The 222779-nt window shown below is 62.5% G+C and carries 228 protein-coding genes, 4 tRNA genes, 1 pseudogene and 1 riboswitch (2 of these 234 only partly in view); of the genes and pseudogenes, 123 read left to right on the forward strand and 110 right to left on the reverse strand.

The window, feature by feature from the left end:
* Window positions 1-767 carry the 5' portion of a PleD family two-component system response regulator gene (locus J2858_RS00595; protein WP_210102823.1) on the reverse strand. The gene continues 601 nt to the left of window position 1, outside the view, so 767 of the gene's 1368 nt are visible here — the first part of the coding sequence; its start codon is at window positions 765-767; its stop codon lies beyond the left edge, outside the window.
* Between the two features lie 16 nt (window positions 768-783).
* The gene (locus J2858_RS00600; RefSeq protein ID WP_210102824.1) at window positions 784-1155 is read right to left on the reverse strand and encodes a response regulator; all 372 of its coding nucleotides are present in this window, start codon (window positions 1153-1155) and stop codon (window positions 784-786) included.
* A 127-nt stretch (window positions 1156-1282) separates the two neighbouring features.
* On the opposite strand from J2858_RS00600, the gene J2858_RS00605 reads away from it, so the two are divergent.
* Together J2858_RS00605 and J2858_RS00610 are read left to right on the forward strand one after the other, a co-directional pair.
* The gene (locus tag J2858_RS00605; RefSeq protein ID WP_210102825.1) at window positions 1283-1591 is read left to right on the forward strand and encodes a DUF3572 domain-containing protein; all 309 of its coding nucleotides are present in this window, start codon (window positions 1283-1285) and stop codon (window positions 1589-1591) included.
* On the forward strand, window positions 1588-2232 hold the full coding sequence (locus J2858_RS00610) for a hypothetical protein (protein WP_210102826.1): 645 nt from the start codon (window positions 1588-1590) through the stop codon (window positions 2230-2232). Before J2858_RS00605 ends, J2858_RS00610 begins: the two co-directional genes overlap by 4 nt.
* Before the next feature lie 65 nt (window positions 2233-2297).
* Here the strand turns inward: J2858_RS00610 and J2858_RS00615 are convergent, their stop codons facing one another.
* From J2858_RS00615 to J2858_RS00630, 4 genes are all read right to left on the reverse strand, one after another.
* The gene (locus J2858_RS00615; protein ID WP_210102827.1) at window positions 2298-3668 is read right to left on the reverse strand and encodes an FtsX-like permease family protein; all 1371 of its coding nucleotides are present in this window, start codon (window positions 3666-3668) and stop codon (window positions 2298-2300) included.
* Window positions 3665-4351, reverse strand: coding sequence for an ABC transporter ATP-binding protein (locus J2858_RS00620; RefSeq protein WP_210102828.1), 687 nt, complete (start codon window positions 4349-4351; stop codon window positions 3665-3667). Before J2858_RS00620 ends, J2858_RS00615 begins: the two co-directional genes overlap by 4 nt.
* A 3-nt stretch (window positions 4352-4354) precedes the next feature.
* Window positions 4355-4819 (reverse strand): hypothetical protein, encoded by a 465-nt coding sequence (locus J2858_RS00625; protein ID WP_210102829.1) that lies wholly within the window; start codon window positions 4817-4819, stop codon window positions 4355-4357.
* Between the two features lie 74 nt (window positions 4820-4893).
* The gene (locus J2858_RS00630) at window positions 4894-6648 is read right to left on the reverse strand and encodes an alkaline phosphatase (protein ID WP_210102830.1); all 1755 of its coding nucleotides are present in this window, start codon (window positions 6646-6648) and stop codon (window positions 4894-4896) included.
* A 262-nt stretch (window positions 6649-6910) separates the two neighbouring features.
* On the opposite strand from J2858_RS00630, the gene J2858_RS00635 reads away from it, so the two are divergent.
* Together J2858_RS00635 and J2858_RS00640 are read left to right on the forward strand one after the other, a co-directional pair.
* A complete protein-coding gene (locus tag J2858_RS00635) occupies window positions 6911-8203 on the forward strand; it encodes a DNA polymerase IV (RefSeq protein WP_210102831.1) in 1293 nt (430 codons plus the stop codon).
* A 129-nt stretch (window positions 8204-8332) separates the two neighbouring features.
* A complete protein-coding gene (locus J2858_RS00640; RefSeq protein ID WP_210102832.1) occupies window positions 8333-9625 on the forward strand; it encodes a L,D-transpeptidase family protein in 1293 nt (430 codons plus the stop codon).
* A gap of 34 nt (window positions 9626-9659) precedes the next feature.
* On the opposite strand, the gene dnaE is transcribed toward J2858_RS00640, so the two are convergent.
* Window positions 9660-13166, reverse strand: coding sequence for a DNA polymerase III subunit alpha (gene dnaE / locus J2858_RS00645; RefSeq protein ID WP_432443223.1), 3507 nt, complete (start codon window positions 13164-13166; stop codon window positions 9660-9662).
* 183 nt (window positions 13167-13349) lie between these two features.
* Here dnaE and J2858_RS00650 point away from each other — a divergent pair, with 183 nt between their 5' ends.
* The gene (locus J2858_RS00650) at window positions 13350-13553 is read left to right on the forward strand and encodes a hypothetical protein (RefSeq protein WP_210102833.1); all 204 of its coding nucleotides are present in this window, start codon (window positions 13350-13352) and stop codon (window positions 13551-13553) included.
* Window positions 13554-14129: 576 nt separating this feature from the next.
* The gene (locus J2858_RS00655; RefSeq protein WP_210102834.1) at window positions 14130-14738 is read left to right on the forward strand and encodes a DUF2026 family protein; all 609 of its coding nucleotides are present in this window, start codon (window positions 14130-14132) and stop codon (window positions 14736-14738) included.
* 271 nt (window positions 14739-15009) lie between these two features.
* Here J2858_RS00655 and J2858_RS00660 read toward each other — a convergent pair whose 3' ends face one another.
* The 26 genes and pseudogenes from J2858_RS00660 to J2858_RS00785 all read right to left on the reverse strand — a co-directional run bounded on the left by J2858_RS00660 (window position 15010) and on the right by J2858_RS00785 (window position 39660).
* Window positions 15010-15693 (reverse strand): ABC transporter ATP-binding protein, encoded by a 684-nt coding sequence (locus tag J2858_RS00660; protein ID WP_210102835.1) that lies wholly within the window; start codon window positions 15691-15693, stop codon window positions 15010-15012.
* A gap of 16 nt (window positions 15694-15709) precedes the next feature.
* Window positions 15710-17020, reverse strand: a complete 1311-nt coding sequence (locus tag J2858_RS00665) for a lipoprotein-releasing ABC transporter permease subunit (protein WP_210102836.1) — start codon at window positions 17018-17020, stop codon at window positions 15710-15712.
* A gap of 47 nt (window positions 17021-17067) precedes the next feature.
* A complete protein-coding gene (gene proS, locus J2858_RS00670; RefSeq protein ID WP_210102837.1) occupies window positions 17068-18393 on the reverse strand; it encodes a proline--tRNA ligase in 1326 nt (441 codons plus the stop codon).
* A 470-nt stretch (window positions 18394-18863) separates the two neighbouring features.
* Window positions 18864-19139, reverse strand: coding sequence for a DUF1467 family protein (locus J2858_RS00675; RefSeq protein ID WP_210102838.1), 276 nt, complete (start codon window positions 19137-19139; stop codon window positions 18864-18866).
* A 144-nt stretch (window positions 19140-19283) separates the two neighbouring features.
* Window positions 19284-19688 (reverse strand): methylmalonyl-CoA epimerase, encoded by a 405-nt coding sequence (gene mce, locus J2858_RS00680; RefSeq protein ID WP_210102839.1) that lies wholly within the window; start codon window positions 19686-19688, stop codon window positions 19284-19286.
* Window positions 19689-20027: 339 nt separating this feature from the next.
* Complete coding sequence (locus J2858_RS00685; RefSeq protein WP_210102840.1) at window positions 20028-21695, reverse strand: ribonuclease J; 1668 nt, start codon at window positions 21693-21695, stop codon at window positions 20028-20030.
* A 19-nt stretch (window positions 21696-21714) separates the two neighbouring features.
* Window positions 21715-22476, reverse strand: a complete 762-nt coding sequence (locus J2858_RS00690) for a biotin--[acetyl-CoA-carboxylase] ligase (RefSeq protein WP_210102841.1) — start codon at window positions 22474-22476, stop codon at window positions 21715-21717.
* Complete coding sequence (gene nuoN / locus J2858_RS00695; RefSeq protein ID WP_210102842.1) at window positions 22476-23918, reverse strand: NADH-quinone oxidoreductase subunit NuoN; 1443 nt, start codon at window positions 23916-23918, stop codon at window positions 22476-22478. The genes J2858_RS00690 and nuoN overlap by 1 nt, the downstream gene beginning before the upstream one ends.
* An 18-nt stretch (window positions 23919-23936) precedes the next feature.
* Entirely contained in the window at window positions 23937-25448 is a 1512-nt protein-coding gene (locus tag J2858_RS00700; RefSeq protein ID WP_210102843.1) for an NADH-quinone oxidoreductase subunit M, read from the reverse strand.
* Window positions 25448-27451, reverse strand: a complete 2004-nt coding sequence (gene nuoL, locus J2858_RS00705) for an NADH-quinone oxidoreductase subunit L (protein WP_210102844.1) — start codon at window positions 27449-27451, stop codon at window positions 25448-25450. The genes J2858_RS00700 and nuoL overlap by 1 nt, the downstream gene beginning before the upstream one ends.
* 7 nt (window positions 27452-27458) lie before the next feature.
* Window positions 27459-27767 carry an NADH-quinone oxidoreductase subunit NuoK gene (nuoK, locus tag J2858_RS00710; protein WP_210102845.1) on the reverse strand — a complete coding sequence of 103 codons (309 nt, stop codon included), beginning with the start codon at window positions 27765-27767 and terminating at the stop codon, window positions 27459-27461.
* A gap of 22 nt (window positions 27768-27789) precedes the next feature.
* Complete coding sequence (locus J2858_RS00715) at window positions 27790-28404, reverse strand: NADH-quinone oxidoreductase subunit J (RefSeq protein WP_210102846.1); 615 nt, start codon at window positions 28402-28404, stop codon at window positions 27790-27792.
* A 144-nt stretch (window positions 28405-28548) separates the two neighbouring features.
* Window positions 28549-29040 carry an NADH-quinone oxidoreductase subunit NuoI gene (nuoI, locus tag J2858_RS00720; protein WP_210102847.1) on the reverse strand — a complete coding sequence of 164 codons (492 nt, stop codon included), beginning with the start codon at window positions 29038-29040 and terminating at the stop codon, window positions 28549-28551.
* Window positions 29041-29077: 37 nt separating this feature from the next.
* A complete protein-coding gene (nuoH, locus tag J2858_RS00725; RefSeq protein ID WP_210102848.1) occupies window positions 29078-30121 on the reverse strand; it encodes an NADH-quinone oxidoreductase subunit NuoH in 1044 nt (347 codons plus the stop codon).
* Between the two features lie 10 nt (window positions 30122-30131).
* Window positions 30132-32213, reverse strand: coding sequence for an NADH-quinone oxidoreductase subunit NuoG (gene nuoG / locus J2858_RS00730; protein WP_210102849.1), 2082 nt, complete (start codon window positions 32211-32213; stop codon window positions 30132-30134).
* Between the two features lie 62 nt (window positions 32214-32275).
* Complete coding sequence (locus tag J2858_RS00735; RefSeq protein ID WP_210102850.1) at window positions 32276-32998, reverse strand: 5' DNA nuclease; 723 nt, start codon at window positions 32996-32998, stop codon at window positions 32276-32278.
* Between the two features lie 4 nt (window positions 32999-33002).
* Entirely contained in the window at window positions 33003-34307 is a 1305-nt protein-coding gene (gene nuoF, locus J2858_RS00740; protein ID WP_210102851.1) for an NADH-quinone oxidoreductase subunit NuoF, read from the reverse strand.
* Window positions 34308-34407: 100 nt separating this feature from the next.
* Window positions 34408-35310: pseudogene (nuoE, locus tag J2858_RS00745) on the reverse strand (NADH-quinone oxidoreductase subunit NuoE); the annotation flags it as partial.
* Between the two features lie 16 nt (window positions 35311-35326).
* Window positions 35327-35575 carry a hypothetical protein gene (locus J2858_RS00750; protein ID WP_210102853.1) on the reverse strand — a complete coding sequence of 83 codons (249 nt, stop codon included), beginning with the start codon at window positions 35573-35575 and terminating at the stop codon, window positions 35327-35329.
* Window positions 35575-36765, reverse strand: coding sequence for an NADH-quinone oxidoreductase subunit D (locus J2858_RS00755; RefSeq protein ID WP_210102854.1), 1191 nt, complete (start codon window positions 36763-36765; stop codon window positions 35575-35577). Before J2858_RS00755 ends, J2858_RS00750 begins: the two co-directional genes overlap by 1 nt.
* Before the next feature lie 60 nt (window positions 36766-36825).
* Window positions 36826-37185, reverse strand: a complete 360-nt coding sequence (locus tag J2858_RS00760) for a four helix bundle protein (RefSeq protein ID WP_348635451.1) — start codon at window positions 37183-37185, stop codon at window positions 36826-36828.
* 74 nt (window positions 37186-37259) lie between these two features.
* Complete coding sequence (locus tag J2858_RS00765; protein ID WP_210102855.1) at window positions 37260-37862, reverse strand: NADH-quinone oxidoreductase subunit C; 603 nt, start codon at window positions 37860-37862, stop codon at window positions 37260-37262.
* A gap of 17 nt (window positions 37863-37879) precedes the next feature.
* Entirely contained in the window at window positions 37880-38461 is a 582-nt protein-coding gene (locus J2858_RS00770; protein ID WP_210102856.1) for a NuoB/complex I 20 kDa subunit family protein, read from the reverse strand.
* On the reverse strand, window positions 38452-38817 hold the full coding sequence (locus J2858_RS00775) for an NADH-quinone oxidoreductase subunit A (protein WP_210102857.1): 366 nt from the start codon (window positions 38815-38817) through the stop codon (window positions 38452-38454). The genes J2858_RS00770 and J2858_RS00775 overlap by 10 nt, the downstream gene beginning before the upstream one ends.
* 626 nt (window positions 38818-39443) lie before the next feature.
* Window positions 39444-39520, reverse strand: a tRNA-Asp gene (locus J2858_RS00780).
* A 63-nt stretch (window positions 39521-39583) separates the two neighbouring features.
* Window positions 39584-39660, reverse strand: a tRNA-Asp gene (locus J2858_RS00785).
* A gap of 336 nt (window positions 39661-39996) precedes the next feature.
* On the opposite strand from J2858_RS00785, the gene J2858_RS00790 reads away from it, so the two are divergent.
* Window positions 39997-40072: transfer RNA gene (locus J2858_RS00790), tRNA-Val, on the forward strand.
* A gap of 136 nt (window positions 40073-40208) precedes the next feature.
* Here the strand turns inward: J2858_RS00790 and J2858_RS00795 are convergent.
* From J2858_RS00795 to clpP, 8 genes are all read right to left on the reverse strand, one after another.
* Window positions 40209-40637, reverse strand: a complete 429-nt coding sequence (locus J2858_RS00795) for a type II toxin-antitoxin system HicB family antitoxin (protein WP_210102858.1) — start codon at window positions 40635-40637, stop codon at window positions 40209-40211.
* Between the two features lie 64 nt (window positions 40638-40701).
* The gene (locus J2858_RS00800) at window positions 40702-40899 is read right to left on the reverse strand and encodes a hypothetical protein (RefSeq protein ID WP_210102859.1); all 198 of its coding nucleotides are present in this window, start codon (window positions 40897-40899) and stop codon (window positions 40702-40704) included.
* Between the two features lie 282 nt (window positions 40900-41181).
* Complete coding sequence (locus J2858_RS00805; RefSeq protein ID WP_210102860.1) at window positions 41182-42213, reverse strand: NAD-dependent epimerase/dehydratase family protein; 1032 nt, start codon at window positions 42211-42213, stop codon at window positions 41182-41184.
* A 123-nt stretch (window positions 42214-42336) separates the two neighbouring features.
* Entirely contained in the window at window positions 42337-43239 is a 903-nt protein-coding gene (locus J2858_RS00810) for a DMT family transporter (RefSeq protein ID WP_210102861.1), read from the reverse strand.
* Between the two features lie 185 nt (window positions 43240-43424).
* A riboswitch (FMN riboswitch) is annotated at window positions 43425-43584 on the reverse strand.
* 269 nt (window positions 43585-43853) lie between these two features.
* Window positions 43854-44129 carry a DNA-binding protein HupB gene (gene hupB, locus J2858_RS00815; RefSeq protein WP_245365502.1) on the reverse strand — a complete coding sequence of 92 codons (276 nt, stop codon included), beginning with the start codon at window positions 44127-44129 and terminating at the stop codon, window positions 43854-43856.
* Window positions 44130-44320: 191 nt separating this feature from the next.
* Window positions 44321-46741: an endopeptidase La gene (gene lon / locus J2858_RS00820; protein WP_210102862.1), complete on the reverse strand. Its 2421-nt coding sequence runs from the start codon at window positions 46739-46741 to the stop codon at window positions 44321-44323.
* 372 nt (window positions 46742-47113) lie between these two features.
* On the reverse strand, window positions 47114-48391 hold the full coding sequence (gene clpX / locus J2858_RS00825) for an ATP-dependent Clp protease ATP-binding subunit ClpX (protein WP_210102863.1): 1278 nt from the start codon (window positions 48389-48391) through the stop codon (window positions 47114-47116).
* A 282-nt stretch (window positions 48392-48673) separates the two neighbouring features.
* Entirely contained in the window at window positions 48674-49306 is a 633-nt protein-coding gene (gene clpP / locus J2858_RS00830) for an ATP-dependent Clp endopeptidase proteolytic subunit ClpP (protein WP_210102864.1), read from the reverse strand.
* Window positions 49307-49549: 243 nt separating this feature from the next.
* On the opposite strand from clpP, the gene J2858_RS00835 reads away from it, so the two are divergent.
* The 4 genes from J2858_RS00835 to J2858_RS00850 all read left to right on the forward strand — a co-directional run bounded on the left by J2858_RS00835 (window position 49550) and on the right by J2858_RS00850 (window position 52847).
* The gene (locus tag J2858_RS00835) at window positions 49550-50779 is read left to right on the forward strand and encodes a GGDEF domain-containing protein (RefSeq protein ID WP_210102865.1); all 1230 of its coding nucleotides are present in this window, start codon (window positions 49550-49552) and stop codon (window positions 50777-50779) included.
* Window positions 50780-50853: 74 nt separating this feature from the next.
* The gene (locus tag J2858_RS00840) at window positions 50854-52128 is read left to right on the forward strand and encodes a cytochrome P450 (protein ID WP_210102866.1); all 1275 of its coding nucleotides are present in this window, start codon (window positions 50854-50856) and stop codon (window positions 52126-52128) included.
* A 69-nt stretch (window positions 52129-52197) separates the two neighbouring features.
* Window positions 52198-52446: a type II toxin-antitoxin system Phd/YefM family antitoxin gene (locus J2858_RS00845; RefSeq protein WP_210102867.1), complete on the forward strand. Its 249-nt coding sequence runs from the start codon at window positions 52198-52200 to the stop codon at window positions 52444-52446.
* Entirely contained in the window at window positions 52446-52847 is a 402-nt protein-coding gene (locus J2858_RS00850; protein WP_210102868.1) for a type II toxin-antitoxin system VapC family toxin, read from the forward strand. Before J2858_RS00845 ends, J2858_RS00850 begins: the two co-directional genes overlap by 1 nt.
* A gap of 12 nt (window positions 52848-52859) precedes the next feature.
* Here the strand turns inward: J2858_RS00850 and J2858_RS00855 are convergent, their stop codons facing one another.
* The 3 genes from J2858_RS00855 to J2858_RS00865 all read right to left on the reverse strand — a co-directional run bounded on the left by J2858_RS00855 (window position 52860) and on the right by J2858_RS00865 (window position 55793).
* Window positions 52860-53204 (reverse strand): cupin domain-containing protein, encoded by a 345-nt coding sequence (locus J2858_RS00855; RefSeq protein WP_210102869.1) that lies wholly within the window; start codon window positions 53202-53204, stop codon window positions 52860-52862.
* 221 nt (window positions 53205-53425) lie between these two features.
* On the reverse strand, window positions 53426-54373 hold the full coding sequence (locus tag J2858_RS00860) for a YiiG family protein (RefSeq protein WP_245365503.1): 948 nt from the start codon (window positions 54371-54373) through the stop codon (window positions 53426-53428).
* Window positions 54374-54506: 133 nt separating this feature from the next.
* Complete coding sequence (locus J2858_RS00865) at window positions 54507-55793, reverse strand: O-acetylhomoserine aminocarboxypropyltransferase (RefSeq protein ID WP_210102870.1); 1287 nt, start codon at window positions 55791-55793, stop codon at window positions 54507-54509.
* Window positions 55794-56057: 264 nt separating this feature from the next.
* Here J2858_RS00865 and J2858_RS00870 point away from each other — a divergent pair, with 264 nt between their 5' ends.
* Window positions 56058-56483 (forward strand): DUF6455 family protein, encoded by a 426-nt coding sequence (locus J2858_RS00870; protein ID WP_210102871.1) that lies wholly within the window; start codon window positions 56058-56060, stop codon window positions 56481-56483.
* Window positions 56484-56519: 36 nt separating this feature from the next.
* Here J2858_RS00870 and J2858_RS00875 read toward each other — a convergent pair whose 3' ends face one another.
* Window positions 56520-56954, reverse strand: a complete 435-nt coding sequence (locus J2858_RS00875) for a CoA-binding protein (RefSeq protein ID WP_210102872.1) — start codon at window positions 56952-56954, stop codon at window positions 56520-56522.
* A gap of 111 nt (window positions 56955-57065) precedes the next feature.
* Here J2858_RS00875 and J2858_RS00880 point away from each other — a divergent pair, with 111 nt between their 5' ends.
* The 3 genes from J2858_RS00880 (at window position 57066) to rpsI (ending at window position 58629) form a co-directional block, all read left to right on the forward strand.
* Window positions 57066-57419, forward strand: a complete 354-nt coding sequence (locus tag J2858_RS00880) for a hypothetical protein (RefSeq protein ID WP_210102873.1) — start codon at window positions 57066-57068, stop codon at window positions 57417-57419.
* A 275-nt stretch (window positions 57420-57694) separates the two neighbouring features.
* Window positions 57695-58159 carry a 50S ribosomal protein L13 gene (gene rplM / locus J2858_RS00885; RefSeq protein ID WP_210102874.1) on the forward strand — a complete coding sequence of 155 codons (465 nt, stop codon included), beginning with the start codon at window positions 57695-57697 and terminating at the stop codon, window positions 58157-58159.
* Between the two features lie 2 nt (window positions 58160-58161).
* A complete protein-coding gene (gene rpsI / locus J2858_RS00890) occupies window positions 58162-58629 on the forward strand; it encodes a 30S ribosomal protein S9 (protein ID WP_210102875.1) in 468 nt (155 codons plus the stop codon).
* A gap of 101 nt (window positions 58630-58730) precedes the next feature.
* Here the strand turns inward: rpsI and J2858_RS00895 are convergent, their stop codons facing one another.
* A complete protein-coding gene (locus J2858_RS00895) occupies window positions 58731-59411 on the reverse strand; it encodes a carbonic anhydrase (protein WP_245365504.1) in 681 nt (226 codons plus the stop codon).
* A gap of 448 nt (window positions 59412-59859) precedes the next feature.
* Here J2858_RS00895 and speB point away from each other — a divergent pair, with 448 nt between their 5' ends.
* The 5 genes from speB to J2858_RS00920 all read left to right on the forward strand — a co-directional run bounded on the left by speB (window position 59860) and on the right by J2858_RS00920 (window position 64037).
* A complete protein-coding gene (speB, locus tag J2858_RS00900) occupies window positions 59860-60813 on the forward strand; it encodes an agmatinase (RefSeq protein WP_210102877.1) in 954 nt (317 codons plus the stop codon).
* A 71-nt stretch (window positions 60814-60884) separates the two neighbouring features.
* On the forward strand, window positions 60885-61817 hold the full coding sequence (gene argC, locus J2858_RS00905) for an N-acetyl-gamma-glutamyl-phosphate reductase (RefSeq protein WP_210102878.1): 933 nt from the start codon (window positions 60885-60887) through the stop codon (window positions 61815-61817).
* Window positions 61818-61870: 53 nt separating this feature from the next.
* Complete coding sequence (locus J2858_RS00910; protein ID WP_210102879.1) at window positions 61871-62269, forward strand: VOC family protein; 399 nt, start codon at window positions 61871-61873, stop codon at window positions 62267-62269.
* 2 nt (window positions 62270-62271) lie between these two features.
* Complete coding sequence (locus J2858_RS00915; protein WP_245365505.1) at window positions 62272-63132, forward strand: aminoglycoside phosphotransferase family protein; 861 nt, start codon at window positions 62272-62274, stop codon at window positions 63130-63132.
* 77 nt (window positions 63133-63209) lie between these two features.
* Window positions 63210-64037 carry a DODA-type extradiol aromatic ring-opening family dioxygenase gene (locus J2858_RS00920; RefSeq protein WP_210102880.1) on the forward strand — a complete coding sequence of 276 codons (828 nt, stop codon included), beginning with the start codon at window positions 63210-63212 and terminating at the stop codon, window positions 64035-64037.
* A gap of 8 nt (window positions 64038-64045) precedes the next feature.
* On the opposite strand, the gene J2858_RS00925 is transcribed toward J2858_RS00920, so the two are convergent.
* Window positions 64046-65140, reverse strand: coding sequence for a COX15/CtaA family protein (locus J2858_RS00925; protein WP_210102881.1), 1095 nt, complete (start codon window positions 65138-65140; stop codon window positions 64046-64048).
* 141 nt (window positions 65141-65281) lie between these two features.
* Between J2858_RS00925 and J2858_RS00930 the strand changes: the two genes are divergently transcribed.
* Both J2858_RS00930 and J2858_RS00935 read left to right on the forward strand, forming a co-directional pair.
* Window positions 65282-65491: a DUF2842 domain-containing protein gene (locus J2858_RS00930; RefSeq protein ID WP_210102882.1), complete on the forward strand. Its 210-nt coding sequence runs from the start codon at window positions 65282-65284 to the stop codon at window positions 65489-65491.
* Window positions 65492-65674: 183 nt separating this feature from the next.
* Window positions 65675-66907 carry a GNAT family N-acetyltransferase gene (locus J2858_RS00935; protein ID WP_210102883.1) on the forward strand — a complete coding sequence of 411 codons (1233 nt, stop codon included), beginning with the start codon at window positions 65675-65677 and terminating at the stop codon, window positions 66905-66907.
* Window positions 66908-66925: 18 nt separating this feature from the next.
* On the opposite strand, the gene J2858_RS00940 is transcribed toward J2858_RS00935, so the two are convergent.
* Window positions 66926-69058, reverse strand: a complete 2133-nt coding sequence (locus J2858_RS00940) for a GumC family protein (protein ID WP_210102884.1) — start codon at window positions 69056-69058, stop codon at window positions 66926-66928.
* A gap of 198 nt (window positions 69059-69256) precedes the next feature.
* On the opposite strand from J2858_RS00940, the gene J2858_RS00945 reads away from it, so the two are divergent.
* The 9 genes from J2858_RS00945 to J2858_RS00985 all read left to right on the forward strand — a co-directional run bounded on the left by J2858_RS00945 (window position 69257) and on the right by J2858_RS00985 (window position 76417).
* Window positions 69257-69835: a polysaccharide biosynthesis/export family protein gene (locus tag J2858_RS00945; protein ID WP_210104071.1), complete on the forward strand. Its 579-nt coding sequence runs from the start codon at window positions 69257-69259 to the stop codon at window positions 69833-69835.
* A 3-nt stretch (window positions 69836-69838) separates the two neighbouring features.
* Window positions 69839-70996, forward strand: coding sequence for a glycosyltransferase family 4 protein (locus J2858_RS00950; protein WP_210102885.1), 1158 nt, complete (start codon window positions 69839-69841; stop codon window positions 70994-70996).
* A gap of 110 nt (window positions 70997-71106) precedes the next feature.
* Entirely contained in the window at window positions 71107-72651 is a 1545-nt protein-coding gene (locus J2858_RS00955) for an undecaprenyl-phosphate glucose phosphotransferase (RefSeq protein ID WP_210102886.1), read from the forward strand.
* 5 nt (window positions 72652-72656) lie between these two features.
* Window positions 72657-73898, forward strand: coding sequence for an O-antigen ligase family protein (locus J2858_RS00960; protein WP_210104072.1), 1242 nt, complete (start codon window positions 72657-72659; stop codon window positions 73896-73898).
* Window positions 73899-73929: 31 nt separating this feature from the next.
* Entirely contained in the window at window positions 73930-74217 is a 288-nt protein-coding gene (locus tag J2858_RS00965; protein ID WP_210102887.1) for a helix-turn-helix domain-containing protein, read from the forward strand.
* A 265-nt stretch (window positions 74218-74482) separates the two neighbouring features.
* Complete coding sequence (locus tag J2858_RS00970) at window positions 74483-74632, forward strand: hypothetical protein (RefSeq protein WP_210102888.1); 150 nt, start codon at window positions 74483-74485, stop codon at window positions 74630-74632.
* Window positions 74633-74737: 105 nt separating this feature from the next.
* Window positions 74738-74926 carry a hypothetical protein gene (locus J2858_RS00975; RefSeq protein ID WP_210102889.1) on the forward strand — a complete coding sequence of 63 codons (189 nt, stop codon included), beginning with the start codon at window positions 74738-74740 and terminating at the stop codon, window positions 74924-74926.
* 84 nt (window positions 74927-75010) lie between these two features.
* Window positions 75011-75087 (forward strand) — tRNA-Pro (locus tag J2858_RS00980).
* A gap of 181 nt (window positions 75088-75268) precedes the next feature.
* Window positions 75269-76417: a hypothetical protein gene (locus J2858_RS00985; RefSeq protein WP_210102890.1), complete on the forward strand. Its 1149-nt coding sequence runs from the start codon at window positions 75269-75271 to the stop codon at window positions 76415-76417.
* 39 nt (window positions 76418-76456) lie between these two features.
* Here J2858_RS00985 and J2858_RS00990 read toward each other — a convergent pair whose 3' ends face one another.
* From J2858_RS00990 to J2858_RS01015, 6 genes are all read right to left on the reverse strand, one after another.
* Window positions 76457-76993 carry a MerR family transcriptional regulator gene (locus J2858_RS00990; protein WP_210102891.1) on the reverse strand — a complete coding sequence of 179 codons (537 nt, stop codon included), beginning with the start codon at window positions 76991-76993 and terminating at the stop codon, window positions 76457-76459.
* Between the two features lie 176 nt (window positions 76994-77169).
* A complete protein-coding gene (locus tag J2858_RS00995; RefSeq protein WP_210102892.1) occupies window positions 77170-77508 on the reverse strand; it encodes an integration host factor subunit alpha in 339 nt (112 codons plus the stop codon).
* Between the two features lie 86 nt (window positions 77509-77594).
* Window positions 77595-78566: a beta-ketoacyl-ACP synthase III gene (locus J2858_RS01000; RefSeq protein WP_210102893.1), complete on the reverse strand. Its 972-nt coding sequence runs from the start codon at window positions 78564-78566 to the stop codon at window positions 77595-77597.
* Window positions 78567-78585: 19 nt separating this feature from the next.
* Complete coding sequence (gene plsX, locus J2858_RS01005; RefSeq protein ID WP_210102894.1) at window positions 78586-79635, reverse strand: phosphate acyltransferase PlsX; 1050 nt, start codon at window positions 79633-79635, stop codon at window positions 78586-78588.
* 95 nt (window positions 79636-79730) lie between these two features.
* Window positions 79731-80297 (reverse strand): YceD family protein, encoded by a 567-nt coding sequence (locus J2858_RS01010; RefSeq protein WP_377296048.1) that lies wholly within the window; start codon window positions 80295-80297, stop codon window positions 79731-79733.
* Window positions 80298-80299: 2 nt separating this feature from the next.
* The gene (locus J2858_RS01015) at window positions 80300-80845 is read right to left on the reverse strand and encodes a ubiquinol-cytochrome C chaperone family protein (protein WP_210102896.1); all 546 of its coding nucleotides are present in this window, start codon (window positions 80843-80845) and stop codon (window positions 80300-80302) included.
* Between the two features lie 274 nt (window positions 80846-81119).
* Here J2858_RS01015 and J2858_RS01020 point away from each other — a divergent pair, with 274 nt between their 5' ends.
* Complete coding sequence (locus tag J2858_RS01020) at window positions 81120-81611, forward strand: outer membrane protein assembly factor BamE (RefSeq protein ID WP_210102897.1); 492 nt, start codon at window positions 81120-81122, stop codon at window positions 81609-81611.
* A gap of 113 nt (window positions 81612-81724) precedes the next feature.
* Here J2858_RS01020 and J2858_RS01025 read toward each other — a convergent pair whose 3' ends face one another.
* From J2858_RS01025 to ribH, 4 genes are all read right to left on the reverse strand, one after another.
* Window positions 81725-83863, reverse strand: a complete 2139-nt coding sequence (locus J2858_RS01025; RefSeq protein ID WP_210102898.1) for a sodium-translocating pyrophosphatase — start codon at window positions 83861-83863, stop codon at window positions 81725-81727.
* 192 nt (window positions 83864-84055) lie between these two features.
* Complete coding sequence (locus J2858_RS01030; RefSeq protein WP_210102899.1) at window positions 84056-85279, reverse strand: MFS transporter; 1224 nt, start codon at window positions 85277-85279, stop codon at window positions 84056-84058.
* 12 nt (window positions 85280-85291) lie between these two features.
* Window positions 85292-85771 (reverse strand): transcription antitermination factor NusB, encoded by a 480-nt coding sequence (gene nusB / locus J2858_RS01035; RefSeq protein ID WP_210102900.1) that lies wholly within the window; start codon window positions 85769-85771, stop codon window positions 85292-85294.
* A 3-nt stretch (window positions 85772-85774) separates the two neighbouring features.
* Entirely contained in the window at window positions 85775-86230 is a 456-nt protein-coding gene (ribH, locus tag J2858_RS01040) for a 6,7-dimethyl-8-ribityllumazine synthase (RefSeq protein WP_210102901.1), read from the reverse strand.
* A gap of 168 nt (window positions 86231-86398) precedes the next feature.
* Between ribH and J2858_RS01045 the strand changes: the two genes are divergently transcribed.
* Window positions 86399-86935 carry a GNAT family N-acetyltransferase gene (locus tag J2858_RS01045; protein ID WP_210102902.1) on the forward strand — a complete coding sequence of 179 codons (537 nt, stop codon included), beginning with the start codon at window positions 86399-86401 and terminating at the stop codon, window positions 86933-86935.
* A 25-nt stretch (window positions 86936-86960) separates the two neighbouring features.
* Here J2858_RS01045 and J2858_RS01050 read toward each other — a convergent pair whose 3' ends face one another.
* The 7 genes from J2858_RS01050 to J2858_RS01080 all read right to left on the reverse strand — a co-directional run bounded on the left by J2858_RS01050 (window position 86961) and on the right by J2858_RS01080 (window position 93949).
* Complete coding sequence (locus tag J2858_RS01050) at window positions 86961-87575, reverse strand: riboflavin synthase (protein ID WP_210102903.1); 615 nt, start codon at window positions 87573-87575, stop codon at window positions 86961-86963.
* The gene (gene ribD, locus J2858_RS01055; protein WP_245365573.1) at window positions 87557-88939 is read right to left on the reverse strand and encodes a bifunctional diaminohydroxyphosphoribosylaminopyrimidine deaminase/5-amino-6-(5-phosphoribosylamino)uracil reductase RibD; all 1383 of its coding nucleotides are present in this window, start codon (window positions 88937-88939) and stop codon (window positions 87557-87559) included. Before ribD ends, J2858_RS01050 begins: the two co-directional genes overlap by 19 nt.
* A 78-nt stretch (window positions 88940-89017) precedes the next feature.
* Window positions 89018-89497, reverse strand: coding sequence for a transcriptional regulator NrdR (nrdR, locus tag J2858_RS01060; RefSeq protein WP_210102905.1), 480 nt, complete (start codon window positions 89495-89497; stop codon window positions 89018-89020).
* Between the two features lie 15 nt (window positions 89498-89512).
* Window positions 89513-90802: a serine hydroxymethyltransferase gene (glyA, locus tag J2858_RS01065; RefSeq protein ID WP_210102906.1), complete on the reverse strand. Its 1290-nt coding sequence runs from the start codon at window positions 90800-90802 to the stop codon at window positions 89513-89515.
* Between the two features lie 251 nt (window positions 90803-91053).
* Window positions 91054-92385, reverse strand: a complete 1332-nt coding sequence (locus J2858_RS01070) for a L,D-transpeptidase family protein (RefSeq protein ID WP_210104073.1) — start codon at window positions 92383-92385, stop codon at window positions 91054-91056.
* Window positions 92386-92763: 378 nt separating this feature from the next.
* Window positions 92764-93276: a transcriptional regulator LdtR gene (gene ldtR / locus J2858_RS01075; RefSeq protein ID WP_210104074.1), complete on the reverse strand. Its 513-nt coding sequence runs from the start codon at window positions 93274-93276 to the stop codon at window positions 92764-92766.
* Between the two features lie 232 nt (window positions 93277-93508).
* Window positions 93509-93949: a DUF6163 family protein gene (locus tag J2858_RS01080; RefSeq protein WP_210102907.1), complete on the reverse strand. Its 441-nt coding sequence runs from the start codon at window positions 93947-93949 to the stop codon at window positions 93509-93511.
* Window positions 93950-94095: 146 nt separating this feature from the next.
* Between J2858_RS01080 and hemB the strand changes: the two genes are divergently transcribed.
* The 5 genes from hemB to J2858_RS01105 all read left to right on the forward strand — a co-directional run bounded on the left by hemB (window position 94096) and on the right by J2858_RS01105 (window position 97327).
* Window positions 94096-95109: a porphobilinogen synthase gene (hemB, locus tag J2858_RS01085; RefSeq protein WP_210102908.1), complete on the forward strand. Its 1014-nt coding sequence runs from the start codon at window positions 94096-94098 to the stop codon at window positions 95107-95109.
* Between the two features lie 122 nt (window positions 95110-95231).
* The gene (locus J2858_RS01090) at window positions 95232-95690 is read left to right on the forward strand and encodes an RDD family protein (protein ID WP_210102909.1); all 459 of its coding nucleotides are present in this window, start codon (window positions 95232-95234) and stop codon (window positions 95688-95690) included.
* Between the two features lie 191 nt (window positions 95691-95881).
* Window positions 95882-96664: an arginyltransferase gene (locus J2858_RS01095; protein WP_210102910.1), complete on the forward strand. Its 783-nt coding sequence runs from the start codon at window positions 95882-95884 to the stop codon at window positions 96662-96664.
* Window positions 96665-96716: 52 nt separating this feature from the next.
* On the forward strand, window positions 96717-96938 hold the full coding sequence (locus J2858_RS01100) for an AbrB/MazE/SpoVT family DNA-binding domain-containing protein (protein ID WP_210102911.1): 222 nt from the start codon (window positions 96717-96719) through the stop codon (window positions 96936-96938).
* The gene (locus J2858_RS01105; protein WP_210102912.1) at window positions 96935-97327 is read left to right on the forward strand and encodes a type II toxin-antitoxin system death-on-curing family toxin; all 393 of its coding nucleotides are present in this window, start codon (window positions 96935-96937) and stop codon (window positions 97325-97327) included. Before J2858_RS01100 ends, J2858_RS01105 begins: the two co-directional genes overlap by 4 nt.
* Window positions 97328-97348: 21 nt before the next feature.
* Here J2858_RS01105 and parC read toward each other — a convergent pair whose 3' ends face one another.
* Complete coding sequence (parC, locus tag J2858_RS01110) at window positions 97349-99610, reverse strand: DNA topoisomerase IV subunit A (RefSeq protein WP_210102913.1); 2262 nt, start codon at window positions 99608-99610, stop codon at window positions 97349-97351.
* A 189-nt stretch (window positions 99611-99799) separates the two neighbouring features.
* On the opposite strand from parC, the gene J2858_RS01115 reads away from it, so the two are divergent.
* On the forward strand, window positions 99800-100987 hold the full coding sequence (locus J2858_RS01115) for a hypothetical protein (RefSeq protein WP_210102914.1): 1188 nt from the start codon (window positions 99800-99802) through the stop codon (window positions 100985-100987).
* An 89-nt stretch (window positions 100988-101076) separates the two neighbouring features.
* On the opposite strand, the gene J2858_RS01120 is transcribed toward J2858_RS01115, so the two are convergent.
* The 5 genes from J2858_RS01120 to J2858_RS01140 all read right to left on the reverse strand — a co-directional run bounded on the left by J2858_RS01120 (window position 101077) and on the right by J2858_RS01140 (window position 107121).
* Complete coding sequence (locus J2858_RS01120; protein WP_210102915.1) at window positions 101077-103164, reverse strand: putative bifunctional diguanylate cyclase/phosphodiesterase; 2088 nt, start codon at window positions 103162-103164, stop codon at window positions 101077-101079.
* On the reverse strand, window positions 103161-103811 hold the full coding sequence (locus J2858_RS01125) for a glutathione S-transferase family protein (protein WP_210102916.1): 651 nt from the start codon (window positions 103809-103811) through the stop codon (window positions 103161-103163). The genes J2858_RS01120 and J2858_RS01125 overlap by 4 nt, the downstream gene beginning before the upstream one ends.
* 336 nt (window positions 103812-104147) lie before the next feature.
* Window positions 104148-104477: a DUF1236 domain-containing protein gene (locus J2858_RS01130; protein ID WP_210102917.1), complete on the reverse strand. Its 330-nt coding sequence runs from the start codon at window positions 104475-104477 to the stop codon at window positions 104148-104150.
* Between the two features lie 88 nt (window positions 104478-104565).
* Entirely contained in the window at window positions 104566-106356 is a 1791-nt protein-coding gene (gene aspS, locus J2858_RS01135; protein WP_210102918.1) for an aspartate--tRNA ligase, read from the reverse strand.
* A 141-nt stretch (window positions 106357-106497) separates the two neighbouring features.
* Entirely contained in the window at window positions 106498-107121 is a 624-nt protein-coding gene (locus J2858_RS01140) for a TetR/AcrR family transcriptional regulator (protein ID WP_210102919.1), read from the reverse strand.
* Window positions 107122-107222: 101 nt separating this feature from the next.
* On the opposite strand from J2858_RS01140, the gene J2858_RS01145 reads away from it, so the two are divergent.
* From J2858_RS01145 to J2858_RS01180, 8 genes are all read left to right on the forward strand, one after another.
* On the forward strand, window positions 107223-107654 hold the full coding sequence (locus J2858_RS01145; protein ID WP_210102920.1) for an abscisic acid-deficient protein Aba4 family protein: 432 nt from the start codon (window positions 107223-107225) through the stop codon (window positions 107652-107654).
* Between the two features lie 4 nt (window positions 107655-107658).
* Window positions 107659-108489 (forward strand): hypothetical protein, encoded by an 831-nt coding sequence (locus tag J2858_RS01150; RefSeq protein ID WP_210102921.1) that lies wholly within the window; start codon window positions 107659-107661, stop codon window positions 108487-108489.
* 142 nt (window positions 108490-108631) lie between these two features.
* Entirely contained in the window at window positions 108632-109888 is a 1257-nt protein-coding gene (locus tag J2858_RS01155; protein WP_210102922.1) for an MFS transporter, read from the forward strand.
* Between the two features lie 92 nt (window positions 109889-109980).
* Window positions 109981-111390: a multicopper oxidase family protein gene (locus J2858_RS01160; protein WP_210102923.1), complete on the forward strand. Its 1410-nt coding sequence runs from the start codon at window positions 109981-109983 to the stop codon at window positions 111388-111390.
* A 33-nt stretch (window positions 111391-111423) separates the two neighbouring features.
* Window positions 111424-112335 (forward strand): MBL fold metallo-hydrolase, encoded by a 912-nt coding sequence (locus tag J2858_RS01165; RefSeq protein WP_210102924.1) that lies wholly within the window; start codon window positions 111424-111426, stop codon window positions 112333-112335.
* Between the two features lie 111 nt (window positions 112336-112446).
* Entirely contained in the window at window positions 112447-113598 is a 1152-nt protein-coding gene (gene rnd / locus J2858_RS01170) for a ribonuclease D (RefSeq protein WP_210102925.1), read from the forward strand.
* 169 nt (window positions 113599-113767) lie between these two features.
* Window positions 113768-115126, forward strand: a complete 1359-nt coding sequence (locus J2858_RS01175; protein ID WP_210102926.1) for an esterase-like activity of phytase family protein — start codon at window positions 113768-113770, stop codon at window positions 115124-115126.
* 138 nt (window positions 115127-115264) lie between these two features.
* Complete coding sequence (locus J2858_RS01180; RefSeq protein WP_210102927.1) at window positions 115265-116341, forward strand: adenylate/guanylate cyclase domain-containing protein; 1077 nt, start codon at window positions 115265-115267, stop codon at window positions 116339-116341.
* Window positions 116342-116352: 11 nt separating this feature from the next.
* Here J2858_RS01180 and ppx read toward each other — a convergent pair whose 3' ends face one another.
* From ppx to J2858_RS01200, 4 genes are all read right to left on the reverse strand, one after another.
* Window positions 116353-117873, reverse strand: a complete 1521-nt coding sequence (ppx, locus tag J2858_RS01185; protein WP_210102928.1) for an exopolyphosphatase — start codon at window positions 117871-117873, stop codon at window positions 116353-116355.
* Between the two features lie 6 nt (window positions 117874-117879).
* Window positions 117880-120063 carry an RNA degradosome polyphosphate kinase gene (locus J2858_RS01190; RefSeq protein ID WP_210102929.1) on the reverse strand — a complete coding sequence of 728 codons (2184 nt, stop codon included), beginning with the start codon at window positions 120061-120063 and terminating at the stop codon, window positions 117880-117882.
* Between the two features lie 85 nt (window positions 120064-120148).
* On the reverse strand, window positions 120149-120859 hold the full coding sequence (gene hdaA, locus J2858_RS01195) for a DnaA regulatory inactivator HdaA (RefSeq protein WP_210102930.1): 711 nt from the start codon (window positions 120857-120859) through the stop codon (window positions 120149-120151).
* Window positions 120856-122016, reverse strand: a complete 1161-nt coding sequence (locus J2858_RS01200) for an AI-2E family transporter (RefSeq protein ID WP_210102931.1) — start codon at window positions 122014-122016, stop codon at window positions 120856-120858. Before J2858_RS01200 ends, hdaA begins: the two co-directional genes overlap by 4 nt.
* Window positions 122017-122328: 312 nt before the next feature.
* Here J2858_RS01200 and purM point away from each other — a divergent pair, with 312 nt between their 5' ends.
* On the forward strand, window positions 122329-123402 hold the full coding sequence (gene purM, locus J2858_RS01205; RefSeq protein WP_210102932.1) for a phosphoribosylformylglycinamidine cyclo-ligase: 1074 nt from the start codon (window positions 122329-122331) through the stop codon (window positions 123400-123402).
* On the forward strand, window positions 123399-124055 hold the full coding sequence (gene purN / locus J2858_RS01210; protein WP_210102933.1) for a phosphoribosylglycinamide formyltransferase: 657 nt from the start codon (window positions 123399-123401) through the stop codon (window positions 124053-124055). Before purM ends, purN begins: the two co-directional genes overlap by 4 nt.
* A gap of 7 nt (window positions 124056-124062) precedes the next feature.
* Here the strand turns inward: purN and J2858_RS01215 are convergent, their stop codons facing one another.
* The 7 genes from J2858_RS01215 to J2858_RS01245 all read right to left on the reverse strand — a co-directional run bounded on the left by J2858_RS01215 (window position 124063) and on the right by J2858_RS01245 (window position 130162).
* A complete protein-coding gene (locus tag J2858_RS01215) occupies window positions 124063-124845 on the reverse strand; it encodes a sulfite exporter TauE/SafE family protein (RefSeq protein ID WP_210102934.1) in 783 nt (260 codons plus the stop codon).
* Window positions 124845-125276: a YeeE/YedE family protein gene (locus J2858_RS01220; protein WP_210102935.1), complete on the reverse strand. Its 432-nt coding sequence runs from the start codon at window positions 125274-125276 to the stop codon at window positions 124845-124847. Before J2858_RS01220 ends, J2858_RS01215 begins: the two co-directional genes overlap by 1 nt.
* Window positions 125273-125680: a YeeE/YedE family protein gene (locus J2858_RS01225; protein WP_210102936.1), complete on the reverse strand. Its 408-nt coding sequence runs from the start codon at window positions 125678-125680 to the stop codon at window positions 125273-125275. Before J2858_RS01225 ends, J2858_RS01220 begins: the two co-directional genes overlap by 4 nt.
* A complete protein-coding gene (gene bigR / locus J2858_RS01230; RefSeq protein WP_432443225.1) occupies window positions 125677-126018 on the reverse strand; it encodes a sulfite-sensing transcriptional repressor BigR in 342 nt (113 codons plus the stop codon). The genes J2858_RS01225 and bigR overlap by 4 nt, the downstream gene beginning before the upstream one ends.
* On the reverse strand, window positions 126018-127310 hold the full coding sequence (gene blh, locus J2858_RS01235; RefSeq protein ID WP_210102938.1) for a bifunctional sulfur transferase/dioxygenase Blh: 1293 nt from the start codon (window positions 127308-127310) through the stop codon (window positions 126018-126020). Before blh ends, bigR begins: the two co-directional genes overlap by 1 nt.
* Before the next feature lie 138 nt (window positions 127311-127448).
* Window positions 127449-128042, reverse strand: coding sequence for an NUDIX domain-containing protein (locus tag J2858_RS01240; protein ID WP_210102939.1), 594 nt, complete (start codon window positions 128040-128042; stop codon window positions 127449-127451).
* Window positions 128039-130162: a molybdopterin-containing oxidoreductase family protein gene (locus J2858_RS01245; RefSeq protein ID WP_210102940.1), complete on the reverse strand. Its 2124-nt coding sequence runs from the start codon at window positions 130160-130162 to the stop codon at window positions 128039-128041. The genes J2858_RS01240 and J2858_RS01245 overlap by 4 nt, the downstream gene beginning before the upstream one ends.
* Window positions 130163-130248: 86 nt before the next feature.
* On the opposite strand from J2858_RS01245, the gene J2858_RS01250 reads away from it, so the two are divergent.
* From J2858_RS01250 to J2858_RS01265, 4 genes are all read left to right on the forward strand, one after another.
* Window positions 130249-131115: a 23S rRNA (adenine(2030)-N(6))-methyltransferase RlmJ gene (locus J2858_RS01250; RefSeq protein WP_210102941.1), complete on the forward strand. Its 867-nt coding sequence runs from the start codon at window positions 130249-130251 to the stop codon at window positions 131113-131115.
* 88 nt (window positions 131116-131203) lie between these two features.
* Window positions 131204-131854: a ribonuclease T2 family protein gene (locus J2858_RS01255; RefSeq protein ID WP_210102942.1), complete on the forward strand. Its 651-nt coding sequence runs from the start codon at window positions 131204-131206 to the stop codon at window positions 131852-131854.
* Between the two features lie 26 nt (window positions 131855-131880).
* Window positions 131881-132477, forward strand: a complete 597-nt coding sequence (locus tag J2858_RS01260) for a glutathione S-transferase (RefSeq protein ID WP_210102943.1) — start codon at window positions 131881-131883, stop codon at window positions 132475-132477.
* 409 nt (window positions 132478-132886) lie between these two features.
* Complete coding sequence (locus J2858_RS01265; RefSeq protein WP_210102944.1) at window positions 132887-133477, forward strand: glutathione S-transferase N-terminal domain-containing protein; 591 nt, start codon at window positions 132887-132889, stop codon at window positions 133475-133477.
* Window positions 133478-133562: 85 nt separating this feature from the next.
* Here the strand turns inward: J2858_RS01265 and J2858_RS01270 are convergent, their stop codons facing one another.
* Window positions 133563-134201 (reverse strand): outer membrane protein, encoded by a 639-nt coding sequence (locus J2858_RS01270; protein ID WP_210102945.1) that lies wholly within the window; start codon window positions 134199-134201, stop codon window positions 133563-133565.
* A gap of 367 nt (window positions 134202-134568) precedes the next feature.
* On the opposite strand from J2858_RS01270, the gene J2858_RS01275 reads away from it, so the two are divergent.
* The 5 genes from J2858_RS01275 (at window position 134569) to J2858_RS01295 (ending at window position 138833) form a co-directional block, all read left to right on the forward strand.
* A complete protein-coding gene (locus J2858_RS01275; protein ID WP_210102946.1) occupies window positions 134569-135330 on the forward strand; it encodes an SDR family oxidoreductase in 762 nt (253 codons plus the stop codon).
* On the forward strand, window positions 135327-137378 hold the full coding sequence (uvrC, locus tag J2858_RS01280) for an excinuclease ABC subunit UvrC (RefSeq protein ID WP_210102947.1): 2052 nt from the start codon (window positions 135327-135329) through the stop codon (window positions 137376-137378). The genes J2858_RS01275 and uvrC overlap by 4 nt, the downstream gene beginning before the upstream one ends.
* A 90-nt stretch (window positions 137379-137468) precedes the next feature.
* Window positions 137469-138056, forward strand: coding sequence for a CDP-diacylglycerol--glycerol-3-phosphate 3-phosphatidyltransferase (gene pgsA / locus J2858_RS01285; RefSeq protein ID WP_210102948.1), 588 nt, complete (start codon window positions 137469-137471; stop codon window positions 138054-138056).
* Window positions 138053-138310 carry a molybdopterin converting factor subunit 1 gene (gene moaD, locus J2858_RS01290; protein WP_210102949.1) on the forward strand — a complete coding sequence of 86 codons (258 nt, stop codon included), beginning with the start codon at window positions 138053-138055 and terminating at the stop codon, window positions 138308-138310. The genes pgsA and moaD overlap by 4 nt, the downstream gene beginning before the upstream one ends.
* 58 nt (window positions 138311-138368) lie before the next feature.
* Window positions 138369-138833: a molybdenum cofactor biosynthesis protein MoaE gene (locus J2858_RS01295; RefSeq protein WP_210102950.1), complete on the forward strand. Its 465-nt coding sequence runs from the start codon at window positions 138369-138371 to the stop codon at window positions 138831-138833.
* 21 nt (window positions 138834-138854) lie between these two features.
* Here the strand turns inward: J2858_RS01295 and J2858_RS01300 are convergent, their stop codons facing one another.
* Window positions 138855-139751, reverse strand: coding sequence for a branched-chain amino acid ABC transporter permease (locus J2858_RS01300; protein ID WP_210102951.1), 897 nt, complete (start codon window positions 139749-139751; stop codon window positions 138855-138857).
* A 70-nt stretch (window positions 139752-139821) separates the two neighbouring features.
* On the opposite strand from J2858_RS01300, the gene J2858_RS01305 reads away from it, so the two are divergent.
* The 3 genes from J2858_RS01305 to J2858_RS01315 all read left to right on the forward strand — a co-directional run bounded on the left by J2858_RS01305 (window position 139822) and on the right by J2858_RS01315 (window position 141813).
* Complete coding sequence (locus J2858_RS01305; RefSeq protein ID WP_210102952.1) at window positions 139822-140370, forward strand: CGNR zinc finger domain-containing protein; 549 nt, start codon at window positions 139822-139824, stop codon at window positions 140368-140370.
* Window positions 140367-140864: a hypothetical protein gene (locus J2858_RS01310; protein WP_245365507.1), complete on the forward strand. Its 498-nt coding sequence runs from the start codon at window positions 140367-140369 to the stop codon at window positions 140862-140864. Before J2858_RS01305 ends, J2858_RS01310 begins: the two co-directional genes overlap by 4 nt.
* 64 nt (window positions 140865-140928) lie before the next feature.
* Window positions 140929-141813 (forward strand): dihydrodipicolinate synthase family protein, encoded by an 885-nt coding sequence (locus J2858_RS01315; RefSeq protein ID WP_210102953.1) that lies wholly within the window; start codon window positions 140929-140931, stop codon window positions 141811-141813.
* A 65-nt stretch (window positions 141814-141878) separates the two neighbouring features.
* On the opposite strand, the gene J2858_RS01320 is transcribed toward J2858_RS01315, so the two are convergent.
* Window positions 141879-142892: a zinc-binding alcohol dehydrogenase family protein gene (locus J2858_RS01320; RefSeq protein ID WP_210102954.1), complete on the reverse strand. Its 1014-nt coding sequence runs from the start codon at window positions 142890-142892 to the stop codon at window positions 141879-141881.
* A 104-nt stretch (window positions 142893-142996) separates the two neighbouring features.
* Here J2858_RS01320 and J2858_RS01325 point away from each other — a divergent pair, with 104 nt between their 5' ends.
* Window positions 142997-143380, forward strand: a complete 384-nt coding sequence (locus J2858_RS01325) for a winged helix-turn-helix transcriptional regulator (RefSeq protein WP_210102955.1) — start codon at window positions 142997-142999, stop codon at window positions 143378-143380.
* 86 nt (window positions 143381-143466) lie between these two features.
* On the opposite strand, the gene ndk is transcribed toward J2858_RS01325, so the two are convergent.
* Complete coding sequence (ndk, locus tag J2858_RS01330) at window positions 143467-143889, reverse strand: nucleoside-diphosphate kinase (protein ID WP_210102956.1); 423 nt, start codon at window positions 143887-143889, stop codon at window positions 143467-143469.
* Between the two features lie 115 nt (window positions 143890-144004).
* Window positions 144005-144688: a glutathione S-transferase family protein gene (locus J2858_RS01335; protein ID WP_210102957.1), complete on the reverse strand. Its 684-nt coding sequence runs from the start codon at window positions 144686-144688 to the stop codon at window positions 144005-144007.
* A 141-nt stretch (window positions 144689-144829) separates the two neighbouring features.
* On the opposite strand from J2858_RS01335, the gene J2858_RS01340 reads away from it, so the two are divergent.
* From J2858_RS01340 to J2858_RS01360, 5 genes are all read left to right on the forward strand, one after another.
* A complete protein-coding gene (locus tag J2858_RS01340) occupies window positions 144830-145339 on the forward strand; it encodes a DinB family protein (protein ID WP_210102958.1) in 510 nt (169 codons plus the stop codon).
* Window positions 145340-145387: 48 nt separating this feature from the next.
* On the forward strand, window positions 145388-147271 hold the full coding sequence (locus J2858_RS01345) for an ABC-F family ATP-binding cassette domain-containing protein (RefSeq protein WP_210102959.1): 1884 nt from the start codon (window positions 145388-145390) through the stop codon (window positions 147269-147271).
* Between the two features lie 64 nt (window positions 147272-147335).
* The gene (locus J2858_RS01350; protein WP_210102960.1) at window positions 147336-147581 is read left to right on the forward strand and encodes a type II toxin-antitoxin system VapB family antitoxin; all 246 of its coding nucleotides are present in this window, start codon (window positions 147336-147338) and stop codon (window positions 147579-147581) included.
* Window positions 147581-147973, forward strand: a complete 393-nt coding sequence (locus tag J2858_RS01355; protein ID WP_210102961.1) for a type II toxin-antitoxin system VapC family toxin — start codon at window positions 147581-147583, stop codon at window positions 147971-147973. The genes J2858_RS01350 and J2858_RS01355 overlap by 1 nt, the downstream gene beginning before the upstream one ends.
* A gap of 36 nt (window positions 147974-148009) precedes the next feature.
* Window positions 148010-150070: a prolyl oligopeptidase family serine peptidase gene (locus J2858_RS01360; protein WP_210102962.1), complete on the forward strand. Its 2061-nt coding sequence runs from the start codon at window positions 148010-148012 to the stop codon at window positions 150068-150070.
* A 157-nt stretch (window positions 150071-150227) separates the two neighbouring features.
* Here J2858_RS01360 and J2858_RS01365 read toward each other — a convergent pair whose 3' ends face one another.
* The 4 genes from J2858_RS01365 to J2858_RS01380 form a co-directional block, all read right to left on the reverse strand.
* On the reverse strand, window positions 150228-150632 hold the full coding sequence (locus J2858_RS01365; protein ID WP_210102963.1) for a host attachment family protein: 405 nt from the start codon (window positions 150630-150632) through the stop codon (window positions 150228-150230).
* Window positions 150633-150929: 297 nt separating this feature from the next.
* A complete protein-coding gene (locus J2858_RS01370; protein WP_210102964.1) occupies window positions 150930-151535 on the reverse strand; it encodes a nitroreductase family protein in 606 nt (201 codons plus the stop codon).
* A 106-nt stretch (window positions 151536-151641) separates the two neighbouring features.
* On the reverse strand, window positions 151642-152091 hold the full coding sequence (locus J2858_RS01375; RefSeq protein ID WP_210102965.1) for a DNA polymerase III subunit chi: 450 nt from the start codon (window positions 152089-152091) through the stop codon (window positions 151642-151644).
* 7 nt (window positions 152092-152098) lie between these two features.
* Complete coding sequence (locus tag J2858_RS01380; RefSeq protein ID WP_210102966.1) at window positions 152099-153589, reverse strand: leucyl aminopeptidase; 1491 nt, start codon at window positions 153587-153589, stop codon at window positions 152099-152101.
* Between the two features lie 170 nt (window positions 153590-153759).
* On the opposite strand from J2858_RS01380, the gene J2858_RS01385 reads away from it, so the two are divergent.
* The 7 genes from J2858_RS01385 to rsmA all read left to right on the forward strand — a co-directional run bounded on the left by J2858_RS01385 (window position 153760) and on the right by rsmA (window position 162256).
* Window positions 153760-154536: a phosphatase PAP2 family protein gene (locus tag J2858_RS01385; protein WP_245365508.1), complete on the forward strand. Its 777-nt coding sequence runs from the start codon at window positions 153760-153762 to the stop codon at window positions 154534-154536.
* A gap of 97 nt (window positions 154537-154633) precedes the next feature.
* On the forward strand, window positions 154634-155815 hold the full coding sequence (lptF, locus tag J2858_RS01390) for an LPS export ABC transporter permease LptF (protein ID WP_210102967.1): 1182 nt from the start codon (window positions 154634-154636) through the stop codon (window positions 155813-155815).
* On the forward strand, window positions 155812-156900 hold the full coding sequence (lptG, locus tag J2858_RS01395) for an LPS export ABC transporter permease LptG (RefSeq protein WP_210102968.1): 1089 nt from the start codon (window positions 155812-155814) through the stop codon (window positions 156898-156900). Before lptF ends, lptG begins: the two co-directional genes overlap by 4 nt.
* Window positions 156900-159230: an LPS-assembly protein LptD gene (locus J2858_RS01400; protein ID WP_210102969.1), complete on the forward strand. Its 2331-nt coding sequence runs from the start codon at window positions 156900-156902 to the stop codon at window positions 159228-159230. Before lptG ends, J2858_RS01400 begins: the two co-directional genes overlap by 1 nt.
* Window positions 159231-159408: 178 nt before the next feature.
* The gene (locus J2858_RS01405) at window positions 159409-160356 is read left to right on the forward strand and encodes a peptidylprolyl isomerase (RefSeq protein WP_210102970.1); all 948 of its coding nucleotides are present in this window, start codon (window positions 159409-159411) and stop codon (window positions 160354-160356) included.
* Entirely contained in the window at window positions 160353-161426 is a 1074-nt protein-coding gene (gene pdxA / locus J2858_RS01410) for a 4-hydroxythreonine-4-phosphate dehydrogenase PdxA (RefSeq protein WP_210102971.1), read from the forward strand. The genes J2858_RS01405 and pdxA overlap by 4 nt, the downstream gene beginning before the upstream one ends.
* 2 nt (window positions 161427-161428) lie before the next feature.
* Entirely contained in the window at window positions 161429-162256 is an 828-nt protein-coding gene (gene rsmA, locus J2858_RS01415) for a 16S rRNA (adenine(1518)-N(6)/adenine(1519)-N(6))-dimethyltransferase RsmA (RefSeq protein ID WP_210102972.1), read from the forward strand.
* An 87-nt stretch (window positions 162257-162343) separates the two neighbouring features.
* On the opposite strand, the gene gmk is transcribed toward rsmA, so the two are convergent.
* The 8 genes from gmk to J2858_RS01455 form a co-directional block, all read right to left on the reverse strand.
* Complete coding sequence (gene gmk, locus J2858_RS01420; RefSeq protein WP_210102973.1) at window positions 162344-163015, reverse strand: guanylate kinase; 672 nt, start codon at window positions 163013-163015, stop codon at window positions 162344-162346.
* Between the two features lie 3 nt (window positions 163016-163018).
* Window positions 163019-163906 (reverse strand): YicC/YloC family endoribonuclease, encoded by an 888-nt coding sequence (locus J2858_RS01425; protein ID WP_210102974.1) that lies wholly within the window; start codon window positions 163904-163906, stop codon window positions 163019-163021.
* A 47-nt stretch (window positions 163907-163953) separates the two neighbouring features.
* On the reverse strand, window positions 163954-165144 hold the full coding sequence (gene mltG, locus J2858_RS01430) for an endolytic transglycosylase MltG (protein ID WP_210104077.1): 1191 nt from the start codon (window positions 165142-165144) through the stop codon (window positions 163954-163956).
* A 141-nt stretch (window positions 165145-165285) separates the two neighbouring features.
* On the reverse strand, window positions 165286-166548 hold the full coding sequence (gene fabF / locus J2858_RS01435; RefSeq protein WP_210102975.1) for a beta-ketoacyl-ACP synthase II: 1263 nt from the start codon (window positions 166546-166548) through the stop codon (window positions 165286-165288).
* A 118-nt stretch (window positions 166549-166666) separates the two neighbouring features.
* Complete coding sequence (locus tag J2858_RS01440) at window positions 166667-166903, reverse strand: acyl carrier protein (RefSeq protein ID WP_003502080.1); 237 nt, start codon at window positions 166901-166903, stop codon at window positions 166667-166669.
* A 289-nt stretch (window positions 166904-167192) separates the two neighbouring features.
* On the reverse strand, window positions 167193-167930 hold the full coding sequence (gene fabG / locus J2858_RS01445) for a 3-oxoacyl-[acyl-carrier-protein] reductase (RefSeq protein WP_210102976.1): 738 nt from the start codon (window positions 167928-167930) through the stop codon (window positions 167193-167195).
* A gap of 17 nt (window positions 167931-167947) precedes the next feature.
* A complete protein-coding gene (gene fabD / locus J2858_RS01450) occupies window positions 167948-168892 on the reverse strand; it encodes an ACP S-malonyltransferase (RefSeq protein ID WP_210102977.1) in 945 nt (314 codons plus the stop codon).
* A gap of 78 nt (window positions 168893-168970) precedes the next feature.
* The gene (locus J2858_RS01455; RefSeq protein WP_210102978.1) at window positions 168971-170257 is read right to left on the reverse strand and encodes an Nramp family divalent metal transporter; all 1287 of its coding nucleotides are present in this window, start codon (window positions 170255-170257) and stop codon (window positions 168971-168973) included.
* 213 nt (window positions 170258-170470) lie between these two features.
* Here J2858_RS01455 and J2858_RS01460 point away from each other — a divergent pair, with 213 nt between their 5' ends.
* A complete protein-coding gene (locus tag J2858_RS01460) occupies window positions 170471-171514 on the forward strand; it encodes an aldo/keto reductase (RefSeq protein WP_210102979.1) in 1044 nt (347 codons plus the stop codon).
* A gap of 4 nt (window positions 171515-171518) precedes the next feature.
* Here the strand turns inward: J2858_RS01460 and J2858_RS01465 are convergent, their stop codons facing one another.
* Both J2858_RS01465 and J2858_RS01470 read right to left on the reverse strand, forming a co-directional pair.
* Complete coding sequence (locus tag J2858_RS01465) at window positions 171519-171878, reverse strand: hypothetical protein (protein WP_210102980.1); 360 nt, start codon at window positions 171876-171878, stop codon at window positions 171519-171521.
* Window positions 171879-171977: 99 nt separating this feature from the next.
* Window positions 171978-172493, reverse strand: a complete 516-nt coding sequence (locus tag J2858_RS01470) for a hypothetical protein (RefSeq protein ID WP_210102981.1) — start codon at window positions 172491-172493, stop codon at window positions 171978-171980.
* A gap of 77 nt (window positions 172494-172570) precedes the next feature.
* On the opposite strand from J2858_RS01470, the gene J2858_RS01475 reads away from it, so the two are divergent.
* The 6 genes from J2858_RS01475 (at window position 172571) to J2858_RS01500 (ending at window position 178243) form a co-directional block, all read left to right on the forward strand.
* The gene (locus J2858_RS01475; protein WP_210102982.1) at window positions 172571-173419 is read left to right on the forward strand and encodes a LytTR family DNA-binding domain-containing protein; all 849 of its coding nucleotides are present in this window, start codon (window positions 172571-172573) and stop codon (window positions 173417-173419) included.
* Between the two features lie 311 nt (window positions 173420-173730).
* Window positions 173731-174204 carry a 30S ribosomal protein S6 gene (rpsF, locus tag J2858_RS01480; RefSeq protein WP_210102983.1) on the forward strand — a complete coding sequence of 158 codons (474 nt, stop codon included), beginning with the start codon at window positions 173731-173733 and terminating at the stop codon, window positions 174202-174204.
* A gap of 22 nt (window positions 174205-174226) precedes the next feature.
* Complete coding sequence (gene rpsR, locus J2858_RS01485; RefSeq protein ID WP_210102984.1) at window positions 174227-174475, forward strand: 30S ribosomal protein S18; 249 nt, start codon at window positions 174227-174229, stop codon at window positions 174473-174475.
* A gap of 146 nt (window positions 174476-174621) precedes the next feature.
* Entirely contained in the window at window positions 174622-175587 is a 966-nt protein-coding gene (locus tag J2858_RS01490; RefSeq protein ID WP_210102985.1) for a DUF2232 domain-containing protein, read from the forward strand.
* 72 nt (window positions 175588-175659) lie between these two features.
* Window positions 175660-176235: a 50S ribosomal protein L9 gene (gene rplI, locus J2858_RS01495; protein WP_210102986.1), complete on the forward strand. Its 576-nt coding sequence runs from the start codon at window positions 175660-175662 to the stop codon at window positions 176233-176235.
* A gap of 511 nt (window positions 176236-176746) precedes the next feature.
* Window positions 176747-178243, forward strand: a complete 1497-nt coding sequence (locus J2858_RS01500; protein ID WP_210102987.1) for a replicative DNA helicase — start codon at window positions 176747-176749, stop codon at window positions 178241-178243.
* 88 nt (window positions 178244-178331) lie between these two features.
* Here J2858_RS01500 and J2858_RS01505 read toward each other — a convergent pair whose 3' ends face one another.
* The gene (locus tag J2858_RS01505) at window positions 178332-178724 is read right to left on the reverse strand and encodes a hypothetical protein (RefSeq protein ID WP_210102988.1); all 393 of its coding nucleotides are present in this window, start codon (window positions 178722-178724) and stop codon (window positions 178332-178334) included.
* A 537-nt stretch (window positions 178725-179261) separates the two neighbouring features.
* On the opposite strand from J2858_RS01505, the gene alr reads away from it, so the two are divergent.
* The 16 genes from alr to J2858_RS01585 all read left to right on the forward strand — a co-directional run bounded on the left by alr (window position 179262) and on the right by J2858_RS01585 (window position 194252).
* Window positions 179262-180419, forward strand: coding sequence for an alanine racemase (alr, locus tag J2858_RS01510; protein ID WP_210104078.1), 1158 nt, complete (start codon window positions 179262-179264; stop codon window positions 180417-180419).
* Window positions 180420-180483: 64 nt separating this feature from the next.
* The gene (locus tag J2858_RS01515) at window positions 180484-180741 is read left to right on the forward strand and encodes a type II toxin-antitoxin system ParD family antitoxin (protein ID WP_210102989.1); all 258 of its coding nucleotides are present in this window, start codon (window positions 180484-180486) and stop codon (window positions 180739-180741) included.
* 47 nt (window positions 180742-180788) lie between these two features.
* On the forward strand, window positions 180789-181040 hold the full coding sequence (locus J2858_RS01520; RefSeq protein WP_348635452.1) for a type II toxin-antitoxin system RelE/ParE family toxin: 252 nt from the start codon (window positions 180789-180791) through the stop codon (window positions 181038-181040).
* 6 nt (window positions 181041-181046) lie between these two features.
* On the forward strand, window positions 181047-182450 hold the full coding sequence (gene radA / locus J2858_RS01525; RefSeq protein ID WP_210102990.1) for a DNA repair protein RadA: 1404 nt from the start codon (window positions 181047-181049) through the stop codon (window positions 182448-182450).
* A 129-nt stretch (window positions 182451-182579) separates the two neighbouring features.
* A complete protein-coding gene (locus J2858_RS01530; protein WP_210102991.1) occupies window positions 182580-183170 on the forward strand; it encodes a CvpA family protein in 591 nt (196 codons plus the stop codon).
* Between the two features lie 178 nt (window positions 183171-183348).
* Window positions 183349-184839 carry an amidophosphoribosyltransferase gene (gene purF / locus J2858_RS01535; RefSeq protein ID WP_210102992.1) on the forward strand — a complete coding sequence of 497 codons (1491 nt, stop codon included), beginning with the start codon at window positions 183349-183351 and terminating at the stop codon, window positions 184837-184839.
* Between the two features lie 54 nt (window positions 184840-184893).
* On the forward strand, window positions 184894-185634 hold the full coding sequence (locus J2858_RS01540; protein ID WP_210102993.1) for an SDR family NAD(P)-dependent oxidoreductase: 741 nt from the start codon (window positions 184894-184896) through the stop codon (window positions 185632-185634).
* Window positions 185635-185682: 48 nt separating this feature from the next.
* The gene (locus J2858_RS01545) at window positions 185683-186570 is read left to right on the forward strand and encodes a DMT family transporter (protein WP_210102994.1); all 888 of its coding nucleotides are present in this window, start codon (window positions 185683-185685) and stop codon (window positions 186568-186570) included.
* A gap of 241 nt (window positions 186571-186811) precedes the next feature.
* Entirely contained in the window at window positions 186812-188350 is a 1539-nt protein-coding gene (cysS, locus tag J2858_RS01550) for a cysteine--tRNA ligase (protein WP_432443267.1), read from the forward strand.
* 297 nt (window positions 188351-188647) lie between these two features.
* Window positions 188648-189130 carry a GFA family protein gene (locus J2858_RS01555; RefSeq protein ID WP_210102996.1) on the forward strand — a complete coding sequence of 161 codons (483 nt, stop codon included), beginning with the start codon at window positions 188648-188650 and terminating at the stop codon, window positions 189128-189130.
* Entirely contained in the window at window positions 189127-189597 is a 471-nt protein-coding gene (locus tag J2858_RS01560) for a GFA family protein (RefSeq protein ID WP_210102997.1), read from the forward strand. Before J2858_RS01555 ends, J2858_RS01560 begins: the two co-directional genes overlap by 4 nt.
* The gene (locus J2858_RS01565; RefSeq protein WP_210102998.1) at window positions 189594-190073 is read left to right on the forward strand and encodes a GFA family protein; all 480 of its coding nucleotides are present in this window, start codon (window positions 189594-189596) and stop codon (window positions 190071-190073) included. Before J2858_RS01560 ends, J2858_RS01565 begins: the two co-directional genes overlap by 4 nt.
* A 14-nt stretch (window positions 190074-190087) precedes the next feature.
* Window positions 190088-191044, forward strand: coding sequence for a prolyl aminopeptidase (gene pip / locus J2858_RS01570; RefSeq protein WP_210102999.1), 957 nt, complete (start codon window positions 190088-190090; stop codon window positions 191042-191044).
* A gap of 213 nt (window positions 191045-191257) precedes the next feature.
* Window positions 191258-192874 (forward strand): citramalate synthase, encoded by a 1617-nt coding sequence (cimA, locus tag J2858_RS01575; RefSeq protein WP_210103000.1) that lies wholly within the window; start codon window positions 191258-191260, stop codon window positions 192872-192874.
* Between the two features lie 122 nt (window positions 192875-192996).
* Window positions 192997-193908 (forward strand): EamA family transporter RarD, encoded by a 912-nt coding sequence (gene rarD, locus J2858_RS01580; protein ID WP_210103001.1) that lies wholly within the window; start codon window positions 192997-192999, stop codon window positions 193906-193908.
* Between the two features lie 14 nt (window positions 193909-193922).
* Window positions 193923-194252: a DHCW motif cupin fold protein gene (locus J2858_RS01585; protein WP_210103002.1), complete on the forward strand. Its 330-nt coding sequence runs from the start codon at window positions 193923-193925 to the stop codon at window positions 194250-194252.
* Between the two features lies 1 nt (window position 194253).
* On the opposite strand, the gene J2858_RS01590 is transcribed toward J2858_RS01585, so the two are convergent.
* Window positions 194254-194874, reverse strand: a complete 621-nt coding sequence (locus tag J2858_RS01590) for a TIGR00730 family Rossman fold protein (protein ID WP_210103003.1) — start codon at window positions 194872-194874, stop codon at window positions 194254-194256.
* Window positions 194875-195025: 151 nt separating this feature from the next.
* Between J2858_RS01590 and J2858_RS01595 the strand changes: the two genes are divergently transcribed.
* Window positions 195026-196801 carry a LysM peptidoglycan-binding domain-containing protein gene (locus J2858_RS01595; RefSeq protein ID WP_210104080.1) on the forward strand — a complete coding sequence of 592 codons (1776 nt, stop codon included), beginning with the start codon at window positions 195026-195028 and terminating at the stop codon, window positions 196799-196801.
* Window positions 196802-196910: 109 nt separating this feature from the next.
* The gene (locus tag J2858_RS01600; protein WP_210103004.1) at window positions 196911-198797 is read left to right on the forward strand and encodes an ABCB family ABC transporter ATP-binding protein/permease; all 1887 of its coding nucleotides are present in this window, start codon (window positions 196911-196913) and stop codon (window positions 198795-198797) included.
* Between the two features lie 50 nt (window positions 198798-198847).
* Here the strand turns inward: J2858_RS01600 and J2858_RS24275 are convergent, their stop codons facing one another.
* Window positions 198848-199126, reverse strand: a complete 279-nt coding sequence (locus J2858_RS24275) for a helix-turn-helix domain-containing protein (protein ID WP_348635431.1) — start codon at window positions 199124-199126, stop codon at window positions 198848-198850.
* 266 nt (window positions 199127-199392) lie between these two features.
* On the opposite strand from J2858_RS24275, the gene J2858_RS01610 reads away from it, so the two are divergent.
* The 5 genes from J2858_RS01610 to J2858_RS24215 all read left to right on the forward strand — a co-directional run bounded on the left by J2858_RS01610 (window position 199393) and on the right by J2858_RS24215 (window position 201957).
* The gene (locus J2858_RS01610) at window positions 199393-199617 is read left to right on the forward strand and encodes an antitoxin MazE family protein (protein WP_210103005.1); all 225 of its coding nucleotides are present in this window, start codon (window positions 199393-199395) and stop codon (window positions 199615-199617) included.
* Window positions 199614-199937 carry a type II toxin-antitoxin system PemK/MazF family toxin gene (locus tag J2858_RS01615; protein WP_210103006.1) on the forward strand — a complete coding sequence of 108 codons (324 nt, stop codon included), beginning with the start codon at window positions 199614-199616 and terminating at the stop codon, window positions 199935-199937. Before J2858_RS01610 ends, J2858_RS01615 begins: the two co-directional genes overlap by 4 nt.
* Window positions 199938-200034: 97 nt before the next feature.
* On the forward strand, window positions 200035-200733 hold the full coding sequence (locus J2858_RS01620) for a phosphatidylserine decarboxylase (protein ID WP_210104082.1): 699 nt from the start codon (window positions 200035-200037) through the stop codon (window positions 200731-200733).
* Between the two features lie 18 nt (window positions 200734-200751).
* On the forward strand, window positions 200752-201606 hold the full coding sequence (gene pssA, locus J2858_RS01625; protein ID WP_210103007.1) for a CDP-diacylglycerol--serine O-phosphatidyltransferase: 855 nt from the start codon (window positions 200752-200754) through the stop codon (window positions 201604-201606).
* A gap of 219 nt (window positions 201607-201825) precedes the next feature.
* A complete protein-coding gene (locus J2858_RS24215; RefSeq protein WP_281067709.1) occupies window positions 201826-201957 on the forward strand; it encodes a hypothetical protein in 132 nt (43 codons plus the stop codon).
* A gap of 24 nt (window positions 201958-201981) precedes the next feature.
* Here the strand turns inward: J2858_RS24215 and J2858_RS01630 are convergent, their stop codons facing one another.
* Window positions 201982-202743 (reverse strand): SOS response-associated peptidase, encoded by a 762-nt coding sequence (locus tag J2858_RS01630; protein ID WP_210103008.1) that lies wholly within the window; start codon window positions 202741-202743, stop codon window positions 201982-201984.
* 57 nt (window positions 202744-202800) lie between these two features.
* The gene (locus J2858_RS01635) at window positions 202801-203127 is read right to left on the reverse strand and encodes a YnfA family protein (RefSeq protein WP_210103009.1); all 327 of its coding nucleotides are present in this window, start codon (window positions 203125-203127) and stop codon (window positions 202801-202803) included.
* 64 nt (window positions 203128-203191) lie between these two features.
* On the opposite strand from J2858_RS01635, the gene J2858_RS01640 reads away from it, so the two are divergent.
* From J2858_RS01640 to J2858_RS01675, 8 genes are all read left to right on the forward strand, one after another.
* On the forward strand, window positions 203192-203650 hold the full coding sequence (locus J2858_RS01640; RefSeq protein ID WP_245365511.1) for an NUDIX hydrolase: 459 nt from the start codon (window positions 203192-203194) through the stop codon (window positions 203648-203650).
* A 7-nt stretch (window positions 203651-203657) separates the two neighbouring features.
* Entirely contained in the window at window positions 203658-204149 is a 492-nt protein-coding gene (locus J2858_RS01645) for a TIGR02301 family protein (protein ID WP_245365512.1), read from the forward strand.
* 106 nt (window positions 204150-204255) lie between these two features.
* On the forward strand, window positions 204256-204513 hold the full coding sequence (locus J2858_RS01650; RefSeq protein ID WP_137132827.1) for a hypothetical protein: 258 nt from the start codon (window positions 204256-204258) through the stop codon (window positions 204511-204513).
* Window positions 204514-204605: 92 nt separating this feature from the next.
* Window positions 204606-205337 (forward strand): hypothetical protein, encoded by a 732-nt coding sequence (locus J2858_RS01655; protein ID WP_245365513.1) that lies wholly within the window; start codon window positions 204606-204608, stop codon window positions 205335-205337.
* Window positions 205338-205446: 109 nt separating this feature from the next.
* Window positions 205447-206301 carry a YgfZ/GcvT domain-containing protein gene (locus tag J2858_RS01660; protein ID WP_210103010.1) on the forward strand — a complete coding sequence of 285 codons (855 nt, stop codon included), beginning with the start codon at window positions 205447-205449 and terminating at the stop codon, window positions 206299-206301.
* A gap of 38 nt (window positions 206302-206339) precedes the next feature.
* Entirely contained in the window at window positions 206340-206921 is a 582-nt protein-coding gene (locus J2858_RS01665) for a YfbR-like 5'-deoxynucleotidase (RefSeq protein WP_210104086.1), read from the forward strand.
* Window positions 206918-207430, forward strand: coding sequence for a tyrosine phosphatase family protein (locus J2858_RS01670; protein WP_210103011.1), 513 nt, complete (start codon window positions 206918-206920; stop codon window positions 207428-207430). Before J2858_RS01665 ends, J2858_RS01670 begins: the two co-directional genes overlap by 4 nt.
* 97 nt (window positions 207431-207527) lie before the next feature.
* A complete protein-coding gene (locus tag J2858_RS01675; protein ID WP_210103012.1) occupies window positions 207528-208373 on the forward strand; it encodes a mechanosensitive ion channel family protein in 846 nt (281 codons plus the stop codon).
* Window positions 208374-208409: 36 nt separating this feature from the next.
* On the opposite strand, the gene J2858_RS01680 is transcribed toward J2858_RS01675, so the two are convergent.
* The 3 genes from J2858_RS01680 to J2858_RS01690 form a co-directional block, all read right to left on the reverse strand.
* Window positions 208410-209228: an ABC transporter permease gene (locus J2858_RS01680; RefSeq protein WP_210103013.1), complete on the reverse strand. Its 819-nt coding sequence runs from the start codon at window positions 209226-209228 to the stop codon at window positions 208410-208412.
* Window positions 209225-210013, reverse strand: coding sequence for an ABC transporter ATP-binding protein (locus tag J2858_RS01685; RefSeq protein WP_210103014.1), 789 nt, complete (start codon window positions 210011-210013; stop codon window positions 209225-209227). Before J2858_RS01685 ends, J2858_RS01680 begins: the two co-directional genes overlap by 4 nt.
* A 197-nt stretch (window positions 210014-210210) precedes the next feature.
* Window positions 210211-211242 (reverse strand): ABC transporter substrate-binding protein, encoded by a 1032-nt coding sequence (locus tag J2858_RS01690; protein WP_210103015.1) that lies wholly within the window; start codon window positions 211240-211242, stop codon window positions 210211-210213.
* Between the two features lie 254 nt (window positions 211243-211496).
* Here J2858_RS01690 and J2858_RS01695 point away from each other — a divergent pair, with 254 nt between their 5' ends.
* From J2858_RS01695 to J2858_RS01705, 3 genes are read left to right on the forward strand one after another with little or no spacing between them, the layout of a single operon-like run.
* Window positions 211497-214232, forward strand: a complete 2736-nt coding sequence (locus tag J2858_RS01695; RefSeq protein WP_210103016.1) for a DUF2339 domain-containing protein — start codon at window positions 211497-211499, stop codon at window positions 214230-214232.
* On the forward strand, window positions 214225-214887 hold the full coding sequence (locus J2858_RS01700; protein WP_210103017.1) for an HD domain-containing protein: 663 nt from the start codon (window positions 214225-214227) through the stop codon (window positions 214885-214887). The genes J2858_RS01695 and J2858_RS01700 overlap by 8 nt, the downstream gene beginning before the upstream one ends.
* A 10-nt stretch (window positions 214888-214897) precedes the next feature.
* A complete protein-coding gene (locus J2858_RS01705; protein WP_210103018.1) occupies window positions 214898-215743 on the forward strand; it encodes an MOSC domain-containing protein in 846 nt (281 codons plus the stop codon).
* A gap of 81 nt (window positions 215744-215824) precedes the next feature.
* Here J2858_RS01705 and J2858_RS01710 read toward each other — a convergent pair whose 3' ends face one another.
* Window positions 215825-216403 (reverse strand): NYN domain-containing protein, encoded by a 579-nt coding sequence (locus J2858_RS01710; RefSeq protein ID WP_210103019.1) that lies wholly within the window; start codon window positions 216401-216403, stop codon window positions 215825-215827.
* A 286-nt stretch (window positions 216404-216689) separates the two neighbouring features.
* Here J2858_RS01710 and rpoZ point away from each other — a divergent pair, with 286 nt between their 5' ends.
* The 8 genes from rpoZ to era all read left to right on the forward strand — a co-directional run.
* Complete coding sequence (gene rpoZ / locus J2858_RS01715; protein ID WP_210103020.1) at window positions 216690-217103, forward strand: DNA-directed RNA polymerase subunit omega; 414 nt, start codon at window positions 216690-216692, stop codon at window positions 217101-217103.
* Window positions 217104-217237: 134 nt separating this feature from the next.
* On the forward strand, window positions 217238-219475 hold the full coding sequence (locus tag J2858_RS01720) for a RelA/SpoT family protein (protein WP_210103021.1): 2238 nt from the start codon (window positions 217238-217240) through the stop codon (window positions 219473-219475).
* A 134-nt stretch (window positions 219476-219609) separates the two neighbouring features.
* Window positions 219610-219762 (forward strand): DUF3563 family protein, encoded by a 153-nt coding sequence (locus tag J2858_RS01725; RefSeq protein WP_210103022.1) that lies wholly within the window; start codon window positions 219610-219612, stop codon window positions 219760-219762.
* 61 nt (window positions 219763-219823) lie between these two features.
* A complete protein-coding gene (locus J2858_RS01730) occupies window positions 219824-220405 on the forward strand; it encodes a DUF2062 domain-containing protein (protein WP_281067717.1) in 582 nt (193 codons plus the stop codon).
* A gap of 32 nt (window positions 220406-220437) precedes the next feature.
* Window positions 220438-220845: a holo-ACP synthase gene (acpS, locus tag J2858_RS01735; protein WP_210103024.1), complete on the forward strand. Its 408-nt coding sequence runs from the start codon at window positions 220438-220440 to the stop codon at window positions 220843-220845.
* An 84-nt stretch (window positions 220846-220929) separates the two neighbouring features.
* Window positions 220930-221676, forward strand: coding sequence for a signal peptidase I (lepB, locus tag J2858_RS01740; protein ID WP_210103025.1), 747 nt, complete (start codon window positions 220930-220932; stop codon window positions 221674-221676).
* A complete protein-coding gene (rnc, locus tag J2858_RS01745) occupies window positions 221676-222392 on the forward strand; it encodes a ribonuclease III (protein WP_432443227.1) in 717 nt (238 codons plus the stop codon). Before lepB ends, rnc begins: the two co-directional genes overlap by 1 nt.
* An 8-nt stretch (window positions 222393-222400) precedes the next feature.
* Window positions 222401-222779: the beginning of a GTPase Era gene (gene era, locus J2858_RS01750; protein ID WP_210103026.1), read on the forward strand. The gene runs 584 nt beyond the window's last position; 379 of the gene's 963 nt are visible here — the first part of the coding sequence; its start codon is at window positions 222401-222403; the stop codon falls past the right edge of the window.

Below are 222779 nucleotides of genomic sequence, written 5' to 3' on the forward strand. Positions count from 1 at the left end.
GGCCGCACGATGTAGTCGTTGACGCCGAGATCGAGCGCCCGGACGATCACGTCCTCGTCGCCGAGTTCCGTCACCAGCAGCAGCGGCAGGAAGCGCGTGCGTTCCAGAAGGCGCAGTTGCGCGCAGAGCCGCAGCGGGTCGTAATCGTCGCCGGTGCCGTTGATGATCACCATGTCGATGGGATTTTCCGCCGCCTCGAACAGCGCCGCCTGCGGGTCGGACATGGCCGTCACCTCCGCCACCGGCTTCAGCGCCTTAACGATGCGTTCCTGGCTGCTGGCGCGGCTATCGACCAGCAGCACCTGCCCCGGCCCTTCCATCGCGTCCAGCCGCAGCGGTTCTTCCATACCGATGGTGCGGGCGGTTTCGGCCCGAAGGCGCAGCTCGTCGCCCAGCATCTTCAGCCGAACGAGGCTTTTCACCCGCGACACCAGTTGCAGATCGTTGACGGGCTTGGTCAGAAAATCGTCGGCACCGGCCTTCAGCCCCCGCACGCGATCGGCCGGCTGGTCCAGAGCCGTCACCATGACGACCGGGATATGGGCGGTGCGCTGGTCGGCTTTCAGCCGCTCGCAGACCTCGAAACCGTTCATACCGGGCATCATCACGTCAAGGAGGATGATGTCGACATGGGTCGCAAGCGCAATCTCGAGCGCCTTGAAGCCGTCCTGCGCGGTCAACACATCGAAATATTCGGCAAGCAACCTGGCTTCCAGCAGCTTCACGTTCGCCGGTATATCGTCGACCACCAGGATCCGTGCCGTCATCTGTCAAAAGTCCTGTTCAGGCGTCGCCCAGGTAAGTCTTGATGGTTTCAATAAACTTCGGCACGGAAATCGGCTTGGACACATAGGCTTCGCATCCGCCCTGGCGGATCCGTTCCTCGTCTCCCTTCATGGCAAAGGCCGTGACGGCGATGACCGGGATGACGTGCAGCTCATCGTCTTCCTTCAGCCATTTCGTCACTTCGAGCCCCGACACTTCCGGCAGCTGGATATCCATGAGGATCAGGTCCGGCCGATGTTTGCGCGCCAGATCCAGCGCTTCCATGCCATTGCGCGTCTGGATCGTCGTATAGCCCGAGGCTTCGATCAGATCGCGGAAGAGCTTCATGTTCAGCTCGTTGTCTTCGACAATCATGACCCTTTTGGGCATAACATCATCCCCATCCAGCCTTGCAAGCCTCACCTTGAGATATAAGCTCGCATCATGGCCGATTCCATTCATTCGGTAGCGGTGACCTTAAGGCCATTTGGTTGAAGAAAAGGTAATTTATATAGCTATGCGCCTCGACACGGGAAAAACATTGGCTCTGCCCAAGCCGGAGGAAACGGCAGCTGCCGTTCTTCAATGGCTGGCAGAAGAGCCCGACATGTTCAGCCGCTTTCTGGCGCTGTCCGGCCTGCAGGTGGACCAGTTGCGCCATGCGGTCGGCGATCCGGGCTTTCTCGCCGGCATGATCGATTTCGTCATGGCGCATGAGCCGACCCTGCTTGCCTTCTGCGAAGCCCGCCAGTGGAAACCGGAGGCGGTGGTGGCCGCCTGGCATCACTATTCGGGGCCGGGCCTTGGTTCGGGAGAGTATGAATGAGCGAAATCGTCGATCTCGATCACGTGCGCCTTGCCGACCGCCCGCTTGCGGTATGCGACGTCGATGACGTGGTGCTGGAATTCCTGACGCCGTTCGAAAGCTACCTTACGAGCCTTGGCCACCGGCTGGTGCCGCGCTCCTACCGGCTGCACGGCAACATCGTCTCCGCGCTTGATGAGGCGCCGCTTGCGGATCCGCTGGTGAGCAAGCTGATTCTCGATTTCTTCGAGGCGCAGGAAGACTGGCAGGTGCCCTTCGGCGATGCGGTGTCCTCCTTGAAGCGCATAGGGGAAAATGCCGACGTGGTGTTTCTGACCGCCATGCCGCCGCGTTATACCGAGATGCGCCGCCGCCTGCTCGACCGGCTGGACCTGACCTTTCCGCTTCTTGCAACCGAAAGCCCCAAGGGCCCGGTGATCGAGCGGCTGCACGCCGGCCGCGCCCTGCCGGTCGCCTTCATCGACGACATGGCGCACAACCATGTTTCGGTGGCAGATGCCGTGCCGGACTGCCTGCTCGTCCACCTGATGCCGGCAAGCGAGATGCACCGCCACGCGCCGAAGCCCGGCCCGCATGTGGTGCAGGCAAGCGATTGGGCCGATGCCGAAGGCCATATCCTGCGCCATTTCGGCCACCGCTGAACCGGCGCCTCGCTCTCCTCGTCGCGGATCAAGACGGGGGAGGCAAGCGGGCTGCTTCAGATGCCTCAAGACCGCAGGGCCGCTGCCGGGCTGAGGCGCAGCGCACCGAGAGCCGGCACCAGCGACACCACGGCTGCAGCCACCACGAAGCCGATGGCAAGGCGCCAGTCCTCCTGCGCAAATTCCACCGGCAGGTGCACCGCGGTTGCGGCGGTGAGTCTGGCGGAAATCAGCTGCGCTGTCACAAGGCCGATCAACCCGCCAAGCCCGATGCCGGCAAGGAACAGCACGAACAGTTCTCCCCAGACGAGGATAACCACCGCACGCATGGGGGCGCCCAGCGCCCGCAGCGCACCGATCTGGCGCTTGCGCGCGCCGATATGCATGGTGGCCACCAGCAGAATGGCGGCAATGACGATGCCCTGCGTGCCGACGGCAATGGCCAGCAGCAGGCTTCGCGCATCGCCAAGTGTGGCATAGAGCCTCGTCAGCACCTCGGCCGGAAACACCGCAAGCGTCGTTTCGGAGCGGTATTCCTGCCGCAGCCGGTAGGCATCGGCGATAGTTTTCGGCTTGACGAGAACGGCAGGCACGCCCGGTGTCTGCGCATCGAAATGCTCATCCAGCGGCGCATCGGCATCGACATGGCCGTGAACATGGCCATGCTCATCCGCTTCGTCATCGTCCTGCGGGCCGTGCGCCTCCGGATGGGCCGGCAGCCCATGCTCGCCGGCAGGCTCGCTACCCGCCGGATGCTCGTCCCCTTGCCCATGCGCATGCCCCGGTTCCTCATCGCCGTGCGTTTCTCCCTCATGGGCGTGCGCCTCGGCGCCGGCCATACCGTGAAGGCCCCAGACGGCGCGGATCGGCACGAGGATGGCCCGGTCCCAGGCGGTTCTGGTCGGCGCCATGCGCCCCACCACGCGATAGATGATCTGCGTATGCGTCTCGCCGCCCGTCTCGACGCTGCCATGCATCGGCTTTACCTCGGCACCGGTCTTCAGCGGCACGTCGGCACCGACCACGGCGTCTGCGAGACGCGAAAACGGCAGGCCATCGGCAAGTTGCGGCGAGAGCGCCGAAATCAGGGCGGTGGTGGTTCCGACGATGGGGAAACCGAAACTGGAATCGCCGAAGCCGACGGGGGCTGCAAGCGCGACACGCGGATCTGCGGCAAGCTTCGCCAGCACCTTGCCGGACATCAGCGGTAGAGGCGCCGGCTGCAGGAACACCGCCGACAGCGCAAGCTGCGTCTCGCTGCCCGGCGCCCCGACCAGCAGATCGAATTTTTCCGCCGCGCGGGCGCTTCCAAGCCGCACCGCCCTCTCCTGCAGCGTCACCGCAACGGAGAGAGCGACGGAGAGCGCAATGAGAATGACGACCGACAGCGCACCACCGCCAAACCGCCTGAGATCGGCGAGGATGAACCGGATCATGGCGCCTGCACTCCTTCTTTGTCTTCCACGATGGCGCCGGCGACAAGCCGGATATGGCGGTCGAGCCGCGCGGCCAATGCCGGATCATGCGTGACGACGATCAGCGTTGCTCGCTCCTCGCGCGACAGCCGCACCAGAAGTTCGCTCACCTGCTCGCCCGCCTGGCTGTCGAGGCTTGCCGTCGGCTCGTCGGCGACGATGACGCCCGGCTTCAACAGCAGGGCGCGTGCCACGGCAACGCGCTGCATTTCGCCGCGCGACAGGGTTTCGATCCTCTGCTGCGGACGTGCAATGCCGGTCACGTCCAGCAGAAAGCGGGCGCGCTGCGCTTCCGTACTCGTCAGCCGGCGCGCCAGTCGCACCGGCAGCACGACATTTTCGAAGGCGGAAAGGCCGGGAAACAGATGAAAATCCTGCATGACCAGCCCGATATGGCGGGCCCGGAAGGCATCACGTCCGCCCGCAGACAGGCGGGTCAGGTCCGTACCGTTCCAGGAGACGGATCCGTGGCGGATGCGCTCAAGCCCGGTAATGGCGTTGACGAACGTGCTTTTTCCCGAGCCGGACGCCCCGGTGATGCACAGGCGCGTGCCGGCTGGAACCTGCAGCCGGTCTATCGCAAGGACGGGCGCTGCAAGCCCCGGATAGCGCATCTCCAGACCATTGATCTCAAGGGAAAGCATCGCCTAGACCGTCTTGAACGAGGCATTGCGCAGGCGGATCTGGCTGACGAAGCCAGTTTCGGGATCCGACCAGGAGCCGAGGTCCAGGACGCCCTCGACCAGGATCGGCGCGTTGAACTGCACGAAGGTCTGCTTGCGCGCCAGATAGACGACCAGAATATTGTCCGGCCAGTCCGCATCGGAAGAGCAGAAGGGGCAGAGCGACATCGGAATTTCGCTCAGCACGAAAAAGGCGGCCTCTGCCTTCAGCGGCGGGGCCATGAAGCCGGTGATGGACACGTCCTGTCCCTTGAGGCGATTGACCTTGTCGGAAAAGGACAGCCCGAGCACGCCGAAGCTCTTGTAGAGTTCACCGAACCCCAGCCGTTCCTCGGCCCGCGCGCTCAACGGCGATGCAAGACAGGGCAATGCAGCCATTGCCCCGAGCACCTGCCGGCGCTTCAGCCCGCCTCTCACTGTATGATCCATGACCGCACCTCTTTCAAAAGCGACAGGGACAGGCGGCAGATGCCGCCTGTCCCGTGCCGGAAGGCCTTTAGATTTTACTTCTTCGCGGCGCCGAGGGCAAAGGCATCGGCCAGTACGCGGTAGACATCGCTCTGCTCCATGTAGCCACGGAAGCCTTCGGCGCCCGGGCCGGCGGCCTGCAGCACGACATCGTCGACGGCATGAACGCCGCTGTCGCCATCCTTGGGGATATTGCCCTGTACGAAGACGGCGCCGGGAACATCCTTGTAGGCTTCGTTGGCGATGTATTCGCCCTTTTCATTCTTGATGGCCGGAACGAACGGACCGTCGAGCTTCGGACGGAAGGTTTCGTAATGGTCCGGGCCATTGTTGGCGGCGATGAACAGGCGACGCGAAACGTCGATCTTGTCCGGATAGCCGTCGCCGTTCTTGTCTTCATAGTTGGGGAAGCCGGCGGCGTCATAGGTGCCGACCTTTTCGCGCATTTCGGTGCCCGGCTTTTCGTCATCGACGGTGCCGATGATCGAGACGCCATGCGTATGGTCACCGGTGACGACGATCAGCGTATCGGGGTTCTTTTCGGCAAATGCGCGAGCAACGCCGATCGCCTTGTCGAACTCGATCGTATCGACAACCGCGCGGTCCCAGTCCAGCGGATGGCTCATCTTGTCGATCGATGCGCCTTCCACCATCAGGAAGAAGCCGTCCGGGTTCTTCGACAGCTTGTCGAGGGCAGCCTTCGTCATGTCGACGAGGCCGGGCTGGTCGGGGAACTTGTCGACGGTGCCCTTCTTCAGGAACTCACGGTCGAGCGTCACATCCATGTTGCCGGTATGGAACAGGCCGAGCAGCTTGTCCTGGTTGGAACCGGACGCGGCAGCCAGTTCGGTCTTGTTGATCGCCAAGCCGTAGCCGGCCTCCTTGAACAAGGCGATGTAATCCTTGTCGTCCTTGCGCTTGGAGCCGGGCACGTCCTTGGCGAGGAAGTAGGCAGAGCCGCCGCCGAGCAGGACATCGGGCTTCACGCCATACAGCATGCCGACGATCTCGGCCTTGTCATTGCGCGAGCGGGTATGGGAGACGAGGGCTGCCGGCGTCGCATCCTCGACTTCGGCCGTCGACACGATGCCGATCGACTTCTTCGTGGTGCGGCGCAGCGCTTCTGCAATGGTTTCGACCTTCGGGTCGTCCAGCGAAGCCGGCGTGCGGTCGGCATACACGCCAAGCGCGTTGACGCGCGACTTGTGGCCGGTCATGTAGGCCGACATCGTATTGGCGCTGTCGGTTGCAATGGCATGCGTCGAGGACGTGCCGATGAAGGCGACCGGGGGAACGTCATCCATGGCCAGACGACCGTTGGCCTTGCCCTCGGTCATGCCCTTCGACATGATGCGGGCAGCGGTGCGATGGGCAACCGACAGACCGTCGCCGAGCAGGAAGATGATGTTCTTGGCCTTCGGCGCGGCTGCCGTGCCATACACATCCCAGCTGACCGTCTTCTTCTCGTCGCCGGCCGAAACGTCAACCTTGTAGGTACCGGCCTTGGCGATGGTCAGGTCGCGCAGGATGAGAGCGGAGCCCAGAACCTTGTCTTCCTTGCCCTTCTCCTCGGCAACGAAATTCGCTGCCTTGCCGAAGACGGTTTCGTAGGCTTCGCCGTTGACGGTGACCTTGACGTCTTCCGGCTTCACGACCTTGGAAAACTCGACCTTGAAATCAAACGGCGAACCGACCAGCACGGTGGCGCGGTCAAGCGGATAGACCGTTGCGGCGCTGGCTGCACCGGCAAGCATGGTCGCAGATGTCAGAGCTAGAAACAGTTGGCGCATTGTGGTGTCCCTCTCACAAACGTGTGTCCGCTCCTTCCTAGAAAGTCGGGATGACAGTTATGTAACGGATGCGGCCTAAACGCGTAAAAAGTGCAGGCGGGGATGCAAATGGCCATCTGCTGATACTCATCGCGCTTGCCGGAAGCCGCCAGCGAGGGGGCTGAGCGGCCATCCACAGGCAGGCTGACGGCTCCGGCTGCGGTCGCTTGTGCAGCCACCTTTTCGGCGGTATGGTGCAGATGTTCAATATTTGTTCCTTGCGATGACGACTGCTGCGTCCCATGATCCAGGCTTCTGCCGCGACTGCCTGACCGGCCAGCCGGTCGGCAACCGGCGTTGCCGCGCCTGCGGCAGCCCGCGTCTCGTCTATCATCCGGAACTCTACGACCTGACGCTTGCCCATATCGACTGCGATGCCTTCTATGCCTCCGTCGAAAAGCGCGACAATCCGGAGCTTGCGGACAAGCCGGTGATCATCGGCGGCGGCAAGCGCGGCGTCGTCTCCACCGCCTGCTATATCGCCCGCATCAGCGGCGTGCGTTCGGCCATGCCGATGTTCAAGGCGCTGGAGGCCTGTCCCGATGCAGTGGTAATTCCGCCCAATATGGAAAAATACGTCAAGGTGGGCCGCGAGGTGCGCCGGCTGTTCGAGGAGCTGACGCCACTGGTGCAGCCGATTTCCATCGACGAGGCCTTTCTCGATCTTTCCGGCACCGAGCGCCTGCATCACGATCCGCCGGCAAAGATTCTTGCCCGGCTGGCAAGGCGGGTGGAGAAGGAGATCGGCATCACGCTCTCGGTCGGGCTCTCCTATTGCAAGTTCCTCGCCAAGGTCGCGTCCGACTTGCAGAAGCCCCGCGGCTTTTCGGTGATCGGCCAGGAAGAGGCCGTGGCCTTTCTCGCCCCGCGCCCGGTCACCACCATCTGGGGTGTGGGCCGCGCGCTTGCCGCAACGCTCGAGGCCGACGGCATCCGCACCATCGGCCAGTTGCAGGTGATGCAGGAGGCCGACCTGATGCGCCGCTATGGAGCGATGGGCCAGCGGCTGTCGCGGCTGTCGCGCGGCATTGACGAGCGCACGGTGCATGCCAATGAGGCCGCAAAAAGCGTCTCTGCCGAAACCACCTTCTTCGAGGATATTTCGCGCTTCGAGGATCTGGTGCCGATCCTGCGCCGGCTGTCGGAAAAGGTTTCGGGCCGGCTGAAGCATCAGGAAATCGCCGGCCACACCGTGGTGCTGAAGCTGAAGACGGCCGACTTCAAGAGCCGCACCCGCAACCGGCGGCTGGAAGACCCGACTCAGCTCGCCGACCGGATCTTTCGCACCGGCCTCAGCCTGCTGGAGAAGGAAACCGATGGCGCCAAGTTCCGCCTGATCGGCATCGGCGTCAGCGACCTCACAGACCCGGCGCGCGCCGATCCGCCGGATCTCGTTGACGAGCAGGCCGGCCGACGGGCGGCGGCGGAAGCGGCCATGGACAAGCTGCGCCATAAATTTGGCAAGACCGCCGTCGAGACGGGTTATACCTTTGGGGTGATACGGCCAAAACGGTGACGGCGTGTTCCATCACCGGAACGTGATACCTGCCCCACAATCCGGCGCGGCGCTCGGAGGGCGTCCTAAAACTTCGTTAAACTTGTCTGCATAGGCTGGCTGCCTGTTTACTGCGTTATGAGGTTTGCCATGTTGAGATCTGCCACGCTGGCGCTTGTGCTGGTGTCGGGGACAGCCCTTCCGACCACGGCGGCCGAGGAAGCCCGCACCCTGCAGATTATCGTGTCGACCGACAGCCAGCAGCTGACGGTCTATGACGGCGACCGGATCGTGGCGCGTTCGAATGTTTCTACCGGCAAGCCGGGCCATGACACGCCGACGGGCATCTTTTCCGTGCTCGAGAAGCGCAAGTACCACGAATCCAATATCTATTCGGCAGCGCCGATGCCGTGGATGCAGCGGCTGACCTGGTCGGGCATTGCGCTGCACGAATCAAGCAGCGTGCCGCGCTATCCCGCTTCGCATGGCTGCGTGCGGATGCCGGCGGAATTTGCAAGGCAGCTGTACCGCATGACAACCCGCGGCGTACATGTGATCATCAGCGACAGCGCCGTTGCGCCGCAGCCGGTGCGCCATGCCGCGCTGTTTTCGCCGCTCGCGGAAGCACCGCCCGACGAACTGCTGTCGGACGTGTCCCTGCGTTCGTCCGCCGCCCATGGCGGTGCGGGCGAGGTTCAGGTGGCGATGAACATGCCGCCCGCGCCGGTCCCCGTCGTATCAGGGGCTCCGGAGAAGACCGTGACGCCACCGCAGGCCGGCAAGGCCCCGCAGGCTGCCGCCGCGAGCGAACCGGCCCCTTTGCGCATTCTGATTACCCGGCGCGACGTGAAGGATACGGTGCGCGACGTGCAGGACATGCTGAGCGAACTTGGTTTTGATGCCGGTGCCGCCGATGGCATCATGGGGAGTGCGACGCGCAGTGCGCTTGCCGGTTTCAAGCGCTGGAAGGCGCTGCCGCTCAAGGGGTCGCAGCTGACCCCCGATCTTCTCGCCGCCCTCTATGCCTCGGCCGGCCGCACCCCGCCGCCCGCCGGGCAGATCCTGGTGCGCCAGGGTTTTCAGGACATTCTCTCCGAACCGGTGGCCTTCAAGGATCCCGAGCGGGCGCTCGGTACGCATTTTCTGAGCGTCATCGGCATCGACCGCGACAAGGGCGATGCGGAGTGGCGCGGTCTTTCGCTGCAAAACGATCTCTCCGACGCCGACCGCAAGCGGCTTGCCATCATGCAAGCGGCGCCTGAGGGACCGGGTGCCTTGAGCGCCGTGCTCGACCGGATCAGCATTCCCGAAGATGTGCGGATGAAAATCAGCACCACGATGTCGACCGGCACGTCGCTGACGATCACCGATACCGGCACCGGCATCGAGACGACAGCCGGCACGGATTTCATCACCCTCACCCATCGCGGCCCGCGGGCCTGACAGGGACAGGCCCGCCCGGACCAAGGGACCGCGATCAGACCAGTTCGACATCCAGCACGCCGGGGGCGGCGCGCAGGGCGGCGGCAATTTCCGGCGAGATGCGGTATTTTTCGGTGAGTTCCACCTCGATCTCGCGTCGCCCGTCTTCCTTGATGACGACGAAGGAGACAAGCCCGTCGCCACGGGCATTGAGGTGGCGGGCGACTGTTTTGAGTGGGCCGGAATCGCGCACATAGACCCGAAGCGCCTTCTGCATCTGCACCGACTTTTCCTCGAGCGACTGCGCCGTCTGGATGCGAAGGCCGATGCCTTCCGGCCGCTCGTCGGCCTGCACGGTGATCACCAGCGATTTGCCGGGTTCCAGAAGGTCGCGGTACTGGGCAAGCGCCTCGGAAAACAGCACCGCCTCGAACTGGCCGGTGGCATCGGAGAAGGTGACGATGCCCATCTTGTTGCCGGTGCGGGTCTTGCGCTCCTGCTTGCCGGTGACGGTGCCGGCAAGGCGCCCGGCATTGGCACCGGCTTTGACGGCGGCGGAAAACTCGGCAAAGTTCTGTACCCGCATCTTGGCGAGCACGTCATTGTAGCTGTCGAGCGGATGCGCCGAGAGGTAAAAGCCGAGCACCTGATATTCGCGCATCAGCTTTTCAGACGGCAGCCACGGATTGAAGGCGGGCAGGCTCAACCGCTCCGGCGAAGCGCTGCCACCGCCCGAGCCGAACATGTCGGACTGGCCGCTGGTCTTGTTTTCAGCCGCCCGCTGCGCATAGCCCATGACGCGCTCCATGCCGCCGATCAGTTCGGCGCGGTCGCGGCCAAAGCAGTCGAAGGCGCCGGCATAGATGAGGCTTTCCAGCACGCGGCGGTTCACCTGCTTCGGATCGATGCGCAGGCAGAAATCCTCGATGCTCTCGAAGGGTTTGTCGCCGCGCACGGCCACGATGTGCTCGACCGCCGATTCGCCGACCCCCTTGATGGCGTTCAGCGAATAGAAGATGCAATTGTCGCCCGTCTCGAACATGCGAAACGAGGTCTGGATGGAGGGCGGCACGACCTTGATACCGAGACGCGCCGCATCCTGACGGAAATCGTTGAGCTTTTCCGTGTTGGCCATATCGTAGGTCATCGATGCGGCCAGAAACTCGACCGGATAATGCGCCTTCATGTAGGCCGTCTGGTAGGAGACGATGGCGTAGGCGGCCGCGTGCGATTTGTTGAAGCCGTAATTGGCGAATTTTGCCAGAAGCTCGAAAATGTTCTTCGCCTGCGGCTTCGACACGCCGTTCTTGACGGCGCCATCGATGAAGCGCTCGCTCTGCTGGTCCATCTCCGCCTTGATCTTCTTGCCCATGGCGCGGCGCAGAAGATCGGCTTCGCCAAGCGAATAGCCGGACAGGACCTGGGCGATCTGCATCACCTGTTCCTGGTAGACGATGACGCCCTGCGTTTCCTTCAGGAGATAATCGATCGTCGGATGAACCGATTCGATCTCTTCCTCGCCGTGCTTGCGGGCGTTGTAGGTCGGAATGTTTTCCATCGGGCCGGGCCGATAGAGCGCGACCAGCGCAATGATGTCCTCGATGCAGTCCGGCTTCATGCCGAGCAGCGCCTTGCGCATGCCGACACTTTCCACCTGGAACACGCCGATGGTTTCACCGCGCGACAGCATCTCGTAGGTCTTTTGGTCGTCGAGCGGGATGGTGGCGAGATCGACGTGGATGTTGCGCTTGGCAACGAAATCCACCGCCGTCTTCAACACCGTCAGCGTCTTAAGGCCGAGAAAGTCGAATTTGACGAGGCCGGCCTGCTCGACCCATTTCATGTTGAACTGCGTGACCGGCATGTCCGAGCGCGGATCGCGGTACATCGGCACCAGTTTCGACAGCGGACGGTCACCGATCACGATACCGGCGGCGTGGGTGGAAGCGTGGCGGTAAAGCCCCTCGATCTTCTGGGCGATATCGAGAAGACGGGCAACGACCGGCTCGCGGTCTGCCTCCTCCTGCAGCTTCGGCTCCTCCTCGATCGCCTTCGACAGCGGCGTCGGATTGGCCGGGTTGTTGGGCACGAGCTTGCAGATCTTGTCGACCTGGCCATAGGGCATTTCGAGCACGCGACCGACGTCGCGCAGCGCCGCGCGGGCCTGCAGCGATCCAAACGTGATGATCTGCGCCACCTGCTCGCGTCCATACTTCTGCTGCACGTAACGGATCACCTCTTCGCGGCGATCCTGGCAGAAGTCGATGTCGAAGTCGGGCATCGACACGCGTTCCGGATTGAGGAAGCGTTCGAAGAGCAGCGAGAAGCGCAGCGGATCGACATCGGTGATGGTGAGCGCGTAGGCAACGAGCGAGCCGGCACCCGAGCCGCGGCCCGGCCCGACGGGAATATCGTGCTGCTTTGCCCACTTGATGAAGTCGGACACGATCAGGAAGTAACCGGGAAACTTCATCCGCTCGATGACCGACAGCTCGAAATCGAGCCGCTCACGATATTGCTCCTCCGTATAGCCCGGCGCCATGCCAAGCGCCTTCAACCGGTTTTCGAGACCTTCGATGGACTGGCGGCGCAGCTCCGACGATTCGGCACGTTCTGCCTCTTCGGCATCATCGGTGGCGCCGGTAAAGCGCGGCAGGATCGGCTTTCGCGTCTTCAGCACAAAGGAACAGCGACGGGCGATCTCGATCGTGTTGTCGAGCGCTTCCGGCAGGTCAGCAAACAGCTTTGCCATTTCGGCGCGGCTTTTGAGATAATGGTCCGGCGTCAGGCGAAAGCGGCTGTCATCGGAGACGATGGCATTGTGCGCCACCGCCATCAGCGCATCATGGGCATCATAATCGGACTTGGCCGGAAAGAAGGCCTCGTTGGTGGCAACGATCGGCACGTCATGGGCATAGGCAAGATCGAGCAGCCTGCGCTCGTGGCGGCGGTCGTAATTGCCGTGGCGCTGCAACTCGACATAGAGCCTGTCGCCGAAGACGGCGCGCAGGCGCAGCAGCCGCTGTTCGGCCTGCGCCCGGTGGCCATCCTTCAGCAGCGGATCGATCGGGCCGGAGGCGGAACCGGTGAGCGCAATGATACCCTCCGCACCGCCCTCCTCCAGCCAGGACAGGCGGATATGCACCGCTTGGTTGCCGCCCTCGCCGCCGAGATAAGCGCGGCTGACGAGATCGACCAGACGCTCGTAACCGATGGCATTGGAGGCCAGAAGCACGAGCGACGGCAGCTTGACGAGGCCATGGTTCGGCCCACCGCGCTTTTCGTCGCCCTGGTCCTCCATGTCGATGGAGACCTGGCAGCCTATGATCGGCTGGATGCCATCTCCAACCGCCTTTTCGGAAAATTCGAGCGCAACGAAGAGATTGTTGGTGTCGGTAATGGCAATCGCCGGCTGGCTGTCAGAGGTTGCCTTGCCGAGGATCTTTTTGAGCGGCAGCGCGCCCTCGAGAAGCGAGAAGGCCGAATGCACCCGCAGATGCACGAACTGCGGCGTTGTCTCCGCCTGCCCGCCCGTTTCCGTCATTGCGCCCAAGTCCGCCATGTTCTGCCGTCTCGCATTTCTGAATCGGCGCGATTGTCGGGCGGTGGCGTCCAAGAGTCCAGCAAAGCTTCAGACCATCAACGGAAAACGACCTCTGGTTACATCGCCATGACGAGAATGCCGAGGCTTGCGACAAAGGTCATGATGGAGGCGAAGGCTGCGACATCGCGGAGGAAATCAGTCATGATAGTGTCTCCCTTTCCGTTATGTTTTCTATTTGTTCTTATTTTGTTTTCGTTGTCAACAGCATTTTGTAAACAAGCAAAGCGCGATATTTCAAAGATGTATCAGCTTTTACGGGTGCCGCCTGATGCCAGCCTTCGCGGCGACCGGCAGGCGGACAACGGGTTTTATCCGGGCGGCGTGAACGCCCCCGGTTTCGGATGACAGATGGACCGGACGCTGAAAGCTGCCGGATGGGGGGTAGAATTTTTTGACACCTTTCAGCGCCCTGTTCGGCGGTTTTTGCGCGCGCGTGGGGTCCCTCTGCCTGACGGAAGTTTTTTAGGTTTTTGCCATCGCCGCACTCCCCTAAGTCGGGAGCGAACAGCGGGCGATGAAACCCAAAAATATCCCGCCCCATGTGTGGCGTACAGACACGCCCGGCGCGCTTGCTGGGAGATGAAACGGCAAAGCCTGTCCGGGGCCTGCCATTTCCCCCGTATCGCCGGAGGGAGACCAATTTCCGCGAGCCCGGAGCATGAGGTTTTGCGTCACCCCCTCATTCTCCGCGCCGGCCCCGCATCGCCAAAACGCCTTCTGGTGTATCCTCTGCGAGACGAGGACATTGTAGGTGAGGGTTTGAGGGGCGAGGACGAGAAAAACGTAACCCTTTGATCTCATTGACGCAGGGCGTCGGGATATCCCCGTTGTGCCCGGCGGCAGGCAGAGACGGCCGTTTACAACAAGGCCCGCCTCGCCTACTGCAAGGGCCGATAAAACCGCAACAGGCGAGCCCCGAAAATGTTGATCAAGCAGAGCGACTACCAGCGGATCTACCGCGTCATCAACAGCCTGCTGATCAACGAAAATGCCGATCCGGCAAGTGCTGCCATGTATTTTTCGACCTTCGGGGCCTTTATCCTGAAGCAGCATTTTGGCGTGAGCGCCACGCCGAAGGGCGGGCTTGCGGCCTATAATCTCGGCGGCACGGTGGTGCTGTTTGCCGATCACCGCGAGGACGGCTTCGTGACCGGCGCGGGCGAGAATTTCCACTGCTGGGTGGAAGCCGACGGCTGGGTGCTCGATTTCATGGCTCCGGCCTTCCCGCAGCGGGTGGCCGGTCTGTCCGTACCGTCAAAAATGTTCCAGAAGCCGCTTGCCGCCATGGCAGCCTCGATCAACGAACTGCACCAGTCCGGCGATTTCTTCTACCAGTCGGAGCCTGAGGCGACGGCCGCCCGTTTTGCCGGCTGGCGCAACCAGGCGATGATCGGCGACCTCGCCACGATCGCCGCGCAATGGTTCCGCAAGGCGCCGAAACAGATGCAAACGGCGCTTGCCGTCAGCGACCGGGGCGGCGTGAAGCGCAGCATTCCGCTGGTGGGGAACGGGCTTTCCGGCAGTTGGTGAGGTTGGGCGGCTGGGGCAATAAAGACCCTCTCTGGCCTGCCGGCCATCTCCCCCACAAGGGGGGAGAACCGCAGAACGGGAACCGTGTTGTGCTCAAAGTGGCTGTCCATTCGCGATGGCTAGCGATAGGGCAACATCAACTAGCCGGTGCTGGGCTGCGTAATCAACCTCCTGCGGTCTCCCCCCTTGTGGGGGAGATGGCGGCAGCCAGAGGGGGTCTTGTCCGCAAAAATCCAGAGACGGCCTTACTTCAAAGCCCCAACGCCCCGTCTCAGAACTCGACGATCTTGCCGCCATCGATGGTGACACGGCGGTCCATGCGGGCGGCGAGGTCGTGGTTGTGGGTGGCGATGAGGGCGGCAAGGCCGGATTGGCGCACCAGCGCCTCCAGCGCATCAAAGACGTAGGATGCGGTTTCCGGATCGAGATTGCCGGTCGGTTCGTCGGCCAGAAGCACCAGCGGCGCATTGGCAACGGCGCGGGCAATCGCCACGCGCTGCTGCTCGCCGCCCGACAGTTCCGACGGACGGTGCGAAGCGCGGTGGCCGATGCGCATGTAATCGAGGAGCTGGGCAGCCCGCTCCTGCGCTTCCTTTTTCGAAAGCCCGCCGATCAGCTGCGGCATCATGATGTTTTCAAGCGCTGAAAACTCCGGCAGTAGATGGTGGAACTGGTAGACGAAGCCGATATCGCCGCGGCGGATCGCCGTGCGGCGCTCATCCGGCAGATTGCCGCAGCTTTCGCCATTGATGAAGATTTCGCCTGCATCGGGATGTTCGAGCAGGCCGGCCAGATGCAGAAGCGTCGACTTGCCGGTGCCTGATGGGGCGACCAGCGCGACGATCTCGCCGGCGCGCAGCTCGAAATCCGCCCCCTTCAGGATCGACAGCACGGTATCGCCCTGACCATAATGACGGTCGACGCCGGAGAGCTTCAGAACTGTTTTGCGTGCCATGGATTTAAACGGGATCCTATTCGTAACGCAGCGCCTGCACCGGATCGAGCCGGGAGGCCCGCCATGCGGGGAAGATGGTCGCAATGAACGACAGGACAAGGGCCATGATGACGACGGTGACGGTTTCGCCAAGGCTCATTTCGGCCGGCAGCTGGCTTAAGAAATAAAGCTCCGGGTCAAACAGCACCGTCCCGGAGATCCAGGAGAAGAACTGCCGGATCGATTCGATGTTGAGGCAGACGAGCACGCCGAGCACCACGCCGGCAATCGTGCCGACAATGCCGATGGCCGCCCCGGTCATGAAGAAGATGCGCATGATGGCACCGGCAGAGGCGCCCATGGTGCGCAGGATGGCGATATCGCTGCCCTTGTCCTTCACCAACATGATGAGGCCGGAAATGATGTTGAGGGCCGCCACCAAGACGATCAGGGTGAGGATCATGAACATCACGTTGCGCTCCACCTGAAGGGCAGAGAAGAAGGTCTGGTTGCGCTGGCGCCAGTCGGTGATGAAGATCTGCCGTCCGGCCGCCTCCTCGACCTTGGGACGCAGCTCATCGACCGATTCCGGATGCTCGAGGAACAGCTCGATCGACTGCACGAGGCCATCGGCATTGAAATAGGCCTGCGCTTCGGCAAGTGGCATATAGACGATAGAGGCATCATATTCCGACATGCCGATCTCGAAGATCCCGGAGATGACATAGGACTTGACGCGCGGGCTGACGCCCATCGGCGTCACATCGCCTTCGGGAGAGACGAGCGTGATGCGGTCGCCGGCGGCAAGGCCGAGCGAGGCGGCAAGCCGCGACCCGACGAGCACGCCGTCGCCCGTGGCAAAGCCGGTGAGATCGCCCGAGCGGATATTGCCCGAGACTTCCTTCAGCTTTTCGAGATCTTCCGATCGGATGCCGCGCACCAGCGCGCCGGAACCGGCGCCCTGCTTGCCGGATGCCAGCGCCTGCCCCTCCACCAGCGGCAGCGCCATGGTGACGCCCGGAATGGCGGAGAAGCGCTTGGCGAGATCGGCATAATCATTGAGCGGCTGATCGATCGGCTGAATGATCATATGGCCATTGATGCCGAGGATGCGGGAGATGAGTTCCGTGCGAAAGCCGTTCATCACCGCCATGACGATGATGAGGGTGGCGACCCCCAGCATGATGCCGACGAAGGAAAAGCCGGCAATGACGGAAATGAACGCCTCCTTGCGGCGCGAGCGCAGGTAGCGCCAGGCCACCATGCGCTCAAAAGCCGAAAAGGGCCCGGCGGAGGGAATGACATCCGCCTGCTTTACCGTTTCGGTCACCTTTGCGGCCTTGGCCATTGTCACTCCTGTCGCTCCCGCCTCAAGGCGGTGTTGTCGTCCTGGCCTCAGGCCGCCGTCAGGCGGTTGAGGGCTGCTTCGACGGTCATCGTCTCGCGCGCGCCGGTCTTGCGGTCCTTGACCTCCACCTCGCCGGTGGCGGCCGAACGGGGCCCGACGATCAGCTGCACCGGCAGACCGATGAGGTCTGCGGTTGCGAACTTCGTGCCGGCGCGATCATCCGTATCGTCGTAAAGCACGTCGAGCCCGGCTTTTGTGAGGCCGGCATAAAGTTCGGCGCAGACGCGGTCGCAGGCTTCGTCGCCGGGCTTCATGGTGATCAGCATGGCATCGAACGGGGCAACCGATTGCGGCCAGATGATTCCGTTCTCGTCATGCGAGGCTTCGATGATGGCGGGAACAAGGCGGGTCGGGCCAATGCCGTAGGATCCCATGTGGACAAGATGTTCCTTGCCGTCCGGACCCTGCACCTTGGCGCCCATCGGCTCGGAATATTTCGTGCCGAAATAGAAGATGTGGCCCACTTCGATGCCGCGCGCCGACAGGCGATCGCCTTCGGGGATGGCGGCAAATGCATCGGCATCGTGCATCTCGGAGGTGGCGGCATAGACCGAGGTCCATTTGTCGAAGATCGCCTGCAGGCCGGCGACATCGTCGAAATCGGTGTTTTCCGACGGGATCTCGAACTCGGTGAAACTTCTGTGGGAAAACACTTCCGATTCGCCCGTATCGGCCAGAATGATGAATTCATGGCTGTGATTGCCGCCGATCGGGCCGGTGTCGGCGCGCATGGGGATGGCGCGCACGCCAAGGCGGGCGAAGGTGCGCAGATAGGCCACGAACATTTTGTTATAGGAATGCAGCGCGCCTTCCTTGGTGAGATCGAAGGAATAGGCATCCTTCATCAGGAATTCGCGCGAGCGCATGGTGCCGAAGCGCGGACGGATCTCGTCGCGGAACTTCAGCTGGATATGGTAGAGGTTGAGCGGCAGGTTCTTGTAGGACTTGACCGACGAGCGGAAAATGTCGGTGATCATTTCCTCGTTGGTGGGACCGTAGAGCATGGGGCGCTCCTGGCGGTCCTTGATGCGCAGCATTTCCTTGCCGTAATCGTCGTAACGGCCGCTTTCCTGCCACAGCTCCGCCGATTGCAGCGTCGGCATCGACAGCTCGATGGCGCCGGCGCGGTTCTGCTCTTCGCGAACGATCTTGTTGACCTTGTCGAGCACCCGCTTGCCGAGCGGAAGCCACGAATAGATGCCCTGGCTCTGCTGGCGGATCATGCCCGCCCGCAGCATCAGGCGGTGCGAGACGATTTCCGCTTCCTTGGGATTTTCCTTCAGGATCGGCATGAAATAGCGGGATAGACGCATCACGGGTTCCGGGTTCTGGGGCCGTTCCTAAAGGCTTCAGGAATCGGCGCATGACTGGATGATAATGGGCTGGCTTCATAGCGGTTTCGCGGCTGCAAGGGAACCCGCATCGTGGGACCCCACAACCGCCAATCAAATCAGCTCAGCTGTCGGCCGCCCCGATTGCGCCACGAATGTGACAAGGGGACATTTATTTTCGTCAACAGAATAATTTTAGCAAAGTGTAGCAAAACTGCCAAAAATCCTAGTGACAAAGCCCAAACGTTAAGCTAACTTCGGCTCATAAAAGAGGCAGGGAGTTCAAATTTCTGCCATTCGCGGTCAAGTCTTGGGAGGATCAGATCTTAGGCGCGCATGCACGCTGCCCCGGCAACGGTTAAGGATCACGCGACATTTAAACAAGGCTGCAAAGCCTTGTTTTTTTTTGATTATCACAAACCCGACCGAGTGATAGATCAGGCTTTCCGCTCTCAGGTGCGGCCGAAATCGGGAACGATGCGCGGCAGCGAATTCATCGAAAATCCGAAATAGGTCGAAGCCAGATACCAGGCGCCATAAATGAGCGCCGAGGCAATCGTGGTCATCAGCACCACGCGCCCGCCGCGAAAGCGCGCCGGCGCACTTTCCACCGTTCCAAGCACCACGTCCTGCTCATCGCCCTGCGTGCGAAGGCCAATCGGCAGTATGGCGAACAGCGTGATCCACCAGATGACGAAATAGACTGCGAAGGCCGATAGGAACTGCATTTTTCTGAAATCTCCTGCCCGGGCGATCTGTAGCATGAGGCACACAGACGGCGAAAGAGCGGATGGGTGGACGTGGTGTCACAGCTGCGTCAGTCTCCGCCGGATGCGGCCACACCTTGGGGTGAGGCCTTCCCTTGCGTGAGGTCACACCTCTTCGAGTTCCACCAGCGTGCCCAGGAAATCCTTGGGATGCAGGAAGAGCACCGGCTTGCCATGGGCGCCGATCTTCGGGTTTCCATCGCCGAGCACGCGGGCGCCGGCGGCCACCAGCTGGTCGCGGGCGGCCAGAATGTCGGCCACCTCGTAGCAGATATGGTGCATGCCGCCGGCTGGGTTCTTGGCGATGAAACCGGCGATCGAGGATTGGTCGCCGAGCGGTTCCAGGAGCTCCACCTTGGTATTGTCGAGCTCGACAAAGACGACGGTCACGCCATGCTCCGGCAGCGCCTGTGCCTGCGAGACGCGAGCGCCCAGCGTATCGCGATAGACGGTGGTGGCAGCCGCCAGATCCGGGACGGCGATGGCAATGTGATTGACGCGGCCGAGCATGGTGTTTTTCCTACAATCCTTTGGTCGAGGCGTTGGAGTACGACCAGTCCAAGGCTGGCCCCCTGGCCTTGCAAGGTCAAGTCAACAGCATAGGGGCGAAGACCCCTCCCAAACCCTCCCCACAAGGGGGAGGGCTTAACCCGGCTGCACCCTCTGATGCAGGGCCAGACGCCTGCCACGTCTGATCTCCCCCCTTGTGGGGGGTCCGAAGGACGGGGCGAGACCCGTGGCTCGACCCCGGTTGGCCCGGCAGGGCAGAGAGGGCCTTTTTTCCGTGCGGTACCTCACACACGGGGAGATCAGATCGGGCAGTCCTTCAGCTCAGCCACGGGCAAAGTATCAAACCTTGCTGACAAACACCGTGACCACCGGCTTCTTGCCCCAGGCGACGTTGGCCGTGGAGCGGATGGCGCGGCGCACGGCCTCCTTCAACGTGGCGAGATCCTTGCGGCGGCTGCGCGGAATGCTTTCGACGGCACCCAGCACGGCATCATAGAGCGTGTCGGCCATGTCCTCGCCCTCGTCATCGAATTCCGGCAGGCCGAAGGGTTCGACATCGGGGTCGGCGAGGAAATCATACTTGGCGTCGAGCAGGATATTGACCGAGACATGGCCAACATAGGCCAGTTTCTTGCGGTCGGATATGCCCATTTCGTCGATATCGCCGATGAGCTTGCCATCCTTGAAGACGCGGCCGTGCGGCACGTCATCGATGACCTGCACCGGGCCCGGGGCAAGGCGCAGCAGGTTGCCGTTGCGCACCTTTGGCACGGTCTTGATGCCGGCCGACAGCGCAAGCTCGGTCTGCGCCGTCAGATGCGCTGCCTCACCATGGACGGGCACGAGAACTTCCGGGCGCACCCAGTCATACATCTGCAAAAGCTCGTTGCGGCGCGGGTGGCCCGAGACGTGGACGAGGCCCTGCTGGTCCGTGACGATCTTCACGCCCTGCTCGATGAGGCCGTTCATGATTTCAAGGATCGGCTTCTCGTTGCCGGGGATAGCGCGCGAGGAAAACACCACCGTATCGCCCGCCGTCAGCGCCACATGGCGCATCTCGTCGCGGGAAATCTTGGCAAGTGCCGCACGCGCCTCGCCCTGGCTGCCGGTCAGGATGATGACCACCTTGTCGCGCGGGATATAGCCGTATTCGTCTTCAGCGATGAAGGGTTTGAGGCCCTCCATGATGCCGATATCGCGGGCGACGCCGACGACACGCTTCAGAGAAGAGCCAAGCAGCAGCACTTCGCGGCCGGCAGCTTCCGCCGCCTGGGCAATCGAGCGGATGCGCCCGACATTCGACGAGAAAGTGGTGATCGCCACGCGCCCTTCGGCGTTCTCGATGATCTGGCGCAGGCCCTCCGACACTTCCTGCTCCGACGGCGAGACACCTTCGCGCATGGCATTGGTGCTGTCGCACATCATCGCCAGCACGCCCTCGTCCCCCACGGCACGGAAGCGCGCCTCGTCGGTGAGCGGGCCGAGCGACGGATCAGCGTCGATCTTCCAGTCGCCGGTGTGGACGACATTGCCGAGCGGCGTGCGGATGACCAGCGACATCGGTTCGGGGATCGAGTGATTGACGCCGATGGCCTCCACCTCGAAGGGACCGACATTGATGCGGTCTCCGGCATTAAACAGCGTGATCGGGATCTCGGCGCGCGAGCCTTCGTAATCGCGCTTGGCTTCCAGCATGCCGGCGGTGAAGCGCGAGGCATAGACCGGCACGTTGAGGCCCGGCCACAGATCGTTCAGCGCGCCATAATGGTCTTCATGGGCGTGGGTGATGATGATGCCCTTCAGGCGGTCGCGCTGCTTTTCGAGAAAGCGGATATCGGGCAGCACGAGATCGACGCCGGGCAGATCGAGCCCCGCAAAGGTGACACCGCAGTCGACCATGATCCACTGGCGCTGGGAGGCTGGCCCATAGCCATAGAGCGCGAGATTCATGCCGATCTCGCCCACTCCGCCCAGCGGCAGAAAAACCAGTTCGTCCTGTTTGGCCATTCACATACTCATTTCGAATTCAAAGGAAAAAGACATCGCCGGCCGCAATCGGCATCGTGGTGTTTCCAGTATCGAGTAGCAGAAGTCCCCGATCATCGATACCGGCAAAACGCCCCTCAATGGAACGATCCGGCAAATTGACGCGAATCGGTTCCCCGATACCACAGGCGACACCGCGCCAGCGGGCCGTGACCTGATCCACCGCCCGCCCCTCGTCCCAGAGGTTTAGAACCTCGGTCATCTCGCGGTAGAGATGGGAGAACAGTTCCTCGGGCAGAAGATGGGCGCCCTGCTCCTCGAGAGAGGTGACGCCATAGGGCGCATCGGCCGGCCGGTGGCGCATGTTGATGCCGATGCCGGCGACCAGCGCCCGACGGCCATCCGAGAGCCCCTCGCCTTCGAGGAGAATGCCGCAGGTCTTCTTGCGGCCGATCAGTACGTCGTTCGGCCACTTGATCTGCAGCGCCTCGGCCCCTTCCGGCAGCACCGAGCGCAGCGCGCCGTGAACGGCGAGTGCGACGGCAAGCGGCAGGGACGCCAGCTGTTCGGGCGGGGCGGGATCGATCAGGAGAAGCGAGGCGTATAGATTGCCGGTCTCGGAGGACCAGGAGCGGCCGCGGCGGCCGCGGCCTGCCGTCTGGCGCGTTGCGGTGACCCAGAGATTGCCCGGGTCACCCTGCCTGGCGCGCTCCAGGCATTCGGTATTGGTCGACGTAACCTCGCCCAGCGGCTCGTGGCGGAAGGTATCGAGGGAGTAACGGCTCCCTCGCCTTGTCGTCATCAAAAGAAGGCCCTTGCCGCAGCCGTGGCTGCTGTGCCGACCGGTCCACCGAAGAGGACATAGCCGGTCACGAAGAGGCCCGACAGGCCGAAGACCAGCCGCAGTTCGCCGGCCGTGCGGCCGAACTCGCCGGTGGCGGCATCGAACCACATCACCTTGATGACGCGGATATAGTAGTAGGCGCCAACAACCGAGGCCAGAACGCCGATGATGGCCAGCATGTAGAGCTTGGCTTCAATGGCGGGCAGGATGACGAACCACTTGGCCCAGAAGCCGGCGAAGGGCGGAATACCAGCGAGCGAGAACATCAGCGCCGTCATGACGAGCGCCATGAAGGGATTGGTGGACGACAGGCCCGCCAGATCGTCGATGTTTTCGACAGCACCACCATCCTTGCGGCGCATCGACATGATGCAGGCAAAGGTGCCGAGCGTCATGACCATGTAGATGAGCATGTAGAGGGCGACGCCGGAAATGCCGGTTTCGGTGCCCGACGCCAGACCAACCAGCGCATAGCCCATGTGGCCGATGGAGGAATAGGCCATCAGGCGCTTGATGTTCTTCTGGCCGATGGCGGCAAAGGAGCCGAGCAGCATGGAGGCGATCGAGATGAACACGATGACCTGCTGCCAGTCATGGAAGATCGGCATGAAGGCTTCGGTGACGACGCGCACCAGCACCGCCATGGCGGCAACCTTGGGGCCCGAGGCGAAGAAGGCCGTCACAGGCGTCGGCGCACCTTCGTAAACATCCGGCGTCCACATGTGGAAGGGCACGGCCGAGATCTTGAAGGCAAGGCCTGCCAGCATGAAGACGAGGCCGAATACAACGCCGAGCGAACGGGTTTCAGCGGTCAGCACGGCAGCAATGTTATCGAGGCCGGTATTGCCGGTGAAGCCGTAGATCAGCGACATGCCGTAGAGCAGCATGCCCGAGGACAGCGCGCCGAGGACGAAATATTTAAGGCCCGCTTCCGAGGAGCGCAGGCTGTCGCGGTTGATGGCGGCGACGACATAGAGCGCCAGCGACATCAGCTCGAGGCCGAGATAGACGGCGATCAGGTCGTTTGCCGAGATGAGCAGCATCATGCCCAGGGTGGCCAAAACGAGCAGGACCGGGAATTCGAAGCGGTCAAGCTGTTCCGAGCGCGCATTGCCGACCGTCATCACCATGGCGGTGATGGAGCCGATGAGCGAGATCACCTTCATGAAGCGGCTGAAGGAATCAAGGATGAAGACGCCGCCCCAGGCTTCGCCTTCCACAGGCACGAGAACGAGCCAGAGGCCCGCGGCAATCAGAATTGCCACGGCAAGGCCGGTGACCGTCGGCGCCGACCGGTCACCCGAGAAGACGCCGATCATCAGAAGCGCCAGCGCGCCGACCGCAAGGATCAGTTCGGGCGTCGAGATCTGCAGGCTCGCAAGCAGGATTTCAGCAGTCATGTCCAGTCGTGTCCCGTCTCAGTGCACCAGGAGTGCAAGTTTCCCGGCTGCCTGCAGGGCAGCGGAGTAGTTATTGATCAGCATGTCGACCGAGGCGGCCGTCGCATCGAAGACCGGTGCGGGATAGACGCCGAAGAAGATGGTGAGCACGACCAGCGGATAGAGAATGACCTTCTCGCGGGTGGACAGATCCAGGAGCCCCTTCAGGCTTTCCTTTTCGAGCGCACCGAAGATCACGCGGCGATAGAGCCAGAGCGCATAGGAGGCCGACAGGATGACGCCGGTGGCGGCAAACAGGGCGACCCAGGTGTTGACCCGGAAGATGCCGATGATCGTCAGGAATTCGCCGACGAAACCGGACGTGCCCGGCAGGCCGACATTGGCCATGGTGAAGATCATGAAGGCGACGGCATATTTCGGCATGTTGTTGACGAGGCCGCCATAGGCCGCGATGTCGCGGGTGTGGAGCCGGTCATAGATCACGCCGACGCAGAGGAAGAGCGCGCCCGACACGATGCCGTGCGACAGCATCTGGAAGATGGCGCCCTGCAGGCCCTGCTGGTTTGCCGCAAAGATGCCCATGGTCACGTAACCCATGTGGGCGACCGAGGAATAGGCGATCAGCTTCTTGATGTCTTCCTGCATCATCGCGACCAGCGAGGTGTAGATGATGGCAAGCACCGACAGCGCAAAGACGAAGGGCGCGAAGTGTTCGGATGCCAGCGGGAACATGGCGAGCGAGAAACGGATGAACCCGTAACCGCCAAGCTTCAGCATGACACCGGCCAGAATGACCGAGCCTGCTGTCGGCGCCTGCACGTGGGCATCCGGAAGCCAGGTATGCACCGGCCACATCGGCATCTTCACCGCAAAGGAGGCGAAGAAGGCAAGCCATAGCCAGGTTTGCAGACCTGCCGGGAAGCCGAACTTCAACAGTTCCGTCACGTCCGTCGTGCCGGCCTGCCAGTACATGGCCATGATGGCGACCATCATCAGCACGGAGCCGAGCAGCGTATAGAGGAAGAACTTGTAGGAGGCGTAGACGCGATCCTTGCCGCCCCAGACGCCGATGATGATGAACATCGGCACGAGCGTCGCTTCGAAGAAGACGTAGAAGAGAACGATGTCGAGCGACACGAAGACGCCGACCATGACCACTTCCAGAAGCAGGAAGGCGATCATGTATTCCTTCAGGCGCTTTTCGACCGACTCCCAGCTTGCAAGCACGCAGAACGGCATGAGGAAGGTGGTGAGGATGACGAACAGCATGGAAATGCCATCGACGCCGAGATGATAGGAAATGCCGGTTCCGAGCCAGGAATGCTTTTCCACCATCTGGAAACCGGAGTTGGAATTGTCAAACCCGATCCAGATGAACAGCGAGACGAGGAAGGTGAAGACCGTCGTCAGAAGCGAGACGTTCAGAATATTGCGGCGGCCGAACGGGCCGTCCTCCCGGGTGAGCAGGAGAAGCACCACACCGACGAGCGGCAGGAAGGTGACCGTGGAAAGAATAGGCCAGTCGGTCATCAGATTGAACTCCCGAGCATCATCCAGGTGACGAGGGCGGCGATACCGATCAGCATCGCGAACGCATAGTGATAAAGGTAACCGGTCTGCAGGCGAACCACACCGCGGGTGATATCCGCAACGCGCGCCGCGATGCCGTTCGGACCATAGGCGTCGATGACGCCGACATCGGCCTTCTTCCAGAGGAACCGGCCAAGGGCCTTGGCGGAGCGTACGAAGAGGAAGTCATACAGCTCGTCGAAGTACCACTTGTTCAACAGGAACTGGTAGAGGACACGGTGGTTTTCGGCCAGACGCTTCGGGGTGGAAGGCGACTTGATGTACATGTACCAGGCGGTGACGAAACCGGTCAGCATGGCAATGAACGGGCTCCACTTCACCCAGACGGGCACGTGGTGGAACTCTTCGAGGATCTCGTTGTGTTCCGAGGTGAAGAGCGCGCCCTTCCAGAACTCGGAATATTCCTCGCCGAAGAAATGGCCTTCGAAGACGACGCCGGCGAGAACCGCACCGATGGTCAGCACGGCGAGCGGGAAGAGCATGATCATCGGGCTTTCGTGCACGTGATGCATGACATCCGACGAGGCGCGCGGCTTGCCGAAGAAGGTGAGGAAGGCGAGACGCCAGGAATAGAAGCTGGTGAAGAGAGCAGCGACCACCAGGAGCGTGAAGGCAAAGCCCGACAGCGCCGAATGGGAGGCGTAAGCCGATTCGATGATGACGTCCTTGGAGAAGAAGCCGGCAAAGCCGAACATCGTACCCGGGATGCCGACGCCGGTCAGCGCCAGCGTGCCGATGGTCATGGCTGCAAACGTATAGGGGATGTGCCTCCAGAGGCCGCCCATGTAGCGCATGTCCTGCTCGCCATCGACCGCGTGGATGACGGAGCCGGCGCCCAGGAACAGCAAGGCCTTGAAGAAGGCGTGCGTGAAGAGGTGGAAGACGGCAGCCCCATAAGCCCCGACGCCGAGCGCCACGAACATGTAGCCGAGCTGCGAACAGGTGGAATAGGCGATGACGCGCTTGATGTCGTTCTGCACGAGGCCGACGGTTGCCGCAAAGAAGGCGGTGATCGCACCGATGAGGGTGACGAACAGCAGCGCGTTCGGCGACAGTTCGAAGATCGGCGACATGCGGGCGACGAGGAAGACGCCGGCGGTCACCATGGTTGCGGCATGGATGAGCGCCGAAACCGGCGTCGGGCCTTCCATGGCATCCGGAAGCCAGGTGTGCAGCAGGAACTGCGCCGACTTACCCATGGCCCCCATGAACAGCAGCAGGCAGACGCCGGTGATCGCATGGGCTTTGTCGAGATGCATGCCGAAGAGCGTGATGACGGCCTGCCCAGCGTCAGCGGCACCTTCCGCCGGCAGATAGGTCGCGGCCGAGGCAAAGATCGTGTCGAAGTTGATCGAGCCGAACAGCACGAAGACGCCGGAAATGCCGAGCACGAAACCGAAGTCGCCGACGCGGTTGACGATGAAGGCCTTCATGGCAGCCGCAGAGGCCGAGGGCTTCTTGAACCAGAAACCGATGAGCAGGTAGGACGCAAGGCCCACGCCTTCCCAGCCGAAGAACATCTGTGCCAGATTGTCCGACGTGATCAGCATCAGCATGGCGAAGGTGAACAGCGACAGATAGGCGAAGAAGCGCGGCCGATGCGGATCGTGGTGCATGTAGCCGATCGAATAGAGATGGACGAGCGTCGAGACGGTGTTGACCACGACGAACATGATCGATGTCAACGTATCGATGCGGAAGGACCAGTCGAATTCGAGGCCGCCGGACTGGATCCAGCGCAGGACCGAGACCTTGATGACCTCGTGGCCTTCGCCGCCATGGGCGAGCGCCACGTTGAAGAAGACCACCCAGGAAAGGATGGCCGCAACGATCATCAGACCGCTGGTGACATATTCCGATGCCTTGGCGCCGATCTGGCGGCCGAACAGGCCGGCGATCAGGAAGCCGATCAGGGGAAGAAAGACGATAGCCTTGTAGATCATGACCTGATCAGCCCTTCATCATATTGATGTCTTCAACCGCGATGGAGCCACGGTTGCGGTAGAAGACCACGAGAATTGCAAGACCGATCGCCGCTTCCGCTGCGGCAACGGTCAGAATGAACAGCGCAAAGACCTGGCCGGTGATATCGTTGAGGAAGGACGAGAACGCGATCATGTTGAGGTTGACCGACAACAGGATCAGTTCCACCGACATCAGGATGATGATGACGTTCTTCCGGTTGAGGAAGATGCCGAAGACGCCGAGCGTGAAGAGAATGGCGCTGACCGTCAGGTAATGAGAAAGTCCGATTTCCATATTCGCTGTTCCTTGATCGCGCTCAGATGCCCTGGCCCGGCTTGACCTTGACCACCTCGACAGCCGTTGCCGGCGTGCGGGCGACCTGCTTGGAGATATCCTGGCGCTTGACGTTTTCCCGGTGACGCAGCGTCAGCACGATCGCGCCGATCATGGCGACGAGCAGAACGAGGCCGGAGACTTGGAAGAAATAGACGTAGTGCGTGTAGAGCACGTCGCCGAGGGCTGCCGTATTGGTGCGCACCGCAGGCGACGGGATCGGCATGGTGATCGACTTGGCCGCTTCCGGCGACAGCACGCTGCCGCCGATGACCAGCACCAGCTCGGCGGCGAGGATGAGCCCGATCAGCGCGCCGACCGGCGCATATTGCAGGAAGCCGGAGCGCAGCTCTGCAAAGTCGATGTCGAGCATCATCACGACGAAGAGGAAGAGAACCGCGACCGCGCCGATATAGACGACGAGCAGGATCATGGCGAGGAATTCAGCCCCGGTGAGCAGGAAAAGCCCGGCGGAATTGAAGAAGACCAGGATCAGGAAGAGCACGGAATGCACCGGGTTCCTGGCCGAGATGACCATGAACGCCGACGCCACCGCGACGAAGGCGAACAGATAAAAGAAAACAGCCTGCAAACCCATTGTGGTGCCTTTTCGTCTTCCCCGGAAGGGCTCTTATCCCCGCCGTCAAAACCCGGCGGTCGCATACCAGCCAGGCCTCATGCTTGTGGTCGATCCGGCACTTTTCAAGCACCGGCAGTGTCAATCAGAACCGCGATCGGGCGATCAGCGGTAGGGTGCATCGATCGACAGGTTGCGCGCAATTTCGCGCTCCCAGCGGTCGCCATTGTTGAGCAGGCGTTCCTTGTCGAAATACAGCTCTTCGCGGGTTTCCGTCGCGAATTCGAAGTTCGGGCCTTCGACGATGGCATCCACCGGGCAGGCTTCCTGGCAAAAGCCGCAATAGATGCACTTTACCATGTCGATATCGTAACGCACCGTGCGGCGGGTGCCGTCGTTGCGGCGCGGGCCGGCTTCGATGGTGATCGCCTGGGCAGGACAGATCGCCTCGCACAGCTTGCAGGCAATGCAGCGCTCCTCGCCATTGGGATAGCGGCGAAGGGCATGCTCGCCGCGGAAGCGCGGGGAGACGGGTCCCTTTTCGAAGGGATAGTTGATCGTGGCCTTCTGCTTGAAGAAGTAGCGCATCGACAGGAAAAACGCCCCGACGAACTCCTTCAGAAACAGCGAACTGACGGATTGTGCCAGACTTGCCATGTTAGTCTCCAATTCAGCCGGGAGGCAGCGCCAGAAATCAGGCGCCGGCCGTCAGCTTCAGAACGAATGCAGTAATGATGACCATGACCAGCGACAGCGGCAGAAACACCTTCCAGCCGAGACGCATCAACTGGTCATAGCGATAGCGCGGAACGAAGGCCTTCACCATGGCGAACATGAAGAAGATGAAGGTGGCCTTGATCAGGAACCAGATGATCCCCGGAACCCAGTTGAGGAACCAGACATCCACCGGCGGCAGCCAGCCCCCGAGGAACAGGATGGTCGTCAGCGAGCACATGAGGAGGATGGCGGCATATTCGCCGAGCATCAGCATCATATAGGGAGCCGAGGCATATTCCACCATGTAACCGGCGACCAGTTCCGATTCCGCTTCCGGAAGGTCGAAGGGCGGACGGTTGGTTTCGGCAAGACCCGATATGAAGAAGATGATGAACATCGGGAAGAGCACGAGCCAGTGCCAGTCGAGGAAGGACGGCGGCAGACCGATCATGGTGCCGATGCCGGTCTTCTGGGCGATGACGATGTCGCTGAGGTTCAGCGAACCGACGCAGAGCAGCACCGTGACGATGACGAAGCCGATCGACACTTCATAGGACACCATCTGGGCGGCAGACCGCAGCGCGCCGAGGAACGGGTATTTCGAGTTCGACGCCCAGCCGGCCATGATGATGCCATAGACTTCGAGCGAGGAGATCGCAAAGACGTAGAGGATGCCGACATTGATGTTGGCGATCACCCAGTTCTCGTTGAGCGGAATGACCGCCCATGTTGCGAGCGCCAGCGTCACCGACACGAGCGGCGCCAGCAGGAACACGCCCTTGTTGGCGCCCGACGGAATGATCGGCTCCTTGAAGACGAACTTCAGAAGGTCGGCGAAGGACTGGAACAGGCCGAAGGGACCGACCACGTTCGGGCCGCGGCGCAGCTGGACGGCTGCCCAGATCTTGCGGTCGGCCAGAAGGATATAGGCGATGAAGACCAGAAGGCAGACGAGCAGCAACAGGGACTGACCGATCATCACGATCGCCGGCCAGAGATAGGTCGAGAAGAAAGAGTCCATGATTGTGCCTTTACTCTGCCGCAGCCTGGAAATTGTTGCGGGCCAGTGCCGAACACTCCGCCATCACCGCCGAAGCGCGTGCGATCGGGTTCGTGAGATAGAAGTCTTTGATGACAGACGCAAACCCGGACTTGCCCAGGCTCACCGGTTTTTTGGCAAGCGTTGCAATATCGTCCGCAGCACCGGCCGCGATCTCGTCGAGTTCGGCGAAATGCGGATATGCGGCATAGAGCTTGGCGCGCAGCTGCGACAGCGAATCAAACGGCAGCTTCTTGCCGAGCACGTCCGACAGGGCACGCAGGATAGCCCAGTCTTCGCGCGCCTCGCCCGGGGCGAAACCGGCGCGGTTGCCCATCTGGACGCGGCCTTCGAGGTTGACCCAGGTGCCGGACTTTTCCGTATAGGTCGCGCCCGGCAGGATGACGTCGGCATGGTGGGCACCGGCATCGCCGTGGCTACCGATATAGACGGTGAACTTGGCGTGCTTGGAGGTGAATTCCATCTCGTCGGCGCCGAGCAGGAAGAGAACATCCATGGAGCGCAGCATGGTGGCGGCATTGGAACCGTTCGGACCCGGCACGAAGCCGAGATCGAGACCACCGACGCGCGAGGCTGCGGTGTGCAGGACGCCAAAGCCGTTCCACTCTGCCGAGACAGCGCCAACCGAGGCAGCAAGGCTTGCGGCTGCGGCCAGAACGCCTTCCGCATCGTCGCGCACCAGCGCACCGGAGCCGACGATGATCATCGGCTTCTTGGCCGCACGCAGCTTCTCAAGGAAGCCATGCGAACCATTGACGAGATCCGACAGCGTATCCGTGCCGGCGCCGAGATACTCGTAACCGTAGCGCATGTCGCCCCCCTCCCCGATCACGCCGATCGGGAAGTTGCCGCGACGCCAGCGCTTGCGGATGCGGGCGTTCATCACGGCCGCCTCGTAGCGCGGGTTGGCGCCGATGAGGAGAAGCGCGTCGGCCTGTTCGATGCCTTCGATGGTCGGGTTGAAGATGTAGCTGGAGCGGCCGAGCGACGGATCGAGCTTGGCGCCGTCCTGGCGGCAATCGAGGTTCTGCGAGCCGAGCGCGGTCAGCAGTTCCTTCAGCGCATACATTTCCTCAACGGAGGCGAGATCACCGGCAATCGCACCGATGCTGTTACCGTTCGTGGCCGATACGGCCGTCTTGATGGCGGCGAAGGCTTCGCCCCAGGTTGCCGGCTGCAGGCGGCCGTCGCGGCGCACGTAAGGCCGGTCGAGGCGCTGCGTCTTCAGGCCGTCCCAGATGAAGCGGGTCTTGTCGGAAATCCATTCCTCGTTCACCGCCTCGTTGACGCGCGGCATGATGCGCATGACTTCGCGGCCACGCGTATCGACGCGGATCGCCGAACCGACCGCATCCATGACGTCGATCGATTCGGTCTTGCCGAGTTCCCACGGACGGGCTGTAAACGCGAACGGACGCGAGGTGAGCGCGCCGACCGGGCAAAGGTCGATGACGTTACCCTGCAGTTCCGAGGTCATGGCATGTTCGAGATAGGTGGTGATTTCGGCATCCTCGCCGCGGCCGATGAGGCCGAGCTCGGAAATGCCGCCGACTTCCGTCGTGAAGCGGACGCAGCGCGTGCAGTGAATGCAGCGGTTCATCACCGTCTTGACGAGCGGGCCGATATACTTGTCTTCGACCGCACGCTTGTTTTCCGTGTAGCGCGAGGCATCCATGCCAAACGCCATCGCCTGGTCCTGCAGGTCGCATTCGCCGCCCTGGTCGCAGATCGGGCAATCGAGCGGATGGTTGATGAGCAGGAATTCCATCACGCCTTCGCGGGCCTTCTTGACCATCGGCGTGTTGGTGTAGACTTCCGGCAGTTCGCCGTTCGGGCCGCCGCGGATATCGCGCACGCCCATGGCGCAGGAGGCTGCCGGCTTCGGCGGGCCACCCTTTACCTCGACCAGACACATGCGGCAGTTTCCGGCCACCGAAAGGCGTTCATGGAAACAGAAGCGCGGCACTTCGGCTCCGGCTTCCTCGCACGCCTGCAACAGCGTGAAGTGATCCGGAACCTCGATCTCTTTACCGTCAACCTTGAGCTTTGCCATCGTCACTTACGTCCTGTTTCCAGTCCCCTGCCCTCATTGAGAAAAGGCAGCGACACATTCCGTCACCGCAGCAGTTTTTTTGCCTGCGCGATCCAACCATCTTTCGCAATGCGGCCATCGAGCTCAAGCTCGCGGTCGAAATGCGCTACATCCTCGTCCGTCCAGGCGGCGATCTGCGCAAAGCGCGTCACGCCCATGCCGTTCAGCATGTCTGCCAGTTTCGGACCGATGCCGGCGATCGTCTTCAGATCGTCGGCGGCCTTTTGTCTCTTTGGCTGTGCCTTTGCGCCAGCCTTTGTTCCTGCCGGCTTTTCCGGCTTTTCTGCCTTGGCCGGGGGAGTCGCAACGACCTTCGCCTTTGCCTTGGCGGCCCGAACCGGCTTCGGCTGTGGCACAGCCTTTGCCGTTTCGACAGCACTTTCAGCCTTGGCGGCAGGCTTTGCAGCCTTGCGCACCGGAGCGGGCTTTGCCGTGACCGGCGTTGCCTGCGTCTCGGGCGCGGCGGCCTCCACCTTCGCTTCCGGCTGTGGCGCCGTCTCCGGGGCCTTCGCCTTTGCCTCCGGCGCGGGCCGGGTGGCTGCCTCCATGGAGGCCTGCATCATGCCGAAGAAGGCATTGGCAAACTGAGCGCCGATCGCCATGCCGGCGGCCGTTGCAGCAGCCATCGCCGCCATCGGATTGTGGAGAGACTTGGCAGAGGCCTCGTCGGCAAAAGGCAAGGTGAAGCCGAGCGGCGATTTGTCCGCTGCCTGGTCCTTGTCCTTCTTGTCCGGGCCGTCCGCCATGATCTTACTCCGCAGCCTCCAGAACGGCACCCTCGCGGGTGGCGTTTGCCGTGTACTGATCGATGCGTGCCTCGATTTCCGGACGGAAATTGCGGATGAGGCCCTGGATCGGCCAGGCCGCCGCATCGCCGAGCGCGCAGATGGTGTGGCCTTCGATCTGCTTGGTCACCTGCAGCAGCATGTCGATTTCGCGCTTCTGGGCATTGCCCTTCACCATGCGCTCGACGACGCGCATCATCCAGCCGGTGCCTTCGCGGCAGGGCGTGCACTGGCCGCAGCTCTCATGCTTGAAGAAGGCCGCGATGCGCCAGATCGCCTTGATGATGTCCGTCGACTTGTCCATGACGATCATGCCGCCGGTGCCGAAGGAGGATTTCACCTCGCGCATGCCGTCGAAGTCCATGATGGCATCCTTCATGTCCTCGCCCTTGACGACCGGACAGGAGGCGCCACCGGGGATGACGGCGAGAAGATTGTCCCAGCCGCCGCGGATGCCGCCGCAGTGATGCTCGATGATCTCACGGAAGGTGAGGCCCATCTGCTCTTCGAAGGTGCAGGGCTTGTTGACGTGGCCGGAGACCATGAACAGCTTGGTGCCGACATTGTTCGGACGGCCGAAGGAGGAGAACCAGGAGGCGCCGCGACGCAGGATGGTCGGTGCTACGGCAATCGATTCGACGTTGTTGACCGTGGTCGGGCAGCCATAGAGGCCCATATTCGCCGGGAACGGCGGCTTCAGGCGCGGCTGGCCCTTCTTGCCTTCGAGGCTTTCGAGAAGGGCCGTTTCTTCGCCGCAGATATAGGCGCCGGCGCCGTGATGGACGTAGACGTCGAAATCCCAGCCGCACTTGTTGTTGGTGCCGAGAATGCCTGCGTCATAGCACTCGTCGATCGCCGCCTGCAGGGCTTCGCGTTCGCGCATGTATTCGCCGCGCACGTAGATGTAGGCCGTATGCGCGCCCATGGCGAAACCGGCAATCACGCAGCCTTCGATCAGCGTATGCGGATCGTGGCGCATGATTTCGCGGTCCTTGCAGGTGCCGGGCTCCGATTCGTCGGCATTGACGACGAGATAATGCGGACGACCATCCGATTCCTTCGGCATGAACGACCACTTGAGACCGGTCGGGAAGCCGGCGCCGCCGCGACCGCGCAGGCCCGACGCCTTCATCTCGTTGATGATCCAGTCCCGGCCTTTTTCGATGATCTCGTTCGTGCCGTCCCAGTGGCCACGGCTCATGGCGCCTTTCAGCGACTTGTCCTTGAGCCCGTAGATGTTGGTAAAGATGCGATCCTGATCTTTCAACATGACCTATTCCACCAGTCCGCGGCCACTTTCGGCCGGCTTTTCAATTCTGTGATGCGCCCGGAGGCCGGGCGCGGTGCAAGGTTTCTTGAAAACCTTACGCTCCGTCTGTCTTCGGCTTGTCGGTGCCGGCAACCTTGCTGCCTTCGGCAGGCGCGCCTTCGCCGGTGCTGCCGACCGCCTTCGGGTCCGGCTCGCTCTTCTTCGTGGCGGACGCCGCTTCTGCCGCCGTGTCGTTGGCCTTGGAAGCCTCAGGCGCCGTCACCGGCGTCTTCACCGACGGATTGGTCTCAGTCGCGGTATCCTTGGGACGGGCTGCTTCGGCCGGCGGAACGGACGTGCCTTCGGCAGCAGGTGCTGCCGGCTGCGGATCGAGATTGGTGCGAACCGGCTTGATCTCGTCGTTCAGCGTGACAGGGCCGCCTTCCGGCGCCGATGTCAGGCGGTCGATCTGCGGGCCGGTCTTCACCTCGGCGCCCTTGCCTGCCTCGAACGCATCGATGATCTCTTCCAGACGCTCGGGCGTCAGGTCCTCATAGGCATCCTTGAAGATGATGACCATCGGCGCGTTGACGCAGGCGCCCTGACATTCCACCTCTTCCCAGGACAGCGTGCCGGCCTCGTTGCGATGAAGCGGCTCGTGATGGATCTTGCGCTTGCACACATCCATCAGCGCTTCGGAACCACGCAGCATGCAGGGCGTTGTACCGCAAACCTGGATATGCGCCTTGGTGCCGATCGGCTTCAGCTGGAACTGGGTGTAGAAGGTCGCCACTTCGAGCACGCGGATATAGGGCATGTCGAGCTTCTGTGCGACGAACTCGATCGTCGCACGGGTGACCCAACCCTCCTGTTCCTGCGCGCGCATGAGCAGCGGGATGACCGCCGATTGCTGGCGGCCCTCGGGATATTTCCGGATCGTCGCCTCAGCCCACGCGGCATTTTCCGCAGTGAAGGCAAAGGCTGCCGGCTGGAACTGATCTTCGGCTAGTCGACGAACGGACATTCTTTCTCACGCCTTATCAATTGACAGAACCGCACCGCGATTTCGTGAGCGTCACGAATTCGCAGGCATAGGCAGATGTACCCTTTTGCAGGAAAACGATGAACTTCGTTCCATTGGGCACGGCTGCCTTGATTTCATACTCTCTGGAAACGAGTTCCGCCATGGTCGTCGTCGATCTGCCTGTCTCGGTCGACGGCTGCACCGTCTGCGCCACGGCAGACGAGGCAAGAGCGACAAGACAGAGCGCAATCGACAGGCGTCGCATCAGCGGTCCACCTCTCCAAACACGATATCGATCGAGCCAAGGATGGCCGAGACGTCGGCCAGCTGGTGGCCGCGGCAGAGGAAATCCATCGCCTGGAGATGCGCATAACCCGGGGCGCGGATCTTGCAGCGATACGGCTTGTTGGTGCCGTCGGCCACGAGGTAGACGCCGAACTCGCCCTTCGGCGCCTCGACGGCCGCATAGACTTCGCCTTCCGGCACGTGGAAACCTTCGGTGTAGAGCTTGAAGTGGTGGATGAGCGCTTCCATCGAGCGCTTCATCTCGCCGCGCTTCGGCGGAACCACCTTGCCATCCACCGACGAGACCGGACCGGTCTTGGCATCCGACAGCAGGCGGTTGACGCACTGCTTCATGATCTTCACCGATTCGCGCATTTCGATCATGCGGATGAGGTAACGGTCATAGCAGTCGCCGTTCTTGCCGATCGGGATGTCGAAATCGAGATCCGCATAGCATTCGTAGGGCTGCGACTTGCGCAGGTCCCAGGCAGCGCCGGAACCGCGCACCATCACGCCCGAAAAGCCCCAGGCCCAGCAGTCTTCCAGCTTCACCACGCCGATATCGACGTTGCGCTGCTTGAAGATACGGTTGCCGGTGATCAGGCTGTCGATATCGTCGAGCGCCTTCGGGAAGGCATCGCACCACTTGCCGATATCCTCGACCAGTTCCACCGGCAGATCCTGATGGACGCCGCCGGGACGGAAATAGGCGGCGTGCATGCGCGAGCCGGAGGCGCGCTCATAAAACACCATCAGCTTTTCGCGCTCTTCAAAACCCCAGAGCGGCGGCGTCAGCGCACCGACGTCCATGGCCTGCGTGGTGACGTTCAGAAGATGCGACAGGATACGGCCGATTTCCGAATAGAGTACGCGGATGAGCTGGCCGCGGATCGGAACCGTGATGCCGAGCAGCTTTTCCACCGCCAGACAGTAGGCATGCTCCTGGTTCATCGGCGCCACGTAATCGAGGCGGTCGAAATAGGGAAGCGCCTGCAGATAGGTCTTGCTCTCGATCAGCTTCTCCGTGCCGCGATGCAGCAGCCCGATATGCGGATCCACACGCTCGACGATCTCGCCGTCCAGCTCCAGCACAAGACGCAGAACGCCGTGCGCGGCCGGATGCTGCGGGCCGAAGTTGATGTTGAAATTGCGAACGTCGTGTTCAGTCATGGGCGCGCTCCGCGCTGGTGATTAGCGAATAGCGAATAGCGAATAGTCGATCTATGCCGCTCATGTCTTCTCCTGCAGGCTTCTGATCAACGCACGCATCATCCGGCCAATTTCGTCGCATTGTTGCATCAAGCTCTGAAACTGTTCCTGCGCAAGGATATCCACCCTTTGCGCGATGATCATATGCGTTTCCAGCTCTTTCAGCGATCCTTGAGAAACCCTCAGAAACTGCACGAAACTTCCGGTGTTGTCCCGACCATGCCCTTCGGCAATGTTGGCGGCCACCGAGGTGGAGGCGCGCCTTATCTGGGATGTCAGTCCGTAAACTTCGCTCTTCGGGAAAGTCTCGGTGCAGCGGTAACACTCAACGGCCAGTTCAATAGCCTGCTGCCACACCTTGAGGTCCTTGTAGGAGCTGATCGTCTGCCTCTTCCTTTCGTTGTGGCGACAACTATTCGCTATTCGCTACTCGCTATTCGCCTCTAAACTTCAGTTTAGACCTTTGCCTTCTCATCCCCCGGCAGCACGTAATCCGTGCCTTCCCAGGGGCTGAGGAAGTCGAAGCTGCGGAATTCCTGGCGCAGTTCCACCGGCTCGTAGACCACGCGCTTGGCGCTGTCGTCGTAGCGAACTTCGACGAAACCGGTCGTCGGAAAATCCTTGCGCAGTGGGTGCCCCTCGAAACCGTAGTCGGTGAGGATGCGGCGCAGGTCCGGGTGGCCGGTAAACAGGATGCCGTAAAGATCCCAGGCTTCGCGTTCGAACCAGTCGGCACCCGGAAAGAGACCGGTGAGCGACGGCACGGGCACATCTTCGGCGGTTTCCACCTTGACGCGCACGCGCATGTTCTGGCGCGGCGACAGGAAGTGGTAGACCACGTCGAAACGCTTTTCGCGCTTCGGCCAGTCGACGCCGCAGATGTCGATGAAATTGATGAACCCGCACTGCACATCGTCACGCAGAAAGGTGACGAGCGCGATCAGCTTGTCGGCATCGGTCTTCAGCGTCAGTTCGCCATAGGCAACCGACGAGGACAACACGAGACCCGGCCGCGCTTCGGCAAGGTAGGCGGCAAATTCGTTCAGGGCTTCACTCATGATGCCTCCTCAAGCCCTTAGCGTTCGATCGTGCCGGTGCGGCGGATCTTTTTCTGCAGCAAAAGCACGCCGTAAAGCAGCGCTTCTGCCGTGGGGGGACAGCCGGGCACATAGATATCCACAGGCACGACGCGGTCGCAGCCACGCACCACCGAATAGGAATAGTGGTAATAGCCGCCACCATTGGCGCAGGAGCCCATGGAGATGACGTAACGCGGCTCGGGCATCTGGTCATAGACCTTGCGCAGCGCTGGCGCCATCTTGTTGGTGAGCGTGCCGGCGACGATCATCACGTCCGACTGGCGCGGCGAGGCGCGAGGCGCAAAACCGAAGCGCTCGACGTCATAACGCGGCATCGACACCTGCATCATCTCGACCGCACAGCAGGCAAGACCGAAGGTCATCCACATCAGCGAGCCGGTGCGCGCCCAGTTGATCAGTTCGTCGGTCGAGGTGACCAGAAAGCCCTTGTCGGCAAGCTCATTGTTGATCTCGCCGAAAAACGCGTCGTCGCTGCCGATGGGCTTGCCGGTGTTGGGATCGATGATCCCCTTCGGGCTAGGCGCGATCATGGTCGTGTTGTTATCCACTACTCCCATTCCAGCGCTCCTTTCTTCCATTCATAAATGAAGCCGATGGTGAGGACGCCGAGGAACACCATCATGGACCAGAAGCCGAACCAGCCGATTTCACCGAAGGACACGGCCCAGGGGAACAGGAAGGCGACTTCCAGATCGAAGATGATGAACAGGATCGACACCAGGTAGAAGCGAATGTCGAACTTCATGCGCGCATCGTCGAACGCGTTGAAGCCGCACTCATAGGCCGACAGCTTTTCCGAATCGGGCGCCTTGTAGGCAACGGCAAACGGCGCAATCAGAAGCGCCAGGCCGATCACCAGGGCAATACCGATGAAAATCGCGATCGGGACATAGGAACTGAGGAGTTCTGTCATGGTATTCGATCCCTGCTTGCCAAGCAGTGCCCGGGCGGCACTTAAGCGAATGCGCGGCAAGCGAACGTGCATTGCAACAAGCCGTGACTAGCGCAGCCACGAGCCGCGCGCAAGACTTTTGACGGCCACACCTCGAACCAAAACGGGACAAAATGTTGCGGCCGGAATTTGTTGATTCAGACTCATGCGCCCTGCCGCGGCAAAGGGCGCCGACGCAAGGCCGGCAGGAGGAAAGTTGATGTTGTTCATCAAGTTGAAACGCCCGCCGCCGGATGGCGACAAAGGCTAGGATGCGGCAGGCCGACCAGTTCGGAAAAGCCCTGCCCTCGCCGCAAAATGCAGATAGGAAAATGCGAGAGGCTCTTCAAGTCCGGTTGCGCCGCATTATTCGCATATTCTGATAAACACTTAGCTGCGGCGTTCGCAGCACCTCTGCCGCGCCCGCGAACGAGCAGCCACATTCGGTTTACGACCGGTGAAGGCACCTTCTACGCAGACAGAGACTGCGGCACAATCACGACAATATGAATGGGAAGGCCCCGGCATCCGCAAAGGACCTGCGGCATAACGACACACCAGCGATGCTGGCGTCCACGTTGATGACAGTTACGCAGAGAAGTAAAAAATGGCGCGAGTGACGGGGCTCGAACCCGCGACCTCCGGCGTGACAGGCCGGCACTCTAACCGACTGAGCTACACCCGCGCATTTTGCAGACACCGTTCAGCGTCTGTTCGGCCAAAAGGCCTGTTTCTTTTTATCCAGGAATGGCGCGAGTGACGGGGCTCGAACCCGCGACCTCCGGCGTGACAGGCCGGCACTCTAACCAACTGAGCTACACCCGCTTATTCCTGAGTGAGGAAGAAACTTCCCCGGCGACCGGCGTAACCAGTCGATGAGCGGCTCTCTAAGGGGTTCGCCAAAGGGTGTCAAGCAGGTTTCAAGACAAAACGGTGACGCAATGCGCTTTCTCTAGCCCGGCGCCTGACCCGCCCCGCCTGCCCTGTGGACGGATGATTATCCGCTTCTGCTTAAATCCCCGGCGTTGCAGGACTTTTGACGTTTTGCGAGCGGCACACGGCGAAAAAAATCAAAAAATCTTCACAAACACACTTGCGTCTTTTCCGCGATCCGCATAGATCACGGCCACCGACGCAGCGGACACGCACCGCAAGACGTCAGGGCGATTAGCTCAGTTGGTAGAGCGCCTCGTTTACACCGAGGATGTCGGCGGTTCGAGTCCGTCATCGCCCACCATTTTTCCTTTCGAGTTGTTTGTGGACTTTGTGGCTTGGGCGCTGCGCACGTGGGCGCTTATGTGTGCCGTTTCTGCCGTGTGCACCCGGAAAACACGCTCCTGCGACAGGAGAAGCCTTGAACGCCCGCGTAGAACCTATTCTGCGGCCTCCAGTCCGATCACCAATCGTTTTCCCATGGCGGAAAGCGCCTGTGTGAGCGACTGCAGTTTCGTTCCGTGATTCGGATCAAGGATGCGCCGGACTTCCTTTTCATCCTTGCCAAGCTGACGCGCCAACTGCGTGCGCGTCATCCCACTTTCCCGAAACGTCTCGATCACGGCGATCTTTGCCGCGACATCGGGATCCGGCGTGATGAAGGTGCCCGTCGCGCTTGCCGGCGGCAAGGGCCTTCCCAGTTCGATATAGGTGAGGAGCGCCACACCCAGCGCGTCTGCCGCCATTTCGCGTGCATCGCGCAGGGTCTCGCCTTGGGTAATCGCTTCCGGCACATCCTCGAAGGTCACCAGAAAACCGCCTTCGGGCGCGAGTGGTTCGAAACATGCCGCATAGGCATAGATCTTCATGGCAGTCTCCTGTCTCCTGTCTCCAGCCTTGCCGATCCGCTTCCGGAGCGGCTGAAGGTCATGGTTATTTCAGCCCGAGCCCCTTGCGGATCTTTGCTGCCGTCTTCGGGTCGATGTCACGGCTGGGTAGCGTTGTGAACCGGTCACCGACAAAGACCGTGGCATGGCCACCCTTGCCCTTGGACTTATTGACCCGGAAGGACAGGTGCAGGGCCTTCGCCTCCTCCCGCAGTTCGGCAATAAAGCGATCGCGTTTGTCCATGCCTTCCCCCAAAGCATGGCACATGATATCGGACATTTTTGACCGAGTCAAAGCTGTCGGTTTGGTTTGCGCCCGCAGAAGCCTTCCCCACGCCCCACTGGACACTCCACCCCGCCTCTGGCACAAGCGCGCCAGAACGCGACTGCCGTTATCTTTAGAACGGGGTCGGGCGGCAGATTGACGTCACGCTGCTGCCACGAGGATACGTGGCCGTTCTCTCATCCCGATTTTCCTGATTCGATTCGATATGACTCGCGCGGCCGCTACCGGCAGCCGACTCGTTTACAGCTGAAGCGCTGCCCGGTGTTCCACATACCACTCGACAAAGGCCCGCACGCCCTCCTCCAGGCCGATCTCGGGCTTCTGACCGGTCAGTGCCACCAGAAGGTCCGGACTTGCGTAGGTGCGCGGCACGTCGCCCTGCTGCATGGGCAGCATTTTCTTCACGGCTGGTTTTCCCATCACCTTTTCGATCGTATCGACAAAATCCATGAGGCCGATTGGCTGGCCGCCGCCGATATTGACGACGCGGAACGGCGCCTGGTGCGACAGCGTGTCCTCGATGCCTGACATCGTGACGCGATTTTCTTCTGACGGCACCACATGCGACAGCCCGATGATGCCGGAGACGAGATCGTCGATATAGGTGAAATCGCGACTCATCAGGCCTTCGCCGTAAATCTCGATTTCGCTGTCTTCCAGCATCGCCTTGACGAACTTGAACAGCGCCATGTCCGGCCGGCCCCAGGGACCGTAGACGGTGAAGAATCGGAAGGCGGTCGTCGGCACCCGGTAGAGATGCGAATAGCTGTGCGCCATCAGCTCCATCGCCTTCTTGCTCGCCGCATAGAAGGTCAGCGGCTCGTCCGCCTTGTCGCCCTCGCTGAACGGGATCTTTTCGTTGGCGCCGTAGACCGAGGAGGTGGAGGCGAGCATCAGGTGGCGCACGCCGGCGTTCTTGGCCAGTTCCAGCACGTTCCACGAGCCGACGAGGTTCGAATCAAGATAGGCCTTCGGATTTTCCAAGCTGTAGCGCACGCCCGCCTGGGCGGCGAGATGGATGATCACCTCCGGCGCCCCGACATCCGCAGAGGCCTCCAGCGTGCTCTCCAGCAGGCGCTGGTCCTCCAGCATCCCGATCACCGGCCGAAAGGCGGGAAACTGCGACAGCGCCGCGTGGCGGGCTTCCTTCAGGCGCAGGTTATAATAGGGCGTCATGCCGTCAAAACCGGTGACGCTGTGCCCCTCCTCCAGAAGACGGCGGGCAAGATGAAAGCCGATGAAGCCCGCGGTTCCAGTGATGAGGTAATGCATGGGTCACTCCAGTCTTTGCGCGCGAATAGAAAGCATTGGCCACCGATGCGCAACCAGCCGGCCTGCGATTAGAACGACAGTCCCCGCTTACGGGCGCCTCCGGAGAGGCTCCAGAGGTCGTTCCTAGGCCATGCCCGGCTCGCCGCGCGCCTCCTTCAGCATCAGCGTCAGCGAGGCCGACAGAATGAGAATCGCGCCGATCCACAGCGAGCCGCTCGGCGCATAGCCGAAAACGACAAAACCTGCGAGCACGTTGAGCGGCAGCTTCAGATCGTCAAAAGGCTGCACATAGGCCGCATCCGCCGCATTATAGGCAAGGGTAAGCAGATACTGGCCAAAAGCCGTCAGCAAGCCCGCCAGAAGCAGCAGCCAGAAGACCGGGCCGGTGGGCACGACAAAACCTTCCGCCAGCGCCAGGCCCGCATTGATCGGCGTCAGCAGCACCAGCAGCCAGACGGTGACGGTTTCGGCACTTTCATGGCGCGTCAGGTTCTTCATGATGAGCGACGAGCCGCCCCACAAAAGCGCCGACAGGATGGGCAGGAAAGCGGCCGGCGAAAACTGATCCGACCACGGCTGCAGGATGATCATGGCGCCACAGAAGCCGGCAAGGGTGGCCAGCCAGCGATAGAGCCCCACCTGTTCGCCAAGAAACAACCGCGCGCCGACGATGACGAAGAAGGGCGAGGTCATCACGAGCGCGATCGCCTGCCAGATCGGCACCGTCGCAAGCCCCATGATCCAGGCCTGCACGCCAAGCGCTGCCAGCACCACCCGCACCACATGGCGGCCGGGATAGCGCGTGCGCATGGCCGACAGGCCGAGACGCCGCAGCAGCGGCAGCGACAGCACAAGCGCAAAGCCGTATTGCCAGAAGGCGATGGAGGCGGGTGCCACGGCAAGCTGCATGGAGAGCCATTGCGTGACGACATTCAGCGCGGCAAAGGCCACGCCAGCGGCCACCATGAAGGCTGCGCCGGCAAAGGCCCGCGAGCGAAGGAGCGATGCGAATTTCAGCGGGTTCATGCCATTCCTCTTCCAGTCTGTCGAAAAACGTCAACAGAAACGGCGAGGAGGATAGGGTCTGCGACTGCCGCCTCCACCGTCGTGGACGTTGGCGTGCGCAAAAAGACCCGAAAGTCCGTTGTTGCCGGCAAAGCCGGAATGACAGACCGAACAGGCAATGCCGGGATACCGGCAGGCCTTTCCTTCCCCGCTCTCTTTCATCCGGACTCTGACCGTCGGCTCCGGCATTCGACCGGATCTGCTGACCCCGCACGGCATCCTGAGACACCGTTCGAGCGCTCGCGGGCTTGAAGCCTCACGCTTCCTACCGCCGGTGGGGAGTTTCACCCCGCCCCGAGAACGTGCCGGACAACCGGCTCCTGCATGATTAAGGATCGTGGCGGTGAAACACAAGGCGGGCGCGCCCGCGCGCGGCGCCACCCGCGCAAAATTCGACCGGGCGGCATCCGGCCAAGGGTATAAAAAACTTCGGCCCAGCGAACGGTCGAACCGATCCTGGGCCGAGCTTTTGTCATGGTCTGGCAGGGTCACAGACGGGCGACATCGAAGTCGAGCCCATTCCCTGCCGAAGAGGCGGCCGGGGCTTTACGCCGCCGGCGGCCGCAGTCGACAGCTTAGCTGTTGACGGCGTCCTTCAGGCCCTTGCCGGCCGAGAACTTGGGAACGTTGCGGGCCGGGATATCGACCTCGGCGCCGGTCGAGGGGTTGCGGCCCTTCGAAGCTTCACGGCGGGAGACGGAGAAGCTGCCGAAGCCGGCGAGGCGGATGTCGCCACCGTTCTTCAGTTCGCCCTGGACCGTCTCGAACACGGCGTCAACAGCAGAAGCCGCGTCAGCCTTGGAAAGACCAGCCTTTTCAGCAACAGCGGTCACCAACTCGTTCTTGTTCATGTTTCCACCCCTTTCAATGGTTTCACACAATGGATCTGACGGGGCGACAACGGAACGCCGACCCCTTCGCAAACCCAAAAGCTCCGCGATTGCCTGAAAAACAAGGGCCTTTAGCGAATTTGCACAAAAAAGGCCGGCGTTTTGCCGGCCTTTTTGTCGTTTGGCTGTGATTTCCACAGGCGTCGCCCCGTTCAGTGGGCGACGGTTGCCCCGGTGTCGTCCACCCCGTCCACCGTTGCGATGACCGGCGTTTCCACCGTGCCGTCCCATTCTATGGCCTGCGGCTCGCGAACCAGCGCGTGGCGGATGACTTCGCCCATGCGCGAGACCGGGATGATCTCCATGTTGTTCTTCACGTTATCCGGAATCTCCGCCAGGTCCTTGGCGTTCTCTTCCGGGATCAGAACCGTCTTGATGTTGCCGCGAAGGGCAGCCAGCAGCTTTTCCTTCAGACCACCGATGGGCAGCACCCGGCCGCGCAGCGTGATCTCGCCCGTCATCGCGACATCCTTGCGGACCGGAATGCCGGTCATGATCGAGACGATCGCGGTTGCCATGGCAACGCCGGCCGACGGACCATCCTTCGGGGTTGCCCCTTCCGGCACGTGCACGTGGATATCCGACTTGTCGAAGCGCGGCGGCTCGATGCCGAAATCGACGGCGCGCGAGCGGACGTAAGAAGCCGCTGCCGAAATCGATTCCTTCATCACGTCCTTCAGGTTGCCGGTCACCGTCATGCGGCCCTTGCCGGGCATCAGAACGCCTTCGATGGTCAAGAGCTCGCCACCGACTTCCGTCCAGGCCAGACCCGTGACAACACCGACCTGATCCTCGCCCTCGGCCTCGCCATGGCGGAACCGGGGAACGCCGAGATAGTCGTGGATGTTTTCGGCCGTCACCTCGATCGACGTCGACTTGCCCTTGATGATCTCGGTGACCGCCTTGCGGGCGAGCTTCATCAGTTCACGCTCGAAGCTGCGCACGCCGGCTTCGCGGGTGTACTGCTGGATGATCACCATCAGCGCCTCGTCCGTGACCGAAAATTCTTCCGGCTTCAGGGCGTGTTCCTTGATTGCCTTCGGCAGCAGGTGACGCTTGGCGATTTCGCGCTTTTCGTCTTCCGTGTAGCCGGCAATCCGGATGATTTCCATGCGGTCCATGAGCGGCGCCGGAATGTTGAGCGTGTTGGCCGTGGTGATGAACATCACGTCCGACAGGTCGTATTCCACTTCCAGGTAATGGTCCATGAAGGTGGAGTTCTGCGCCGGATCGAGCACTTCGAGCAGGGCCGAGGACGGATCGCCGCGGAAATCCTGGCCCATCTTGTCGATTTCATCGAGCAGGAAGAGCGGGTTGGACTTCTTGGCCTTCTTCATCGACTGGATGACCTTGCCGGGCATCGAGCCGATATAGGTGCGGCGGTGACCGCGGATTTCCGCTTCATCCCGCACGCCGCCCAATGCCACGCGGACATATTCGCGGCCGGTCGCCTTGGCGATCGACTGGGCAAGCGAGGTCTTGCCGACGCCCGGAGGGCCGACGAGGCACAGGATCGGACCCTTGATCTTGGTCGCACGGGCCTGAACGGCGAGATACTCGACGATGCGCTCCTTGACCTTGTCGAGCCCGAAATGATCGACTTCGAGGATCCTTTCGGCGCTGTTCAGGTCCGTTTTGATCTTCGACTTCTTCGACCACGGGATCGACAGCAGCCAGTCCAGGTAGTTGCGCACGACGGTGGCTTCTGCCGACATCGGGCTCATCTGCTTGAGCTTCTTCAGCTCCGCATCGGCCTTTTCCTTGGCTTCCTTGGACAGCTTCGTCTTGGCGATGCGGTCTTCCAGTTCGGCCATCTCGTCGCGGCCATCCTCGCCGTCGCCAAGCTCCTTCTGGATCGCCTTCATCTGCTCGTTGAGGTAATATTCGCGCTGGGTCTTTTCCATCTGGCGCTTGACGCGCGAGCGGATGCGCTTTTCCACCTGCAGGACGGAAATCTCGCCTTCCATGAAACCGAGCGCCTTTTCAAGACGCTGCTTGACGCTCACCGTTTCCAGCATTTCCTGCTTTTCGGTGATCTTGATGGAGAGGTGCGAGGCCACCGTATCGGCAAGCTTCGAATAGTCCTCGATCTGGCTGGCGGCGCCGACGACTTCCGGCGAGATCTTCTTGTTGAGCTTCACGTAGTTCTCGAATTCCGAGACGACGGAGCGCGACAGAGCTTCCACCTCGACGGCTTCATCCTCGGGTTCGGCCAGAACCTTGGCATGGGCTTCGTAAAACTCCTCGCGCTCGGTATAGGTGCTGATTTTCGCACGCGCGCGGCCCTCGACCAGAACCTTGACGGTGCCGTCGGGCAGTTTCAGAAGCTGGAGCACATTGGCAACCGTGCCTACCGTGTGGATGGCGGACGGTGCCGGATCGTCGTCGCCGGCGTTGATCTGGGTGACAAGCATGATCTGCTTGTCGGAACCCATGACTTCCTCCAGAGCGCGAATGGATTTTTCACGCCCGACGAACAGGGGTACGATCATGTGGGGGAAGACCACAATGTCGCGCAAAGGCAGGACCGGATAGGTATCACCGCCAGGTGCCGCAGACGCTGTATTCGTCATGTCATTTCCTTTCACTCGTCCCGCTTTGCGGGCTCTGGTCCAGAACAGATCCGGACTCATCTTGTCCCTCCAAACGTGGAGGTTTCGAATGGAGTTTTCAAGCCTTGAACGTCTGCACAATTGCGACGCACACCAGACAGCCATGATTAGAACAGGATGCTTACGCGTAACTGTAGGCTGCCGTGCCGCATCAGGCGGCCGTCGGTCCTCAAGGACCATGCCGGGATCGCAGCGCTACAGGAAGACAACAGGCACATAGCCTGGGGAGCCAAACCCGAGGAGGCTCGATTACCACCCGATCTTTCACCGCAACCGGCAGAGCAAGGCGGAGTGGAGAAGGAGGCAGGCGCCCCCTTCCCCGATCATCGTTCATCAGGCCGAAACGTTCGCCTTCTCATCCTGGCGGTCGGCATAGATGTAGAGCGGACGCGCGGTGCCGCGCACCACGTCATCGGAGATCACCACTTCGCGCACGCCTTCGAGCGTCGGCAGTTCGAACATGGTGTCGAGCAGGATCTTTTCCATGATCGAGCGCAGGCCGCGCGCGCCGGTCTTGCGGGTGATCGCCTTGCGGGCAATCTCGCGCAACGCGTCCTCGTGGAAGTTCAGCTCCACGTCTTCCATCTCGAACAGGCGCTGGTACTGCTTGACGAGCGCGTTCTTCGGCTCCGACAGGATCTGGATCAGCGCATCCTCATCGAGATCCTCGAGCGTTGCCAGAACCGGCAGACGGCCGATGAATTCCGGGATGAGGCCGAACTTGACCAGATCTTCCGGCTCCAGCTCGCGCAGCACTTCGCCGACGCGACGATCATCCTCGGCCTTCACGGTGGCGCCGAAACCGATCGAGGTCTTTTCGCCACGCGCCGAGATGATCTTGTCAAGGCCTGCAAAGGCGCCGCCGCAGATGAACAGGATGTTGGTCGTATCCACCTGCAGGAATTCCTGCTGCGGGTGCTTGCGGCCGCCCTGCGGGGGAACGGAAGCAACCGTGCCTTCCATGATCTTCAGAAGCGCCTGCTGCACGCCTTCACCCGACACGTCGCGGGTAATCGACGGATTGTCGGACTTGCGGCTGATCTTGTCGACTTCGTCGATGTAGACGATGCCGCGCTGCGCCCGCTCGACATTGTAGTCGGCCGCCTGCAGAAGCTTCAGGATGATGTTTTCCACGTCCTCGCCGACATAGCCGGCTTCGGTGAGCGTGGTGGCATCGGCCATGGTGAACGGCACGTCGATGATGCGCGCCAGCGTCTGGGCAAGATAGGTCTTGCCGCAGCCGGTCGGTCCGACGAGCATGATGTTCGACTTTGCCAGTTCAACATCGCCGTTCTTGGAGGCGTGCGCCAGGCGCTTGTAATGGTTGTGGACGGCAACCGACAGGATCTTCTTGGCCTGTCTCTGGCCGATCACATATTCATCGAGAACCTTGATGATGTCCTGCGGCGTGGGAACGCCGTCACGGGACTTCACCATGGAGGTCTTGTTCTCTTCGCGAATGATGTCCATGCACAATTCGACGCATTCATCGCAGATGAACACGGTCGGTCCGGCAATCAGCTTGCGGACTTCGTGCTGGCTCTTGCCGCAGAACGAACAATACAACGTATTCTTGGAGTCGCCGCCGTTGCTGCCGCTGACTTTGCTCATATCACTTCCCTTCCAGCACACCGCTCACCCGTCATCGGGGCGCGGACACTTCTTTCGCCGGCTGGCAGGTTTCCACCGGAAATCCTGCCTGCTCCGCTCTTGAGGGTACTCTGCCGGTTGGGAACCATCGTCCCAGGCCCGGCGGCAACGAACCCCTTCCAGACCGATGCTATGTCATAAGAGTTCAACACAGCCTTAATATCAACTATTAGCGCTTTCCTCGCGAGATAAAACCCCTGTTTTCGGTCACAACGGGGTGAGACTGCGCGCGGCCCCGCCGCCTCAGGCGGCCGGAGCGCCTTCCAGTTCGAGCCGCGAGGTGAGGATCTTGTCGACCACGCCCCAGGCAAGCGCTTCGTCGCTGTCCATGAAGTGGTCACGATCGAGGGTCTTTTCAATCTCCTCGTAGGTGCGGCCGGTATGCTTCACGTACACGTCGTTCAGACGCTTCTTCATCTTCAATATGTCACGGGCATGGCGTTCGATATCAGACGCCTGCCCCTGGAAACCGCCCGAGGGCTGGTGAACCATGATGCGCGAGTTCGGCATGGCAAAGCGCATGCCCTTTTCGCCGGCCGCCAGAAGCAGCGAGCCCATGGAGGCAGCCTGGCCGATGCACAGCGTCGACACGGCCGGACGGATGAACTGCATCGTGTCGTAGATCGACATGCCGGCCGTCACGACGCCGCCCGGCGAATTGATGTAGAGCGCGATTTCCTTCTTCGGGTTTTCCGATTCGAGAAAAAGCAGCTGCGCGCAGATCAGCGAAGCCATGTGATCTTCCACCGGCCCCGTCACGAAAATGATCCGCTCCTTCAGGAGGCGCGAATAGATGTCATAGGAGCGCTCGCCGCGATTGGTCTGCTCCACGACCATCGGCACCAGAGCCATGGCGGTATCAACGGGATTTCTCATGTTGTTCCTTTGTTTCATCGGGCGCCCGACGGCGTTGCCGCGCCAGGAATCGTCTACACTTGGTCAACTCCCTACATAGAGTGTGGAAGGCCCGTACTTCAAGACGCGCGAGTGGATATCCTTAATCGCCGAGCGACGCAGCTAACAATTCGAAAACGACGACCGCGGCCTTTTTTGATACAAGGGGTTCTTAAGTGACGGCCGATTATGTTACGCAGAGTTATATTCGGGCGGGATATTTACTTGGACATCAAAACGGCAATGCTCCTCTGGGCAGTGGAATCGCTGACGCTTGCAGTCTTGCTGCTGGCGATGTGGTTCCGCGACCGCAGCATGAAGGTCGTTCTTGCCTGGAGTTTCGGGTTTGCGGCACACGGAACCGGTATAGCGCTGGTTGGCGCGCGCGGATTTGTTCCGGATACTCTGTCGATCATCCTGGGAAACCAGATGATGCTGTTCGGCATTATCTGCTGGTGCGCCGGGATGCAGCTCTATGACGGAAAAAAACTGCACGCCATGCTTCTTTTGCCGCTGATCATCTGGCTGGCGGCCATGCAAGTGCATCTGATCAACGCGCAGTTCTGGACACGGGTGCTGGTTTTCCAACTCTGTGGTTCCATCTGCTACGGCATGCTCGGATATCTGATGCTGCGCGCTTCAGCACCACCGCGCGGGCCGCGACGCATTTTTGCCGGCGTCTGCGCCCTGCAGGCTGGCACGATGCTGGTGACGGCACTGCGCAGCCCGATCGTCAGGCCCCAGAATTTTACCGAACTGCCGAACGTCACGCTCTACACGGTCATCGGCATTTTCTGTCTTGTTTCAGGAATCCTGCTCGGCGCCCAGTTGCTGATGGCGCGTGGCGAGGAGAGACTGCGCCAGCTCGTCATCACCGATCCGCTGACCGGTGTCCTCAACCGGCGCGGCTTTCTGGAAAAGTTCGACGACATGCGCCAGCGCCCGCCCGCCGGCAAGCTGATGCTGGCGCTGGCGATCTTTGACCTCGACCATTTCAAGGACATTAACGACCGTTTTGGCCATGTGTGCGGCGATGCCGTGCTGCTTGCCTTCTGCCACCTGGCACAGGAACAGATCGGCAACCGTGGCATCTTCGGGCGATTGGGCGGCGAGGAGTTTGCCGGGCTCCTGCATGTGGCAAGCACCGAGGAGGCGGTGGAACTCACCGAATCAATCCGTCTGGCGCTGCAGCGCCTGCCGATCCCGACCGGCAGCAACCTGCCCGCCATCTCGGCAACGGTGAGCGCCGGGCTGACGGCCGCTCCCCTGATGACGGCCGGGATCGATCAGCTTCTCGCCGTCGCGGACCGGGCGCTTTATGCGGCCAAAAGTGCGGGCCGCAACTCCACCGTCCTGGATGACGGGATGACGATCGCCGTGGTCAGCGGGCAGGAACTACGTCCTGCCGACTCGCAAACCGTGACGCCCTTTCCGGCCCAGACGCTCACGGCCTGACCCGGAGCGTTCGGCCGTGCGTTTCGGCAAAAACCCAATTCCGGTCCGGTGCATTTTGCAGTAGACCGGCTGCCATGACCCAGATTGCAGACCTCTCCTCACCGCCCGCCCTCATCGACGTTCTGGCCATTGATCGACAGACGCGCCGCGTCCGCCTCGACGGGCGCAACCCCGCCTTCTTTTCGCAGCCGAACGCCGTCTACGCGGCCCTTCATGCCGAATGCCCGACCTTCTACTGGGAAGAGCAACGGCAATGGTTCTTCACCGGCTATGACCATGTCAACGCGCTGCTGCGCGACCGCCGGTTCGGACGACAGATCCTGCATATCGCAAGCCGCGAGGAGCTCAGCCTGCCGGAGCCGGCCGATCACACCCGGCATTTCGATCTTGCCGAGCGGCATTCGCTCCTGGAAATCGAGCCGCCGGAGCACACGCGGCTGCGCACGCTCGTCAACCGCGCTTTCGTGTCGCGCCATGTGGAGAAGATGAGCGGCGAGATCGAGGACCTGGCCAACCGGCTGATCGACGGCTTCGAGAAGGATGGCGAGACGGAACTTCTGTCGCGCTTTGCTGACATCATTCCCGTCACCATGATCGCCCGCATGATCGGCATCCCCGAGGAGATGGGGCCGCAGTTGCTGAAGTGGAGCCATGACTATGTCGGCATGTACATGTTCAAACGCTCGCGCGCCGACGAGGAGGCCGCCGACCGCTCGGCCAAGGAATTTGCCGATTACGTGAAGACGGTGATCGCAGAGCGGCGGGAGAACCCGCGCGACGACCTCCTGAGCCACATGATCCATACCGAGCACAAGGGCCAGTACCTCACCGACGACGAACTGGTTTCCACCACGATCGTGCTGCTGAATGCCGGCCACGAGGCGACCGTTCACCAGATCGGCAATTCGGTGCGGGTGATCCTCGACAGCGGGCTTGATCCGGCCGCGATGTTTGCCGATGCCAAGGCGACCGAGCGCACCGTGGAGGAGACGCTGCGCATCTGCGCGCCCGTGCACATCTTCCAGCGCTGGGCTCTGGAGGATGTCGAGGTGGATGGCGTGAGCCTCAAGCGCGGCGACAAGGTGAGCCTCATTCTCGCCGCCGCCAATCTCGATCCGCAGAAATTTGCCGATCCGCTGACCTTCAAGCCGGACCGCAACGAAGGCGCCAACCTCTCCTTCGGCGCCGGCATCCATTTCTGCATCGGCGCGCCGCTTGCAAGGCTCGAACTCAACATCGTACTGCCGCTCCTCTTCCGCCGGCTTCCGGGGCTTCGCATCGCCCGCCCACCGGTCGTCAAGGACGTCTACCATTTCCACGGGCTGGAGCGGCTTGATCTGGCGTGGTGAGAGGCCGGCACATTTTGCCAGTTTTCCGCTTTGCGTGTAATCTGCCGCCACTCAGAGCGGAGAAGAGACATGCGCCATGTTTCGATTGCAGAGGCCCGGAAGCACTTCGATGAACTGATCGCGCTTGCGCGCGAGGGCGAGACCATTGTGCTGACCGAAGACGGGAAGACGGTGGTGGAACTCAAGGCGGCACCGGCGCCGCGCCAGCCGGTGGATGTCGAGGCGCTGCAGCGGGATCTGGCGGAGCTGCGCAGTTCGATGCAGGGCGTCACGCTCGAGGAACTGATGAGCTATCGCCATGAAGGGCATGATCGTTGATGCCGCTGGTCATCGACGCATCCATTACCGCCTCCTGGCTTCTTCCCGACGAGCAGAGCGCGGGAGGACAGGCCTGGTTCGTGCAGACCCTGCGCCGGAGCGCGGCCGTGCCGGCCATATGGCAATATGAGGTGCGCAATATTTTGAGGATCTGCGAAAAGCGGGGACGGCTCGGTCCCGTCGGTATCGGCAAGGCACTGGAAACGCTTTCAACCCTTCCGATTGTCACGGCAGCCATGCAGGGATGGGATCATATCATGTGGCTGAGCGCGCACCACAACCTGACCATCTACGACGCATCCTATCTCGAACTGGCGCTTCGGCTGGACGGCCAGCTTGCCACCTTCGACAGGGCGCTCGCCGCCGCCGCGCAGCAAAATGGTGTGCTGGCGACGGTGTAGGCGCGTCCCTTCTTACAGACGGATGACATAGTCCTTGCGGGTGGTTTCCACCACCTCCCAGGTGCCGCGAAAACCCGGGCGCAGGATCATGCGGTCGCCGGCCTTCAGGTGGTGTTGCGTACCATCCTCTGCCGTGACGATCGAATGGCCTTCGAGGATGTGGAAATATTCCCACTCGTCATAGGCGATGCGCCAGGTGCCGGGCGTTGCCTCCCAGACGCCGGCATAGAGCCCGCCATCGGCTTCTTCAATGTTCCAGGTGCGGAAGACGGGGTTGCCGGAGATCAGCCGGTCGGGTGCAGGAGCTCCCTCTTCCGGCGTGATGGCCGCGAGATCGAAAGAAAGGCTGAGCGTCATGGTCTCCTCGTGCATGGTTGAGGACCGGCGGCGGAACCTCGGCCGTCCGGCGCGTTGTCATCCGGCAGGATGCCGCGTCCATCCATGGCAAAATCCACGTGGCAAGAAAAGCCGGCACAGAGGTTGAGCCCCCTGCCGGTGATGGTTGACACAGCCGCTCCACCGGCCGGACGCGCGGAAGGTGCCCGCGAGCCCAGCCGTGGACGTGCAGCGACGGGAGTTCAGTCCTTGGCGAAGGTCGTTGCGGTCTGCGATGTCGAAACCATGGTGTTGTAGTCCGAGATCAGCCATTCGAGATCGGCGCCGGCGCCCTTGCGCGCATCGCCCTTGGCCTTCCGCAGCTTCTCGTCGAAATCGCGCAGCTTGGACAGAAGCGAGGCGGGCCGGGATTCAAACACGTGGAACGAATCCGGGTGCTCGAGCGCGTAATCGTCGAAATCCTTCACCGCTGCCGCATAGGCGTCGAGGCTTTTCTCGAACTCCGGCATGGCAACGACCGGCTTTTCGTTGGTCGGCATCAGGTCCATGATGGCTTCCGCGTGGAACATGACATTGCGCACGTGCCAGCGCGACTTGCGGCCTTCCGCCTTTTCAAGCGCCTCCAGGCCGGCAAGGTCGAGCTTGACCTTTTCCGACCGAAGCGCGGCGTCGGCCTTGGCGCGCCGCTCCATGTAGAGGGGAGCAAGGGCGGCGATCTCCTTGTGGAAGGCCCTGCCCGCTTCCATCTTGTCCGACTTGTAGTCCTGCCGTTCGTAATACTTGTTGGCGCGTTCGATGACCGGTGCCAGTTGCTGGTAGGTCTCGACATAGGCGACCATGGCCGCATCCAGATCCGGCATTTTCGGTTCGACCCCCGCGGCAGCGGTGACGGCGGTTGCCTGCGCGCGCACGTCGTAGAGCGAATAGAGCCCGTAAATGATCCGCTCCTTGCCGGTCGGCCCCTTCTTCATGTCCACCCAGCTGTCGTAGCGCTGCAGCGACTCGGAAGCGCGCAGGGTCCGGTTGAGGAACTCGACATAGGTGTTCATCTTGGCCGTTGCCGCTTCCATGTCGGAGGGGTCCTGCGCGGTCTGGGCAAAGGCGGCGCTGCCGTCAAAGACCATGGGCAGCGGGGCCAGAGCCGAGAGGGAAAGGAACATGGCGGCGATTGCGGTTGTGCGCTGTAGCATTCAATCATCCCTGAACGTGACGTTTGGGGAGGATTTGTAAGGCGGATCAAGGATTTCAAGCTTGCAGACGAAAATTGCCCGCCGCAGTCGCATGACCACGGCGGGCGGGCAGACAAAGCCTCGGCAAGATGCCTCAGGCGATCCTCGCCAGCGACTGGTCGAGATCGGCGATGATATCGGCGATATCCTCGATGCCGACCGACAGGCGCACGACATCCGGGCCGGCGCCTGCAGCCACCTGCTGCTCGGCCGTCAGCTGGCGGTGCGTGGTGGAGGCCGGGTGGATCACCAGCGAGCGCGTATCGCCGATATTGGCAAGGTGCGAAAAGAGCTTCAGCCCCTCGACAAAGCTCTTGCCGGCCTCATAGCCGCCCTTCAGGCCGAAGGTGAAGACGGCACCGGCCCCTTTCGGCGAATAGCGGGTCTGCAATTCGTGGTTCGGGTCGTCTTCCAAGCCGGCGTAATTCACCCAGGACACCTTGTCATGGCCCTTCAGCCACTGAGCAACCGCGGCCGCATTGTCGCAGTGGCGCTGCATGCGAAGCGGCAGCGTTTCGATGCCGGTCAGAATCATGAAGGCGTTGAACGGCGAGATCGCCGGCCCAAGATCGCGAAGGCCGAGCACGCGGGCGGCAATGGCAAAGGCGAAATTGCCGAAGGTCTGGTGGAGGACGAGGCCGGCATATTCGGGGCGCGGTTCCGACAGCATCGGATAACGGCCCGACGCCGACCAGTCGAAGGTGCCGCCATCGACGAGGATGCCGCCCATGGAATTGCCGTGACCGCCCAGAAACTTAGTCAGCGAGTGGATGACGATATCGGCGCCGTGTTCGAGCGGGCGCACCAGATAGGGGCTAGCCATCGTATTGTCGACGATGAGCGGCAGGCCATGCGCCTGCGCGACCTCGGCAATGGCTGCGATATCGACAAAGGTGCCGCCGGGATTGGCAAGGCTTTCGATGAAGAAGGCCTGCGTGTTCTCATCGACCAGCGCGGCAAAGCTTGCCGGATCCGCGGGATCTGCCCAGCGCACCTCCCAGCCGAAATTTTTGAAGGCATGGCCGAACTGGTTGATCGAGCCGCCATAGAGGCGCTTTGCCGCGACAAAATTGCTGCCCGGCTTCATGATCGTGTGAAAGACCAGCATCTGGGCCGCATGGCCGGAGGCGACGGCAAGCGCCGCCGTGCCGCCTTCCAGCGCGGCCACCTTCTCTTCGAGCACCGCCTGCGTCGGGTTCATGATGCGGGTATAGATATTGCCGAATTCCTTGAGGCCGAAGAGGGCCGCCGCATGGTCGGCATCGTTGAACACGAAGGAGGTCGTCTGGTAGATCGGCGTGGCGCGGGCACCGGTTGCCGGGTCGGGCTTGGCGCCCGCATGGATGGCGAGCGTGGAAAAGCCCGGATGATTCGTCGTCATGTCTGTCCTCCCGAAATGTCGTGTCGCCTGCCCTTCGTTGGCTGCAAGCCCGGCAGGTCGCGCTGGACTATAGCCCGCCCCCTTGCCCGGCGACAGCGTTCTCAACGGCCAAGTGGCGGGATGCAGAAGAAGGATTTTGCGGCAAGGTGCGGCCGGCCGGAAAAATCGCTTCAACCGCGACCACAGCAACCCGTTGCTTGATGCGGATCAATGCAATCGCCGGCGCCTCTTTCATCCTGCAGAAAAGATGAAGGGAGAACGGCCATGACAGCATCAATCGAGGGCTCAACAGGCTTTGCCGCGCGGCTTGCGCATCTTTACGGCCAATTTCGCAACTGCTTTACCGTCGAGGACGGTTTCGAGCGTCTCGACCGCGATCTTCAACGGCAGACGGCGCTCGATATCGGCGTGGCGCCCGATCGGCTTGCCGCCATCGCCGCCAAGGGTCCCGGCAGCGCCGAGGAGATGGATCGGCTGATGCATGCGCTTCATATCGATCCGGTGGAAGTGCGCCTGCTGCAGCCGGCCGCCTACCGCGAGATGCAGGCCAACTGCGCGCTGTGCGCTTCCAAGGCGACCTGCCGGCACGACCTGTCCGAGGGCACCGCCGCTGCGGAATTTTCTACCTATTGCAACAATGCCGACCACATGAACGGGCTTCGCGCCGAGCCGGACCTTCTGGAAGACTGACCGGCGCGCCGTTGCGACCGCCCCGATGCGCTGCCTTCAGAAGAAATGGCGAAGGCGCGGATATTCCATGGCCGGGCAGCGGTTCATCACGACCTTGATGCCGGCCGCTTCGGCTCTTGCCGCCGCGGCATCGTCGCGCACGCCAAGCTGCATCCAGACAACCTTCGGCAGCGTTTCCAGCGCCAGCAGTTCGTCCATCAGGGCGCCGACATGGGCTGACGCCCGGAAGACATCGACCATGTCTACCGGTTCGGCAATATCCGCAAGCCGCGCCACCACCGTCTGGCCAAGGATGACCTTGCCCGCCTGCCCCGGATTGACGGGGATGACATGATAGCCTTTCGCCAGCAGGAAGGCCGAGACGCCGTGGCTCGGGCGCGAGGGATTGAGGGAAGCACCGACGACGGCAACCGTTTTCACGGTCTTCAGAATGTCGGCCAGATAGGCATCGTCATACTGATCATGGTTCATGGTTATTCCTCCCGGCACATGAGGTTTGATCGCCACCCTTTTGGCACCACCCTTGGCCGTCAACAGAGTGTGCGCTAGTTACGTTCCCGGAGCCTTAAAAGGGAATAGACAATGCGAAAGATTCTCGCGACTGCAGTGCTTGCCGTGCTCGGCACCGCTTTCCTCGCCGGCGCCGAGGCGCAGGCCATCTCGCGCTACAATTCCACCGCCATGTCCTGCGCTGCCGTGCAGGATGCGATCGCCCGCGAAGGTGCGGCCATCCTGCGCTATCCCGGCCGCAACGGCATCACGCTTTACGACCGCTACGTCGCCTCCGGCCGGCTTTGCGCCTCCGGCGAATTTGCCAAGGCTTCCAGCGTTCCGACGACGGATTTGCGCAATTGCCCCGTGCGCCACTGCGAACGCCGGCCGGACCCGGAAGATTGCCGCAACTTCCTTGAACCCGGCTGTTTCGGCCTCGATTGAGCCGCGTTCCGCCGCGAAAACACGGATTTTGCCAGCCGAATTTGTGGTAACATAAAACCACATACCTAGGCCATTGATTTCATTGACCTATATTTCCACCAGCAAAAAGCCGGCTGCTTGACGCTTGCCGGCACCATCCGTATAAGCCGCGCCAGGCAGCGCCTCCCGAACCGGAGGTGCGCCATTGGCGTGAAAACGCCTTTTCAAGACAAGCAACAAGAAACGCCTGGGGTCGGGGCTTGCTCCACCCGGGATTATCGAGAAGAGAGCAACATATGTCTACCTTCGTTCAGAAGCCCGCTGAGGTGGAGAAGAAGTGGGTGCTGATCGACGCCGAAGGTCTCGTCGTCGGACGCCTCGCCACCATCATTGCAAACCGCCTGCGCGGCAAGCACAAGGCTACCTACACCCCCCACGTTGACGACGGCGACAACGTCATCGTCATCAATGCCGACAAGGTCGTCTTCACCGGCAAGAAGTACACCGACAAGACGTACTACTGGCACACCGGTTATCCGGGCGGCATCAAGGAGCGCACCGCGCGCGCCATCATCGAAGGACGTTTCCCGGAACGCGTCGTTGAAAAGGCTGTCGAGCGCATGATCCCGCGCGGCCCGCTTGGCCGTCGCCAGATGAAGAACCTGCGCGTTTACGCCGGCTCCAACCATCCCCATGAAGCACAGCAGCCGGTCTCGCTCGACGTGGCCAAGCTGAACAGCAAGAACGTAAGGAGCGCCTGATCATGGCCGATCTCTCCTCCCTGAAGGATCTCGCTTCGGCGACCGAATCCCAGGCTCCGGTTCACGTCCGCAAGGTCGACGCCCAGGGCCGCTCCTACGCCACCGGCAAGCGCAAGAACGCCGTTGCCCGCGTATGGGTCAAGCCGGGCACCGGCAAGATCATTGTCAACGGCAAGGAATTCGCGGACTACTTCGCCCGCCCGGTTCTGCAGATGATCCTGCAGCAGCCGATCGTGGCTGCAGCCCGCACCGGCCAGTTCGACATCATCGCAACGGTTGCCGGCGGCGGTCTTTCCGGCCAGGCCGGTGCCGTTCGTCACGGCCTGTCCAAGGCCCTCACCTACTTCGAGCCGGGCCTGCGCGGCGTTCTGAAGAAGGGCGGCTTCCTGACCCGCGACAGCCGCGTGGTCGAGCGCAAGAAGTACGGCAAGGCCAAGGCCCGTCGTTCGTTCCAGTTCTCCAAGCGTTAATCGCTCGGGTCTGTCACAGACATGGAAAAGGCGGGGCTTCGGCTCCGCCTTTTTTGTTTCATCGCTTCCGAGCCTGCGCCGGGCGGGACGAAAGACGCGTGCTAGCCCAAAAACTCAACCGTTCCGGTGTCGAGGTCGTAGCGGCCGTAGACCACCTTCACCTTGCCCTCGTGCACGAACTCGGAGACGATCGGGCTTTCGGTGGCGATTTTCTGTGCGGTGCGGCGCGCGCTTTCCTTGACGACGTTATCGACAAAATCGCCCGGCTTGCCGAGAAGATCGCGGGCGGCCGGCACCATGGCCTCCACCATTGGCCCGATGGAGCCCGGCAGTTTCGTGCCCTTTTCCGCCACTTCGCAGGCAGCCGAAATGGCGCCGCAGCGCTCGTGGCCGAGAACCAGGATCAGCGGCGAGCCGAGATGTTCGACACCGTATTCGATGGAGCCCATCACCGCCGTATCGGCGATATTGCCGGCATTGCGGCAGACGAAGAGTTCGCCGAGATTGACGCCACCAAACAGAAGTTCCGGCGACAGCCGGCTGTCGGCACAGGTGAGAACCGTTGCCCACGGCTTCTGCCCCTTGGCGACCGTCGCGCGCGTGGAGCCGATATCGGCGGCGCAGAGCTGCGGGGCCGAGACGAATTTCGCATTGCCGGCCTTCAGGCGCGCCAGCGCCTCATCGGGCGACAGGCCCTTGGCAGCCTCGGCCGCTGCCGCCGGGCGGCCCAGACCACCGAACAGCGCAAGCCCCATGCCCGCCGCTCCCGCAACCGTCATCATCCGACGACGGCTCATCGTCACACAATCAAGACACATGGATGTTTCCCCCGGAAAAGTCAGCGGCCCCCAACATCATGCCGCCGATGACAGAGTGTATCCGGCCCGCCGCCCATGTAAATCTGTTTTTCCAGTGCATAGTTTCCGATATATTATTAACTACATTACGACAAACTATCGCATTACAATGTAATTATTTGTCATCTTTTCTATTTAATTTCATAAAATCGGATTATATTTTTGAAATTACTTACCGACAAAGTCTCACCTTTTGCGGTCGAAGCCGGCCCCGCAAGGAATGGCGGAGAACAGGCGCAACCCTCTGCAGCCGTCGCCCACCCTCACCTCTTCCAGCAAGCGCCTGAGACGGCTAAAAACGGCGCTGGCGCGTCGGCAAACTTGCCGCCCCACGCAGCCTGCAGCACTCTGACGCCCTTTCAAGGATATCGTTATGGCCAGCAAAAGCATCGACCACGCCTTTTCCGCCACCGGCAACCGGGGCGCCGCGACAGACCCGACCTATGCCGGGGCGCTGTCCTTCATGCGGCGGCGCTTTACCAAGGATCTTTCGGGGGTCGATGCGGTGGTGCTGGGCATTCCCTTCGATGCAGCGACCTCCAACCGGCCGGGCGCGCGCTTCGGGCCGCAGGCGATCCGGCGAGCCTCGGCGATTTTTGACAACGACCCGCAATACCCGTTTGCGCGCGACCTGTTTGAGGACATGGCCGTCATCGATTACGGCGATGTGCTGCTCGATTACGGCAATCACCAGACGACGCCGGGCCGCATCCGGGACGAGGCGGAGCACATTCTTGCCGCGGACGCCTATCTCTTAGGCCTCGGCGGCGACCATTTCGTCACCTGGCCACTGCTGCAGGCGCATGCGGCGCGGCATGGACCGCTGGCGCTCGTGCATTTCGATGCCCATCAGGACACCTGGGAGGATGACGGGCAGCGGATCGACCATGGCTCCTTCGTGGCGCGCGCCGTGCGCGACGGGGTGATCGACGCGACACGCTCGATCCAGATCGGCATCCGCACGCAGGCGCCGGAGGATTTCGGCATCCGCATCTTCAAGGGCGATGCGGTGGAGGACATCCGCGCTGGCGAGATTGCCGACGCGATCCTTGCCCATGTCGGCGATGGCCCCTGCTACCTGACCTTCGACATCGACTGCCTCGACCCGGCCTTTGCACCCGGCACAGGCACGCCGGTTTCCGGCGGGCCGTCGTCGGCGAAAATGCTGTCGGTTCTGCGCAAGCTTGGGCGTCTCGACATCCGGGGCTCGGACGTGGTGGAGGTGGCCCCTGCCTATGACCATGCCGATATCACCGCCATTGCCGCGGCAACGGTCGCCATGTATATGCTGGGGCTGAGAGCCGAGCGTCTTGCGGCACGCCGTTAACAAACTGAATCAAGACGCGGGTAAACTGAATCCGGACCCTTTTGTAACACGCTGATTTTACAGGTAGAGACATGAGCGCGAAAATTTTCATCGATGGCGAACACGGAACCACGGGGCTGCAGATCCGCACCCGCATGGCCGGCCGCCGCGATGTGACGCTGCTCTCGATTCCCGAATCCGAGCGGCGCAATGCAGCGCTGCGCGAGGACCTCCTCAACAGCGCCGACATCGCGATCCTCTGCCTGCCGGACGACGCCTCGAAGGAGGCCGTCGCCATGCTTTCCGGCAATAACAACGTGCGCATCATCGACACCTCGACGGCCTATCGCGTCGCCGAAGACTGGGCCTATGGTTTCGCCGAGATGGATGCCGCGCAGGCCGGCAAGATCCGTTCGGCGCGCACGGTCGCCAATCCCGGCTGCTACCCGACCGGTGCCATCGGCCTCATCCGTCCGCTGCGGGCCGCAGGCCTGTTGCCGGACGGCTATCCCGTCACGGTCAACGCCGTGTCCGGCTATACGGGCGGCGGCAAGCAGTTGATCGCGCAGATGGAAGACCAGACGCGCGCAGACGCCATCACCGCCAATAATTTTCTCTACGGGCTGACGCTGAAGCACAAGCACGTGCCGGAAATGAGGACGCATGGCCTGCTGGACCGCGCGCCCCTCTTCTCGCCCTCCGTCGGCCGCTTCGCCCAGGGCATGATCGTGGAGGTGCCGCTCTTCATCGACCAGCTTGCCGAAGGCACGACGCTGAAGACAATTCATGCGGCGCTCGTGGCGCATTATGCCGGCCAGTCGATCGTGACGGTCGTGCCGCTTGAGGACAGCACCACGCTCGCGCGCATCGATGCCGAGGAACTGGTGGGGGAGGACACGATGAAGCTTTACGTGTTCGGCACCGAAGGGGGCGCGCATGTGAACCTCGTTGCCGTTCTCGACAATCTCGGCAAGGGAGCCTCGGGTGCTGCCGTGCAGAACATGGACCTGATGCTGTCAGCCTGATGCCGTTTGCCTGATTCTGGCGGCACGAGGCTTCATCGGGAGGGAGGCCCCACATGATCGATCATCTCGGACTTTCGGTCGCAGACTTTGCCCGCGCGCGCGCATTCTATGATGCGGTGATGCCGACACTCGGCGCCGCCTGCGTGATGGCCGTGACGGCGGAGGAGACCGGCGGCACCTATGAGGGAGCCGGCTATGGCCGAGGCGGCAAGCCGTCCTTCTGGGTCGGCAGCGGCGGCCGCACCAAAGGAAGCCTGCATGTGGCCTTCGTGGCCGACAGCCGGGACGCCGTCGATGCCTTTTATGCGGCAGCCATGGCGGCGGGTGCCACGGATAACGGCGCGCCGAGTGTGCGGGAGCATTATCATCCGAACTACTATGCCGCCTTCGTGCTCGACCCGGACGGCCACAACATCGAGGCCGTCTGCCATCTGCCACCGGCCGGCGCCTGACCATGGGCGATGGCCCGCAGCCCGTTGATGCGCTGCTGCGCGCCGATCTCATGGCTGCCTGGCGGCTGCAGGCGCCGAGCCTGCTTGCCGATACGCATTCGAGCCGGCTCTATCGCGTGACACGCACCGATGGCCGCGGCGCGATCCTCAAACTGCTGAAACCCGAAGGGCTTGGCGAACGGGCAGGCTTTGCCTATCTCGGCTGGCGCGACGGCCTGGGCGCCGTGCGTCTGCTGGAGCAGACGGATGATGCCTGCCTGCTGGAGGATGCCGGCCACCAGAGCCTTGCCGATATTCACAGAGCGCGAGGCGACGACGCCGCAACGCCGATCCTCTGCCAGCTTCTGCCGCTGCTGCATGCCCCTTCCGACCGGGCGCCGCCGTCCGATCTGATCCCGCTGGAGCGGCATTTCCGCAGCCTGTTCCAACTAGCGGAAAAGGACGGCCCGTACCAGGAGATGGCGGTCTGGGCAGCCTGGCACGCCCGCGACCTCATCAACCCCCAGACGCGGCAGATCCCGCTGCATGGCGACCTGCACCATGATAATGTGATGCGAGACGCAGACGGCATCTGGCGCGTCATCGACCCGCAGGGGCTTTATGGCGATCCGGCATATGAGGTGGCCAATGTTTTCGGCAATCCCGGCGGCGCGCATCTGTTCGACCCGGGCCGCGTGATGCGGCTCGCCGAAGCATTCGCGCCGGTGCTGGGCTGCGAGCCCCTACCGGTGCTGCGCTACGCTGGCGCCCATGCCATGCTGTCGACCGCCTGGTCGCTCAACGAACCGGACAACGCGAATGCGGCGGAAAATATCCGTGAGCGGGTCGCCGTTGCAGGCTATATTCGTTCACTGATCGCGTAACAATCTGTTTGAAGTTTGTGTTGTAGTGTGAACAGCAGATCGTCGTTATGATCGTGGCAGGATTGGAGAGCACTTTCATGCCACAGACGCGGTTTCCCGTTTATTTCATCCCCCATGGCGGCGGCCCCTGGCCCTTCATGGAGTTTCCGAAGGACAGCGCGGGCAAGGGCCCGTGGGACGAACTGGGCGCCTTCCTGCGCGGGCTTGACGGGGAGATCGGCCGGCGTCCGAAGGCGGTGCTGGTCGTTTCCGGCCACTGGGAGAAGGAACCGGTGCCGACGCTCAGCACTGCGCCGAAGCCGCCGATGCTGTTCGACTACTATAATTTCCCGCCGCATACCTACGAACTCTCCTACCCAGCGATGAACTCGCTGGAGCTTGCCGCCCGCGCGCGTCAATTGCTGTCGGACGCGGGTATTGCCTCGGCGGAAGATCCGGCGCGCGGCTTCGACCACGGCGTCTTCATTCCCTTCATGCTGATCTATCCCGATGCGGATGTGCCGATCACCATGATTTCGCTGAAGAACACGCTCGACGTGGAAAGCCATGTGGCAATCGGCGAGGCGCTGGCGCCGCTGCGCGACGAGGACGTGCTGATCATCGCCTCGGGCATGACCTATCACAACATGCCGAAATTCCGCAAAGCCGATGCCGAGCATGTGGCCGAAGCGGTGCGCTTTGACGACTGGCTGGCCGATGTGATTGCCGATCCCGACCCGAAGGCCCGCGCCGACCGTCTGGCGACCTGGCAGGACAATCCTGATGCGCTGGCCTGCCATGTGCCTGACCATGACCATCTGGTGCCGCTGTTCGTGGCAGCGGGTGCCGCCGGCGGCGATCAGGGTGCCCGCATCTTCACGACGGATTTCCTCGGCAAACCCTATTCAGCCTATCGCTTCGGCTAATCCCAAGGTCAGAGACGGCGCGGCACCGCCTCGTCGCGGGGGAATTCACCGTAAAAGCCACGCCAGTGGCTGATGGCATAGGCGAGCACGATGAGGCCGCCTGCCTGATGCAGCAGCCCGGCCTCGATCGGTACATGCGTCAGAAGCGTGATGATGCCGATCGTCGCCTGGGCACAGACAAGACCGAACAGCACCATGGCGCCCTTGGCATGCGTGCTGCCCAGCGCCTTGTTCACCGAAACGATCATGTGAATGAAAGTGAGCGTCAGCAGCAGATAGGCGCCGCAGCGGTGGACGAACTGCACCGTCTTCGGGTTTTCGAACAGGTTGATCCAGGCCGGCGTGTGGGTGAACAGATCGCCGGGCACCAGCGCGCCATCCATCAGCGGCCAAGTATTGTAGGAAAAGCCGGCATCGAGCCCTGCCACCAGCGCACCGAGATAGATCTGGAACAGCACGAGGAAGGCAAGGCCGGCAGCGGCCAGATGCGACTTCGGCGTCGGCGGCACATCGACTTTCTGCGGTGTGAGCCCGCGCATGATGAAGGTGGAGGCTGCAAAGATCAGGCAGGCGATGGTCAGATGCGTGGCCAGTCGGTACTGCGAGACATCGACGCGCTGCGTGAGGCCCGACGAGACCATCCACCAGCCGACAAAACCCTGAAAGCCGCCAAGCGCCAGAAGCCCGACCAGCGGCCAGCGCAGCCGCTTCTCGACGCGGCCCGTCAGCCAGAAGTAGGCGAGCGGCAGGGCAAAGACGAGGCCGATGGCGCGCGCCAGCAGCCGGTGCGCCCATTCCCACCAGAAGATCGTCTTGAACTCGTCCAGCGACATGCCGCGATTGATCTGCTGGTATTGCGGGATCTGGCGGTAAAGCTCGAGTTCCTCTTCCCATTCCTTCACAGAGAGCGGCGGAATGACGCCGTGGATCGGCTTCCATTCGGTGATCGACAGGCCCGAATCGGTAAGCCGCGTAGCACCGCCGACCAGCACGAGACAGAAAAGCGTGAACAGCACGACCTGCAGCCAGCGCCGAAGCGCGGTGCGATTTTCCGCCACGCGACGGTCCGTGCCGCCAAGGCCGATGACATCCGAGGTCGCCATGTGATCTCCTGCCTGTTGCAAGCCTGACATTTATCAACAATGTCCGCCAAGCGTTGATTTGCCTGAGGCGCCGGTGCAAAACAAGCCCTTGCGGTTTGCGGCATGCCGTCGCGCCCCTTAAAGACCAGAGCGAGGATCACGATGCCCCTGCGGCTCAAAAAGTTCATCGGCACCATCCTCATCATCATCCTGGTGCTGACCTATGCGCTGCTTGCCACCACCATCGCCTCGCTGACGCTCGCCGCCTCGCCCTGGTGGGTGCATTTCCTCTATTTCCTGCTCACCGGACTGTTGTGGATCCTGCCGGCCATGCTGATCATCAAATGGATGGCCGGCCCGCGCCCGCGCTAGAGTATTTCAGGACGGAAAACCGTTTCACACTGCTCCTGGAAATGCTCCTGAGGCGCATTTACCCTTCCTTCACCACGGGCGGCGGCTGCAGGGCTCAATACGCACCTGATAAACATCTTGTTTCCCCAGACCTTCTAGGCTGCGCCGGTTGAGACGGATCCGGCAGCAGACGAAGGAATGGAAATGATGGCGCAAGACCTTGTCCTGGAAGCGGACGCGGGCCGGGACAGCGCCGCAGCAAAGGCCATTCCCGTCGAGCAGGCCCGCATGGGAGACATGGTTCTGTCGCTGGCCGGGCGGATGGAGGATCTGGAGCCCGCCTGGCGCCGGATGCAGGCGCTGCCGCGCAATTCGCTGCATCAGGGATACGACTGGTGCAAGGCGTGGTTCGACAGTGCGGGCTCGGAGCTTGCGCTGGTCGAGGGACGGATCGGCGGCCGCACGGTGATGATCCTGCCGCTGGACATCCACAGGCGTGCCGGCCTCAGCATCGCCTATCCCCCGGCGCATGGCTACAACAATTTCAACAGCGGTCTGTTTGCGCAGGATTTTCAGCTGACGGCGCAGGAGCAGGCGCAGTTTTCCAGAAAACTAGGCCGATGCCTTTCCGGCTGCGCCGACCTGGTGGTGATCGATGCGGTGCCGCTTGTCTGGCGCGGGCTTCGCCACCCTTTCGCCGATCTCGCCACCGTTCCCCACCCGAACAATTCGTTCCAGCTGCCGATCCTCGACACGTTCGAACGGACGCTCAGCCAGCTGAACGCCAAGCGGCGGCGCAAGAAATTCCGCATCCAGACGCGCCGGATGGAAGAGGCCGGCGGCTTTGACCATTACATCCCGCGCACGCGCGACGAGAGCCATGCGCTGCTCGAAGTCTTCTTTGCCCAGAAGCGCCGGCGCTTCGAGGCGCATGGCCTGCCGGACGCCTTTGGCCGGCCGGCGGTGCGCGCATTCTATCACGCGCTTCTCGACGCGCCGGCGAACGGCTCTGACCAGCCGCTCTTCCTGCATGCGCTGAGGCTTTCGGGCGATGCGGAAAAGCCGGTCGTTGCGGTCTCCGGCATGTCGCGCAAGGGCGACCACCTGATCTGCCAGTTCGGCTCGATCGATGCGGTGCGGGTGCCAGACGCGAGCCCCGGCGAACTGTTATATTGGCTGATGATCGAGCAGGCGGGGGCCCAGGGCATCAGCCTGTTTGATTTCGGCGTCGGCGACCAAGGCTACAAGCGCAGTTGGTGCCCGGTGGAAACGGAACTGTCCGACATTCTCATCCCACTAACGGCAAGGGGCCGGCTGGCGGCCCGTCTTCATGCCGGCGTCGTGCGCCTGAAAGGCCGCGTCAAGCGGAGCCCGATGCTCTACCGGCTGCTGCAGCGGCTGAGGGCCGGCAAAGGCCGTGCCGATTCCGAGGCGTGACCGGCGGCCGCAAGGCCGTCAGGCGGCATCGCGACCCCGGCGCCTTGGATCATCCGACGGATCGGCCATCATCACCAGCGCGTCCGGATAGCCGGCCGTGGCATAGCGCGCGGACACGGCCGCGATTTCGTCGGCGGATGCATTCGCCACCGACAGAATGACTTCGGCGGTGCTTGCCCGTGTGAGGCGCTCGAGCATGGTCATGTCGGTCGCGCCGCAATCGACGAGGACGATTTCATAGGCGCCCGCAAGCGCATCGATGATCATGCCGAGGCGGTCGGCGGCGCGCATCGCCTCGACCGGATCGGCATTTCCGGCCGGGATGATGTGGACGCCGGACAGGCGGTCCGGATGAATGGTGTCGCCAAAGGCTGCAGCACCGCAGAGAAGATCGGTAATGCCCGGCAATTGCGCCGACTGCGCCATCAGGCGGGTGGCACAGGCCGTGCCCGACAGATCGAGAAGCACGACGGAGCGGCGCGCGCCGGCGAGGTGGCGCGCCAGGCTGACGGTCGTCGCCGAGCCATCGTCACCCTTGGGCGAGACGATGACCGCCAGCGCATCGCGACGGCGCATCAGATAATCGCTGACCGATGCCAGACCGGATGGCTGAACGCCGTCGCTTGGGAGGCCGGACAGAGCGAGCTCCGGAAGGGGTGCCGGGATCGGCACCGGACCGGCTGTTTTTTCCTGAAGCACCACGACCGGCTCCGCCACGGCCGGCGCCGGTTGCAGCGGCCGGGCGGCCGGAAGCCGGCTCTCCGTCGGACGCAGGCCGCGGCCGGAAAACAGCGCGACGACGATGATGCCGATCACCTGCAGGAGAAGGCTTGCGAGCGCAATGACGATGGTGATCGGGATCACCTTGGGGAAATAGGGCTCGGGCGGCTCCATCGCGGTCGAGACGATACGCGCATCGGCGGGCGTCGAATTGCCATCGACGCGCGAGGCGGCGGCCCGGTAGCGGGCGAGATAGGTTTCGAGCAGCTGGCGTTCGGCAGCAGCCTCGCGCTCGAGTGCCCGAAGCCCCACTTCCTCTTCGCCGGCCTGCGCCGACTGGGCCTTCAGACCACTCAGCTGCTGCATCAGCTCCTGTTCACGCAGGCGTGCCACGGAGGCTTCGTTCTCGAGGCTGGCGAGGATCTTGCGGCTTTCCGTCTCGATCTGCCGGCGGATGCCGGCAAGCTGTGCCCGCAGCGCCTTCAGCCTCGGGTGGCCGTCGAGAAGCGCGATGGACGCCTGGGCAATCTCGCCCTCCACCTGCGACTGGCTTTCCTTCAGCCGCTGGATCATCGCCGAGCCGACGATATCGCCCAGCGTATCATAGCCGTTGCCGGCCTGCAGGGCCGCGCGCACGTTCTCGGCACGCGCCTGTGCATTGGCGCGCTCGCCGCGCACGCGGGCAAGCTCGCTCGACATGCCGCTCAGCTGCTGGGCGGTAAAACTGGTATTGTCGCTCGACTGGAAAAGACCCGCCGATGCCCGGTAGTCGGCGACCTTCTTTTCCGCATCCGCCACCCGGGTGCGAAGGGTGGCGATTTCCGGCTCCAGCCAGCCGGCTGCCTGCGAATGCGTGTCGCGCTTGGCGCCGCTCTGCATGGAGAGATAGAGATCGGCCATGCGGTTGGGAATGTCGGCCGCAAGTTTCGGATCCTGCGAACTGAATTCGATCGCGATGACTCGCGACCCCTCCAGCGGATAGACCTGCAGCTTGTCGCGGAAGGTTTTCACGATGCGGTCTTCTGCCGGAAGCGAAAGCGGGTTCTGCTTGAGCCTCAGAAGCGCCAGCGGATCCGGCAGCAGCGAATAGGCCTCCGGATCGAATTCCTTGCGCGAGGCCAGATCAAGATCGCGCACGATCTGGCGGATAAGATCGGCCGACTGCAGGAGCTGGGCCTGGCTTGCAATGTTGAGCTGGTCGAGAACCGGTTCGCTCGCCCCCTGCCCCGTCTCTCCGGTCACGCCCCCGCGCGCTTCGATGAGGATGCGTGTCTCGGCCTTGTAATCGGGGGTGAGCAGGCTCGACACCCCGAAGGCAAGCACTGCAGATAGCGCCGTGGTCGCGACAATGCGACGCCGCCTTTGCCACACTGCGGCAAACAGCTGTCCGATATCGATATCCGCATCCTGATGGCCATCAATGCCGGACATCACGCACTCCCATTCCATGTCATCGGCGGAGATTATGCGATCATGGTAACCCCGACGTTAATGGGTGAATAAGAATGTTCGCACACACGAACTGAGCGGGGCTTGCGTGCAAAACTTGCACAGGTTCTTTACCCGCCATTAACCATAACCGGAGGATAAGGATGACACTTGCCCTTCCCATCCGGAGTTACCCGCGAGATGCGGTTTGCACGACAAAGACCTGTTTTGTCCATGGCTCTTGCGGCCTGCATTTCGGCAGGTCTTGCCAGCTGCTCGTCCTATGCGCCGGCACCGAAGGCGTTTCACGAGGCAACCATCCAGCCCTACCGGCTGGACAGCGGCGACCGGCTGCGGGTGACCGTTTTCGAGCAGCCGAACCTCTCCAACACCTATACGGTGGATCAGGCCGGCTACCTCTCCTTCCCGCTCGTCGGCCAGGTGCCGGCGCGCGGCCAGACGATCGCGGTGCTGGAAGGTGCCATTGCCGCAAAGCTGAAAAAGGGCTTTTTGCGCGATCCGGACGTCACCATCGAGGTCGACCGCTACCGCCCCGTCTTCGTGATGGGTGAGGTTGGCCGGCCGGGACAGTATTCCTATGTGCCGGGGATGACGGCGCAGAATGCCATTGCCGTTGCCGGCGGCTTTACCGCGCGCGGCAACCAGCGCGACATCGACGTGACACGCAAGATCAACGGAGAGGTTCTGACGGGCCGCACCACGATTTCCAGCCCGGTTCTCGCCGGCGACACCATCTATGTCCGCGAACGGCTGTTCTGATCCATGAATGCCGGCCGGCCGCTTCGCATCATTCACTGTTTCCGCTCACCGGTCGGCGGCATCTTCCGGCATGTGCGCGATCTGGTGGAGGAACACCACGCCGCCGGCCACGAGATCGGCATTCTCTGCGACAGCTCGACAGGCGGGGCGCATGAGGAAAAGCTTTTCGAGGCGATCCTGCCCAAGCTGTCGCTCGGGCTGACGCGCCTTCCCATCCGGCGCTCCATCAGTCCTTCGGATCTGGCGGCGCTCTACAGAAGTTACAGGCATATCAAAAGTTTGCGGCCGGATGTCTTGCACGGTCACGGCGCCAAGGGTGGCGTCGTCGCAAGATTGATCGGCTCAGGTCTGCGGGTGAACAGGTATTGCGTAGCCCGCCTCTATTCGCCGCATGGCGGCAGTCTGCATTACGACCGGGCAAAGCTGTCCGGCCAGGTGGTGCTGCGGCTCGAACGCTTCCAGGAGCGGCTGACCGACAGCCTCGTCTTCGTCTGCGATTACGAGAGACGCACCTATGCGGCAAAGGTCGGAACGCCGAGAACGGCGTCGCAGGTGATCCTGAACGGCATCAGCGACACGGAATTTTCGCCCGTGCCGGCAGCCCCGGATGCGGCCGATTTTCTCTATATCGGCATGATGCGCGACCTCAAGGGACCGGACGTGTTCATCGATGCCTTTGCCCGCACCGAGCGTGCGCTGGGGCGGCCGCTCTCGGCCGTGATGGTGGGCGACGGTCCGGACAAGGAGCGCTACCAGGAGACCATGACGCGGCTCGGCCTTGGCCGGCGCATCCGCATGCTGGACGCCATGCCGGCAACCCAGGCCTTTGCACTTGCCCGCACCGTGATCGTGCCCTCGCGCGCCGAGGCCATGCCCTATATCGTGCTGGAGGCGCTCGCGGCCGAAAAGCCGCTGATCGCCAGCCGCGTCGGCGGGATTGCGGAAGTTCTGGGCAGTGACAGCCGGGCACTTGCCATCCCCGGCGATGCGGCGGATCTGTCTGCCCGCATGGTGGAGACAATGACCGAACCCGGCTGGCAGGCCGAGGTCATGCCGAAGCCGGAAGCGTTTCGCGCCACCTTCTCCGCTTCCGTGATGGCGCGCGACATGCTGGCGCTCTATCGCAGTCTTCAGCGCAACGCCCCCGCAAAGCTTTCTTAGCTTCTTGCTGCTAATGCTCGGCCAAGCCGCCCCGTGCGACCCCGTGCCCGCGCGCGGAGGCCGGACGCGGGCGCCAAGGGCGCTTTGATGACGGGCGGGATCTACAGACGATGAGCGAACCGGCACAACAGGACGACCGGGCCCGTGACACCGTTGCGGAGCGCCGGCGCCGCAGCCCTGCGGTGGCTGCAGACACCGGAGCCGCAGACGCGGTGCAGCTCAACCCGTTCGCCCGCGAGATCGCCGAGCAGTTCCGCCAGACGGCAACTTCGCCGGCTCTTCTGATCGGCCAGATCCGCCTCCTGGAATTCCTACTGCTGCTGGCGCTCAACCTGGCGATGGGGCTTGTCCTGAGCGAAGGGACATTCCTTCTCCACGCCGGCCTCAGCGCCGGTTGCGCCGGCCTCACCATTCTTCTCCTGCAGATCACGGATGCCTATCAGATCCCGTCGCTGCGCGCGGCTGGCCGCATGACGCGCCGGATTGTTGCCGCCTGGAGCATCGGCTTCCTGGTTCCGCTCGCCGGTGTCTGGCTCGGCCTTGCCGGTGCCTTCCCCTCGACCTTCCTTGCGATCTGGTATGGCGCGGGCCTGCTGCTGCTTCTGGCGCTGCGCCGGCTGATGGCCTTTGCCATTCGCCACTGGGCGCGCAACGGCACCATGGAGCGGCGCGCCGTGATCGTCGGCGGCGGCAAGCCGGCGCGCGATCTCGTGCGGGCGCTGGAGCGGCAGGCCGACAACGACATCCGCATCTGCGGCATCTTCGACGATCGCGGCGATGACCGCTCTCCCGATGTGGTGGCAGGCTACCCAAAACTCGGCACCTTTGCCGAGCTGGTGGAATTTGCCCGGCTGGCCCGCATCGACATGCTGATCATCGCGCTGCCGGCAACGGCCGAGGAGCGTATCCTGCAGCTGGCGCGCATGCTCTGGGTGCTGCCGGTGGATATTCGCCTTGCAGCGCATGCCAGCCAGCTGCGCTTTCGGCCGCGCGCCTATTCGCATATCGGCACCGTGCCGATGCTCGACATGTTCGACAAGCCGCTGCGCGATTGGGACGAGGTGGCCAAGCGCATCTTCGACATCGGCTTTTCGCTTTTGGCGCTCGCCCTTGCCTGGCCGATCATGCTGGTGGCCGCAATTGCCGTGAAGGCAAGCTCGAAGGGGCCCGTGCTCTTCGTACAGAAGCGCCATGGCTTCAACAACGAGGTCATCAACGTCCTCAAATTCCGGTCGATGTATACGGAGATGTCGGACCCGACGGCAAAGCGCGCCGTGACGAAGAACGATCCGCGCGTCACCCCCGTCGGGCGCTTTTTGCGCAAATCCTCGCTGGACGAGCTTCCGCAGTTCTTCAACGTGCTGCGCGGCGAGCTCTCGCTTGTCGGCCCGCGCCCGCACGCCGTGCATGCCCAGACCGGCGACCGGCGCTATGTCGACGTGGTGGAAAGCTATTTTGCCCGCCATCGGGTGAAACCCGGCGTCACCGGCTGGGCGCAGATCAACGGCCTGCGCGGCGAACTGGACAGCGACGACAAGATCCGCGCCCGCACCGCCTTCGACCTCGATTATATCGAGAACTGGTCGCTGCTGTTTGACCTTAAGATTCTTTTCCTCACGCCGATCCGCCTTCTCAACACGGACAATGCCTATTGAGCCCGCTGGTGCCGGAACAGCTGCCGGAGCGGGTATTTTATCCGCAAAGGGCAGCGCTGCGGCTGATCGGCTCGGCGCTGCTTGCCCTCGGCGTCTTCCTCTCGGGCTTCGTCATTTCGGAGCCTGCGCCCTACGAGCTGATGCTTGCGGTGCAGATCGCCCTGTTTTTCCTCGCCGGGTTGAAAATCTCGCGGGCGGTCGGGCCGCTTCTCATCCTGCTCCTGCTGTTTAACGTCGGCGGCATGCTGTCGCTGATGGTGATGGCGGATCTGTCCGGCGCGCCGATGTATATGGCGGTATCGCTATTCCTGGCGCTCACCGCCGTCTTCTATGCCGCCATGATCGAGGACGATCATCGCCGGCTGGGGCTGATCTTCCGGGCCTGGGTTGCGGCTGCGGTGATCACGGCGCTGCTGGGCATTCTCGGCTATTTCCACGCCTTTCCCGGCGCGGAAGTGTTTACGCTCTACGACCGGGCAAAGGGCGCCTTCCAGGACCCGAATGTCTTCGGCCCCTATCTGGTCGCTCCAGCGCTCTATCTGATGTACCGGCTGCTGACGGGCGGGCTTGCCGCAGCGCCTCTGACGCTTGCAGGCCTGCTGGTGCTGACGCTTGGCATCTTCCTGTCGTTTTCGCGCGCCGCCTGGGGCCTCTATCTGTTTTCGGCGCTGGCACTCATCGCCGTCATGTTGCTGAAGGAACGCACGGCCGCCTTCCGGCTCAAAATCTTCACGCTGGCGCTTGCCGCCCTGCTTCTCGCCATGCTGTCGGTGGGGCTCGCCCTGCAGTCGAAGAAAGTGTCCGACCTCTTCCTCAACCGCGCCAAGCTGGTGCAGGATTATGACGGCGCACGGCTCGGCCGCTTCGAACGCCACAAGATGGGCTTCCTGATGGCCATGGAGCGGCCGCTCGGGCTCGGCCCCATGGTGCTTGGAAAAATGTTCGGCGAGGACGAGCACAATATCTGGCTGAAATCGCTCACCACCTATGGCTGGCTCGGCTTCGTGTCCTACCTTCTGCTGGTGTGGTCGACGCTTGTCATCGGCTTTCGCGCCCTCCTGCGCGACAGACCCTGGCAACCCTACCTGATGATCGCCTGGATCGTGCTGGCCGGCCATACCATGATCGGCAATGTCATCGACCTCGACCACTGGCGCCATGTCTATCTGCTGTTCGGCCTGATCTGGGGCTGTTTCGCCCTGGAACAGGCGCATGGCCGCAAGGCTTCGGCAGCGCATCCGGCTTGACTTTGCCGAAGACCGTTCCACATTTTGAAGCATGATCACAGCAGAGCAAATTCGCGCCGCGCGCGCCATGATCGGGATGTCGCTGGAAGAGCTTTCCCGCGAAAGCGGCCTGTCCGTTTCCGACGTCGAAGGCCTCGAACGCGGGGTGGCATTTGGGGTCGATACAGCGCGCCTGCGCCAATGCCTGGAACGCCATGGCATCGTGTTCCTCGCCACCGGAGAGGACGATCCCGGCGTCGGGCCCGGTCTTCGCCTGCGCCATGCGCCCGCCGACGAAGGCATACGTCCGGAAAACCTCAACGCCGATAACGACGGCTAAGCCGGGCGAAACGCTTCGCTTTCCCGAAAATGAGCAAGCGGCGACCGAAGAGCCGCCTACTCCCCTTGCCTGCGCCGAAAAGGCCGCAGCGCGGCGCAGCCGTCCCGCATTCCGAAATCTCCCCCTGCCCTGTCCTTTCGTGAGCTGCTCCCCGCGGCGGGCTGTGTGTCCCCGTGCAAAAACCCTTTTCAAGCGCGCTTCGAATGTGCGGGAACAAAATCGCCGGATCGTCGTTGTCGCACGCCCATTACGAAAAGGATTTCCCATGGCACGCAGCAACAGCCTCTACTTCGTCATCGGTGCCCTCGTCATCGCAGTGGCCGGCCTTGGGGCCTATGTCATTCGCGAGGAGACCAAGCCCAAGGGCGTCGAGATGAGCATCACCGGCAATGGCGTCAAAGTGGAACAGAATTGATTTCCCGCAAGGAACCCCGTTTGCGTAGGTGCAAATATTCGGATATACAATCAACCGGGGAATAAATGAAAGCTTCAACGGCTTTCCAACAAAAGAGGGTGGCAGATGACCAAGCATATCGACAAGCAATCGACGGAAAAATCCGCGTTCAAGAAGGTCTGGAACGTCAGCGAATTCGCGCGACGCTACCGGCTGGATGCACGTGAGGAAAACCGTCTGTTAAAGCTGCTCGGTCCGTTTGCCTCTGAACAGGAGCTGCTGATGAATGCCACCCGCACGCCGATCTTTCGATAGGCATTCTTTCCACAGCCCGCCACTTTTGCCCTTGCACCCTGCGCGGCAAGTCAGTAATGAGAGCGTGCTTCGAAAGAAGCGGGTCGGGGCGTAGCGCAGCCCGGTAGCGCACTTGACTGGGGGTCAAGGGGTCGTCGGTTCAAATCCGGCCGCCCCGACCATTTAAGACAATTAGATAGCCAGTTCCCCCAGGACTGGTTGTTGCCTTAGAAGCTTAAAAGGCAGCTTATAAACTCTCCTCCATAATACTGTGGTTAATAGTGCAGCAGTGAATTTGATCACAGAATTCATGCTATAGTCTCGTCGCGAACCACCGCGTGAGGAAGCATGAAGCCAGATAGATTGCTGAAACTTCTGAAGGAGATGGACAGTCGACTATCGCGGCTATCAGTTCAGCTTGATAATGAACGCGGCAGTTCAAAGGCTGTTTCAACGCTTATTGATGATCTCCGCGATATCAGAACAGTCATCAAAAGGCGTATTGGGAAAATTGCCTCCGTCACCACATCCGACGTTGACGAATTGGAGCGCATTATCAATGACGCCCGGGAGGCCGCAGCTGCCATACGTGGGTTTAGCAAAGGCGATCCTGTTTTCCTGACCTTGGAATCAATATCCTCTGATAAGGTGGGCCTCTTGAATCTCATTGCGGGATTAAAGATCGGCTTGAGCCTTGTGACTCCTGACGATGTTATAAGTGCAACGCCAGGCCAAAAGACAGCGGCATTTCAGTTCAAGGTGTTGGACGGAATTCTTACGGTTGTCGACCAGCCACTATATGCGGCCGAGCGAGAGAGAGACCGAGCGGTTGCGGCCTTGAACGACGTCATTGAGTATGGTGATTACGTAAATGAGGAATTGAGTAAAACCAATGCGTCCCCTCGGCTGAGGTATGAGTTTCAAAATCTTCAGGGGAAATTATTAGCACACAATAACATAGTTCAGGTCGGGCAGAGTGCGAATCGGTGCACCGTATCCGTTGACGCGCACTCCGAGGAGCTTTCTGCTCCAATCTCCGGAATACTGATATCTCATCTACGGACTGTATTCGATGCTCTATCTCAGTTCGAACAATGGCGCGCCTATTGTGAAGATGCTGCATTGGCTAACCTAGATGTGAAATCCGTCAGAGCGCTTTCCGAGGCCGTTAAATCACTTGGTAGTCAATTCAAAAATGAACCGGCGGTGGATAAGTCAGTGCTTGGTGCCTTAGATGCAGTTGACCGCTGGGTTAGCGAGGAAGCTAAACCTGACAATCGCGACGTCCTATCTTTAGCGAGAACGTTGGAGAACATCTGGTCAGCGGTGACCAAGGCGCTCCTACTTGCGGGGAAAATGGCAGCCAAAGAGAGCACGAAAGCAGCTATGGTGTGCGTAATAACGGCGCTGCTTGTCGCCGGCGCAAACGGAATGATCCCGGCCATAGCAAAGGTTCCGGGCGCGGGATGGATCGAACCTGTTTACAACTTCTTCAAATTACAGAGCAAGTAGCGTCAGCGATGCTGCCGACAGGCTAACTTCGGCTCTGCCTCAGCGAACCTGATCGAGCAGGCGCTTGCATTCCAGAAGGTCGAAGAGCGCTTCCTGCAACAGCGCGCGGTCTTCCTTGGCAATCGAGCTTTTGCCGATGGAGACCTCCAGCCCGTCATCCTCCGAGCCGCCGCCGAAGCCGAAGAAACGGCCGCTGGGCTTTGCCTTCGGGCGCCCGACGATCTGGTCGTCCTCGGGATTGGCAACCTTCGGTTCGGCCGGGCGGTCGCTGTTGGCGGCCATGATGGCTTCCATCGTGGCAAGATCGCCGGACGCAATGGCGGAGACGAACTTGTTGCCATTGGTGCGCAAGAGCTTCTGCACGCCCTTGATCGTATAGCCATGGTCGTAGAGCAGGTGGCGGATGCCTTTCAGAAGATCGACATCTTCCGGGCGATAGTAGCGGCGCCCGCCGCCGCGCTTCATCGGCTTGATCTGCGGAAACCGGGTTTCCCAGAAGCGAAGCACGTGCTGCGGCAGGTCGAGGTCGTCGGCAACTTCGCTGATGGTGCGAAAGGCGTCCGGGCTCTTGTCCACGTCTTCATCTCCGGCAGTCAGCGACTCAACGCCACGTCAAATGTATTCGTCGGACCGCATTTCAACGGTTTGCGGCGTCGAACTCAAGCGGTTTGAGAGAGAATGAACAGCTAAGTGGCCGCGGGGCCCTGCGATGCCGGGACAGATTGACCGGCCGGGCTGAAAAGGCAGGCCGATCAGCTCGCCGGATTGGCGGGCTTGGCCTTCGCCTTGCGCTGCAGATGCGACTTCAGGATGCGCTGCTTGAGCACGTTGGAAGCCTTGAACGTCATCACCCGGCGCGGCGAGATCGGCACTTCTTCGCCGGTCTTTGGATTGCGGCCGATACGCTCGTTCTTCGAGCGCACCTGGAAGGTGGCGAAGGAGGAGAGCTTGACCATCTCGCCCCGCACGATGGCGTTGCAGATCTCGTCGATCACCGTTTCGACAAGCTCGGCCGACTCGGTCCGCGAAAGACCGACCTTGCGAAATACCGATTCCGCCAAGTCTGCTCGTGTCACTGTCTTGCCGGCCATGAGCCCCGCCCGTCAAAGTTCGATTTCAAACGCGTGCAAACTCTATGTCCCTTGGAGTTCGGGGTCAAGCGCTTGTAAACACGAGATTACCAGCGAACGAGCAGCGCCCCCCAGGTGAAGCCGCCGCCCATGGCTTCCAGCATCACCAGATCGCCCTTCTTGATGCGCCCGTCCGCTGCCGCCACCGAAAGCGCCAGAGGAATGGAGGCGGCCGAGGTGTTGCCGTGCAGGTCGACGGTGATGACGACCTTTTCGGTTGGAATGCCGAGCTTCTTGGCCGAGCCATCGATGATGCGGCGGTTGGCCTGGTGCGGCACCAGCCAGTCGAGGTCGTCGGCAGTGGTGCCGGTCGCCGTAAAGGCCGCCTCGATGACATCGGTGATCATGCCGACGGCATATTTGAACACCTCACGGCCTTCCATGCGCAGATGACCGACAGTGCCCGTGGTGGAGGGGCCGCCATCGACATAGAGCTTGTCCTTGTGGGAGCCGTCCGAGCGCAGATGCGCGGTCAGGACGCCGCGATCGGCAATCGTTCCCTCGCTCTCCTGCGCTTCGAGAACCAGCGCGCCCGCGCCATCGCCGAAGAGCACGCAGGTGGTGCGGTCCGTCCAGTCGAGAATGCGCGAAAATGTTTCCGCGCCGATGACCAGCGCGCGCCTCGCAAGACCGGCCTTCAGATGCGCATCAGCCGTCGCCATGGCATAGACGAAGCCGGTACAGACGGCCTGCACGTCAAACGCATAGCCCTGCGTCATGCCGAGTCGGTTCTGGATGTTCACCGCCGTTGCCGGAAAGGTGTTGTCGGGCGTCGATGTCGCGACAATGACGAGATCGATATCGGCGGGCGTCAGGCCGGCCTTGTCAAGGGCCGCGCGCGCCGCCTGCTCGCCGAGGGAGGCTGTGGTTTCGCCTTCGCCGGCGATGTAACGCTGGCGGATGCCGGTGCGCTGCACGATCCAGTCGTCAGACGTTTCCACCAGGCTTTCGAGTTCCTTGTTGGTGACCTGGCGCTGTGGCAGCGCGGCACCGAATCCCAGAACCACTGAACGGATCATGCGCGTCATTCCTGATTCCTTACGCCGCTTCTTCCGGACCTGCCGGCGGCAGACGGCGGGCATGATAGTCTTTGAGATCCTGCAGGATCTTGTCATTCAACTGATTGCGCACCATGTCATAGCCGACGTCGATGGCAGAGGCATAACCTTCCGCATCCGTGCCGCCATGGCTCTTGATGACGATGCCGTTCAGCCCGAGAAAGACGCCGCCATTGACCTTGCGCGGGTCCATTTTCTCGCGCAGGCGATCGAAGGCGCCCTTGGCGAAGAGATAACCGATCTTCGACATCAGCGTGCGCGACATGGCAGACCGCAGAAGCTCCGCCATCTGCTTGGCGGTGCCTTCGGCGGTCTTCAGCGCGATATTGCCGGTAAAGCCCTCGGTCACCACCACATCGACCACGCCGCGGCCGATATCGTTGCCCTCGACAAAGCCGTGATAGGCGATCGTCGACAGGTTCGCCTCGCGGATCATGCGGCCGGCCTCGCGCACCTCTTCCTGTCCCTTGACCTCCTCGACGCCGACATTGAGGAGGCCGACGGTCGGGCGCTCGATCTCGAAGAGCGAGCGGGCCATGGCGCCGCCCATCAGGGCAAAATCGAGCAGCTGGCGGGCATCCGCCCCGATGGTGGCGCCGATATCGAGCACGATGCTTTCACCGCGCAGCGTCGGCCAGATGCCGGCAATGGCCGGACGCTCGATGCCGGCCATGGTGCGCAGGCAAAACACGGCCATGGCCATCAGCGCGCCGGTATTGCCGGCGGAGACGGCCACATCGGCATCGCCGCTTTTGACCGCATCAATCGCGCGCCACATGGACGAGACATGCCGGCCGCGGCGCAGCGCCGCACTCGGCTTCTCATCCATGGTGATGGCGACGTCACAATCGTGAAACACCGTCTTTGCGGCAAGTTTTGGATATTTCGCAAGCAGCGGCTCGCACAACGCCTTCTGCCCGAAAAGCAGGAAGGTCACATCCGGGTGCCGGTCGAGCGCCTTGGCCGCGCCGGGGATGACGACTTGCGGACCAAAATCGCCGCCCATGGCATCGAGAGATATCCTGATCACGCGTTCCTGATCCTTCTGTCCCGCGCTTGGCGAAATCGCGGCCAAAATACTGTTTCTGCCGCCGCATACAACTCATTGCTGGAGAAATGCAAACGCTATTCCTTGGTTTTCCAGTCCTTGAGCACGGCAAAGGGGTTCGGCTTGCCCCCGTTTGGCGTGTCGTCGGCCTCGATATGGTCGGCAAACTCCGAGCCGGGCTTGCGCGGGTAAGGGTTGATCGCAAGCGCTGCAAACTCCGCCACCACCGCGCCGGCATCGATCGTATCGCCGACGAAGGTCTCGGGAAGGTCGGGGCCTTCCGGATCGAGCACCATCTCGGCCGTATCACTGGTGATCAGGCGAGCAAGCTTTGAACCTTCCGGCACGAAGATCTGTTCCAGAACCTCGTCGATATCGGCTTCCACCGGCTCCAGCGTCACGACGCAGGCCTGCACGATATGGGCCTCGACTCGGCCCTTCAGCCGGACGCCATCCTTCTTCCAGCGGGCAATCTGCAGATCGGCCTTCAACGACGTGACCGACAGCACCTGCCACAGCTCGGCAAGCGCCGCACGCTCGCGCTCATCCGCCTCGACATGGACGGTGACGGCATTGGCTGAAATATGGCCGACCTTGACCAGATAGGAAAAGGGCGGCTTTTCGCTGGGATCGTGCGGTGTCATCATCACTGTTCTTTCTTTCCGGGCTCAGGCAGCGTCAGAAGGCCACGCGCGATATCGTCTTCGGTGACGGCGGCAAGCGCGACCTGCGCCCGCATCATCCAGCCACCCAGACCATCCATCGACGGGGCATCGGCGTCCGAGGGATAAAAATTGCGCCGCAAGGCGGCAGACAGAGCCGGCGCATCGCCGGCCTCGAGGGCTTTTCCATAGGATTCCAGCCGGCCATAGAACATGCCGGCGAGCTTCTTCATGCGCTTCGGCACCGCCTGATCGCCAATGCCCAGTTCCCGGATCGAATGGTCGATGTCCTGGAAGAAGGCATCCATGATCTCCTGGGCCAGTTCCTGACCGCTGATGCCCGACTTAGCCGTGCGGCGGAAAAACAGGATCATCACCACGGACAGCATCTCGAACCGGCCCATCACCGTGTCCGGCACATCAAGATCCGTATAGAAGAAAGGAATGCGGGCTGCCGAGGTCAAGCTGGCATATTGCCGGTCGACGATGGCGCGATTGCGATTTTTCTTTGCGAAAAGACCGAAGATCATGAAAGCCTGCACTTCTTGGCCGCCAAAGCGGATGCTGGTCAAGCCAGCCGTGTTGCATGGAAACGAAAGCTGGTTTACCGAAGCAGGCACGAATTGCAATGCCGTTCCGGCGTCGCAGCGATGAGGCGGGCGGATTTCAGGCCCTCGCCGACCGAAACATGCCGGTGTTCGCGGAATAGCCACAATGCTATCGCAGCACGGACCAACCGGTTGGCGGGATGGAACACATGAGGACAGGGTGTTGAAGAAGCAGGTGGTTGGGTCTCATTTGGGTATGGCCGGCAAGGCTGCGATCGTGGCGGTCACCGTGACACTGGGACTGTCCGGCTGCACGACGGGGATCGGCGAAACGCTGCACAACGGCTACGTGCTGGACAAGGATGCGCTGGACCTGACGCCGGAAGGTTCGAGCCGCGAGCAGGTTCTGCTCTCCATGGGCACCCCCTCGACGACCGCGACCTTCGACGGCGAAGTGTTCTACTATATCTCGCAGAAGCGCGAACGGCCGGTGGCCTTCATGAAGCCGCGCCTGGTCGAACAGACCGTGGTGGCCTTCTACTTCAACAAGGATGGCGTGGTTGCCCGGCGCGCCGTCTACACGCTGAAGGACGGCCAGGTGTTCGACACGATTTCGCGCACGACGCCGACGGGCGGCCGCGACCTTACCTTCCTGCAGCAGCTGCTGTCCGGCGGCACGGGCGGTGGTGCCGGTGCGGCGGCCAACACGTTCCGCAACATGATGGGCGGCGGCAACAACGGTATGTAAACGGCATCGGGGGCGCCCTGCCCCCTTTACCGACAGACAACAGACCGACAGACAAAAGGCCCGCGGCTTCGTTTCAAAGCCGCGGGCCTTTTTTCAATGCTGAGCGTCAGGCGTCAGGCCGCCAAGATCGCCAGCAGCAGCAGCGCCACGATATTGGTGATCTTGATTGCCGGATTGACCGCCGGGCCTGCCGTATCCTTGTAAGGATCGCCCACCGTGTCGCCGGTGACGGAAGCCTTGTGGGCATCCGAGCCCTTCAGATGCCGCTGGCCGTCCTTGTCGACAAAGCCATCCTCGAAGCTCTTCTTGGCATTGTCCCAGGCGCCGCCGCCGGACGTCATAGAAATGGCGACGAAAAGGCCGTTGATGATGACACCGAGCAGCGAGGCGCCAAGCGCCGCGAAGGCCGAGGCCTTGGAGCCGGAAATCAGGAGAACGCCGAAATAGACGACGACCGGCGCCAGCACCGGCAGAAGCGACGGCACGATCATTTCGCGGATCGCGGCCTTTGTCAGGATATCGACGGCGCGGCCGTAATCCGGCTTCTCCGTGCCGGCCATGATGCCCGGGCGGTTGCGGAACTGGGCGCGCACCTCCTCGACGATCGAGCCTGCCGCCCGCCCGACGGCTGTCATCGCCATGCCGCCGAAGAGATAGGGAATGAGGCCGCCAAAGATGAGGCCGGCCACGACATAAGGATTGGCCAGGCTGAAGGAGATATCGCCGACATCGGCGAAATACGGATACTGCGCCCCGTTTGCGGCGAAATAGGCAAGATCGTTCGCATAGGCGGCAAACAGCACCAGCGCGCCGAGGCCGGCCGAGCCGATGGCATAGCCCTTGGTGACGGCCTTGGTGGTGTTGCCGACCGCATCGAGCGCGTCGGTCGATTTGCGCACTTCCGGCGGAAGGCCCGCCATTTCCGCGATGCCGCCAGCATTGTCGGTGACGGGGCCGAAGGCATCAAGCGCCACGATCATGCCGGCAAGGCCGAGCATGGTGGTGACGGCGATGCCGGTGCCGAAGAGGCCACCGAGCTGATAGGTGGTGATGATGCCGCCGACGATGACGATGGCCGGAAGCGCGGTTGATTCGAGCGACACCGCCAGCCCCTGGATGACATTGGTGCCGTGGCCGGTGACGGAGGCCTGCGCGATGGAATTGACCGGCCGCTTGTTGGTGCCGGTGTAATATTCGGTAATCACCACGATGAGCGCAGTGACGACAAGGCCAAGAATGCCGCAGAAGAAGAGATTGGCGCCGGTGATCTCCTTGCCAGCCACCGTGCCGATGGAGCCCCAGCCGATGGTGAAGGACGTGGCAACCGCAAGGCCGACGATCGACAGAGCGCCGGTGGCGATCAGCCCCTTGTAGAGCGCGCCCATGATGGAGCCGTTGGTGCCGAGCTTCACGAAGAAGGTACCGGCAATCGAGGTGAGGATGCAGACCGCGCAGATGGCCAGCGGATAGGCCATGATGACCCCGAGCGTCGGCACACCGGCAAAGAAGATTGCCGCGAGAACCATGGTGGCAACGACCGAGACGGCGTAGGTTTCAAAGAGGTCTGCCGCCATGCCAGCGCAATCGCCGACGTTGTCGCCGACGTTATCGGCAATAGTTGCGGGATTGCGCGGATCGTCTTCCGGGATACCGGCCTCGACCTTGCCGACAAGATCGCCGCCGACGTCAGCGCCCTTGGTGAAGATGCCGCCGCCGAGACGGGCGAAGATGGAGATGAGCGAGGCGCCGAAGCCGAGAGCCACCAGCGCATCGATGACATGCCGGCTGCCCGGCGCATTGCCGAGACCGTAGACCAGGATGGCGTAGTAGATGGAGACGCCGAGAAGGGCCAGGCCCGCCACCAGCATGCCGGTGATGGCGCCGGACTTGAAGGCGATGTCGAGGCCGGCGGCAAGGCTGTGCGAGGAGGCCTGGGCCGTGCGCACATTGGCGCGCACCGACACATGCATGCCGATAAAACCGGCCGCTCCGGAGAGCACCGCGCCGATGACGAAGCCGAGCGCGGCAAGCCCGGACAGGAGCGCCCAGGTTGCGACGGTCACCACCGCGCCGACGATGGCGATGGTCATATACTGGCGCGTGAGGTAGGCCTGCGCCCCCTCCCGGATATAGCCGGCAATTTCCTGCATGCGCGCGTTGCCCTGATCGGCCGCCAGCACCGAGCGCGTGGCCCAGGCCGCATAGGCGATCGACAGGAGACCGCAAACGATCACACCCACTATCACTGTCATACGATTTTCCTCTCCCAAAATACCGGCCACAGCCTCTGTGCCGGACGAGAACCGCGCGCCTCCCCTCCCAAGGAGCCTGTGACACGGTTCACCACCCAAGAGTGCGGTGATGAGGAAAGGGCGTCAAGGGTTTACCCGGCAAGGGTTGCTCAACAGCCTAACTTCGTCTGTATTTGAAGGATGTGAGGCAGATCAAACGGCGCGCGAGGGCTTCTGCCGGAGAATCAGGGCGCCGATCAGCACCAGGCAGAGGATGGCAACCGGCCAGATGGCAAGATTGATGAAGGACCAGCCATAGGAGGTGAAAACCTTGCCGGAGGAAAAGGACGACAGGGCCACCGAGCCGAACAGCACGATATCATGAAAGCCCTGCACCTTGTCGGCCTCGTGAGGGCGATAGGTGGAGGCGATGATGGCGGTGGAGCCGATGAAGCCGAAATTCCAGCCGATGCCGAGCAGCACCAGCGCGCCCCAGAAATTCCACAGCTCGATGCCGAGATGGGCAGTGACGGCGCAGGCCATCAGCGTGACGAGCCCGAGCGCCACGACCCGCTCTGCCCCCAGCCGCGCGATGATCATGCCGGTAAAGAAGCTCGGGCCGAACATGGCCAGCACATGCCACTGGATGCCGAGCGTGGCGAGTTCCGTCGGGAAACCGCAGCCGACGACCATGGCAAGCGGCGCCCCGGTCATCACGAAGGTCATCAGCGCATAGGTGCCGATGCCGCAGATCATTCCGGTGGCGAAGCGCTGCGTGGCGACGATTTCGCGCAGCGGCCGTGCCGCACCGCTCTTTTCCGTCACCTTCGCCGGCTGCGGCAGCTTCAGGAAGAAGAGGATGGAGATAGCGATGAGGCTGAGCGGCAGGAGCGCGAGGAACGTGCCGGCAAAGGTGACCGGCGAAAAGAGATCCTTGGCCCAGATGGCCAGCTGCGGGCCGATGATGGCCGAAACGATGCCGGCGCCGAGGATCCAGGAAATCGCCTTGGGCTTGAACATCGAGGGCGAGGCATCGGCGGCGGCAAAGCGGATCTTCTGGGTAAAGCCGCCGCTGATGCCGATCATCATCAGGCCAAAGGCGAACAGCCAGAAATTGCCCTTGAACAGCGCGATTGCGGCAAGCGTGCCGCCACAGGCACCGATCAGCGCCCCGGTCATGAAGGCGGCCTGACGTCCGAGAACGCGCGAGACAAGGGCAATGCCGATCGCGCCAAGCGCAGTTCCGACATTAAAGCCGGTGACCGGTGCCGTCGCCAGCGACTTGTCGGCGGCAAGCAGCTGGTAGCCGGCCAGTGCGCCGACGGAGATGGACAGAGGGGCTGCCGCCCCCATCACCGCCTGGGCGGCAGCCAGGAGGAAAACATTGCGGCGCGCCGCCGAAAGCTGCCGTTCCAGTCCCTCGCCGCCCGTATCCATCTGCCTTACCGCCTATTTCTTGGCTTCGACCCGAACCTGCTTGGCAATGCGATCGAGAACCGCATTGACGATCTTGGGCTCTTCGCCGTCGAAGAAGGCCTGGGCGATCTCGACATATTCCGTGACGATGACAGCGACCGGCACATCCTTGCGCTCAAGGATCTCGAAGGTGCCGGCGCGCAGGATGGCGCGCAGCGTCGAATCGAGGCGCGACAGCGGCCAGCTTTCGAGAAGCGAGGAGCGCACGAGCGGATCGATCTTGGTCTGGTCGCGCACGACGCCCGAGACGATGGAGCGGAACCAGGACGGATCGGCCTTCAGATAGGTGTCGCCGTCGAGCTCCTGGCCGAGACGATGCGCCTCATATTCCGCCACGACTTCCAGAACGCCGGTGCCGCCGATATCCATCTGGTAAAGCGCCTGCACGGCCGCCAAACGGGCCGCGCCGCGCTGGTTGGCCGGTTTTACCGGCTGCTGCAGATCCTTCGCCATGGCTCAGGCGCCCAGCTTTTCGCGCAGTTCGATCATGGAAAGCGCCGCGCGCGCTGCAAAGCCGCCCTTGTCCTTCTCGCTCTTCTTGACGCGCGCCCAGGCCTGCTCGTCGTTTTCGACGGTCATGATGCCATTGCCGATGGCAAGCGATTCCGACACGGCAAGATCCATCAGGGCGCGGGAGGATTCGTTGGAGACGATATCGAAGTGATAGGTCTCGCCGCGAATGACCATGCCGAGCGCGACAAAGCCGTCATAGTTGACACCGCCCTGCTCAGCCGCATCGAGCGCCATGGCAATCGCCGGCGGGATCTCGAGCGCGCCCGGAACCGTCACCACGTCATAGGTCGCACCGGCTTCGGTGAGCGCGGACGTCGCGCCATCGAGCAGCGCATCGGCCATGTCGTCATAGAAACGAGCTTCGACAATGAGGAGGTGAGGCTTCAAAGAATCGGTCATGGGTCGTCCTGGTCGCAATTCTGCGAAATGATCTGTTGGGAATTGCGGCGGTCAAACCACGCCACGCGCGCCTTGGCAAGCGATTTTCGAGTTTGGCTGCTGTTCAGGGCGCCCGCAGGTCCTATAGAAAGGCGCCAAAGCCTGCCATTGTTCAACCGGAATGACCTTATGCCCCCGATCCCGACGATCGAAACGCAGCGTTTGACGCTTCGCCCCCACCACCTTGATGACTTCGACAGTTTTGTTGCCCTCTGGGCCGATCCGGCCGTTTCGCTCTATGTGGGCGGCAGGCCGGCGACGCGCGAGGAAGTCTGGCAAAAGCTGATGCAGCGCACCGGCATGTGGCACCACATGGGTTTTGGCTTTCTGGTCATCGAGGAGAAAGAAAGCGGAAAACTGGTGGGCGAAGCGGGCTTTCACGAGGCGCGCCGCCCGCTCACCCCTTCGATCGAGGGCACGCTGGAAACCGGCTGGATGGTTTTACCTGAACATTGGGGAAAGGGCTATGCCAGCGAGGCGGTGGCCGCCCTCATCGCGTGGGGCGAGCAGAATTTCAGAGCCATGGACATGAGTGCCATCATCCACCCCGATAACGGCGCTTCCCTTGCCGTGGCGCGCAAGGCCGGTTTTTTCGAAATCGCCCGCACCGAATACAAGGGACCCTGCGTGGTTCTTCTGCGCCCGCGCCGGGAAGATGCCGCCTGAGGCGGCGGCGTAGCCTCAGTCTGCCTCAGCGGCTTGCCGGAAACTCCGCAAGGCGTGCGGCATAGCGCGCCATCGTATCGACTTCGAAATTGACGAAATCGCCGGCTTTGAGATCGCCCCAGGTGGTGACTTCCAGCGTGTGGCGAATGAGCAGGACATCGAAATTGGCGCCATCAACGGCATTGACGGTGAGCGAGGTGCCGTCCAGCGCGACAGAGCCTTTTGGCGCGACGAAACGGGCCAGCGCCTCGGGCGCGCGCAGGCGGATGCGCACGGCCTCGCCTTCGGCGGTGATCGACAGCACTTCGGCCTTGCCATCGACATGTCCGGACACGATATGGCCGCCCAGTTCGTCGCCGATCTTCAGCGCCCGTTCCAGGTTGATGCGGCGGCCTGGAGCCCAGGAGGAAATCGTCGTCAGCCGCAGCGCCTCTTCCCAGGCTTCCACCTCGAACCAGCGCTCGTTGCTGCCGTCCTCGGGCAGTTTCGTCACCGTCAGGCACACGCCCGAATGGGAGATGGAGGCGCCGATATCGATGGTTTTCGGATCATAGGCGGTGTTGACGCGAAGGCGCACGCCCTCATCGAGCGGCGAGAGGTCGGCGACAGTGCCGACATCGGTCACGATACCTGTAAACATTGAAAGTCCCTCTCATATTCCGAGCAGCAGTCCTCGCCGAAGCGAAGCCGGCGGACGGCGCTGTATTCCTGCGGGATATCGGTGCGGGCAAGCGGCGATTCAATGCCGCCCTCGCCGATCTCGACCGGCCCTTCGAGAAGAAGGATGCGATCCACCAGCCCGGCCTCCAGGAAGGCGCGGGCAACAGTGGCGCCGCCCTCCACCAGAACGGAGGAAAGGCCGCGGGCGGCAAGCGCCGTCAGAAGCGATGCGAGATCATCCACCTCAAGGATTTCGACCCCGGCCTCGACCAGATGCTGGCGGCGGGTGGAAAGTGCCTGCGCGGTGTCAGACGCCGGCGTCGGCGCAAGTGCGCTATCGGCGGACGGATGGGCCGGCGTCGGCGCAAGATTGTCCCCCTCTGCCCTGCCGGGCATCTCCCCCACAGGGGGGGAGATCAGGGAGGATGCCGCCTGCCCGTCCGCTTGTGTCCGTGCGGGGGAAGCGGGTGGTGGGGTGGCGGAAGTGGGGTGCGGGGTGGCGGAAGAAGCCTGCGCCGCGGGGGTGGAAGCGTGGGGGCTATTGGGGAACGGATGCGCTGGCGGCGGGGTGATCTCCCCCCCTGTGGGGGAGATCCCCGGCAGGGCAGAGGGGGGTGTGCGCAGCGCAGCCAGGATGACCGGGACATTGCGCGCGGTCTTCACCAGCTTCGACGTCAGCGGCAGGCGCAGGTGGTGGTCGAGCACGATGCGCATCGGCGAGCGATGCTCCAGCCCGTGCAGACGCACCGTCAGTTCGGGATCATCGGCGATCGCCGTGCCGATGCCGACAAGGATGGCATCCGTTTCGGCCCGCAGCGCCTGCATGTTGGCGCGCGAGACGGGTCCGGTAATGGCGACCTGCCCGGCGCCCGTGCGGCCGATCATGCCATCCTTCGATACGGCAAGCTTCAGCGTCACATGGGCCCGCGCTTTGGTCTGGCGCATCAGATACGCGGCAAGCGTCCGGCGGCCTTCGGCCTCCAGCACGCCCGTCTCCACGGTGATGCCGGCCTCGCGCAGAATGGCAAACCCGCGACCGGAGACACGGGGATCGGGATCGGCAAGGCACACGACCACGCGGGCGATGCCGGCGGCGACCAGCGCATTGGCGCAGGGCGGCGTGCGGCCATAATGGGAGCATGGTTCCAGCGTCACATAGGCGGTGGCGCCGCGCGCCGCCTCCCCCGCCTTGGCAAGCGCCTGGGTTTCGGCATGCGGGCGGCCGCCGACGGCGGTCACGGCGGCGCCGATGATGACGCCGTCCTTGACGATCACGCAACCGACGGAGGGATTGGTGCCGGTCTGGCCGGTGTGCTGGCGCGACAGCGCAAGGGCTGCGGCCATGAAGCGCTGGTCGTCCGAATAATTGTCGTCAGCATCCGGCCCAAAGGGCCGGCAATCCGCGGCCGCCCCGCCCATGGCTCAGGAATCCACGGTGGAATCGCGGCCGATACGGGCGCTGATCTCGGCAATCACCTTTTCGAAATCCTCCGCATGGGAGAAATCGCGATAGACCGAGGCATAGCGGACGAAGGCCACGTCATCGAGGCTTTTCAGGGCCTCCAGAACCTGAAGGCCGATCTGTTCGGACGAAATCTCGCTCTCGCCCGAACTTTCGAGCCGCCGCACGATGCCCGACACCGCCCGCTCGATGCGGTCGTTGTCGACGGGCCGCTTGCGTAGCGCGATCTGGAACGACCGCACCAGCTTGTTGCGGTCGAAAGGTACCTTGCGGCCCGTCTTCTTCGTCACCATGAGCTCGCGCAACTGCACGCGCTCAAACGTAGTGAAGCGACCGCCACAATCGGGGCAGATGCGCCGCCGGCGGATGGAGGTGAAATCCTCGGCCGGACGCGAATCCTTGACCTGGCTGTCTTCGGAACCGCAATAGGGGCAGCGCATCCGTTCAAAGGCCTCTTACATATAGGGGTACATCGGGAAACGATCGGTGAGCGTGACGACCTTGTCGCGCACCGAGGCTTCCACGGCGGCATTGCCCTCATCCGAATTGGCAACCTTCAGGCCATCGAGAACCTCGACGATCAGATTGCCGATTTCGGCGAATTCCGCTTCCTTAAAGCCGCGCGTCGTGCCGGCCGGCGTGCCGAGACGGATGCCGGAGGTGACGAAGGGCTTTTCCGGATCGAACGGGATGCCGTTCTTGTTGCAGGTGACGAAGGCGCGGCCAAGCGCTGCTTCCGCCCGCTTGCCGGTGGCGTTCTTCTTGCGCAGATCGACCAGCATCAGGTGGTTGTCGGTGCCGCCGGACACGATATCGAGATTGTGGCTGATCAGGGTATCGGCCAGAACCTTGGCGTTCTTCACCACCTGGGCGGCATAATCCTTGAATTCCGGCTGCAGCGCTTCGCCGAAGGCAACGGCCTTTGCGGCAATCACATGCATCAGCGGGCCACCCTGCAGGCCGGGGAAGACGGCCGAATTGAACTTCTTGGCCAGATCCTCATGGTTGGTGAGGATCATGCCGCCGCGCGGGCCACGCAGCGACTTGTGGGTCGTGGTGGTGGCGACATGGCAATGCGGGAACGGCGACGGGTGCACGCCACCGGCCACCAGACCGGCGATGTGGGCCATGTCGACCATCAGATAGGCACCGACCGAGTCGGCGATCTCGCGGAAACGCTGCCAGTCCCAGATGCGGGAATAGGCGGTGCCGCCGGCAATGATCAGCTTCGGCTTGTGTTCTTCGGCCTTGCGGGCGACTTCATCCATGTCGAGCTGGTTGTCGTCTTCGCGCACGCCGTAGGAAACGACGTTGAACCACTTGCCGGACATGTTGACCGGCGAACCATGCGTCAGGTGACCGCCGGAATTGAGGTCGAGGCCCATGAAGGTGTCGCCCGGCTGCAGGAGCGCCAGGAACACGGCCTGGTTCATCTGCGAACCGGAATTCGGCTGAACGTTGGCAAAGCCGACGCCGAACAGTTTCTTCGCGCGTTCGATGGCCAGTTCTTCGGCAATATCGACAAACTGGCAGCCGCCATAATAGCGCTTGCCCGGATAGCCTTCCGCATACTTGTTGGTCATGATCGAGCCCTGGGCTTCGAGCACGGCGCGCGAGACGATGTTTTCGGACGCGATCAATTCGATCTCGTGACGCTGGCGACCCAGTTCCTTCTCGATCGCACCAAAGATATCCGGATCTGTATCGGCGAGCGAACGGGAGAAGAATGCATCTCTATGCGACATGTCGGGGCTCCTGGAAGAAACTGATGCGAAGGCGTCTTAGCGGCACGCCTTCATAAGGGCAATACGCAGCGCGATATTTGCAGATCAATCCGCCGCATCGGGCTCTCACAAAGGCGCTTTCGCGCTCGATTGCGACACCATGACCCGGCCCGGCCGTTTTCCCCATGGGCAGTCGAGCCGCAACCACAAACGGCGGCCCCTTTCTTCAAGGAGCCGCCGTCCGGGGCGTGCCTGAGGCAACAGGCCGCGTGTTATTGCGGCAGCATGTCGTCGTCGAGCGAGCCAGCCGGCTGCTCGATGCCGGTCTTGGTCTGCAGCGCAAGCTCGGTTGCACCGTCGCGCTGGTAGATGTCGTCGCGGAACTGCACGACGCCATCCTTGGCCGACCAGGCGGTGATGTAGACGAAATACACCGGCACTTCCTGCGCAAGCTTGATCGGGTTGTTCTGACGAAGCGCAATGACGCGCTCGATTTCCTGGCGCGTCCAGGGGGCCGTGTCGCGCAGCAGCCAGGTGACGAGGTCGCGCACGTTCTGCACGCGCACGCAGCCCGAGGATTCAAACCGCATCAGCTTGTTGAACAGGCCCTGCTGGGGCGTGTCGTGCATGTATTCGTTGTTCGGGTTGTGGAAGTTGATCTTGGTGGACGCCATGGCGTTGTTCTTGCCCGGATCCTGACGGAACATCAGGTTCGGAGCCTTCGGCGCATTCCAGTCCACCGCTTCCGGCGGCACTTCCGTGCCCTTGCCGTCGAACAGGCGAATGTTGTTGCGCGTCAGATAGGTCGGATCCTTGCGCATCAGCGGCACGATGTCCTTCTCGATGATCGAGCGGGGCGCCGTCCAGTAGGGGTTGAGGATGACCTCGTAGATCTTGGAATTGATGATATGTGTCGGGCGGTCGATACGACCGACCACGGCGGTGTTGCGCAGAACGACACGCTCATTTTCCACCGCCTCGATAGAAGCCGCGGGAATGTTGACCATCACATGACGCAGACCCAGATCACCCGACATCGACTGCAGGCGCACGAGATTCGTCTGCAACTGGCCAAGGCGGGTTTCGGCCGGGATATTGAGCGCCTTCAGCGTGTATTCGCCAAGAACGCCATCCACCGGCAGGCCGTGGCGGGCCTGGAAGCGCTTGACTGCGCTATCGACATAGCTGTCGAAAGACGAAGACATGCCCGCTGAGCGCGGCAGGTCACCCACAACCATCAGGCGCTGGCGAAGCTGCTGCACGACGGGATCGGCCGTGCCGATGCGCATGCCGGCCTGGCCCGGCGTGACCTGCGGCCAGCCGCCATTGGCGACAATGTTCTGGTATTCGACAATCGCCTGCTGGATATAGGCAGGCGAGCCTTGGCCGAGCACCGGATTGTTGGACATGACGTTGACGGCCGAACGGGAGGATGCATTGGCGTCGAACTGGTCATCCCAGGTGCCGCGTTGCGGTGCGGAGATGATATCCTGCAGGGCGCTTTGGGCCAGCGCTGGCGCCGCCAGCGACACCGCGCCAAGCGAGGCTGCCGAGCGCAGGATCGCGCGACGGGAGAAAAATTCGGATTCGCTCTTTTTCGACATCATTCGATCCACGTTATCCGTCTTCACTTCAGGGAAAGTGACTACAGGGATATGGTTAACAAAGCGTCGCGAACATTCTTGTCCGCGTGCCCCCGGCGGCCCCGGCCAGGGCTTCACAAGCCCCTGGGCAGCCGGATTTCCCACCACATTTAAACTTCGCGGTCCCATAGCAATATGGCCAATTCTTGTCAGCAGCCATGCACTCACGGCAGCGTGTGCAACCGTGACTTTTTCGCTTCAGTTGCAGACGTGCACAGGAGGACCGGAAACGGAAAAACCGGACGCGCGGGCGCATCCGGTTTGTGCGGCGACTGGAGGCTGCCGAAAAGCTGGCCTGGCGGTCCGGTGGATCGAAGGCGCCCGCCAAAAGGGGATCGCTCAGAGGCGGTACATGATCTGGTCGTTCCAGAAACGGTCGAGGCGCTGCAACAGCTTGTTCATCTGGGCAAACTCGCCCTCGCCGATGCCGCCGACCTTTTCGATGGAGCCGATATGGCGCTCGTAGAGCTTGGCAACCACTTCGGCAATGTCCTGACCGGCCTTGGTGAGGCTGATGCGGACCGAGCGGCGGTCGATGCGCGAGCGCTGGTGGTTGATGAAGCCGAGATCGACCAGTTTCTTGACGTTATACGAAACGTTAGAACCGAGGTAGTATCCACGGGAGCGCAGTTCGCCGGCGGTCAGCTCGGAATTTCCGATGTTGAACAGCAGGAGGGCCTGCACGGCGTTGACATCGTCGCGACCCTGACGGTCGAACTCGTCCTTGATGACGTCGAGTAGACGGCGGTGAAGGCGCTCGACCAGATGCAGCGACTCCATGTAGAGACCGCGAATGGTTTCGTCCTGGGCATCGGCCACGGGTGCAGCCTGCGGCTTGATCTTGGTGTTCAACATGTCTGCCTCACTGTTTGTTTGGCGGTGTGTTTGTTGTCTCCCGCCTTGTGAGTGACACTACCGGCAGCCCATAAAATTCGACTTAAAACATAGGACTAACGGTCACTTAACAGAATAAAACCGCCAGATGGCCAGCTGTCGACCGTGCTTGCTGATCCTCGTCGATATTAGTAATATCAATGGCTTATCCTGAAATTCCGCGCGGAATATCCGCTAAAAAGCGTGACAATCAGGGTAAATCAACCCTTACCCTTTCCTCCATCTTGCGGCGTTCATCGAGAAAAATCGCCAGACGGAAGACGAGATAGAGCGCCGCCACCAGCCCATGCAGCAGCGGCACCAGGATGTTGTGGCCGAAGATATCGGGCCAGACCTGGTACATGAGCAGCTGGCAGCCGGCAGCAATCACCCAGAGCACCGGCCCCCAGGAGACGGCAAGCCAGAGACCGAGAGCCGCCACGGGAAAAACCACCGCCAGCACCGAGGCCGCCGCCCGCCAGGGCAGGTTCAGGAGATCAAACCGCGCCCGCCCCTCGAAGGAATAGCCGACCAGCATCGCCCAGTATTGCAGGCCGAACCATAGGCACACGGCTGCAATCAGCCGCAGGAAGATCACGAACAGGATTTCGGTGAGGCTAAGTTTCGGCTGGGCGGGTGAATCAGGTTCCATGCGGCAAAGGATAACCCGGTTTGATGCACCCCGCCAGACATGCCGTCCGCCGAGGCCCGGCCTGCGGCAGGCTGTCCCTTCGCAAATCTTTCCCCGTCGTGTTAAGCCACGGACAAAATCGAACTGCACGAAAGCGAGCCCCCGCCATGACCGACAAGACCCATCTCGTGGACGAAATCACCGGCCACCGCCGCATGCGCCGCAACCGCAAGGCAGACTGGACGCGGCGCATGACGCAGGAGAACCGGCTTTCGGTCGATGACCTGATCTGGCCGATCTTCATCGTACCGGGCGAAAACATCGTGGATCCGATCCGCGCCATGCCGGGCGTCAACCGGATGAGCGTCGACAAGGCGGTCGAAGCGATCCGGGAAGCGGCCGATCTCGGCATTCCCGCCATTGCCCCCTTCCCTGACGTCGAGATGGACAAGCGCGACGAGACCGGATCGGAAATTCTTCAGCGCGACAACCTGATCAACCAGTTTACCCGCGCGGTCAAAAAAGCCGTGCCCAATATCGGCCTCATCACGGACGTCGCACTCGACCCGTTTACCAGCCATGGCCATGACGGCATCTTACGCGACGGCATCATCGTCAACGACGAGACGGTGGACCAGGTGGCGCGTGCGGCCGTGATGCAGGCGGATGCCGGCGCCGACATTATTGCGCCGTCAGAAATGATGGACGGGCGCATCGGCGCGATCCGTCGCGCGCTCGATGCGGCCGGCCACCAGGATGTCGGCATCATGTCTTATGCGACGAAATTCTCGTCCGGTTTCTATGGCCCCTATCGCGAGGCGATCAACACCGGTGGCCTGTTGAAGGGCGACAAGAACAGCTATTACATCAGCCCCGCCAATGGCACGGAAGCGCTGCGCGATGCGGCACTCGATGTGGAAGAAGGCGCCGACATGCTGATGGTGAAGCCCGGCATCGCCTATCTCGACATCTGCTGGCGCATGAAGGAAGCCTTTGGCCTGCCGACCTTCGCCTATCAGGTGTCGGGCGAATATACCCAGATCAAGGCGGCCGCGATGAACGGCTGGATCGACGGCGAGCGGATCATGATGGAAACGCTCCTCTGCTTCAAGCGCGCCGGCTGCGACGGCATTCTCAGCTATTTCGCCGTGGAAGCGGCCCGCAAGTTGAAGGGCGCCTGAGCGCCGGAGGCAGACTTTTGACAGCGGGCCTGCCCAAAAAGCGGGCCTGCAGCCGCAGGGCCATTGTGCACGGGGCGGCTATTTCCCATATTGTGGTCGGGAACACACAAGGAGACCCGACAATGTCGTTCGACAATACGCCTGTGGTTGCAGCACCGGAAGACTGGCGCGCCTATAGCGGTGTGCTGTCGCGCCGGGTGTTTGCCTTCATCATCGACTACATGATGGTGCTGCTTCTGTGCATTCCCGCCGCCGTCGTCGTGTTCTTCCTCGGCATCATCACGCTGGGGCTTGGCTTTTTCCTCTATCCGGTCCTCTTCGTCATCGTGGCCCTGCTCTATTTCGGACTGTCGCTCGGCAGCAGTGCCCAGGCAAGTCCCGGAATGCGCATGATGGGGATCGCCATCGTGCGCCTCGACGGCCGTCGCATGGATTTCCTGACGGCCGTGGTGCACATGGTGCTGTTCTGGATCCTGAACTCGGTGCTGACGCCGCTCATCCTGCTGGCCGGCCTGTTCATCGACCGTTCGCGCCTCGTGCATGACCTCCTGCTCGGCACCGTTGTGGTGCGTACAACCTGACATCTGCACGATAGCGCAGAGAGCCCGGTTGACGTTTTGCGAAGTTGCGCCATGCTATCCTTGGGAGCGGCAAAGCAAATCAGTCACGATTGCGCATGGCCACGGCCCGAATTCTTGTCGGGGCCTCTTTCTTGCAGCGGCTCCACGTCTTGCAGCGGCCCACTTCTTGCAGCGAAGGTGATATTGCGCGGATGAACACCCAGGCGACGCCATCTCCGCAGTTCTATCTGACGGCTCCGGCAGCATGCCCTTACCTGGCCGGCGAAATGGAGCGGAAGGTTTTCACCCACCTCGTCGGCCATCGCGCCGCCGAAATGAACGACCTTCTGACGCAAGGCGGTTTTCGTCGCTCGCAGAACATCGCTTACCGCCCGGCCTGCGAGGGCTGCCGCGCCTGCGTGTCCGTGCGCATCCTGGCAGGCGAATTCGAGCCCGGCCGCACCATGCGCAAGCTGATCGCCAGCAATCGTGACATCGTCGGCACGATGCTGCCGCCCCAGCCCACTACAGAGCAGTTTTCGCTGTTTCGCCGCTATCTCGACGACCGCCACCAGCGTGGCGGCATGTCGGACATGTCCGCACTCGATTATGCGATCATGGTGGAGGATACCCACGTCAACACGCGGCTGATCGAATATCGTATCCGCGCGCCCGGCGACGGCATCGGCGACAAGCCGAAGGGCGAACTGGTCGGCGTGGCGCTGACGGACATGATGAGCGACGGCCTGTCCATGGTCTATTCCTTCTTCAACACCAGGCTCGAGAAGCGCTCTCTCGGCACCTACATGATCCTAGACCATATCAGCCGCACGAAGACGCTCGGCCTGCCGCACGTCTATCTCGGCTACTGGGTCAAGGGGTCGTCGAAGATGAACTACAAGACCCGCTACCAGCCGCAGGAGCACCTGACGCCGCGAGGCTGGGAACGCTATCGGCAGGAAGAAGACGCGATGGAAAACGCGTTCCTGCGCTGATTGCAGGCGGGATGCTCATATGTTATAATCACGTTATAACATGGAGGTTCCGATGAACATCGTCGTGCGCAAGATCGGCAATTCCGAAGGCATCATCATCCCGAAGGAGGTTCTGGACCGCGTTGGCGTGCGCGCCGGCGACAGCCTGGAACTGCGCGAAGAGGATGGACGGATCACACTTCATCCCCTTGAAGACGATTTCCAGCGCCAGCTTGCCCATGCCGAAAGCTTCATGGACAAGTACAAGGTCGCTCTGAAGAAGCTTGCCGAATGAGCGATTTCATTTTCCTGTCGATGCCGCTCGTCATCCGGCTGCAGGAGCGCCAGATCGAACGGTTTGGCGGCGCGAGCGGCCTGCGGGATGCAGGCGCGCTGGAATCGGCTCTGGCAAGACCCGTCAACCGTCAGGCCTATGGCTGTGATGATATTGCCGAGCTTGCGGCTGCCTATCTCTACGGGCTGGCAAAGAACCATGCCTTCGTGGATGGAAACAAGCGGATTGCCATCGTGACGGCGGCCGTCTTTCTTATGGAAAACGGCTTCATGATCGAAACGACGGATGCTGCCCTCTATTCCTTCGTCCTTGCCGTTGCCGCCGGCGAGATCGACGAGGACGGTGCCACGCGCTTCCTGCGCGATCACATCGTTCCGCTCGGCGCCTGACGGGGCCGAGCGGCGACAGTATCAGCCGCTGAATTTTCCGCTGCGGGGAAAGCCCTTCGGTACGGCGCGGCCGGCGGTGGCGCGGTCGCCGAGCCATTCCAGGAGTTCGTCCTTGTTGCGGGTAAACACCCGGCCTGCCGTATCTTCCCAGGTCAGCCCCTCAGACAGCGCAAAACATTTCACATCGGAAATGCCGCCATCCTTGTAGCGTTGCAGGCGCACGCCCTTGCCGCGTGTCATTTCCGGCAGCTGCGCGAGCGGGAAGACCAGAAGCTTACGGTTTTCGCCAACGACCGCGACATGGTCGCCCGAGACGGGCACGACCAGCTTTGCCTCGTCGGGCATGGCGACATTCATCACCTGTTTGCCCTTGCGGGTATTGGCGACCAGTTCCGTTTCGCCCACCACAAAACCGTTGCCGGCGGTCGACGAAAGGATGAGCTTGCGCGACGGATCATGCACGAAGGCGGTGAGCACGTCCTGGTCGTTTTCCATGTCGACCATGATGCGGATCGGCTCGCCATGGCCGCGCCCGCCGGGCAGCTTGTCGGCGCCGAGCGTATAGGCCTTGCCGCCGGTGGTGAGCAGAAGAAGCTTGTCGGTGGTCTGCGCCGGGAAAGCCAGCCGCAGCGCGTCGCCCTCCTTGAAGGTAAGCGAGGCGGTATCGGCGATATGGCCCTTCAGCGCGCGGATCCAGCCCTTCTGCGAAATGACGACGGTGACCGGCTCCTTCTCGATCATCGACTGCTGGATGGCGTCGAGATCGGCTTCCGGTGCGTCGGCAAATTGCGTCAGGCGCGCAAACGGCTTGCCGCGCCCCTTGGCGAATTTCTTGCGAACGTCCTGGATCTCGTGCTCGACCACCCTCCACTGCTTGTCGTCGGAGGAAAGCAGCGATTCGATGTCGGCCTTTTCTGCCGTCAGTTCATCGAATTCCTTGCGGATCTCGAACTCTTCCAGCTTGCGCAGATTGCGCAGGCGCATGTTGAGGATGGACTCGGCCTGCACGTCGGTGAGCTGCCACTTGGCAATCATCACCTGCTTGGGCTCATCCTCCTCGCGGATGATGCGGATCACCTCATCCAGGTTGAGATAGGCAATCAGCAGGCCGCCAAGAATTTCCAGACGCCGGTCGATGGCGGCCAGACGGAAGCGCGAACGGCGGATCAGCACCTCCTTGCGATGCGCCAGCCATTCCAGCAGCACCTCGTTCAGCGCCATGACTTTTGGCACACGGCCCATGGAGAGCACGTTCATGTTGAGCGGGATGCGGTTTTCGAGCTCGGTGAGCCGGAACAGCGATTCCATCAACAGCGTCGCGTCCACCGTGCGGCTCTTCGGCACCAGCACGACGCGGATGTCTTCCGCCGATTCGTCGCGCACGTCTTCGAGAAGCGGCAGCTTGCGGGCAATCAGCAGTTCGGCGATCTTTTCGATGAGCCGCGACTTCTGCACCTGGTAGGGAATTTCGGTGATGACGATCTGGTAGCCACCGCGCCCGAGATCTTCCATCTCCCACTTGGCACGCACGCGAAAACCGCCGCGGCCGGTGCGATAGGCCTCGATGATCGCTTCGCGGCTGTCGATGATGATGCCGCCGGTCGGCAGATCGGGGCCGGGTATGAAATCCACGAGCTTTTCAATCGTCGCATCCGGATGGCGGATGAGATGAAGCGCCGCATCGCACAGCTCATGGGCGTTGTGCGGCGGGATGGAGGTTGCCATGCCGACAGCAATGCCGGAGGCGCCGTTGGCGAGAAGGTTCGGAAACGCGCCCGGCAGAACCGTCGGCTCCTCGTCTTCCTCGTTATAGGTGGCGCGAAAATCCACCGCATCCTGGTCGACGCCTTCCAGCAGAAGGGCCGCGACCTCGGTCATGCGCGCTTCGGTGTAACGATAGGCGGCGGCGCTGTCGCCATCGATATTACCGAAATTGCCCTGCCCGTCGACGATCGGATAACGCTGCGAAAAATCCTGCGCGAGACGCACCAGCGCGTCATAGACCGACTGGTCGCCATGCGGGTGGAATTTACCAATGACGTCACCGACGATACGGGCGCACTTCTTGAACGCCGAGTTGGGGCGGATGCCCATCTCGCTCATGGCGTGGATGATGCGCCGATGCACCGGCTTCAGGCCGTCGCGCACATCCGGCAGCGCACGGTGCATGATAGTCGACAGCGCATAGGCGAGATAACGCTCCTCGAGCGCCGCCTTCAGGTCAACCGGCAGGATATTGTCGCCGCCATCGTCACCGGGCGGAGGTGTCAGATTTTTTCCCATGGCTCTTGACTACCGGAAAGCCCGATTCCCGGCAAGAAATCCGGGCAAAGCGCCTGTGGATGACCGGCCCGGATTGACCGCTTCGCGGCATTTTTTGTCTTTGAAAAGCCGTGGACGTTAACCACCCTAAGCATATAAGAGTTTTGACGAAGAACCGCCGCCTAAAAGGCGGTCCCCAAGGAGGACCAGATGACGTTTACCCGTTCGACCCGCCTGCTGCTTGCCAGCGCCGCCCTGGCCATTGCAGCAACGCCGGCCCTTGCCCTGGATGGCAACGACCTTCTGCGCAAGCTGTCGGCAGCGGCCAATCTGCAGCCGGGCAATCTGGATGTGAAGGGTATCGACGTCACCGGTTCCACTGTCACTCTGAAGGGGCTCTCCGTCGGCGAAGCGGACCCGGCCAAGCGCGTGACCGTCGGTGACGTGACCCTTCAGGGCGTGGTGGAAGAGGACGACGGCAGCTACTCGATCGAGAAGGCGGTCTTCCCCAACGTCAACTTTTCCGAGGACAATACGGCGATCACGGCGTCGGACATGTATCTCTCGGGGCTGGTCGTTCCGGCAGAACCGGGCACCTCGCCTGATGCGATGCTGTTCTACGAGGAAGCCCATGCCGGCCCGATGAACATCACCGTCGAGGGCCGCCAGGTCGCCGCCATCAAGGAGATCCAGGCCACGATGGAGCGCACGGAAGACAATTCCGGCATCAGCTTCGACGCCACGGTCGATGGCTTTGCAGCCGATCTGTCCACCGTCGATGATGCAAAGTCGCGCGAGGCGATCGATAGCCTCGGCCTCCAGACCATAAAGGGCACCATGACCATGAAGGGCAGCTGGGAAGCGGAGCCCGGCACGGTGGATGTGGAAGAATATGCGATCGATCTGGACAAGGTCGGACGGCTCAACATTGCATTGAGCCTCTCCGGCTATACGCCCACCTTCATCAAGTCGATGCAGGAGATGACGCGCGCCATGGAGGACAATCCCAACAAGGAGGCCGCCCAGCAGGCGCAGATGCTGGCTCTCTTCGGCCTTCTCCAGCAGCTGACTTTCAACAGCGCCGAGTTGAGCTTCACCGATGCCGGCATCACCAAGCGTGGCCTCTCCTATGCCGGCAAGCAGCAGGGCGTGAGCGGCGACCAGATGGCCCTGATGCTGAAGGGCATGGTGCCGCTGGTGGTGGCGCAGTGGAACATTCCCTCCCTGCAGAACAGCCTGTCTTCGGCGCTGAACAGCTTCCTCGACAAGCCGAAGAATTTCACCGTGACGGCTCAGCCTGCAGCACCGGTGCCGCTGCCGATGATCCTTGGAGCGGCACAGGCTGCTCCCAACACGCTGCCGGACGTTCTGGGCGTGACCGTTTCGGCAAACCGCTGAGATCCTGTTTCAGCGCCGCGGCACCCTGCGGCGCTGAACAACGGGCAAGCAGCCAGAGGCGCGACTTGCGCCTTTGACAGGAGGCGGGCTCAGTCGACGGTTTCGGGCATGGGCCGCCGGTAGGCCGCCAAGCGGTCGCGCTCCAGCATGATTTCCAGTTCCGCCACCGGCACCGGCCGGCTGTAGAGATAGCCCTGCAGTTCATGACAGCCATTGGCGCGCGCCCAGTCGGCAGCGCACTGGTTTTCGATGCCTTCCGCCACGATCGTCACCTGCATGAACTTGCACATGGCAATGACCAGCCGGACGATTTCCTCATTGCGCGGCAGGCCGCTGATCAGGCTGCGATCGATCTTGATGCAATCCACAGCCATGTCGTTGAGGCGGGCAAGATTGGAATAACCGGTGCCGAAATCGTCGATGGCGATGCGGATGCCGAGCGCGCGCACCTGATCGAGATTGTCGTGCACGGTCGGATTGCTTTCCAGAAGCAGGGTTTCCGTCAGCTCCAGCTCCAGCATGGTGGGATCGGCGTCGTAAAAGGCGAGCAGGCGCTGCACCATGCCGGCGAAATCGGCTTCGCAGAGCTGACGGACCGACACATTGACGGACACCGAGATGGAAAAGCCCGCCTTCGCCCAGAGGCTCTGCTGGCGGATGGCCTGTTCCATCATGCAGGCGCCGACCTGTGCGATGAGTCCTGCCTTTTCGGCCAGCGGAATGAACACATCCGGGGCCACGATCCCCTGTTCCGGATGCACCCAGCGCGCCAGCGCCTCGGCCGACACGATGCGGCCATCGCCGGGCGCGACACGCGGCTGGTAGTAGGCGACGATCTGTCCGCGGCGCAGGCCTTCGCGAAGATCTGCCAGCAAGGCGACCTCGTCTTCCCGGCGGTTGCGCATGCCGTCGTCATAGGTGCAGGCCTGGTTGCGCCCGGCAGCCTTGGCCTCGTACATGGCAAGGTCCGCCCTTCGCATGAGGATCTGCACATCCGCACCATGGTCGGGATAGCGCGCGATGCCAACGCTCGGCGTCACCATCAGCTTGCGCCGTTCCGCCTGCACCGGAAGCGCCAGACGCTCCAGAATACGCCCGGCAAGCGCTTCGATGCGGCCTTCCTCAGTTCTCTCCTCGGTGGCCAGGAACAGGAACTCGTCGCCGCCGAGCCGGATGACGGCATCATCCTTGCCGCGAAGTTCGAAGAGCCGGCGGGAGACCTCCATCAGCACGGCATCCCCCTGCAGGTGGCCGAGGGTGTCGTTGATGGCCTTGAACTGGTCGAGATCGATGAACAGGACACCGATGCGCGCGCCGGACCGTTCCGCCTGGCGCGACAAACGCTCGAACAGGGCCGGCATGGCCAGACGATTGGGCAGCCCGGTCAGCGGATCGTGGTTGGCGCGCATATGCGCAAGCGCCTCCGCTTCCTTCAACTCGCTGACATCCGTCTCGCTGACAAGAACCGACGGGCGCCCGGAGGCCGGATCGTGGCAGGACCGGGCGGTCAGCTCATGCCAGCGAATGCCCTTCGACGTATAGACCTCGGCGATCAGGCTGATTTCGCCGGCATCGCGGATGGCTGCCAGCAAGCGCCGCAGATCATCGGCGTGCACGAAGCGCGAGGCGAGATCGTCGCTGCCTTCGAAACTCGCCCGGGCGGCGGGATTGCAATAGAGCGTGCGCCCATCCAGATCGTGCAGGGAGATCATCAGCTGCGTGTGCAAAAGCGCATCGGCACTGCGGATCGCCTCGGGCAGCTGGCCGGTCTCGTCGAGGCCCTCGCACAGCATTGCCATGCGTCCGTCGCTGAGGCGAATGCCGCTGAACCGCACCCGAAGCGGACGCGGCACACCGCGCGGATAGAGCGTCCACATCTCGGAAAAGCTTGCGTCGCGCTCGATGAAATCGGTCTGATACTGCGCCAGACGCCGGGCAACAGCCGGCGACATGCCGGGCTTCATCTGGCGGGCGCGCAATTCATCCAGCGTGTCGGCCGCCCAGATATTGAGCGCCGAGGCATTCGCCCAGACCACCTGGCCTGCGTCGATATCAAAGACCCAGACGGCGGTATCGAGCCGGTCCAGCATGAAGCGGCTGACATCGTGCGCGTCGCACCGCTGCATGACGCAGGCCGGCAGCGGCGGATGCGCTGTCCCGGTCCCGGGCGGTGTCATGCGACGCGCTCGCGCTCAAGAAATGGTCGTGCCCGGGCGCAAAGCTTTGCCAGCGGCACGAAGCCGGGCGTCTGACTGACCCGGTCGATCCAGGCCTGCACGCTCGGGAAGATGCGCATGTCGATGCCTGCCTCGTCGGCCACATGGACATAGCCGAAGAGGGCGACATCGGTGATGCCATAGCGATCGCCGACAAGAAAATCATGTTGGCGCAGATGCGCATCCAGAACGGCGAGGCCGGCCTTGGCCTTGTCCCGCCAGGCGCTGATCTCCGCCTCGCGACCGACGCCGAGATGCGGTGCGATATGGCCGAGAAAACGGGCGGGCGAAATGAATGGCTCGAGCTTGGATTGTTCAAAGAACATCCACTGCAGGCTTTTCGCCCGCAAGAGGGCCGTCTCAGGCACGAGGTGGGAGCCATCGGCAAGCAGCCACAGCATGGCATTGGATTCCCCGACGCCGACCCCATCCTGCGTCATCAGATAGGGAACGGCACCGGCCGGATTGACGCCGAGAAACGCGTCGCCACGCGTTTCACCGCGCAGCACGTCCACCTCAAGAACATCGAAGTCAATTCCAAGCTGACACATGATCAGGAACGGCTTCATGCAATTGCCGGAACCCTTCGTTGCGTACAGCGTATACATAAACCACCTCCGGAATTTCTTAGTCCCGGAATATACACGTTGCGCCTTGAACATTCATTGTGAAATCTTGTCGATCACAAGTGAGGTCCACCAGCTTTTATTAAGCATCGCGCACGAAAACACAGACAATCAGCGGTTTTATTTTCCAATAACGTCGCGCCCTGTACAGGGTTGCGATAGCGATTGGCTGGGCGATCTGGGAGTGGTTCATGCCACGGCCCGGATGGCGCGTCATTGGAACGGGTGCAGCCGAACCGGCCTTCACCTGTCCGGACATGAAAAAGGGGCGGCCTGCGCCACCCCTTTGCTCATCCTTGCCGTATCGGCCAGAAAAAATCAGTCGAGAACCTGGATCACTTGCCGGGTCTGCGGATCGACCACGACGCGGCGCTGGTTGACGACGGTATAGGCGTAATCGCCATAGCCATCCACGACATGCACTTCGACATCCTGCGGCAGAACGCGGCCAACCATGATGTCACCCTCGTACGGAATGGACTGCACGTCCTGCTCCATCACATAGGTGCGCACTTCGCGCGGCATTTCGCGCACGACGACGGTGCCCGCCGACGGAGCCGGCTGCTGCGTGACGATGACAGTCTGCTGCGCAAAGGCGGCAGTGGAGATGAAAATGGCCGCAGATGCGGCCATGAGGGTCTTCAGCATGATGCTCTCCTCGGGGGCGTGATTGCTGCGCAGACAATGCCCGGCCCCGAAGAAGGTTCCCGCCCGTAAAACCGGGCGGGAAGAGAGATCAATCCTTTTTCTGCGGCGGCAGAACCCGAAGCGACAGCTCCATCAGCTGCTTCGGCTGGGCCGGTGCCGGCGCGTTCATCAAGAGATCCTGCGCCTGCTGGTTCATCGGGAAGAGCGTGATTTCGCGCAGGTTCTTCGCACCGACGAGCAGCATGACGACGCGATCGATGCCGAAAGCGCAGCCGCCATGCGGAGGCGCGCCATACTGGAAGGCCCGGTACATGCCGCCAAAGCGCTCTTCCACATCCGCCTTCGACAGGCCGACCATTTCGAACGCCTTGACCATCAACTCCGGCGACTGGTTACGGATCGAGCCCGAGGCAATCTCGAAGCCGTTGCAGACGGCATCGTACTGGAAGGCCTTGATCGTTAGCGGATCCTGCGTTTCCAGCGCTTCCAAGCCGCCCTGCGGCATGGAGAAGGGGTTGTGGGCGAAATCGAGCTTCTTGTCCTCGTCGCTCCATTCGAAGAACGGGAAGTCGACGATCCAGCACAGTTCGAACCGGTCGCGGTCGACGAGGTTCAGCTCCTCACCGGCGCGCGTGCGGGCTTCGCCGGCAAACTTATAGAACTTGGACGGTTCGCCCGCGACGAAGAAGCAGGCATCGCCCGCGTCAAGGCCGAGCTGGGTGCGCACCGCCTCGGTGCGTTCCTCGCCGATGTTCTTGGCAAGCGGGCCGGAGCCGGCAATCTTGCCGTCTTCTTCCTTCCAGAAGATGTAGCCGAGACCGGGCTGGCCCTGCCCCTGCGCCCAGGCATTCATGCGGTCACAGAAGGCGCGGGAGCCGCCGGTCTTTGCCGGAATGGCCCAGATCTCGACCTTCGGGTTCGACGCGATCATGCCGGCAAACACTTTGAAGCCGGAGCCGGCAAAATGTTCGGTGACGTTTTCCATGACGATCGGGTTGCGCAGGTCCGGCTTGTCGGAGCCATACTTGCGGATCGCCTCGTCATAGGGAATGCGCGGCCAGTCCTTGGTGACCGGCTTGCCTTCGGCAAACTTTTCAAACACGCCGGTGATGACGGGGGCCATCGTATTCCAGACGTCTTCCTGCTCGACAAAGCTCATTTCAACGTCGAGCTGGTAGAATTCGCCCGGCAGGCGGTCGGCACGCGGGTCTTCATCGCGGAAGCACGGCGCGATCTGGAAATAGCGGTCGAAGCCGGCGACCATCAGCAGCTGCTTGTACTGCTGCGGCGCCTGCGGCAGCGCAAAGAACTGGCCGGGATGGATACGGCTCGGCACGAGGAAGTCGCGCGCGCCTTCCGGCGACGAGGCGGTGAGGATCGGCGTCGTATATTCGGCAAAACCGGCCCCGTTCATGCGGTTGCGCATGTCGGAGACGATCTGCGTGCGCTTGACGATGTTCTTGTGCAGCGTATCGCGGCGCAGATCGAGGAAGCGGTATTTCAGGCGCACGTCTTCCGGATAGTCGGGCTCGCCGAAGACCGGCAGCGGCAGTTCCTTGGCGGCGGACAGGATCTCGATTTCCTGGGCGTAAAGTTCGATTTCGCCGGTCGCCATCTGCTTATTGACGGTTTCATCAGAGCGGGCCTTGACGACGCCGTCGATGCGGATGACCCATTCGCCGCGCACCGTCTCGGCCACCTTGAAGGCCGGGCTGTCCGGGTCGGCCACGACCTGCGTCATGCCGTAATGGTCGCGCAGATCGATGAAGAGCACGCCGCCATGGTCACGGACGCGATGAACCCAGCCGGACAGGCGAACGGTCGCGCCGACATCGGACTTTTTCAGGGCGGCACAGGTGTGGCTGCGGTAACGGTGCATGTGGAGTTCCTGGAATCACGTGTGCCGGCACGAGAAACGGGTCCTAACCGGCAAGGGGAAAATCGGGCGGAAAAGCGCATGGCCGGCCGCCTTTGTCAAGCACAAGTGCCCAAAGCGCGCCAGATCTGCGCATCCTGCGGTTTATGTCTTTGCGTCCGCCGGCTCGCCCGGCAGCAGAAAATTCACCAGATCGGGCAAAGGCACGCTGTTTGGCGCGTGGCAGGCGCTGTCGATCTCGATTTTCCCATCGATGACGAGATGGGCGTATCCATGCGCCTGCGACCAGACGAGATGCTCGATCGACACGCGCCCCTCCGGCGTCTCGATCCCGAGGCGATCTGCGACCGGACGACAGATCGCGGCCAGCACCTGGCGCGCCGCCTCCCCGGCCGCACCCAATGCCGGATCTTCCCAGTCCAGCCGGTTGCGGTTGAACATCAGCCGGAAGAGATGCGGCTTTTCTGTTGCAAAGGCCAGATACCCGCGGAGCGCTGCGCGCAGCTGATCGGCGGGGTGCAGCGGGGCCGCCTGCATGTGCGACAGCATCCCCTCGCGAAAACTGCCAAAACCTTCCGCCGCCAGCGCATTCAAGAGATGCCTGAGGCTCGGGAAATGATGTTCCGGCGCCGCATGCGATACGCCGATGCTTGCTGCGATCTTGCGCAGCGAAAGATCTTCCAGACCGAGTTCCTCCAAGAGGGAGAGCCCCGTGTCCACCAACGCCTTGCGCAGGTCGCCGTGATGATATGCCGTGCGTCTTGCCATGCCCCTTCATAACGGCCCCCGCCGCAGCCTGTCAAAAGTAATCTTGACAATGCCTGGATTTGCGCCATGTTCAATCTTGTCGCCGCCAAGATGAGGGTTTCATGCCGTTCGATACGCTCTTTTCCGCAGCCAGCACGGCGGCCATGGCCGGCTGGATCGCCCTCATCATCCTGCCGCGCTGGCCGCTGCTGATCGCCGGCCTGCGCCATGCGCTGATCGGTCTTTTGTCGGCCATCTATGCGAGCCTGATCTTCGTCTATTTCTTCCGCGTCGAGGGCGGCGGCTTCGGTTCCATCGGCGAGGTCCGTGCGCTGTTTGCAAGCGACCTGGTGCTGGTGGCCGGCTGGATCCACTATCTCGCCTTCGATCTCTTCATCGGCAGCTGGATTGCCGTCGAGGCCGACAGGCGTGGCTTTAACCGGGTGCTGCAGGCGCCGGTTCTGGCCGCGACATTTCTGTTCGGGCCGCTCGGCCTGCTTTTGTTTTACGTGACTGCTGCCGTGCAATCGGCGCTGCCAACGGGGAAGGCCTGATCCGATGACACTGTTTTTGAATGATGCGCCGGTGCTGCCGGGCATGAAAACCCGCTCCGCAAGCCGCATCCTGATCGTGGCGATCGGCCTCTCGGCCGCACTCGCCGTGCCAGGCCTTGCCGCCTTTCTGCTGGATGAGCGCCTGTTGAACGGCATCAGCGTCTGGTCAAAGCCGCTGAAATTCCAGGCGTCGATGCCGCTGATGCTGGCAACCTTGCTGCTGCTGTTGCCGCTGATCGAGCGCGCCAGCAGGACCGGCTGGGGCGTCTGGCTGGCGTGCCTGACCGCCGCCCTGACCGCAACCGGCGAGGTTGCCTACATCACCCTTCAGGCAGCCCGCGGCCGTGCCTCACACTTCAATTCCGAGACGCCGCTTGAGGCAATGGCCTATGGCATCATGGGGATTGGCGGCGTCTTGCTGGTGTTGTCGGGCCTCGTCATCGGTCTCTATCTGCTCATACGGCCAGCGCCATCTGCGCCGCGGGGCCTGCGGCTCGGCGGCGCCTGGGGCCTGATCATCGGCAGCCTGCTGACGCTGGTGACGGCGCTTGCGCTGGGCAGCGGCGAGATCGCCGGTCCCGGCCACTGGGTGGGCGGCGTCAGAAGCGATGCGGGCGGGCTGTTTCTGTTCGGCTGGTCCCGCAGCGGCGGAGATTTGCGCGTGCCCCATTTCTTTGCGACCCACATCATGCAGGCGCTGCCGCTCATCGGGCTGATGCTTGATCGTTTCGCCAGTCGCTGGGTCGCGCCCGCTCTCGTCGCAAGCTCTCTCCTTGCCATCGCCGTCGTCGGGTTCACCTTTGCCCAGGCGGTCGGCGGGCGGGCGTTCTTCTGACCAGCGCCATCGACCGATTGAATTTCCTGATCGAACTATTCACGCTTCGGTCTGTCGCGACCAGCGTTTGATCGGTAAGACAGCGGTAGCGCTTCGGGGACGAACCCCGAGTCGTGCCGTTCCTGCAGGAAAATCGATCCCGATGTCGACCATCCGCCCGCTCGTTCCCCTTCTCGTCACCGCGGGCATCCTGATCGGCGGCAATGGCCTGCAGGGCACCTTCATTGCGCTGCGCGGCACGGCGGAAGGGTTTTCCCCCTCCACCATCGGCCTGATCGGTGCCGGCTACAGCATCGGTTTTGCCATCGGCTGCCTCTATGTCACCCGCATCCTGCGTGCCATCGGCCACATCCGCACCTTTGCCGCCATGGCAGCGATTGCCGCCTGCTGTTCCATCCTGATGCCGCTTCTCACCTCGCCGCTGTTCTGGGCGCTGATGCGCTTCATCATCGGCATTTCGGTGGCGAGCCTGTTTGCCGTGGTGGAAAGCTGGATCAATGCCAAGGTGACCAATAGCAACCGCGCCCGCACGCTCTCGGTCTATCGCCTAGTGGACTTGAGCTCGGTGACGCTCGCGCAATATCTGATCCCAACCGTCGGCATCGAGGGACCGGTGATCTTCTCTCTGGTGGCTATGACCATGGCGCTGTCGCTGGTGCCGATTTCGGTGCTCGACCGCTCAAGCCCTGCCCCGCCGGAAGCGATCAGCACCGATATCCGCGCCGTCTGGCGCATTTCGCCGTTGTCGGTTGTCGGTGTCATCGCGGTTGGCCTCAGCATGGCGGCCTTTCGCAATATCGGGCCGATCTACGCGCAGGAGATCGGCATGAGCGTGACGGCGATTGCCACCTTCATGAGTGCCGGCATCATCGGCGGCGTCGTGCTGCAATATCCGCTGGGGATCTATTCCGACCGGCTGGACCGGCGAAAGGTCATCATCTGGGCGACCATCGGCGCGATCCTCACCGGCGGCTATCTCTCCTTCTTCGCCGGCACCGACGAGACCGCCAATATCATCGGCATCTTCGTCTACGGCGCTTTTGCCATGCCGCTCTATTCCCTGTGTTCGGCGCATGGCAATGATTTTGCGAAGCCCGGCGAACATGCGCTGGTTTCGGCGGGCCTTCTGTTCTTCTGGTCGATCGGCGCCACCATCGGGCCGCTGCTCGCCTCGCTTCTCCTGCAGTTCATTGGCCCTTCGGTGTTCTTCATCTACACCTCCTTCATCTTTATGGGTTTTCTGTTCTTCACCGTGGTGCGCATGCGCAGCCGCCCGGCCGTGCCGCCGCAGGAGCGGCCGGGCCGCTTTCGTGCGCTGTTGCGCACCTCGGCCTATTTCAACCGGCTGGCCGGCGGCGCCGCGGACGAGCGCAAGGATAACCGCAGCGACCGGCGGTAGTCGCCTGCGGCAATATCGCGGTTTGCACTCCATTGATGATTGCCGCACTCAGCTTTAAGAGGGGGAACACAAACAGTTCCAGAGCAAGTCCCATGGTCTCCCTGTCGCGCCGAACCCTCCTGAAGTCTGCCGCCGGCCTTGGCGGTGCCTATGGACTGGGGCTTGGCGCGGCCTCCCTCTTTGGCGGCCCGGCATCGGCGGAAAATGCGGTGCATCTGGAAGCGCGCCTTACCGATGCCCTGCTCGACGGCCAGCACCTGACACGCGGCGTCATGAGCTACGGCATGGCCGGATCGCCCGACACCGCCATGCCGCCAACGCTTCGCCTGCGCCGTGGCGCACCGTTCAACGCCCGGATCACCAACCGGCTGGACGAGCCGACCACCATCCACTGGCATGGACTGCGCATCGACAACCGCATGGATGGTGTGCCCTTCCTCACCCAGCCTTACGTCTATACCGGCGATACGTTCGACTACAGCTTCACGCCGCCCGATGCTGGCACCTTCTGGTATCACCCCCATTGCAATACGCTGACCCAGATGGGCCGCGGCATGACGGGCCTGCTGATCGTCGAGGACCCGAAGGACCCGGTTTTCGATGCGGAAATCGCGCTCAACCTGCGCGACTGGCGGCTCGGCGGCGACGGCCAGTTCATCGAGCAGTTCAAGCCGCGCGATGCCGCCCGCAACGGCACATTCGGCACCGTGCGCGGCGCCAACTGGCAGCTGGAGCCGGCCTTTGACGCGCCAAGCGGCGGGCTGGTGCGGGTGCGGATCGCCGATACGGACGTCACGCGCCTCTACCAGCTGACGCTGTCGGGAGCGCAGGCGCTGATCGTCGCACTCGACGGACAGCCGCTGCCAACGCCTCTGGCGCTTGAGACGAGCGTCATCGGTCCCGGCCAGCGGCTCGATCTCGTTCTGCGGATGCCGGAGAGCGAAGGCGAGGTCGTGACGCTCACCGACACACGGCCATCGACCGCGAAAACCGTCGCGACCTTTCGCAGCGTCGGTGCGAATCGCAAACGCAGCCTGGGCGATGTGCCGCCGCTTGCCGAAAATCCGTTCGAAAAGCCGGATCTCGCATCGGCTGAGGAAATTCCGCTCGTCCTCAGCGCCACCGCCGAAAATGCCGCGCGCGATTCGATCTGCGGCACGCTCGGCTATTCCTTCTGGGCGATCAACAAGGTGCCGTGGCCGGGCGATGTGCCCGATCCATCGGCGCCGCTTGCCGAGATGAAGCGCGGCAAGTCGTATGTGTTCAACCTCATCAACAACACGCCGCACCTGCATCCCATTCACCTGCACGGCATGAATTTCCAGGTGGTTTCATCCTCTGCGCGACCGGTGAGCCCGCTGATTTCCGATACCTATCTGGTGGCGCCGGACGAAAAGGTGCAGCTTGCGCTGGTGGCAGACAACCCGGGCGACTGGGTTCTGCACTGCCACATTATCGAGCACCAGAAGACCGGCATGACAAGCTATGTCCGCGTCGTCTGAGGCCTCCTGCCCTCTCCGCCCGTGGATGCTGCCATGACCGACCTTTGCGCCACCCTTCGCATCCTGGAGCCCTATCCGGGCCTTTACGCCTATTATGACGGCCGCATCGCGGGAAAGCGCCTGCATTCGCCGGAGCGGAACTGGCTGGACGACGGCGCCTACGCGCTCGGTATCGCCAGCTACGCGCTCGTCTCGGGCGATCAGGCGCTGGTCTACGACACGCATATGTCGCTCAGCCACGCTCGCGCCATCCGCACCCATCTTGAAGCGCAGGGCGTATCCGACATCACGGTGATCCTCAGCCATTGGCACACCGACCACATTGCCGGAAACGCCGTCTTTGCCGATTGCCAGATCATCGCCAACCGGCTGACGCTCGACACCATGACGTTGAATGCAAAGGCGCTTGCCGAGCGGGACCCGCCGATCCATCCGCTCATCCTGCCGAACCGGATCTTTGAGGACAGGCTGGAGCTTGCGCTTGGCGATCGGCCGGTGCATCTCCTGCAGTTTGACATTCACAGCGCCGATGGCACGGTGCTGTGGCTTCCCGCTGAGCAGCTGCTGCTGGCCGGCGATACGCTGGAAGACACCATCACCTATATTTCCGAACCTCTCGGCGTTGACCGCCACATTGCCGAGATCGGCAGGCTCGCGGCGCTGCCGATCCAGCGCATCCTGCCCAATCACGGCAGCGAGCAGCGCATTGCCGCAGGCGGATATGGGCCGGACCTCATCGACGCCAACCGCGTCTATCTGGAGCGGCTCACCGCCCGGATTGCCGATCCCGCACTGGATGAAACGCCTCTCTCCGATTTCGTCGCGGCGGAAATCGCGTCCGGCTCGATCGACTATTTCGCGCCCTACGAGACCGTTCACCGCGACAATATCGAGGCACTGCGCACCGGCCGCTCCGATGAAGACCCGCCGGCTCCTGCGCAATAATGGCGGCACGGCCGCAATGACGGTGCGCAAGGCGGCTGTCTCTGTTGACATCTTCTGGCGAAAGAGAAAGGAAGGTTGAACGATTTTTCTCCCATCCGACGACCGAAGCTGATGATTGAAACAACTGCCGCTCTTCAAGACGCCTGCCGCAAACTGGCCCAATCGGAATTCGTGACTGTCGATACGGAGTTCCTGCGCGAAACCACCTTCTGGCCGATCCTCTGTCTCATTCAGATGGCAAGCCCGGATCTGGAAGTGATTGTCGATCCGATGGCCAAGGGCATCGATCTGACACCCTTCTTCGAACTGATGGCCGATACGTCCGTCGTGAAGGTGTTCCATGCGGCGCGCCAGGATCTGGAAATCGTCTATCATCTCGGCAAGCTGATCCCGCATCCGATCTTCGACACGCAGGTTGCCGCCATGGTCTGCGGCTTTGGCGATTCGATCTCCTACGACCAGCTCGTGCAGCGCACGAAGAATGTCCAGATCGACAAGTCCTCCCGCTTTACCGACTGGAGCCGCCGGCCGCTGTCGGACAAGCAGCTGGATTATGCGATGGCCGACGTCACGCATCTGCGCGATGTCTATCTGAGCCTCAAGGCCAAGCTCGAAAGCGAAGGCCGCACGACCTGGGTCGCCGAGGAAATGGCGGTTCTGGAATCGACCGAAACCTATGACATGCATCCCGACGATGCCTGGCTTCGGCTGAAATCGCGCCTGCGCAAGCCGCAGGAACTGGCGGTGCTGAAATATGTGGCGGCCTGGCGTGAACGCGAGGCGCGCAGCCGCGACGTGCCGCGCTCGCGGGTGCTGAAGGACGATGCGATCTTCGAGATTGCCCAGCAGCAGCCGAAGGACAGCGAGGCGCTGGGGCGGCTTCGCACCATCCCCAAGGGCTGGGAACGCTCGTCGTCGGGAACTGCCATCCTCGATGCCGTCAACACCGCTTTGGCGCTGCCGAAGGCCGAGATGCCGCAGGCGCCAAAACATTCCCATACGCCGGAGGGCGCCCAGTCGGCGGTCGAGCTTCTGAAAGTGCTGCTGCGCCTCATCTCGGAAAAGCATGGCGTTGCGGCCAAAGTCATCGCCAACAGCGACGATCTCGACAAGATCGCCACCGAAGGCGAAAAGGCCGAGGTGGCAGCACTGACCGGCTGGCGGCGCGAGCTGTTCGGCGAACCGGCCCTGAAGCTCATCTCCGGCGAGGTTGCCCTGCGCTTCATCGACAAGAAGGTCGAGACGGTCGACATGCCAGCCTGAACGGGGCGGGTGCGCGATCCGGATCAAGCCCGCAGGCCTGTGCCTGCGGACCGGCCCGGTATCTTGCTCTGTCATTGAAACTTCATTGGAATTTCAATCCGGCGTGATCGCGCCGTCATCTGCTGCACGTAGGAGGATAGTGTTCTTCTCCCTCATGCACAGGTGTTCCATGACCCGAACTCTCCTTGCCTCCGTTGCGCTCCTTGCCGTTCTGGCAGGACAGTCCCACGCCGAAGAAAAGGCCTTTCCGGCCAAGCTCGTCTCGCAGGCGATCCTTCCTTCCAATACGATGGTAGCGGCTCCTGCCGATGCACCGGCAACGCTGAAGACCTCCGGCAAGTTCACCACCGCGGACCGCAAGCGCACCGACAAGCTGGGCACCATTCCCGGCAAGGACGGCGCGCGCCTGACCGGTCTTTCGCTTCCCTTCGACGGCCAGCCCCTGCAGGGCTTTTCCGGCATCAAGACCATGGCCGACGGCACGTTCTGGACACTGTCGGACAACGGCTTCGGCTCGAAGAACAATTCGAGTGACGCCATGCTGATGCTGCATCACATCAAGATCGACTGGGCCGCCGGCAAGGTCGAACGTCTCGGCACCCTCTTCCTCTCCGACCCGGACAAGAAGGCCCCCTTCCCGATTGCCATGGAAGGCGCCGACAAGCGCTATCTCACCGGCGCCGATTTCGACGTCGAATCGATCCAGCCGGTGGCGGACGGATTTTGGGTCGGCGAGGAGTTCGGCCCCTACGTGCTGAAGTTCGACACCGAAGGCCGCCTGACCGCCGTGATCGCAACCGTGGTCGACGGCAAGCCGGTAACGTCTCCGGACAATGCCCTGATCAGCCTTCCGGCCAACCCCGCCGCCAAAATGCCGGTGTTCAACCTGAAGCGCTCCGGCGGCTTTGAAGGTCTTGCCCTGTCGAAGGACGGCGCCAAGCTTTACGGCCTGCTGGAAGGTCCACTGTTCCTCGAAGACGGGTCCGGCGAAAAGACCGACGGCCAGACGGCGCTGCGCATCATCGAGCTGGATGCCGCCTCCAAGGCCTGGACCGGCCGCAGCTGGCTTTACCCGCTGAGCGAAGGCGGCGTTGCCATCGGCGATTTCAACATGGTGGATGCAACGACCGCGCTCGTCATCGAACGCGACAATGGCGCGGGCTCCGCGGCCCTTGCCTGCGCCGACCCGAAGAAGCCGGAACCGACCTGCTTTGATGCGCCGGCCAAGCACAAGCGCATCTACAAGATCGAAATGTCGGATGAAAACGTCGGCAAGGCCGCCCGCAAGATCGGCTATATCGACCTCATGAACATTGCCGATCACGACAAGAAGGCACTGCAGGGCAGCAAGGATGGTATCTACACCATGCCCTTCGTCACCATCGAAAATGTCGATGTGGTCGATGCCAGCCACATCGTTGTCGGCAATGACAACAACCTGCCCTTCTCGGCGGGTCGTGCCGTCGACAAGGCCGACGACAACGAATTCGTGCTGCTGGATGTCGGCGCGTTCCTCACCGCCAAGTAAGGTTCTGGCAAACACCGCATGACGATGGGCGCCGGCTTCCGGCGCCCACCTGGTATTACGCACTTGCGCAAACCCTTATCGCTCGTATCGTGGCGCGACCGGCTGGCGAACGCCCGACGGGGAGGATAAGGGATGGGCATGCGCGAACCTCACCGAAAGACGCTGCGGGGCGGGCCGCTGCTTGCCGGCCTTCGATGGCTGCTGCTGGCGCTGCTGATCGCCTCCACCGGCGTGCTCTATATGCTGCTGTTCGAGATCAACGGCCCCCTCCTCATCGGCGCCGTCTATGCGCTCGCCTGCAGCATGCCGCTCATCGCTTTTGAAAGCGGACGGCTGATGCCGCGCCTGCAGGTGCGTATGCGGCGTATGGCGACGCCGGCCTATTTCCTGTCTACGCTTGCCCTCTATCTCCTGCTGTCCGGCCTCGGATTTGCGCTTGCGGGTGTGGTGCTGAAGACAACCGGGATTTTTGAGGCGGGCTGGAAGCAGGTTCTCGTCATCCGCCCGCCGGCCTTTCTCTACACGCTGGTGATGTTCTTCTTCGGCATCACCGTGCTGCGCGTCCTGCAGTTGCTGGGGCGTCGCGTATTTCTGAGCCTGCTCACGGGCCGCTATCGGCACCCGGTCGAGGAGGAGCGCGTGTTCCTGTTTCTCGACATCGTGGGGTCGAGCGCCTATGCCCGCCAGTACGGCGACCTGAAGGCGCAGGCTTTCATCGGCGCCGTGTTTGCCGCCCTTGCCTACCATGTGCGGCGCCATCGGGGCGAGATCGATGACTATGTCGGAGACTGCGCCATCATCACCTGGCCGATGAAGGAGGGCGTGGAAGAGGCGCGCTGCGTGCGCTGCATCTATGACATGCTCGACGAAGTCGACCACGAACGCGACTGGTGGATGGCGCATTTCGGCCTTGTTCCGCAGCTGTCGGCCGCGCTGCACGGCGGCTCCATCGTCACGGCCGAGATCGGTGTCTTCCACCACAAGATCACCTATTTCGGCGATGTGGTGAACACGACCTCGCGCATCGAGGGGCTTTGCAAGACGCTGAAGAAACCGCATCTGATCTCGGCGGATCTTCTCGCGCGGCTGATACTGCCGCCGGATATCGTCGCGGAGCCGCAAGGCGAGCATGTGGTCAAGGGCCGCGACGAACCGGTCTGCGTTCTCGCACTGCGGCGTCTGACGGCAGGCGCGCAGTTCTCGCGCGCCTCCTGATCGGATCGGCTCTATTCGAAGACGAAGGCCAGGCGCTTACCGGTGAGCTTCGACAATTGCTGCAGGCGCCCATCCAGACGCTCGCCGGCAAAATCGGCATAGTCGTGCGGTACGACGAATTCCAGATCGAGATCCGGATTGCTCGAGCGGCGGAACGACAGGTGGTCGACGATGCCCGGCATTGAGGCGGAGAAGAGATAGACGACGCGCAGAAGACCGCCCAGCAGCTTGGCAAGGCTGAGCAGGCGCGGCGTTGAGATCTGCGCCAGCGGGCCGGTCGCGCCATCGTCGTGCAGGCCTTCGAAGCGGTAGTAATTGGCCAGCGCCAGATAGGCCCGGCCCGGATGGGTGATGCCGGCAAGCGAGGAATGGGCAATCAGGTTCAGCGCCTGCAGCCCGCGGTAATCGGGATGCGCGCGCCAGCTGATATCGGCGAGAAGGCAGGCGGCCTGGCGATAGCGCGCTTCCTCGTCAGTTTCCTCAATGCCGAAATGGGAGACCATGCGGCCGGTCCAGTCGGCAAGCTCGCGCGCATGTTCGGGCGAGCGGGCTCTGAGGATCGCCAGTTGATCGGCCGCCTCCAGAAGCGGGTCCAGCTGCTGCTCGCTTTCGGAAAGCTGCGCGTAGAGATAGCCCTCGCGCACGCCTTGGGCGGAAAACACCACCCGGGCCGGTTTCATGACCGAGAGCACTTCCTGCATGGCAATGGCGCCGAACGGCAGAAGCGCGCGACGGTTCTTCGACACCGACTGCCAGGCGGGATCCTTGCTGTCCTTGGCCGTCAGAACCAGTTCGAGGAAATTGAGCATGTCGCCGGTCGGCAGTTCATAGCCCTGCATCATGTGCAGCGGATACTGCGTCATTTCCATGTGCAGCTTGGCAATGTTGCGCCAGGTGCCGCCGACGGCATAGAAGGTGCGCCCCTCGCCGTTGGCGAGAAGCTTTGCATCCTTCACCAGGCTGCGCGCCAATGTGCGCGCCTTGGCAAGAGAACCGCCGGAGGTTTCCGACAGGCGCAGGCCGCCGAGCGGCAACGTGATGCCCTTGCCGCATTCGCGGCCCTTGATATCGATGAGTTCGAGCGAGCCGCCGCCGAGATCGCCGGCAATGCCATCCACGCCGTTGAAGCCGCTGATCACGCCGAGCGCCGAATAAAGCGCTTCCTCCTCGCCGGAGAGAACCTGAACCGGATGCCCGAGAATGGCCTGCGCTTCGGCAATGAAGGCTGCGCCATTACTCGCTTCGCGGGCGGCCGCCGTGGCCAGCACGTAGACATGCGTGGCACGCGCCTGGTCCGACAGGGCCCGGAAGCGGCGAAGCGCATGCAGAGCGCGCGCAACCGCTTCCTCGTCCATGCGGCCGGTGGAGCCAAGCCCCTTGCCGAGACCACACAAGACCTTCTCGTTGAAGAGAACCGCAGGCGCGCGCGACAGGTCTTCGTAAACGACCAGGCGAACCGAATTGGAGCCGATGTCGACAACGGAGACAGGAGCGCTTCCGGGGAGACGCCCCTGAGCTTCAGATCGTACCATGCATCACTATTTCTTGCGTCCGGACATAACGCCGGCAATCAGCTTCGGCGCGCTTGACTTCAGGGCTTCCCCGCGCCCCGAAAGGCTGGGATTGGTCATAAAATAGTGTTGCGCGTTGAAAGGTTCCTCGCCCTTTCGGACTTCCATACGGCGCGACGTACCATCGGGCAATATCTCGTAGCTCTGCTGGTTGTCAATCAGGTTGCCGAGCATGATCTGCGAAAGCACCTGCTCATGCACAGTCGGGTTGGTGAGCGGCACCAGCGTCTCGACGCGCCGGTCGAGATTGCGCGGCATCATGTCGGCCGAGCCGATATAGACGAGCGCATTTTCCGAGGGCAGGCCATGGCCGTTGCCGAAGCAGAAGATGCGGCTGTGCTCGAGGAAACGCCCGACGATGGATTTGACGCGGATATTGTCCGACAGTCCCGGGACCTGGGGTCTGAGGCAGCAGATGCCGCGGATGACGAGATCCACATCGACGCCAGCGCGGCTTGCGCGGTAGAGCGCATCGATGATTTCCGGATCGACCAGCGCATTCATCTTCATCCAGATGGCAGCCGGCCGGCCTTCCTGTGCATGCACGATCTCCTCCTCGATATGCTTGAGGATGCGCGGACGCAGCGTATAGGGCGAGACGGCGAGCTTCATGCTTTCGGCCGGCTCGCCATAGCCGGTGATGAAGTTGAAGATGTTGGACATGTCATGGGCAATCTTCGGATTGCAGGTGAAGAAGGACAGGTCCGTGTAGATCTTGGCGGTGACCGGATGGTAATTGCCGGTGCCGAGGTGGCAATAGGTGCGCAGCTTGCCGTCCTCGCGGCGCACGACCATCGACATCTTGGCATGCGTCTTCAGTTCGATGAAGCCGAACACCACCTGCACGCCGGCGCGCTCGAGGTCGCGCGCCCAGCGGATATTGGCCTCTTCGTCAAACCGCGCTTTCAGTTCGACCAGCGCCGTCACCGACTTGCCCATTTCGGCCGCGTCGATGAGGGCGCGCACGATCGGGCTGTCATTGGATGTGCGGTAGAGCGTCTGCTTGATGGCGAGCACGTCCGGATCGCGGGCGGCCTGGATCAGGAACTGCACAACCACGTCGAAACTTTCGTACGGATGATGGACCACCATGTCCTTTTCGCGGATGGCGGCAAGGCAGTCGCCAGCGTGTTCACGGACACGCTCGGGAAATCGGGCGTTGTAAGGTTCAAACCGCAGGTCGTCGCGCGGCGCCTTGGTGATTTCCGACAGCGTATTGAGCGCAAGAAGCCCCGGAAGGACGGCGACGCGATTGTCGGGGACGCCCAGTTCCTGCACGACGAACTGGCGCAGCGAGGCCGGCATTTCCGAATCGGTTTCGATACGAATGACCTTGCCGCGGCGGCGGCGCTTCAGCGCCGTCTCAAAGAAGCGCACGAGGTCTTCGGCCTCTTCCTCCACCTCGATATCGCTGTCGCGGATGATGCGGAAGGTGCCGGCGCCCTTCACGACATAGCCGGGGAACAGCCGGTCGATGAACATCGACACCACGTCTTCCAGCGTGATGTAACGGATGGTCTGGCCCTCGTCGGGCAGGCGGATGAAGCGGTCGAGCGCCGGCGGCAGGCGCAAGAGGCCGGTCATCGGCTCGCGTCCGCTCTTGCTGTCGAGCTGTAGGCCCATGGTGAAGCCGAGATTGGGGATGAAAGGGAACGGATGGGCCGGATCGATGGAAAGCGGCGTCAGAACCGGGAAGAGGTCGTCCTCGAAATCGGTCGCCAGCCAGTTGCGATCTTCTTCGGACAGCGCTGCCGGACGAACGATGAGAATATCTTCCTTGGCCATATACTGCTGGAGAACGGCAAGCGAGGCCTGCTGCTCCATCTGCAGGTTGTCGATTTCCTTCAGGATATCTTCCAGCTGCTCGGCCGGCGTCTTGCCGTCATGGCTGCGCACGACGATGCCCTGGCGGATCTGGCCTTCGAGACCGGCGACGCGCACCATGAAGAATTCATCGAGATTGGCAGCCGAGATGGACAGGAAGCGCACGCGCTCCAGCAGCGGGTGGGCGGTGTTCAGTGTCTCTTCCAGAACGCGGCGGTTGAACTGCAGCCAGGAAAATTCACGGTTGACGAACCGTTCCGCACTGTTCAGCAGATCGACGGCCTCGGATGCGGCCTCTGCCGGCTGCGTTTCGGAAATCTGGTCCATCACTACCCCCTCTGTAAGCCGGGCACCGGCCAAACGGATTGCCCCAGCGCCCGCCTACAATGTTTCAACGACGAAACAATGACAGTCAATCATCGCCGTCGCGTCTGGCGAAGCTTTCCAGCACTTCGGCCGCCAGCATGCGCGTGATGCGGGTGCCGCGCGCCAGCGCCAACCGGTCGAGACGGTCGACCACGCCCTGTGCTGCCTCCATCGAGCGCTCCATGCGCTGGACGATATAGGCGACGATCCGGTCGTCGATGTGGAGCTGGCGGTCGGCAAAGAGCTTGATGATCACCTGCCCGAGCAGGTCCTCGTCCGGCTCGCCGATCTCGACCACGGTCGCCGCCTTCAGCCGCGAGCGCAGGTCCGGCAGGCTGACCGACCAGGACATCGGCCAGAGCCGCGCCGTCATCAGAAGGCTGGTGCGATGTTCCTTGACGCTGTTGATGACGTGGAACAGGGCGTTTTCGTCAAAGCCGCTGCGGTCGGCATCCTCAAACAGCACCGGTCCGGCCGCTGCCTGCATGGCCGCGTCGCCGCCCGCCATCGGATGGATGGCGGTGGCGCCGGATTTTTCGCGCCAGATGCTGGCGAGATGCGACTTGCCGCTGCCGGCGGGCCCCGTCAGGATCACCACCGGCGACGGCCAGTGCGGCCAAGCATCGATGATGGCGACGGCGGCGCTGACGGGCGCTGCGATCAACAGGTCGTCGCGGCCGGTTGCCGCATCATGGGTCAGCGCCAGCGGCAATTGTTCCGCGCGCTGACGCTTCAGTTTGTCCAGCGTCTCTGTCATGTGGATGTCGGGGGCTCGTCACGCTCACTGAGGACCCTGCCCTCCACACTGCGCTTGTCGTCCCAGGGCAGCGCGGAGGAATGGCCGAAATAAATGTCGCTTTGAAGATATCGCGAGATCGCAAACCGGACAAGCACGCCGACGACGGCGGCCGCCGGCACGGCGATCAGCAGGCCGACGAAGCCGAACATGGCGCCAAAGGCCAGAAGCGCAAACATCAGCCAGACCGGATGCAGGCCGACGCTGGAGCCGACAAGCTTCGGCTGCAGAATATTGCCCTCGATGAACTGGCCGAGGAAGAAGACGCACATGGTGGCGATCACCCACCCATAGTCCGGCCAGAACTGCATGAGCGCCACGCCGACCGCCATGACCAGCCCGACCAGCGACCCGATATAGGGAATGAAGGAGATCATGCCGGCGACGAAACCGATGAGAAGGCCGAAATTGAGCCCGACCAGCGACAGGCCAACCGCATAGAAAATGCCGAGGATGAGGCAGAGAGACCCCTGCCCGCGGATGAAGCCCGAGACCGCCTGATCCATTTCATGCGCCAGCTGGCGCACGGTCGCCACCTGATCACGCGGGATCCAGCTGTCGACCTTGGCGACCATGCGGTCCCAGTCCAAGAGGATGTAGAAGGCAACGACGGGGGTGACGACGAGCAGCGAAATGATGTCGACAATGGTCTTGCCGGAATTCCAGATCTGGTTCAGCAGGCTGCCGAGGAAGCCGGCGCCCTCCGTCATCAGGCTGGAAAAGTTTTCCTTGACCGCCTCGATCTGCGTCACCATCCACTTGGGCAGGAAGGAGTTCTGCGGGCTTGCGATCAGCTGCTGCAGCTGCGTCACATATTGCGGCAGGCTCTGGGCGAACTGGTTGAACTGGCTGATGATGAGCGGGATCAGCACCATCAGCGCCACGGTGAACATCAGCACGAAACTGATGAGGATGACGACCGTTGCCATCAGGCGGCTCAAGCCCCGCCGCTCCAGCCAGTCGGCTACCGGATCGAGGAAATAGGCAAGCGCCATGCCCGCCACGAAGGGCAGGAGGATGGTGCGGAAGGCCAGGAGAAAGATCACGAAGGCAAGAAGCGCCGCGAGCCAGAACAGCACGTAACGCCTGAGGCTTGCGCCACTGATATGATAGGCCATATGCGTCCGGTCCCTTTGCGTCACTTCACGAGAAGTGGGATAGGCCGGTGCCGACGGCAAGGTCAAGACGGTTGCGAAATGCCCCGGCAATCACGATTGGACACCTTGGAAAACAGGGGTTTCGCCGGCCAGGTGCTTGCATATCGCCGCGTCCCGTGCAATGGCGACCGCTTCCGGGCAGATCCCGCGACCGGCCGGCCGTTTCAGTGCAGGCTTCCGGAGGCGGAATGGCCTTTTTCATTGGCGCAGGTTCTTGTCGCACCCGCGAGCGCTGCCTTTCGAGAACCTGCCGTGCACGAGCGGAGACAGGCGATGAGCACAGCAGGCAAGAACGGTCTCACCTACAGCGATGCAGGCGTCGATATCGATGCCGGAAACCTGATGGTGGAAAAGATCAAGCCGGCCGTGCGCTCGACGCGCCGCCCCGGCGCCGATGGCGAGATCGGCGGTTTCGGCGGGTTGTTCGACCTGAAGGCGGCAGGTTTTACCGATCCGGTTCTGGTCGCTGCCAATGATGGCGTCGGAACCAAGCTGAAGATCGCCATCGACGCCAATCACCATGATACGGTCGGCATCGACCTGGTGGCCATGTGCGTCAACGACCTCGTCGTGCAGGGTGCAGAACCGCTGTTCTTCCTCGACTATTTCGCAACCGGCAAGCTCGATCCGGAACAGGGTGCGGCGATCGTTCTGGGCATTGCCGATGGCTGCCGCCAGGCCGGTTGCGCGCTGATCGGTGGCGAGACCGCCGAAATGCCCGGCATGTACCGCGATGGCGATTACGATCTGGCGGGTTTTGCCGTCGGTGCTGCCGAACGCGGCCAACTTCTGCCGACCGGTGACCTGCAGGCCGGCGACCTCATTCTCGGCCTTGCCTCCTCGGGCGTGCATTCCAACGGTTATTCACTCGTGCGCAAGATCGTCGAGCTTTCGGGTCTCGGCTGGGATGCGCCTGCCCCGTTTGCCGAGGGCAAGACGCTCGGCGAAGCGCTGCTGACCCCGACCCGCATCTATGTGAAGCCGCTCTTGAAGGCGATCCGCGAGACGGGCGCGCTCAAAGCGCTGGCCCATATCACCGGCGGTGGTTTTCCCGACAATATTCCGCGTGTCCTGCCCGATCATCTGGCCGCCGAAATCGATCTCGACAGCATTCCCGTGCCGCCGGTCTTTTCGTGGCTTGCCAAAACCGGGGGCGTCGAAGCCCATGAAATGCTGCGCACCTTCAACTGCGGCGTCGGCATGATCGCCGTCGTTTCGCCGGAACATGCGGCTGCCGTGACCGAGGTTCTCAACGCCGAAGGCGAGATCGTCGTGCCGCTCGGCCGCATGGTGGCGCGCACGGAAGGGGCCGCCGGCACGATCTACAAGGGCACGCTTGCCCTATGAGCCCGGTCCGTAAGCGCGTCGTCGTTCTGATTTCCGGCGGCGGCTCCAACATGCTGGCGCTGGCGGAGGCGATGGCGGCTGCCGATTTTCCAGCCGAGATCGTCGGCGTGATCGCCGACAAGAAAACCGCCGGCGGTCTTTCGAAGGCCGAGGCGCGCGGCATAAAAACCTTTGCCTTCGAGCGGCGCGATTTTGCCGACAAGGCGGCGCATGAAGCAGCCATTCTCGCAGCACTTGCAGCACTTCAGCCGGATCTCGTCTGCCTTGCCGGCTACATGCGGCTTCTGTCGGCGGATTTCATCCGGCCCTATGCCGGGCGGATCCTCAACATCCACCCGTCGCTGCTGCCGCTGTTTCCCGGCCTGCACACCCATCAGCGGGCGCTCGATGCCGGCATGCTGGTCACCGGCTGCACGGTGCATTTCGTCACCGAGGGCATGGATGAAGGTCCGGTCATTGCCCAGTCCGTGGTGCCGATCCTGCCCGGCGACACTGCCGAGACGCTGGCGGCCCGCCTGCTTGCCGTCGAACACCGCACCTATCCGCTGGCGCTGAAGCTGGTGGCGGAAGGCCGCGTGCAGATGCTGGCGGATGGCAGCGTCCGGCGCGACGGCGCCGTGGTGGATGCCGGCGCTAGCCTGATCAGCGCCTGAGAAAACCTCAGGCGCCGAGCGCTCCAAAACTGCGGTAGATCACATAGGCGGCAACAACAAAGATGACGCCGGCGAAGATACGGTTCAGCACGTTTTTGTAGGTGCAGAGCCAGGTCGACGCGATTGTGCCGATGACACCTCCGATCACGCCGCCCAGAATGAATTCGCCAGCCAGCGGCCAATCGACCAGCCCCGACAGCGCGTAATTGCCGGCCGTTGCAAGGCCGAAGGCCGTCACCGCCATCAGCGATGTGCCGATGGCATCGATCATCGGCATGGCCGTTGCAAACATCAGCGCCGGAACGATGAGGAAGCCGCCGCCGATGCCGAAGAAGCCGGAGGCTGCCCCGGTTGCGACGGCAACGGCTGCCGTCAGCGCGCAGGTGGCAAGATCATCCTTGCGCACAAGGGTCTCCACCGCGACAGGTCGCTTGCGCAGCATCAACACGCCGACAACAATCATGACGAGGCCGAACAGAAGCAGAAGCTTCGAGCCGTCGATGGCCTTGCCGAGCGTCGAGCCGCCAAAGGCGCCCGCCACGCCGAACACTGAAAATACCAGCCCGCAGCGCCAGCGGACATGGCCCTTCATGGCATGGTTGGCAAAATTGGCCGCCGCGTTGACAGCAACCGCGAGCGCACCGGTGCCGATCGCCACATGCGGTGAGGTGACCCCCACCACGTAGAGCAGGAGCGGCGTGGCAAGGATCGAACCGCCACCGCCGAGAAGTCCGAGCGTGAAGCCGACGAGACTGCCCGAGCCGATAGCGGCAACCAGCATATCCGTCATCACACGCGCCCCGATAGGAAGCGGTCGTGGATGACCATGCCGGCGATCATGGCCAGAACACAGACGGCGACCGGCATGAGGCCGAGAGAAAGTGCGGCAAGCGCCGGGCCCGGACAAATGCCGCCGAGCCCCCAGCCGATGCCGAAGACTGCCGAGCCGAGAACGAGCGGCCGGTCGATCACGCGGCTTTGCGGGATCTGAAAACTTTCATCCAGCACAGGCCGAGCCATGCTGCGCACCAGAACCATGCCGGCCATGGCGACCGAAACCGCCCCGCCGAGCACGAAGGCCAGGCTCGGGTCCCAGGCCCCGAAGAGATCGAGAAAGGCTTTTACGCGGGCCGGATCGAGCATGCCGGACAGCGAAAGCCCGAAGGCAAAGAGGGCGCCGCAGCCCAAGGCGGCAAGAGGCTGGCGCAGATCGATGCTCATCCGATGATCCTCAACAGGGTGACGGTCGCGATGCCGCTCGCCAGGAAGGTTGCGACGGCCACCATGGACCGTGGCGACAGCCGGGCAAGGCCGAGCACGCCATGACCGCTGGTGCAGCCGGAGCCCATGCGCGCGCCGATGCCAACCAGAAGACCGGCCAGGACGAGAAGCGGCGTCGAGGCAACGAGCGTCACCGTGGGCCAGGCGCCAAATGCCTGCGCATAGAGAAAGGGTCCGATGACAAGACCGATCACGAAGGCGCCATTGACAAAAACCGCATGGCCACCGGCCAGCCGGCCGACAATGCCGCTGATGCCGGCAATGCGTCCGGTCAGGATCAGATACGAAATCGCCGAAAGGCCGATCAGCAGGCCCCCGCAGAGCGATGCCAGATAGCCCGTCATGGCGACACCTCGTCGGCGCAGAAAATGGTAAAGAGGGCCGCGATCAGTTGCGCTGTTTTTGCCTCCGTCAGGCGGTAGAACACCTGCTTGCCCTCCTTGCGCGTTTCCACGATGCCGGCTTCCCGAAGCACTGTCAGCTGCTGGGAGAGTGTCGGCTGGTGCAGGTCGAGCTTTTCTTCGAGCGCGCCGACGGAGTATTCACCCTCGACCAGGGTGCAGACCAGCATCAGTCGGGCGGGATGGGCCAACACCTTCAGATGGCCGGCCACTTCTGTGGCGCGGGCTTCCATGGCCTGCGGCGTCATGCCGGACATGGCCTTCAGGCTCGAGAAATCCATCACCATACGGCTCCTTCCAGAGTATCGAGTGGGATCTTGAGGTAGCGCCGGCCGTTGTCTTCCGGTTCCGGCAGACGCCCGCCGCGCACATTGACCTGCAGTGCATGCAGGATAAGCTTGGGCATGGGCAGGGTGCGGTCTCGCGCATCCCGCAGCGCCACGAAACCTGCCTTGTCGATGCCGGCCAGATGCGGGTTCTGCGTTCTCTGCTGCGCAACCGTGCTTTCGTAGCGCACATGGCGCCCGCCCGGCTGGTAGTCATGGCCGGTAAACAGCCGCGTCTCATCCGGCAGCGAGAGGATAGCGGAAATCGAGGCAAACAGCGCCTGCGCACTGCCGCCAGGAAAATCGGCGCGGGCCGTGCCACTGTCGGGCATGAACATCGTGTCGTGAATGAAGGCGGCATCGCCGATGACATAGGTGATGGAGGCGAGCGTGTGGCCGGGCGAAAACATCACCCGTGCCGGAAGCGTGCCGATGGAAAAGGTTTCACCATCGCCAAACAGCCGGTCCCATTGCGAGCCGTCCGCGGCAAGGGTCGGCCAGTTGTACAATCCCTTCCAGAGCTTTTGCACCTCGACCACATGATCGCCGATGGCCGTCGGTGCGCCGGTCTTCTGCTTGAGGTAGAAGGCGGCGGAAAAATGATCGGCATGGGGATGCGTGTCGAGGATCCACTCGACCGTCAAACCCTGAGCGGCGACATAGGCCAGGATGCGATCGGCGTTCTTCGTGGAGGTCTGGCCGGATTTCTCGTCATAGTCGAGAACCGGATCGATAATGGCGCAGCGACTGGTCGCCGGATCGGAGACGACGTACTGGACGCTCCAGGTGCGCGGATCAAAAAAGGCTTTCACCCGCGGGCGCCGGCCGGCGCGGTTTTGCAGCCAGCGGACGGCAGACGACAGGTCGAAACCATGGCTCTCGCCGAAGGCCTCGATGTCCTCCAGCGCCATGCGCCCGTCTATCGCCTCGACCAGAACATGAAGGAGAAGTGCGCGCATGCCGCTTTTGCAATGGGCAAGCACCGGCCCCTCGCTCTGGGCGAGGGCTTCCCGGAACGCATCGACATCGGCTTCGGTCAGTTCGCCAACCGACACCGGAATGAAGCGGTAGTTGAGGCCGGCCTCCTCGGCGGCCCGCTTTTCCGCCTTGCTGCCAAGCGCCCCCTCCTCCGCGTCCGGCCTGAGGTTGATCAGGCAACGGGTGCCAGCGGAGTCAAGACCGGCGATATCGGCCAGAGCCGGCTGGTCGGCAATGCTGAGGCGTGGGTTGACGACAATGGTCTTCATGGCGGCGTCCTCAATATACATTATATAATTTCATATAATATATATTGACATGAGGCGCAACCCCGATGTCAGACGAAAAAGGCCCGCCGGGAGGCGAGCCGCAGACGGCAACACGAGTGCGGCGCGCCGCCCTTGAACTCAGGCCAGCGTCTGGCGGTTCATCACCAGCCAGTGCAGGAGCATGATGGTCTTGCCATCGCAGATTTCTCCGCTCTCGATCATCGAAAGCGCCTGCGAGACAGGCACTTCCATCACCTCGATATCCTCGTTCTCGTCGTCCAGCCCGCCGCCTTCGGCAACCCGGTCGCTGGTATCGATGGCCGCGGCGAAGAAATGCACCAGTTCGGTGACGGCACCGGGCGACATGAAGCACTTGAACAGGAACTTGACGTCGCGCACCTGATAGCCGGTTTCCTCGATCGCCTCGCGGCGGATCGCCTCCTCCGGATGATCGCCATCGAGAAGGCCGGCCGGCGTCTCGATCAGCCAGCCGGGATGGCCGTTGACAAAGGCAGGAATGCGGAACTGGCGCACCAGCACCACCACGTCGCGTTTGGGATCATAGAGAAGGATGGTGGCGCCGTTGCCGCGATCATAGACCTCGCGGTCCAGTCGATGGGTGCGGCCCTTCGCATCGGTGTAATCAAAGATGACCTTGTTCAGATGATACCAGTTGTCGGAGAGCAGCTGCTTCTCGACGATCTCGACCTTCGGCTTGTTGCCATTCGTCATGCAATGTCCTTTGAAAGCCAGACGCGGTTGTCGTGGACTGCCGCGCCACCATAGGGGGCGACCGGATCGGCACCGGTCAGGATGTTGATGCCCTCGCCGTCGAGATGCGCCTTGTTCGGCCACAGGCCCTCGGCCACCAGCACACCGCGCCGGGCGCCGGATGTGACCTTCGCATGGATGCGGAGCGAGCCGCGGGGATTGCCGATGCGGACAATATCTCCATCGGCGATCGAAAGCGCTGCGGCATCATCGGGATGAACCATCACCTCCGGCCGGCCTTCCTTGTCGCGTGAGGTTTTTGTCTCGGCAAAGGTGGAATTCAAGAAGTTGCGCGCCGGCGACGTGGCAAGCCGGAACGGATACACCTCGTTTGCCACCTCGATCACGTCCACCTGGTCGGGGAACGGCGGAAGCTGGTCGTAGGGGCCAAGCGCCCCAAGGCTTGCCGGCGTCTTGTTCGGAGACGGGCCATTTTCCCAGTCGGGCCGGAAGCGGAACTTTCCGTCCGCATAACCAAAGCCGTTGAGATAATGCGCATCCTCGAAGGCCGGCTGACAGTCGATCCACTTGTCGACAAGAAGCTGGTCATAACCCGGATAGCCGTTCGGCAACAGCATGCGGTCGATATGCTCCCGCTCGCTCAAGCCAAAACCCGGATAATCCGACACGCCAAGCCGCTTTGCCAGTTCCTCGATGACAAAGAGATTGGTGCGCACCGTCTCCGGCGGCTCGACCAGTTTCGGGCCGAGAAGAATGTGGTTCTGGCCGCCGGCGCGGTAGAGATCGTCATGTTCGACGAACATGGTGGCGGGCAGAACGATATCGGCCATCTCGGCCGTTTCGGTCATGAAATGTTCGTGGACGGCGGAAAACAGGTCCGGCCGGGCAAAGCCCTCGCGCACCAGCCGTTGTTCCGGCGCAATATTCATCGGGTTGGTGTTCTGGATGAGAAGCGCAGTCACCGGGCCGCGATGGCGAAGCGCCACAGCATCGCCCGTCAGCACGCGGCCGATCTGCGACTGGTCGAGCATGCGCACATCGGGGTCCATGTAGGACGTGCCCATCAGTTCGCGCTTGTCGAGCTTGAAGATTTCGCCATTGTTATGAAAGGCGCCGCCGCCTTCATATTGCCAGGAGCCGAGAACCGTCGCGAGCGACAGCGCCGCATGCATGGCAACGCTGCCGTTGCGCTGGCGGGTAAAACCGTAGCCGAGGCGGAAGAAGGTCTTTTTCGTTGTGCCGACCAGGCGGCCGAATACCTCGATCTCTTCCACCGAAAGCCCTGTTATGGCCGAGGCCCAGTGCGGCGTCCGGGTTTCAAGATGCGTCTCGAGCCCAGCCGGATCGTCGGCGAATTTCTGCATATAGGCGCGGTCGGCATACCCGTCGCGGAAGGCGATATGCATGAGCGCGCAGGCAAGGGCTGCATCCGTGCCGGGCTTCAGCACGATCTTCACGTCCGCCTGCTTCATCGTCGGGCTGTCATAGACATCGACCACGACGATCTTTGCGCCGCGCTCCTTGCGGGCCCGGATCGCATGGGTCATCACATTGACCTGGGTGGCGACCGGATTGGTGCCCCAGATGACCACGCAATCGGATTTGGCCATTTCGCGCGGATCGGGGCCGCGAAGGGCACCGGTTCCCATCACATAGCCGGTCCAGGCCATGTTGGTGCAGATCGAGCCGAAAAAACCGGAATAGTGCTTGGCGTGGCGCAACCGCTCGATAGAATCGCGCTGCACCTGCCCCATCGTGCCGGCGTAGAAATAGGGCCAGATGGCCTCTGCCCCATGGGCAGCTTCTGCCTTGACGAAGGCGTCGGCGATCTCGTCGAGCGCGGCCTCCCACGTCACCTCTTGCCACACACCTTCGCCCTTTGCGCCGATGCGGCGCTTGGGCGTCATCAGGCGGCCGGGATGGTAGAGACGCTCGGCATAACGGGCGACCTTGGCGCAGATGACGCCGGCCGTATAGCTGTTGGCGTTCGCGCCCCTCACCCGGCCGATGCGGCCATCGGGCGTCAGATCGATATCGAGCGCACAGGCGGAGGGACAATCATGCGGGCACACCGTATGACCAATGGCAGAATTGGCGGAGATCGGGGTCGTCACGTTCATGCCTTTCCTATAGGACAGGACAAGCGTCGCCAAAAGCGCCTTTTGCGATGCATCAATTCTATTGACGCGACCCAGCAGGCTTTCTCATGAACTATCGGCATATCTATCACGCCGGCAATTTTGCCGATGTCCTCAAACACGCGGTTCTGTGCCTTCTGGTGCGCCACATGCAGAAGAAGGACAAGGCCTTTCGCGTGCTCGATACCCATGCCGGGATAGGCCTCTACGACCTGTCGTCGGAAGAAGCCCAGAAAACCGGCGAATGGCGCGATGGCATCGGCCGCCTGATGGCGGCAGACCTGCCGGCGCCGGTCGCCGCCCTTCTGTCGCCCTATCTCGATGCCGTGCGCGACCTCAATCCAACCGGCGACATCTCGCGTTATCCCGGCTCGCCGAAACTTGCGCGCATACTGTTTCGCCCGCAGGACCGGCTGGCGGCGATGGAACTGCACCCCGACGATTACGGCCGCCTGTCGCGCCTGTTCGAGGGCGATTATCAGGTGCGGGTGACGGAACTGGATGGCTGGCTGTCGCTCGGCGCCCATCTGCCGCCGAAGGAAAAGCGCGGCATCATCCTCGTCGATCCGCCCTTCGAGATCGACGGCGAGTATGACCGGCTGGTCAACGGGCTTGCCACCGCCTATCGCCGTTTTCCCGGCGGCACCTATTGCCTCTGGTATCCGCTGAAGAAGGGGGCGCCGATCCGCCGCTTCCACGAGGACCTGCAGGCGCTTCAGATTCCAAAGATGCTGTGCACGGAGCTTTCCGTGAAAAGCGACCGAGATGGCACCGGTCTCTCCGGCTCCGGCCTTGTCATCGTCAACCCGCCGTTTACGCTGAAAGCCGACCTGCATGTGATCCTGCCGGTGATCAAGGATGTGCTGGCGCAGGATCGCTATGCCTCGCAGCGCGCCTTCTGGCTGCGCGGCGAAGAGGCGCCCGAAGAGACCTGAACGGCTGACCTGAACGCGCGGCCCGATCGGCGGCTTGACCGGGCGGTCCTGGCTGGGACATGGTGCCAGCATTTCCTGGGAGGTTTTCATGGTGTTCCGTCCCGTTTGCGCCCTGCTCGTGATGCTTCTTGCCGCAATTGCCCTGCCGGCGAACGCGCAGGATCGCCCGTCTGGCTTCGACTTCTATGTGCTGTCGCTGTCGTGGTCGCCGACCTATTGCGGTTCGGCCAAGGATAAGACCAGCCAGGAGCAATGCGGGCCGGACAAGGCCTTCGGTTTCATCGCGCATGGTCTGTGGCCCCAGAACGAAAAGGGCTATCCGGAAACCTGCGCCACGAAAGAGCCGCGGCGCGTACCGGAAGAGCTTGGCCGCGCCTATTTCGACATCATGCCGTCGATGGGGCTGATCGGCCATGAGTGGCGCAAGCACGGCTCCTGCTCGGGCCTCTCCCAGAAAGCCTATCTCGACACCACCCGCGCAGCCTTCGAGCGCATCAGGCTTCCTGCCGAGATTGTCGCCGCAGACAGCGCAAAAACCTATTCGGCGGAAGCCATCGAGGAGAGCTTCATCGCCGCCAATCCGGGGCTTCGCCCGGAAGGCATTGCGGTGACCTGCGAGGCAAGCCGTCTTGAGGAAGTGCGCATCTGCCTTGCCAAGGACCTTTCCTTCCGCACCTGCCCGGAGGTGGATGCCAAGGCCTGCTCGCTCAAACGCATCACCGTGCCGCCGGCACGCTGACCTTTACGACCCACAGGACATACAAGATGAAACTGCTCTACTCCCCCGCCTCGCCCTATTCGGCCAAATGCCGCATGGCTGCCCGCCATCTCGGCATCACGATAGACGAGGTGAAGACCGACACCGGCGCTGCGCCGGCAGAATTGATCGACAACAACCCGCTCGGTAAGATCCCCGTCCTGATCCGCGACGGCGAAAGCCCGATCTATGACAGCGTCGCCATCATGCATTACCTCGACCGGCTGTCGGAGGGTAAGCTCTATCCGGCCAAGGACGAGAAGCGCACGGATGCGGAAGTTCTGGAAGCGCTCTGCGACGGCATCACCGACTGCCTGCTTGCCATCGTCTATGAGCGCCGCGGGCGCCCGACCGAGATCGTCCACCAGCCATGGATCGACAAGCAGTGGTCGAAAGTGGAGCGCGGCCTGGATTACCTTGAAAACAACCTGCCGAAGACGGAGAAGAAGCTGAATGGCGGCCATTTCGCGCTTGCCGCGCTGATTGGCTATCTCGACCTGCGCTTTGCCGGACAATGGGCCGATGGCCGCCCCAGCCTTGCCGCCTGGCCGCAGAAGTTTTCAAAGCTGTTTGCCGACTACGACAGCATGAAATCGGTCGCATAAGCCCATTGCGCCTCCCGGCGCCCCATCTCTTGCCGGTACCGTCGTCTTGAGGTGCAGACATCCGCAAACGTGAAGGCAGTGCATGGCATCGCCCTCACCTCGCGCAATTGATCGCCGCAACAGGCACCGGACAACCGCGCGCAACCCAAATGGCACAGAAGGCCTCAAGCGCAGCAGCAGACCGGGCCGCCCCTGTCGATTCTTGACACATGAGGCAGCAGCATAAGCGCCTCAAGTATTATTCCGAAACATCTATGTATAACTAAAACAGTATTTCGCACTGCACAATAAATTACAATATTAAATACAATCGACAAGTATAAACTGTGAATCATTGAAAAGATTCGTGTTCCTTCTTGACTACCCATTATATAAAGGCCGACAGAGCAACAATTGCCAGGATCCTGTCGTGCGTCTTCTCTACACCCCCGCTTCGCCATTTTCGGCAAAGTGTCTTATGGCAGTTCGCCATTTAGGAATTGCGGTCACGGAAGTGAATGCAGCCGTTTCCGCGCCACCGCCGGAACTTATCGGGAGCAATCCTCTGGGCAGATTTCCCATGCTGATCCGCGATGGCGAACTGCCGCTCTGCGACAGTGTCGCCATCATGCATTTCTTCGATCGGCTGACGGATGGGCAGCTCTACCCGCGCAACCCGAAGAAGCGGGCAGAGGTCGACATGCTGGAGGCGCTCTGCGACGGCATTACCGACAGCCTGATGCAGATCACCTATGAGCAGCGTTTTCGCCCGGAAGAGAAAGTTTACCAGCCCTGGCTGGACCGCCACTGGGTGAAGGTGGCGCGGGGCCTGGATTTTCTGGAATGCCATGTTCCCCGGACCGACAAGAAGCTGAATGGCGGCCATTTTGCGCTGGCGGCCCTGATCGCCTATCTGCATGTGCGCTATGCTGGACGGTGGGATGTCGGCCGCCCGCGGCTTGCCGCATGGCCGCGCGCCTTCTCGCAACTGGTCCACACGCGCACCAAGGCGGCCGCCTGAGGCAACCGGACACAAGGCGCGCGAGGCAAAAAGAAAGGCCGGAGGTTTCCCCCCGGCCCTTTTTCGCCGATCCGAGGATCGAAGATCAGAACTTCACGCCGATGCCGAGCTTGACCGACTGGTCGTCGAAGCCGCGCGAAACGTTGGTGCCGCCCAGGTTGTAGTCCTTGTCCTGGTAGTCGGTGTAACGGTATTCGACGCGTGCGGTGATGTTCTTGGTGACCATGGTTTCGACACCGGCGCCGACCGTGTAGCCGACCGAGGTGTTGCTGTCGGAACCGGCAGCGCTCGAGACCTTGTGATCGGCAATGGCGACACCGCCCGTGCCATAGATCATGAAGGGGTTGAAGTCATAGCCGAGGCGGGCGCGAACCGAGCCGTTGAGCTTTTCTTCGCCGGTGATGCCGTTCGACGTGCCCTTCTGGTCGTTGTAGCCGAGGTCGGCTTCCGCACCGTAGACGATCTGGCCGCTCTGCCAGTTGTAACCGCCGTAGATGCCACCACCCCAGCCGTCAGCGCTCGGCTCGCCGGCGCCGCCCTTGACCTTGCCCCAATCGTAGGAGCCGGTGCCGCCGAGGTAGAAGCCGGACCAGTTGCTGACGGGAGCCGGGGCGTCATAGGCGGCCGGGGCTTCCGGAACCTGGGTGACGGCGTCAGCGGCCTGTGCCGATACGGCTGCAAGGCTGGCTGCGGAAACCATCAGGGTAGCAATGAGAGTACGCATAATTTTCTCCTTTTCGATGCCGGCCGGGAGGCGCTGTTTCAGTCAATGACAGCGCCATTGCTCCCTGCTCGTTGAGATCGAATTTGGTGGGCAATTGAGGAATTGAAAGTACCGAATTGTGAATTGATTGCGGCAACGGGATGGCTGAATCTGGATGTTGCTTTGCCGCCACAGGCACTTTATTAACCCTAACCAAAGGTTAAACTCAGTATAAAAATACCAATAGTTCTCACGGCCGCGTGAATACATAAATACATTCCCGTGATGAAAAGCCTCGCGTATTCCGGCAATCCAGCCTCTTGATCCCGGCGTAAAGCACCGGCAAGCAATGGTGCATGCGCAACAGGCAAAAGAGGCGGGACAGACCATGGAACATTTGCCGACCGTACTTGTAACCGGCGCCGCCAGACGCATGGGACGGGCGATTGTCGAGGATCTGGCCCACCATGGCTATGGCGTTGCCATTCACGCCGACCGCTCGTTTGCCGAGGCCGAGCAGCTTGCAGCGGAGTTGAGGGCGGAAGGCCGCCGCGCCGCAGCCGTCGAGGCCGATCTTATCGATTCGCAGGCGACCGACTCGCTGATCGATCAGGCGGCACAACAGCTCGGGCCGATCACCGGTCTCGTCAACAATGCCTCGCTGTTCGTGAGCGATACCGCCGACGCCTTCGATGCGCAGTCCTTCGACCGCCACTTTGCCATCCATGTACGGGCGCCCTCCATCCTGTCGGCGGCGCTGCTGCGCCAGTTGCCGGAGGCGGCGAACGCCCTCATCGTCAACATCATCGACCAGCGGGTGTGGAAGCTCACGCCGCAATTCTATTCCTATACGCTTTCCAAGACGGCGCTCTGGACGGCCACGCAGACGCTGGCGCAGGCCTATGCGCCGCGCGTGCGCGTCAACGCCATCGGCCCCGGCCCCTCCTTCCGCAGCGCCCGTCAGGCGCCCGAGGATTTCCAGCGGCAGATCGATGCGCTGCCGCTGAAACGCGGTCCCGGCCCCGATGAATTCGGCCGCACGATCCGATTTCTTTTTGACACTCCGTCCATCACGGGCCAAATGATAGCCTTGGACGGAGGCCAGCACCTGGCCTGGCAAACGCCGGATGTGGCGGAGATCATTGAATGAATGGAACGAAACTGCCTGACGGTGGCGTTCTTTACGACGAAACGGACGAGGATGACGACGAGGTTGTAGCGGCCCCGGGCGAGGCTGCGCGCATGCTCTCCGGCATCGAATGGCATGCGGGGCTTCGCAACGAAAGCGGCCTCAAGGGCGCCGATCTGATTGCCGAATTCGTCAAGCACCTGCCGAACGCGCCGGGCGTCTACCGCATGTTCAACGAGGCGGGCGACGTGCTCTACGTGGGCAAGGCCCGCAGCCTGAAGAAGCGCGTGACGAATTATGCGCAAGGGCGCGTGCATTCCAACCGTCTGACCAAGATGGTGCGCGAGACCGTGCAGATGGAGTTCGTCACCACCCGCACCGAGACGGAAGCGCTGCTGCTCGAGGCGAACCTCATCAAGCGCCTGCGCCCGCGCTACAACGTGCTTCTGCGCGACGACAAGAGCTTTCCCTATATCATGCTGACCGGCGACCATCGGGCGCCGGCCATCTACAAGCATCGCGGCGCGCGTGCCCGCAAGGGCGATTATTTCGGCCCCTTTGCCTCGGCAAGCGCCGTCGGGCGCACCATCAACTCGCTGCAGCGCGCCTTCCTGTTGCGCACCTGCACCGACAGCGTCTTCGAGGCCCGCACGCGGCCCTGCCTGCTCTACCAGATCAAGCGCTGTTCCGGCCCCTGCACCCACGAGATCTCGGATGCGGACTATGGCGAGCTGGTCAACGAGGCCAAGGACTTTCTCTCCGGCCGCAGCCAGGCGGTTAAGGCAACGATTGCCCGCCAGATGACGGAAGCCTCCGACGACATGGATTTCGAGCGCGCCGCCGTCTACCGCGACCGGCTGTCAGCGCTGTCGCATGTGCAGAGCCACCAGGGCATCAATCCGGCGGGCGTAGAGGAAGCCGACGTGTTTGCCATCCATCACGAGGGCGGGCTCACCTGCATCCAGGTGTTCTTCTTCCGCGCCGGGCAGAACTGGGGCAACCAGGCTTATTTTCCGAAGGCGGATCCGCAGCTCACCGGATCGGAAGTGCTGAACGCCTTCCTCGCGCAGTTTTATGACGACAAGCCGGCGCCGCGCCAGATCCTTCTGTCCGAAACGGTCGAGGAACAGGACCTGCTGAGCCTTGCGCTGTCGGAAAAATCGACCGGCAAGATCACCATCCAGGTGCCGCAGCGCGGCGAGAAGAAGGATCTGACCGACCATGTCCTGGCCAATGCCCGCGAGGCGCATGGCCGGAAGCTGGCCGAAACGGCCTCGCAGGAGCGGCTGCTGAAAGGCTTTGCCGAGACCTTCGGCCTCGCTTACGTGCCGCGCCGCATCGAGATCTACGACAACTCCCACATCATGGGCACCAATGCGGTGGGCGGCATGGTGGTGGCGGGGCCGGAAGGGTTCGTGAAGGGCCAGTATCGCAAGTTCAACATCAAATCGACCGACATCACCCCCGGCGACGATTTTGGCATGATGCGCGAGGTGATGACGCGGCGCTTTTCGCGCCTCCTGAAGGAGGAAGGCCTGCCGGACCGCAGCGCCGCCGCCACGCAGACGGCGGACGGGCCGGACGAGGTGATCGACAGCGGCTTTCCCGCCTGGCCGGATGTCATCCTCATCGACGGCGGACAGGGCCAGATGTCGGCGGTTCGCAAAATCCTGGACGACCTCGGCATCCGTGACGTGGTGACCGCTATCGGCGTTGCCAAGGGTGTTGATCGCGATGCCGGGCGCGAGCGATTCTTTGCCGACGGCCGCAGTGATTTTTCGCTGCCGCCGCGCGATCCCGTTCTCTACTTCGTCCAGCGCATGCGCGACGAGGCGCACCGCTTTGCCATCGGCTCGCACCGGGCGCGGCGCAAGAAGGAGATGGTCAAAAATCCGCTGGACGAGATTTCCGGCATTGGCCCCGGCCGCAAGCGGGCGCTTCTGCAACATTTCGGCACCGCCAAGGCCGTGTCGCGTGCCGGCATCTCCGACCTCATGGCAGTGGAAGGGATTTCCGAAACGGTGGCCAAACAGGTCTACAACCACTTCCATGAAAACCGTACCGGCTGAGGATGCAAAGCCGCCACATTTCACACCGAGGGTGTTGACGCCTCGTCTCTGGCGTATCACTTAACAGCACATATCAGGGTAAGGTCCGTCATGGCTTCGCGCGCATACAACATTCCCAATCTTCTGACCTATGCGCGCATCCTGGCGGTTCCGCTGATCGTGGTCTGCTTTTTCATCGAAGGCCGGCTGGAAAGCTCGGATTTTGCCCGCTGGACGGGGCTTGCCATCTTCGCGGTCGCCTCGATTACCGATTATCTCGACGGTTATCTGGCCCGCATCTGGAACCAGACATCGAATATCGGACGCATGCTCGATCCGATCGCCGACAAGCTGCTGGTCGCCTCGGTGCTGCTGCTGATGGCCGCCGACGGCACGATTGCCGGCTGGTCGCTCTGGGCGGCGATCACGATTCTCTGCCGCGAAATCCTCGTTTCGGGCCTGCGCGAATATCTGGCGGCGCTGAAGGTGGCGGTGCCGGTGACGCGGATTGCCAAGTGGAAAACCGCCATCCAGATGGTGGCGATCGCCTTTCTGCTGGCCGGTCCCGCCGGCGACAAGTTCGGCTTTTACACCACCGCCACCGGCATCACCCTGCTGTGGCTTGCCGCAATCCTGACGATCTACACCGGATATGATTACTTCAAGGCCGGCCTCAAGCATGTGGTGGACGAAGAATGAAGGTTCGCATCGTCTATTTCGCCTGGGTGCGCGAGCGCATCGACAAGCCGGAGGAAGAACTGGACCTGCCGGAGACGGTGGTGACGGCGGGCGACCTTCTGCTTCATCTGAAGACGCTGGGTGATGGCTACGAGGCGGCGCTGCAATATCCCGACGTTATCCGCGTTGCCGTCAACCAGGAGCATGTCGACCACGACGAGCCGATTGCCGGCGCCCGCGAAATCGGCATCTTTCCACCGATGACGGGCGGATGAGGCCGCAAGACGCATCGCACAGAACGGCCTATCGCCGCACAACGCTGAGGCATTGTCCATGACGACCCCGATCATCCATGTCCAGCGCGAGGATTTCGACCTGCAGACGGAAATCGACCGACTGACGGCCGGGCGCATGGATATCGGCGCGGTCGTCACCTTCAGCGGCCTCTGCCGCGATGAAGGCGGCAGTCTCGACGCGCTGGAACTGGAACATTATCCCGGCATGGCAGAGGCCGAAATGCGCCGGATCGGAGCGCTTGCGATCGAGCGTTTTTCGCTCATGGGCATGACCGCCATCCACCGCTACGGCAAGATTCTGCCGGGCGAAAACATCGTTCTCGTCATCGCCTGCGCCCCGCACCGGCAGGCCGCCTTCGACGGCGCCAATTTCGTGATGGACTTCCTGAAGACCGCAGCGCCCTTCTGGAAGAAGGAGCATCTGGCAGACGGTACCGCCGGCGGCTGGGTCTCGGCCAAGGATGCCGACGATGCGGCGCGCGACAAATGGGCAAAGGGCTAAGCCCGCTCACACCGGCCTCCCTCACACCGGCCCCCTTTCCCGCCGGCTGATCACCAGCAGCGTTGCAAGAGCCGCCAGCATCGCCGCATCGCGCCAGAGGGCCGGGCCGTATCCGCTCCACAGCGTTTCGCAAAGGCCGAAGAGGGCGGCACCGGCAGCCGATCGGAGCGGCTGGCTGTGTCCTCCCACAGCGGCGATCAGCACCACTTTCAGGCCAAAGACGAGGCCGGCGCCAAAATCCATCGTGCCGTAATGGGCCGTCGCCAGAAGCCCGCACAGGGCAGCAAAGAGCGCTGCCAGCCCATAGGCGCCGGTGCAGATGCGGGCCGACGCCACGCCGCAAAGCTCGGCGGCCAGTGGATCGTCGCAGACCGCACGCCAGTTGCGCCCGAAGCGGCTCACCGCCAGAAACCATCCGCCGCCGGCCACCAGCATGACAAGCAGAACACTGTTCAACGCCTGCAGGAGCGTGAGGCTGAGCCGCATGTTCCCCTCGGACCAAAGGATGAGCGGCCCGTTGAGAAAGGGGGCAAGCCAGAGTTCCCGCGTTCCGGACAACAGACGCGCGCCCTCCATCAGCACCAGGAGCAGGCCGAGCGCGGCAACAGTCAGCGCATTGGGCGACGTCCGCGACAACGGCGCCACCACCTGCCGTCCGATCAGGACGCCGCTTCCCGTTCCGACGATCACCGCCAGAGCCGCGCCGAGCCCCAGTGCGGCCGGGAATGTCAGGAACAGCCGGTTCCAGCCCCAATGGGCGCCCAGCAGGAAGACATGACCGGAAAAGGCAAACAGTGCGCCATAGGTAATGTCGGCCCGCTTCGTCACGGCAAAGGCAATGGCATAGCCGAAGGCGAGCGCCGCATAGAGGCTGGCGATCGGCAGGGCATTGAGCAGCTGTTGCAGGGCGTAGAGCATGGCACCTCCCCGTTCGACCGGCCTCATGAATTATAACTAGCAAAACGTCTTTTACCAGTTATATTACCCTATGAGCTTTTCCTGGACCCCTCACCGTTTTGCCGGCGGCGCACTGGCACTCGATGTCGCCAACAGCGTGATCCTGCGTTTTGACCCTGCCCGCAGCATCGACCGTTTCGCGGAGCCGGCGCAGTTCCAAGCCTTTCCACAGGCCGCGCGGGAATTCTGCGCCGAACGGGCGCTGTTCGGCGACGTGAAGCCGATCGATCCGGCAAGCAGCGAAACCTTCCTGGCGTTTCGCGAGGCCATCGACCGTCATTTCCGCGCCGACGTGCTCGGGGCGCCGCAGGTGCCGCTCCTCGCCGATCTTCTGGAGTGTGGCGCCCGCCTGCTGCGGCAGAACCCGGATCCGCTCGGGCTGGAATCGGCCACAGTGCATTCGGCGCTGCGGCTGCTTTCCCTGCCGCAGAAGGATCGGCTGAAGATCTGCGGCCATTGCGGCTGGCTGTTTGTCGACCACTCGAAGAACCGGAGCCGCTTCTGGTGCGACATGACCGTCTGCGGCAACCGCGCCAAGGCCGCCCGCCATTATCGTCGCCAAAAGGGGGAACCGGAATGAACAAGAGGATGACCGTGGCTGCTCTCAGCCTGCTGATGCTTGGCGGCTGCCAGCGCGAGGTGGAAAAACTGGCCGAATTTTCCGGCCACATCTTCGTCTTCAACTACCGACTGTCGAAGGCCAATTACGTGGTGACGCTACGCCCGACAGGCCCGCTTCCGCAGGGAGGCGTGGCGATTGCCCGGTTCGACAATCCGCGCGGTGGGGCGGCCCTGGAGACACGCCAGACGCTTTACCCGGCCATGGAAAAGATCGTGCTCGAAAGCCCGGATGTGCAATGCGTGCGCGAGGGCCGCTCCTACGGCGTGCACATCGAGCTTGCCGACGGCAGCGGCAAGGTGTTGCAGCAGATGGACACGAAGGTTCTCGCCACCATCGACCAGAGCATCCTGCCGGCCCATTCCATCGTGGTCGGCCCGGCCTATGACATGAACCCGAACGTGTTCAAGGCCGGTGGCGTGATGGACCTTTCACCGGTTGAGTGCCCCTCATAAGCTGTTTCACGACGCCCCGGCGCGGTGTTACGATGGAGCGGCAAACCGCATTTGAGGAGGCATCATGCTGCGTGGCCTTTCCGCCTTCCCCCCGACACCGACCGACACAAACGGCACCGTTGACGCGCAGGCGCTGGCGCGGCTGATCGAACGCCTGACCGCGGCAGGCGTCGATTCCATCGGCCTTCTCGGCAGCACCGGCGGCTATGCCTATCTGTCGCGACCGGAGCGTCGCCGAGCGGTGGAGATTGCCGCCGAGACGCTTCAGCGTCGCACGCCGCTCATCGTCGGCATCGGCGCGCTTCGCACCGACGAGGCGCTGGCGCTGGCGCGCGATGCGGCAGAGGCCGGCGCAGATGGGCTTCTGCTGGCGCCTGTCTCCTATACGCCACTCACCGAGGACGAGGTGTTTGCGCATTTTTCCGCAGTCGCCGAAGCGACCGACCTGCCGCTCGTCATCTACAACAATCCCACTACAACGAAATTCACCTTCACCCCGGACCTCATCATCCGGCTGGCGGCCCTGCCGAGTATTGCCGGCGTGAAAATGCCGTTGCCGGTCGATGTGAGTTTCGAGGCGGAGATGGCGGTGCTGCGGGCGCGCCTGCCGAGCGGCTTTCCGATCGGCTATAGCGGCGACTGGGGTGCGGCAGAGGCACTGCTGTCCGGCGCCGATGCCTGGTACAGCGTGGTCGCCGGACTTCTGCCCGCACAAGCACTGGCGCTCACTCGAGCAGCACAGGCCGGCGATACGGCTGAGGCGCACCGGCTGAACGACAGCTTCCAGCCGCTTTGGACCCTGTTTCGCCAGTTCGGCAGTTTTCGGGTGATGTATGCGATCGCCGCCGAACTTAACCTGTTCCAAGCCGCCCCGCACCGGCCGGTCATGCCGATCCCGGCAGAGGCGATGCCGCGGGTGGTCGAGGCGCTCTCGGCCCTTAATGCCTGACAGTTTTGCAGGAGGCGGTGCACCCGCCTCCTACCTTTGCGTCTACTGGCCAGCAACCGGAGAGCTCAAAACCCTTCCAGCACGATCTTGCCGCGTGCCTTGCCGCTTTCGAGGATCGCATGGGCGGCCTTGAGATTGGCGGCATTGATCGGCGTCAGCACCTCCGTGACGGTGGTTGCAATGCGGCCGGCATCGATGAGCGCCGAGACCTCGTCGAGGAGCTTGCCCTGCGCGTCCATGTCTGCGGTCTGGTAGAGCGAGCGGGTAAACATCAGCTCCCAGTGCAGCGAGACGGATTTGCGCTTGAAGGGCGTTGCATCCAGAACGGCCGGATCATCGATCAGACCGAAGCGGCCCTGCGGTGCGATGAGGTCGGCGATGTCGGCCACATGCAGATGCGTTTCGGTGGTGGAAAACACGAAGGCCGGCGCCCCAAGCCCCAGCGCCTCGACCTGTGGCGCGAGCGGCTGTGCATGATCGACGACATGATGCGCGCCAAGCTCGCGCACCCAGGCCTGCGTTTCCGGCCGCGATGCGGTGGCAATCACCGTCACGTCGGTCAGCGCCCGCAGCAACTGGATGGCGATGGAGCCGACCCCTCCCGCCCCGCCGATGACGAGAATGGCGTTGGCGGCACCCGGCACCGGCCGGCGCACATCCAATCGCTCGAACAGTATTTCCCAGGCGGTAATGGCCGTCAGCGGCAGGGCGGCCGCCTCTGCGTCCGAAAGTGTCTTGGGCTTGTGGCCGACCAGCCGCTCATCCACCAGATGAAACTGGCTATTGGCACCCAACCGGTCCAGCGCACCGGCATAGAACACCTGGTCGCCCGGCTTGAAGCGGGTGACGGCCTCGCCCGTTTCGACAACCTCGCCGACCGCATCCCAGCCGAGCACCTTCCAGCCATCGGGAGCTGCCGACACGCCGCGGCGGATCTTCGTATCGACGGGATTGACCGACACGGCGCGCACTTCCACCAGCAGGTCCCGCCCGCTGGCCACCGGCCGTTCCTGTTCGATATCGACAAGGGCCTCCGGCCGATCGAGGGCTCCTGCGGCCTTATATGCAACTGACTTCATCGAATAGTTCCTTTCTAGGCGTTGTATCAGCCCTCATATGTTTCTATGTTTCCAAAAAGCCAATACGTACAAAACAAGCCTATAGTGTCGAAAAGGATACCATCATGGCCAAGGCACGCCATTCCCGCTTCGATTGCAGCCCCGGCTGCGCCGTGGAGGCCGCCGTCGGCCTCATCGACGGCAAATGGAAATCGGTGATCCTCTTTCATCTTCTCTCCGGCACGCTGCGCTTCAACGAGATCCGCCGCATCATCGCCAATGTCACGCCGCGCATGCTGACCAATCAGCTGCGCGAACTGGAGGAGGATGGGCTGATCATCCGCACCGTCTATGCGCAGGTGCCGCCGAAGGTGGAATACAGCCTGTCGCCGCTCGGGCGCAGCATGGAGCCGGTGCTGCTGGCGCTGAAGGGATGGGGCGATGCGCATATCGGGCTCTACGGCAAGCCGAAGGGGCATGACCCGCGCGAGACGGACGTGGCCGCCTGAAATGCAAAACGCCCGCGACAGGCGCTGTCACGGGCGTTTCGAAAAGCCTGAAGGCGCCAGTCAAACGACGCCTGCGACTGACACAATCAGCCGACGATTTCGGTTTCGGCGAACCAGTAGGCGATTTCCTGGGCAGCGGTTTCCGGAGCATCCGAACCGTGAACCGAATTTTCGCCGATGGACAGCGCGAAGGTCTTGCGGATGGTGCCTTCGTCAGCGTTGGCCGGGTTGGTGGCGCCCATGATCTCGCGGTTCTTCAGGATGGCGTCTTCGCCTTCGAGAACCTGAACAATGGTCGGGCCGGACGTCATGCCTTCAACCAGTTCGCCGAAGAACGGGCGTTCCTTGTGAACGGCGTAAAAACCTTCGGCTTCGCGCTTGCTCATCCAGACGCGCTTGGAGGCGATGACGCGCAGGCCATTGTCTTCGAAGACCTTGGTGATGGCGCCGGTCAGGTTGCGCTTGGTTGCGTCGGGCTTGATCATGGAGAAGGTGCGTTCGATCGCCATTGCCAGAAATCCTTGTTTTCTAGGGATAAGTGGGCGGTGTTTAGCCGCCCCGAATCACGAAGACAAGAGGGCCTATTGGAATTTCACGCCGCTGTCATGTGAAAGCCCGGCGCGATCAGGCAACCGCCCGGCCGACGGCGCCGTGCAGATCCAGGCACCGTTCGAACCAGAGGCTCACCGGATCATCCGCGCGAAGAGCGGCAAGCCCGGTCGTGATGCGCAGCCACTGCAGCGCGCCAAACAGGATATAGTCGGCAAACAGCGGGCCGTCGCCGCCTAGGAAGGGCTGGAATTTCAGCATGTGGCGCAAGGGATCGAGCCGGGCCGAAAGAACCGCCGTCTCCACCTCACGGTCGGCCTCGAAATCCTCGAGCCTACGTCCAAGATACTGCTCGCGGGTCGTGCGGAAATAGACCTGGTCCGTCTCGTCCAGCATGTCGTGAATGTTTTTCACCGCAAGCTTCGACAGCACCGGATGCACCAGCGTCTGCGAGACGCCCTCGACGAAACGCGACAGCGCCTTGCCGCCCTCCCCGGCAAACAGCGTCGGGCGATCCGGATAGGTGTCTTCCAGATAGAGCGCGATGTCGAAACTGTCGCGCACCAGCAACTGCCCGTCGCGCAGGATCGGCACGGTTTTCGAAAAGCCGTTTTCGATTTTCGGCACTTCAGTAAAAGGCACCGGCTTTTCGACGAAATCGAGCCCCTTGTGGGCAAGCGCCATCGACACTTTCCAGCAATGGGGCGAAAATGGCCGGCGCGGATCGCTGCCGCAGAGCGAGTAGAGAATTCTGGTCATCGGGCACCTTTGCTGTTCCTGCATGCCATTGGACCGCGCTCGCCTGAAAAGATCAAATCAGGAAATTTCATAGCAACCATCACACCTGTTTGACCGTGCCCGCTATAGGTTCGGATCCTTCAACCGACACTGGAGCCCCCCATGCCCGATCATTTCCGCATGTTTGCCGATTATAACCGCTGGGCCAATGCCCGTCTCTATGAGGCCTGCGCGACGCTCAGCGACGCCGAATTTCGCGCAGACAAAGGCGCGTTCTTTCGCTCCGCCGCGGGCACCCTCAACCATCTTCTCGTCGCGGACCGGATCTGGCTCAGGCGCTTTACCGGGCAAGGCTCTGCTCCGACCTCGCTTGATGCCCCGCTCTACGAGACATTTGCCGACCTGCGCGCCGCCCGTGCCATCGAGGACCAGCGCATCATCGACTGGGTCGATACTCTGAGCGGAGCCGATCTTGCCGCCACCATTTCCTATTCGCCGGTCTCTATGCCGGGCAAGGTCGAACTGCCGCTCGGCCCGCTTCTGTCGCATGTCTTCAACCACCAGACCCATCATCGCGGCCAGGTGCACACCATCCTCACCGCCCTTGGGCAACCTTCGCTGACACTCGATCTCGTCTATTTCCTGCTCGGGGACGGCAAGCGCTGGCAATAGGCGTGTGCCTCTCTTGCATCGCAGCAGGACTTCGGCCAAAACGCCGTCATGATCACCATTACCGACCTTTCCGCCCGCATTGCCGGCCGCCTGCTTCTCGATCACGCCAGTCTCAGCCTGCCGACAGGCATCAAGGCGGGGCTGGTGGGTCGCAATGGCGCCGGCAAATCCACCCTGTTTCGCGTCATCACCGGCGATCTGGGCTCCGAAAGCGGTTCGGTCACGCTGCCCAAGGCAGCGCGCATCGGTCAGGTGGCGCAGGAGGCGCCGGGCACGGAAGATCCACTGATCAACATCGTTCTTGCCGCCGACAAGGAGCGCACGGCGCTGATGGCGGAAGCGGAAACCGCAACCGACCCGCACCGCATCGCCGATATCCAGATGCGACTTGTCGACATCGACGCGCATTCGGCCGAAGCGCGGGCCGCCAGCATTCTGGCCGGCCTCGGCTTCGATGCGGCTGCCCAGCTTCGCCCGGCCTCTGCCTTTTCCGGCGGCTGGCGCATGCGCGTGGCCCTCGCCGCCGTGCTGTTTTCCGAGCCTGACCTTCTGCTGCTCGACGAGCCGACCAACTACCTCGATCTGGAAGGCACGCTGTGGCTCGAAGATTACGTGCGCCGCTATCCGCACACCGTCATCATCATCAGCCATGACCGCGACCTTTTGAACAATGCGGTCAACGCCATCGTGCATCTCGACCAGAAGAAGCTCACCTTCTATCGCGGCGGCTATGACCAGTTCGAGCGCCAGAAGGCCGAGAACGACGAGTTGCAGATGAAATCCAAGGCGAAGAACGAGGCCGCGCGCAAGCACCTGCAAAGCTTCATCGATCGCTTCAAGGCAAAGGCCACCAAGGCCAAGCAGGCCCAGAGCCGCGTCAAGGCGCTGGAGCGCATGGGAACGGTTGCCGCCGTCATCGAAGACCACGTGCAGCCGATCACCTTTCCGGAGCCGGAAAAGCAGCCGGCCTCGCCGATCATCGCCATCAATGGCGGTGCCGTCGGTTATGAGCCCGGCAAACCGATCTTGAAAAACCTCAACCTGCGCATCGATGCGGACGATCGCATCGCGCTTTTAGGCTCGAACGGCAACGGCAAGTCCACCTTTGCCAAATTCATCTCTGGCCGCCTGCCGCCGGAAACGGGCGATCTGCGCCTTGCCCCGAGCCTGAAGATCGGCTTTTTCGCCCAGCATCAGCTGGACGATCTCGTGCCGGAAGACACGCCGGTGGAACATGTGCGCCGCCTGATGCCGGCCGCGCCGGAAGCCAAGGTGCGCGCCCGCGTGGCGCAGATGGGCCTTGCGACGGAAAAGATGAACACCGCCGCCAAGGATCTGTCGGGTGGCGAAAAGGCGCGGCTTCTGATGGGTCTTGCCGCCTTCCACGCGCCGAACCTCCTGATCCTCGACGAGCCGACCAACCATCTCGACATCGACAGCCGCCGCGCCCTCATCGAGGCGCTCAATGATTACGATGGCGCCGTCATCCTGATTTCGCATGACCGCCACCTGATCGAGGCGACCGTCGATCGGCTCTGGTTGGTCAACAACGGCACCGTCACCACGTTCGAAGGCGATATGGAGGAATACCGCGACCTCATCGTGTCTTCGGGCAAAAAAAAAGACGAAAAGGTTGAAGTCTTAGCCGATGCCGGCAACAAGGCCGATCAGCGCAAGGCGAATGCCGAAAAGCGCGCTTCGCTTGCGCCATTGAAGAAAAAGATCAACGAAGCCGAGGCCTTGACGGCGAAACTGGAAAAACTGATTCAGGCGCTTGATCAAGAACTTGCAGATCCGGCGCTCTACGAGAAGTCTCCGGCGAAGGCGGCCGAAAAGGTCAAGCAGCGGGGCGAGGCCGCCGCCAAGCTCTCGCAGGCGGAAGAGCAGTGGCTTGAACTGTCGGCCGAATACGAAGAGGCGATGGCCGGCTGAGCCTTGCTTGTGGCAGGGCTGAATATACACTACCTTGTACCTGTATATTCAAAGGGGTGAGGCCATGCCGCTTTATGTGCGCGACGAACGGGTCAACCAGCTCGCCGAACAGGCCCAGAAAATCCTGAAGGCGCCGACCAAGACCGATGCCATTCGCCAGGCGCTGGAGCGCGTGGTGAAAGAGGACGAGCAGCGCCCGCCGCTGGCCGAGCGGCTGGAGAAGATCAAGCAGCGCTATCAGGGCATGGGATCGGTCGATCCTGATTTCGATGAGAAAGCTTTTCTCGATGAAATGTGGGGCGACATCTGATGTTCCTCGATACATCGGCCATCATCGAATATTTTCTGGATGGGCCGGAATATGACCGGATTGCCGCGGCCTTGGCAAAAAGCGAATCCGGCTTTTACGTATCGCCCACGGTCATTTTCGAGGCCACGACAGTTTTGGCCGGAAAACGTCAGATCGCCGTCGATGATGCCACAAGGCTGATCGCCAATTTTCTCGATGAGCTGAACGCCGAAATCCTGCCGATCACCGGTGAAACGGCGCGCTCGGCGCTCGAGGCCTTTTCGCGCTATGGCAAGGGTCGCCATCCGGCGCGCCTCAATTTCGGCGACTGTTTTTCCTATGCAGGCGCCAAGGCATCCGGTGCGGCCCTCCTCTATGTCGGCGAGGATTTTCGCCGCACCGACCTCGCCTGACCCGATATACATCACACTTCTACAAGGAGACGCGCCATGGATCTCTTTCTCGAAAAGGACGACGATCCGCAGACGCTGGCCTTCGTTGCCGAGCGAAACGCCCGCTCCGAAGAGGTGCTGACGACGCCGCAGATGCAGGCTGATGCGGCCGCCATTCAGGCCATGCTGGAGAGGCAGGACCGGTTGATCATCCCCACCCGGCGCGGCAACTGGCTGTTTGATTTCAACCGCTCGGCGGACAACCCGCTCGGCGTGCTGCGTCGCCTGCCAGCGGATCTCGCACCGCGTGCCGATGCGCCGTGGGAGACCGTTCTGGATGTGGATCAGTTCTGCGTCCGCGAAGGCAAGCGCTGGATCTTTGGCGGCTGCGTCACCTGCCCCTTCGAGCCGACGCGGGTGCTTTTGCGCCTGTCGGACGGCGGATCGGATCTGACGCGCTTTCTGGAATTCGACCTGGAGACGAAACAGGCGGTGGACGGCGGCTTCGACACACCGACTGTGCGCGCCCATGCGAGCTGGCTGAGCCGCGACGAGATCGCCTATTTCGGCTCGATCGATGCCGTTTCCGCCACGCAGTCCGGCTGGCCGCGCGTCGGTCGGCGGCTGCGGCGCGGCGAAGCGCCGGCAGATGCCGAGATCCTGTTTGAAGCCGCCGAGAGCGATGTCACCGGTTATGGCTTCGTCATCGACCCGACGCTCGGCGGTTACCAGGGGCCAGACCCACGGCAGATCCTTGTGTTCGTGAAAAGCCATGAGATCGGCAAGGTCAGCATCCATGTGGTGGATGGCGAGGGCGATGCGCGTCGCCTGCCGCTTCCGACCGAGATCGGCTTCGACATCAACCACAGCCATTGCCTGTGGCTGGCGAAGAACGACGAACAGGTGCCAGGCGGCAGTCTCGTCCTGCAGTCGCTGACGCCGTTCGGTGCGCAGCCGCTGTCTTCCGAGCGTCGCATTCTGGTCGAGCCTGCGCCGGGACGTTCGGTCCATCATTTCGCGCTCCTGCGCAATTTTGCCGTCTATTCGGTCAACGACCGTCTCACGCCCTCGCTCTACGTGCTGGACATCACGCGACCGGACGCGGAGCCGCAGCGCATTGCCTTGCCCGACGGCGTCGAGGCGCTCTATTTCACGCCGCTCTATGCGGATCTGCATCTGGGCGACGACACGCTGTCAGTGATCGGCTCGGGTTTCCTGACGCCGCCCACCCGCTATACGCTGTCTTTATCCGATGCGAGCGGGCGCCCGATCACGACGCCGCCGCTCCTGGTGCCGGAAGACACCTCTCCCGCCTATTTCGATGCAGAGGGCATGACGAGCGAACTTCTGGAAGCCACGTCGGAAGATGGCACCAAAGTGCCCTATCACCTCGTCCTGCCCAAGGTGTGGACGAAGGGCGATCTGCCGGTGCTGATCTATGGCTATGGCGGCTTTTCCGCCTCGCTTGGCCCGCATTACTCCGGCACCATCGGCCGGTTTGTGGAACAGGGCGGCGCCTATGTGCAGGCCTATATCCGCGGCGGCGCGGAACTCGGTCCGCAGTGGCACACGCCCGTCAAGCGCCATGGCCGTCACAAGGCTTATGAGGATTTCGTCGCCATCGCCCGTGATCTGGTGAAACGCGGCTATTCAAAGCCGTCGCGCATTGCCGCAACCGGCGCCAGCAATGGCGGCCTGCTGACCGGCGTCATGCTGACGCGCTATCCGGACGACTTCGGCGCCATCTGGTGTCGCGTGCCGGTTCTCGACATGACGCGCTTTCATCTCTTTCCGGCCGGCAAGGCCTGGATGGACGAATATGGCAATCCGGACGATCCGGACGACCGCGCCTATCTCTTGAGCTATTCGCCGCTGCATCAGATCACGCCGGCATCGGACAAGGCCTATCCGCCGCTCTACATCGAAAGCTCGAGCAATGACGACCGGGTGCATCCCTCGCATGCGCGCCGCTTTGCCAAGGCGCTGGAAGCGGCCGGTCATCAGCCCCTCTTCCACGAATTCGGCTCCGGTGGCCATGGCGGCGCCGGCAACTCGGCGGAAATGGCGCGGCGCACGGCGATGGGCTACAGTTTCCTGCGTCAGACCATTTTGAAATGACCATCTGCCTGCGGCAGCTTACACTTGTGCATCGCCATTTCGGCCGATGAGTATTAGCCAGATGCGCGTCAGGCCAACGGCCTGACGCCGCTTTGCATCCCGTTTGCGGCGCTACCCGCTGTCTGAGAAGGAGGAAGGCCGAACGCGGATCCTTCGCCTAGGCCGCAGCCAGCGCTTTCTCGATATCCTGGATCGAATGGCCGGTCAGGTCCTTGTCGAGTTCGGCGATCAGCACATCCGTGAGTGACTTGTGATAGCCCTTGCGCATTTCGCCAAGTGTGCGTGGCGATGCGACGATCACGAGGCTCTTGATCTTGCCGCTGAGCACATGGCTGTTCAGCATGGATACGACGCCGGAGCCGAACGCATCCTCGTTCTGCTGGCTGTCATCCGGATTGGCAGCGCTGCTGGGATGGCGGGCGCCGGATGAAATGACCGAATCATCGATCTCCTGCGAGTCCATGGACTTCAGCTTCGGATTTTGTGCGTCGCCATTGTTCTGGAAAAGGCTGAGTTTTTCGCCGTCTGCGACCGCAATAACCGTGTTCTGGGGAAGTTGCATCTGAGTTCTCCCTGTTCAGCAAGGCGCGTCCCGACGGGGCGGCCTTTGCCAAGTATCGATGCAAATGTAATCCCCGGGATCGTGATCCGTTCCCTGCGCCCGGTCGTTTCCCAGCGTGCATACCCGTCGAATGCGGCTGATGCGTTGGCCGCCTGCTTTGAAACGGCGCGCGCGACCAGAAGGATTTCTGCGCAGGCGCCTGCAGAACTCGTGCAAGCGAGTTCATACCGGGATGGAGAACCGGAAACCGCTTCTCCATCCCGTCTCAACGATCTGTTATGCTCCCGACGATCCGGCTCAGGCCTTGAAGACGCCGTGGACGGCAAGGGCCGACAGCGGCTGGCGCGGGCTTGGCACTTCGCGGGCTTGCAGCCCTTCCGGCAGAAGATCGGCCGGACCCTGCGTGCCGATGGCAACGGCTGCGTGCAGCACATGGTCTTCCGGCAGGTTGACGGCCTTGGCCATGGCGGCCTTGTCGAAACCGGCCATGGCATGGGCGGCAAAGCCTGCGATATGTGCCTGCAGGGCAAGATAACCCCAGGCAGCGCCGGCATCGAAGGTATGGCTGCCGTTGTCGCTGGCTTCCGTCTTGCCGGGGGCGATGAATTTCGTCGCGCTGGCAATGATCACGAGCGCCGAGGCGGTCTTTGCCCAGGTCTGGTTGAACGGCATGATCGCATCAAGGATCGGCTGCCAGACGTCATCGCCCCTCAGCGCATAGATGAAGCGCCAGGGCTGGGCATTGAAGGCGGACGGCGCCCAGCGGGCGGCTTCGAGAAGGGCCAGCAGCTCCTTCTCACTCATCGTCGCATCGGTAAAGGCCCGCGGCGACCAGCGGGCGGGAAAGACGTCTGCGACCGGGTGATCGGCCTTGCGGGTGTTGACCGGGATATTCGCGTTCATGGCATCCAGCTCCGAATGGAAAACGACCCTTCAGCTAGCAAGCCCTATTGCAGCGCACAAGGGGAAAGCCGCGCAACGGTCGAACTCAGCCCCCCCCCGCCGCCGATCAGGCCTTCTTGACCCAGCGCCCTTCCTGCGACTGCTGCCAGTAGGTAAGCTGGTGGCCTTGCGCCTTCAGCACCTTCCAGTGGCCGCGCGCGCCCGAAAGCTGGGCTGCGTCATATCCGTCGAAAAGAAAGACGACGCGTTCATAGGCGGAAAGATCGGCCGGCTCGGCGCCATCCACCAGAAACCGCACCGTTGCCCCATTGTGGTTGGCGTCCGTCACCGTCAGGAGAACCGGCTGGTGCTCGGCCATCTCCCCCTGGTCGGTGCCATGCGGGAGAAAACTTTCCTCCCGATAGGTCCACAGATGCTGGTCGAGCGCATCGCGGCGCGCCTCTCCCACCGTCTGAAGCACGACGCGCCAGCCCCGTTCGACGCTTTTTTCGAGAAGCGCCGGCAGCGCTTCTTCGAGCTTCGATTCGGTCAGATGGTAGAAGAGGACCTCGGTCATTCGGCCATCACGCCTCGTAGCGGTCGCGAACCAGCTGGTCGAGCAGGCGCACGCCATAGCCGGATCCCCAGGACTGGTTGATCTCGTTCAAGGGCGAGCCCATGGCGGTGCCGGCGACATCCAGATGCGCCCAGGGCGTTTCGCCGACGAAGCGCTTCAGAAACTGCGCAGCGGTGATCGAGCCCGCATAGCGCCCGCCGCTGTTCTTCATGTCGGCGAATTTCGAATCGATGATCTTGTCGTAATCCTTGCCGAGCGGCATGCGCCACAGCTTCTCGCCGCTTTCCTCGCCGGCGGCGATGAGGCTGTTGGCCAGGTCGTCGTCGTTGGAAAACAGTCCCGCCTGCAGGTTGCCCAGCGCCACCAGGATCGCGCCGGTGAGCGTCGCCAGGTTGATCATGAAGCGCGGCTTGAAGCGCTCCTTGGTGTACCAGAGCGCATCGGCCAGCACGAGGCGGCCTTCCGCATCGGTGTTGATGATCTCGATCGTCTGACCCGACATGGAGGTGACGATATCGCCGGGACGCTGGGCATTGCCGTCGGGCATGTTTTCCACAAGCCCGATGATGCCGATGGCATTCACCTTCGCCTTGCGGGCGGCCAGCGTGTGCATGAGGCCGGTGACGGCGGCAGCGCCGCCCATATCGCCCTTCATGTCTTCCATGTTGGCGGCCGGCTTGATCGAGATGCCGCCGGTATCGAAGACGACGCCCTTGCCGACAAAGGCAAGCGGCGCCTCGCCGTCTGCCCCGCCGTTCCACTGCATGATGGCCATGCGGGCGGGACGCGCCGAGCCCTGGGCAACGCCGAGCAGCGCGCCCATGCCGAGCTTCGCCATCTCGGTTTCCGTGAGGATTTCCACCGCAACGCCCAGCGATTCGAGCGCCTTGGCGCGCTCGGCAAATTCGACGGGACCGAGCACGTTCGGCGGAAGGTTCACCAGCTCGCGGGCGAGATTGACGCCATCGGCCACCGCCTGCGCCGAGACCATGCGCTCCGAGGCCGCCTGATGGGCCGCCGTGACGATGGTGACGGTGACGGATTTTGCCGCCTTGTCCTCGTCATCCTTCTTCTTTGTCTTGTAGGCGTCGAAAGCATAGGCGCGCAGCAGGAGGCCGGTTGCGAAATCCACAGCCTTTTCCGGCGTGATGTCCGTGCCCGGGGCATCGAGAAACACGGTGACAGTCTCGGCGCGCTTGACGACGCTCGATGCCTTGCCACCAGCGCGCAGCCAGTCATAGGCCGTCAGTTCGTCCGCCTTGCCAAGCCCGATCACCACGACCCGGTCGAAGGGCGACTGATGCGGCGCCAGAAGGTCCAGCACGCCCATCTGCTTGCCCGAAAAGCCCGCAATACCGGCCGCACGCGTGATGACACCGCCGGGATCAGTGACGGAATGGCCTGACGGCGCGTGATCGCCCGACAGCTGCAGCGCGATGGCAAGACCGCCATCGGCAGGAGCGGAGGGCGCGAAACGGATCGTATACTGAACAGACATGGTATCTCCGGAGGCAGAGGATATGGTCACTCGCAAGGGGCCAATCTGGGACGATGGCGCGTGAACGGCAAGGGTTGCGGCAAAAAGGTTCCACACCGGCGTCGCAATATTGTCATCGAGCTCTCTTACCCGCTAATATGACGTGCACCGATTTCCGAGGCTTACCTGTTTTGACATACACGTTCCAGTCACGCGGTCAGTTTTCGGGACGCCGCGTCCTCGTCCTCTTCCGGCGACCTGCAACCTGGCTGATGACGCTGATGGCGGCCTGGTGGTTTCTGCTTGCGATCTTTTATGCCTTCCCCACGCTCGACATTCACGTGGCGCGCACCTTCTTTACCGAAACCGCCTGCGGCGGCGAGCTGGTCACCGGGCGGATCTGCGGCCTGTTTCCCTATTCGCAGCAATGGCTGCTGATCATCCTGCGCAAGGTTTTCTTCTACCTGCCGGTCACGGTCGCCGGTCTGCTGCTGATCCTGCTCATCCGCAACCTGCAGCACCATGGCGCGACCTATGATGCGGGCGCGACACGCCGCTATTCGATTGCGCTCGTGTCCTTCGTTGCCGGCCCCTATGTGCTGGTCAACCTCGTCCTGAAGACGATTTCCGGGCGGCCACGTCCTTACCAGACGGACCTGTTCGGCGGGGCGGACATCTTTACCGCTGCCGGCACGCTGGATGGCGCCTGCACCAACAATTGCTCGTTCATCTCGGGAGAAGCGGCCGGTGCCGGCTGGCTCGCCTGTCTGATCGTCCTGATGCCGCCGCCGCTGCGGCCGATCCTCGGGCCGCCGCTGTTTGCCATCTGCCTGATCCCGCCGGCGCTCAGGATTTCCTTCGGCGGCCACTATCTGTCGGACGTGATGCTCGGCTTCCTGTCGTCCTGCGTCGTCTATGCCGCCGTTGCCACCTATTTCCAAATGACACAGCCGGAAAAAAAACAGTGAGCACAAACGGCTTTGTGAAAAAGTCACTGTCGCCATGGCGGCGCAAATTGCATAGAACGCACATCGTGGCCGCAGTGAAGCGACGTACCGGATCAGAATGAAGCTCCTCGAACTCTACATATTGCGGCGATCCTTCCAGATGTTCCTGGTCACCCTCGTTCCGGTGCTGACCATCATCTGGACCATCCAGGTTCTCGGCCGCATCAACCTCGTCACCGATACCGGCCAGTCGATGGGCTCGTTCGCGACGCTGGCGACGTTCATCCTGCCCACCATCATCCCCGTCGTCCTGCCTTTTGCCGTGGTCATCGGCATCACGCAGACGCTGAACGCCATGAACAACGATTCGGAAATGGCCGTCATCGACGCCGCCGGTTCGCCCCGCATGGTGCTCTATCGGCCGGTAATGATGATGGCTGTCGGTCTTGCGGCACTGTCTTTCCTCATCACCAATTTTGTCGAGCCAGCCTCGCGCACCAGCGCCCGCGAAATGGTGGCAGAAGCCTATGCGGACCTTCTATCCTCGGTCATTGAGGAAAAGACCTTCCGCAGCATCGAGGACGGTCTGTATGTCCAGATTTCCGAGCGCCATTCGGGCCGCGTGCTGAAGGGCCTGTTCCTCGTCGATTACCGCGATCCCAACTGGGATCTCATCTATTATGCCCGCGAAGGCTCCATCGACGACAGCGGAACGACGCTGACCATGCGCGACGGCGAGGTGCACCGCAAGGCAAAGGACGGCCGCATTTCCGTGGTCAAGTTCCTGTCCTATGCCTTCGACCTCTCTTCCATGACCGAATCGACAGGTAACGCCACCGTCTATGCCGGCGACCGCAGCCTCAGCTTCCTGATCAACCCGGATCCGACCGACAAGGCCTTCCTCGCCTCGCCCGGAAGCTTCCGCGCCGAGTTTCATCGCCGCATGTCCGACTGGATGCTGCCGGTGGTGTTTGCCCTGGTCTCGCTGGTAGTGGCCGGCAGCGCCCGCTCCAGCCGTCGGGCGCGCCTGCATCCGATGGTGTCTGCGCTGATCATCGCCTTTGCCATCCGCTGGCTGAGCTTTTACGTGTCGAACGGCGCAAAGAACGACGCAAGCTTCGTGCCGCTCGTCTATCTGGTGCCGATCGCCTCTGCGCTGATTGCGATTTTCATGCTGGCCACCAACCGCCAGCTGAAGATGCCCGCATTCGTCTCCCATGCCGCCGGCCACTGGATGAACCGCGCCGAGCGACGCCTCACACGGGTGATGGCCGGTACCAAGGGGAGCGACAGCCGATGATCTCGCGCACCCTCAGCTGGTATTTCTTCAAACGCTACATCATCACCGCGCTCTGGTTCTTCCTCGGCGTCTGCGGCATCATTTTCCTCGCCGACTTTTCCGAGACGAGCCGGCGCATGTCGAATTTCGTCGGCTATACGGTGCCGGGCGGCCTGCTGATGAGCGCGCTTCGCCTGCCGCTGATCTTCCAGCAGACGGTTCCGACGCTGACCCTCTTCATCGGCATGACGACGCTGATCACGCTCAACCGCCGCTCCGAACTGGTGGTGGCGCGCGCGGCCGGGCTTTCCGTCTGGCAGTTCATCATGCCCTTCGTTGCCGGTGCCTTCCTGATCGGCCTGTTTGCCACCATGGCCATCAATCCGCTCGCCGCCTGGGGGCAGAATCAGGCCTCGAACATCGAGACGGACTGGCGCAAGGCGAGCAATGCCGAACGCAGCAGCAATTTCCTGCCCTGGCTACGCCAGATCAGCAAGGATGACGACACGATCATTGGCGCAAAAAGCTACACGAAGGGCGGCAGCGAACTGAACGGCGTGGTGCTTTTCCACTTCGACCGCAACGCTCGCGTCATTCTGAGACAGGATGCGGCGACGGCGACCTTGGAGAATGGTTACTGGAAGCTTAATGACGTTCTCGAAACGCGCAGCGACGCGCCGCCGTCCCGCAAACCGGTCGTGGAAGTGCCGACGAACCTTCGCAAGGAATTCCTGCAGGAATCGCTCGCCAAGCCGGATAGCGTTGCTTTCTTTGACATTTTAAGAAAAATTGAGGTAGCCCGCTCGTTCGGTATCTCCACCAAACCGCTGGAAACGCAATTTCATTCGCTTCTGTCGATGCCACTTCTTCTGGTGGCAATGACATTGATCGCCGCAACCGTTTCTCTCCGTTTCAGCCGCATGGCGCAGTCGCGCTCGGTGATTCTGGGTGGCATCGTCTGTGGCTTCGTGCTTTATGTTGTAACCGTGCTCGTAAGGGCATTCGGGAGCAGCGGGGTTGTTCCGCCATTCGTGGCCGTCTGGATTCCAGTCGTCGTCGCCATGGCGCTTGGGGCAACGATCCTGCTTCATCAGGAGGATGGCTAGTGGCGGTAATTGACCGCGGGAATATCAGACGGCTTTTTGCGGCCCTGCTGACCAGCACGGCTGTGACACTTGTCGTTGTTGGCCCCTCACCTGTCATGGCCCAGAGCACGCCTCTGGTGCCGGAGGCCGCGGATGGAGCGAAGATGCTCCTGCGCGCCAATGAACTGACCTATAACCAGGATATCGAGCGCGTTACCGCCGTGGGCGGCGTGCAGATCTATTACAATCGCCACCGCATGGTCGCCCAGCGGGTGGAATACGACCAGAAGACCGGTCGCGTCATGGCGACGGGCAATATCGAGCTGATCGAGCCCGACGGCGCGCGTATCTATGCCGATTCGATGGACGTCACCGACAATTTCGGCGAAGGCTTCGTCAATGCGCTGCGCGTCGAGACGACAGACAATACGCGCCTGGCTGCCGAAAGCGCCGAACGCCTGCCCGACGACAAGATGGTGCTGAACAACGGCGTCTATACCGCCTGCCTGCCCTGCGCGCAGCGGCCGGACAAGGCGCCGCTCTGGCAGGTGAAGGCGCAGCGCGTCATCCGCGACGGCAAGAACCACACGATTCGCCTCGAACACGCCAAGTTCGAACTGTTCGGCATGCCGATCGGCTATGTGCCCTTCGTCACGGTTCCCGATGAAACGGTCGAGCGCAAGTCGGGCTTCCTGTTTCCGCGCATGAGCCTGACCGACAAGCTCGGCTTCGGCACGACGGTTCCCTATTACCAGGTCTTCTCGCCCAGCATGGACGCGACGATCAGCCCGACCTACTATACCAAGCAGGGGCTGCTGCTGCAGGGCGAGATCCGCAACCGCTTCGAGACGGGCGACCACATCCTGCGCTTTGCCGCCATCGATCAGCAGAGCCGCAACACCTTCGACGCGGGCACCAGTGACCAGCGCGCCAGCACGCGCGGCATGATTGCCTCCAAGGCGCATTTCCAGATCAATCCGCGCTGGGCCTTCGGCTGGAACGTCATGGCGCAGACGGACAACAACTTTTCCAAGACCTACCGACTGACCGGCGTCAACTCGACGCCGTTCACCAACGACATCTACCTGACGGGCCTTGGCAACCGCAATTCGTTTGACCTGCACAACTACTATTTCGACGTGCAGGACAATACCTATTCGCGCTTGGCCGAAAAGCAGCAGGCGATCGTCTACCCGGTCATCGACTACAAATACTATTCGCCGGAGCCGGTGCTGGGCGGACAGCTGTCGATCACATCGAACTTCACCAACCTGTCGCGCCGCGAAGACGACTTCTATCAGGAAGGCGGAGCGACCCGCTTCCGGGGTCTTGAGGGCAGCTACAGTCGCTTCACCACCGAGGCCGAGTGGGAGCGCACCTTCACCTCGGACGAAGGTCTGCTGCTGACACCGCTTCTGGCAGCCCGTGGCGATGCGCTGCGCGCCACCGGCTCCTCGACGCCGAGCTTCAAGGGCGTGACCTATGATGGCGATTACAGCGGCGACAATGCCGATACGCGCTACATGCTGACGGCCGGCCTGGAGGCTCGCTACCCGATCCTGATGACCACCGGCAGCAGCACGCATGTGATCGAACCGATCGCCCAGCTGTACGTCCGTCCCGACGAGCAACTGGCCGGCGGCCTGCCCAACGAGGATGCGCAGAGCTTCGTCTTTGATGCGACCTCGCTGTTCGAACGCGACAAGTTCTCCGGCTACGATCGCATCGAGGGCGGCACGCGCGCCAATGTCGGCCTTCGCTACAACGGCTCCTTCGACAATGGCATCGGCCTTCGCGGCATCGTCGGCCAGTCCTACCAGCTGGCAGGCCTCAATTCCTTCTCGACGCCGGATCTCGTCAATGCGGGCGCCGAATCGGGCCTTGAGTCGGATGTCTCCGACTTTGTCGGCATGGCTGCCATCGACCTGCCCAAGGGCTACAGCCTGTCGCTTCAGGGACGCTTCGATGAAAAGAGCCTTGACCTTCGCCGCGCCGACGCCGCCTTCAGCTACAACATGGCGCGCATGAGCGGATCGCTGGTCTACACCAATATCCAGCCGCAGCCGGAATACGGCTCGGTGGACAAGGGCGAATACCTGAAGTCCAGCAACAACCTGCGCGTCAACGAAAACTGGTCTCTGGCAACGTCTGCGACCTGGGACATGAACAAGCAGGAAGTGATCCGGCGCGGCATCGGCATGACCTATGCCGACGAATGCACGGTCTTCACGCTGGCCTATAGCGACGAGCCGGCCAATACCGATCCGAACGACTGGACGATCACGGCACGCCTCACCTTCCGCACGCTCGGCGAAATCGCCGTTGGATCGGAAGACAGCAGCGACAACTGACCGGCCTTGGCAAAGACCGGCGCTTTTGCGAAGCCTTCGGGCAAAACGCAGGGCTCCGGTCCTGCGGGCCTTGCGAAGGTCATTGTTTCGCCGCATGAATTATGCAATCGAACGCCATGGACAATACCGCATGAGCGGGCGGCCCCTGAAGGGGACGCCCCACCGCAGGAAGGGACGAATGATGTTTGCCAGCATAGCCTTGCGCCGGATGGCACTTGCCGCGACCGCACTCGCTGCCTCCCTCGTCGTGGCACCGCTAGAGCAGCAGGCTTTCGCCGCAAGCCAGATCGCGGCCGTCGTCAACAAGACGCCGATCACCAGCACCGATGTCAGCAAGCGCGTCGCCTTCCTGAAATTGCAGCGCAAGACCGGCAATCTGCAGAAGATGGCCCGCGACGAGCTGGTTGACGAAGCGCTGAAGCGCGAAGAGATCGCCCGCGTGCGCATGTCGGTGAGCACCGACGAGGTAGACAAGGCCTTCGGACGCTTCTCGGCCAGCAACAAGATGTCGCCGGACCAGATGGCGCAGATCCTCGACAAGGCCGGCGTCGGCGTCGATCACTTCAAGGCCTTCATCGCCGTGCAGATGAGCTGGCCACGCCTCGTCAACGCGCGCTACGGCTCGGGCGGCAAGATGTCGTCGGAAGAGCTGGTCAAGCGCATGATGCAGAACAAGGAAAAGCCGGTCACCACCGAGTATTTCCTGCAGCAGATCATTTTCGTCGTTCCGCCGGCCAAGCGCGGGGCGATCCTCGGCAAGCGCAAGGCGGAAGCCGAAGCCTCGCGCTCGCGCTATCCGGGCTGCGATCAGGCCAAGGACTTTGCCAAGAGCATGCGGGACGTGTCAGTGCGCAGCCTAGGCCGCGTGATGGATCCGGAACTGCCGGGCGAATGGCGTCCGCTGATCGAAAAGGCCTCTGCCAATGGCACGACGGCCACGCGCGAGACGGAGCGCGGCATCGAGTTCCTGGCGATCTGCAACAAGCGCCAGGTGTCTGACGATGCCGCCGCCGAAGTCGTCTTCCGCGCAGAAGATATCGGCAAGCAGGAAAAGAACGGCGCCAACCCGAATGACGCCAAATACCTCGAGGACCTGCGCAGCAAGGCGCAGATCGTCTATCCTTGAGCGCGCTCAAGGACGTATCGTCCGGGGCTCTTGAAGGCGACGACCGGCCGCTGGCGCTGAGCCAGGGCGATCCGGCCGGCATCGGCCCGGATATTGCGCTGGCCGCCTGGGCACGGCGCCTTGAACTCGGCCTGCGACCTTTCCTTTACATCGGCGATCCGTCCGTCTTGGCGGCGCGCGCCCGTCTCATCGGGATGGACGTGCCGTTTCGCGAAGCGGATGCCGGAAGCGCCGCCTCGCATTTCGCCGATGCGTTTCCCGTGCTTCCCGTGCCGATCGGTGCCGAGATCGAGGCGGGACGGCCGCATGTCGCCTCCGCCCGCAGCACGATTGCCGCCATTGAAACCGCCGTCAGCCTCTGCCTTGCCGGCAAGGCTTCGGCGGTCGTCACCAATCCGATTGCCAAGTCCGTGCTCTACGAGGCCGGTTTCGGCTTTCCCGGCCATACGGAATTTCTCGCCGATCTCGCCGCAAAAGCGACCGGAACGCCCGTCACGCCTGTAATGATGCTGGCCGGCCCGAAGCTGCGCGCCATTCCGGTGACCATCCATATCCCGCTGAAGGACGTGGCAACGGCGCTGACGCAGGATCTTCTGCTTGAGACCTGCCGCATTGCCGATCACGATCTGCGTCACCGCTTCGGCATGGCGCATCCGCGGCTGGCGGTGGCCGGGCTCAACCCGCATGCGGGCGAGGACGGCGCCATCGGCATTGAGGATCGCGATCTCATCGAGCCCGCCATCACGCTGCTGCGTCAGGAGGGCATCAATGCCTTCGGCCCCCTTCCCGCCGACACGATGTTCCATGACGAGGCGCGCGGCCGCTATGACGTGGCGATCTGCATGTATCACGACCAGGCGCTGATCCCGGCCAAGGCGCTCGGGTTTGACGATTCGGTGAATGTCACGCTCGGCCTGCCCTTCATCCGCACCTCGCCCGACCACGGCACCGCCTTTGGCCTTGCCGGCAAGGGTGTGGCGCGCGAAACGAGCCTCGTTGCCGCGCTGAAACTCGCAAGCCGGCTGAGCGATACCGCGCTCCACAGCGGCGCACCGCAGGGCCAATCCTGACAATGGCGACACTCGACGGTCTTCCGCCGCTGCGCGATGTCATCGATCGCTTTGGCCTTGATGCGAAAAAGGCGCTCGGGCAGAACTTTCTGCTCGATCTCAACCTCACCCAGAAGATTGCCCGCACGGCAGGCCCGCTGGAGGAGACCACCGTCATCGAGGTCGGCCCCGGCCCCGGCGGTCTCACGCGCGCCATCCTGTCGCTTGGTGCCAAGAAACTGATCGCCATCGAGCGCGATGCGCGCTGCCTGCCGGCGCTTGCCGAAATCGGTGCTCACTATCCCGGTCGCCTCGAGGTGATCGAGGGCGATGCGCTGAAGACGGATTTTGCGTCGCTCGTGCCGGAAGGCCCGGTCAAGATCATTGCCAACCTGCCCTATAATGTCGGCACGCAACTGTTGATCAATTGGCTGCTGCCGCCCGTCTGGCCGCCCTTCTGGCAATCGCTGACGCTGATGTTCCAGAAGGAAGTCGGTCAGCGCATCGTGGCCGGCGGCAATGACGACCATTTTGGCCGGCTCGGCGTCCTCTGTGGCTGGCGCACGCAGGCGCGCATGGCCTTCGACGTGCCGCCGCAGGCATTTACGCCGCCGCCGAAAGTCACCTCCACCGTGGTGCATCTGACACCGCGCGAAACCCCGATGCCCTGCGACGTCGCAAAGCTGGAGCGTGTGACGCAGGCCGCCTTCGGCCAGCGCCGCAAGATGCTGCGCCAGAGCCTGAAGCCGGTTGGCGGCGAAGCACTTCTCAACCGCGCCGGCATCGATCCGGCCCGGCGCGCCGAAACGCTGTCGGTCGAAGAATTCGTCACGCTCGCCAACCTGATCTGAGTGTTGATTGTCTTACGGAAAAGGGCACCGCATCGCAGGATGCCGGTGCCCTTTCTGTTTGTGGCGGAAGCGATGTGGCTGGGCTTCTCAGCGGGCGGAAAGCTCAGGCTCTTCCTGCAGAAGACTTTCGACAAAATCGAACAGGCCGTAGCGGCGGTCGCGGCGGATGCGCTCTGCCTTGACGATGCAGCTCACATGGCCGAATGCCTCATCCAGGTTGTCGTTGACGATGACATAGTCGTATTCGCGCCAGTGGGCGATTTCGGCGCGCGAATTGAGGAGACGGGTGCGGATCACCTCCTCGGTATCCTCCGCCCGCCGGTGCAGCCGTGACTGCAGCTCCGCCATCGAGGGCGGCAGCACGAAGATCGAGACGATATCGGCCTTCATCTTGTCCTGCAGCTGGAGGGCGCCCTGCCAGTCGATGTCAAACAGCATGTCGCGGCCGGCCGCCATGGCGGCTTCCACGGGCTCGCGCGGCGTGCCGTAGAAATTGCCGTGCACCTCGGCCCATTCCAACAGTTCGCCATTGTCCCGCATGCGCTCGAACTGCGGGATGGTGATGAAGTGGTAATGCTTGCCGCCGATCTCGCTGGAGCGCTTGGCGCGCGTCGTGACGCTGACCGAGATTTCCAGGCTATGGTCGTCGCGCAGGAGGTTTCCGGCGATCGTCGACTTGCCCGCCCCCGATGGCGAGGACAGGACCAGCATCAGGCCGCGACGGGCAATCTTGACGGGTGATGACGGCGCCTGGCTCATGCGCTACTCCAAATTCTGGATCTGTTCGCGAAACTGGTCGATGACCACTTTCAGCTCTATACCAGCAGCCGTGACCTGAGCCGAGTTGGATTTGGAACAGATCGTGTTGGATTCACGGTTAAATTCCTGGGCCAGAAAATCGAGCCGCCGGCCGACCGGGCCGCCCTTGGCCAGAAGCTCGTCGGCGGCTGCGACATGCGCCTTCAGCCGGTCCAGTTCCTCACGCAGATCGGCCTTGGTGGCCAGAAGCGCGGCTTCTGCGTAGAGCCGGTCGCGGTCGAGGCCGCTTCCGGCGTCGAGCAGTGGCGCAAGCTGCGCAGACAACCGCCGCAGCGCCTCCTCGGGCGTGCGCGACGGGTCCTTCTCGATCGCCTGCGTCAGGCTCTCGATGCTGCGCACCTGCTGGTCGAGAATGGCGGCAAGGGCCGCCCCTTCCCCAAGCCGCATGTCCACCAGATCATCGAGCGCCGCTTCGAGCCCGGCCATGACGGCAAGGTTGCGCGCCTCGGTGGCGTCCGGTCCGTCTTCGGCTTCGCGGATATCCACCAGTCCGCGGATCGACAGAAGGCTGTCCAGCCTGAGCGGCGAAGGATCGACGAGATCGCCAAGCTCGGTGCGCAGCGCCAGAACCGCGTCGAGCGCCTCGCGGTTGACGACCGCCTCCATGCGCGCCTCGGCAACCGACAAGGACAGGCTCGCCTGAACATTGCCGCGGTTGAGGCGCACCGAAATGGCCTTGCGGATGTCGTTTTCCAGAGGCTCGAGGCCCGGCGGCAGGCGCAGGCGCACATCCAGCCCCTTGCCATTGACCGAGCGCAGCTCCCAGGCAAAGCGATAGCGCCCGACCGCGCCCTCATGCCGGGCAAAGCCGGTCATGGACTGAACGTTCATGCGATAGTCCTCAAAAGGCTGGCGGCAGCCACAGGGCTGCCGCACTGTTAATTGTTTGCGGGCTTTTCCGCCTCGGCGCCGCCGGGCTGGCCGTCAATCACTTCCGAATCGGCCGTGCCGGCGGCGGGGCGCTGCGCCTCGATCTGGCGCCAGCGGCGCACATTGGCATTGTGCTCGTCAAGCGTTGCCGCAAAGGCGTGGCCACCGGTGCCGTCCGCCACGAAATAGAGATCCTTGGTCCGCCACGGATTGGCCACGGCCTCCAGGGCCGCGCGTCCCGGATTGGCGATCGGTGTCGGCGGCAGGCCCTTGATCTGATAGGTGTTATACGGCGTCTGCTTGTCGAGATCGGCGCGCGTGATCGGACGGTCGGCCGGCTTGCCCGCCCCGCCGAAGATGCCGTAGATGATCGTCGGATCGGACTGCAGGCGCATGCCCTTGTTCAGGCGGTTGATGAAGACGGAGGCGACATGGGCGCGCTCGTCGTCCTTGCCGGTTTCCTTCTCGACGATCGAGGCCAGCACGATGAATTCCTGCTTGGACTTGATCGGCAGATCCGGATCGCGCTTGGCCCAGATCTGGTCGATCAGGCGCTCCTGTGCGGCCTTCATCTGCGACAGGATTTCCGCGCGCTTGGTGCCGCGGGAGAATTTGTAGGTGTCCGGACGCAGGCTGCCTTCCACCGGCTTTTCCTGGGGCAGATCGCCTTCCAGGACCGGATCTTCGGCAAGGCGCGCAAACATCTGCTGCACCGTCAGGCCCTCGGGCAGAGAGACGGAATAGAGAATGGACTTGCCCGATTCGAGGACTGCGGCGACGTCCTTCATCGAGGCGCCGGCCTTGATCTCGTATTCGCCGGCCTTCAGCGTCTTGGTATCGCCGAGATAGGTATCGGTGACGTAGCGGAAGATGCGCGCATCCGAGATGATGCCGTTGCGCTCCAGCGTCTGGGCGATCTCGACCAGGCCTGCGCCCTGGCGGATGACCACATGGCTGTTGGTCTCCAGCGGGCCGGGCTTCTGATAGGTGTTGATGATGTAATAGAACCCGGCAATGCCGACGACGCAGGCCAGCACCACCATGGTCATCAGGAAATTCAGGAAGATGACGATCTGGCTGCGGGCCTTCTTCGAACGCCGCGGCGGCTCCGGCACGCGTTCCGGCTTCAGCGCCTCGTTCGGCGATTTCGGAATGATGGGGCCGCGGCCGGTTGGATCGGCGGCGCGCCCTGAAGCCATCTCGCTGCTGTTGGTCGGATCAGTCACCGGCACTCCTTCTGAGACTTGCGCATTGCATGAGCTCTTGCTCAAGCAATGCGGCAAAAACAGGGTTCAGAAGACGACAGCCCGGCAGAGACGTCTACCAGACCCGTCTGTCGTTCAGCCTTCGTAACGGCGCAGCACGAGCGAAGCGTTCGTGCCGCCGAAACCGAAGGAGTTGGAAAGTGCCACATCGATCTGGCGCTTGCGCGCCACATGCGGAACGAGATCAATCTTCGTCTCGACATCGGGATTGTCAAGATTGAGTGTCGGCGGAGCGACATTGTCGCGGATGGCCAGCGCCGAGAAGATCGCCTCGATGGCGCCTGCCGCCCCCAGAAGATGGCCGACGGCGGACTTGGTAGACGACATCGACACCTTCGACGCCGCATCGCCGACGAGACGCTCGACGGCGCCAAGCTCGATCGTGTCGGCCATGGTCGAGGTGCCGTGGGCGTTGATATAGTCGAGATCGGACGCCTTCAGCCCGGCGCGCTTCAAAGCAGCGGTCATGCAGCGGAAAGCACCATCGCCGTCCTCGGAGGGCGCGGTGATGTGATAGGCATCGCCCGACAGGCCGTAGCCGATCACTTCCGCATAGATCTTGGCGCCGCGTGCCTTGGCATGCTCCAGTTCTTCCAGAACCACGATGCCGGCGCCCTCGCCCATCACGAAACCGTCACGGTCACGGTCATAGGGGCGCGAGGCCTTGGTCGGATCGTCATTGTGCTGGGTGGAGAGCGCCTTGCACGCGGCAAAGCCCGCGAGCGAAATGCGGCTGATCGGGCTTTCCGCACCGCCGGCCACCATCACGTCCGCATCACCAAAGGCAATAAGACGGCTGGCATCGCCGATGGCGTGGGCGCCTGTCGAGCAGGCCGTCACCACCGAATGGTTCGGGCCGCGCAGCTTGTGCTTGATGGAGACGTGGCCGGAGACGAGATTGATCAGGCGTCCCGGAATGAAGAAGGGCGAGATGCGGCGCGGGCCCTTGTCGCGCAGCGTATAGCCGGCCTCGACAATGCCTTCGATGCCGCCGATGCCCGAACCGATCAGCACGCCGGTGGCGCATTGGTCCTCGTTGCTTTGCGGATGCCAGCCGGCATCGGCCAGCGCCATGTCGGCGGCGGCAATGCCGTAGACGATGAACGGATCGACCTTGCGCTGCTCTTTCGGCTCGACCCAGTCGTCGGCGATGAAAGCGCCTTCAACCGCGGCATCCGTGGGGATGCGGCAGGCAATCTTTGCCGGAAGATCGTCGGTTTCGAATTCGGTGACCCGGCGCGCGGCATTCTGGCCAGCGATCAAGCGTGACCAGCTGATTTCCGTGCCGCAGCCAAGAGGAGATACCATCCCGGTACCGGTGATAACGACACGCCTCATGCCAGCGTCCCACCCCCGCATGTACTAGCTTATATCAGAATATCGAAGCGGCCCGAGCATGCCGGGCCGCCCATGAACCATCACCCGAAAGGGCGTGTTCTTCAGATATCGATCGAAATCAGGCCTGGGCCTTCTCGATGAACTTGACGGCGTCGCCGACCGTCAGGATCGAGTCAGCAGCGTCGTCCGGAATTTCAACGCCGAATTCTTCTTCGAAAGCCATGACGAGTTCGACGGTGTCGAGCGAGTCGGCGCCCAGATCGTCGATGAAGCTCGCGCCTTCGACAACTTTGTCGGCATCGACGCCGAGATGATCAATGACAATTTTCTTAACGCGCTCTGCGATATCGCTCATGTCGGTTTCCTCGACCTTTATCTTTCCGGACTGCCACACAGGCATCCGCACCCTGTTGAAACCCTTGACCGCCTTTTGCTGAGGCCGGTTCGAGGGCAAACTCGCTCACCCGAAACAAGACTGTAAACTTTCAATGCGCAAATTGCACCAAGTCCGTCAATATTCGGGGTGACTGTTCACAGTCATGGCCCGCTTAACACGGTTTTAACGTACCGCAAAGCCAGAAATTGTCCCGCCGCCCCGCCACCAACAGGCAATACTGCTGGAGCGTGCGGCGGGTCCAACCCATTCAGATCATTGCCATGCCGCCGTTGACGTGCAGCGTCTGACCCGTGACGTATCCGCCTTCGTTGGAGGCAAGATAAAGAACGGCGGCAGCGATATCGGCGCCGACGCCCATGCGCTTCATCGGGATGACACCGAGGATGCCTTCCTTCTGCTTGTCGTTGAGCTTGCCCGTCATCGCGCTTTCGATGAAGCCGGGCGCCACACAGTTGACCGTGACGTTGCGGGTGGCGATTTCCTGGGCGAGCGACTTCGAAAAGCCGATCATGCCGGCCTTGGAGGCGCAGTAATTGGCCTGGCCCGGATTGCCCGTCACGCCGACGATGGACGTGATGTTGATGATGCGGCCAAACCGGCGGCGCATCATGGGATGCGTCAGTTCGCGCGTCAGGCGGAAGGTGGCCGTGAGGTTCACTTCCAGCACCGAATCCCAGTCCTCGTCGCTCATGCGCACGAAGAGGCCGTCCTTGGTGATGCCGGCATTGTTGACGAGAATGTCGACGCCGCCCATCTCGGCTTCGGCCTTTTCGCCGAGTGCCTTGACTTCGGCGCGGTCGGCAAGGTTTGCCGGGAAGACGAAAACGCGCTCGCCAAGCTCGGCGGCAAGCGCCTCGAGCTTTTCGGCGCGCGTGCCGTGCAGGCCCACAGTCGCGCCCTGTTTGTGCAGCATGCGGGCGATTTCCTCGCCGATGCCGCCGGTTGCACCCGTTACCAGGGCCTTGCGGCCGGTCAGATCAAACATGGTTTATCCCTTTGCAATCAGCCGAGGAGTGTCTTCAGAACGGTGTCGATGTCGGCCGGTGTGTTGACGGCGATGCCGGTCACCGACTTGTCGATGCGCCGCGCAAGGCCGGTCAGCACCTTGCCGGTGCCGATCTCGTAGAGCGTCGTGACATCGTTTGCGCCGAACCATTCGACGGTTTCGCGCCAGCGCACCTGGCCGGTCACCTGGCTGACCAGAAGCTGGGCGATCTCGTCGGCATCACGCACCGGGGCCGCGCGCACATTGGCAATCAGCGGCACGACAGGATTGTGCTTTTCCACCTTGTCGAGCGCGTGGCTCATGGCGTGGGCGGCCGGCGCCATCAGGTCCGAATGGAAGGGAGCGGAGACCGGCAGCATGATGGCGCGCTTGGCGCCCTTTTCGGTCGCAAGCACCGCAGCCTTTTCGACGGCGGCCTTCGAGCCGGAAATCACCAGCTGACCGCCGCCATTGTCATTGGCGATCTGGCAGATGCCGGCATCGCGGGCGGCTGCGCAGGCAGCCTCAACATCGGCATGCTCCAGCCCGATGATGGCGGCCATGGCGCCTTCGCCGACGGGAACCGCCGACTGCATGGCGTCACCGCGGATGCGCAGGAGCCGCGCCGTATCCGAGAGCGAAAACGTGCCGGCGGCACAGAGCGCCGAATATTCGCCGAGCGAATGGCCGGCCACGTAGGACACGGTGTCGGCAAGCTTCAGGCCACCGGCCTCCAGCACGCGCAGGACGGCGATCGACACCGCCATCAGTGCCGGCTGGGCATTGGCGGTGAGCGTCAGCGTTTCTTCCGGACCGTTCCACAGGATGCCGGATAGCTTCTGGCCCAGCGCCTCATCGACTTCGTCGAAGACGGCACGGGCTTCAGGAAAGGCCTCGGCCAGATCCTTGCCCATGCCGACAGTCTGGCTGCCCTGGCCGGGAAATGTGAATGCAATGCTCATGGGATGTAATTCCTTCCCTTTTTTGCCTTTCCATTCACATTCTATGCGCCCAAGTCAAGGCCGGAGGGCATTTCCGCTCTATGCGACGAGCCCGATCACCTCGTTGATGCACAGGACAATGAACAGAAGGGCGGCAATCCCCAGCAGGCCGTTCGACAGCCAGCCGCTGCGCCATTCCTTCGGCACACGCGAGGAATTGAGCAGCCAGATCAGGGTAAGCGCCAGAAACGGCATGAAGAAGGCCCCGAGCGCGCCATAGATGATGACGAGCAGGAAAGGTCGGCCAAAATACAGCAGCACCATCGGCGGGATCGTCAGCCAGAACAGGTAGAAGCGAAAGGCGGGCGTCTTTTCCAGGCCCTCGCGCGTGCCGGTCTCGCCGTGGATATGGTTGCGTACGAAATCGGCAAACAGCAGCGAGACACCGTTCCACACGCCGAGGATCGACGAGACGGAGGTGGCAAAGAAGCCGACGAGGAAGAGCTTTGACACGAAGGGCCCGAACCGTTCCTCCAGCACGCGATCGAGATCGAGCAGGCCGCGATCACCCGTCGAAAGCGCAATCTGCGCCGTATAGAGCATTTCGGCACCGATGATCAGCATGGCAATGACGAAAATGCCGGTGACAATATAGGCGACGCGATTGTCGAGACGCATGACGCCCATCCAGGCCGGCGTGCGCCAGCCCTTGGCATTCACCCAGTAGCCATAGGAGGCCATGGTGATGGTGCCGCCGACGCCACCGATGAGGCCGAGCGTATAAATGGCCGAGCCTTCCGGAATAGTGGGGATGAGGCCCGTGACGGCTGCGCCGAGATTGGGCACGACCATGATGGCCACGCCGACAACAATGACGAACATGATGCCGATCAGCACCTTCATGACGTTTTCGAACATCTCGTAGCGATTGAAGGCAACGAAGGCCGCGCAGGCGAGACCAGAGATCATCGCCCAGGCCCAGAGCGGCAGGATGGGGAACAGCGCCGCCAGCGGCAGCGCCGTGGCGCTCATCGCCGTTGCGCCGTACACGAAACCCCAGACGATAATGTAGAGGCCGAAATACCAGCTGGTCCAGCGCCCGAGCGAGCGCCAGCCGTCGAGCATTGTGGAGCCGGTGGCGAGATGATAGCGCGCCGATCCTTCGGCAAGCGCGATCTTGACGATGCAGCCGATGACGGCGGCCCACAGCAGCGCATAACCAAAGCGCGATCCGGCAATCAGCGTTGCCACAAGATCACCGGCGCCGACGCCGGTGGCGGCGGCCACGATCCCGGGGCCGATCAGCTTCCACTGCCCCCGCGACGGTGGTGCCGACAGATCCTGCCGCTCTGCGGAAACATTGCACGATGTGTTCACATCCGCCATTCAGTCCTCCCATTTCGATGGGGCGGTCATCGCCCCAAATGGACAGAATGTGCGCCCCATGGAATGGTTGCATCTGTCGAGGCAGTCCATCTGCGCGATTGCGCATCTCGCCGGGAAATGCTCCGAGACCCCGTCAGTTTGTCTTGCGTTGCAGCAAAAGCGGCCTACATTCGCCTCGCCTTTCACCACAGCCTGCCAGGACGGGAACCTCTCATGAAATTCAAGACACTCGGCCGCACGGATATCAGCGTGTCCGAAATCTGCCTCGGGACGATGACCTGGGGCTCGCAGAACAGCCAAGCCGAAGCCTTCGAGCAGATGGATTACGCGCTCGACCACGACGTCAACTTCTTCGACACCGCCGAACTTTACCCGACGACGCCCCTTTCACCGGAGACCTATGCCGACACCGAACGGCTGATCGGCAACTGGTTCGAAAAGACCGGCAAGCGCGACAAGGTGGTTCTTGCGACCAAGGTGGCCGGTGCCGGCCGTCCTTACATCCGCGGCGGCGCGCCGATCACCGCCAAGGCCATTCACGAGGCGGTGGATGCGAGCCTTGCGCGCCTCAAGACCGACTATATCGACCTTTACCAGATCCACTGGCCGAACCGCGGCCATTTCCATTTCCGCGGCGCCTGGGGCTACAATCCCTTCAACCAGGACAAGACGCAGACGCTCGCCGAGATCTCGGAAAAGCTGGAAGCGCTCGGCGACTGCGTGAAGGCCGGAAAGATCCGCGCCATCGGGCTTTCCAACGAAACCACTTGGGGCACGCAGAAATTCCTGACGCTTGCCGAACAGAAGGGCCTTCCCCGCGTCGCCACCGTGCAGAACGAATACAGCCTGCTCTACCGGCATTTCGATCTCGACATGGCGGAACTGTCGCATCACGAGGATGTCGGGCTTCTGGCCTATTCGCCGCTCGCCGGCGGCATTCTGTCCGGCAAATATCTCGACGGGCAGCAGCCTGCGGGGTCGCGCGGTTCGATCAACGGCAATATCGGTGGCCGCCTGGTGCCCGAGCAGGAGCCGGCGACGCGCGCCTATGTGGAGCTTGCCCGCGCCCATGGCCTTGATCCCTCGCAGATGGCGCTCGCCTTCTGCCTGACGCGCCCGTTCATGGCGGCCGCCATCATCGGCGCGACCTCGATGGAGCAGTTGAAGCTCAACATCGGTTCGGCCGACGTCAAGCTCTCGGATGAGGTGATGAAGGCGATTGCCGCCATCCACCGCCAGTATCCGATGCCGATCTGAGGCCTCACGCCACCTGCCGCCGGGCCGCCTCGCTGGCCCGGCGCTCTCCGTACTCAAGCCACAGTGCGCGGACCGTGGCCCAGTCCGGCATCTGTTCGGCCTCGAAGCCGAAGGCATAGCCGGCGCCGATCTCGGGAAAGACCCGCATCGCCTGCCGGTGTGCACCGGAGGTCATGAAGGCCAGCATGGCGGCGCGGTCCGTCCAGGCCGAGCGCGTGTGCTGCACGCCCGCCATGCTGCGGGCATCTGCCTCGATGAGGCCGGGCGCTGCCTTCACCTGCTGCATCGCCGCGACCGCATGCCACCAGAAGCGAGGCATGTGCCAGACGGAATGGGCCCGGAAGCCGGTGATCGAAATATACATGCTCCGTCGCCCTCTCGGATGGTGATGCACCTGTCTACGACGACTTCGGCCAGCTGGACCTGCGGCTCCGAGACTGGCGCCTCGCAGACTGGCGCTCCCTCACCCCTTCACGACCTCGGGAGGCTGCAGGCGCTGCACCTTGCGCAGATGGGCGAGGCTGCGGCAGAGCATGAAACCCGTGGAGAAGAAGTTGAGGAGCGACAGGACGAGCCGGGCGGTCGGCGTCGCGATCGCAGCCGGCGCGATCACCGCCATCACCGCATAGGCATAATTGGTCCAGAACAACAGCAGGATCAGCGCCAGCGAATGCCATTCGCCGGCAATGAGGATGCGGCCATCCGGCAGCAGCTCCGTCTGGCGCTCGGGCTTGATCCCTGCGACTGCCGCCGCCCCGATGACGGCGCCGAGAAAGGCACCGGCCAGCGCTGCGGGATCGCCGTGCGTGGCGATCAGCTTGCTGCAGGCGAGCAGCACGAAGATCACCGAGGGCAGAAGCAGGCGCAGCGGCGACACCCGGCTGTCGCGCAGACGCGCGGCGCCGAGAAGGCACAGAAAAACCAGCAGGAACCACACCCAGACCGGGGCGCCCGTGATGACTTTGACGAGGAATTGCATTTTATACTCCCTGCACAGCAGCCGGCGGCCGCAATCGGCGGCAGACAGCAGGAAAGCGGGACGGGAATCAAAACGGCATGCGTGAACAGCCGGAAAAATCCGCGGGCGGAAGCAGTCTGCGACTGGCGCTTCGTGAAATGCAGGCCGATCTCGCCTCGGCAAAGACGCATGTGCTACTGGCCGCCGCGATCATCATCCTCAGCCTGTCCGGCCCCTTCGGAACCTATGAGGCGCTGTCGCCGGTCGGGCGACTTCTTTACTGGGCGGCGATGGTTCTCCTCACCTTCGGCCTGGCGAATTTCGCCGGCACGCTGACGGGCATTGCCCTTTCCCGCCGCGGCATCCGCCGACGAAGCGCGCTGGTGCCGGTCGGTCTGGCGGCCGGGCTTGCCGCCGGTCTCGGCGTCACGCTCATCGAAGGTGTGGTCTTCGGCTTGAGGCCCGATCCGCTGCGCACGCTGACCAACATGTTCGGTTATGCCCTGGTGATCGGCATGACGATCACCGTGATCTCCTTCGTGTTCCGGCGCGCCGATACGACGCGGCAGGAAAAAGAGCGGGAGATGACGGTGGCGCAACCGGACAGGCCGGCGGCCCCCGCTGCGGCCCCCACCCCGGCTCTGGTGCGCCGCCTGCCGCTCGACAAGCGGGGACGCATCGTCAGCCTTACCGTGCGCGACCACTATGTCGAGGTTACCACGCTGAAGGGCAAGGCGCTGCTGCTGATGCGCCTCAGCGACGCCATCGAGGAAGCGGGCGCGGTGAACGGCGTGCAGCTGCATCGCTCGCACTGGGTGGCCGTCGATGCGATAAGGGCAATCCACCGGGTCAACGGCCGCCTCGAAGTGGAGACGCTGACCGACGAGCGACTGCCCGTCAGCCGCACCCATGCGGCCCGCCTGCGCGACGCGGGCCTGCTGCCCTGACGACCGGACATCGGGCGTGGCATTGCCGGACGTGGCGGAGAAAATCGACAAATGCCTTGCGTTCCGGGAAAATGCGCGTATAAGCGCGGCTGTTCGAACCGCCCGGTCTTCTGGCTGGTGGCTGTACGGAGGGCAGGTGCGCCGACAAGGCGAACCGCAGGAACCAAAAGGTTCCGGTCTCCCGTGTCTCCGCTCTCGACCGTCTCGATCACACGCTTTTCTTGCCGGGGGTAACCCCATCCAAGACCAGTCGTTGAGGCTTAGCCGCCGAATTCCGGGCACACGACAACAGCAAGAAAGGCAAAGCTACCATGGCTCTTTACGAACATGTATTCCTTGCCCGGCAGGATATGTCCGCACAGCAGATTGACGCCCTCGTCGAACAGTACAAGGGTGTTATCGAAGCAAACGGCGGCAAGGTCGGGCGCGTAGAAAACTGGGGCCTCAAGTCCCTGACCTACCGCATCAAGAAGAACCGCAAGGCTCATTACGCCCTGATGGACATCGATGCACCGGCAGCTGCCGTGCATGAGATGGAACGCCAGATGCGCATCAACGAAGACGTTCTTCGCTACATGACGATCGCCGTCGAAAAGCACGAAGAAGGCCCGTCGGCCATGATGCAGAAGCGCGACCGCGACGACCGTCCGCGTCGTGACGGCGACCGTCCGGAACGTTCGTTCGGCGACCGCGATCGCGGCCCCCGCTCCGACCGTGGCCCGCGCGAAGATCGTGGTCCCCGCGAAGGTGGCTTCGAGCGTCGCCCGCGCGAAGACCGCGCGTAATTGAGCACAAGGAGAACACACAATGGCTGATACATCCTCTGCTCCGGCACGCCGCCCGTTCCATCGCCGTCGCAAGACGTGCCCCTTCTCCGGCGCAAACGCTCCGAAGATCGATTACAAGGACGTTCGTCTCCTGCAGCGCTACATTTCCGAGCGTGGCAAGATCGTACCGTCGCGCATCACGGCCGTTTCCCAGAAGAAGCAGCGCGAACTGGCCCAGGCCATCAAGCGCGCCCGCTTCCTCGGCCTGCTGCCCTACGTTCTGTCCTAAGACCTGATTTCGGGGATGGCATTCGTGCCGTCCCCGTCTCTCCCTTCCGCGTTGGGCGCGGATCGGAACCCTTCTAGAAAACCCATGTTGGGGATGACCGGCTAAAAGGCCTCTCCCCTAACTGCTCGACAGCAGGACAGCGAGACGTGACCGGATTGAACCAGACAGTGCTGACCACCGGCATCCTTGCCGGCATTGCCGCCGCCCTGCTTGTGCTGGGCGCCAATGCGCAGCCGTCCTTTGCCTCCGTGCTCTACGCCTCCTCCGCCCTTCCCGTTCTCGTCGCCGGCCTTGGCTGGGGCAACCGCACCGCCATCATCGCGATCCTGACGGCTGCCTTGATCGGCGCGCTGCTGATTTCGCCGCTCTTTGCGCTCGCCATGGCGATCTTCACGCTGATCCCGGCCGGCTGGCTGTCGCATCTGGCAAATCTTGCGCGCCCGGCCTCCGAACTCGGCGGCCCCGACGATCTCGTCGCCTGGTACCCGATCTCCGACATCCTCCTGCACCTCTGCGGCCTCGTCACCGTCGCCGTCATCATCCTGGGCGCCGTCATCGGCTACGGCCCGGAGCTCACCAATCGCATGGTCGATGCCATGGTGGAAAACTTCAACCAGCAGAACGCCGATCTGGTGCCGGATGCCGCAGCGCTGGCGCAAACGAAATCGATGATCGTGCTGATGCTGCCGCTGATCCAGGGCGGCATCTGGGTGCTGATGCTGTTTGCCGCCTTCTATTTTGCCGTGCGCATCGTGTCGCGCAGCGGCCGGGCACTGCGCCCGCGCGAGGACATGCCGTCTGCGCTGCGCATGAACCGCAATGCCATCTTCGTTTTCCTCGCCGGCATCGTCCTGACCTTTGTGGGCGGCGTGCCCGCAATGATCGGCGCCACCATCTGCGGCACCTTCGGCGCGGGCTTTCTGATGGCCGGTTTCGCCGGCCTGCATTTTCGCCTGAAGGGCAAGGACTGGCGCGTGCCGGGCCTCATCCTCGTCTACCTGTCGACGATGCTGCTGTTTCCGCTTCTGGCCATTCTTTTTGTTGGCCTTTCCGATACCCGCCGCACGATTGCGCTGACGCCGACGCGCAATCCGGACAAACCGCTTCCCTGACAGGACAGGCACCGCCCCCTCTCAGGACAGACCACACACCAACACACCGATTGACACCGAAAGGATACCAAAATGGACGTCATTCTTCTTGAACGCATCGCCAAGCTTGGCCAGATGGGCGAAACCGTCAAGGTTCGCGATGGCTACGCCCGTAACTACCTGCTGCCGCTCGGCAAGGCTCTGCGCTCGAACGCTGCCAACAAGGCCCGTTTCGAAGCCGAGCGTTCGACGCTCGAAGCCCGCAACCTGGAACGCAAGTCGGAAGCCCAGAAGGTGGCCGACGTTCTCGACGGCAAGTCCTTCATCGTCGTGCGCGCTGCCGGCGAAACTGGCCAGCTCTACGGTTCGGTTGCCGCCCGTGACGTCGTCGACGTTCTGGCTGCCGAAGGCTTCAACATCGGCCGCAACCAGGTCGACCTCAACAACCCGATCAAGGCCATCGGCCTGCACAAGGTTGTTCTGCACCTGCATGCCGAAGTCGAAATCTCCGTCGAGCTGAACGTTGCCCGTTCGGCCGAAGAAGCCGAGCGCCAGCTGAAGGGCGAAAGCCTCACCTCCGCTGATGCCATCTACGGCGTTGACGAAGACGCTCTGCGTCCGGAAGACTTCTTCGATCCGGAAGCCGACCTGGACGGCGACGACGAATAAGACCTGGCCTCTTAGGCCGGATCGGGCGCCCGGAGTTTTCTCCGGGCGTTTTTTTTGTGGGCGATGTATAATACCAAGTGTCGATGATACAAACCTATAGGACAGGCTTATCGAGTTTTCTGGCTAGGAGGGTTTGCAGAGCGATGCTTTCGCATCGGTCAAGAACCTCGACAACGCCAGAAGGCTCGATAAGCCTGCCGACGGTGGGTCACGACCGGTCCCTGCCGTCGTTGCGGCGCTTGCCCGATGCGACAGCATCGCGCTGCGCACCGTGCCTAGCCAGAAACCGGTCGTGACCCATCCTATAGGTTCCTATCACCGACACTTGGTATAAATAATCGCTCAGCCTCAGCCGATTCGCGGGCTCTGACAACAGTCAAACGGAATCGTGCAGGATGCCAATAATGCCGTGGATGGCCTGTGAATCCCTGTGGGTAGAGGATCGGGACGTATCCCGCCTCGGCCTCTGGGTCTAGGGTGCCGCCGGCAACCGATGAAATGGAAGATCTCGATGAATGAAGTAGCGCGCAAGCTTGGCAATGCCGCGCCGGCAGAGCCGCATTACCGCGAAGCCCCGAACAATCTCGAGGCGGAGCAGGCTCTTCTGGGTGCGATCCTCGTCAACAACGACGCCTATTACCGGGTGTCGGACTTCCTGAAGCCCGTGCATTTCCACGAGCCGCTGCACCGTCGCATCTTCGAGGTGGCCGGCGACATCATCCGCATGGGCAAGATCGCCCATCCGGTGACGATCAAGACCTTCCTGCCGGCCGACACAAAGGTCGGCGATCTGACGCTTGCGCAATATCTCGGGCGCCTCGCCGGCGATGCCGTCACCATCATCAATGCCGAAGACTATGGCCGGGCGATCTACGATCTGGCGCTGCGCCGGGCGCTGATCACCATCGGCGAGGACATGGTCAACATCGCCTATGATGCGCCGCTCGACATGCCGCCGCAGACGCAGATCGAGGATACCGAGCGGCGGCTGTTCGAGCTTGCCGAAACCGGCCGCTACGACGGCGGCTTCCAGGCCTTTTCCGATGCGGTGGCGCAGGCGATCGACATGGCCGGCCAGGCCTTCGAGCGCGACGGCCACCTGTCGGGCATTTCCACCGGCATCATGTCGCTCGACGGCAAGATGGGCGGGCTGCAGCGCTCCGACTTGATCGTACTGGCGGGACGCCCGGGCATGGGCAAGACCTCGCTTGCCACCAATATCGCCTATAACATCGCCGCGGCCTACGAGCCGGAGGTGCTGCCGGACGGATCGTTCAAGGCCAAGAATGGCGGCGTCGTCGGCTTCTACTCGCTCGAAATGTCCTGCGAGCAGCTGGCAACCCGTATCATTTCCGAGCAGACGGAAGTCTCCTCGTCAAAAATCCGCCGCGGTGACATTACCGAAGCCGATTTCGAAAAGCTCGTCGCCTGCAGCCAGATGATGCAGAAGGTGCCGCTCTATATCGACCAGACCGGTGGTATCTCGATTGCGCAGCTTTCTGCGCGCGCGCGCCGCCTGAAGCGCCAGCGCGGCCTCGATTGCCTGGTGGTGGACTATATCCAGCTGATGACGGGTTCGGGCAAATCCGGCGAAAACCGCGTGCAGGAAGTGACCCAGATCACGACGGGCCTCAAGGCGCTTGGCAAGGAGTTGAACGTTCCGATCATCGCGCTCTCGCAGCTGTCGCGTCAGGTGGAAAACCGCGAGGACAAGCGTCCCCAGCTCTCCGACCTTCGCGAATCGGGCTCGATCGAGCAGGACGCCGACGTGGTGCTCTTCGTGTTCCGCGAGGAATATTACGTCAAGAACCTCGAGCCGCGCGACATCAACGACCCGAAATATCCGGAATGGGAAGCGCTGATGGACAAGGTGAAGGGCACGGCCGACGTGATCATCGCCAAGCAGCGTCACGGACCGACCGGCACCGTCAAGCTCGCCTTCCAGTCGGAATACACCCGCTTTGCCGATCTCGCCGATCCGAGCTTCACCCAGTACGAAGAGCATTAGTTGCCAGAAATGCCCCGCCGAAAAGCGGGGCGTTTTCATAAGAAGCGAACGGCAGACGCGCGTCTGACGCTGCAAGCCGTGCCAGCGCTTAGCCGGCCTTGCACTTCGTGGAGCCGGAGGCCCAGCCGATGATGTTGTCGATATAGGCCTGCTTGACCCAGTTGTTGCCGCTGTAGATCGTGACCTTCGAACCCGTGCCCGCCTTTTCGATTCTGGCGGAGAAGGTGTACTTGGGCGCAATGCCGAAGGTGTTGATCAGGTCCACTTGCCCATACGCCTGCTCGGGATAGAGCGTGCCTGAGGCGACATGGCAGAGAAGGCCCTGCTTGGCGATGCGCGCATAGACGACCTCATAACTGTCGGGAAAGGTGTGAACCGCCTTCAACGTGGCCGGATCATTGCGCAGGCTGTCCAGGCTCGAGCCCGTCGAGCAAGCGGCCAACAGGGCGAAGAGGGGAACAAGGGGAATAAGGCGTTTCATCGGCAAACATCTCTCACGGAACGGAAACAACAGGCCTGCCGGCCGCGTGAGCCCGGCGGCGGACAGGATCCCTGCAGGGCAAACGGCGCCCTGCCCCCGCAGAAGGGCATAAGCGGCCTTACAACTTTGAAAACAGGCGGGCGCCAGATCTTGCAATCAGGCCATAAGGACCCGGCCTGCGCAGGGCAGCAAGCGCCTCAACGGCGCAGGCCAGGGTTTCGCCATGCCTGCGGCAAACGCACTGGCTGCCACCACCACTGTCAGCACGGCATGCGGAATGATGGATGCGGCAAGGCATTCCAGATGGCCGAAGCGCCGATCGCGCCAGAAGCGGGCCCGGTCCGTGGCCGGGCCTCTTCAGCGGCCTGCCGCTCAGAAACCTTGTGCATAGACACAGTTTCTCCCGCTTCGTCATGACCGTCTTCAACAAAAGTGATAGCCTTAAGCCATTGCCCGAAAAGGGCGCCAGACTGACCAGACGGATAATGCCAGGCCATGAGCGAATTTGACGACGCCGATTTTGACGAGACCGATGCGATGGCTGCCCTCATCGACGAGGCCGATGATTTCGATGTCGCGCCGCTGAGGCTGACGGTCGATCTGGCGGCACTCTGCGACAACTGGCGCGATCTTTCGCGTCTCTCGGGACGGGCGCGGGCCGGCGCCGTCGTCAAGGCCGATGCCTATGGGCTCGGCATCGAGGACTGCGGGGCAAGCCTCTACCATGCCGGTGCCCGCGACTTCTTCGTGGCCGCGGCAAGCGAGGGGGCAACGCTTCGCGCCTATGCGCCGGAGGCCCGGATTTTCGTGCTCTCCGGCATCTGGCCGGGCCAGGAAGAGCATTTCTTCGACAACGATCTGGTGCCCGTCCTTGCTTCGGAAGAGCAGTTGGCCTTCTGGATGTCGGTCCTTGCCGAGCGCGGTGACCACCCTTGCGCGCTGCAGGTGGATACCGGCTTCAACCGGCTGGGGCTTTCGGTGGAAGAAGCGATGGAATTGGCTGAGGACGTGTCGCGCCCGGCCAGTTTCTCGCCCGTTCTGGTGCTCTCCCATCTTCACAGCGGCGATACACCCTCGGCCGAGGCCAACCGGGTGCAATTGCAGCGGTTCCGAGAGGTGAGCACCGCGTTTGAAGGCGTCGAGGCCAGTCTCTCGGCCTCTGCCGGCATTGCGCTTGGGGCAGACTACCATTTCGATCTCACCCGTCCGGGCATTGCCCTTTACGGCGGCGAGGCCGTGAACAGCGTAGCAAACCCGATGCGGCCCGTGGCAACCGCCGAAGCCCGCATCCTGCAGATCCGCACCGCAAGCGCCGGTGAAACGGTAAGCTACGGCGGTGCGCACCGCCTCGCTCGCGACAGCCGTCTTGCGGTGGCAAGCGTCGGTTATGCCGATGGTTACCTGCGCAATCTCTCCGGCGGCGGCATCGCCCTGCGCGACAGCGTCAAAACCGGGGCTTTCGGCTTCATCGCCGGCCACCGCGTGCCGGTCGTTGGCCGCATCACCATGGACCTTACCATTTTCGACGTGACTGACCTGCCGCAGGGCGCCATCGCGGCCGGCGACTATATCGAACTCTTCGGACACAACATGGCGCTGGACGAGGTGGCGCGCGCCGGCGGCACCATCGGCTACGAACTTTTGACCTCCTTGGGGCTGCGCTACGAGCGACGTTATCTCGACGGAAAGATCTGAGACTTGAATTGCCTCTGGTCAGCGGCCTGCGGCCGCGCTATAAAGAGAACAAAAGGAGATCGAAATGACCGAGATCCAGCTTTCCGACGAAGACCGCGCCTTCATCGAGGCCAAGCTGCGCAGCGGCGTCTACAAAAGCGCCGAGGACGTGGTGCGCGCCGGCCTGCGCTTGCTGGATCAAGACGAAGAACAGCTGCGCCAGATGATCGATGCCGCCGACGCCCAGGTTGCCTCAGGCGAGACGATTGCGTTTGAAAGTGCCGATGCCTTGGCCGACTCGATCATCGAACGGGGGATGCGGCAATTAAACAGAAGGCGCTGATCTACACCCCGCTGGCCGATCAGGACCTCCTCGACATCTTTCTCTACATCGGCGAGGACGACGTGGTGGCCGCCACACGCTTCGTCAGACAGATTACGCACAAGATTGCCTGGATTGCGGAAAGCGGCTTTCCCGGGGTTCCGCGTGATGATCTTCGACCCGGGCTGAAGGCGCTTCCCTTTCGCAAACGCTGCATCTACTTCCGCACCACGCCGGAGACGGTGATTATCCTTCGCGTCCTGCACGGCCACCAGCAGCTGTCCTCCGATCTATTTCCGCAAGAACAACAAGAAGACTGACATTTCATGGCAAAGCCCAAAACCCAATTCGTCTGCCAGAACTGCGGCACGGTGCATTCCCGCTGGGCGGGCAAGTGCGATGGCTGCGGCGAGTGGAATACCATCGTCGAGGAAGACCCGATGGGCGGTATCGGCTCTGGCCCCGGCAAGGTGCCGAAGAAGGGGCGTGCGGTCACCCTCACCACGCTGTCGGGCGAGACCGAGGAAGCGCCGCGCATCTTTACGGGCATTGGCGAACTCGACCGGGCAACCGGCGGCGGCTTCGTGCGCGGGTCGGCCGTGCTGGTGGGCGGCGATCCGGGCATCGGCAAGTCGACGCTTCTGATGCAGGCGGCCGCGGCCCTCTCGCGTCGCGGACATCGCATCATCTATGTCTCGGGTGAAGAGGCCGTCGCCCAGGTGCGCCTTCGCGCACAGCGGCTGGGGGCTGCCTCCACCGACGTGCTGCTGGCGGCCGAAACCAATGTCGAGGATATTCTGGCCACCATCGGCGAAGGCAAGCGGCCGGACCTCGTGATCATCGATTCCATCCAGACGCTGTGGAGCGATACCGCCGATTCGGCGCCGGGAACGGTCACCCAGGTGCGCACCGGCGTGCAGGCGATGATCCGCTTTGCCAAGCAGACGGGGGCGGCCATGGTGCTGGTCGGGCATGTGACGAAGGAAGGCCAGATCGCCGGTCCGCGCGTCGTGGAGCACATGGTGGACGCGGTTCTTTATTTCGAAGGCGACCGCGGCCATCACTACCGCATCCTGCGCACAGTGAAGAACCGCTTTGGCCCGACCGACGAGATCGGCGTGTTCGAAATGTCGGATATCGGTCTTCGCGAAGTGTCGAACCCGTCGGAACTGTTTCTGGGCGAGCGCAATTCCAAGGCGCCGGGGGCTGCCGTCTTTGCCGGCATGGAGGGCACGCGGCCGGTTCTGGTGGAGGTACAGGCGCTGGTGGCGCCGACCTCGCTCGGTACGGCGCGGCGCGCCGTCGTCGGCTGGGATTCCTCGCGCCTGTCGATGATCCTCGCGGTTCTGGAAGCCCATTGCGGCGTCCGGCTTGGCCAGCACGACGTCTACCTGAACGTCGCCGGTGGCTACAGGATTACCGAACCGGCCGCCGACCTCGCGGTCGCGGCCGCTCTCGTCTCCTCGCTTGCCAATACGCCGCTTCCGGCCGAATGCGTCTATTTCGGCGAAGTGAGCCTGTCGGGTGCGGTGCGGCCCGTGTCGCAGACGGCGCAGCGGCTGAAGGAGGCAGAAAAGCTCGGCTTCTCCTCGGCCGTCCTGCCCGCATCCTCGGCCGAACTGCCCAAGGGCAGCAAGAGCCGCTGGGGCGAGATCGAGGGGCTGCCGGATCTCGTCGTAAAAATAGCCGGTTCTGCTAAGAACCTGGGGAAGCAGCCGGAGGAGGATTGATCTTCCACCGGCGGGCGCGCTGTTGTAAGAGGAGCCGCAACGGCGGGCCGCAGCCATGGCCTTGCCCCCGTGCAGCCACCCGTGTACCCCTTGGCCGGAAGGCCGGGTCCGTCTTGGAGTAGACCATTTATGCCCATCACGATTTTCGACGGCATTGTCATCGGCGTCACCCTGTTTTCGGCAGTACTCGCCATGGTGCGCGGCTTCTCCCGCGAGGTGCTGTCGATTGCCAGCTGGGCAGGCGCGATCGCCGCGGCCTATTACCTGCATCCGCTGCTTCTGCCCTATGCCAAGAACTACACGACCGATGACCGCATCGCGCTTGCCGGTTCGGCCGGCGTGATCTTCCTCATCGCGCTCATCATCATCACCTTCATCACCAGCCGCATTGCAGATTTCATCATCGACAGCCGCATCGGGGCGCTGGATCGCACGCTCGGTTTTCTGTTCGGAGCTGCCCGCGGCATCCTGCTTCTGGTCGTTGCCGTTGCCTTCTGGAACTGGCTGGTGGATGCGCGCTCGCAGCCGGCCTGGATCACCCAGGCGAAATCAAAGCCCTTCCTCGATGGCCTCGTCGGGCGTCTGGAAGCCGTGCTTCCGACCGATATGGAGCCGCAGATCCGCGCCCGCATTCTGGGGCGTGGCGACAAGGTGCAGGCGCCGGGCGCCGAACAGACGCCCTCTGATGACGCTCCGGCAACCACGACGCCAAATAATTGACGCTTTGTTACCGTTCTAAGGGAAGCCAAGCATCGTCGCTTGTGATATAGCGCAGCTTAAGAAGGCCGGATGAGAGGATGAAGCGATAGCGCTCCCCGCCGGCCTCTTTCCGTTTCAACCGACAACACCCATATTCGCGACACACCCCGTTCCGAACCAGCCCCAAGGACCTGCAGACATGAATCAGCCGGTTGCCCATGATGTTTTTCTCGATCTGGATGGTGATACCCTGCATGAGGAATGCGGCGTATTCGGCATTCTCGGCCATCCCGATGCGGCAACGCTGACGGCGCTTGGCCTGCATGCGCTCCAGCACCGTGGCCAGGAAGCCGCCGGCATCGTGTCTTTCGACGGTACGCAGTTTCATACCGAAAAGCATATGGGACTGGTCGGCGATCACTATACCAACCCGGTGACGCTGGCAAAACTGCCCGGCGCCATGGCGATCGGCCACACGCGCTATTCGACGACCGGCGAAGTGGCGCTGCGTAACGTGCAGCCGCTGTTTGCCGAACTGGAAGTCGGCGGCATTGCCGTTGCCCATAACGGCAATTTCACCAATGGCCTGACGCTGCGCCGCCAGCTGATTGCCGGTGGCGCCATCTGCCAGTCCACCTCCGATACGGAAGTGGTGCTGCACCTTATCGCCCGCTCGCGCTACGCCTCCACGACGGACCGCTTCATCGATGCCATCCGCCAGATGGAAGGCGGTTATTCGATGCTCGGCATCACCCGCACCAAGCTGATTGCCGCACGCGATCCCACCGGCATCCGCCCGCTGGTGATGGGTGAACTCGACGGCAAGCCGATCTTCTGTTCGGAAACCTGCGCGCTCGACATCATCGGCGCAAAGTTCATCCGCGACGTGGAAAACGGCGAAGTCATCATCTGCGAGATCCAGCCGGATGGCTCCATCGAGATCGAATCGCGCAAGTCCACCAACATGCAGCCGGAACGGCTCTGCCTGTTCGAATATGTCTATTTCGCACGTCCCGATTCCGTCGTCGGCGGCCGCAGCGTCTATGTGGCGCGCAAGAACATGGGCATCAATCTGGCGAAGGAATCGCCGGTGGAAGCCGATGTGGTCGTGCCGGTGCCCGATGGCGGCACGCCGGCAGCGCTCGGCTACGCCCAGGAAAGCGGCATTCCCTTCGAATATGGCATTATCCGCAATCACTATGTCGGGCGCACCTTCATCGAGCCGACGCAGCAGATCCGCGCCTTCGGCGTGAAGCTGAAGCACTCGGCCAACCGCGCCATGATCGAAGGCAAGCGCGTCGTTCTGGTGGATGATTCGATCGTGCGCGGCACGACCTCGCTGAAGATCGTGCAGATGATCCGCGACGCCGGCGCCAAGGAAGTGCATCTGCGTGTCGCCTCGCCGATGATCTTCTATCCGGATTTCTACGGCATCGACACGCCTGACGCCGACAAGCTGCTCGCCAACCAGTATGACGGCGCAGAAGCCATGTGCCGCTATATCGGCGCCGATTCCTTGTCCTTCCTCACCATCGACGGGCTCTACCGCGCCGTTGGCGGCGAAGCCCGCAACCCGGCCCGCCCGCAGTTCACCGACCATTACTTCACCGGCGACTATCCGACGCGCCTGCTTGACAAGCATGGCGAACCGATGGGACGGAAGGTCTCGGTTCTCGCCAGCAACGGTTGAGGAGGACCGGCGAAGGCAAACACCTTCGCCGGACAGGACGGTACGGGACGGGTAATGACGATTGATCTCAAGGGACGCATCGCGCTGGTCACTGGCGCCTCGCGCGGCATCGGCTATTTCACGGCACTTTCGCTTGCAAAGGCCGGCGCGCATGTGATTGCCTGTGCGCGCACGGTGGGCGGGCTCGAAGAACTGGACGATGCCATTCAGGCGGCAGGCGGCACGGCGACCCTCGTTCCGTTCGATTTGACCGACATGGCCGCCATCGACCGGCTGGGCGCCTCGATCCACGAGCGCTGGGGCAAGCTCGATATCCTGGTCGCCAATGCCGGCATTCTCGGCGTCATCTCGCCGGTCGGCCATATCGAGGCAAAGGTCTTCGACAAGGTGATGCTGACCAATGTGACGGCCACCTGGCGGCTGATCCGTTCCGTCGAGCCGCTGCTTCTGCAATCGGATGCCGGCCGCGCGCTGATCCTGTCATCGGGCGTTGCCAATGATGCGCGTCCCTTCTGGGGCGCCTATGCCGCCTCCAAGGCGGCCGTCGAAATGCTCGGCCGCACCTGGGCTGCCGAAACGCAGAAGTCGAAACTGCGCGTCATCAACGTCAATCCGGGTGCCACCCGCACCGCCATGCGCGCCCAGGCCATGCCCGGCGAAGACCCGGCAACGCTGCCGCACCCGTCGGAGGTCGCCGAGAAACTCCTGCCGCTCTGCGCACCCGAGATGACGGAAACCGGCCGGCTTTTTGTCGTGCGCGACAATACATTCCGTGATTACCGACTGCCGGAATAGTTTTGCCAGCAGTCCTCGTCGCCTCCTCACTCCAGCGGATTTTCCCGCATGCGCCCCCGTGACATTGCCGCCTATCTGTTTCTGGCTCTCGCCTGGGGCCTTTCCTTCCTGCTGCTCCTGAAGGTGGTGGCAGCCTTCGGCTGGGTGGGGGCCGTGACGTTTCGCTGCTTCATCGCCGCTGCCATCCTTCTGGTGCTGGCCCGCAGCACCGGGCGAAAGCTTTCCTTTCCCGCAAGCTGGGTGCCGCTTGCCGTGGTGGGCGCCACCACGGTTGCCGGCCAGCTGATCGGCCTTTCCTACGCGACCCCCTTGATCGGCACGGCAATGGCGGCGATTTTCGTCGCCTCCATTCCGCTGTTTTCGATGGTGATCGCGCAGGTCTGGGGGCTGGAGCGGATCACGCCGGTCAGGGTCGCGGGCCTGTTGCTCGGCACGCTCGGCATCGTCATGCTGGTCGGTTTTCCGGCCGTGCCTGTCACCTTCGCGTTCGTGCTCGGCTGTCTGGCCATGGTGTTTTCCACCTTCTGCGCCGCCTTCGGCAGCAATTATGCCAGCCGATTCCTCAAAGATACCGGCCCCTGGGAAGTGACCATCGGGGCGTTTCTGGCGGGCGGCGTCATCGCGCTGCCGCTGATCTGGGTCGTGCCGGTGCCGGTTGCGCCGCAGCCGATCGATTATCTCTATCTGGTGGCGCTTGCCGGCCTCATGAGTTCGCTCACCTACGTGCTCTATTTCGGGCTTGTGGCGAGCATCGGCGCGACGCGGGCGATCAGCGTCGAATTTGCCGTCACCGTGGTTGCGGTGCTCGTCGGCGCGCTTGTCCTTGACGAGCCGCTGACGCTCGTGCAGCTGGCGGGCGGCGCCGTCATCATCGCCGGCTGTGCGCTGGTGCTCGGCCTTCTGCCGGCCAAGGACAAGATCCCGCTGCAGCCCTGAACCGTGTGGAGCGCGGCTGAACGAATATTTCACGCGCAAGCCCCGGCGCGAACAAATGCGCCTTGCCCTCCCCTTGACCGCGGCAGGCGCGCGCGCCATAACCGTTTCCATGAAAAACGGCCTCTGCATCATCTGCGGGAAGATTATTCGCTAGCGCACCGCTGGCCTGGCCGTTCTCGTCTCTCGAAATTGAAAGAAGACACAGGAACCGGTCCGGCCGGATCATACCTGTTTCGGGAGAATTTCGATGAGCTATACGCTCAAGCTTTATAATACGCTGACCCGCGAGAAGGCGGATTTCCAGCCCATCGACCCGGACAACGTGCGCCTCTATGTCTGCGGCCCGACAGTTTATGATTTTGCCCATATCGGCAACGCCCGGCCGGTCATCGTGTTCGACGTGCTCTATCGCCTGCTGCGCCATGTTTACGGTGAAGACCACGTCACCTATGTGCGCAACATCACCGACGTGGACGACAAGATCAACGCGCGGGCGCTGCGCGATTTCGGCCAAAACATCGCCGATGGCTCGATGAGCCTCAACGAGGCGATCCGCGCCGTCACCGGCACGACCGAAAGCCAGTTCAAGGCGGATGTGGCGCGTCTCGGCTGCCTTGCCCCGACGCATGAACCGCGTGCGACCGAAAACATTGCCCAGATGATCGCCATCATCCAGCGCCTGCTGACCCAGGGTCACGCCTATGTAGCCAAGGGCTCCGAAGGCCATGAAGTGCTGTTTGCCACCGCCTCCATGGCCGATTACGGCCAATTGTCGAAACGCCGGATGGAAGACCAGCAGGCCGGCGCGCGCGTCGCGGTCGAAGCCCACAAGACGAACCCGGGCGATTTCGTGCTGTGGAAGCAATCGGCCGACACCGAACCCGGCTGGGCGGCGGAATTCACCTTCGAGGGGGAAACCTTTGCCATCTACGGCCGCCCCGGCTGGCATATCGAATGCTCCGCCATGGCCGACCGCTATCTCTGGGAAGAGATCAAGGACCGGCTGTCACCGAAGGGCAAGGCGGCCCAGCACCAGTTCGACATCCACGGCGGCGGGCTCGACCTCATCTTCCCCCACCACGAAAACGAAATCGCCCAATCCTGCTGCGCCTTCGACACGGACGTGATGGCAAGCGTGTGGATGCACAACGGCTTCGTGCAGGTGGAAGGCCGCAAGATGTCGAAATCAGACGGCAATTTCGTCACGATCAACGAGTTGCTGGAGACGGAAAAATTTGGCGGGCAGCGGTGGCACGGCCATGTCTTGAAACTGGCAATGCTGATGACGCATTACCGGCAACCCATCGACTGGACGGCCGATCGCTTGTTCGAAACAAGAACGATGCTCTACGATTGGCACCGCCAATGTTTTGCGGCGCCTATGCAGCCTGTTCCTCAGGCTCTGCTCACTGCGCTCATGGATGATTTGAACACGTCGGCTGCGATCGCCGTGCTTCATACTCTCAGCAAGGCAGTCAGAACTGCGGCCAGCGGAGCGGAGCAAGCGACTGCTGCCGGAGAATTGCGGGCCGCGTTAGCGTTTTTGGGAATTTACGAAGAGACCGACTCTGGGACGCTTCTGGCCCAAACTGTTGTTGATCGCGTTCTTGAGAATGAAGTCAAGGTTGCCGTTGCGGCCCGCCTCGAACTCCTCAAAGCCAAAAACTTCGCCGAAGCCGACAAGATCCGCGACGAGCTGCTGGCACAAGGCATCCAGTTGAAGGACGGCAAGGATCCGGCAACCGGCGAGCGGGTGACGACCTGGGAGATGAAGCGCTAGCCATGGCTGTTTCGCCCCGCCATACCCCCCTCTGCCCTGCCGGGCATCTCCCCCACACGGGGGGAGATCAGCAGAACGGCTTGCCCTCTGCCACGCAAGAGCGTGATCGGCGGAGTGGATGGCTTTCTGCGGTCCAAGAGGCGGGCCGGCGGAGCGGATGGCCTTTTGCCACAGACCGACAAAGCGCCTTGCCCTCTCCCGAGCAAATGGAAGCAGGACGGCGCGGCACGATAATCTCCCCCGTGTGGGGGAGATGTCCGGCAGGACAGAGGGGGGAAACCACGGAGGAGAGACGACATGACCAGCACCTATTCCGGCGGATGCCAGTGTGGCGCCGTTCGCTTTCGGGTGAGCGGCCCGTTGAAGGATGCCTCGATCTGTCATTGCCGCATGTGCCAGAAGGCCTTTGGCGGTTATTACGCGCCGCTGGTTTCGGTGCGCGGCACCGATTTTGAATGGACGCGGGGGACGCGAAAAATCTTCCGGTCGAGCAATGTCGTCTCGCGCGGCTTCTGCGGGGATTGCGGCACGCCGCTCACCTACGAGGCGCCGGATGGCGTGGCGGTGGCAGCCGGTGCGTTTGACGATCCGGCGGCCTTTCCGCCCACCACGCAGTTCGGCATCGAGTGCAGAATCGCCTTTGTCGATCATCTGCATGAGCTTCCCGGCCATCCGACGGAGGAGGATCTCGAACAGGCGCCCTACCTTGCCGACATCGTCTCCTACCAGCATCCCGACCATGACACGGCCGATTGGCCAGACCAGGGACTTGAGCCATGACCATCACAGGCGTGTTTACCGGCGGATGCCAGTGCGGCGCAGTAAGGTTTCGGGCGGAAAAGCTCGGGCGCCCGTCGATCTGCCACTGCCGCATGTGCCAGAAGCAGTTCGGCGGCTTTTTCGGGGCCTTTGTCACGGCTGACCAGGCGCATCTCACCTTTACTCGCGGCCAGCCGAGCCTCTATCGCTCGTCTGCCAAGGTGAAGCGCGGCTTCTGCAGCAAATGCGGAACGCCGCTTGCCTATCTGCATCCCGGCGGCGTGGAACTGGCCATCGGCGCATTCGATCATCCGGCTGCGCTGGAGCCGCAGGTGCAGGTCAACCACGACAAGCGGCTGCCGTGGATCGATCATCTGTTCGAAAAGCCGGCCTATACCAGCCCCGAAATGGAGGCCTTCTTTGCCTCCATCGAAAGCTATCAGCACCCCGACCACGATACGGACCAGTGGCCACCGGAGGAGGCATGAGCACGTATTTATCCGGCGGCTGCCAGTGCGGCGCCGTGCGCTACCGCATCCGCGGCGTGCCGGCCAATCCACATCTGTGCCATTGCCGCATGTGCCAGAAGGCGTCCGGCAATTATGCCCTGCCGCTCGGCTTCGTGGCGCACCAGGATTTTGAGCTGACGCGCGGCACACCGGCCTGGTTTCACTCGTCCGGCCTGGTGCGGCGCGGCTTTTGCGCCGCCTGCGGCACGCCGCTGTTCTTCGAGCCAATTGACGGCGACGGGCTGAATGTGACGCTTGGCGCGCTGGACGAACCGGAACGGGCCAAACCGGCCTTGCAATCCGGTCAGGATTCGCGCCTCTCCTTCTTTCATGCGCTGGCGGAGCTGCCCGAAGAGGCAGCGACGGTGTCCGCCGACTGGCTGGCGGCGGTCGCGAGGAAGACCCACCAGCACCCCGATCACGATACGGCGGCATGGCCGCCGAAGGACGACTGAGCAGGACAACCGACATGAGCGAATTGCGCACCTTCTATCCCGAGATCGAACCCTATGAGACCGGCTTCCTGGATGTCGGCGATGGTCACCGCGTCTATTTCGAGCGCGTCGGCACGAAAGGCGCAAAGCCGGCCGTCTTCCTGCATGGCGGCCCGGGCGGCGGCAGCGGCCCGACGCAGCGGCGCCTGTTTGACCCGGCCCTTTACGACGTGATCCTGTTTGACCAGCGCGGCTGCGGCAAATCCACGCCCAATGCCTCGCTGGAGGCCAATACGACCTGGCATCTGGTCGCCGATATCGAACGGCTGCGCGAGATGATGGGCGTCGAGCAATGGCTGGTGTTCGGCGGCTCCTGGGGCTCGACGCTGGCGCTCGCCTATGCCGAAACCCATCCGGAACGGGTGTCGGAACTGGTGCTGCGCGGCATCTATACGCTGACCAAAGCCGAGCTGGACTGGTATTATCAGTTTGGCGTCTCGGAAATGTTTCCCGACAAGTTCGAGCGCTTTCAGGCCCCGATCCCCGAAGACGAGCGCCACGAAATGATGGCCGCCTATCGCCGCCGCCTGACCGGCGACGACCGGGCAGAGCAGGTGCGGGCAGCACTGGCCTGGAGCCTCTGGGAAGGCGAAACCATCACGCTTCTGCCCAACCCGGACTATTCCGGCGGTTTTGGCGAGGAGGATTATGCGCTGGCCTTTGCGCGCATCGAAAACCATTACTTCGTCCATGCCGGCTGGCTGGAGGAAGGCCAGCTGCTGCGCGATGCCTACAAGCTCAAGGACATTCCGGGCGTCATCATTCACGGCCGCTACGACATGCCCTGCCCGGCGAAATATGCCTGGGCGCTGCACAAGGCCTGGCCCAAGGCGGACTTCCACCTGATCGAAGGCGCCGGCCATGCCTATCTGGAGCCCGGCATTCTCGACCAGCTGATCCGCGCCACGGACCGGTTTGCGGGCAAGAACTGAATTCTGGGATAACCCCCTCTGCCCTGCCGGGCATCTCCCCCACAAGGGGGGAGAAACCATGCCACGGCGCCCTTGCACCCGGAACGGTAAGGGACGCTTGTGGTGTGGTGTGAAAGGCAGCCGCTCTGCGGCTCTCCCCCCTTGTGGGGGAGATGGCCGGCAGGCCAGAGAGGGAAATACGGCAAGACAAAAGCTGCCTGGGGAGGCACCGACATGACACGGGAAAAGATCTATCTCTTCGACACCACGCTGCGTGACGGCCAGCAGACGCCGGGTATCGATTTTTCCGTCGAGGACAAGATTGCCATCTCCACGCTGCTCGATGATTTCGGCATCGATTACGTCGAGGGCGGCTATCCGGGAGCAAACCCCACCGATACGGCCTTCTTTGCGCAAAAGCGTACGCAGACCGCAAAATTCACCGCTTTCGGCATGACCAAGCGGGCGGGCATTTCGGCTGCCAATGATCCGGGGCTTGCAACGCTTCTGCAATCGAAAAGCGATGCCATCTGTCTTGTGGCGAAAAGCTGGGATTATCATGTGCGCGTGGCGCTCGGCTGCACCAACGAGGAAAATCTCGGCTCGATCCGCGACAGCGTGGCCGCCGTCATCGCGTCCGGCCGCGAAGCGCTGATCGATTGCGAGCACTTTTTTGATGGCTACAAGGCCAATCCCGATTATGCGCTTGCCTGCGCGAAAGCCGCCTATGAGGCGGGCGCCCGCTGGGTCGTGCTCTGCGACACCAATGGCGGCAGCCAGCCGCAGGAGGTGCGCGATATCGTTTCGGCCGTCATCGCTGCCGGCATTCCCGGCACCTCGCTCGGCATCCACGCCCATGACGATACCGGCCAGGCCATCGCCAATTCACTTGCCGCCGTCGAGGCCGGCGTGCGCCAGATCCAGGGCACGCTGAACGGCATCGGCGAGCGCTGCGGCAATGCCAATCTCATTACCTTGATCGCGACGCTTGCGCTGAAGGAAGCCTATGCCGACCGTTTCGAAACATCGATCGACCGCGACCGGCTGACCGGCCTCACCCCGCTCTCCCATGCCTTCGACGAACTGCTGAACCGCTCGCCGAACCACCAGAGCCCCTATGTCGGGGCCTCCGCCTTTGCCACCAAGGCCGGCATCCATGCCTCGGCCCTGCTGAAAGACCCGCGCACCTATGAACATGTGCCGCCGGAAACGGTCGGCAATTTCCGCAAGGTCATGGTGTCGGATCAGGGCGGCAAGTCGAACTTCCTCAACGCCCTGAAGCGGCGCGGCATCGAGGTGGCCAAGGACGATCCACGCCTCGATACCCTGATCACCATCGTCAAGGAGCGCGAGGCAGAAGGCTATGCCTATGAAGGGGCCGATGCGAGCTTTGAACTTCTGGCCCGCCGCACGCTCGGCACGATCCCGGATTTCTTCGCCATCGAAGGGTTCCGCGTCATGGTGGAGCGGCGGTTCGACGCCAATGGCCAGATGAAGACCGTCTCGGAAGCCGTGGTGCGCCTCGTGATCGATGGCGAACGGGTGATGTCGGTGGCCGAAGGCGATGGTCCGGTTAATGCGCTCGATCTGGCGCTGCGCAAGGATCTCGGCAAGTTCAACGCCGAAATCGTCGATCTGGAGCTGGTGGACTACAAGGTGCGTATCCTCAACGGCGGCACCGAGGCAATCACCCGCGTCCTCATCGAATCGACCGATGGCGAAGGCACCCGCTGGTGGACGGTCGGCGTATCGGAAAACATCATCGACGCCTCCTTCCAGGCGCTGATCGATTCCATCGTCTACAAGCTGATGAAGAACCGCCACATGGCCGGACGGCTGGCGGCGGAGTGACAGTAGAGCGCCCGCCCCTGCGGCTTATTCACACCTGCGAATAGACGCTTCAGCGAAATGAATTGGTCAGCGGCCCGCTTGGGTCGTAGACGGACGTCACTGACGTGAAGGAATGACCAATCATGGCGACCGAAACCGCTCCACCCCAGGCTCAGACGGGCGACGCGCCAAAGGGCTTTGCCTATGCGTTTGCCGCCTATGCGTTCTGGGGCGTCATGCCGCTGTACCTGAGGGCGCTCGGACATATGCCGCCCTTCGAGGTGCTGGCGCACCGGATCCTGTGGTCTGTGCCCTTTGCGGCCCTGATCCTGCTCGTCACCCGCCGCTTCGGCGATATCCGCCGGGCAGTCAGTTCCCCGCGCACCATGGTCATGGCGACGGTCACCGCGCTGCTGATCACCGTCAACTGGCTCACCTACGTCTATGCCGTCGGCTCCGGCCAGGCGATCGAAGGGGCGCTCGGCTATTTCATCAATCCGCTGTTCAGCATCCTCCTGGGCGCCATCCTGCTCAAGGAACGGCTGGCGCCGGTGCAGATGGCGGCCATTGCGCTCGCCTTCGTCGCCGTCGGCATCCTGACCTATGACGCAGGGCGCCTGCCCTGGATCTCGTTGACGCTGACCGTCAGCTGGGGCGCCTATTCCTTCCTGCGCAAGACGCTGCCGGTCGGCCCCAACCAGGGCTTTTTCCTGGAGGTGGCGCTGCTGTCGGTGCCCGCCCTTCCCTATGTCATCTGGCTTGAAATGAACGGCGTCGGGCACCTGACGCGCGGCACCGCCAGCGATGCGTGGCTTCTGGCGGCCGCGGGCCTCGTCACCTCGGTGCCGCTGATGCTCTATGCCAATGGGGCAAAACTCCTGCGCCTCTCCACCCTCGGCATCATGCAATATCTGACGCCGACCATCATTTTCCTCCTCGCGGTCTTCGTGTTCCACGAGCCGATGAACCCGGTCAAACTGTTTGCCTTCGCGCTGATCTGGGTGGCGCTTGCGCTCTATACCTGGTCGATGCTGCGTGCCTACCGCGCCCGCTGAGAAAGGAACTTTCGATGCGCATGACCGCCATTCCCTTCGGCACCACCGACTGGACAACCATCACCCCCACGCAGCATGCCGGCGACACCGGCATGGCAAGCTGGCGTACCCGGACGTTTGGCGATATCCGCGTGCGCATGGTGGAGTATACGCCGGGCTATCTGGCAGACCACTGGTGCGAGAAGGGCCACATTCTGTTGTGCCTTTCCGGTGAACTGACGACGGAACTGGCCGATGGACGCATCTTCGTGCTGAAGCCCGGCATGAGCTATCAGGTGGCGGACGGGGCCGAGCCGCACCGCTCGTCGACAGAGATCGGCGCGACCCTTTTTATCGTGGATTAGCTCAAAGCTTCCCGATCACCGCTGGCGTGCCATCATCGACGGGGCTGTCACCCTGCGCATCGAGAATGGCCGGCACGATGTCTTCCACTGCGTCGATCACCAAGGGGCGCACCAGATTGGCGTTGTGGATGAACCCTTGCGCGCGCATGTGATCGACCAGTTCCAGCATCGGATCCCAGAAGCCGCCGATATTGGCAAACACCATCGGCTTGCGGTGGCGGCCGAGCTGGCCCCAGGTCATGATCTCGACGATTTCCTCCAGCGTGCCGATGCCGCCGGGAAGCGTCACGAAAGCATCGGCGCGCTCGAACATCGCATGTTTGCGCTCATGCATGTCCTTGGTGATGATCAGCTCGCTCAATTGTCCGAGAGAATGGCGCGTTGCCTCCATATCGACAAGAAATTCCGGAATGATGCCGGTAACCTTGCCGCCGTTCGACAGGGTGCCGGCCGCCACGGCACCCATGATGCCCTTGGTGCCGCCGCCGTAAACGAGTCGCAGACCATGGGCCGCGATGGATTTGCCCAAAGCCCGACCTGCCGCGACATAGGCGGGATCACGACCGGGCTGCGAGCCGCAGTAAACACAAATGGATCGAATTGGCACAAGAGTCTCCGTCATGCAGGCGAGGCGGACGCAAAGCAGCGGTCCGCCCCGTAAAAGTGACGGGAAATCAAGTCCCGGGCAAGCGAAAAGGGCCTAAAAGCTTGTTAATACGGCATGAAACCTGTAATTCCGTGTTGTTTGGCGGGTTTCCGTCTGGAGAGGTCTGATAATGAAGAACCGCGCCGTCTGGCTGGCTATTTCCGCGCTCGCGATTGCAACCCTGCTCATGGTTTTCTTCGTCATGCCGCGTCTGTCGACGAACGATCATCCGGTGGGCGAAGCCATCAACGATGCCGGACGCGAGATCAAGGAAGCGGTCAACGGACAGGCCGAGGCGACCCGCGAGCTGATCGATCCGACACCGGACACGCCGCCGGCCAAGGCGCCCGCAACGACGGCCAAAGGCGACGTGCCGGCAGAACCGAAGGCCGCCACAGCGTCCGCCGAGCTGAAGCCGTTGATCGTGCCGACCTTCGACGTGCTGCGCGTCGAACCGGACGGCACGGCCGTCATTGCCGGGCGCGCCGAACCGGAGGCCCGGCTTGACGTCAACGACCAGGCCCTGACGGTTGCCACCACGGCCGTGGACAAGGCCGGTGAATTCGTCGCCATCATCGACAAGCCGCTGGCCCCCGGTGACCATCAGCTGGTGCTGAAGGCAACCGCCAAGGATGGCCGCACGGTGATCTCCGAAGAAATCGCCACCATCTCCATTCCCGACAACAAGGCCGGCGAGCTGCTGGCCATGGTGACCAAGCCCGGCGAGGCGAGCCGCCTGATGGCGGTGCCGAACATCAACCAGAAAACCAAGACGGAGCGCGTGGCGCTGTCTGCCGGCGATGCAACGGCAGCCCGCCAGACGCCGGCTTCTTCAGCCACCGTGCCTGCCGCGGCCGCAACACCTGCCCAACCGGCGCCCTCCGGCACGAACGTGGCAACCGCTCCGATACCCGCGGCACCGGCCACCGCCCCTTCGGAAAAGCCGGCCTTGCAGGTCAGTGCCGTCGAAATCGAAGGCGACCGTATTTTCGTTGCCGGCATTTCCAAGTCCGGTGCCAAGCTGAAGGGCTATGCCGACTCAAGCACGATCGGCGAAACACTTGCCGGCGCCGACGGCCATTTCGTCATCGACGGAACCCTTTCTCTGGCGGTTGGCCAGCACCGCATCGCGGTCGACCAGATCGGCCCGAACGGCCAGGTGATCGTGCGCGTCGAAGTGCCGTTCAACCGGCCGGCCGGCGATCAGGTGGCCGCCGTTGCAAGCCCGCTTGGCGCAACGAACAGCCTGTCGCCCATTGACGACGGCGCGTTTGATCGTCTGCGCAACGAGGTGTCGCGCGGCTTCGACCTCCTGCAGAAGCTCTATGCCAATGGCGCAACGCCGACCGACGAACAGGTGGCTGCCGCCCGATCCTCGACCAGCATCGCGCTGCGTTCGCTGACCGAATACCGCCTGCCGGCCGGCGCCGACGAAACGACGCGGATGATTGCCGACAACACGGTGCGCGAAGCGGCAGCCGCCCTCTCCGCACTCGACGCCCTGCCGCGCGATGTGGGCTCCGTTGGCGCCAAGCTCGGAAGGATCGGCGAGATGATTGCCCGCGCCGTTGGCCCCATCCTGCCGAACGGCACCGTCGCACCGCTGCCGGCCGCAGCCGCTGAAGCACAGGTCGCCGCTGGCGCCCGCACCATTGCGCAGGCGCCGCTGACCCAGAGCGAGGCCTCCTCCGTCATCATCCGGCGCGGGGATACGCTGTGGCAGATCTCCCGCCGCGTCTATGGCGGCCAGGGCGTGCGCTACACCACGATCTATCTCGCCAACCAGGACCAGATCGCCAATCCCGACGTGATCCAGCCCGGCCAGATTTTTGGCGTGCCGAAAGAGGCGCTGCCGGATCCGGAAGCGGAAAAGATCCACCGCCAGCGCCTGAAGAAAGGCTGATCGCGCAAAGCCGCAGCCGGCAGGGACATGATCTTTGCCGGCCGGACCGAAGCTGCGTTGCAAAGACAACGCATGCAGCCTATGTGCTGGGTTCCTTCCGGAGGCAGCCATGGCAGACCGACAAAAGACCGTTGCGGCGGATACCAGCAATCCGCTGACAACCATCGTGAACCTCTGGCCCTATATGTGGCCCTCCGACCGGCCGGACCTCAAGGCCCGCGTGGTCTGGGCAACGGTTCTGCTGCTTGCGGCAAAGTTCGTGCTGATCGGCGTTCCCTATTTTTTCAAGTGGGCAACCGATGCGCTGAACGGCAAGCTGGATCTGGCAGGCCTCGTGCCGGCCTTCCTGCTCGGCGCCGTGGTTCTGGTCATCGCCTACAATTTTACCCGCATCGTGCAGCTTGCTCTCAACCAGCTGCGCGATGCGCTGTTTGCCAGTGTCGGCCAGCATGCCGTGCGCCAGCTTGCCTACAAGACCTTCGTTCACATGCACCAGTTGTCACTGCGCTTCCACCTGGAGCGCAAGACGGGCGGATTGTCGCGCATCATCGAGCGCGGCACCAAGGGCATCGAGACCATCGTGCGCTTCACCATCCTCAACTCGGTGCCGACGCTCGTGGAGTTCCTGCTGACGGCGGTGATCTTCTGGCTGTCCTACGGCTTTGCCTATGTGGCGGTGACGGCGGTGACGGTTGCGGCCTACATCTGGTTTACCATCCGTGCCAGCGACTGGCGCATCGCCATCCGCCGCTCGATGAACGCCAGCGACACGGACGCCAATACCAAGGCGATCGATTCGCTTCTCAACTTCGAGACGGTCAAATATTTCGGCAACGAGGACATGGAGGCGAGCCGATTCGATGCCTCCATGGCGCGTTACGAAAAAGCCGCTACGCAGGTCTGGACCTCGCTCGGCTGGCTGAACTTCGGCCAGGGCCTGATCTTCGGCGCCGGCACGACCGTGATGATGGTGATGTCGGCGCTTGCCGTGCAGCGCGGCACGCAGACGATCGGCGATTTCGTCTTCGTCAACGCGCTGCTCATTCAGCTCTCGGTGCCGCTCAACTTCATCGGCTTCGTCTATCGCGAAATCCGCCAGGGCCTGACTGATATCGAGCAGATGTTTGATCTGCTGGAGGTGGACGCCGAAGTCGTGGACCAGCCGGGCGCCGCACCGCTTGCCGTACGTGACGCCAGCATTGCCTTCCGCGACGTACATTTCGCCTACGATCCGGAACGCCCGATCCTGAAGGGCATTTCCTTCGAGGTGCCGGCCGGCAAGACGGTCGCCATCGTCGGGCCGTCGGGCGCCGGTAAATCCACGATCTCGCGCCTGCTCTACCGGTTCTACGACGTGCAGCAGGGCTCCGTCGAGATCGACGGCCAGGACGTTCGCGATGTGACGCAAAAGAGCCTGCGCGCCACGATCGGCATGGTGCCGCAGGATACGGTTCTGTTCAACGACACGATTGCCTACAACATCCGCTACGGCCGCCTGAGCGCCACCGAAGAGGAAATGCTGGCGGCGGCAGACATTGCCCAGATCGGCCATTTCATCACCAGCCTGCCGGACGGGTTCCAGACCATGGTGGGCGAGCGCGGGCTCAAGCTGTCGGGCGGCGAAAAGCAGCGCGTGGCGATTGCCCGCACCGTCCTGAAGGCCCCGCCGATCCTCATTCTCGACGAGGCAACCTCGGCGCTCGATACGACGACGGAACAGGAAATCCAGGCGGCTCTCGAACTCGTGTCGAAAAACCGCACGACCCTGGTGATCGCCCACCGCCTGTCGACGGTCATCAACGCCGACGAGATCATCGTCCTGCGCCACGGCGAAATTGCCGAACGTGGCACGCATGCCGGCCTTCTTGACCAGAACGGCCTCTACGCCTCGATGTGGAACCGCCAGCGCGAGGCAACCCAGGCCGAGGAACACTTGCGGCAGGTACGCGAAAGCGACGAAGAAGGCGTGGTGGTGCGCAAGACACCGGCGGTGTGAGGCGGGCGTCGATCGCTTTCTTGGGCTACGGACCGCGGACTGCCGTGCAATCAGGCGACCGCTTCAGCCACCATGTCCGGATGCTGCGCAATCACGCGCACATAGGCCATCGCGAAATCTGGGGCAGTCGTTTGCGCCTGTTCCCAATCACGCAACGTGCCGACAGGGACCCGAAAGCGACTGGCGAACTCGGCCTGTGACAGGCCGAGCCCCGTCCGCGTTTGACGGATCAGACGCGCCCGCTGGCCACGATCAAGCGCTTCGACCGTGACATCGAAATCCTCTGTATCAGAGGGGTCAGCCGGTATTATGGTACGTTCTTTATTCACCCTTGTTGCTCCTTCTGACCGAGAAACAGGGCCTTATCCTCGCCCATTACCCGATCGCCAAAAGCCAGAGGCAGCTGGTGCTTCTGGCCTTTGGCCTCCTCCTCTTCAGGGTTGAACCTGTCTTGCGTCATGCGGAAGACTGTGCGGGAATTCCGTATCCTGGTCAAATCGGCCCTTACTTGCGGCAACTCTGGCTCAGCACGCCAAGGCATTGACTGAATGCTGATGCGCGCCTACGTTACATGTAACAGAATGACGGAGGCTGGATGCCGACACCAATTGGTCAACGGGTGCAAAAGAGGCGCGACGCTTTGCGGGCGGCGGGTTTACGGCCCGTGCAGATCTGGGTGCCCGACACCCGCCGCGCCGGGTTTGCGGAGGAGTGTCGTCGGCAAGCGCGCGTGACCGCAGCAGCGGATGCGCATGATCCGGATCTCGACATCCTCCTGGACGCGGCTCTGTCGGATATCGAGGACGAGGCCGGCGCGTGAGGCGCGGCGACCTGATCACGGTCGCGATCTCAAGCGATTTTGGCAAGCCGCGCCCGGCCGCCATCATCCAGGCGGATCCGTTCGATGAGACCGGAACTGTGACGGTGCTGCTGATGTCGGGAACGCTGGTGAATGCGCCGCTCCTGCGTCCGACCGTGAATCCGACCCCGGCAAACGGACTGCGCAAGCCTTCCCAGGTGATGATCGACAAGGTGATGTCCGTGCAGCGCAGCAGGCTCGGGCCAGTGTTCGGACGTCTGGATGATGAGACCATGCTTGCCATCACCCGCTCGCTTGCGGTGTTTCTCGGCATCGGCTGAAAGGCGCGCCACGGAACCACATTGCTCCTGAAACGGTTTGCCTGTAGTCACCTAGGTTCGTGATCCAAGGCTGGACAATCTGGAGAGACACCCGTTGATCAATCTGTTCGACACCATTCGCAACACGCTCGTGCCGATCCACAAGGAAGGCTATATCTTCGTTATCGCCTTTTTCGTCGTATCTCTGGTCGCGGGCCTGATTGCGGCACCCCTGTTCTGGATAGGCCTCGTGCTGACGCTGTGGTGCGCCTATTTCTTCCGTGACCCCGAGCGCGTCGTTCCGCAGGATGACGACGTGATCATTAGCCCTGCCGATGGCCGCGTGTCCTCCGTGCAGATGGTGGTGCCGCCGGTGGAGCTTGATCTGGGAAGCGAGCCGATGCTGCGCATTTCCGTTTTCATGAACGTCTTCGACTGCCATGTGAACCGGGCGCCGGCGCGTGGCCGTGTGTCGCAGATCGTCTATCGCCCCGGCCAGTTCGTCAATGCAGAGCTCGACAAGGCAAGCGTCGACAACGAGCGCAACGGCATGGTCATCGAAACCAAGCACGGCAAGCTCGGCGTGGTGCAGATCGCGGGGCTCGTCGCCCGCCGTATCCTCTGCTTCGTGCATGCCAACGAGCCGCTCGATGCGGGCGAGCGTTTCGGCCTCATCCGCTTCGGCTCGCGTCTCGACGTCTATGTGCCGGAAGGTGGCCAGCCCCGCGTGTCGCTCGGACAGCGCACCATCGGTGGCGAAACCGTGATTGCCGAATTCGGCTCGTTCAAGGGCCCGACCATCAGCCGCCGCAGCTGATAAAACCTGGAGAATGCCATGCAGCCGCTGGACGATCACCGCGACGCAGACCACGATGTGCATCCGAAAAGTGCCGAACACCGCACGGATGACGACGCGGCCCGTGGGCCTCGCCTGCGGGAAATTCCGCTGAGGCTGATGGTGCCGAACTTCATCACGGTTCTCGCCATCTGTGCCGGCCTGACGGGCATACGGCTCGCCTTCGAAAATCGCTTCGAGCTCGCCGTCGCTATGGTTCTGCTGGCGGCCTTCCTCGACGGTATCGACGGGCGCGTGGCGCGGGCGCTGAAGGCCACGTCGAATTTCGGCGTGCAGATGGATTCGCTCGCCGACATCATCAATTTCGGCGTAGCCCCGGCCCTCGTTCTCTATGTCTTCGTGCTCGATCAGGTCGGCTCCATCGGCTGGATCGCCGCGCTCATCTATGCGATTGCCGCCGGTCTTCGCCTTGCCCGCTTCAACGTGATGGCGGATCGCGAATACAAGGCGAAATGGCAGTCGGAATTCTTTGTCGGCGTTCCGGCCCCCATGGGTGCGCTTCTGGTGCTGCTTCCGGTCTATCTCGGCTTCTTGGGCCTCGAAACCAATCGCGGCATCGCCTGGTGTGCGACGGCCTATACCGTGCTGATCGGCTATCTTCTCGTCTCGCGCCTTCCCGTCTGGTCCGGCAAGTCGGAAACCCGCGTGCGCCGCGACCTCATGCTGCCGGTGATCCTCTGCGTCGTCATCTATGTCGCTTTGCTGATGAGCTATACGTGGCAGGTGCTTGCGGTGACCACGGTTGCCTATCTCCTGGTTCTGCCGTTCAGCGCGCGGGCCTGGAAGCGTCGCTACGGCACGCTCACCATCGAAGACGACCACGCCAACGTCTGACCTTTCGGCAGAGGGCTTATACTGCTGCGTTGCAATATCAGGTTGCAACGCAGCATAACTGCGCTTTTTCGACAACAGTTTCCCGCAAGCTCGCCGGTGCAGGATCACGCATGATCGGTTCGCGTGCGCAGCGCCAAATTTCCGCCCTGTTTTCTGCCGAGAGCCGCTGTGACGCACGGATGCGATCACGAAAAGTGCTTTATGGGGAAGGAAACCGACATGACCGAACAGAAGACCACCACGACGGCTGCCGCCAAGCAGGACCTGCATGCACCGCAGCGCCCGCTCGCCATCAAGGCCGTCGTTGCCGCAGCCCTGATGCTGAAGCGCACGACGCTGAAATCCGCCTGATCTGAAAAGGCTCCCGCCGAGGCATCAGAACAGCGAGAGCTGCCCGTCGCCCTTTTCGGGCGGCGCCGATTTCGGGGAAGCGACCGGCACCACCGGCACCTGGATCTCAGGCCCCATATTGGCGACCTTGTTGACCCGGTCCGAGACCGGGATCATCTCGAACAGATCCTCCTGCGCCGGCGTCATCAGGTCGGCGACATCGCGCGGCTCCTGCGTCTTGCAATCCAGCCAGCGGGAAAAAGCCTGCGGATAGATCACCACCGGCATGCGATCATGGATCGTGCCGATCAGCCGGTTGGCCCGTGTCGTCAGGATCGCGGCGGTATCGACTTCCGAGCCGTCAGCAGAGGACCAGGTTTCCATGAGGCCCGCAAAGGCAACGAGACCGCCCTGCTTGGGCCGAATGTAATAGGCCTGCGCCTTGCCGCCCTCGTCCTTTTGAGGCCTGTGCCATTCGTAAAAGCCGGTTGCCGGAATGAGCACGCGGCGATGGCGCATGGCAGCGCGAAACGAGGCCTTGCCGATGGCGGTTTCGGCCCGGGCATTGATGAGAAGCGGAAACTCCTTCGGATCCTTCACCCAGCCGGGCAGGAAACCCCAGCGGGCAAGCACGGCCTGGCGCGCCGGCAGATTGCTGCCGGGCATCTGTCGATCCGTAGCCATGACGAGAAGAATCGGCTGCGTCGGCGCGATATTGTAGCGCCGGGGGAAATCGTCGATCTCGATGACGCTCAGGAATTCGAGGATCTCGTCCGGCGTCGCGGTCAGGGCGTAGCGTCCACACATGCTCTGTTGATCGCACCCGAAGACAGGGGCGTCAAGCAAGGGGGACCGTCAGCAATGTCAGCTGCTGCGCGGCGCAAACAGGATGACGGCGCAGCCGATGAGGCAGAGTGCGCCGCCTGCGAGGTCGAACCGGTCGGGCGCCTTGCCTTCCACCAGATAGAGCCACAGTAGCGAAGCGGCCACATAGAGGCCACCATAGGCGGCAAAGGTGCGCCCTGCCGCATTGCTATCGACCAGCGACAGCAGCCAAGCAAACAGAACCAGAAACAGCAGGCCGGGCGCCAGCCACCACGCCGGTTTCTCCAGCCGCCACCAGGCGTAGAAGGCAAAGCAGCCGGAAATTTCCGCAAAGGCTGCAAGGACGAACAGGAAGGTGCTTTTCATGGACGACAGTCGTTGCAGAGCGCGGCCGCTTGCGCAAGACGCGTCAGCCGGTCAAGGTGGCACTATGACGATGACTGACAAGACCGTACACCTTCCCCGCCCGCGCGCGGCCTCCTCCGCCATTCTGGAACGGGAGGGGCGCTATCTCCTGATCCGGCGACGCAATCCGCCCTCGGCCGATCTGTTTGCCTTTCCGGGCGGACGCGGCGAGCCCGGAGAGACGCCGGCAGACACAGCGGTGCGGGAATTTTTCGAGGAAACCGGCATCATGGCCCGCGAGCCGGAACTGTTTGCCACCTATGATCTGGAAACCCGCGACACCTCCGGTGCGCTGCAAAGCCATTTCTTTCTGTCTGTTTTCCGGGTGAAGGCCGATGCCGATCGCGCGGCGATTGCCGCCGATGATGCCGCCGATGCCGGCTGGTTCACGCTGGAGGAGATCCGTGCGCTGCCGGTGCCAGAGAGCGTGCTGGATTGCGTCGAACGGCTGGCCGCGCAGCGCAAACTCCCCTCCGCGTCTTGATATGCCCATGGCGCGCCTCACCCGGAACATCATGATCTTGAAATCTTTTTACCGCCCAATCCTGCCGTCTCTGCTCATGAGCCTTGCCCTCGCCTGCCCTGCGTCGCTTCTGCCGGCAATTTCCATTGCGGCGCCAGCGCAGAAGAAGGGCGGCGAATCGCAGCCCTCAAGCCCGCCGCAACAGCCCGTGGAACGGCCGGCGCCCTATGATGCGCAACTGCTGCGGCTTGCGGAAATCCTCGGCTCCGTCCAATACCTGCGCACGCTTTGCGCCTCCGATTCGGATGAGTGGCGGGCATCGATGCAGTCTTTGCTGGACGCGGAAACCGGCGCGGAACCCAAGCGTCGCGAGAGACTGACGGCGGCCTTCAACCGCGGATATCGGGCGTTTGCTGCGGTGCACAGTACGTGCACCCCGGCTGCCCGGGTTGCGGAAGAACGCTACCGTAACGAAGGTGCAACACTCTCGGGCGAAATTGCTGCACGCTACGGAAATTAGGCTTTTATTTACCTCTTTCGCGCTGGGGGCGTGTGGTTTTGATAAAAGGCTGCTAGTGTTGTTAACGTGCCGGTAACAACGGACACCCCTTGCAAGAGGAATACACATGCAGACAGCGCGCAACGACATCGACGACATGATTGTGCACGAGAAGATGCAGGCGGCGCTCGAATACCAGAATGAAGCCTGGGCCGACGGACGTGCGGACGGCATCGAGCCGGAGATCATTGCCGACGCAGCCATCGCGCTCGCCATGCGGGAAACCATCCGCATTCACGGCGAAGACGGCGCGGAAGCCATGCTGGAATCGCTGCGCGCGCGCATGCTTGCCGGCGAATTCTCCCCCGAGCGTACCGTTCAGTAAAGCGTAAGGGCCGGGCACGCATGGTGCTCGCATCCCGTTCTTGCGAATCATGCCACCCACGGCCCAAGCCCGAAGAAACCGAGGCTTTTTCCATGAAGACCCAAGCGGCGAACATTGCTCGCCCCTCAGCCCTGCAGATGGCGCTGGCTGCGGCAGGCGTTCTGCTGTCCGTGACCGTCGTAACGGACACCGCCTTTGCCCTGTCCGGCGCAAGCGTGACGGAGGCAAGCGGCCCCGCGCCGGCCGCCGGAACCGGTTCAGGCGCTGACCCGGCCTCCGGGCCGTTATCGAACCCGCCGGGCAATGGTGCCGCCGCCCCGGAGGCCGCGCCCCAAGATGCGCAGGCGGCAACGCCGGCACCGGCAGAGATCATTCGCGACCTCGAGCTTCTTCCCGAACCGGTGAAGGCCGCCCGGCGCGCGCTTGTCGAAGCGGCAACCTCCGGCGAGTTCGAACGCCTGCGGCCGCTGGTGCATTTCGACGTGGACCAGATGCGCCAGCTCGGTGCCGATGGCGCCGACGCGCTCGATGCGCTGAAAAGCCTGTCGGGCGATCCGGAAGGGCTGGAAATCCTCGCGATCATGCTGGATCTTCTGCAGACGGGTGCCGCCCGCATCAATGCCGGCACACCGGACGAGATGTATGTCTGGCCCTATTTCGTCGGCAAGCCGCTCGATACGCTGTCGGCGCCCGAGCGCGTCGAACTCCTGCGGATCATCACTGCGGGTGATCTCGCCGCCATGGAAGAGACCAACAATTACAACTTCTACCGGCTTGGCATTACGCCTTCCGGCGAATGGAAGATGTTTACCGGCGGCGATTGAGCCGCAGGTTCGCTCCGCGCACCAGACCCGGCTCCGCCTCGGCCTGCCGGCATTTTGAAAAATGTCGGCGGCGCTGTATGTCTGGAAGGCAGAACCAGACAGGATTGCCATGACCACCGCCACTCTCTTCACCCGCCGCCTGATCCGCATCGACGGTGCCGACGCGCAGTCTTTCCTGCAGGGCATCGTCACCACCGATATCGACGGGCTTGCCGAAGGCGAGGCCCGGCCCGGCGCGCTTTTGACGCCGCAAGGCAAGATCCTGTTCGATTTCATCATCTGGCGCGCCGATGGCGGCTTCCTGGTGGAATGCGATCAGGCGCTCTCAGAGGCATTTTTGCGCCGGCTGACGATGTACAGGCTGCGGGCGGCGGTGACCATCACGCAGGAGGAGGCGAGCGTTAGCGTCACCTGGGGAGAAGCGGCAGACTCTGCGGCAGGCGTGACCGACATGGCCTTTGCCAAGGCCGGCCTTCTTCTGAAGCGCGCACCCATCGCCCTGGTCGAAGCGGCCGATGCGGAGAGCGAAGCAGCCTATGATGCGCTGCGCATCGAGGCGGGCCTTGCCCAGTCTGCCAAGGATTATGCCCTGCAGGATGCCTTTCCGCACGATATCCTGCTGGATCTCGATGGCGGCCTGTCCTTCCGCAAGGGCTGCTATGTCGGCCAGGAAGTGGTCTCGCGCATGCAGCACCGGGGCACGGCCCGCCGGCGTCTGGTGAAGGTCACGGCGACAACCGACCTTCCGGCGACAGGCACGGAGCTTTTCGCCGGCGGCAAGCCGCTTGGCACGCTCGGAACCGTGGTCGGCGGCCAGGGGCTTGCCATTGTGCGCACCGATCGGGTGGGCGATGCGCTGTCATCGGACCTGCCGATCCTTGCCGGCGATGTCGCCGTCGACCTTGCGCTGCCGGCCTGGACCGGCCTCTCCTTCCCGACGGGCGCAGCCGAGGCGGACGCGTGACCACCACTCCGTCTCCTTCCGTGCGCGCCTGGCAACGCATGCTGTCGGGCCGCCGTCTCGATCTTCTCGACCCCTCGCCGCTCGATGTGGAAATCAGCGACATCGCCCATGGCCTTGCCCGCGTGGCGCGCTGGAACGGCCAGACGCGCGGCGACCACGCCTTTTCGGTGGCCCAGCACAGCCTGATGGTGGAGACGATCTTTCGCGAGGCAAATCCGAGTGCTTCCGCCTGTGACCTGATGATAGCGCTTTTGCATGACGCGCCGGAATATGTGATCGGCGACATGATCTCGCCGTTCAAGGCCGTGGTCGGCGGCGGCTATAAGGTGGTGGAGAAGCGCCTGGAGGCGGCCGTGCATCTGCGCTTCGGCCTTTCGGCCCATCCGAACCGCGATCTGAAGGCGCGCATCAAGAAGGCCGATACGGTGGCGGCCTTTTTCGAAGCAACCGAGCTTGCCGGATTTTCCGTTGCTGAGGCGAAGAAATTCTTCGGCCTGCCGCGCGGCATCACCCGCGACCGGCTGCCGGTCGAGCCGATGGCGGCAACCGAAGCGCAGGCACGGTTCCTTGAGCGTTTTCACGCGCTCGATGCGCTTCGCCCAAGGGCCACGACACCATGACCGGGATCATCGTTGGGCCTTTGGAAAAGATCGCCGAGCTTGCCGTGCGCCACAAGGCGCGCGAGATGGTGAGCCTGATCGCCGAGGGCCATGATTTTCACCGCCCCGGCGTCATCCGCGCCGAGCGCCACCTGACGCTTGCGATGAACGACATAACCTTTTCCGGCACCGGCAATCTGGTGGCACCGAGCGAGCGGCATGTGGCCGACCTCATCGCCTTTGCCAGGGACTGGGACCGCACGGCCCCGCTCCTCGTCCATTGCTGGATGGGCGTGTCACGCTCGCCGGCCGCCGCGGTGATCGCAGCACTGGCGGTCGATCCGGACCAGGATGAATTTGAACTTGCCGCGCACCTGCGCGCGGTTGCACCGCACGCCACCCCCAATACGCGCCTCATCGAGATCGGCGACCGCGCCCTTCAGCGCGACGGCCGCCTGACGGCCGCGATAAAATCCATCGGGCGTGGTGCCGAAACGGACGGACGGGCAAGCTTCGTCCTGCCGCTTTGACGCCCGAAGAGGTGCTGCAGCCGGCATGATCGGAACTTGACCTTGCCGGCGCTGGCGCCAGTTATGCTTCGTCTAGCAAGATGGAGCAGTTTCACGCATGGACGAACAGGCCTCGCAATTCGTGGTCGCCACGCAGGCGGCACTCGCACAGCTTTCGGCGCTTGCGGTACAGTATTCCTTTTCGGTGATCGGGGCGGTCGTGCTGCTGGCCATCGGCTGGTTTGCATCGGGCATGCTCAGCCGCTGGGCGCGGGAAGGCCTCGGCAAGATCCACGGCATCGATGCGACGCTTGCGCAGTTCTTCTCCAATATCATCCGCTATGCGATCCTGGTCATCGTCCTCGTGATGGTGCTCGGCCAGTTCGGCGTCCAGACGGCCTCGATCCTGGCAGCCCTTGGCGCCATCGGTCTTGCCATCGGTCTTGCCCTGCAGGGCACGCTGCAGAATATCGCCGCCGGCATCATGCTTCTGGTGCTGCGGCCGTTTCGCATCGGCGAATACATCGAAACCGGCAATGTCAGCGGCACCATTGTCGATGTCGGCCTTTTTGCCACGGAAATGAAAACCGCAGAGGGCGTCTACCGGCTGGCACCCAACCAGACGCTGTGGAACGTGCCGATCACCAATTACAGCCGCCTGCCGAACCGCCGCAACGATATCAGCATCGCAACCAACGACACCCTGACCATCGAGAAGGCGCAAAAAATCCTGATCGGGGCGGCCGAGGCGGATGCCCGGGTGCTGAAGGCCCCGGCGCCCACCGTCTTCGTCGCCGAATTCGGCGAGACCTCCGCCACCGTCACCCTGCGCTACTGGAGCAAGAGCCGCGACTGGTGGACCGTCAGCCGCGACCTTTCCCAGGCGGTGAAATTCGCGCTCGACCGCGAGCGTGGTGTGGGCAAGGTGCAGGTGGACAATCACGCAGACGGCGGTAACGGCTGAGAGCCGCCCGCCGCACAGGCAGTTTCCCAATCGCTTCTACTGCGCCATCGTCGAGCGATGCGCCCAGCCGGTCATGCGGCGCTCCAGAAGAGCCATCAGCGCGTACATGACGATGCCTTCAACGGCGAGCATCAGCAGTCCGGCAAAGACCAGCGGCACGTTGAACTGGCTCTGCGCCGAACTCATCATGTTGCCGAGGCCGTAATTGGAGGCCACCGTCTCCGACACGACGGAGCCGACGAAGGCGAGCGTGATGGCGATCTTCAGCGAGCCGAAGAAATAGGGCATGGAGCGGGGAATGCCGACCTTCAGCATGATATCCATCTTGCGCGCGCCAAGTGCGCGCAGCACGTCTTCCGTCTCCGGCTCGATGGTGGCAAGGCCGGTCGCCACATTGACGACGATGGGGAAGAAGGAAATCAGGAAGGCCGTCAGCACGGCCGGTACCGTGCCGATGCCGAACCAGATGACGAGGATAGGCACCAGCGCCACCTTGGGGATGGCATTAAAGCCGATCATCAGCGGATAGAGCCCCGAATAGATCGTCTTCGACCAGCCGATGAAGAGGCCGATGGCAAGGCCCGCCACCACGGCAATCGCAAAGCCGACCGTCGTGGTGTAGAGCGTCTGCAGGGAATTCTTCCAGATCGGCGACCAGTATTGCACGATGGCCTGGAACACCCGCGTCGGCAACGGCAGGATGGTGGGCGGCATGTCGAGCGCCAGCACCAGCCCTTCCCAGATAAGAAACAGCGCCAGTGTATAAAGGAAAGGGGCGGCGCGCACCCAGTTGATGCGCGCGAGAAGCGGCTTCTTCGCAACGGGCGTGACGGCGGTTTCGATGATGCTGGTCATGCCACAGCCCTCGCCTTGGCTATTTCGCCGTGCAATTCATGCACCATGTCGTTGAATTCGGTCTGATACATGATGTCGAGATCGCGCGGGCGCTGGAATGGAACGCGGTGCTCCTTCAGGATGCGGCCGGGCCGTGCGCTCATTACGAAAATCGTGTCGGCGAGGAACACCGCCTCGCGCAGGTCATGGGTGACCAGCACGATGGTCACCCCCTGCGCGGCATGCAGGTCGCGGATGACGCACCAGAGTTCCTCGCGCGTGAAGGCATCGAGCGCGCCGAAAGGTTCGTCCAGCATCAGAAGATCCGGCTCGTGGATCAGCGCCCGGCAGAGATTGGCGCGCTGCTGCATGCCGCCCGACAACTGCCAGGGAAATTTCTGGCCAAAGCCCTTGAGGCCGACCGTTTCCAGGAGGTGTTCGGCCTTTTCGACATATTCCTTCTTGTTCGCCCGCAGGCGATGGCGATGCCGTTCGACGATTTCGAGCGGCAGAAGGATGTTGTCGAGCGTGGTGCGCCACGGCAGCATGGTGGGGTTCTGAAACGCCATGCCGACGATGGACACGGGCTTCGTCACCTGAGCGCCAGCCACCACCACGACACCGGTCTGGGGAATATGCAGGCCGGTCACAAGCTTCATCAGCGTGGATTTTCCGCAGCCGGAGGGACCGACGACGGCAGCAAACTCGCCCTTGTCGACGCGCATGGTGAGGCCGGAGACGGCAAGCGTGCCATCGGCACCGCCATAGCGCATGTCGACCTGATCGATGGAAACGAGATGGGACATGTGTTCTCCGTCGGTGATCGCGCGGGGGGCAGCAAGACCCCCTCTGGCCTGCCGGCCATCTCCCCCACAAGGGGGGAGAAAACCTGTGGCTCCCGTCTAACCAGATCAACATGAATCGACGCCAGATACGCGCGAGGCCGTGCTGCAGGTTAAGCCCCTCCCCCTTGTGGGGAGGGGTTGGGGAGGGGTCGTGCCAATTACGGCAGCATGCGTTCCGCCTTGGCCGGCAGGTAGCTTGCATCGAAGACCTGCTCGGCCTTCACAGCGCCCTTGAGGCCCATGGACACTTTCAGTGTGTCGATCGAGGCAGCAAGACGGGCCGGATCGACGCCGCCAAAGCCGTTTTCGACGACATAGGGCGTCTTGATGTTCATGGCGTTCGCCATGTTGAGGCGTTCGAGTTCGATGGCGCTGTCGAGCGTCTCGTTGCGCTTCAGGACGGCGGCGACACCCTCTTCAGGCTTGGCGACGGAGGCGATGAAGCCCTTGGTCAGCGCCTTCAGGAAGCCCTTGACGGCCTCCGGATTCTTGGCGGCGAAATCGGAGTTCACAAGAACCGCGTTGCCATAGAGGTTGAGGCCATGCTCGGCCATCAGGATGGTGGCGATATCCTCGTCCTTGATGCCCTGCTTCTTGAGGTTGAGGATCACCGAGAAGGCAAAGCCGAAGACGGCATCGACATCACCCTTGGCCAGCATCGGTTCACGCACCGGAAAGCCGATCGATTCGATCTTGATCTTGCTGTCGTCGATCTTGGCGACCTGCTTGAAGGCCTTCCACTGGGCAAAGGCGCCATCCGGCGGCGGTGCGCCGAGCTTCTTGCCTTCCAGCGATTTCGGATCGGTGGTGATCCCGAGCGACTTGCGGCCGACAACCGCAAAGGTCGGGCGCTCATAGACCATCAGCACGGCCTTGATCTTCTGGCTCGGGTCCTCGTCGAGGAACTTGATCAGGGAGTTGATGTCGCCAAAGCCCATCTGATAGGCGCCGGTTGCGACGCGCGGAATGGCCTCCACCGAGCCGTTGCCGCTATCGATCGTCACATCAAGGCCTTCCGCCTTGAAATACCCCTTGTCGAGCGCCAGCAGGAAGCCGGCGGCAGGCCCCTCGAATTTCCAGTCGAGCGTGAACTTGATCGCGGTATCGGCATGCGCCGGCGCGGAAAATCCGGCGGCAAGCGCCAAGGCGGCAATTGCCGGAAGGCGGGTGAAGAGGCGACGCGTGATCATTGAGTGTTTCCCCCTGGAATGATGCGGATGGACGCCATCAAAACCAGTCTTTCGCCGAGTTGCAAGCCGAAATTGCACATAATATGATCACGACAACTTGCCTGCGCATCCTTTGGGCAGTCTGCCCGCAAGCACGTCATAACCTGCCCACATATTGAGCCGGAGGGGCACCAGACCGGCATCGACAGCGCCGGCCTTCCCTTTATCGGCGCGGCAACGATATAAGCAGGCCCAACCTCTATGGCGGAGCAATCATGCTGGAACTTTTACTCCTCGTCCTGCTGCTGGCTCTTCTGGCATCGCATCGACGGCTGGCACAACGGCTGCAGGCGCTGGAAAAGGACGTATCGGCACTTCGCGCGGCCCAGACTGACGGCGTGGAGCAGGCTGGCGAGATCGCCTCTGCCGCCTCGCCCGCGACGACCGACAAGGATGAGACGCTCCTTATAACCGCGCCAATGGAAGAGGCCGCCGCGCAAGAGCCAAATATTGCGGACGATGAAGCGCCGGCAGCGCCGGCAAAGCCTGCCCCCGCCAAGCCGGCCGAGAGCTTCGAAAGCCGGCTCGGTGCGCGCTGGACGGTGTGGGTCGGTGGGCTTGCGCTGGCGCTCGGCGGTGTCTTCCTCGTGCGCTATTCGATCGAGAGCGGGCTGCTGGGCCCGGAAGTTCGGCTGATGCTTGCCGCCGTGTTCGCCCTGTTGCTCGCAGCTTTCGGCGAAATCCTGCGGCGGCGGTCCTTTGCCCACCGGCTGGAGGCCTTTTCCAATGCAATGATCCCGGGCGTGCTGACGGCTGCGGCAAGCGTCACGCTGCTAGCAACCGTCTACGTCGCCTATGGCGTCTATGGGTTCATCGGTTCCCTGCCCGCCTTCCTTCTGCTTGCAGCCGTTTCCCTGGCAACACTTGCCCTGTCGCTGCTGCACGGGCAGGCGCTGGCGGGCCTTGGCCTTGCCGCATCGCTCGTCACGCCGGCGCTCGTCTCCACCGAAGCGCCGAATATCGCGGCCCTGTTCGGCTTCCTCTCGCTCGTCTGGCTTGCCGCTAATGCCGCCGCCCGCCTGCGCCGCTGGCATCTGCTGCCGATCTTGTCCAATGCCGGCCTGTCGATGTGGGTCATCGGCTATTGCCTCTATGCCGACCTGCGCGATCCCATACCGCCGGGCATCGCGCTTCTGGTGATGATCGCCGGCACGGCCTTCCTCTGGCCCGGCCGCCTGTTTGAGGATGCAGCCGAAGCGCAAGCGGCAGCGGTCGGCAGGTTTCGGCGCGTGCGCCATCTGCTTGGCCGCCGGCCGCGCGGCATCATGCTGTCGGTGTCGCTTGGCACGCTTTTGTCCATCATGACGCTTCTAGCCACCGCCAACGGGGCGAACGACGATCCGATGCTGATCTTCGTGGCGGCAACCGGCCTGCTGGCAGGCCTTGGCGCAGGCCGCAGGCCCGGCGCCTGGCCGGCCCTGTTTTCGACCCTCGCCGCGCTTTGGGGGATGACGCTGGTGACGCTGATGAACCTCAGCGTTGATCTCACCGACCCTCTGCAGCTTACCGATACGGCGGCCCGGCTGCCGCTGCCGGGCACCACCGTCCTTGGCGGCCTTGCCCTTGCCGCCCTTCTCGCCGCCTGCGGCCTGCTGTTCCAGCACCGCCGCGGCCAGAAGGACCGGGAGATGGCTGGCCTGTGGGCCATCATCGTGGCAACGGTTCCGGTCGCGATTGCGACAATCACCTTTCTTGCCGAAGGATCTCTCGACCGCGACTGGCTGCATGGCGCGTTTGCGCTGATGCTCGGGCTCGCCATCCTGTGGAGCGTTGACCGGGAGGCCCGACGGCAGCCAGCAGGCGCGGGCGACCTTCTGGCACGCGACATCCTCATTCTGGGGGCGTTCGGCGCCTTCACGCTTTGCCTGCACACGCTGACCCACGGCCTTGTCACGACGCTCGGCGTGGCCATCCTCGGCTTTGCCTTCGTTCTTGCCACGCGCCGTCGCGCCTGGCGCGGCCTGCCCTGGGCCATGGTGGCTGCAAGCCTGGTGGTGATGGCGCGCATCGCCTATGAGCCGACCATCGTCGGCCCGCAGAACCTGTCCACGACGCCGGTCTTCAATGCGCTGCTGCCCGGCTATGGCGTGCCGGCGCTGCTTCTCGTGGCCGCCTGCTGGCTGTTGCGCCGCTGGCCCGGCCGGCGCGCGCTCAATGCGCTGCAGGGCCTGGCCGCCCTGATGGGGCTGCTGACGCTTGCCATTCTGGTGCGCCACGCAGCCTCCGGCGGCGTGCTGGATGATCGTGTGCCGACACTTGGCGAGCAATCGATCTACACGCTTCTGACCATCGGTCTCTCGGGTGTGCTGATGACGCTCGACATCAAAAGCCCGAGCCGCGCACTGCGTTACGGCTCGATGCTGGCGGGCATCATCGCCACGCTCAATGTGCTGACGCTGCATCTGGGGGCGCTCAACCCGTATTTCTCCGGGGAAAACACCGGAGGCTGGCCGCTCCTCAACCTGCTGGCGCCGGGCTATCTCCTACCGGCACTCGCCTATGCGGGGCTTGCCACCTTTGCGCGCCAGAGGCGGCCGGCGCCCTATGTCACCCTCATTGCCATCACCGCCGCCCTTCTCGGCTTTGCCTGGGCGACGCTTTCCGTGCGCTGGTTCTGGCAGGGCGAAAACCTTGCCTCCTGGAAAGGATTTATCGAGGGCGAGACCTATACCTATTCGGTGGTCTGGCTGCTGATCGGCGTCGGACTGCTGGTCATCGGCTCCTGGCGCAATCTACGCAGCCTGCGGCTCGTTTCGGCGGGCCTGGTGCTGGTCACGGTGCTCAAGGTGTTTCTCATCGACATGGCCAATCTGGAAGGGATCCTGCGCGCCTTGTCCTTCATCGGCCTTGGCGGCGTGCTGATCGGCATCGGGCTTTTCTACCAGCGCATTCTGGCGCAAAAGAGCGACACGCAAGCCACGCCCGAAAAGAAAGAAGCAGCCGATGCCTGAGGCAAAAGTGAGCCCCATCGTTCAGCGTTTTGCACCGTTCGAAGCGCTGGCGGAAGGGCTTCTCGCCCACGCCGTGGAAGAGGAAGACGGCGCCCACGATCTCGCCCATCTTGTGCGCGTGTTCCACAACGCCCTTCGCATCCAGGCGCAGGAAGGCGGCGACGGTAAAATCCTTGCCGCCGCGGTTCTGCTGCATGATTGCGTGTCTCTGCCGAAGAACCATCCCGAGCGGGCGCAGTCGTCACGGCTTGCCAGCGAAAAGGCGAGCAGCATCCTGCGGGAGATGGGCTGGCCTTCGGAGAAAATCGAGGCGGTGGCGCATGCCATCCTCACCCACAGTTTTTCGGCAGGTCTTGCGCCGCAGACGCTGGAGGCGAAAATCCTGCAGGATGCCGACCGGCTTGATTCGCTCGGCGCCATCGGCATTGCCCGCACCTTCTATACGGCCGGCCGCATGGGCTCGAAACTCTACGAACCGGCCGATCCGAAAGGAGAACACCGCGTGCTGGACGACAAGACGTTTTCGCTCGATCATTTCGAGTTGAAGCTGCTGCGGCTGGCCGATGGTTTCCAGACACCGACCGGGCATCATCTGGCAAGCGAGCGGCACCGGCGCCTTGCCGAGTTCCGCGATCTGTTTCTCGACGAAATCTGAGGATTTTTTCATGCGCATCTCAGCCCTTGGCATCTATCCGTTGAAGAGCGCGCGCGGCGTGGCGCTCGCCGAAAGCCCGATCGATGCCTGGGGGCTTGAGCATGACCGCCGCTGGATGCTGACCGATCCCTCCGGCACCTTCATCACGCAACGGCAACTGCCGGCACTGGCGCAAATCTCGGCCGTCTTGGGCGACGCGCGACTGACACTGTCCATCGACGGGCAAGCGGCCTTGGACGTGGAGACGCCGCCGGCCGACCGGCGGATGGACGTGACGGTCTGGGATACGCCTGTCAGCGCTGCACTTGCCGATGATGCGGCGAATGCCACGCTGTCGCAGTGGCTCGGCCGCCCAGTCAAGCTGGTTCATTTCGACGCGATGTCACGCCGCAGCGCCAGCGCGGACTGGGCCGGCCCCGATACCCCGGTTGCCTTCGGCGATGGCTACCAGATCCTGGTGACCACCACCGGATCGCTGGCCGCGCTCAATGCCGACATGGCAGCCCATGGCGAGGAACCCGTCGGGATGGATAGATTTCGCACCAATGTGGTGATCGACCATGACGAGCCCTTTGCCGAAGACGGCTGGGGCTCGATCGAGATCGGCGGCGTGGTGCTTTATCTCGTCAAACCTTGCGCACGCTGCATCATGACGACGCAGGACCAGAAGACCGGCTCGCGCGAGGGCGCAAGCCCGATGCCGGCCATGGGCCGCATCCGTATGTCGGCAGACCGGCGCGTGCCGGGACCGCTGTTCGGCTGGAACGCCGTCCCGGTGGGCTCGGGCAGGATTGCCGTCGGCGATGCCGCAAAAGTCCTCGACCGGCGCGCGCCCTGGCCGATCAAGCGCCGCTAATACAAAGTGTCCCAACGCCTTGCGGCACGCTGGGATAGGCGCTCTCCCGTATAAGACGCATTTTGCGCCTGACGCCGACGTTCAGACCTCGGCCTGCTCGGGCGTCGGCTCCACCGGGCGCTGCACGCGCTCGGAGGGATCGCGTCCGATTTCGGCCTTCAGCGAGATGAGGTCGATGAAGTGGTCGGACTGGCGGCGCAGGTCGTCGGCGATCATCGGCGGCTGCGTCGCCATGGTCGAGACGACCGAGACCTTGCGGCCCTTGCGCTGCAGGGCTTCCACCAGCGTGGTGAAATCGCCGTCCCCGGAAAACAGGACCAGGTGATCGACGGTTTCCGATTGCTCCATGGCATCGATGGCAAGCTCGATATCCATATTGCCCTTCACCTTGCGGCGGCCCATGGAATCGGTGAATTCCTTGGCGGGCTTGGTCACGACCTTGTAGCCATTGTAATCCAGCCAGTCGATGAGCGGCCGGATGGACGAGTATTCCTGATCCTCGATCAGCGCCGTATAATAATAAGCGCGCAGCAGATAGCCCCGCTTCTGGAACGCCTTCAGAAGCTTGCGGTAATCGATATCGAATCCAAGACTGCGCGAGGCGGCATAAAGATTGGCGCCGTCGATAAAAAGGGCAATTTTTTCCCTGGGGTCAAACATGGTTTCCTCCATTCATTCTCAAATTAATTATGATTCACCGGCCTCTCCCTGGCGCCCCCTACGCAAAATGGGCGAGGCTGGATCTGCAACATTAACATATCTTCATATAAAAGACGTGTAATTCACGATTCGGCTTTATCAAAGCAATTTCGAACGCTTATCCCGGCCTCATTTGGTCGTGGGCGGGATGGAGCGCAAGGGCGGACGAGGAAAAACTTGAATTCCTCGCCCATTGCCTGTATCCGGCGTCCTAATCATCTGAATACCGATCGTAGAAGGACAGGCAATGGCCCGCGTCACCGTAGAAGATTGCATCGACAAAGTCGATAACCGTTTCGAGCTGGTGCTGCTCGCCAGCCATCGCGCCCGCCAGATTTCGCAGGGCGCCTCGATCACCATCGACCGCGACAACGACAAGAATCCGGTCGTGGCCCTGCGCGAAATCGCCGACGAGACGCTCTCGCCCGACGACCTGAAGGAAGACCTGATCCACTCGCTGCAGAAGCATGTGGAAGTGGATGAGCCCGAGCCCGATCCGTCGACGCTGATCGCCGCTAATGCCGGCGCATCGGCCGGCGCCGACAAGGGTCTTGACGAAGACGACCTGCCGGAAACGCTGACCTTCGACCAGATGTCGGAAGAAGACCTGCTGGCCGGTATCGAAGGTCTGGTTCCGCCGGAAAAAAGCGACGACTATTGAGGATCGGTGACGATTACCGATCGTCAATGATCTCGCCATAATCTTGTTGTCTGAATAATGATGGCTGCGCCAATCTCACGGTTGGCGCGCCTTTTTCTTTTTTGTCCGGGCCATATCAAAGGATCTTCTACAGCATGATGCGGCAATACGAGCTTGTCGAGCGGGTCCAGAAATACAAGCCCGACGCAAACGAGGCTCTGCTCAACAAGGCCTATGTCTATGCGATGCAGAAGCATGGCCAGCAGAAGCGCGCGAGCGGCGATCCCTATATTTCGCACCCGCTGGAAGTCGCCGCAATCCTCACCGAGATGCATCTCGACGAGTCCACCATTGCTGTCGCACTGCTGCATGACACGATCGAGGATACGACCGCCACGCGCGCCGAGATCGACGAACTGTTCGGCGAGGACATCGGCCGCCTGGTCGAGGGCCTGACCAAGCTCAAGCGGCTCGATCTCGTCTCGAAAAAGGCAAAGCAGGCGGAAAACCTGCGCAAACTGCTGCTCGCCATTTCCGACGACGTGCGCGTTCTGCTCGTCAAGCTTGCCGACCGGCTGCACAACATGCGCACGCTCGAACACATGCGCGACGACAAGCGCGCCCGCATTTCCGAAGAGACCATGGACATCTATGCGCCGCTTGCCGGCCGCATGGGCATGCAGGACATGCGCGACGAGCTGGAGGATCTCTCCTTCCGCTATCTCAACCCGGAAGCCTATGAAACGGTGACCAAGCGGCTGGCCGAACTGTCCGCCCGCAACGAAGGGCTGATTGCCAAGATCGAGGACGAGCTGCGCGAGCTCATGGTGGCGAACGGCCTCCTCAACGCCACGGCCAAGGGGCGCCAGAAGAAGCCTTATTCGGTTTTCCGCAAGATGCAGTCGAAGTCGCTGTCCTTCGAACAGCTCTCTGATGTGTACGGCTTCCGCCTGATCGTCGATGACGTGCCGGCCTGCTACCGGGCGCTTGGCATCGTCCATACGCGCTGGCGCGTCGTCCCGGGCCGTTTCAAGGATTATATCTCGACGCCCAAGCAGAACGATTACCGCTCCATCCACACCACGATCGTCGGCCCGTCGCGCCAGCGTATCGAGCTGCAGATACGTACGCGGCGCATGCACGACATTGCCGAATACGGCATTGCCGCCCACAGCCTCTACAAGGATGGCGAGGGCGGCGAGCCGGGCGAACTGCTGTCGCGCGAAAGCAATGCCTATTCGTGGCTTCGCCATACCATCGAGGCGCTGGCCGAAGGCGACAACCCGGAAGAATTCCTCGAACACACCAAGCTCGAACTGTTCCAGGATCAGGTGTTCTGCTTCACGCCGAAGGGCAAGCTGATCGCGCTGCCGCGCGGCGCAACGCCCATCGACTTTGCCTATGCCGTGCACACCAATATCGGCGACACCACGGTCGGCGCCAAGATAAACGGCCGCATCATGCCGCTCGTCACCCGGCTTGCCAATGGCGACGAGGTGGAGATCATTCGCTCCGGCGTGCAGGTGCCGCCGGCGGCCTGGGAAGAGATCGTCGTCACCGGCAAGGCCCGCGCGGCCATCCGCCGCGCCACCCGCATGGCGATCCGCAAACAATATGCCGGGCTTGGCCACCGCATTCTGGAGCGCACCTTCGAGCGGGCGGGCAAGGCCTTTTCGCGCGAGGTGCTGAAGCCTGCGTTGCACCGGCTCGGCCAGAAGGACGTGGAGGATGCCATCGCCTCCGTCGGGCGCGGCGAATTGTCGTCGCTCGACGTGCTGAAGGCTGTCTATCCGGATTTCAAGGACGAGCGCACGACGATCAAGCCCGCCGCCGACCAGGGCTGGTTCAACATGCAGAGCGCGTCGGGCATGATGTTCCGTCTGCCGGGCGGCGAGCGTACGGCCCATGATGCGACAAAGGCCGCAAGCGAGATCGACGGCCCCGATCCACTTCCGATCCGCGGGCTCTCCGGCCATATGGAGGTGCATTTCGCACCCGCCGGCGCCGTTCCGGGCGACCGTATCGTCGGCATCATGGACGAAGGCAAGGGCATGACGATCTACCCGATCCAGGCCTCGGCCCTGCAGCGCTTCGACGACCAGCCGGAGCGCTGGATCGACGTGCGCTGGGATCTGGATGCCGCCAACAAGCAGCGGTTCTCGGCCAAGATCGCCATCAATGCGCTGAACGAGCCGGGCACGCTTGCCACCATCGCCCAGAAGATCGCCGGTCTCGACATCAATATCCGCACCATGACGATGGGACGGGTGGCGGCCGATTTCTCCGAGCTTGCGCTGGAAGTCGAGGTCTGGGACCTGCGGCATCTGAACCAGCTTCTGACACAGTTGAAGGATCTCGACTGCGTTTCCACGGTCAAGCGTGTCTACGACTGACCACCTGTTAAGCACTGCGGCAGGATGATGTCCTGCCGCTATGCACTAGACGCAAGGCTGATGAGGGAAGGTCGCGTTGGTGGAACGGACGGGCATCGACTATATGTTGTGCAACGCAACATTAGGAGATAACAATGTTCAAGCCGCTTCGCACTATCGCCCGCGCCCTTCGCGCTCCCACTGTTCAGGATCGTGAAATGGCCTATCTGAATGAATCGAACGATGCGATCGAACTCGAATATCGCATGCGCCAGGTCGATCGCGGCATGTTCCGCAAGGGCCTCTGATCGCGCAAGCGAAGCGCCGGGCCCTGCCGGCAAGGACCGGTAGACACCCATGCGCGCTTTCATGCCGTTCAGTCTTTTCAAGAAAGCTCATCCCGCTCCTTCCCGCGGGTTGAAGAACAGACGTCGCAAGGGCCTCTTGCGAACCTGGCGCTATGTCCGGGCAAGAGCCTTGCGAATGGGTGGATCCCCCCATGCGGTGGCCGCAGGTCTGTCCATCGGACTGATGTCCGCCTGGACGCCGTTTTTCGGCTTTCACATTGCCATGGCGCTCGCCCTCGCCTTCCTGTTTCGGGCAAGCCTCATTGCCGCGACGCTCGGCACCGCGTTCAGCAATCCGCTGACCATTCCCTTCATTCTGCCGATCACCTGGCAGATCGGCCACGAGATGCTCGGTCGCGCGCCCAATGCCGCGACCTCCACGAGCGATCTTCTGCATCTGCTTGAAGGTTTTCATGTGCGTGAATTGTGGCAGCCGGTGTTCGAACCGCTGGCCATCGGCGCACTTCCTCCCGCGATTTTGACCGGCCTCTGCTGCTATATCGCCACTTTTGTGGGGATCAGAAGGTATCGTGCCGCGCGACGGGCAAATTTCCTCGCGCGCAGTCACGCCACCCAGGCGGTGGACAATGAGCGCGCGCCCTGACATCAGTCAGACCGGCCGCAGGGAGAACGGGCATGATCATTGGCATGGGAAGCGACCTCATCGATATCCGGCGGGTGGAAAAATCCATCGCACGCTTTGGCGATCGCTTCACACATCGCTGTTTCACCGAGATCGAGCGGAAAAAATCCGACGGGCGCAAGATGCGCGCGGCCTCCTATGCCAAGCGCTTTGCCGCCAAGGAGGCCTGTTCCAAGGCGCTCGGCACCGGCCTTGCGCAGGGCGTGTTCTGGCGCGACATGGGTGTCGTCAACCTGCCCTCCGGCAAGCCGACCATGGCGCTGACCAACGGCGCGGGCGAGCGCTTGCAGAGCCTTCTCCCCGAGGGCCATGAAGCCATCATCCACCTCACCATCACCGATGAATTTCCCTATGCGCAGGCCTTTGTGGTGATCGAGGCCCGGCCGCTTCCGGCGGTGTGAAAAGGCCCTCACGGTCAAGCCCATTGCCCGCCTTGGGTTAAGAGTTTAGAGAAGCGCAAAACGCTGGAAACGAAAGACGCACACGTGGCAGAACGAACCGACAAGAAGCAGAACGCCCTTTGGGAAAACATCAAGGTCATCGTCCAGGCGCTGCTGCTCGCCATGGTGATCCGCACCGTGCTGTTCCAGCCCTTCACCATTCCCTCCGGCTCGATGATGCCGACCCTGCTCGTGGGCGACTACATCTTCGTCAACAAGTTCGCCTACGGCTATTCGAAATATTCGCTGCCGTTCTCGCCGAACCTGTTTTCCGGCCGCGTGCTTGAGTTCTCACCGCCGAAGCGCGGCGACGTAATCGTCTTCCGCCTGCCAACCGATCCGGATGTCGATTACATCAAGCGCCTCGTCGGCCTGCCCGGCGACCGCATCCAGATGATCAACGGTGTGCTGCACATCAACGGCCAGCCGGTTCCGAAACAGGCCGATGGCACCTTCACCTCCGATTACCGCCTGGATCCAGGTGCCGATGTGCCCGTGTTCCGCGAGACGCTCGACACCGGCAAGACCTATGACACGCTCGACCAGTCGCCCGTCTCGCGCGGCGACAACACCCGCGAATTCCTGGTGCCGGAAGGCCATTACTTCTTCATGGGCGACAACCGCGACAACTCGCTCGATAGCCGCTTCGATGTCGGCTATGTTCCGGCTGAAAACCTCGTCGGACGCGCCAGCGTGATCTTCTTCTCGCTCGGCAACGATACCTCCTTCCGCGAGATCTGGAACTGGCCGGCCAATATGCGCTGGGATCGTCTGTTCAAGGTGGTCAACTGATGAAGCCGACATCGCTATCCGGGGAAGAACGCCAAAGGCTTGAGAAGGTCATCGGCCACGCTTTCTCGGACAAGCAATGGCTGGACAGGGCGCTGACCCATGCCAGCACCGGCAGCGCAAAGGTCGCCAATTACGAGCGCCTGGAGTTCCTCGGCGACCGTGTTCTCGGCCTCTGCGTGGCAGAAATGCTGTTCACGACCTTTCGCAGCGCCACCGAAGGCGAGCTTTCCGTCCGCCTGAACCAGCTGGTAAGCGCCGAAAGCTGTGCGGGCATTGCCGATGAGCTTGGTCTGCACGAATTCATCCGCACCGGCGCCGACGTGAAGAAGCTCACGGGAAAGCGCATGTTGAACGTGCGCGCCGACGTGGTTGAAAGCCTGATTGCCGCGCTTTATCTCGATGGCGGCCTGGAGGCTGCGCGCGGCTTCATCCTGCGCAACTGGCAGGCCCGCGCCACCCGCGCCGATGCGGCCAAGCGCGATGCTAAGACCGAGCTGCAGGAATGGTCGCATGCCCGTTTCGGCACGACGCCGCTTTATACGGTTGACGACCGCTCCGGCCCGGATCACGATCCCCGCTTTACCGTCACCGTGTCGATCAAGGGCGTTGCCCCGGAAACCGGTGTCGAACGCTCCAAACGCGCGGCCGAACAGGTGGCGGCGACGAAAATGCTCGAACGTGAAGGCGTGTGGCAAAAGCCCGCCAACGAAGGCTGAAGGATTTTATGACGCAAGAAGACAACATTCCCGCCGAAGACGCGGTGAGCGAAACCGATACGCCCGTGGACGAGCGCCCGACGCGCTCCGGCTTCGTGGCGCTGATCGGCGCCACCAATGCCGGCAAGTCGACGCTGCTGAACCGGCTGGTCGGCGCCAAGGTCTCGATCGTCAGCCACAAGGTGCAGACGACGCGCGCCATCGTGCGCGGCATCGCCATTCATGACCGCACGCAGATCGTCTTCATGGATACGCCCGGCATTTTCAAGCCGCGCCGCAGGCTCGATCGCGCCATGGTCACGACCGCCTGGGGCGGTGCCAAGGATGCCGACCGCATCATGCTGCTGATCGACAGCGAGCGCGGCATTCGCGGCGATGCGGAAGCCA

This window comes from Neorhizobium galegae (assembly GCF_017877135.1).
Taxonomy (GTDB): Bacteria; Pseudomonadota; Alphaproteobacteria; order Rhizobiales; family Rhizobiaceae; genus Neorhizobium; species Neorhizobium galegae_A.

Excerpts from the sequence above, each read along its gene's own strand:
- J2858_RS00600 (WP_210102824.1), bottom strand. The coding sequence starts at position 1,155 with ATGCCCAAAAGGGTCATGATTGTCGAAGACAACGAGCTGAACATGAAG.
- J2858_RS00605 (WP_210102825.1), top strand. The coding sequence starts at position 1,283 with ATGCGCCTCGACACGGGAAAAACATTGGCTCTGCCCAAGCCGGAGGAA.
- J2858_RS00610 (WP_210102826.1), top strand. The coding sequence starts at position 1,588 with ATGAGCGAAATCGTCGATCTCGATCACGTGCGCCTTGCCGACCGCCCG.
- J2858_RS00615 (WP_210102827.1), bottom strand. The coding sequence starts at position 3,668 with ATGATCCGGTTCATCCTCGCCGATCTCAGGCGGTTTGGCGGTGGTGCG.
- J2858_RS00620 (WP_210102828.1), bottom strand. The coding sequence starts at position 4,351 with ATGCTTTCCCTTGAGATCAATGGTCTGGAGATGCGCTATCCGGGGCTT.
- J2858_RS00625 (WP_210102829.1), bottom strand. The coding sequence starts at position 4,819 with ATGGATCATACAGTGAGAGGCGGGCTGAAGCGCCGGCAGGTGCTCGGG.
- J2858_RS00630 (WP_210102830.1), bottom strand. The coding sequence starts at position 6,648 with ATGCGCCAACTGTTTCTAGCTCTGACATCTGCGACCATGCTTGCCGGT.
- J2858_RS00635 (WP_210102831.1), top strand. The coding sequence starts at position 6,911 with ATGACGACTGCTGCGTCCCATGATCCAGGCTTCTGCCGCGACTGCCTG.
- J2858_RS00640 (WP_210102832.1), top strand. The coding sequence starts at position 8,333 with ATGTTGAGATCTGCCACGCTGGCGCTTGTGCTGGTGTCGGGGACAGCC.
- dnaE (WP_432443223.1), bottom strand. The coding sequence starts at position 13,166 with ATGGCGGACTTGGGCGCAATGACGGAAACGGGCGGGCAGGCGGAGACA.
- J2858_RS00650 (WP_210102833.1), top strand. The coding sequence starts at position 13,350 with ATGATAGTGTCTCCCTTTCCGTTATGTTTTCTATTTGTTCTTATTTTG.
- J2858_RS00655 (WP_210102834.1), top strand. The coding sequence starts at position 14,130 with ATGTTGATCAAGCAGAGCGACTACCAGCGGATCTACCGCGTCATCAAC.
- J2858_RS00660 (WP_210102835.1), bottom strand. The coding sequence starts at position 15,693 with ATGGCACGCAAAACAGTTCTGAAGCTCTCCGGCGTCGACCGTCATTAT.
- J2858_RS00665 (WP_210102836.1), bottom strand. The coding sequence starts at position 17,020 with ATGGCCAAGGCCGCAAAGGTGACCGAAACGGTAAAGCAGGCGGATGTC.
- proS (WP_210102837.1), bottom strand. The coding sequence starts at position 18,393 with ATGCGTCTATCCCGCTATTTCATGCCGATCCTGAAGGAAAATCCCAAG.
- J2858_RS00675 (WP_210102838.1), bottom strand. The coding sequence starts at position 19,139 with ATGCAGTTCCTATCGGCCTTCGCAGTCTATTTCGTCATCTGGTGGATC.
- mce (WP_210102839.1), bottom strand. The coding sequence starts at position 19,688 with ATGCTCGGCCGCGTCAATCACATTGCCATCGCCGTCCCGGATCTGGCG.
- J2858_RS00685 (WP_210102840.1), bottom strand. The coding sequence starts at position 21,695 with ATGGCCAAACAGGACGAACTGGTTTTTCTGCCGCTGGGCGGAGTGGGC.
- J2858_RS00690 (WP_210102841.1), bottom strand. The coding sequence starts at position 22,476 with ATGACGACAAGGCGAGGGAGCCGTTACTCCCTCGATACCTTCCGCCAC.
- nuoN (WP_210102842.1), bottom strand. The coding sequence starts at position 23,918 with ATGACTGCTGAAATCCTGCTTGCGAGCCTGCAGATCTCGACGCCCGAA.
- J2858_RS00700 (WP_210102843.1), bottom strand. The coding sequence starts at position 25,448 with ATGACCGACTGGCCTATTCTTTCCACGGTCACCTTCCTGCCGCTCGTC.
- nuoL (WP_210102844.1), bottom strand. The coding sequence starts at position 27,451 with ATGATCTACAAGGCTATCGTCTTTCTTCCCCTGATCGGCTTCCTGATC.
- nuoK (WP_210102845.1), bottom strand. The coding sequence starts at position 27,767 with ATGGAAATCGGACTTTCTCATTACCTGACGGTCAGCGCCATTCTCTTC.
- J2858_RS00715 (WP_210102846.1), bottom strand. The coding sequence starts at position 28,404 with ATGGGTTTGCAGGCTGTTTTCTTTTATCTGTTCGCCTTCGTCGCGGTG.
- nuoI (WP_210102847.1), bottom strand. The coding sequence starts at position 29,040 with ATGGCAAGTCTGGCACAATCCGTCAGTTCGCTGTTTCTGAAGGAGTTC.
- nuoH (WP_210102848.1), bottom strand. The coding sequence starts at position 30,121 with ATGGACTCTTTCTTCTCGACCTATCTCTGGCCGGCGATCGTGATGATC.
- nuoG (WP_210102849.1), bottom strand. The coding sequence starts at position 32,213 with ATGGCAAAGCTCAAGGTTGACGGTAAAGAGATCGAGGTTCCGGATCAC.
- J2858_RS00735 (WP_210102850.1), bottom strand. The coding sequence starts at position 32,998 with ATGGCGGACGGCCCGGACAAGAAGGACAAGGACCAGGCAGCGGACAAA.
- nuoF (WP_210102851.1), bottom strand. The coding sequence starts at position 34,307 with ATGTTGAAAGATCAGGATCGCATCTTTACCAACATCTACGGGCTCAAG.
- J2858_RS00750 (WP_210102853.1), bottom strand. The coding sequence starts at position 35,575 with ATGCGACGCCTGTCGATTGCGCTCTGTCTTGTCGCTCTTGCCTCGTCT.
- J2858_RS00755 (WP_210102854.1), bottom strand. The coding sequence starts at position 36,765 with ATGACTGAACACGACGTTCGCAATTTCAACATCAACTTCGGCCCGCAG.
- J2858_RS00765 (WP_210102855.1), bottom strand. The coding sequence starts at position 37,862 with ATGAGTGAAGCCCTGAACGAATTTGCCGCCTACCTTGCCGAAGCGCGG.
- J2858_RS00770 (WP_210102856.1), bottom strand. The coding sequence starts at position 38,461 with ATGGGAGTAGTGGATAACAACACGACCATGATCGCGCCTAGCCCGAAG.
- J2858_RS00775 (WP_210102857.1), bottom strand. The coding sequence starts at position 38,817 with ATGACAGAACTCCTCAGTTCCTATGTCCCGATCGCGATTTTCATCGGT.
- J2858_RS00795 (WP_210102858.1), bottom strand. The coding sequence starts at position 40,637 with ATGAAGATCTATGCCTATGCGGCATGTTTCGAACCACTCGCGCCCGAA.
- J2858_RS00800 (WP_210102859.1), bottom strand. The coding sequence starts at position 40,899 with ATGGACAAACGCGATCGCTTTATTGCCGAACTGCGGGAGGAGGCGAAG.
- J2858_RS00805 (WP_210102860.1), bottom strand. The coding sequence starts at position 42,213 with ATGCATTACCTCATCACTGGAACCGCGGGCTTCATCGGCTTTCATCTT.
- J2858_RS00810 (WP_210102861.1), bottom strand. The coding sequence starts at position 43,239 with ATGAACCCGCTGAAATTCGCATCGCTCCTTCGCTCGCGGGCCTTTGCC.
- hupB (WP_245365502.1), bottom strand. The coding sequence starts at position 44,129 with ATGAACAAGAACGAGTTGGTGACCGCTGTTGCTGAAAAGGCTGGTCTT.
- lon (WP_210102862.1), bottom strand. The coding sequence starts at position 46,741 with ATGACGAATACAGCGTCTGCGGCACCTGGCGGTGATACCTATCCGGTC.
- clpX (WP_210102863.1), bottom strand. The coding sequence starts at position 48,391 with ATGAGCAAAGTCAGCGGCAGCAACGGCGGCGACTCCAAGAATACGTTG.
- clpP (WP_210102864.1), bottom strand. The coding sequence starts at position 49,306 with ATGAGAAATCCCGTTGATACCGCCATGGCTCTGGTGCCGATGGTCGTG.
- J2858_RS00840 (WP_210102866.1), top strand. The coding sequence starts at position 50,854 with ATGACCCAGATTGCAGACCTCTCCTCACCGCCCGCCCTCATCGACGTT.
- J2858_RS00845 (WP_210102867.1), top strand. The coding sequence starts at position 52,198 with ATGCGCCATGTTTCGATTGCAGAGGCCCGGAAGCACTTCGATGAACTG.
- J2858_RS00850 (WP_210102868.1), top strand. The coding sequence starts at position 52,446 with ATGCCGCTGGTCATCGACGCATCCATTACCGCCTCCTGGCTTCTTCCC.
- J2858_RS00855 (WP_210102869.1), bottom strand. The coding sequence starts at position 53,204 with ATGACGCTCAGCCTTTCTTTCGATCTCGCGGCCATCACGCCGGAAGAG.
- J2858_RS00860 (WP_245365503.1), bottom strand. The coding sequence starts at position 54,373 with ATGCTACAGCGCACAACCGCAATCGCCGCCATGTTCCTTTCCCTCTCG.
- J2858_RS00865 (WP_210102870.1), bottom strand. The coding sequence starts at position 55,793 with ATGACGACGAATCATCCGGGCTTTTCCACGCTCGCCATCCATGCGGGC.
- J2858_RS00870 (WP_210102871.1), top strand. The coding sequence starts at position 56,058 with ATGACAGCATCAATCGAGGGCTCAACAGGCTTTGCCGCGCGGCTTGCG.
- J2858_RS00875 (WP_210102872.1), bottom strand. The coding sequence starts at position 56,954 with ATGAACCATGATCAGTATGACGATGCCTATCTGGCCGACATTCTGAAG.
- J2858_RS00880 (WP_210102873.1), top strand. The coding sequence starts at position 57,066 with ATGCGAAAGATTCTCGCGACTGCAGTGCTTGCCGTGCTCGGCACCGCT.
- rplM (WP_210102874.1), top strand. The coding sequence starts at position 57,695 with ATGTCTACCTTCGTTCAGAAGCCCGCTGAGGTGGAGAAGAAGTGGGTG.
- rpsI (WP_210102875.1), top strand. The coding sequence starts at position 58,162 with ATGGCCGATCTCTCCTCCCTGAAGGATCTCGCTTCGGCGACCGAATCC.
- J2858_RS00895 (WP_245365504.1), bottom strand. The coding sequence starts at position 59,411 with ATGATGACGGTTGCGGGAGCGGCGGGCATGGGGCTTGCGCTGTTCGGT.
- speB (WP_210102877.1), top strand. The coding sequence starts at position 59,860 with ATGGCCAGCAAAAGCATCGACCACGCCTTTTCCGCCACCGGCAACCGG.
- argC (WP_210102878.1), top strand. The coding sequence starts at position 60,885 with ATGAGCGCGAAAATTTTCATCGATGGCGAACACGGAACCACGGGGCTG.
- J2858_RS00910 (WP_210102879.1), top strand. The coding sequence starts at position 61,871 with ATGATCGATCATCTCGGACTTTCGGTCGCAGACTTTGCCCGCGCGCGC.
- J2858_RS00915 (WP_245365505.1), top strand. The coding sequence starts at position 62,272 with ATGGGCGATGGCCCGCAGCCCGTTGATGCGCTGCTGCGCGCCGATCTC.
- J2858_RS00920 (WP_210102880.1), top strand. The coding sequence starts at position 63,210 with ATGCCACAGACGCGGTTTCCCGTTTATTTCATCCCCCATGGCGGCGGC.
- J2858_RS00925 (WP_210102881.1), bottom strand. The coding sequence starts at position 65,140 with ATGGCGACCTCGGATGTCATCGGCCTTGGCGGCACGGACCGTCGCGTG.
- J2858_RS00930 (WP_210102882.1), top strand. The coding sequence starts at position 65,282 with ATGCCCCTGCGGCTCAAAAAGTTCATCGGCACCATCCTCATCATCATC.
- J2858_RS00935 (WP_210102883.1), top strand. The coding sequence starts at position 65,675 with ATGATGGCGCAAGACCTTGTCCTGGAAGCGGACGCGGGCCGGGACAGC.
- J2858_RS00940 (WP_210102884.1), bottom strand. The coding sequence starts at position 69,058 with ATGTCCGGCATTGATGGCCATCAGGATGCGGATATCGATATCGGACAG.
- J2858_RS00945 (WP_210104071.1), top strand. The coding sequence starts at position 69,257 with ATGCGGTTTGCACGACAAAGACCTGTTTTGTCCATGGCTCTTGCGGCC.
- J2858_RS00950 (WP_210102885.1), top strand. The coding sequence starts at position 69,839 with ATGAATGCCGGCCGGCCGCTTCGCATCATTCACTGTTTCCGCTCACCG.
- J2858_RS00955 (WP_210102886.1), top strand. The coding sequence starts at position 71,107 with ATGAGCGAACCGGCACAACAGGACGACCGGGCCCGTGACACCGTTGCG.
- J2858_RS00965 (WP_210102887.1), top strand. The coding sequence starts at position 73,930 with ATGATCACAGCAGAGCAAATTCGCGCCGCGCGCGCCATGATCGGGATG.
- J2858_RS00970 (WP_210102888.1), top strand. The coding sequence starts at position 74,483 with ATGGCACGCAGCAACAGCCTCTACTTCGTCATCGGTGCCCTCGTCATC.
- J2858_RS00975 (WP_210102889.1), top strand. The coding sequence starts at position 74,738 with ATGACCAAGCATATCGACAAGCAATCGACGGAAAAATCCGCGTTCAAG.
- J2858_RS00995 (WP_210102892.1), bottom strand. The coding sequence starts at position 77,508 with ATGGCCGGCAAGACAGTGACACGAGCAGACTTGGCGGAATCGGTATTT.
- J2858_RS01000 (WP_210102893.1), bottom strand. The coding sequence starts at position 78,566 with ATGATCCGTTCAGTGGTTCTGGGATTCGGTGCCGCGCTGCCACAGCGC.
- J2858_RS01010 (WP_377296048.1), bottom strand. The coding sequence starts at position 80,297 with ATGACACCGCACGATCCCAGCGAAAAGCCGCCCTTTTCCTATCTGGTC.
- J2858_RS01015 (WP_210102896.1), bottom strand. The coding sequence starts at position 80,845 with ATGATCTTCGGTCTTTTCGCAAAGAAAAATCGCAATCGCGCCATCGTC.
- J2858_RS01020 (WP_210102897.1), top strand. The coding sequence starts at position 81,120 with ATGGCCGGCAAGGCTGCGATCGTGGCGGTCACCGTGACACTGGGACTG.
- J2858_RS01025 (WP_210102898.1), bottom strand. The coding sequence starts at position 83,863 with ATGACAGTGATAGTGGGTGTGATCGTTTGCGGTCTCCTGTCGATCGCC.
- J2858_RS01030 (WP_210102899.1), bottom strand. The coding sequence starts at position 85,279 with ATGGATACGGGCGGCGAGGGACTGGAACGGCAGCTTTCGGCGGCGCGC.
- nusB (WP_210102900.1), bottom strand. The coding sequence starts at position 85,771 with ATGGCGAAGGATCTGCAGCAGCCGGTAAAACCGGCCAACCAGCGCGGC.
- ribH (WP_210102901.1), bottom strand. The coding sequence starts at position 86,230 with ATGACCGATTCTTTGAAGCCTCACCTCCTCATTGTCGAAGCTCGTTTC.
- J2858_RS01045 (WP_210102902.1), top strand. The coding sequence starts at position 86,399 with ATGCCCCCGATCCCGACGATCGAAACGCAGCGTTTGACGCTTCGCCCC.
- J2858_RS01050 (WP_210102903.1), bottom strand. The coding sequence starts at position 87,575 with ATGTTTACAGGTATCGTGACCGATGTCGGCACTGTCGCCGACCTCTCG.
- ribD (WP_245365573.1), bottom strand. The coding sequence starts at position 88,939 with ATGGCCGCAGCCCTTGCGCTGTCGCGCCAGCACACCGGCCAGACCGGC.
- nrdR (WP_210102905.1), bottom strand. The coding sequence starts at position 89,497 with ATGCGCTGCCCCTATTGCGGTTCCGAAGACAGCCAGGTCAAGGATTCG.
- glyA (WP_210102906.1), bottom strand. The coding sequence starts at position 90,802 with ATGTCGCATAGAGATGCATTCTTCTCCCGTTCGCTCGCCGATACAGAT.
- J2858_RS01070 (WP_210104073.1), bottom strand. The coding sequence starts at position 92,385 with ATGTCGAAAAAGAGCGAATCCGAATTTTTCTCCCGTCGCGCGATCCTG.
- J2858_RS01080 (WP_210102907.1), bottom strand. The coding sequence starts at position 93,949 with ATGGAACCTGATTCACCCGCCCAGCCGAAACTTAGCCTCACCGAAATC.
- hemB (WP_210102908.1), top strand. The coding sequence starts at position 94,096 with ATGACCGACAAGACCCATCTCGTGGACGAAATCACCGGCCACCGCCGC.
- J2858_RS01090 (WP_210102909.1), top strand. The coding sequence starts at position 95,232 with ATGTCGTTCGACAATACGCCTGTGGTTGCAGCACCGGAAGACTGGCGC.
- J2858_RS01095 (WP_210102910.1), top strand. The coding sequence starts at position 95,882 with ATGAACACCCAGGCGACGCCATCTCCGCAGTTCTATCTGACGGCTCCG.
- J2858_RS01100 (WP_210102911.1), top strand. The coding sequence starts at position 96,717 with ATGAACATCGTCGTGCGCAAGATCGGCAATTCCGAAGGCATCATCATC.
- J2858_RS01105 (WP_210102912.1), top strand. The coding sequence starts at position 96,935 with ATGAGCGATTTCATTTTCCTGTCGATGCCGCTCGTCATCCGGCTGCAG.
- parC (WP_210102913.1), bottom strand. The coding sequence starts at position 99,610 with ATGGGAAAAAATCTGACACCTCCGCCCGGTGACGATGGCGGCGACAAT.
- J2858_RS01115 (WP_210102914.1), top strand. The coding sequence starts at position 99,800 with ATGACGTTTACCCGTTCGACCCGCCTGCTGCTTGCCAGCGCCGCCCTG.
- J2858_RS01120 (WP_210102915.1), bottom strand. The coding sequence starts at position 103,164 with ATGACACCGCCCGGGACCGGGACAGCGCATCCGCCGCTGCCGGCCTGC.
- J2858_RS01125 (WP_210102916.1), bottom strand. The coding sequence starts at position 103,811 with ATGTATACGCTGTACGCAACGAAGGGTTCCGGCAATTGCATGAAGCCG.
- J2858_RS01130 (WP_210102917.1), bottom strand. The coding sequence starts at position 104,477 with ATGCTGAAGACCCTCATGGCCGCATCTGCGGCCATTTTCATCTCCACT.
- aspS (WP_210102918.1), bottom strand. The coding sequence starts at position 106,356 with ATGCACCGTTACCGCAGCCACACCTGTGCCGCCCTGAAAAAGTCCGAT.
- J2858_RS01140 (WP_210102919.1), bottom strand. The coding sequence starts at position 107,121 with ATGGCAAGACGCACGGCATATCATCACGGCGACCTGCGCAAGGCGTTG.
- J2858_RS01145 (WP_210102920.1), top strand. The coding sequence starts at position 107,223 with ATGCCGTTCGATACGCTCTTTTCCGCAGCCAGCACGGCGGCCATGGCC.
- J2858_RS01150 (WP_210102921.1), top strand. The coding sequence starts at position 107,659 with ATGACACTGTTTTTGAATGATGCGCCGGTGCTGCCGGGCATGAAAACC.
- J2858_RS01155 (WP_210102922.1), top strand. The coding sequence starts at position 108,632 with ATGTCGACCATCCGCCCGCTCGTTCCCCTTCTCGTCACCGCGGGCATC.
- J2858_RS01160 (WP_210102923.1), top strand. The coding sequence starts at position 109,981 with ATGGTCTCCCTGTCGCGCCGAACCCTCCTGAAGTCTGCCGCCGGCCTT.
- J2858_RS01165 (WP_210102924.1), top strand. The coding sequence starts at position 111,424 with ATGACCGACCTTTGCGCCACCCTTCGCATCCTGGAGCCCTATCCGGGC.
- rnd (WP_210102925.1), top strand. The coding sequence starts at position 112,447 with ATGATTGAAACAACTGCCGCTCTTCAAGACGCCTGCCGCAAACTGGCC.
- J2858_RS01175 (WP_210102926.1), top strand. The coding sequence starts at position 113,768 with ATGACCCGAACTCTCCTTGCCTCCGTTGCGCTCCTTGCCGTTCTGGCA.
- J2858_RS01180 (WP_210102927.1), top strand. The coding sequence starts at position 115,265 with ATGCGCGAACCTCACCGAAAGACGCTGCGGGGCGGGCCGCTGCTTGCC.
- ppx (WP_210102928.1), bottom strand. The coding sequence starts at position 117,873 with ATGGTACGATCTGAAGCTCAGGGGCGTCTCCCCGGAAGCGCTCCTGTC.
- J2858_RS01190 (WP_210102929.1), bottom strand. The coding sequence starts at position 120,063 with ATGGACCAGATTTCCGAAACGCAGCCGGCAGAGGCCGCATCCGAGGCC.
- hdaA (WP_210102930.1), bottom strand. The coding sequence starts at position 120,859 with ATGACAGAGACGCTGGACAAACTGAAGCGTCAGCGCGCGGAACAATTG.
- J2858_RS01200 (WP_210102931.1), bottom strand. The coding sequence starts at position 122,016 with ATGGCCTATCATATCAGTGGCGCAAGCCTCAGGCGTTACGTGCTGTTC.
- purM (WP_210102932.1), top strand. The coding sequence starts at position 122,329 with ATGAGCACAGCAGGCAAGAACGGTCTCACCTACAGCGATGCAGGCGTC.
- purN (WP_210102933.1), top strand. The coding sequence starts at position 123,399 with ATGAGCCCGGTCCGTAAGCGCGTCGTCGTTCTGATTTCCGGCGGCGGC.
- J2858_RS01215 (WP_210102934.1), bottom strand. The coding sequence starts at position 124,845 with ATGACGGATATGCTGGTTGCCGCTATCGGCTCGGGCAGTCTCGTCGGC.
- J2858_RS01220 (WP_210102935.1), bottom strand. The coding sequence starts at position 125,276 with ATGAGCATCGATCTGCGCCAGCCTCTTGCCGCCTTGGGCTGCGGCGCC.
- J2858_RS01225 (WP_210102936.1), bottom strand. The coding sequence starts at position 125,680 with ATGACGGGCTATCTGGCATCGCTCTGCGGGGGCCTGCTGATCGGCCTT.
- bigR (WP_432443225.1), bottom strand. The coding sequence starts at position 126,018 with ATGGATTTCTCGAGCCTGAAGGCCATGTCCGGCATGACGCCGCAGGCC.
- blh (WP_210102938.1), bottom strand. The coding sequence starts at position 127,310 with ATGAAGACCATTGTCGTCAACCCACGCCTCAGCATTGCCGACCAGCCG.
- J2858_RS01240 (WP_210102939.1), bottom strand. The coding sequence starts at position 128,042 with ATGACGAATGGCAACAAGCCGAAGGTCGAGATCGTCGAGAAGCAGCTG.
- J2858_RS01245 (WP_210102940.1), bottom strand. The coding sequence starts at position 130,162 with ATGAACGTGACGACCCCGATCTCCGCCAATTCTGCCATTGGTCATACG.
- J2858_RS01250 (WP_210102941.1), top strand. The coding sequence starts at position 130,249 with ATGAACTATCGGCATATCTATCACGCCGGCAATTTTGCCGATGTCCTC.
- J2858_RS01255 (WP_210102942.1), top strand. The coding sequence starts at position 131,204 with ATGGTGTTCCGTCCCGTTTGCGCCCTGCTCGTGATGCTTCTTGCCGCA.
- J2858_RS01260 (WP_210102943.1), top strand. The coding sequence starts at position 131,881 with ATGAAACTGCTCTACTCCCCCGCCTCGCCCTATTCGGCCAAATGCCGC.
- J2858_RS01270 (WP_210102945.1), bottom strand. The coding sequence starts at position 134,201 with ATGCGTACTCTCATTGCTACCCTGATGGTTTCCGCAGCCAGCCTTGCA.
- J2858_RS01275 (WP_210102946.1), top strand. The coding sequence starts at position 134,569 with ATGGAACATTTGCCGACCGTACTTGTAACCGGCGCCGCCAGACGCATG.
- uvrC (WP_210102947.1), top strand. The coding sequence starts at position 135,327 with ATGAATGGAACGAAACTGCCTGACGGTGGCGTTCTTTACGACGAAACG.
- pgsA (WP_210102948.1), top strand. The coding sequence starts at position 137,469 with ATGGCTTCGCGCGCATACAACATTCCCAATCTTCTGACCTATGCGCGC.
- moaD (WP_210102949.1), top strand. The coding sequence starts at position 138,053 with ATGAAGGTTCGCATCGTCTATTTCGCCTGGGTGCGCGAGCGCATCGAC.
- J2858_RS01295 (WP_210102950.1), top strand. The coding sequence starts at position 138,369 with ATGACGACCCCGATCATCCATGTCCAGCGCGAGGATTTCGACCTGCAG.
- J2858_RS01300 (WP_210102951.1), bottom strand. The coding sequence starts at position 139,751 with ATGCTCTACGCCCTGCAACAGCTGCTCAATGCCCTGCCGATCGCCAGC.
- J2858_RS01305 (WP_210102952.1), top strand. The coding sequence starts at position 139,822 with ATGAGCTTTTCCTGGACCCCTCACCGTTTTGCCGGCGGCGCACTGGCA.
- J2858_RS01310 (WP_245365507.1), top strand. The coding sequence starts at position 140,367 with ATGAACAAGAGGATGACCGTGGCTGCTCTCAGCCTGCTGATGCTTGGC.
- J2858_RS01315 (WP_210102953.1), top strand. The coding sequence starts at position 140,929 with ATGCTGCGTGGCCTTTCCGCCTTCCCCCCGACACCGACCGACACAAAC.
- J2858_RS01320 (WP_210102954.1), bottom strand. The coding sequence starts at position 142,892 with ATGAAGTCAGTTGCATATAAGGCCGCAGGAGCCCTCGATCGGCCGGAG.
- J2858_RS01325 (WP_210102955.1), top strand. The coding sequence starts at position 142,997 with ATGGCCAAGGCACGCCATTCCCGCTTCGATTGCAGCCCCGGCTGCGCC.
- ndk (WP_210102956.1), bottom strand. The coding sequence starts at position 143,889 with ATGGCGATCGAACGCACCTTCTCCATGATCAAGCCCGACGCAACCAAG.
- J2858_RS01335 (WP_210102957.1), bottom strand. The coding sequence starts at position 144,688 with ATGACCAGAATTCTCTACTCGCTCTGCGGCAGCGATCCGCGCCGGCCA.
- J2858_RS01340 (WP_210102958.1), top strand. The coding sequence starts at position 144,830 with ATGCCCGATCATTTCCGCATGTTTGCCGATTATAACCGCTGGGCCAAT.
- J2858_RS01345 (WP_210102959.1), top strand. The coding sequence starts at position 145,388 with ATGATCACCATTACCGACCTTTCCGCCCGCATTGCCGGCCGCCTGCTT.
- J2858_RS01350 (WP_210102960.1), top strand. The coding sequence starts at position 147,336 with ATGCCGCTTTATGTGCGCGACGAACGGGTCAACCAGCTCGCCGAACAG.
- J2858_RS01355 (WP_210102961.1), top strand. The coding sequence starts at position 147,581 with ATGTTCCTCGATACATCGGCCATCATCGAATATTTTCTGGATGGGCCG.
- J2858_RS01360 (WP_210102962.1), top strand. The coding sequence starts at position 148,010 with ATGGATCTCTTTCTCGAAAAGGACGACGATCCGCAGACGCTGGCCTTC.
- J2858_RS01365 (WP_210102963.1), bottom strand. The coding sequence starts at position 150,632 with ATGCAACTTCCCCAGAACACGGTTATTGCGGTCGCAGACGGCGAAAAA.
- J2858_RS01370 (WP_210102964.1), bottom strand. The coding sequence starts at position 151,535 with ATGAACGCGAATATCCCGGTCAACACCCGCAAGGCCGATCACCCGGTC.
- J2858_RS01375 (WP_210102965.1), bottom strand. The coding sequence starts at position 152,091 with ATGACCGAGGTCCTCTTCTACCATCTGACCGAATCGAAGCTCGAAGAA.
- J2858_RS01380 (WP_210102966.1), bottom strand. The coding sequence starts at position 153,589 with ATGTCTGTTCAGTATACGATCCGTTTCGCGCCCTCCGCTCCTGCCGAT.
- lptF (WP_210102967.1), top strand. The coding sequence starts at position 154,634 with ATGAAGCTCCTCGAACTCTACATATTGCGGCGATCCTTCCAGATGTTC.
- lptG (WP_210102968.1), top strand. The coding sequence starts at position 155,812 with ATGATCTCGCGCACCCTCAGCTGGTATTTCTTCAAACGCTACATCATC.
- J2858_RS01405 (WP_210102970.1), top strand. The coding sequence starts at position 159,409 with ATGATGTTTGCCAGCATAGCCTTGCGCCGGATGGCACTTGCCGCGACC.
- rsmA (WP_210102972.1), top strand. The coding sequence starts at position 161,429 with ATGGCGACACTCGACGGTCTTCCGCCGCTGCGCGATGTCATCGATCGC.
- gmk (WP_210102973.1), bottom strand. The coding sequence starts at position 163,015 with ATGAGCCAGGCGCCGTCATCACCCGTCAAGATTGCCCGTCGCGGCCTG.
- J2858_RS01425 (WP_210102974.1), bottom strand. The coding sequence starts at position 163,906 with ATGAACGTTCAGTCCATGACCGGCTTTGCCCGGCATGAGGGCGCGGTC.
- mltG (WP_210104077.1), bottom strand. The coding sequence starts at position 165,144 with ATGGCTTCAGGGCGCGCCGCCGATCCAACCGGCCGCGGCCCCATCATT.
- fabF (WP_210102975.1), bottom strand. The coding sequence starts at position 166,548 with ATGAGGCGTGTCGTTATCACCGGTACCGGGATGGTATCTCCTCTTGGC.
- J2858_RS01440 (WP_003502080.1), bottom strand. The coding sequence starts at position 166,903 with ATGAGCGATATCGCAGAGCGCGTTAAGAAAATTGTCATTGATCATCTC.
- fabG (WP_210102976.1), bottom strand. The coding sequence starts at position 167,930 with ATGTTTGATCTGACCGGCCGCAAGGCCCTGGTAACGGGTGCAACCGGC.
- fabD (WP_210102977.1), bottom strand. The coding sequence starts at position 168,892 with ATGAGCATTGCATTCACATTTCCCGGCCAGGGCAGCCAGACTGTCGGC.
- J2858_RS01455 (WP_210102978.1), bottom strand. The coding sequence starts at position 170,257 with ATGGCGGATGTGAACACATCGTGCAATGTTTCCGCAGAGCGGCAGGAT.
- J2858_RS01460 (WP_210102979.1), top strand. The coding sequence starts at position 170,471 with ATGAAATTCAAGACACTCGGCCGCACGGATATCAGCGTGTCCGAAATC.
- J2858_RS01465 (WP_210102980.1), bottom strand. The coding sequence starts at position 171,878 with ATGTATATTTCGATCACCGGCTTCCGGGCCCATTCCGTCTGGCACATG.
- J2858_RS01470 (WP_210102981.1), bottom strand. The coding sequence starts at position 172,493 with ATGCAATTCCTCGTCAAAGTCATCACGGGCGCCCCGGTCTGGGTGTGG.
- J2858_RS01475 (WP_210102982.1), top strand. The coding sequence starts at position 172,571 with ATGCGTGAACAGCCGGAAAAATCCGCGGGCGGAAGCAGTCTGCGACTG.
- rpsF (WP_210102983.1), top strand. The coding sequence starts at position 173,731 with ATGGCTCTTTACGAACATGTATTCCTTGCCCGGCAGGATATGTCCGCA.
- rpsR (WP_210102984.1), top strand. The coding sequence starts at position 174,227 with ATGGCTGATACATCCTCTGCTCCGGCACGCCGCCCGTTCCATCGCCGT.
- rplI (WP_210102986.1), top strand. The coding sequence starts at position 175,660 with ATGGACGTCATTCTTCTTGAACGCATCGCCAAGCTTGGCCAGATGGGC.
- J2858_RS01500 (WP_210102987.1), top strand. The coding sequence starts at position 176,747 with ATGAATGAAGTAGCGCGCAAGCTTGGCAATGCCGCGCCGGCAGAGCCG.
- J2858_RS01505 (WP_210102988.1), bottom strand. The coding sequence starts at position 178,724 with ATGAAACGCCTTATTCCCCTTGTTCCCCTCTTCGCCCTGTTGGCCGCT.
- alr (WP_210104078.1), top strand. The coding sequence starts at position 179,262 with ATGGCTGCCCTCATCGACGAGGCCGATGATTTCGATGTCGCGCCGCTG.
- J2858_RS01515 (WP_210102989.1), top strand. The coding sequence starts at position 180,484 with ATGACCGAGATCCAGCTTTCCGACGAAGACCGCGCCTTCATCGAGGCC.
- radA (WP_210102990.1), top strand. The coding sequence starts at position 181,047 with ATGGCAAAGCCCAAAACCCAATTCGTCTGCCAGAACTGCGGCACGGTG.
- J2858_RS01530 (WP_210102991.1), top strand. The coding sequence starts at position 182,580 with ATGCCCATCACGATTTTCGACGGCATTGTCATCGGCGTCACCCTGTTT.
- purF (WP_210102992.1), top strand. The coding sequence starts at position 183,349 with ATGAATCAGCCGGTTGCCCATGATGTTTTTCTCGATCTGGATGGTGAT.
- J2858_RS01540 (WP_210102993.1), top strand. The coding sequence starts at position 184,894 with ATGACGATTGATCTCAAGGGACGCATCGCGCTGGTCACTGGCGCCTCG.
- J2858_RS01545 (WP_210102994.1), top strand. The coding sequence starts at position 185,683 with ATGCGCCCCCGTGACATTGCCGCCTATCTGTTTCTGGCTCTCGCCTGG.
- J2858_RS01555 (WP_210102996.1), top strand. The coding sequence starts at position 188,648 with ATGACCAGCACCTATTCCGGCGGATGCCAGTGTGGCGCCGTTCGCTTT.
- J2858_RS01560 (WP_210102997.1), top strand. The coding sequence starts at position 189,127 with ATGACCATCACAGGCGTGTTTACCGGCGGATGCCAGTGCGGCGCAGTA.
- J2858_RS01565 (WP_210102998.1), top strand. The coding sequence starts at position 189,594 with ATGAGCACGTATTTATCCGGCGGCTGCCAGTGCGGCGCCGTGCGCTAC.
- pip (WP_210102999.1), top strand. The coding sequence starts at position 190,088 with ATGAGCGAATTGCGCACCTTCTATCCCGAGATCGAACCCTATGAGACC.
- cimA (WP_210103000.1), top strand. The coding sequence starts at position 191,258 with ATGACACGGGAAAAGATCTATCTCTTCGACACCACGCTGCGTGACGGC.
- rarD (WP_210103001.1), top strand. The coding sequence starts at position 192,997 with ATGGCGACCGAAACCGCTCCACCCCAGGCTCAGACGGGCGACGCGCCA.
- J2858_RS01585 (WP_210103002.1), top strand. The coding sequence starts at position 193,923 with ATGCGCATGACCGCCATTCCCTTCGGCACCACCGACTGGACAACCATC.
- J2858_RS01590 (WP_210103003.1), bottom strand. The coding sequence starts at position 194,874 with ATGACGGAGACTCTTGTGCCAATTCGATCCATTTGTGTTTACTGCGGC.
- J2858_RS01600 (WP_210103004.1), top strand. The coding sequence starts at position 196,911 with ATGGCAGACCGACAAAAGACCGTTGCGGCGGATACCAGCAATCCGCTG.
- J2858_RS01610 (WP_210103005.1), top strand. The coding sequence starts at position 199,393 with ATGCCGACACCAATTGGTCAACGGGTGCAAAAGAGGCGCGACGCTTTG.
- pssA (WP_210103007.1), top strand. The coding sequence starts at position 200,752 with ATGCAGCCGCTGGACGATCACCGCGACGCAGACCACGATGTGCATCCG.
- J2858_RS24215 (WP_281067709.1), top strand. The coding sequence starts at position 201,826 with ATGACCGAACAGAAGACCACCACGACGGCTGCCGCCAAGCAGGACCTG.
- J2858_RS01630 (WP_210103008.1), bottom strand. The coding sequence starts at position 202,743 with ATGTGTGGACGCTACGCCCTGACCGCGACGCCGGACGAGATCCTCGAA.
- J2858_RS01635 (WP_210103009.1), bottom strand. The coding sequence starts at position 203,127 with ATGAAAAGCACCTTCCTGTTCGTCCTTGCAGCCTTTGCGGAAATTTCC.
- J2858_RS01640 (WP_245365511.1), top strand. The coding sequence starts at position 203,192 with ATGACGATGACTGACAAGACCGTACACCTTCCCCGCCCGCGCGCGGCC.
- J2858_RS01645 (WP_245365512.1), top strand. The coding sequence starts at position 203,658 with ATGGCGCGCCTCACCCGGAACATCATGATCTTGAAATCTTTTTACCGC.
- J2858_RS01650 (WP_137132827.1), top strand. The coding sequence starts at position 204,256 with ATGCAGACAGCGCGCAACGACATCGACGACATGATTGTGCACGAGAAG.
- J2858_RS01655 (WP_245365513.1), top strand. The coding sequence starts at position 204,606 with ATGAAGACCCAAGCGGCGAACATTGCTCGCCCCTCAGCCCTGCAGATG.
- J2858_RS01660 (WP_210103010.1), top strand. The coding sequence starts at position 205,447 with ATGACCACCGCCACTCTCTTCACCCGCCGCCTGATCCGCATCGACGGT.
- J2858_RS01665 (WP_210104086.1), top strand. The coding sequence starts at position 206,340 with ATGCTGTCGGGCCGCCGTCTCGATCTTCTCGACCCCTCGCCGCTCGAT.
- J2858_RS01670 (WP_210103011.1), top strand. The coding sequence starts at position 206,918 with ATGACCGGGATCATCGTTGGGCCTTTGGAAAAGATCGCCGAGCTTGCC.
- J2858_RS01675 (WP_210103012.1), top strand. The coding sequence starts at position 207,528 with ATGGACGAACAGGCCTCGCAATTCGTGGTCGCCACGCAGGCGGCACTC.
- J2858_RS01680 (WP_210103013.1), bottom strand. The coding sequence starts at position 209,228 with ATGACCAGCATCATCGAAACCGCCGTCACGCCCGTTGCGAAGAAGCCG.
- J2858_RS01685 (WP_210103014.1), bottom strand. The coding sequence starts at position 210,013 with ATGTCCCATCTCGTTTCCATCGATCAGGTCGACATGCGCTATGGCGGT.
- J2858_RS01690 (WP_210103015.1), bottom strand. The coding sequence starts at position 211,242 with ATGATCACGCGTCGCCTCTTCACCCGCCTTCCGGCAATTGCCGCCTTG.
- J2858_RS01695 (WP_210103016.1), top strand. The coding sequence starts at position 211,497 with ATGCTGGAACTTTTACTCCTCGTCCTGCTGCTGGCTCTTCTGGCATCG.
- J2858_RS01700 (WP_210103017.1), top strand. The coding sequence starts at position 214,225 with ATGCCTGAGGCAAAAGTGAGCCCCATCGTTCAGCGTTTTGCACCGTTC.
- J2858_RS01705 (WP_210103018.1), top strand. The coding sequence starts at position 214,898 with ATGCGCATCTCAGCCCTTGGCATCTATCCGTTGAAGAGCGCGCGCGGC.
- J2858_RS01710 (WP_210103019.1), bottom strand. The coding sequence starts at position 216,403 with ATGTTTGACCCCAGGGAAAAAATTGCCCTTTTTATCGACGGCGCCAAT.
- rpoZ (WP_210103020.1), top strand. The coding sequence starts at position 216,690 with ATGGCCCGCGTCACCGTAGAAGATTGCATCGACAAAGTCGATAACCGT.
- J2858_RS01720 (WP_210103021.1), top strand. The coding sequence starts at position 217,238 with ATGATGCGGCAATACGAGCTTGTCGAGCGGGTCCAGAAATACAAGCCC.
- J2858_RS01725 (WP_210103022.1), top strand. The coding sequence starts at position 219,610 with ATGTTCAAGCCGCTTCGCACTATCGCCCGCGCCCTTCGCGCTCCCACT.
- J2858_RS01730 (WP_281067717.1), top strand. The coding sequence starts at position 219,824 with ATGCCGTTCAGTCTTTTCAAGAAAGCTCATCCCGCTCCTTCCCGCGGG.
- acpS (WP_210103024.1), top strand. The coding sequence starts at position 220,438 with ATGATCATTGGCATGGGAAGCGACCTCATCGATATCCGGCGGGTGGAA.
- rnc (WP_432443227.1), top strand. The coding sequence starts at position 221,676 with ATGAAGCCGACATCGCTATCCGGGGAAGAACGCCAAAGGCTTGAGAAG.